Genomic DNA, 230,686 nt, shown 5'->3' on the forward strand with positions numbered 1-230,686 from the left:
GAGCTGCCAGGCCTGACTTACGTCCCGCTGTTCACTTATGAAGCCATGCTCGCTGTCGCCAATCAGCATGCGCTGGCCAGCCGCCCGTACATCCTGGCGCACGACCTGCTCAACGAGACATTGATCACCTACCCGGTGGAACGTGACCGGCTGGATATCTTCACCCGTTTTCTGGAGCCGGCCGACGTCGAACCGGCCCAGGTGCGCACTTCGGAACTGACCGTGATGATGATGCAACTGGTGGCCAGCGGCCGTGGCGTGTGCGGGCTGCCGCACTGGGCGCTGCATGAGTACAGCTCGCGTGGCTATGTGAAGGCCAAACGGCTGGGCGAAAAGGGTCTGTTTGCGACCCTTTACGCCGCCGTGCGCACCGACATGCTCGACGCACCGTACATGCGCGACTTCTTGCTAACCGCCAAGGACACCTCGTTCTCGACCCTTGATGGTGTCAGCGCAGTACGTTGATCAGCCCGGCAGGGTCTGCCAGTACTGCGGCAGGATCTGGTCGCGGGTCAGCGGTGCCAGCTCCAGCGCAGCACTGCTGCGGGCATCGACCCACTGCACTTCTTCGATTTCTGCCGCAGGCTGCACGGCATGATCGCAGTTCACGCGAAACAGCTGGCAGCGCACCTCGAAACCCGGCTCGTTGGCGGCGGCTGCCCTGAACTCACCGAGAAACACCGCCTGGTCCGGCTCGATCCGCAGGGCCAGCTCTTCTTCCAGCTCGCGCATCAATGCCTGTAGCGCTGGCTCACCGGCTTCGATCTTGCCGCCCGGCTGCATAAAAGCCCGGGTGCCGCGCTTGCGCACCAGCAGCGTCCGGCCATCAGCCGCGACCAACAGGGCAGCGGCAATGTCGATGACCTTCACAGGCTGATATCCCGTTTCAACAGAGCAGCCTCTGCACCCCGTTCCAGCGCCAGGTCAATCAAACGGTCAATCAGCCCGGCATAGGTCAGGCCGCTGGCCTGCCACAGTTTGGGATACATGCTGATCGAGGTGAAACCCGGGATGGTATTGATCTCGTTGATCGCAATGTCGCCCTGATCGGTGACGAAGAAATCCACCCGCGACAGACCGGCACAGCCCAGTACCCGGTAAGCCCGCAGCGCCACTTCACGGACCCGCCCGGCCAATTCTTCGCTCAGTTGCGCAGGAATGTCGGTGCGTGCCTGGCCGTCATTGAGGTACTTGGTGTCGTAGGCGTAGAACTCATCGTTGGCGACCACTTCACCACAGACACTGGCCTGCGGCTCCCGATTGCCGAGCACCGCACATTCCACTTCACGGCCGCTCATGCCTTGCTCGATCAGCACCTTGTGATCGTACTCGAAGGCCAGCGCCAGCGCGGCCTGGAAGCCGGCTGCATCGGTGACCTTGCTGACCCCAACCGAAGACCCCTGGCTGGCCGGCTTGATGAACATCGGCAAGCCCAGTTGCGCGCTTACCTCCGCAAAACCGATGCTCTCACCACGTTGCACAACCACGAACGGCGCGACGTCGATCCCGGCATCGCGCAACAGCCGCTTGGTCACGTCCTTGTCCATGCACGCTGCCGAACCCAGCACATCCGGGCCCACGAACGGGATCGCCAGCATGCGCAACAGGCCTTGCAACGCGCCGTCTTCACCAAAGGCGCCGTGAATCAGCGCAAACACCACATCGATGCGCGCCAGGGCCTGGCCGGATTCGACATCCAGCAATTGCCCGCCGGTACTGCCAGGCAGTAACGCCAAGGGGCGGCCGGCCGTGCTCAGTGCGATACGCGCCGGGTCACCTGGGTTGACCAGATAATCGCTTTCATCGAAGCGCAGCCAGCGGCCTTGCTTGTCGATGCCAATCAGGGTCAGGTCGTAGCGGCCACGGTCGATGGCGTTGATGACGTTGCGTGCCGACTGCAACGACACTTCATGCTCGCTCGACTGACCGCCGAACATGATGGCGACTGATTTTTTCAAAGCGCGGTACTCCTGATTTTTCAGGCCGCGAAGATAGAAGCAATACCGAGGGGAGTCCAGAGGGCGGGCGGTCGCAGGCGGCAAAAGCCGGAAAAAAGATGCCGGGCGGTCAATTCTGCCCGCCCGGCCAAGCCACTGCAGCCACGGCTGCAAGTCAGAGGTGATCGTATGAGGGGCTGCTCAGGTGTCAGCGCCCGGACGGGTGGCCGAGCCAAAGCCGGCAAAGCGCTTGTTGAAGCCGGCGATACGGCCTTCAGTGGTGGTCTTGCGTTGCTGGCCGGTATACACCGGGTGCGAGGCGCTGGAGACATCAAGGGCCACGTAAGGGTAAGTCTGGCCATCGCTGTGCTGCTGGGTACGGGTGGTCTCAACGGTGGAGCCGATCAGGTAGAACACGTCGGCCGCAGTGTCGTGGAACAGCACAGTACGATAGTCGGGATGGATACCAGGTTTCATGACAGCTCCGGAGATCAGGTTTCAATATATGTTATACAGTAACATAATCTATCCAGAAATGATTATCAACTTTTCGCCGAACTCCCGCTGCCTCGCTTGATCGAATAGTCAGTAATCGCTAATGTCCATGTACGGTTCACCCTGACCTGTAAGAAATGTCGGCGAGTGCAGCCAGTTTCAGTCCTGCCCCCAGCCGATGGATAGGCACGACACCGGCATTCAGTGACACTGACGCCTGCTCCGCCCAGACAACCGTCATGGCTGAGCCGTTCAGGATTGTGTCGGCACATCGGTTGCCTTGATCTGCTGAGCAATCCCGCACGTGCGAGCCGCATTCAGGCTCGCAGAGCCTGGCGCACGACACTTTCTCAGCAGGATCCGCCATGTCCGACACCGCAATGCACTATGAACTCCCGCAGCATGCCCACACCCGCCTGCTCGAAGCCCGCGATTCATTGCGGCTGCTCGACAGCTACGTGAACAAGACCGATGTCCTGTGCAACCCGTCGATGCTGATTGGTTATGTGTCGATGCTGCAAAGCGCTTTGCAGGAAGTCATCAACGCCAGCACACCGGCCGAGCCCCGCAACACCTTCATACGCAAGGCCGATGAACTGGGGTTCGTTGCGCTGAACCCCAAGGAACAACATCTGATCGAGCAATTGCGCTGGATCAGCCTGGAAGGCCGTGAGGATGTGTATGCCATGGCCACGCGGATCCGGCATATCAAACCCTGGGTGCGTGAAGCCGAGCCGAGCGACAACACCTGACGGCTCCAGCGCCGACAGGGCCAGCCACGACCACGTCATGGCGACACTTTGAGACATTCTGCAATAGCGCAATTTTGCAATTGCCGTAGAATCCGGCCACTCTGCGTGGCCGCCCGGCTGTTTTTGATTGACGCGAGGCAACCAAGGAGGGCGCCCTCCGGTCTTCATATTCACCGACTTCTCCAAGAGCACACCGTTATGACTAACGGACGCGATCTTCGTATCGACTTCTTCCGGGGCCTGGCCCTGATTTTCATTTTCTGGGACCACGTGCCAGACAACCCGCTGGCCCAGTTGACGGTGCGCAACTTCGGTTTCAGCGACGCCGCAGAGATCTTCGTATTCCTGGCCGGCTACGCCTCTATCCTTGCTTATGGCCGTATCTATCAGCGCGACGGCTGGCTGGTTTCGAGCATCCGCATCCTGCGGCGTACCTGGGTGCTGTATGTGGTGCATATCTTCCTGCTCACCCTGCTGATGGGCATCGTCTTCGTGGCCAACAACTACGTCGACACCCGCGACATGATCCAGCAGATGGGCCTGCAACATTTTGTCGGCAACCCGCAACAGGCCTTGGCCGATGAGCTGCTGCTGCGCTTCAAGCCCAACCTCACCGACCCGTTACCGCTCTACATCCTGTTGCTGCTGGCGCTGCCCCTGTATCTGCCGCTGATGCTGCGCCGTATCGAGCTGGCGGTGGCGGCCTCGGTAGTGCTGTACATGATGGTCCCGCTGTACGGCTGGAACCTGCGCTCCTACGAGGGCGGTGGCGTGTGGTACTTCAACCCGGTCGCCTGGCAACTGGTGTTTGTCCTCGGTGGCGCCCTGGCCTTGTATAACCAGCGTCCGCAGCCACCTGAGCAGCGCCCGCTGAGCCAGCAACCACTGTTTATCCTGGCGGCGATCTATCTGATTATCGCCGGCGTACTGACCTTCAATGAAAAGTGGCCAGCAGTGCATGCGGCGCTGGTCTCCGCCCTGCATCTGGAAGGCCTGTACCCGATCAGCAAAACCGACCTGGCACCGCCACGCCTGCTGCACTTTGTGGCACTGGTGTATGTGGTCGCCAAACTGCTGCCACGCCACAGCGACTGGCTGAACAACTGGCCGGCGCAGCAGACCTGCCTGATGGGTCGTTACTCGCTGGAGATCTTCTGCCTGGGCGTGCTGCTCGCCCCGCTGGCCGACGCCGCCAACGCCTTGGCCGGCGACACCTGGTCGATGCGGATCATCACCGCCCTGCTCGGCCTGGGCCTGATGATGCTGATGGCCAACGGTCTGGAGCTCAACAAACGTCTGGGTAATGGCAAGCCGGTAGCCCAGACGAGCAAAAAACTGCGGACGGCTTCGCGCTGAGTGATGTTTCGGAAAAGTCCTACTGCATAATCAGGTCAGGCTCCCGGGAGCCTGGCCGTTATGCCGGAAGTGACCATTCCACAAGAGGACATCACTTTGAACGGTATCGATACTTCAGCCAATTACCTGAACCAGCAGCAACGGGTCTGGCGCCCTCCCCTACCCCCTACGCCATCTAGCTCCAATGAAATCAGCCAGGCCCTCGTGGACAAATCCACGTCGCCAAAGTCTGCCACCGACAGTTTCTATCAATACGAAGAACAACCGTGGCTGAATGAGAGTGGCGAAGGCGCGATCTGCGCCAAGACGATGTACCTGCGGTATCAGCACGCCGCCAGCATGATAGATCTGGCTTTAATGCACGTATGCTATGCAGATATTCGTAACAAACTGTACGATACCCATCCAGAGTTGGCTGCAAAAAAGTTTGGCTTTACGCTGGATGAAAGCGCCAACCTGATGATTCTCGACTACGACAATACCCTGTCGCATCAGGAGCGAGACTTTCTCGGTAATCTCCTGAACAACCATGCAAACTTGAAAGGACTGGCACAGCGTCACGCCAAGGTCATGATGACGCTGCTTGACCACGACACCGATACTTTTGGCAATCGTTACAGCCTGACACTGGATAACTTCAGGCACACGATTGATTACGCAAAGATCCTGGAGCAAGGACCAGGAAAAATGCATAAGGAGTGGATCCGCCAAGTACATAACAACGCTGAAACACGCGACGCTTCAAACCTGCATATCGAGGCTTGAAGCGTGCGCCCCTGATCAGGCCACCCTGATCAGGGTTGACTATCATCAATTATTTGGTCTCACGCTTTTCACCAACTTCTGGCTGCAGATATGCCCTAAAAAGAACACATGGGGCTGCTCCGCCTTTGACGATCGCAATGCATTGCTAGCAGAATATCCAGCCACAAGATAATGACTTTTCCAAGTGTTAAAGCCTTGCTGTTTATGAACAAAACTCTCGGCTTCATAACCACCTGTACAACGTCCCAATTCGACCATTTTGGATGCCTGCCCCTTCTCATCACTGATCAGAGAAAACCTGATTTCCGGCCGCACATGCTCCTTGTACCCCAGAGAAAATGCGGCAACACCCCCTGCAAGCGGCACGTTTTTGCTATCAGTGAAGCGAACATCCAGTAGAGCTTGTTTATAAGCCTGCGTAGCAAGCCACGCCGGTACTGTTCTGCCTCCCGAAATCCTGATAACACCTGCCTCGTCATGCAGGTCATACTTCAGAACAGGCAACGATCCAAATGCGAGGTTGTAACTACCAGCAGGAACCTCGCCAGGAACCGCAGGTGAGACCCTGACAATCATCTCGTGACCCGGTTGCAGCCCTGAAAAAACGACCTCTTCCGAGGTCAGCTGTTTCCATTCGTCATTTTCTCGGTACTCGATTTTCCATGGGTTCTTGTACGGCATCGCGTTACCAGGCGTGGATAGCAGGATATCCTGCCCGCGAAGGGCAACGAACCCGTAGTAATGAACCGGGTTTTGCTTGCTCAAATGGTCAGAGATCGAACTGATTTTGTCAGGCAAAACAGTGAAGCGAGGTTGGGAAGACTCGCCAGTACCCCCATTGTCGATTTGCCCGGTTGCGGTCTGAGCAAGAGGCTCTGGAGCCAGACCTTCAGCGACTGCACAGGTGGTGTGAGCAGAGCATATAAAACCCGACAACATAATGACCGCAATCATTTCTTTTTTTAGATAGTTCATCATTCAATCCTCAATCGATTAAAGCACGATATTTATCGTACCCATTGAGGACCTAATCGATATTCGAGACACCGTTCAAGTCAAAAACATACAAGCTGAAAATTCCTACAGCTCAATCAGACCACGACAAGACCATCAGAATTCGACACACCTCACAACACCAAAATCATCGGAAATCTCCTACACCTTTATCAGGACAAGTTCTCATGATCCCTGCCGTTACTCAGGACATTCACCCAATGAGTAAACTGCCATGGAAATTCGCCCTGCCGTAAACCCCGCTCCGAACATGCTTGATGCAATGCACCGGGCCGCCCAAAACACCGCGGTGCAGGAACCCTCCAAAAAAACAGTCGATGCCCCCCCACTACTCGATGGTCAATGCCTGGCCCGGCAGAACGTTTTTGAAAGTCGATGTTCAGCCACGAACTTGTAACTGTTCAGAAGCCCCAGCCTTAAAAGCGGATAGATCATCAAGCTTTTATGAATACACACCCACGCCTTGGCCATCGACCGCTTCCGGGGACAAGGATGCTTGCGATCTTACGGACAGTTTTGACGAGGCAAGCCGTGCGCTTTATCTCAATAGCGTCATTGAGCGTTCCAGCCTTGCTCTGAACGCCATGTGCGATGACTACTATGAGTTTCGCCGTCAGTTAGCCTTTCTGAACCCTGAGCTGGCGGACAAATATTTCGGCTTTACCTTGGGCCCTGACCTGAAAATCAAGGTGACTGATCCCGATGAGGTACTGACACCCGCCGAACTGAGCTACCTGACCGAAAAGCTCAACGAACGCGAGACACTGAAAGAAAACCTGCACCAACATACCCGTACCGTCATGGAACTGGTCGATCACCTCCCGGAACTATTTGGCGCTGGCTATGTGGTGGATCTGCAGAACTATCACAAGATCATCGACTACGGGCAAATTTTCACCCGTAACAGCATTGGCAATTTCATGGATACCTGGGCATATCAGGTTGAACGCCATGCCCAAAGGCGTGAAGCCACTGAAGAGCATCGGGATCATCATGTCGATGTCAAAGCCTGAACGCCCTCAATTCAGATACTGCAAAAAGTCTTCGAATTCTTGGGCAATCACCGGCACCTCGCCCAACAGATAATCGCGCAACTCACGCATCTGCCGCGCCTTGGGGCTGGTCTTCAGCCACACCAGATAGTAAGCATCGCCGGTGGCCACGACCTGGCGCAGTGGCAGGTGCAATCGCCCATCAGCCACTTCCTGAGCCGCCAGCAGCAGGTCGACCACGGAAACGCCCAGCCCCTGAGTGGCGGCGCTGATGCCCTGGTCCAGGGTGTCGAACAGCTGCCCGCGCTCAAGACTCACCAGATCCTGGGCACCGACCCGGCTCAGCCAGCGGCGCCAGTCACGCCGGTCGGCAGACGGGTGCAGCAGTTCGACGCTGTTCAGTTGTGCCAGTTCGACGCCTTCGGCAGGCAAATAGTCGGGCCGGCAGACCGGCACCAGCCACTCATCAAACAGCTTGCAGCTTTCGATGTCGGCGCCAAAGTGCCCGGCGCCCAGCAGGATCGCGCAGTCGTAGGGTTCGGCATACAGGTCAACGCTGTCGATGTCCATCCAGACACTGGAGAGCTGCACTTCGCTGTGCTGGCCGGCCTTTCTGAAACGATCAAGAACCCTGAGCAACCAACGGATGGTCAGGGTGGACGGGGCTTTGAGGCGGACAATATCGCGGCCGCTTTTGAGCAGCGCACAGGCGTTTTCGATGATTTTGAAGCCGGCCTTCAATTCATTGGCCAACAGCCGCCCCTGCTCGGTGAGGCGCAGACGTGGGCCATGGCGCTCGAACAGCTCGCAGTCGAACAACGATTCAAGATTCTTGACGTGATGGCTGACTGCGCTCTGGGTCACTGACAGTTCTTGCGCGGCTTTGCTGAACGAGCCGTGTCGGGCGGCGATTTCAAACGCGCGAAGGGCGTAGAGCGCGGTAATACGTTCGCTCATGCAAACATCCATGATGAGTTGAACTCATAGTAGGTCAGAAGCCAACCCGTTTTACAACGTGGGTTCCTGACTTAACAATTCGCGCCTTTCATAAATAAAACTCACCGGGTGCCGACTGTGAACACCGCCTTGCTACTGAGCTACGTCCTTACCGTGTCGCTACTGATCGCAACCCCTGGGCCGGTGGTGGCGCTGGTGGTCAATACCGCAAGCCGGAGTGGGCCGAAACGCGCCATGGCCACCGCGCTTGGCAGCAATTGGGGTTCACTGGTGCTGATCGGCGTGGCGGCCTGGATCATCATCGCCAGCGCAGCACTCGATACCCGGCTGCTGAGCCTGCTCAGCTTGCTGGGCTGTGTAGTGATCGGTTATCTGGCGGTCGGCAGCCTGCGCGAGGCGATGGTGTGCGAGACGGCGACCCAGCCGATCAGCCCGGTGACCCAAGGCGGCTTGCTGCAAGGTTTTGTGGTGGGCATTTGCAACCCCAAGGACATCATTTTCTTTGTCTCGTTTTTTCCGCAGTTTCTTCAGGTCAGCCACTCATTGAAGACCAGCCTGGCAGTGCTGTCGCTGCTGTGGGTGCTTATCGACCTGCTGATACTGGGGGCCTGGATCATGATCGCCGGGCGCCTGAGCAAAGCGGGCAACAGCCGGTTGATCAGCCTGTGCTCCGGTGTTGCGCTGTTGTTGATCGCGCTGCTAGGCCTTGCTTACAACCTGCGTGCGCTGTGGGCATAGAACCGATTGCCGGACAATTTCCGTCGTACCGCGTCGTCAGCGTCTAAGCTTGTGGCAAGTGCGTTGAGAGGGCCGGGGCCAATCGATTATGGGCGTATTACGGCATTCCGATAGCGGGCACCAGAAGACCCAGGCCGACCCGAATGACAACCGGCCACAGCAGCCCCCTCCACGCCGCAAGCGGTATGGCTGGCGAGTGTTCTGGGTCTTGGTGGTGATGGGGGGGGTGGCGCTTGGCGTGGCGATCGAACACGAAACCCGCAGTTCACGCCTGCAAGCCCAGGAAATCAGCCGCTTTGCCGCCCGCCTGAGCTGGTCGATGCAACCCGGCCCGAGCAATCAGCGCATCTATCCCGGTGACGGCCCGTTCGACAAGCGTCTGGGCTATTCGGCGCTCGACCAGTTTCTGCCACGGCTGCTCAAACGCGACTACCTGATCACCGAACAAACCCGCTTCTCGCCGGAGTTGATGCGCTACGCCGAACACGGCTTCTTCGTGCCCTACCAGGAAAAGATCCAGGCCGGGCTGACCATCACTGATTGCCGTGCCGCGCCGCTGTATCAGTTCCATTATCCGCAGCAGTTGTACCCCGACTTCGCGTCTATTCCGCCGCTGGTGGTACAGAGTCTGTTGTTCATCGAAAACCGCAATCTGCTCGACCCGCAGCAACCGCTGGCCAACCCGGCAGTGGACTGGCCGCGTTTCGTCAAGGCGGCCTGGTCACAGGTTGCCAAGCTGCTGTCGTTGCCCGGCCAGTCGGCCGGCGGCAGTACCCTGGCGACCCAACTGGAAAAGTACCGCCACTCGCCCGACGGGCTGACCCTGACCGGCGCCGAAAAACTGCGCCAGATGTTCTCTGCCAGCGTGCGGGCCTATCAGGCCGGTGAGCACACCCTGGAGGCACGGCAGAACGTCGTGCGCGATTATCTCAACAGCGTACCGCTGTCGGCAGTACCCGGACACGGTGAAGTCCACGGTCTGGCTGAAGGGTTGCGGGTCTGGTTTGGTGCCGACTTCCAGAGCAGCAACCAGCACCTCAATGCCCCGGCCGAAACCGCCAAGGCGCTGGCGGCCAAGGCTCTGGCGTTGCGTGAAGTGCTGTCACTGGTGATCGCCCAGCGCCGTCCTTCGCATTATCTGTCCAAGGGCCGCCACGAACTGGCCGAGCTGACCGACAGCCATATCCGCCTGCTGGCCAACGCCGGGGTGCTCGACCGGCAACTGGCCGACGCGACCCTGGCCGCGCAGGTGACCTACCGCGACTGGCAGCAACAACCGACCTGGCAACCCATGGAAGGTAACAAGGGCATCAGCGTCGCGCGCAGTCGGCTGTCGAGCATGCTCGACCGACCTTTCTATGACCTGGACCGTCTCGACCTGTCGGCCACCACCACCTTGCAGGGCGAGTTGCAGGACAAGGTGACCCAGTACCTGCGCCAACTGGCCGATCCGGCATTTGCCGCCAGCCTGGGTCTTATCGGCGAGCGCCTGTTGAGCCCGGCCAGCACCGCCCAGGTGCGCTACAGTTTTACCCTGTTCGAGCGCAGCGCCGACGGTTTTCGGGTCCGTATCCAGACCGACAGCACCGACCAACCCTTCGACATCAACGAAGGCAGCAAGCTGGAACTGGGCTCTACCGCCAAGCTGCGGGTACTGACCACTTACCTTGAAATCATCGCCGAACTGCATCAACGCTATGCCGGCATGAGTGCGCCCGAGCTGCGTAAAGTCCCGGTGGAAGCGCCGGACCTGCTGACCCGCTGGGCAGTCGATTACCTGATCCAGAACCCGGACCGCGACCTGCCGAAAATGCTCAGTGCCGCGTTGGACCGACGCTACTCGGCCAGCCCTGGCGAGCGTTTCTTTACCGGCGGCGGCCTGCATCGCTTCAACAATTTTCGCCGTGAAGACAACGGCCGGCTGCCGACCCTGCGCGAATCCCTGCGCGAGTCGATCAACCTGCCGTTCATTCGCCTGATGCGCGATGTGGTGCGCTACAGCACTTATCAGGCACCGGGTAATAGCGCTGAGTTGCTCAAGGATGACAGCGACCCTCGGCGTCAGGAATACCTGAGCCAGTTTGCCGACCGCGAAGGCCGGGTGTTCCTGCTGCGCTTCTGGAAGCGCTACAAGGACAAGACCACCCAGCAACGCCTGGAAACCTTCCTCGATGGCATGCGCCCGACCGCCTCGCGGCTGGCAGCGGTGCACCGCTATCTGCTGCCGGCGGCAGATCAGGCCACCTTCAACAACTTCGTGCGGGCCCACCTGGCTGACGGCGAGGCGGCCAAGGTGACTGAAAAACGCCTCAACGAGCTGTATAGCAGCTATGGCCCCGGTGCCTATGACCTGCCCGACCAGGGCTACATTGCCCGAGTGCACCCGCTGGACCTGTGGCTGGTGGGCTATCTGCTCAACCACCCCGAAGCGCAGTTCCGCGACGCCGTGGCGGCCAGTGTCCACGAGCGCCAGGAGGTCTATAGCTGGCTGTTCAAGAGCCGCCATAAAAGCGCACGCGACAGCCGGATTCGCACCATGATGGAGGTCGAAGCCTTCCTGGATATCGAGCAACGCTGGCAGCGCCTGGGTTATCCGTTCGATCATCTGGTGCCGTCACTGGCCACCGCCATCGGCAGTTCCGGCGACCGCCCGGCAGCGCTGGCCGAACTGATCGGCATCATCCAGAACGACGGCATTCGCCTGCCCACCGTACGCATCGACAGCTTGCATTTTGCCGAGGGTACGCCCTACGAAACCCGTCTGGTCACCAACCCGGAGCTGGGTAAAAGGGTGCTGCCCTCGGCGGTGGCAACGGCCATGCGCGAAGCCTTGTCTGAAGTGGTCGACGGCGGCACCGCCAAACGCATTCAGGGCTCGTTCAAGCTGCAGGACGGCAGCAACCTGATCATGGGCGGCAAGACCGGCACTGGCGACAACCGTATCCAGAGCATGAGCGCAGGCGGGCACGTGCTGCAATCACGAGCCATCAACCGCACCGCCACCTTCGTGTTTTATCTGGGCGACAACCACTTCGGTACCCTCACCGCCTACGTGCCAGGCCGCGCTGCCGAAGGGTTTCGCTTCACCTCGGCGCTGCCGGTGCAGGTGCTCAAGGGGATGGCGCCGTTCCTCACGCCTTACCTGGAACAACATGGTCAGGCCATGTGCGCGGCGCCGCCAGCCGGCCCCGCTGTCGCCGGTTCAGGAGCGCAGTGATAGCTCAGTACTTCGCCCAAGATGATTCACCCAAGATGAGAATGACTCCGGATAAAGTGCTTGCGAAATCGTAAAGATATATCTTAAGGTATATCTAAACGTAAACGGAGAAGCTCAGATGGGTGAAGACTCACAAGCCTGCGGGTCACTGACGGCAGACAAACGCGGCGGCCGCGAGCGCGGTGGCCGGGGCCCGCGGGTATTTGCCCCGGGTGACCTCAAGCTGCTGATTCTGGACCTGATTGCTGCTCAGCCTTGCCATGGTTATGACCTGATCCGCCAGATCGAGAGCCTGTTCGACGGCAATTACAGCCCCAGCCCTGGGGTCATCTACCCGACCCTGACCTTTCTGGAAGAAAGCGAGCTGATTCTCGGCGACGCTGCCGCCGGCAAGAAGCGCTACGCGCTGACCGACATCGGCCGCGCCTGGCTGGCTGAGCAGGCCGTAGCGCTGGATGGCGCGCGCCAGCGTATCGACGTCAGCAAACGTGCCCTGCGCGGCCATGACCGGCCAGCGGAGATCCACGAAGCCGTGCACAACCTGCGTCATGCCATGCACATGCACCACGGTCGCTGGACACCTGAAGAAATCGCCCGGGTGCGCGACCTGCTCAACAGCACCGCCAAGGCCATCGCCGATGGCGCTCATTCCCGCATCGAGGAACCACAATGAATTCACCGCAAGCGATTCACCGCGTCATGCATGAAATCAAGCGTCGCAAACTCGAAGTGTTGCGCGTCACCGACCTCACGCCACTGATGCGCCGTGTCACCCTGCACGGCCCAGAGCTGGCCGGGTTCATCAGCCTGGGCGCTGACGACCACGTCAAATTGCTGTTCCCGCGTACCCCGCAAGAGCAGGCGGCGCTGGAAACCATGACGCTCGGCGCCGACAGCGCAGGCCCGCGCCCGGCCATGCGTGACTACACGCCGCGCCGCTATGACCCGCAAAGTAACGAGCTGGACATCGACTTCGTGCTGCACGGCGACGGCCCGGCCGCGACCTGGGCCGCCCAAGCGGCTGCGGGACAGCATCTATACATCGCAGGCCCGCGTGGCTCGCTGGTGGTCCCGGATATTTTCGACAGTTACCTGTTGATCGGCGACGAGACCGCTATCCCGGCCATTGCCCGGCGCCTTGAAGAGCTGCCGGCAGGTCGCAGCGCCCGCGTATTGATCGAAGTCGCCAGCCTCGATGAGCGCCAGCCACTGAACAGCCAGGCCCAGGTCGAAGTGAGCTGGGTGGTGCGTGGCGAGCAGGATTTGCTGGAGGCCATCCGTCAGGTGCAAGTCCCCACTGGCAAGCTGTATGCCTGGGTCGCTACCGAAGCGGCCCTGTCGCGCAAGGCGCGGCGCATCCTGCTCGATGAAAAGGGACTGGATGATGAATTCGTCAAGGCTGCCGGTTACTGGCGCCTCGACGAGTCTGAGTCGCAAGGGCACTGAGCGCTTCTAGTCAGGGCTTTTTCAGCCGCCGGTCAACCACCAGTAGCAGCAGTGCAATCAGCACAAACCCGGCCAGCACTCCCCCGGCATTGATGAACGCCTGGGCATAGCCCAGGTTGCCCGCGTCGACGAAGGGATAGACGTAATCACCCAGCAGGTCGCCGCGCAGCAAGACATAGCCGAAGTACACCAGTGGGTAGAGCATCCACAGCAGCACATGACGCAGTCCCAACCCGGCCTTGGGCACGTACAGCCACCAATAGAGCACGAACAGCAACGGCATGATGTCGTGCAGCAGTTCATCGGCCAGCCACTGCCAGCCCTGCGGTTGCCACAGGTGGCGTAGCAACAGGCTGTAGGCAATCGCCACCAGGGCAATACTGGCGGCGATACCGCTGCAGACCACCGGGTGACGGAAAAACCGCTGCAACGCCGTGTTTCGCTGACTGACCACACAGGTCAGCGCCACGGCCACCAGGGTGTTGCTAAGCACGGTGAAAAAGCTGAAGAACTTCACCAACCCGCCCAGCAGGCTGGCCTGATCATTCCAGCGAGAGATAAAGATCAGGTATTGCTGGATCGCCAGTCCGGACCAGCCCAGCACTGCCGCAACCAAGGCATAGCGACGTGCGCCGGGGGCCGCTGGCAGGTGTTTGTCGAGCATCAAGCATCCTTAACGTTTTTTCTGCAGCTTCACATACAAGGCTTCGACCTTCTCACGGGCCCAAGGTGTCTTGCGCAAAAACGTCAGGCTCGACTTGATGCTCGGGTCGCTCTTGAAGCAGCGAATATCGATACGCTCGGCAAGGCCCGACCACTGATAGTGCTCGACCAGCACTTCGAGAATGCGCTGCAGGGTCACGCCATGCAGCGGATCGGTGTTAGGAGTAGTCATCTGGCACCTTGGGCAGGGTTTGCGGCAAAAGGAGCGCACCATAGCCGAGCCGGGCGTCAGCGGGAAGCCCGGTTGGACAGTTTAGAACGCTCCTGCAGGCAGTCTGATGTGCCATCGGTCTTGTACCTATGCATATTTTTGAAACGTTTTGTTACTTCAAGCCTCTGCATGCAGAGGCGGCTCGTGACCCACACACCGCCGAATATTCATTTCGCGGAGATTTGCACTATGGGCACTGATGCAGTTGCACGCAGCCATCCCTTGCCACTGAAGATCGTTGGGTTGGTATTACTGCTGATGGGGCTGGTCCTGCTCGGCTACGGGATCAAACTCCTGCAACTGGGCGGTTCGCTTTATTACGTGCTGGCCGGCGTCGCGCTGACCCTGACCGCCATACTGCTGTTCAAAAGGCATCGCGCCGCCCTTAGCCTCTACGCACTGTTCCTGTTCGCCAGCACCGGCTGGTCGCTCTGGGAAGTCGGTCTGGACTGGTGGCAACTGGTTCCGCGCCTGGCGCTCTGGTTTGCCTTGGGCATTGTCCTGTTGTTGCCCTGGCTGCGCCGGCCGTTACAGGGCGCTGCACCCGCCCCCCTGGCTACCGGCAGTTTGAGCCTTGCGGTGCTGCTCGCAGGTCTGGTGGCACTGGCCAGCCAGTTCACCCACCCTGGCCGTATCGAAGGCCAGCTCGACCGCGAAACAGCCGGCACCACCAGCACCGCACCGGCAATGCCCGACGGCGACTGGCAGTCCTACGGGCGCACCGCCTTTGGTGACCGTTATTCTCCGCTCAAGCAGATCACGCCTGACAACGTTCACCAACTCGAAGCGGCCTGGACCTTCCGTACCGGTGATATCCCAGGCCCTGGCGACCCAGGCGAAACCACCGCCGAGAACACACCGCTGAAGGTCAACGGCATGCTCTATGTGTGCACGCCGCACAGCCAGGTGATTGCGCTGGACCCGGACAGTGGCAAGCAAATCTGGCGCTATGATCCGAAGATCAGCACCCAGAGCGCTGAAAATTTCAAGGGCTGGGCGCACATGACCTGCCGTGGCGTGGCTTATCACGACCAGGCCAGCTACGCCGACTCCGCTGAGCAAGCCAGCCCGGCGACCGCCAGCGCCTGCCCAAAACGCATTTTGCTGCCCACCGCCGACACCCGGTTGATCGCCTTGAACGCTGACACCGGCAAGGTCTGTGAAGACTTCGGCAACCAGGGCGCGATCGACCTGACCAGCAACATTGGCAGCTTCGCCCCCGGCGGCTATTACTCCACCTCGCCACCGGCAGTGACCCGCGACCTGGTCATCATCGGCGGGCATGTCACTGACAACGTCTCCACCGACGAGCCATCCGGAGTGATTCGGGCCTATGACATCCGCACCGGCCGTCTGGTCTGGAACTGGGACAGCGGCAACCCGGATCAGACCGCGCCTCTCGCGGCGGGCGAAACCTACACCCGCAACTCGCCCAACATGTGGTCAATGTTCAGCGTCGATGAAAAGCTGGGCCTGATCTACCTGCCGATGGGCAACCAGATGCCCGACCAGTGGGGCGGCAACCGTACCCCGGCGTCAGAGCGATTCAGTGCAGGCCTGGTGGCGCTGGAGATCGCCAGTGGCAAGGTACGCTGGAACTATCAATTCACTCATCATGATCTGTGGGACATGGACGTCGGCGGTCAGCCAACGTTGATGGACCTGAAAACCGCCGATGGCCTGAAGCCGGCGGTACTGGCCTCGACCAAGCAAGGCAGTATCTACGTGCTGGACCGCCGCAGCGGTGAGCCTATCGTGCCGATCCATGAAGTGCCGGTGCCGCAAGGCGCGGTCGAGGGCGATCGTACTTCGCCGACCCAGCCGAAATCGGAGCTGAACTTCATGCCGCCGGTGCTCACCGAGCGTGACATGTGGGGCGTGACCCCGTTCGATCAACTGCTGTGCCGCATCGACTTCAAGTCGCTGCGCTACGAAGGCCCGTTTACCCCGCCGTCACTGCAAGGCACGCTGGTCTACCCCGGTAACTTCGGGGTGTTCGACTGGGGCGGTATTTCGGTTGATCCGGTGCGTCAGATCGCCTTCGTCAACCCCAGCTACATGGCGTTCCGCTCGAAACTGGTGCCGGCCGCTGAAGTGGCGGCCGGGCCGGGCCGCAAGAGCGAGACCGAAGGCGTGCAACCCAACAAGGGCGCCCCGTACGGGGTGATTCTTGAAGCGCTGCTGTCGCCCATGGGCCTGCCTTGCCAGGCACCGGCCTGGGGCTATGTGGCTGCCGTTGACCTGACCACCCACAAGACCCTGTGGATGCACAAGAACGGCACCGTGCGTGACAGCTCGCCGGTTCCGATCCCGTTGACCATGGGCGTGCCCAGTCTCGGCGGCACCATCACCACCGCCAGCGGCCTGGGCTTTTTGAGCGGGACGCTGGACCAGTATCTGCGCGCTTATGACCTGCGTAACGGCAAGCAGTTATGGCAAGGCCGCCTGCCCGCCGGCGCGCAGACCACGCCGATGACCTACACCGGCAAGGATGGCCAACAATACGTGCTGGTGGTCGCTGGCGGCCATGGTTCGCTGGGCACCCGACAAGGCGACTACGTAGTAGCGTACCGCTTGCCGAGGTAAAGAGCGCTGCAGTTGCAGGAGCGACCAAGGTCGCGAAGAGGCCGGCACAGGCATAACAGCTGTATTGCCCGACCAGCCGCCTTCGCGACCAAGGTCGCTCCTACTGGTGAATCACCTGGTCACGCATGGCGGCCAGACGGGCGATCAGGCGGTTCTGTACGGGCACTGATATGTTCTGCTCGTCCATCGACTTGATCAGATTCTCGACCAGCGCATTGAAGTTGCCGCGGGTCAGGTCCTGGCCTTTGTGTGACTCGCGCAGGTTGTCGCCGGTATAGGTGCAGGGCCCGCCGGTTTCCATACAGAAGAACTCAACCAGCTTGTCACGCAGACGCTCGATATCGACCCGGCGAAAGCGTTCGACGATACGCTCGTCTTTAGCCACGTTGAGCAGCATTCCTTCGACGATACGCTGGATACCGGCACGCTGGCCCAGGTCCTGATACAGGCTGTCATCTTTGGCCGGTTGAGGCTGCTGGGCGCAGCCGACCAGCATTACCAGCAGCAATGCACTGAGCAGACGCTTCATCAGAAACTCCCCTGCAGGGACAGGTAGGCACCGTTCTGGTTTTCCAGAGTCGCAATCTCACCGAGCCGGGCGTAGGCCAACACTACGGAGAAATGTTTGTTGGGGAAGTAACCGACGAACACGTCGGCCCAATCGCTTTCCCCGGCGAACGACAAATTGTCGGGCTTCTCGCGATATTCCACACCCACCGCCCAGCGCGGGTTGAGCAGCACCGCCAGCGAGCCTTCCTTGAGCACGCTACGACTGTCACGCCGGTCACCACCAAAGCCCAACAGGCCGATTTCGTTGGCGCGGCTGTAGCGCACGCCGCCGTTGACCAGCAGGTTGTAGCCGAACGCCCCGCCGATGAACAGGCGGCTGGCGGTCAGGTAACCCTCAACGTCAGAGTTGCGCTTGGCGCCGACCAGGCTGGGAATCAGGAAGTCGTTCTGATGTTTGTATTGCACCCCCAGCGACACCTGCGGCAGGTTGTCGAAGATCAGGTCGCCGAACAGCCTGACCTTTACCCCGAAAATATCCTGGGTGAAGTTGTCATCGGGCAAGCTCAGTTTGTGCTGTAGCGTGCTGATGTCGAAGCGCTGGCGGGCGTAAGAGAACTCAACCCGGTTTCCATAGGCCACCGCCAGCCCCGCGACATCCAGGTTGTAGTCGGGCAGGTCGACACGGGTTGCAAAGGCGCTGGCGCCCCACTCGCCTTCTTCACCGTAACCGGTGAGTACCGCCCACGGCGTGATGCCTCCGCCGGCACTGCCTTCGATACTGCTGGCGCCGCCAGTGGCAAGCAGTTTGCTGTTCTCGGCTTGAACCAGAGGCGCAGTGGCCCCCAACAGGCAACTCAACAACAACGCATTTCTGTAGTGCATGTCAGTGAACCATCAGGTCAGTGGGAGCATGACTCTTGGCAATCCATGCCTCGAAGGCCGCCGCCGACAGCGGACGACTGATGAGATAGCCCTGGGCCGTATCGCAATGCCAGCGTTGCAGCAACTGCAGGCTGTGTTCGTACTCAACCCCTTCAGCGACCACCTTCAAGCCCAGGTTGTGGCTCATTTCGATGGTCGAACGAACAATCACCGCGTCCTCGCTGGTCTCATCCAGGTTGCGTACAAATGACTGGTCTATTTTCAGTTCCTGAACCGGCAAGCGCTTGAGGTGTGCCAATGAAGAATAGCCGGTGCCGAAATCGTCCACCGACAAACTGATGCCACACTCACGCAGGCGGTTGAGCACCACCAGTGCCTGCTCCGGCTCGCTCATCACCGCGCTTTCAGTGATCTCGAAAATCAGTTGCTCAGCCGGTACATGGTGCTTGGTCAGGGTCCGGGTCACGTGGCCCACCAGGTCACCACCGAGCAAATCGTCGGCCGACACGTTGACCGAAAGCTGCACCAATAACCCGCGGGTAGCCCATTCGGCGAGTTGGCGGATCGCTTCTTCGATCACCCAGTTGGTCAACAACTGGATGCTGCCGGTGCGCTCGGCAAGGATGATGAATTCCCCCGGCGACACGTTGCCAAACTGCGGATGCGCCCAACGCAACAAGGCTTCAGCCTGGCGCACATGGCCTTGGCGAATGTCCAGCTTGGGCTGGTAATGCAGATGCAATTCGCCATTCTGCGCGGCCTTGCGCAGGTCACGGATCAGGCTGATCTGGCGCTGGTGGGCCAGGTCACGACCGTCTTCATAGATATGCAGACGGCCGGGCATGTTGATCGCATCCTTGCGGGCGATCAGTGCCCGGTTGAGCAGCTCCTGGGCGGCATCACCATGTTCGGGGTAGACCGCAATGCCGATGCAGCACTCCAGCGCGATGTCGTACCCGTCAACGCGCTGGCTCTCGCTGAGCAGGCGCTGCAACTGATCGCCGCGCGCCACCGCCGCATCGACCGTGGCGTGATCGAGCAGGATGAGAAACTCGTTGGCCGTCAGCCGGGCGACAGTGTCACCTGCACTCAGGGCACCCTGCAGACGCTGTCCAAGCTCGTGGAGCAGGTGGTCGACCGTCTCGACCCCGACGCTCTCGTGAATGGCGCGGAAGTTGTCGATGCCCAGGTACATCAAGGCCATTTGACGCTCAACGGCAATCGAACTGCCCAGCCGTTCCATCACCAGCGCCCGGTTGGGCAAGCCGGTCACCGCATCGTGCAGGGCGTTGTGCGCCAGTTGATCCTCACGCACAGCAATGCCGTGCTGCATGCTGTTGATTGCACCGGCCAACATGCCCAGCTCGTCTTTGCGAGCCATGACCACTGGCGTGCGATAGTCGCCATCGCCAATGCGCTTGGCAGCCACTGCCAGGGCGCGGACCGGCAGCGAGACACTGCGGGCCAGCGCCAGGGTGCCGATCAACGAAGCCAACAGCGCTGCCAGAGAGATCCAGAAGATCTTTTCATCGAGTGGCACGAACGCCTGCAAGGCTTTGTCCAGCGGGCTTTGCAGTAACGCCAGAACCTGATTGTCGCCAGAGCCTGCGAGAGTCAGGGTCTGGCTGAGAAACTTCAGCTTGCCGCTTTCGGTCAGATGCATCTGACCGCCTGCAGAGGTGCGCATGAACTCGACCAACGCCGGATACATGGCGGCTGGCTGGGTGCTGATCAACTCGCCCGGCTTGCCGTTTTCGATCGTCAGGAATGACACCTCCAGACCACTGAGTGAACGCAGTTCCTGAGCGATATCGCTGTCGATGGTAAAGCCCATGACCACCCGGCCAAGCGGCAAGGGCGCCAGCACGGTACTTTCGACCAGCAAGTGCGGAGTACCGCCACCAGGCACGATCAGCATTGACTGATTATTGCGCTTGGCGCTGCGCAGCGCCTGGTCGTAGACGAATTTGGAGCCCTCCGCCACCTCGTCCTCGGTGCTGGCAACGACCGTGCCGTCCATGCCCAGCAAAAACATATCGCTGGCGTTGATCCGCCCGCCGTGGTTAAGCAGCACCGAGCGGATGGTCGAAGCATCGGAGCTGGCCACTGCATCGCGAAAGCCAAAGTCCGCCGAGAGCAACTGCACCGCATCGCGCAACCGCCGGCCGCGCAGGTCGATCAACCGCTCGAACACCCGGCTGCCAACCTCCAGTTGCGCCTGGGCCTGGCTGCGCACTGCATCGCCGGTGGCGAATTTGACCGAGACAAAAACCGCTCCGATCACAACCAGAACCAATGCAATCAACACCCCGGCGATGCGCGCCTGGAAGCTCAGACGAAGTTTCATCAGTGTGCAGCCTTGTGGAACGCATCACCGAAAGCGCCAGGGGCCGGGCGTGCAGGCTGATCTTCGGGTTTGACCTCGACGGCCAGGTCAAAACGCTTGCTCAGCCCGTCGGCTGGCACCTCAAGCACACCACCGGCGAGGGGCTGCATGTCTTCGGCCTGCGGGTGCCAGAGGGTCGCGGTATAACGGCCGGGCGGCAATTGATCGAGCTTGAGCGTACCTTGCGCATCACTGACCCCATACCAGGGGTCGTCAGTGACGTACACGTAACCCACCATCCAGTCATGGATGTTGCAGCCCAGCACAACCAGACCGGCCTTATCGAACTGCACAGGCTCTGACGGGGTCTTTTCGTAAAGGCGCAACTCGAAGCGCTTGGTGGGCGAGAATGAATACACCTGATGGCGAATGTCATCGCTGTTGGGGAAACTGACCTGGGTGCCGGTGTGGACCGCCAGCACCCGTGGCACGAACTCCTGGTTACGCTGGTCCATGCTGGCCTTGAGCGTCGGTACGACCGGGCCAGCAGCGCCCTTGAGGGTCAACACAGCATTGGCCAGTGGCTTGCCTTGGCGATCGAACATCTGTGCCGTCAGTGTCGCGGCCGAGACACTGGCCGCCGAAAACACGTAGAGGCCCGCGAGAACCATCGAATGCAGTAACTTGGTCATACGTGTGAACCCTTCCACAACGGCAATGCCGGAAAGTGATGCCGACCCTGGCAACGATGTGTCTGGCAAGCAGAGTAGCTGTCATGCCAGAGCAGGGATATGCCGCAGAGACATCATTTTGATATCAGCCATTCAAATTCGACGAAAGGCGCTCGCCTGCGGCCCTGCACGAGCTTTGCAACACTCAGCCATGCTATCGACCGCCGCCATTGAAACCTGAGACCACTCGCCCCATCTAAGAGGCATGTCCAATTTCGCAGGTGCCCCATGAGCGACCAGCAAAACGCCCCACTTGATTCGTCCGACGACGCCACCGAGCATGAAGTGACGCTCGGTTCAGGCGGCACCTCGCTCGCCCTGCCTGGCCAGAACCTGCCAGACAAGGTCTATATCATTCCGATCCACAACCGTCCGTTCTTCCCGGCGCAGGTTTTGCCGGTGATCGTCAACGAAGAGCCGTGGGCAGAAACCCTGGAACTGGTCAGCAAGTCGGAGCACCACTCGCTGGCGCTGTTTTTCATGGACACGCCGCAGGAAGACCCGCGCCACTTCAATACCAAGGCCCTGCCGGAGTATGGCACGCTGGTGAAAGTTCACCACGCCAGCCGCGAGAATGGTCGTTTGCAGTTCGTTGCCCAGGGTTTGTCGCGGGTGCGAATCAAGACCTGGCTCAAGCACCATCGCCCGCCGTATATGGTCGAGGTCGAGTACCCGCAAGTGCCCAACGAGCCCACCGATGAGGTCAAGGCCTACGGCATGGCGCTGATCAACGCCATTAAAGAGCTGCTGCCGCTCAACCCGCTGTACACCGAAGAGCTGAAAAACTACCTCAACCGCTTCAGTCCCAACGACCCGTCGCCGTTGACCGACTTCGCTGCCGCCCTGACCTCGGCCAGCGGCGTGGACCTGCAAGAGGTGCTCGATTGCGTACCGATGCTCAAGCGGATGGAAAAAGTCCTGCCGATGCTGCGCAAGGAAGTCGAAGTCGCGCGCCTGCAAAAAGAGATCTCGGCCGAGGTCAACCGCAAGATCGGTGAACATCAGCGTCAGTTCTTCCTCAAGGAACAGCTCAAGGTCATCCAGCAGGAACTGGGCCTGAGCAAAGACGACCGCAGCGCTGACATCGAACAGTTCGAACAGCGCCTGGAAGGCAAGGTTCTGCCGACTCAGGCGCGCAAAAAGATCGACGAAGAGCTCAACAAGCTCAAGGTGCTGGAAACCGGCTCGCCGGAATACGCCGTGACCCGCAATTACCTCGACTGGGCCAGTTCGATTCCCTGGGGCGTCACTGGCGTCGACAAACTTGATCTCAAGCATGCCCGCAAGGTTCTTGATCGGCATCACGCAGGCCTGGACGACATCAAGTCGCGGATTCTCGAATTCCTCGCCATCGGTGCCTATAAAGGCGAGATCAATGGCTCGATCGTATTGCTGGTGGGCCCGCCGGGCGTCGGCAAGACCAGCATCGGTCGCTCCATCGCCGAATCCCTGGGCCGACCGTTCTACCGGTTGAGCGTCGGCGGCATGCGCGACGAAGCCGAGATCAAGGGTCATCGCCGCACCTACATTGGCGCCCAGCCCGGCAAGCTGGTGCAGGCGCTGAAGGACGTCGAGGTGATGAACCCGGTCATCATGCTCGACGAGATCGATAAGATGGGTCAGAGCTTCCAGGGCGATCCGGCCTCGGCGCTGCTGGAAACCCTCGACCCGGAACAGAACGTCGAATTTCTCGACCACTATCTGGACTTGCGCCTGGACCTGTCGAAAGTCCTGTTCGTCTGCACCGCCAACACCCTGGATTCGATCCCCGGTCCATTGCTCGACCGGATGGAAGTGATTCGTCTGGCCGGCTATATCACCGAAGAAAAACTGGCCATCGCCAAACGGCACCTGTGGCCCAAGCAACTGGACAAGGCCGGCGTGGATAAAGCTAGGCTGTCGATCAGCGACGCCGCCCTGCGCGGTGTGATCGAAGGCTACGCCCGCGAGTCCGGGGTGCGCCAACTGGAGAAACTGCTGGGCAAGCTGGTGCGTAAATCGGTGGTCAGGCTGCTGGACGAGCCAGACGCCGTCATCAAGATCGGCCCCAAGGACCTGGAAGCCCTGCTCGGCATGCCGGTGTTTCGCAGTGAGCAAGTGCTGTCTGGCACCGGTGTGATTACCGGCCTTGCCTGGACCAGCATGGGCGGCGCGACCCTGCCGATCGAAGCGACGCGGATTCACACCCACAATCGCGGTTTCAAGCTCACCGGTCAGTTGGGCGAGGTCATGAAAGAGTCGGCGGAAATCGCCTACAGTTATGTCAGCTCGAATCTGGGCAAGTTTGGCGGCGATGCGAAGTTCTTCGATGAGGCCTTCGTCCATCTGCACGTGCCGGAAGGCGCGACCCCCAAGGACGGCCCGAGTGCGGGCATCACCATGGCCAGCGCGCTGCTGTCGCTGGCACGTAACCAGGCGCCAAAGAAAGGCGTGGCCATGACCGGCGAGTTGACCCTGACCGGCCATGTACTGCCGATTGGCGGTGTGCGCGAGAAGGTTATCGCGGCACGTCGGCAGAAGATCAACGAACTGATCCTGCCCGAGCCGAACCGCGGCAACTTCGAAGAGTTGCCGGCTTACCTCAAGGAAGGCCTGACCGTGCACTTCGCCAAACGCTTCAGTGATGTGGCCAAGGTGTTGTTCTAAACGGCTCGCTGCTCAAGCAGCTCCTACGGAGTGTGGCGACAACCTCATTCTGTAGGAGCGGATTTATCCGCGAAGGCTGCGCGGCTAAAGCGGATCGCGAAAGCGGTCTGGACACCTGCAACACATGTTGTGGTTTCATAGGCCCTTTCGCGACCAAGGTCGCGCCTACTGATCTGTCTTGCCGAAAGGATCTCTCCATGACCCCTGCCCGCCTGCTCGTGCCCCTGAGCCTTGCCCTGCTTGCGGCCTGTGCGCAAAAGCCTGCCAATGTCGTCTCGCTGGACGATGCCGATGACTGCCCGCTGACCCTCAGCACTGGCCAGACCCTGATACTGTCCCTGCCCAGCAACCCTACCACCGGCTACCGCTGGCAGGTCCGCGATGCTGCCCCCGGAGTGCTGCGCAGCCTGGGCCCGGAGGTTTACAACGCTGACCAGAGCAAAGAGCTGGTCGTTGGCAACGGCGGTCAATCGGTGTGGCGCTTCAAGGCCGACAGTGCCGGCACCGGCAACCTGTCACTGACCTACCAGCAAGCCTGGGATGCCGACAGCGCGCCGCAGGAACGCTTCGAGTGCGTAATCAGGGTTCATTGACCCGGCGTCCTGTCCGCTAACAGGTAGAGGGCCATGCATCGGCGCAACAAACTGGCTAAAATGCGCGCCCTTGCTTAGCTTGCGCCGGAACCGCCGTGACCCAGGAACCTGATCGCCTCTTCTCCCAGCCCCTGTCCCAGGTGCCTGACTTCGCCTTCAATGAAGACGTGGTGCGGGTGTTCCCGGACATGATCAAGCGCTCGGTGCCGGGTTACCCGGCCATTGTCGAGAATCTCGGGGTACTCGCTGCCCACTTCGCCAAAGCCGATACCGTGCTTTACGACCTCGGCTGCTCGCTGGGTGCAGTGACCCAGGCGCTGCGTCGCCATGTGCGTCTTGACGGCTGCCGGGTGATCGCCGTGGACAATTCCTCGGCCATGGTCGAGCGCTGCCGCGAATACCTTAAGGCGCAAGACTCGATGTTCCAGGAACTGCTGCCGGTGGAGGTTCGCGAGGCCGATATCCTCGAACTGCCCTGGCAGCCGGCCTCGGTGGTGGCGCTGAACTTCACCCTGCAGTTCATTGCCCCCGCGCAACGTCTGGAACTGCTCAGCCGTATCCGCCAGACCCTGGTGCCCGGCGGCGCGCTGATCCTCTCGGAAAAACTGCGCTTTGCCGATGCCGACGAGCACGCCCTGCTCACCGAACTGCACATCGACTTCAAACGCGCCAACGGCTACAGCGACCTGGAAATTGCCCAGAAGCGCAGCGCCATCGAACACGTGATGAAACCCGACAGCCTTGAAGAACACCGCCAGCGCCTGCGCGAAGCCGGGTTTTCCAAAGTCGTGCCGTGGTTTCAGTGCATTAACTTCGCCTCATTGATTGCCCTGCCATGATCGATCTCGCTCCACTGGTCCGCCGCTTGGCGGGCACGCCCTTGGCCAACTGGGCCAATGGCCTGCAAGCTCAACTTGATGCCAAACTGGAAAAAGGCCATGGCGACCTGGCGCGCTGGCGCAGTGCGCTGGATGCGTTGCCGCCCGTGCAGCCCGGCCGGGTTGAACTGCTCGATACGTTCAGCCTGCAGGCCGAACTCGACGAGGCCACACGCGCTCAGTTGCACGCCGCCCTGATGGGCCTGTCGCCATGGCGCAAAGGTCCGTTCGATGTGTTCGGTGTGCATGTCGACACCGAATGGCGCTCGGACTGGAAATGGACCCGCGTCGCGCCGCATCTGGACCTCAACGGCAAGCGTGTGCTGGATGTCGGTTGCGGCAACGGCTATTACCAGTGGCGCATGCTCGGCGCCGGTGCCGACAGCGTGATCGGTGTCGATCCGAACTGGCTGTTCTTCTGCCAGTTCCAGGCCATGCAACGCTACATGCCGCAGCTGCCGGCCTGGCACTTGCCGTTCGCGCTGGAAGACCTGCCAGAGAAGCTCGAAGGCTTCGACACGGTGTTTTCCATGGGCGTGCTGTATCACCGCAAATCGCCCATCGACCACCTGCTGGCGCTCAAAGACTGCCTGCTCAAAGGCGGTGAACTGGTGCTGGAAACCCTGGTAGTGCCTGGCGATGTACAGCAAGTGCTGGTGCCGGAAGACCGTTATGCGCAGATGCGCAACGTCTGGTTCCTGCCGTCGGTCCCGGCCCTTGCGCTGTGGATGCGCCGTGCCGGCTTCACCGAGGTGCGCTGTGTGGATGTGAGTACCACCAGTGTTCAGGAGCAGCGCAGCACCGACTGGATGCGCTACCAGTCACTGGAGCATTTCCTTGACCCCGACGATCACAGCCGCACCGTCGAGGGCCTGCCGGCACCGATGCGTGCAGTGATTATTGGCCGCAAGCCCTGAGCGCGACAAACACGGGGTCTTGTAGGAGCCGCTTTAGCGGCGAAGCTTTAGCGGCCGGCCGCTCTTACCCTTGCGCCTTGCTCGCTGCCCGGCGCATGCGGAAAAACTCGCTGAGCATCGTCCCGCATGCCTCGCCCAGCACGCCGCCTTCATACAGCACCCGGTGGTTGAGAAACCCTTGGGTAAAGAACTGCCCTTGGCTCTGCACCACCCCGGCCTTGGGCTCCAGCGCGCCATACACCACCCGGGCGATGCGCGAATGCACGATCAAGCCGGCGCACATGCTGCACGGTTCCAGGGTTACATACAGCGTGCTGCCCGGTAGCCGATAATTGCTGAGCGCCTGGGCTGCATCGCGGATGGCGACCATCTCGGCGTGGGCGCTGGGGTCATTGCCGCTGATCGGGCAATTGTAGCCACGGCCCACCACCTGACCATCGACCACCACCACCGCGCCCACCGGTACTTCTCCCAAGGCCGCGCCTTGGGCTGCCAGTTCAAGCGCCTCACGCATGAAATCCTGATCGCGGCTACGGTCGATGATCAGTGGCTGACGCATCACGACACCTCGATGGCGGCCATCAGGCCAGTTTCCATGTGATCGATCACATGGCAGTGGAACATCCACACCCCCGGATTATCCGCCACCAGCGCCACCCAGGCGCGCTCGTTGCGGCCCAGCAGAAAGGTGTCAGTGAAATACGGGATGATCTGGCGCCGGTCGGATTTGAGCACCTTGAAACTCATGCCGTGCAAGTGAATCGGGTGCTGATACTGGGCCATGTTCTTCAGCTCGAAGATATAGCTTTTGCCCAACTGCAATTTGGCAATCGGCCGGTCGGCGCAGGTCTTGTCGGTGATGTCCCAGGCCTGGCCGTTGATCTGCCACAGGCTCGGCGGCTTGCCATCATCGGTGCCAGTAGACACCGCTCCGGCCCACTCGAAGTTGAAATTGATGGTCTCGGCATTGTCCAGGTCTGGCTCCGGCAAAGGATTGGCCGGCAACGCTGGCGGCCAGTCCCCCGGCGCCCCTTCCGCCGCCACAGAACGCAGCGTACCCAGGCGCACCGGACCATTGCGCAACGACAGCGCCTCGCCAGCTGGCGGCGCCTTGATCGCCAGACACAGACGCATACCCGGCCCCAGCCAGTATTCCTTGCCCAACGGCCGTGGCGCTACCGGGTTGCCATCAATGGCGTAAATCCGCGCCTCGGCATCCGGCAGGTTGATGCGGTAAGTCACGGTGTTATCGAGGTTGAGCAACCGCACACGAGTGATCTGCCCGGCCGGCAGGTCAATCACCCCCAGATGAGTGCCATTGATGGTCGACAGCCGCCCGGCAGTGCCTTCGCGCGCAGCTTCACGCAGCACGCTGAACTCAGTAAATGCACCGGTCTCGTCCACATGCCAGTTCTTCAGGCTCAGCGTGCGCTCATGGGCAAACCCGGTCGGCTCACGCTCTTCGACGATCAATGGCCCGACCAGACCGCGGCCCAACTCTTCGCTGCTGCTGACATGCGGGTGATACCAGAAGCTGCCGGCATCCAGCACCCGGAACTTGTAGTCGAAGTATTCGCCCGGTTTGACCGGCAGTTGCGACACATAGGGCACCCCGTCCATCTCCAGCGGCACCCGGATGCCGTGCCAGTGAATGGTGGTTTCCACTGACAGCTGGTTGATGAAACGCAAACGCAGCCACTCGCCCTGGCGAACCCGCAACTCGGTGCCCGGCACCGAACCGCCAAACGCCCAGGCCGGGGTTTTGTGGCCCGGCACCAGCTCGACATCCAAGGGCGCCGCGATCAGCTCAAAGTCATGCCCTTCTCCCGGCCCACGCTGGGCCAGCCAGTAACGCGCAGCCCCGCCGGCGCCCATACCGACCACAGCAAGACCGGCGATACCTCCGAGAATTTGACGACGGGTAAAGGACATGACAACGGACACCTTGAAAACGACTGCGACAGGCATCTGCGGGCAGATGCGAAGGGGTCAATACGATACACGTGCGAATGGGAATGTGTAAGTTCGGACCTTGCACCGCCCCGGACAAACACAGCAAAGAATCTGTTTCGTGATGTGAGTCAGCACTCTTTTAGTAGCATCATCTGCGATCCTGCTCGCTTCTGGATCAGCAACCGGAGGGATACAGTTGATACCCCATGCACTGAACACCCTGATCGAAACCGAACGGCTCACGCTACAACCGCTCAAGCCGGGCGATGCCCACGCGCTGCTGGCGATCTTCTCCAACACGCAGGTGATGAAGTACTGGAACACCCCGCCCTGGACCTCTCTGAACGATGCCATCGACTTCATTAACCAGAGTGAAGCCGACATGCGTGACCAGCAATCTCTGACGCTGGGGATCTACCTCAAGGACACCGGCCAACTGCTGGGCAAATGCCTGCTGTTCAGTTACAGCCAGCAGTCCAGGCGTGCCGAGATCGGCTTTGGTCTGGGTCACGAGTATTGGGGCAAGGGTTACATTACCGAGGCCGGTCGCGCACTCATTGATTACAGCTTCACGACCTTGGGACTGCGCCGTATCGAAGCAGAGATCGACCCGGAAAATGCAGGTTCGGCCAAAGCGCTGGAGAAGCTGGGCTTTGTTCGTGAGGGACTGCTCCGCCAGCGCTGGGAAATCAACGGGGTGGTGTCCGACTCGGCGCTGTATGGGTTGCTCGCACAGGGCTGGTGCGAAGGAACAAGCGCCTGATCGTCAACCATCCAGTGGAACCGACTGAGTGTTGTGCTGGTCTTCACTGTGCTCCCAGGCACGGCCTTTTCTTACATGGGAGTAGCCCGCAACGTTGAGGTATTTTTTCCATAGGAGGTTTCGCGTGCTCAGGAAGTCAAGTCTTGTCGTACTCGCCCTGTCTGCCGTTGCCGTTTCGGCGCAGGCCCAGTCTGATCGTCAAGTGGTCGAGGATATGGTCACTCGCTCGGCCAATATCTGCCCAGGCCACAGCAGCGAGCGCACCACGCCTACGGTGAAAGCGGTGCCCGTCGGTGCGTTGCGGGTCATGCTTGACCGTGGTTTGGTCATGTGTCCCGACCGACGCCTGGATACCGACGCACCGGCGGTGTTCTACGGCAGAGTTGGGGTCTTCGGCTGGAACCCGGAAGTACCTGCCAGTTCGGAGGTGATCGTCAAGCAGATCGACGGCATGACCCGCAAGGACGAGTACCCATCAGACACTCTGGTTTGGGATGCCAAGGGTACGCCACTTGAGCAACGCACTGTGCCCGCCTTCGAAGCCAAGCCAGGGGCTGCTGTGCTGTACAAGATACGCTAGGCTCCGTGTTCAGGGATCATTTCGGCCATTAATATCGGGCCGGGCTTTGCCTTGAATACCCTACCAAGCACGCCCGGGGCTTTTGCCAGAATCCATAGTCCGAGGCCTAAAGATCGTCCTTTGAAAACGGATAGATTTATTGGGATCACTGTTCGCGGTTGGCCAATGCCTGTCGGAAGGCCCCGCACCCTGCCATTTAGCTACGGTGCCTGTTGATGCAGAACGGTGCCTAAACCTGCCAAACCCAGAACGCCAAAAGCCCGCAATTACGCGGGCTTCAGGGCATTTTTTGCTAGATCGTGCCGGGCAGTGCCGGACGCGGGATCATTCCCACTCAATCGTTGCCGGCGGCTTGCTCGACACGTCGTAGGTCACGCGGGAGATACCGTCGATCTCGTTGATGATTCGCCCGCTGACGGTTTCCAGCAGTTCGTAAGGCAGGTGTGCCCAACGTGCAGTCATGAAGTCGATGGTTTCTACTGCGCGCAGGGCCACGACCCAGGCGTAACGGCGGCCGTCGCCGACCACGCCAACCGATTTGACCGGCTGGAACACGACGAAGGCCTGGCTGACTTTGTGGTACCAGTCGGCCTTGCGCAGTTCTTCAATGAAGATGTGGTCAGCGCGACGCAGCAGGTCGGCGTATTCCTTCTTCACTTCACCGAGGATACGTACGCCCAGGCCCGGACCCGGGAACGGGTGACGGTAGACCATGTCGTACGGCAGGCCCAGTTCCAGACCCAGACGGCGGACTTCGTCCTTGAACAGCTCGCGCAGCGGCTCGACCAGTTTGAGGTTCATTTCCTCAGGCAGGCCACCGACGTTGTGGTGCGACTTGATCACGTGAGCCTTGCCGCTCTTGGCGCCAGCCGACTCGATGACGTCGGGGTAGATGGTGCCCTGGGCCAGGAACTTGATGTTGTGCAGTTTGGCAGACTCGGCATCGAACACGTCGATGAAGGTGCGGCCGATGATCTTGCGCTTTTTCTCCGGGTCGGCTTCGCCGGCCAGGTTGTTCAGGAACTGCTCTTCGGCGTTGGCGCGGATCACTTTGACGCCCATGTTTTCGGCAAACATGGCCATCACTTGCTCGCCTTCGTGCAAGCGCAGCAGGCCGTTGTCGACGAATACGCAGGTCAACTGATCGCCGATGGCCTTGTGCAGCAGGGCCGCGACCACGGAGGAGTCAACACCGCCAGACAGGCCCAGCAGGACGTTGTCGGTGCCAACCTGGGCGCGAATGGTGGCGATGGCGTCTTCAACGATGTTCGATGCCGTCCACAGCGCTTCACAGCCGCAAATGTCGAGGATGAAGCGCGACAGGATGCGACCGCCCTGCTTGGTGTGGGTCACTTCCGGGTGGAACTGCACGCCGTAGTAGCCACGGGTGTCGTCGGCCATGCCGGCGATCGGGCAGCTCGGGGTGCTGGCCAGCACGTGGAAGCCGGCCGGGATTTCGGTGACCTTGTCGCCGTGGCTCATCCACACGTCCAGACCCAGCACGCCGTCGGCGTCTACGTGGTCTTCGATGCCGTCGAGCAGGCGCGCCTTGCCGACCACGTCGACACGGGCGTAACCGAATTCACGCAGGTCGGAACCTTCGACACGACCGCCCAGTTGCTCGGCCATGGTCTGCATGCCGTAGCAGATGCCCAGCAGCGGCACGTTGAGGTCGAACACCGCTTGCGGGGCACGCGGGCTGTTGGCCTCGTGGACCGACTCCGGGCCGCCGGCCAGGATGATGCCGTTCGGTGCGAATTCGCGAATCGCCGCGTCGTCCATGTCGAACGGATGCAGTTCGCAGTACACGCCGATTTCACGCACGCGGCGGGCAATCAGTTGGGTGTACTGGGAACCGAAGTCGAGGATCAGGATACGGTGGGCGTGAATGTCGAGGGCCATGGCTCATTCTCGTCAAAAAACAGAAACGACACGGGGCTGCGAAAACAGCCCCGGCTACAAAATTCGCTAGGCGGCAACGCAGCACTGGCCACGTTGCCTGCCCGATCAACCAACGCGGTAGTTAGGCGCTTCTTTGGTGATCTGTACGTCATGCACGTGGGACTCGGCCATGCCGGCACCGGTGATGCGGACGAACTCAGGCTTGGTGCGCATTTCTTCGATGTTGGCGCTGCCGGTGTAGCCCATCGAGGAGCGCAGGCCGCCCATCAGTTGATGGATGATGGCTGCCAGCGAACCTTTGTAGGCCACACGGCCTTCGATGCCTTCCGGAACCAGCTTCTCGGCACCGGCCGAGGAATCCTGGAAGTAACGGTCCGAAGACCCCTGGGCCTGGGACATGGCGCCCAGCGAGCCCATGCCACGGTAGGCCTTGTAGGAGCGGCCCTGGAACAGCTCGATCTCGCCTGGTGCTTCTTCAGTACCTGCGAACATCGAACCCATCATCACGGCAGAGGCGCCGGCCACGATGGCCTTGGACAGGTCACCGGAGAAACGGATGCCGCCGTCGGCGATCAGTGGCACGCCAGTGCCTTCCAGCGCTTCGGCAACGTTGGCAATGGCGCTGATTTGCGGCACGCCGACACCAGCCACGATACGGGTGGTGCAGATCGAGCCCGGGCCGATGCCGACCTTAACCGCGTCAGCGCCGGCGGCGACCAGCGCCTTGGCGGCAGCGCCAGTGGCGATGTTGCCACCGATGACCTGCACCTGCGGGTAGTTTTCCTTGACCCAGCGTACGCGGTCGATCACGCCTTTGGAGTGACCATGGGCGGTGTCGACGACAACCACGTCAACGCCTGCCGCCACCAGCGCGGCTACGCGCTCGCCGGTGTCTTTGCCGGTGCCGACTGCCGCGCCAACGCGCAGACGACCCTGGTCGTCCTTGCTGGCCAGCGGGTAGGCTTTGGCTTTTTCGATGTCCTTGACGGTCATCATGCCCTTGAGGGCGAACTTGCCGTCGACGATCAGGACTTTTTCAAGACGGTGCTTGTGCAGCAGCTCACGCACTTCGTTCTTGTCAGCGCCTTCACGCACGGTGACCAGACGCTCTTTGGGCGTCATGACTTCACGCACCGGGATGTCCAGACGGGTTTCGAAACGCACGTCGCGGGAGGTGACGATACCGACCAGGTCGCCGTTGTGCAGTACCGGCACACCGGAGATGTTGTGCTGGCGGGTCAGGTCGAACAGATCGCGCACAGTGGCGTCGGCCTCGATGGTGATCGGGTCCTTGACTACACCGGCTTCGAATTTCTTGACCTTGCGCACTTCAGCAGCCTGCTGGTCAATGGTCATGTTCTTGTGGATGATGCCGATACCGCCTTCCTGAGCCATGGCGATGGCCAGACGGGCTTCAGTGACGGTGTCCATGGCTGCGGAGACCAACGGAATATTCAGCTCGATGCCACGGGTCAAACGGGTCTTGAGACTGACTTCGTTGGGCAGTACCTCGGAATAACCGGGTACAAGGAGAATGTCGTCAAAGGTTAGGGCTTCTTGACTGATACGCAGCATCGCGGGGGCTCCCGAGCGGGAAAATTGGAAGCGCGCCATTATACCTGTACACACAAGCAGGCTCAATGCAAAAACTTGGCCTGTTTTACGATCGGTATTACAAACGCACTTTCACCCAGGCCACCTTGCGGTCCAGCCGTGCAGCAAAGTCATCGAGAAAGCTTTGCTTGAAGCCGGCGGCCAGCCAGTTGTTGAAGATAAAGCCCAGATTGGAAAAGCCGCAGGGGTCAAGAAACAGAAAGCCATTGATGTCGTCTTCATGACCACACAGCGGGCAGGTGAAGTTGTCGGTATGCCCCGGCATCCAGTCTTCCAGGCTTTCGAACAGCGCTTCGCCGACCTCCTGGCGGCACTCGGCGCAGCCGGCTTCTTCGGCAAACCCGTCCAGCGGTGTATAGATGCAGCGCTTGGTAACGATCTCCAGACCGTTGACCGGCTCGCCGAACGGCAATGCATCGGGATTGTCCACCACGTTGCGCGCCCCGGCGGCAATGGCATAGGCCATGCGGTTACCGGTGCGCCCACAGGTGCTCAGTTCAGGCTCGACCACGTTCAGCTTGACCAGCCAGCGCAGTGCCTGGCGGGCCTTGAGCTCGTGCAGCGGAAAGCTGGAGATTTGCGGGACGATGATGCTCTGGCTGTTCATGGCACGCGGTCACTCAAGATCAATCGGGGGCGGCAGCTTAATCGCCCGTCGCAGCAGGTCAAGCATCAGCCGCTGAAGTAACGCACCAGCAAGGCAATGCCACTGATCAACACCAGCCAGGTAATCAGCCTGACAAATGCCTCACGCGACAGTTTCATGGTAATCCCGCGCCCTATCCACGAGCCGATCAACATGGCCGGCAGCAGACAAACGGCCAGCACCAGCAGCGATAGTTCGGCATAGACCCCGGCGATCACGAATAAGCCCAGGCGCACCACGGTACTGCAACTGATCAAGGCCCCCTGAGTCGCACGAGCCTGCTCCTTGGAGGTCAGCCGAGCATTGAGGTAGATGGCATAAAGAAAACCGCCACTACCGAACAACGCCCCGAACAACCCGCCCACCGTGCCCATCGGCACCGCCCAGCCAGCCGCCAATTGCGTGGGCCGCACCTTGACCATCAGGCTGTACAGCGCATAAGCGGTCACAAACAGGCCCATCAACAAGAGCAGCACGTCGGATTTGAGGTTGAGCAGAAACAGCACGCCCAGCGTGCAGCCCACCGCCATGCATGGCAGCAAGCGCAGCAGTTCACCCTTGACCACTGACCGTCGGGCTGGCAGCAGGTTGCCCAAGGCAGCGATGAAATCCAGCACGACCAATAGCGGAATGATCCGCGACAGCGGCATGAAGTGAATCAGCACCGGACCTGCCACCAGCGCCGTGCCAAACCCGGCGATACCGAACACGACGTAGGCCCCCACCACCGTCAGTTCGATGCACAGCCAGCCCAGCGGCGTCAGGCCCAAGACAGAGAACCACTCGATTACCTGCTCCATCACCGCATGACACTCCCTGTTACGTCTTATTCTTTTCTATATAACGTCACCCGCCCGGAAACCGCCAGTGGTGGTTAGCAGACAAATCGCTTTATGATGCCAACCATGATCAAAGACCCTTTTGCAAGACTCGGCCTGGACCGGGAAGTCCTTACTGTCAGCCAGCTCAACGGCCGCGCCCGGGTATTGCTCGAAGACGTGTTCACTGGCATCTGGGTCGAAGGCGAGATTTCCAACCTCTCGCGCCCGGCCTCGGGCCATGTGTACTTCACCCTCAAGGATTCCAGCGCTCAAGTCCGTTGCGCGCTGTTTCGCCAGAATGCCGCACGGGTCCGCCAGGCGCTGAAAGACGGCCTGCAGGTCAAAGTGCGCGGCAAGGTCTCCTTATATGAAGGCCGCGGCGACTATCAGCTGATTCTCGACACCGTAGAGCCAGCCGGGGACGGAGCATTGCGCCTGGCGTTCGAAGCGCTGAAAAACAAGCTGGACGAAGAAGGCTTGTTCAGCACCGACCGCAAGCGCGCCCTGCCCCAGCATCCCCAGCGCATTGGCATCATCACCTCGCCCACCGGCGCGGTGATCCGCGACATTATCAGTGTGTTCCGCCGCCGGGCGCCGCAGGTCGAACTGATCCTGGTCCCGACTGCCGTGCAAGGTCGCGAGGCCATCGGGCAAATTGTCCGCGCTTTGCAACTGGCCGACCGGGGCGGCTTCGACGCTTTGATCCTGGCCCGTGGCGGCGGCTCGCTGGAAGACCTCTGGTGCTTCAACGAAGAACCGGTGGCGCGAGCGATTGATGCCTGCGTCACGCCGATTGTCAGCGCCGTGGGTCACGAGACCGATGTGTCGATCAGCGACTTTGTCGCAGATGTGCGCGCACCGACGCCATCGGCTGCCGCCGAACTGCTGGCCCCGGACTCCAGCGACTTGCTGCGCCGGGTCGAAAACCTGCAACGCCGCCTGCTCAGCCGCATGCGGGAAAAACTGATGCGTGAGCAACTCAAACTTGATGGGCTATCACGCCGCCTGCGCCACCCCGGCGAGCGCCTGCGCCAACAGGCGCAACGCCTCGACGAGCTGGACATGCGCATGCGCCGCGCCTTCGAGCAGCACATGCACAAGCAGCAATTGCAGGTCGCGCACCTGCAAAGCCGGCTGGCCGCGCAGCACCCCGGACGCACGCTGGGCTTTCTGCGCCAGCGCCTCGACAGCCTGGCCGAGCGCCTGCCACGGGCGATACGTGAACAGATCAAAACCCGTCGACTGCAGTTGCAGAGCCAGGTGCAGACCCTGCAAGTGGTCAGCCCGCTGGCAACCCTGGGGCGCGGCTACAGCATCCTGCTCGACGAGCGCGGCCAGGCGATTCGCAAAGCCGACCAGACCCACACCGGCCAGCGCCTCACCGCGCGACTGAGCGAGGGCGAACTGCAAGTGCGTGTCGAAGACAACCACCTCACGCCCGTGACCCTTTCCCTTCTGGACTGACCTGCCGATGCTACGTTTTATCGCACCGCTGCTTGCCCTGCTGATCTGCCTGCCCGCCCAGGCCGACAGTTACATCGCCCGCATGCTCAACAAACCCGTGCCCGGTGGCGTGGCAGTGATCGATCTGGGCAACGCCGCCCAGGCACCCAAAGCCACTTATCAGGGTAAACCGGTGCTGGTGGTCCGCGAGCAGGACGCTCGCTGGCTGGCCATCGTCGGCATCCCATTGACGGTCAAGCCCGGTAGCCAGCAAATACTCAGCGGCGGTCGCACCCTGCCCTTCACCGTGGGCAGCAAGAAATACAAGGAACAGCGCATTACCCTGAAAGATCAGAGCAAGGTCACCCCGGACCCCGAGCAGACCAAACGCTATGAGCGCGAACTGGCCGAACAACTGCGTGCCTACCGCAGCTTCAGCCCAGGCACGCCGAGCAACCTGATGCTCGACAAGCCGGTCAACGGCCCGTTGTCGAGCCGCTTTGGGGTACGCCGCTTCTTCAACGGTGAAGAACGCAACCCGCACTCGGGCCTGGACTTCGCCGTGCCGGCCGGCACACCGATCAAGTCCCCGGCGGCAGGCAAAGTGATTCTGACCGGTGATTACTTCTTCAATGGCCAGACGGTATTCGTCGACCATGGCCAAGGCTTCATCAGCATGTTCTGCCACCTGTCGAAGATCGATGTAAAGGTCGGCGACGCGGTTGCACGGGGTGGCGTGGTCGGCAAGGTCGGCGCCACAGGCCGCGCGACAGGCCCGCACATGCACTGGAACGTCAGCCTCAATGATGCGCGGGTGGATCCGGCGATCTTCATCGGTGCGTTCGAGCCCTGAGCCTGACTGAGTTGCGCGACCAGAACGGACGCAACAATTAAAATTCAAAAAACCCGGAATTCTCGCCATGAAAACTCGTACAACGAGAGCATGCGAGGATTCCTATCAATTTTTTTCAAGTGCTTGCCAAGTTTTACCCCAATGGGTACGTTTGACCGCATGAAAATCTCTCACACCCTCATCCTGCTGCGCCAGCACGCCTGCCTGGACCTGGTCAGCGCACGACTGCCAGGCCTGACTGCCTGACCTCGCCCCTGCCTGCATTCGCATTACCTATGGCTGGCCGCCTCTTTTCGGCCGATATCAGTACAAGGATTAGCCCGATGACCATGCTCAAAGACCCTTCGAAGAAGTACCGTGCGTTCCCGACCATCGACCTGCCTGATCGCACCTGGCCTTCGAAGTCCATCACCAGCGCGCCGATCTGGTGCAGCTCCGACCTGCGTGATGGCAACCAGTCGCTGATCGAGCCAATGGACTCGGCCAAGAAGCTGCGCTTCTGGAAGACCCTGGTCAGTGTCGGCGTCAAGGAAATCGAAGCCGCCTTCCCGGCCGCTTCGCAGACCGATTTCGACTTCGTGCGCACCCTGATCGAAGACGGCCACATCCCCGACGACACCACCATTCAGGTCCTGACCCAAGCGCGTGAAGACCTGATCGCCCGGACGTTCGAGTCGCTGCGCGGCGCCAAGAAGGCCATCGTTCACCTGTACAACGCCACCAGCCCGTCGTTCCGCCGGATTGTCTTCAATCAGGACAAACAGGGCGTCAAAGACATCGCGGTCAATGCCGCCAAGCTGTTCGTCAAATACGCCGCCCAGCAGCCAGAAACCCAGTGGAGCTTCGAGTACTCGCCAGAGACCTTCAGCGCCACCGAGCTGGAATTCGCCAAAGAAGTCTGCGACGCGGTCATCGAAGTCTGGAACCCGACCCCCGAGCACAAGATCATCCTTAACCTGCCGGCCACCGTTGAAGTCTCGACGCCGAATGTCTATGCCGACCAGATCGAGTGGTTCTGCCGCAACGTCAATCGCCGCGACAGCGTGCTGATCAGCCTGCACACCCACAACGACCGTGGCACCGGCGTAGCCGCCACCGAGCTGGGCCTGATGGCCGGTGCCGATCGTGTCGAAGGCTGCCTGTTCGGTAACGGCGAGCGCACTGGTAACGTCGACCTGGTGACCCTGGGCCTGAACCTCTACACCCAGGGCGTCAACCCTGAACTGGACTTCTCCGACATCGACGGGATCCGCAAGGTGGTCGAAGAGTGCAACCAGATTCCGGTCCACCCACGCCACCCATACGTCGGTGACCTGGTTCACACCGCGTTCTCCGGCTCGCACCAGGACGCCATCCGCAAGGGCTTCGCTCAGCAGAAAGACGACACCCTGTGGGAAGTACCGTACCTGCCAATCGACCCGGCCGATATCGGTCGCAGCTACGAAGCTGTCATCCGCGTCAACAGCCAGTCCGGCAAAGGCGGCATCACTTACCTGCTGGAGCAGGAATACGGCATCTCCCTGCCACGCCGTATGCAGATCGAGTTCAGCCAGGTCGTTCAGGGTGAAACCGACCGTCTGGGCCTGGAAATGACGGCGCAACAGATCTACGCGCTGTTCAAGCGTGAATATCTGCAGGCCAACAAGCCTTACGCGCTGATCAGCCATCGCTTGCAGGAGGAGAACAACACCAGCGCGGTGGATGCCGAAGTCAACGTCAATGACGAGACCCATCACTGGAAAGGCAAAGGCAACGGCGCTCTGGAAGCGCTGGTTTCCAGCCTGCCAGTCAAGGTCGAGATCATGGACTACAACGAGCACTCGATCGGTGCCGGCACCACTGCCAAGGCCGCTGCCTACATCGAACTGCGGGTGAATGGCGAACGCGCGGTGCACGGCGTAGGCATCGACGAAAATATCACCACGGCCAGCTTCCGTGCCCTGTTCAGCGCCCTTAACCGCTCGCTGAGCCAGACCCCGGCCAAGCCTGTAGCAGCCTGATAAGCGCCCTGGATTTCGCCCAAAATGCACCTCATTGGTGCTTTGGGCGAAATCCGCCGGGCATTACGCCCTCATTTTGTGCAAGTTGCATTTCCCGCATACCCCCCGCAGATTCGGCATAAGACACGGCAAAACGCTGTGATAGCATTGCGGCCTTAAACGATTCAGGCATAAGCCTCTGGCCACTCCGGTCAGCATTCCGGCTTTGAACTTGCCTCTTCGCTGTACTTCACTCCTGATTACCACGACGACCCAGCATTGATTTTCAGACGAGAATCCTGCACGGAGCGACTCACCGTGCATTGAGAAAAACCGTCAGCCCCGCTGCTGCCCGGCTGACCCTGCCCTGTATGGAGCGACTATGCCCAAGGCTTCCCATCAAGATCTGCGCCGCAGCTTCCGCGCGCTGACCTCCTCCAGTTCCTGCTACCGCACCGCCTCGGTGTTCGACCCCATGTCGGCCCGCATCGCCGCTGATCTCGGCTTTGAAGTCGGCATCCTCGGCGGCTCCGTCGCGTCGCTGCAAGTGCTGGCCGCTCCGGATTTCGCGCTGATTACTCTGAGCGAGTTCGTCGAGCAAGCCACCCGCATTGGTCGCGTGGCTGAACTGCCATTCATCGCCGACGCAGACCACGGCTACGGCAATGCGCTGAATGTCATGCGTACCGTGATCGAACTGGAGCGTGCCGGTGTGGCAGCCCTGACCATCGAAGACACCCTGCTGCCAGCGCAATTTGGCCGCAAGTCCACCGATTTGATCTCGGTAGGTGAAGGCGTGGGCAAGATGCGCGCGGCACTGGAGGCCCGGGTAGATCCTGAGCTGTCGATCTTCGCCCGCACCAATGCCGGTATCCTGCCGGTCGCCGAGACCATCGACCGCATGCAGCAGTACCAGGCGACCGGTGTGGACGGCATCACCATCGTCGGGGTACGCGACTTCGATCATCTGGCGCAGATCTGCGAAGGCATCAGCGTGCCGCTGATGCTGGTCACCTACGGCAACCCTGAGCTGCTCGATAACCAGCGCCTGGCAGAGATGGGCGTACGGGTGTGCGTCGATGGCCACGCGGCCTATTTCGCGGCGATCAAGGCCACCTACGACAGCCTGCGCGCGCAGCGCCAGATCACCTGCAAGACCAGTGAAATGAGCGCGACCGAACTGACCCACACCTACACTCAGCCGGAAGACTATGTGCAGTGGGCCAAGAAGTTCATGGACGTGAACGAGTAACCGCCAAGACTCATGAAAAAGCCTCCGTCTCGTAAGAGCCGGAGGCTTTTTTACATGCATCTTTCGCGGCTGAAGCCGCTCTTGCAGCACTCAGGCAATTCAGGCTTTGGTGTTGACCAGGCCTTGAGATACCAGTTGCAGCAGCGAGCCTTGCAAAGTGCTCAGTTGGGAATTGACTGTCGAGATCTGGGCCTGAATCGTGGCCACCTGGACCGCCTTGTTTTCCTCGGACTGTTTGCTTACCTGTGCGGCGGCCAGTTGCTGCTGCAACTCTTGAAGTTGCTTCTGCGCCTCTTCAATCTGCTTTTTGATCTGCTGGATCAACTTTTCAGTCGAGACACCACCAGACGCAGGCGTGCCGACGGACTCCAATGAGACGTCAAGCTTTTTGGGCTCGGAGGTCTCAGCTGTCGCTGAATCGGTCTTTTCAGCCTGAGTCTTGCTTTGCAACGCGTAGGCGCTGTTGTAGATGCTAACGTTACCGGCATTGATGGTGGTCATGATGGGCTCCTGTATCCCTGCCCCTGTATCGGCGCGAATGCACTCAACTGTAACTAATTATTGAATCTGGAACGTGTCGGCATCCAGATAAGCCGGGAAACGGGACCGGTACTCGGCCAGCGCACCACCCTCGAGGGTCACTTGAAACACACCATCGCCCTCATCGGCGTTCAGCAAGCATTCGCCCTGAAAGTCCAGCACCTGGCTATCGCCCGTGTAGGCCAGCCCCTTGCCGTCCGTACCGACGCGGTTCACTGCAGCGACATAACACAGGTTTTCGATAGCCCGCGCCGGCAGCAGGCGGTTCCAGTGCAGGCGCCGAGCACCCGGCCAGTTGGCGGTGTAAAGCAACAGATCGGTGTCGCGACCGTCACGGCTCCAGACCGGAAACCGCAGGTCGTAACAGATCAGCGGACGAATCCGCCAGCCATTCAATTCAAAGGTCACCTGCCGTTCACCGGGGGTGTAGTGCTCATGCTCGCCCGCCATGCGGAACAAGTGGCGCTTGTCGTAATGCAGCAGCTCACCGTCAGGGCGTGCCCAAAGCAGGCGGTTGCGATGACTGCCATCAGCGGCGCGCACGATCACGCTGCCGGTCATCACCGCCTGCAAGCGGCGGGCCTGGGCCAGCAACCACTGTGCGGCAGGCCCCTGCTCCGGCTCAGCCTGGCCGGCCGAGTCCATGCTGAAACCGGTGGTGAACATCTCAGGCAGCACCACCAGGTCGGCTTTTTGCACCTGATCGAGCAACGCCTCGAAATGGGCGAAGTTGGACTGCCGGTCATGCCAGGCCAGCCGGGTCTGGACCAGGGCGATGTTCAGTGGCGGCAGGTTGCTCAGATCGCGCATAGCTTTTGCGCTGCCTGACGCAGCGTCTCCTCACGTTTGGCGAAACACAGGCGGATCAGACGCTGCCCTTCAGGCGGACTCTGGTAGAACACCGACACAGGGATGCTCGCCACGCCATGTTCGCGGGTCATCCACAGCGCCATATCGACATCGTTCAGGTCAGGACGGATCTGTGAATAATCGACCAACTGGAAGTAGGTGCCAGCCACTGGTGTAAAGCTGAAACGCGAGCCGGCCAGTTGCGCACTGAAGTAATCGCGCTTGGCCTGGTAGAACGCCGGCAGCTCCTCGACATGTTCCGGGTGCTCGACCATGAAATCTGCCAGGGCAAACTGCAACGGGGTCACACCACAGAAACTGACATATTGATGCACCTTGCGCAGTTCAGCAGTGAGTGCCGGTGGCGCAACCACGTAGCCGGTCTTCCAGCCGGTGACGTGGTAGGTCTTGCCGAATGAACTGACCACAAAGGCACGGGAATACAGCGTCTCGTGCGCCAGAACGCTGACATGCTGCAGACCGTCGTAGACCAGATGCTCGTAGACTTCATCACTGATCAGGTAAATATCGCGATCAGCGATCAAGGCTGCCAGTTGGTCCAGCTCGGCACGACTGACCAATGCCCCACAAGGGTTGTGCGGGGTATTGAGGATGATCATGCGGGTGCGCGGGCTTAGCGCATCGCTGAGCTGCTGCCAGTCGATGGAGAAATCCCGGGTATTGAGCTGCACATGCACACAGCGGCCACCGGCCAACTCTACAGAAGGCTCATAGCTGTCGTAGCAAGGGTCGAAAACGATGACTTCATCGCCCGGCCGGATCACCGCCTGCACCGCGCAGAAGATCCCCTGGGTAGCGCCCGGGGTGATGGTGATCTCGGTATCAGCATTGACCGTGACGCCGTAGCTGCGGGCGATCTTGGCCGCAACCTGTTCGCGCAGTGCAGGCAGGCCGGTCATGGGGGAATATTGGTTGCGCCCTTCGGCAACATGGCGGCCGACCGCATCACGCAGCGCCTGCGGGCCGTCGAAATCAGGAAAACCCTGAGACAGATTGATCGCCCCGGTTTGCGCGGCGAGCTGGGACATGACGGTAAAGATGGTGGTGCCGACGTTGGGCAGTTTGCTGTCGATCATTGAAGGCCTGCGCTGGGGTTGAGCTGTAATAGCCAACCCTACCGCAGGTTTGAGCTGCAAGCTACAAGCTGCAAGCCACAAGAAAAAGCACACCGTAGTCCGCTATTGCTTGCCGCTTATGGCTTATGGCTTGCAGCTGCTTTTAGCGCTTTTTGTCGCGGCGTTTCTTGTCGGCTTTCTTGTGGTGCGACATCAAGCGACGCTTCTTGTTGACCTGGCGGTCGGTGAGCGTGTTCTTGTTGCCTTCGTACGGGTTGTCACTGCCTCTGAATTCAATGCGGATCGGCGTACCGACCAGCTTGAGCACCCGGCGATAGGTGTTTTCCAGGTAGCGGATGTACGACTTGGGCACCGCATCGACCTGGTTACCGTGAATCACGATGATCGGCGGGTTGGCACCGCCCAGGTGGGCATAGCGCAGCTTGATGCGGCGGCCGTTGACCATCGGTGGTGCGTGGTCGCTGACCGCGTCTTCGAGGATCTGGGTCAGGCGGCTGGTCGGCCAGCGGGTGACCGCCGAGGTAAAGGCATTCTGTACCGACTTGTACAGGTTGCCCACGCCGGTGCCATGCAGCGCCGAGATGAAGTGAATGTCGGCAAAGTCGACGAAGAACAACCGGCGCTCCAGCTCGATCTTCACGTAGTCGCGCTCGCCAGGGGTCATGCCATCCCACTTGTTCAGCGCGATGACAATGGCCCGACCGGCTTCCAGGGCAAAGCCGAGCAGGTTCAGATCGTGATCGACCACGCCTTCACGCGAGTCCATCACGAAGATCACCACGTTGGCGTCCTTGATGGCCTGCAGGGTCTTGACCACCGAGAACTTCTCGACTTCCTCGTGGATCTTGCCGCGCTTGCGCACCCCGGCGGTGTCGATCAGGGTGTATTTCTCTTCGTTGCGCTCGAAGGGAATGTAGATGCTGTCGCGGGTGGTGCCCGGCTGATCGTAAACGATGACCCGGTCCTCACCGAGCATGCGGTTGACCAGGGTCGACTTGCCAACGTTCGGACGGCCAATGATTGCGATCTTGATGCCGTCTTTTTCGCTAGGGCCAGGAATGCGCTTGGCTTCCTCGCCTTCGGCGACGTCTTCGGCGTCCAGGTCGACGGTTTCTTCTTCGTCCCAGACCAGCCCCTGCAGCGCGATTTCCAGCATCTGCGAAATACCGCGCCCGTGGGCACCGGCCACCGGAATCGCGTCACCCAGGCCCATCGGGCTGAACTCGGCGCGCGCCAGGTTTTCGTCGATGTTGTCGATCTTGTTGGCCACCACAAAGCTGCGCTTGTTGCGTTTGCGCAAGTGCTCGCCAATCATCTGATCGGCTGCGGTGTAACCGGCCTTGGCGTCGACCAGGAACAATACGACATCGGCTTCTTCGATGGCCATGAGCGATTGCTCGGCCATTTTTTCATCCATGCCGTGTTCGTCACCGGAAATACCACCGGTGTCGATCAGGATGTACGAGTGCCCCTGCCACTTCGCCTCTCCGTATTGGCGATCACGGGTCAGACCGGACAGGTCGCCGACAATGGCGTCGCGGGTCCGGGTCAGGCGGTTGAACATGGTGGACTTGCCGACGTTCGGTCGACCCACCAGGGCGATTACGGGAACCATGCGGCTCTCCACTGCGTTATTTCAGAAAATACAAAAGCCGCTGCAGGGCAGCGGCCGGAGTTCAGGGCGGCACCTCGCGGTGCCGCCACCCTGCAGAACAGGGCTTATTGCTTGATGGTCAGGGCTTCAAGCTTGCCGCTGTTGCCATACACGTAAATCGTATCGCCGACCACCAGAGGACGTGCCCGCAGGCCATCACTGTCGATGCGCTCACGACCTACGAAGCGGCCATCGACCTGACTGAGCAGGTGCAGATAGCCTTCGAAGTCACCCACGGCCACGTAGCTGGAGAACACCTCAGGCGCGCTCAGCTGACGACGGGCCAGCGACTCGTTGCTCCACAGCGCCGTGGAAGAGCGCTCATCGATACCTTCGACAGTACCGGATGCCAGGCTCACATAAACGCTGCCAAAGCCCTGGGCCACACCGTCGTAGCTCGACGCATCGCGCTGCCACAGCACCCGGCCGCTCTCCAGATCAAGACCGGCAACCCGGCCCTGATAGCTGGCGACGTACAGGGTACCACCGGACAGCAGCAGGCCGCCGTCGATGTCGACCACCCGCTCAAGCTCGGAACGGCCTTGCGCAATGGCAACACGCTGTTCCCAGACCGGTACGCCGTTGCTGATGTCCAGCGCGACGACCTTACCGGTAGACAGGCCGGCCACTGCCAGGCGATTGGTCACCAGCGGTGCGCTGGTGCCACGCAGGGTCAGTACCGCCGGGGTGCTCTCGTAGATCCAGCGCTGCGAGCCAGTATAGGCGTCCAGGCCGATCACGCGATCATCCTGGGTCTGTACGACCACGACATCACCGTTGTTGGCCGGCGGCGCCAGCACTTCGCTGGTCACCCTGGCACGCCATTTTTCATCACCGCTGCTGGCGTCCAGTGCCACGACCTCACCCTTGAGGGTGCCAATGGTCAGCAGGCCGTAAGCCACACCGACAGCACCGGACACCGGCAGGTCGAGATCTTTCTTCCAGAGCGTTGCGCCGGTCTCGCGATCCAGAGCGACGATCTCGCCGTTCACATCGGCAGCATAGATGCGCTCACCGTCGATGGCCGGCACCAGCATGTTGTAAGTCTTGCCCTGGCCGTCGCCGACCGAGTGGCTCCACTTCTTCTGCAGGATGACTTCCTCGGTGAACTTGGTCAGCTCGGCCGGTGGCAGCTCTTTCTTGCTGTTGCTGCTGCAACCCACGGCCATGACGGCCAGAGCCAGCAATGCTGCATGTTTCCAACGAATCACGTCACGCATCCCCTTTAGCCAGATCGTCGAGCTTCATTTGCAGACCACCCACTGCTGCGTCTGGCGACAGTGCGGACTTGGCCTTTTGATAAGCAGCATGGGCCTCATCGGTACGGCCCAGTTGCACCAGCAGGTCGCCTTTGAGTTCTTCGCGGCTGGCCAGGAAGGCCTTGTCGGCATCGCCGGTGAGCAGTTTCAGAGCCTCTTCGGTCTTGCTCTGCGCAGCCAGGACACGGGCCAGACGCTGGCGGGCGATTTCGCCCAGCGTAGCGTTGGCCGGTTTGTCGGTGACCGGCTTCAATTCCGCTGCGGCATCATCAAGCTTACCGGTGTCGACTGCAACCTTGGCGACGAACAGGCTGGCGTACTGCGCGTAAGCAGTGCCGCCAAACTCGTTCTTGAGTTTGCCTGCCAGCTCGGCCACTCGGGCCGGGTCAGCTTCGCCCGACGGGGTCAGCGCGGTTTCCAGCAGTTGCTGGTAGAGCACGGAGGCGTTGGAGGACTGAGCGGCCTGATACTTCTGCCAGTACTGCCAGCCAAACACCACCACCAACGCCAGCAGACCGCCAGTCACCAGGGGTTTGCCGTTGCGCTGCCACCAGTCCTTCATTACTGCCAGATCTTCATCTTCGGTACGCGACACCCCAATACTCCTATAAGCCTAATCTGCTGTTTATCCGTTTCACGCCTGTGCCAGGCTGGCCGCCAGGTACTCGGCGAGAGCATCCCAGGCAATATTCTGTTGCTCACCCTGGCCGCGCAGCGGCTTGACGCCGATCTGCCGGTTGGCCAGTTCTTCTTCCCCGAGAATCAGAGCGAACAGCGCACCGCTCTTGTCAGCCTTCTTGAACTGGCTCTTGAAGCTGCCGGCGCCAGCATTGACCTGCAGGCGCAGGCCCGGCAGACGATCACGAACCTGCTCGGTCAGGGTCAAGGCTGCCAGCTCGGCGGCCTCGCCAAAGGCGCACAGGTAGACATCGACCTGACGGGCGAGATCTTCCGGGATCTGCTCAAGGGTTTCCAGCAGCAATACCAGGCGCTCGATGCCCATGGCGAACCCGACACCGGCAGTCGGCTTGCCGCCCATCTGCTCGACCAGGCCGTCATAGCGTCCACCGGCGCATACGGTGCCCTGGGCACCAAGCTTGTCGGTGACCCACTCGAATACGGTCTTGCTGTAGTAATCCAGGCCGCGCACCAGCTTCGGATTGATGACATACGGAATGCCAGCGGCGTCCAGACGCGCCTTGAGGCCGTCAAAGTGAATCCGCGACTCCTCGTCGAGGTAGTCGGCCAGCTTCGGCGCATCGACCAGCAACGCCTGGGTGTCCGGGTTCTTGGTATCCAGAATACGCAGCGGGTTGGTGGTCAGGCGGCGCTGGCTGTCTTCGTCCAGTTGCTCATGACGCGCCGAGAGGAACTCGACCAGCGCATCTCGGTAGCGGGCACGGGCTTCGCTGGTGCCCAGGCTGTTGAGTTCCAGTTTGACTGCATCACGAATACCCAGCTGGCCCCACAGCCGCCAGGTGAGCACGATCAGCTCGGCATCGACGTCCGGGCCGTCGAGGTTGAACACTTCGACGCCAATCTGATGAAACTGGCGATAACGGCCTTTCTGTGGCCGCTCGTGACGGAACATCGGGCCGATGTACCACAGTTTCTGGACCTGGCCACCACCGGTGATACCGTGCTCCAGCACGGCACGCACACAGGCCGCCGTGCCTTCGGGGCGCAAGGTCAGGGAGTCGCCGTTACGATCGGCGAAGGTGTACATCTCTTTCTCGACGATATCGGTGACTTCACCGATCGAGCGCTTGAACAGCTCGGTGAACTCGACGATCGGCATGCGGATCTGGCGATAGCCGTAGTTGTCCAGCAGACCCGAAACGGTGCCTTCGAAATAGCGCCACAGCGGGGTCTGCTCGGGCAGGATGTCGTTCATGCCACGAATGGCTTGCAGAGACTTACTCACAAAAAATCCTTAGCAATCTTGATTAACCGCGCGCGATGACAGCGGCGTCGGCTTCTGCTTTTTCGGCCGCTTTCTCGCGAATCAGGCGCTCGAGTTCGGTCACAAGGTTGTCGTTGCCCAGCTTCTGGGCAGGCTTGCCGTCGATGTAGATCAGGTTCGGGCTGCCACCGGTCAGGCCGATATGTGCTTCCTTGGCCTCACCCGGACCGTTGACCACACAGCCGATGACTGCCACGTCCAGCGGCACCAGCAGGTCTTCGAGGCGGCCTTCGAGTTCGTTCATGGTTTTGACCACATCGAAGTTCTGCCGCGAGCAGCTCGGGCAGGCGATGAAGTTAATGCCACGCGAACGTAAGTGCAGCGACTTGAGGATGTCGTAGCCGACCTTGACCTCTTCTACCGGATCGGCAGCCAGCGAGATGCGGATAGTATCGCCAATTCCTTCGGCCAGCAGCATACCCAGCCCTACGGCAGATTTCACTGTGCCCGAACGCAGGCCACCGGCCTCGGTGATCCCCAGGTGCAGCGGCTGGACGATCTGCCTGGCCAACTGCCGATAGGCTTCAACCGCCATGAACACGTCCGATGCCTTGACACTGACCTTGAAGTCCTGGAAATCCAGACGATCAAGGTGTTCGACATGACGCAGCGCCGACTCGACCAACGCTGCCGGGGTCGGCTCGCCGTATTTCTTCTGCAGGTCTTTTTCCAGGGAACCGGCGTTGACGCCAATCCGGATCGGGATACCCCGGTCGCGGGCCGCATCGACCACCGCCTTGACCCGGTCTTCACGACCGATGTTGCCGGGGTTGATACGCAGACAGTCGACACCCAGCTCGGCCACACGCAGGGCAATCCGGTAGTCGAAGTGAATATCGGCAACCAGCGGTACTTTAACCAGTTGCTTGATACGCCCGAACGCCTCGGCAGCGTCCATGTCTGGCACCGACACCCGCACGATATCCACGCCGGCGGCTTCCAGACGGTTGATCTGCGCGACAGTGGCCGCTACATCGTTGGTATCACTGTTGGTCATGCTCTGTACGGCGATCGGTGCGTCGCCACCGACAGGAACCGAACCAACCCAGATCTTTCTGGATTCGCGACGCTTGATGGGGGATTGGCCGTGCATGACTTATTGCCCTAGTTTCAGGCGAGCGGTCTCGCCACTGGTAAATGGAGCCACATCTACAGGCTGTCCGTTGTAGCTGACTTCAGCGCCACGGGCATAGCCCAGACGCAATGAAAGCGGCGGTTTGCCGCTGACTTCAAGGTTTTCGCCCTTGCGCTTGAGGCCGCTGGCAAGCACCTTGCCGTTGCCGTCGGTGACCTGGGTCCAGCAATCGGCGGTGAACTTGACGCTGACCTGACCAGAACCCGGCAGGATCGGCGCGATGGTCTCGGTGCTGGCCGGTGCCGACGCCATAGGAGCAGGCTGTGTGGCAGGCGCTGGCGCAGTAGCGGCTGGCGCTGGCGCGACAGCGGTGCTGGCGGGCGCCACAGGAGCGGCAGGAACCGTTGCAGGTGCTGCGGCGCTGTTCTGGGCTGGCGCGCTGTCAGTGGCCGGAGCCTCGCTGATCAGTGGCAAGGGCGCACTATTGGCGGGTGCGGCAGACTCTGGCGCCGCTTGCGGCCGTGGCTCGTCGATCGGGTGAATCTGGGTGGTGCCGTCCGCGCTCTCGACCTCAACGTGTTCAAGCACCAGACCGGCCAGGTCCTTGCCACGCATCGCAGCCTGGTCCTGCCACCAGAGAAAACCGCCACCTACCAGCACCACCAGCAACAACAGGCTGACGATGCGCAGAATGTTGTGGGACAGGCGCACAGGTTCTTCAATGCGGCCCAGCGCGTGTACGTCACTGCCCTTGCCGTTGGTGCCGGTATATTGATCAAACTGCGCCACCAGCGCAGCCTGGTCCAGCTCCAGCAGCTTGGCGTAGGCACGCACATAACCACGAGCGAAGGTATGTCCTGGAAGCTTGTCGAAAGCGCCGTTCTCAACGTGATTCAGCGAGCCGACGGTGAGATTGAGCCTCAGCGCCACATCAGGCAAAGACCAGTTCCGATGCTCACGAGCCTGGCGCAGGGTTTCCCCAGGATTCTGGTGACTGGCTGCTACAACTTCGGGATGCGCCGCTTTCATCATTGCTCCGACAGGTATTGCTGATATTCCGGCGTGCCGGGATAGAGTCTTTTCAACTGCAGCCCATAACTGGCTGCCTTGTTACGGTCTTCATAGATCTTCGCCAGGCGCAGCCCCAATAACAGGCTACGGGCATTCTGCTCGCTGAGCTGGCTGAACTGCTCGTAGAAATCACGCGACGGCACATAGTGCCCTTGCTCGTAGTTCAACTCAGCCATTTCCAGCAAGGCACGTGGCTGGCGCCGGTCCAGCCGCAGGGCACGGGTGAAATGCTCACGCGCCAGTTCGCGCTTGCCCAGTTGCAGCGCAGTCATACCCAGACTTTCAAATACCCGCGAGCGCTCAGGATACAGGTTATCAGCAGCGGCCTGCTCAAAACGCGCGTACGCTTCGTCAAAGCGGCGCTGCTCATAAAGGAAACTGCCGTAGTTATTGACGATTCGCGAGTTGTTACTGCTGGCGGAAATCGCCTTGAGGTAATACTGATCGGCCAGGGTGTACTCCATCTCGGCCTGGAAGACCAGAGCGAGTGCCGCGTTGGCGTCAGGATCCCTGGCGTTGAGCTCCAGGGCCTTTTTCAAGGGCACCTTGGCCCGCTCGGTCTGCCCTTCCTGGAGATAACCAATGCCAAGATGGACATAAGCCTGGAGCGCCTCGTCACGCCCTTTGCTGGTCGACAACGGGTTGACATCACCCGATGAAACACAACCGGCCAGCAGGATGGCGATACATAACAGCAACGAGGCACGCACAGACATGGAGTCTCTCTTCGCAGTCAGGTTCAAGAAGCGGCGGATTGCCCCTGCCGGGCTTCGGCAGCCAGCTCACGAACGGCGATATGACGCTCGCTGCGCCGGGTCCGGTCCATGACCTGGCCCACCAGCTGGCCGCAGGCCGCATCGATGTCTTCACCACGAGTGGTGCGTACGGTGACGTTGTAGCCGGCCTGATGCAGCATGTCCTGGAAACGGCGAATCGCGTTGTTGCTCGGGCGCTCGTAGCCGGAGTGCGGGAACGGGTTGAACGGGATCAGGTTGATCTTGCACGGTGTGTCGCGCAGCAGCTCGATCATCTCAGCCGCATGCTCGGGCTGGTCGTTGACGTCCTTGAGCAAGGTGTACTCGACGGTCAGTACGCGCTTCTCGCCCAGTGCGGACATGTAGCGACGGCACGAGTCGAGCAGCACGCTCAACGGATACTTCTTGTTGATCGGTACCAGCTTGTTGCGCAGCGCATCATTGGGCGCGTGCAGCGACAGGGCCAGGGACACATCGATGTGCTTGGCCAGCTCGTCGATCATCGGCACCACGCCGGAAGTGGACAGCGTCACCCGGCGCTTGGAAATGCCATAGCCCAGGTCATCCATCATCAGACGCATGGCAGCAATGACATTGTCGAAATTCAGCAGCGGCTCACCCATGCCCATCATCACCACGTTGGTGATGGCACGGTCGATGGTGGCGGGTACGCTGCCAAAGGATTTGTTGGCAATCCACACCTGGCCGATCACTTCGGCGGCGGTGAGGTTGCTATTGAAGCCTTGCTTGCCCGTGGAGCAGAAACTGCAATCCAGGGCACAGCCTGCCTGGGACGAAACGCACAAAGTACCGCGTTTGCCCTGGGGAATGAAGACCGTCTCGACGCAGCTGCCGGACGCCACGCGCACCACCCATTTACGGGTGCCGTCGCTGGAGATGTCCTCGCTGACGACTTCAGGACCACGAATCTCGGCACAGCTCTTGAGTTTTTCACGCAAGGCCTTGCTGACGTTCGTCATGGCGTCGAAATCATCGACGCCAAAGTGGTGAATCCACTTCATGACCTGCCCGGCACGGAAGCGTTTCTCCCCGATTGACTCGAAGAATTTTTCCATTTCCTGTTGGGTCAGACCCAGCAAGTTGGTTTTACCAGTGGTCGCGATCATGGATTCACCCTGCGCTCTGTAAACCCGAAGGCTTAGCGAGCGGTTACCTCGGTAGCTGCGAAGAAGTAAGCGATTTCGCGAGCAGCAGCAGCTTCGGAGTCCGAACCGTGAACGGCGTTGGCGTCGATGGACTCGGCGAAGTCAGCACGGATAGTGCCGGCAGCAGCTTCTTTAGGGTTGGTAGCGCCCATCAGCTCACGGTTGCGAGCGATAGCGTTTTCACCTTCCAGAACCTGAACAACAACAGGACCGGAAGTCATGAAGGCAACCAGGTCACCGAAGAAACCGCGCTCGCTGTGCTCAGCGTAGAAGCCTTCGGCTTCGGCTTTGGACAGTTGCTTGATTTTCGAGGCAACGATGCGCAGACCGGCGTCTTCGAAGCGAGTGGTGATCTTGCCGATCACGTTCTTGGCAACGGCGTCTGGCTTGATGATAGAGAAAGTACGTTGAACAGCCATGGTGAAACTCCAGAAACAGAAATTAAAGCGAAAAATTAAACCCGCGAATTATACGCGGGTTATGGAGTATTGCCTAACAAGATCCGTTGCAGGATCAGTCAGCCTCTTCGATCCACAACGCCTGGATGGCCTCAAGGACCTTCTCGCCGCCACGATCACGGTCGTCTTCGAACCCGGGCAACTGGGTCACCCAGTTGCGCAGATCGACGAAGTTAACGTAACGCGGATCGACGTCCGGCTTGCTCTCGGCCAACTGGATCGCGATTTCCTGCACATCAACCCACTTAAGACTCATGAATATCCCCCTCAGGAATCAGTGCGGCGCTTCGGCGGCGTGGTTGAGCGAGTATTTGGGAATCTCGACCGTGATGTCTTCATCACCGACAGTGGCCTGACAGGCCAGGCGCGACTGCGCTTCCAGGCCCCAGGCCTTGTCGAGCATGTCTTCTTCAAGCTCATCAAGCTCGCCGGTCGAATTGAAACCTTTGCGAATCACGCAATGGCAGGTGGTGCAGGCACACACACCACCGCAGGCGCTCTCGATCTCGATGTGATGCTCGTGGGCCAGATCCAGAATCGTCGTACCAGGCGCGGCCTCGACGACCATCCCCTCCGGACAATGCTCCGCATGGGGCAGAAAAGTCACCTTCGGCATCAGTTATTCCTCAATATCATTCAGGTTGCGCCCCGCCAGTGCGGCTTTGACCGTCGAATCCAGGCGGCGGGCAGCAAATGCATCGGTCACCTGCGACAGACGCTTGGTCTGCTGCTCGATGGCTAGCCCATCGGTGCCTTGCATCAATTCACGTAATTCGTCCATCTGCAGCCGGATCACCAGCCGCTCTTCTTCGTCGAGCAAGCGCTCACCGTCGACTTCAAGCGCACCTTCAACCGCTTCGAGCAGGCGCTCGGCATCGACCTGCTGCTCGCGCAATACGCGGGCCTCTTTGTCTTGGCCGGCGTTCTGGAAGGAGTCCTTGAGCATCCGGGCGATTTCGCCATCGGTGAGGCCGTAAGACGGCTTGACCTGGATACTGGCCTCAACCCCCGACCCCAGCTCACGGGCGGAGACATCGAGCAGACCGTCGGCGTCCACCTGAAACGTCACGCGGATCTTTGCCGCACCAGCGACCATCGGCGGAATGCCCCGCAGTTCAAAGCGCGCCAGCGAACGGCAATCACTGATCAGCTCACGCTCGCCCTGCAGCACATGAATCATCATGGCGGTCTGGCCGTCTTTGTAGGTGGTGAATTCCTGGCCACGCGCCACCGGGATGGTGGTGTTACGGGCAATGACCTTCTCCATCAACCCGCCCATGGTCTCAAGCCCCAGCGACAACGGGATCACATCGAGCAACAGCAGCTCGCCACCGTCTCGCTTGTTGCCAGCCAGCGTATCAGCCTGGATCGCAGCCCCGATGGCCACCACCTGATCCGGGTCGATATCGGTCAACGGCTGACGAGCAAACAACTCGCCGACCGCTTCGCGAACACGCGGCACGCGGGTCGAGCCACCGACCATCACCACGGCACTCACCTCGCCGACTTCAAGATCCGAGTCGCGCAGGGCGCGCCGGCACGCCTTGAGGCTGCGGGCAATCATCGGCTCGATCAGGGCGTTGAACGCATCGCGGGTCAGCTCAGCGCGCCAGTCACCATAGACCACCGGCACAACATCAGCGTCGGTCAGTGCTTCTTTGGCAGCGCAGGCGACTTGCAGCAAGCTGCGCTGGTCGGCCGGGGCCAGGTCGGACGACAGCCCTGCACCGCTGATGATCCACTGTGCGATGGCGTGGTCGAAGTCGTCGCCGCCCAGCGCAGTATCACCGCCAGTGGCCAGCACTTCAAAGACACCGCCGGTCAGGCGCAGGATGGAAATATCGAAAGTACCGCCACCCAGGTCGTAGATAGCCACTACGCCTTCGGCGCTCTGATCCAGACCGTAGGCAACGGCAGCAGCGGTCGGCTCGTTGAGCAGACGCAGCACGTTCAGACCGGCCAGCCGCGCAGCATCTTTGGTAGCCTGGCGCTGGGCATCGTCGAAGTAGGCCGGCACGGTGATCACCGCCCCCACCAACTCGCCACCCAGCGTCGCCTCAGCGCGCAGGCGCAGAACTTTAAGGATGTCAGCCGAGACCTGCACCGGGCTCTTGGCGCCCTGCACAGTGTCGATGAACGGCATATGCGACTCACCACCGACAAAGCGGTACGGCAGTTGCTCACCCAGCTGCTTGACGTCAGCCAGGCCGCGGCCCATCAGGCGCTTGACCGACAGCACGGTGTTGAGCGGGTCCTGTGGCGCCGCTGCCTTGGCAGCCTGCCCGACTTCAACACGGTCAGCGTGATAACGCACCGCGGACGGCAGGATGACCTGGCCGTTTTCATCGGGCAGTGGCTCGGAAAGACCGCTGCGCAGTGCAGCGACCAGCGAATTGGTAGTGCCCAGGTCAATACCGACAGCCAGACGGCGCTGATGCGGTTGTGGACTCTGGCCAGGTTCGGCGATCTGCAGTAAGGCCATGCTTTTAAGAGTAATCACAGGCGTGCGACCAGGGCCGCACGGGGTTAATCGTCGAGGCGCTCTTCGAGCTGGCGCACTTCTTGGGAGAGCTTGTCGAGAAACTGCATACGGCGCATCAGGCGTTCAGCCTGCTCGCGTTGTGCAGCATCATTCCAACAAGCGGCGAAGCTGTCGTTGAGGGCATCCTGGGCAGTCTTGAGGCGCTTTTTGAAGACCGCGACGCCTGCCACATCGGCATCGTCCTGCAGGTCTTCGAGCTCTTCACGCAACGCCATCTGCTGCAGCAGGAAATCCGGGTCATGCACCGTGACTTCCAGCGGCACTTCGTTGCCTTGCAGAGTCAGCAGGTAACGTGCACGGCGCGGCGAACTCTTGAGGGTCTGGTAGGCCTCGTTGAGGTTGGCCGACCGCTCCAGCGCCTGGCGCTGCTCCTGCTCGGAAGCATCAGCAAAACGGTCCGGGTGCACACTGCGCGCCAGCTCACGGTAGCGGCCCGCCAGTTGCTCGGAATCGATGACGAAATCCGGTTTGAGATCAAACAGCGCGAAATGACAAGGAGTACCCACGATCACCCGCCTTAGACGTTGAAGCTTTCGCCACAGCCGCACTCACCGCGCGAATTGGGGTTGGTGAACTTGAAGCCTTCGTTCAACCCTTCGCGGACGAAGTCCAGCTCGGTACCGTCGAGATAGACCAGGCTCTTCGGGTCGATGATGACCTTCACGCCATGGGATTCGAACACGGTGTCGTCAGGCTCGGTCGCATCGACGAATTCCAGCACATAGGCCAGACCCGAACAGCCCGTGGTACGCACACCCAGGCGAATGCCCTCACCCTTGCCACGCCCGTCGAGGGAGCGACGCACGTGTTTGGCCGCGGCTTCTGTCATGCTGATAGACATCGGAGCTCCTTGGATTGTCCCGGTTGGTGTTCGCCAGCGATAGACCGCGACGACTTACAGCAGACCTTTCTTCTGCTTGTAGTCACGCACTGCAGCCTTGATCGCGTCTTCGGCCAGAACCGAGCAGTGGATCTTGACCGGTGGCAAGGCCAGCTCTTCGGCCAGCTGGGTGTTCTTGATGGTTTCAGCTTCGTCCAGCGTCTTGCCCTTCATCCACTCGGTGGCCAGGGAGCTGGAAGCGATGGCAGATCCGCAACCGTAGGTCTTGAACTTGGCGTCTTCGATCACGCCTTGCTCGTTGACCTTGATCTGCAGACGCATCACGTCGCCGCACGCCGGAGCGCCGACCATGCCGGTGCCTACGTCCGGGTCTTCAGCGTCCATCTTGCCGACGTTGCGTGGGTTTTCGTAGTGGTCGATGACCTTTTCGCTGTAAGCCATGATTCTGTTCCTCTCACATCAGGGAGTCGCTCTACAGGCCGCGGCATGGCGGCCTGTCCGGGGGCGACTTTAAATTAGTGCGCCGCCCACTCGATCTTGGAGATGTCGACACCGTCTTTGTACATGTCCCACAGCGGCGAAAGCGCACGCAGCTTGGTGACCGCTTCACGAACTTTTTGTGCCGCGTAATCGACTTCTTCTTCGGTGCTGAAGCGACCGAAGGTGAAACGGATCGAACTGTGCGCCAGCTCATCGTTACGGCCCAGGGCACGCAACACGTAGGAAGGCTCCAGCGAGGCCGAAGTACAGGCCGAACCGGACGACACCGCCAGATCCTTGAGCGCCATGATCAACGACTCGCCTTCAACGTAGTTGAAGCTCAGGTTCAGGTTGTGCGGGATACGGGCGGTCAGGCTGCCATTGACGTACAGCTCTTCGAGGTCTTCGACCTGTTTGTAGAAGCGATCGCTCAAAGCCTTGATGCGCACGTTCTCGGCGGCCATCTCTTCTTTGGCGATGCGGAAGGCTTCACCCATGCCGACGATCTGGTGGGTTGGCAGGGTGCCCGAACGCATGCCGCGCTCGTGACCGCCACCGTGCATGGCCGCCTCGAGGCGCACACGCGGTTTGCGGCTGACGTACAGCGCGCCAATACCTTTTGGACCGTAGGCCTTGTGAGCCGAAAACGACATCAGGTCGACCTTCAGCTTCGACAGGTCGATCTCGACCTTGCCTGGCGACTGGGCGGCGTCAACGTGGAACAGTACGCCGCGCGAGCGGGTCAGCTCACCAATGGCGGCGATGTCGGTGATGGTGCCGACTTCGTTGTTGACGTGCATGATCGAAACCAGAATGGTGTCTTCACGCAGTGCGGCTTCGATCATGGCCGGGGTGACGATGCCGTCTTCGCCCGGCTCCAGGTAAGTGACTTCGAAGCCTTCGCGCTCCAGCTGGCGAGCGGTGTCCAGGATCGCCTTATGCTCGATCTTGGAGGTGATGATGTGCTTGCCTTTGGTGTGATAGAAGTGCGCAACGCCTTTGAGTGCCAGGTTGTCGGACTCGGTGGCACCGGAAGTCCAGACGATTTCACGCGGGTCGGCACCAACCAGATCGGCGACCTGACGGCGGGCGTTCTCGACCGCTTCTTCGGCTTTCCAGCCGAACACGTGGGAGCGCGAAGCCGGGTTACCGAAGTTGCCGTCCAGCGTCAGGCAATCCATCATTTTCTGGGCGACACGCGGATCGACCGGGGTCGTCGCGGAATAATCGAGGTAAATCGGCAACTTCATTGCATATCTCCTATCAGGCAGGCGCACCGCTCATTCATCTGCGTTCATTCAACGGCGGACGTTTCAATCTTACCCAGTTGCGACACGTTGCTCGTGTTCGAGCAGCGACGCTGATCCTGGCGCTGAGCGACTTCTTGTACCTCACGGCGAGTGACAAGATCCGCCAGGCTGATACCGCTTAAAAACTCGTGGATCTGCTGACTGAGGTCGCACCACAAATGGTGAGTCAGACAGGTGTCGCCGGCGTGGCAGTCACCCAGCCCCTGGCAACGGGTGGCATCGACCGATTCGTTGACCGCGTCGACCACCTGAGCGACCTGGATACCCTGCATGTCGCGTGAGAGCTGGTAGCCGCCACCCGGCCCGCGCACACTGGAAACCAGGTTGCCGCGACGCAGTTTGGCGAACAGCTGCTCGAGATAAGACAGAGAAATGCCTTGACGCTCAGAAATATCAGCCAGTGACACTGGCCCGTGCTGCGCATGCAATGCCAGATCCAGCATGGCTGTGACAGCGTATCGGCCTTTGGTAGTCAGACGCATGGCATGTACCGCGGTGGTTCAGAATAGGTGCAAGTATGCTATTCCCGAGTATTTGAGTCAACTATAAAACCGAGCAAAATAGTCGGACTTACAGCGAAATAGCGGGCGGGATGATAGCAAACATGGCACCGCAATGACACATTTCAAGCGCTGGCCTTGGCCGGATTGTCCTTGACGCAGTCGAACACCTCATCGCGCAACTCCGGCAATTCACCGGCGCAGTAGTCGCTGCCCAGCTTGTTCAGCGCACCACACATGCCCTCAAGGCGCACGTCGACCGCCTGCAGGTGATCGAGCAACTGACCGATCGCTCGCGCCACCGGGTCCGGCATATCCTGGCTGACACCATAAGCATCGAAGCCGAGCTTTTCAGCCATGGCCTTGCGCTTGGCCTCTGTCTCATCGTCTGGCTTGGCGATGACCCGCCCCGGAATACCCACCGCCGTCGCGCCGGCCGGCACCGCCTTGGTGACCACCGCATTGGAACCGATTTTGGCCCCTGCCCCGACCGTAAACGGCCCCAGCACCTTGGCACCGGCACCGACCACCACACCATTTTCCAGCGTCGGATGACGCTTGCCGGCATTCCAGCTGGTGCCACCCAGAGTAACCCCTTGATACAGGGTCACGTCATCGCCAATCTCGGCCGTTTCGCCAATCACGATGCCCATCCCATGATCGATGAAGAAACGCCGACCGATCTTCGCCCCCGGGTGAATCTCGATGCCGGTCAGCCAGCGACTGAAGTTGGAAACCATGCGCGCCAGCAGCTTGCAGTCAGCACGCCACAGCTTGTGCGCCCCACGATGCAGCCAGATGGCATGCATGCCGGGGTAGCAGGTCAGAACCTCGAAGGCATTGCGCGCCGCCGGGTCACGGTGGAAAACGCTTTGAATATCTTCTCGCAAACGCTCGAACATCACTGATCCTTCCGCTTATGGGGTTCACCACGTGCTGCTTTCTGAGTCTCCGTCAGGATGCCCCGCAGGATACTCAGTTCCGGTCGCTCGACCTCACTGCGCCCATACAGGCGGCGCAGGCGCGCCATCAGGTGGCGCGGCTTCTCAGGGTCAAGAAAACCGATGGCCACCAGGGTCTGCTCAAGATGCGCGTAAAAACCTTCCATCTCATCCATGGTTGCCAGCTCGCTTTCACGCGCAGGCTGATTACTCGCCTGCGCATTAACCGGCACTTGCCCGGCCAGCCAGGCAGTACGCACTTCATAGCTGAGCACCTGAACCGCAGCAGCCAGGTTCAGCGAGCTGAAATCAGGATTGGAAGGAATGTGAACATGGAAGTGACAGCGCTGCAGCTCGTCATTGGTCAGGCCGGCATGCTCGCGACCGAATACCAGCGCCACCTCCAGACCTTGCGCAGCCTGCTCGACGACTTTCACGCCGGACTCGCGCGGGTCAAGCATCGGCCACGGCAGGCTGCGGTCCCGGGCACTGGTGCCGAGCACCAGACTGCAACCGGTCAGCGCCTCTTCGAGACTGGCCACCACCTGGGTAGACGCCAGGATGTCATCGGCGCCGGAAGCTCGGGCATCCGCTTCCGGCGACGGAAAGACTCGCGGCTCGACCAGCACCAGGCGCGTCAGGCCCATGTTTTTCATGGCACGGGCCGCCCCGCCGATATTACCGGGGTGCGTGGTACCGACCAGGACAACACGAATGTTCTGCAACACCGCAAGCGCTCACTGACAAAATCAAGGGGCGCAAATCTTACAGAAACAGGCGTTCCTGCGCTATTAAGCTTGCGACACTTCGCCGCGCAGACGACGGACGAACACGGGCTGCAACTCGTCTGCCGGGGAGCGCTGCAACAAAACCACGCTGGAAATAATTTGTCGCAGCCCCTAAAATGGCCGGCTCTCTTTAACAGCCCTAGGTGACCTATCCATGCAGCCCATGCTGAATATCGCGCTGCGCGCCGCACGCAACGCCAGCGAATTGATTTTCCGCTCCATCGAGCGCCTGGATACCATCAAGGTTGACGAAAAAGAAGCCAAAGACTACGTCAGCGAAGTTGATCGCGCTGCCGAGCAGAGCATCATCGCCGCACTGCGCAAGGCCTACCCGGACCACGGCATCCTCGGCGAAGAAAGCGGCATGCACCCAGGCAAAGGTGAAGGCGCCGACTACCTGTGGATCATCGACCCGCTGGACGGCACCACCAACTTCGTACGCGGCATTCCGCACTTCGCCGTCAGCATCGCCTGCAAATACCGTGGCCGTCTGGAACACGCCGTGGTCCTGGACCCTGTTCGCCAAGAAGAATTCACCGCCAGCCGTGGCCGCGGCGCCGCCCTCAATGGCCGCCGCCTGCGTGTCAGCTCGCGCCGCAGCCTGGAAGGCGCACTGCTGGGCACCGGCTTCCCGTTCCGCGAGAACCAGCTGGATAACCTGGAAAACTACTTGGGCATGTTCCGCAGCCTGATCGGCCAGACCGCCGGCATCCGCCGCGCCGGTGCCGCCAGCCTGGACCTGGCCTACGTGGCTGCGGGTCGCTTCGACGCATTCTGGGAGTCGGGCCTGTCCGAGTGGGATATCGCTGCGGGCGCCCTGCTGATTCAAGAAGCTGGCGGCCTGGTCAGCGACTTCACCGGCGGCCATGAATTCCTCGAAAAAGGCCATGTGGTTGCCGGTAACGCCAAGTGCTTCAAGGCCGTACTGACCTCCATCGCGCCACACCTGCCAGCTTCAATCAAACGCTGATCGCAGCCGCATAAAAAAACCGGTCTTGATGACCGGTTTTTTTGTGCCCGAATCAGGTGATTCCGATTATTGGGCCTGGCCCAGAATCAACTGGCCGTTCTTGTCGACCGGAATACGATTACCTGGCTCTTCATTCATGCGCACCTTGCCGGTCTTGTCGCCCAACTGGTACTTCACGTCATAGCCAACCACCTTCTCGCTGATGTCATTGACTGTGTTGCAGCGAGTCTGGGTCGTGGTGTAAGTATCGCGATTCTGCATACCTTCCTGAATCTTGTTACCGGCATAGCCGCCGCCGGCCGCACCGGCCACTGTGGCGATTTTCTTGCCGTTACCGCCACCGACCTGGTTGCCCAGCAAACCACCGGCCACCGCACCCAGCACCGTACCGACGATCTGATGCTCATCCTTGACCGGCGCCTTGCGGGTCACGGTCACGTCCTTGCACACCTCACGCGGCGTCTTGACTTGCTGTTTGACCGGCTCGACCGCCAGCACATCAGCGTACTCAGGTCCCTTGACCAGACTGTAGGTGGCAAACGCGCCACCGGCTGTCACAGCAACGGCCCCCAACACGGCACCCACCAACAGAGACTTGTTCACTTGAACCTCCAAAGCTTCTCAAGCGCAAAATTATTGCGTTCTACCCAGCCTTGGAGCATAAAAAAAGGCGCGAGTTCAACACTCGCGCCTTTCTCGAACAAGCCTGACGTTTACGGCAGTTCGTCGACCTTATCGGTGGTTACCGGCGGAATCAGATCTTCAGCACTGAGTTTCAGCCAGATCAGCACCACGTTGGCAATGTAGATCGACGAGTAGGTCCCCGCCAGAACCCCCACGAACAATGCGATGGAGAAACCTTCGAGGTTGTCGCCACCAAACGCCCACAGCGCAATGATCGCCAGCAGGGTCGACACCGAGGTCGCGATGGTACGCAACAGGGTCTGGGTGGTGGAGATGTTGATGTTCTCGATCAGCGACGCCTTGCGCAGTACCCGGAAGTTCTCACGCACCCGGTCAAAGACCACAATGGTGTCGTTGAGCGAGTAACCGATGATCGCCAGCACCGACGCCAACACGGTCAGGTCAAAGGTGATCTGGAAGAACGACAGGATACCCATGGTCACGACCACGTCGTGAACCAGCGAGACAATCGCGCCGACACCGAACTTCCACTGGAAGCGGAACGCCAGGTACAGCAGGATGCCGCCCAGCGCCAGGAGCATGGCAATGCCGCCCTGGTCGCGCAATTCTTCACCCACCTGCGGACCGACAAACTCGACACGCTTGACCGTCACCGGGTTACCGGCGTCATTCTTGCGCAATGCGTCGGCAACGCTGGTGCCCAGATGCGGGTCGTCACTGGGCATGCGCACCAGCAGGTCGGTGGTCGCGCCGAAGTTCTGCACCACTGCATCGTGGTAGCCGGCATTGGTCAGCTCCTGGCGCACCTTACCCAGGTCGGCAGGCTGCTCGTAGGTCAGCTCGATGAGCGTACCGCCGGTGAAGTCCAGGCCCAGGTTAAGCCCTTTGTAGGACCAACTGAACAACGCCAGCACAGTCAGGAGCATGGTCAGGGCGAACGCAACGTTGCGCACGCCCATGAAGTTGATGGTTGATAACTTCATGGCAGCCTCTTAAATCCACAACTTCTTGAAGTCACGCCCGCCATAGATCAGGTTGATCATTGCGCGAGTTACCATGATGGCCGTGAACATGGAGGTAAAGATCCCCAACGACAGGGTGACGGCGAAGCCTTTGACCGGGCCGGTACCCATGGCATAGAGAATCCCGCCGACCAGCAGGCTGGTCAGGTTGGCGTCGATAATCGCCGTGTAGGCACGGTTGAAACCTTCGTTGATCGCCCGCTGCACGGTCATCCCGTTGGCCAGCTCTTCACGAATCCGCGAGAAGATCAGTACGTTGGCGTCGACCGCCATACCCATGGTCAGGACGATACCGGCGATACCTGGCAGGGTCAGTGTCGCACCCAGCAAGGACATCAGGGCCAGCAGCGCCACCATGTTGAAGGCCAGGGCCACGGTCGCAATCACACCGAAGAAGCGGTAGATGGCGATAATGAACAGCGACACCAACAACATGCCCCACAGCGAAGCATCGATGCCCTTGGTAATGTTGTCAGCACCCAGGCTCGGGCCAATGGTGCGCTCTTCAGCGAAGTACATCGGCGCAGCCAGACCACCGGCACGCAGCAGCAGGGCCAGCTCGGAAGACTCACCCTGGCCATTGAGACCGGTGATCCGGAACTGACTGCCCAGCGGCGACTGAATGGTCGCCAGGCTGATGATTTTCTTGTCTTCCTTGAAGGTCTGCAGCTGGACTTCTTTCTCTACCCCGTCCACAACCTGTTTGGCGTAGGTGGTCACCGGACGCTGCTCGATGAAGATCACCGCCATGCTGCGACCCACGTTACTGCGCGTGGCACGACTCATCAGTTCGCCACCGTGACCATCAAGGTTGATGTTCACTTGTGGGCGACCGTGTTCGTCGTAGCTGGCCTGAGCATCGGTCACCTGGTCACCGGTGATGATCAGCGCACGCTCGACCGCAGCGGCCGGACGGCCACCCTCGCGGAACTCGAACATTTCGGTGGTGGCTTTGCTGTCATCGGGACCTGCACCCAGACGGAATTCCAGGTTGGCGGTCTTGCCGAGAATACGCTTGGCTTCTGCAGTGTCCTGCACGCCTGGCAGCTCGACCACGATACGGTTGGCGCCCTGGCGCTGAACCAGCGGCTCGGCCACGCCCAGCTCGTTGACCCGGTTACGGACCGTGGTCAGGTTCTGCTTGATCGAATATTCGCGAATTTCCGCCAGCTTGGTCGGGGTCAGTGCCAGGCGCAGCGTGGCAATGCCGTTAAGCTCGGACGGGGTCACTTCGAAATCGGTGAAATTCTTGCGGATCAGGGCACGCGCCTGCTCACGCTCGGCATCGTCGCTGAAGCCCAGCTGGATGACGTTGTTCTGCTGCGGCAGGCTGCGATAGCGCGCCTTCTCTTTGCGCAACAGGGTTTTGACTTCGCCTTCGTAGACTTTCAGGCGCGCGTCGATGGCTTTGTCCATGTCGACTTCGAGCAGAAAGTGCACGCCGCCAGACAGGTCCAGGCCCAGTTTCATAGGGCTTGCACCCAGGTTGCTCAGCCAGGCCGGAGTTGTCCGGGCCAGGTTCAGCGCCACGACGTAATCGTCGCCCAACGCTTTGCGGATCACATCCTTGGCCGGCAACTGGTCTTCCTGCTTGGTCAGACGCAGCAAACCGCCCTTGCCATTCTCAGCCAGTGAAGCACCCTTGACGGCAATGCCGGCATCGGTCAGCGCCTTGCTGGCCCGATCGACATCCGCCTGACTGACCTGCAAGGCCGTGCTCGTGCCGGTGATCTGGATAGCCGGATCGTCAGGGTAGAGATTGGGTGCGGAATAAATGAAACCGATCGCCAGTACTGCAACGATCAGAATGTATTTCCACAGAGGGTATTTGTTCAGCATCACGCCGCCCGCTTAGAACGCGGGGCGCCTTGCGCGCCCCGTCGATTGGTAGATATGAAACTCAGAGCGCCTTCAAAGTGCCCTTTGGCAGAGTGGCGACAACCGAGCCTTTCTGAATTTTCAGCTCAACGTTGTCAGACACCTCGATAACCACAAAGTCGTCAGTCACTTTGGTGATTTTGCCGGCGATACCGCCTGCGGTGACCACTTCATCACCCTTCTGCAGGTTGCCCAGCAGGTTTTTCTGCTCTTTGGCACGCTTGGCCTGCGGGCGCCAGATCATCAGATAGAAGATGACCAGGAAGCCGACCAGAAAGATCCACTCAAAACCGGAACCCGCAGGACCTGCGGCAGCTGCCGGTGCTGCACCGTCCGCAAAAGCGGGAGAGATGAAAAAGCTCATTTAGCGCTCCATTTGCATAATTAGTATGTAAAGCAGGAAAAACTCTTTGGTTTCAGTCCAGAGGCGGTACCGCAAGGCCGCGCTTGGCATAGAAGACTTCAACGAAGTCGGCCAATTTACCCTGTTGGATAGCCTCGCGCAAACCAGCCATCAGCCGCTGGTAATGCCGCAAGTTGTGGATCGTATTGAGCATGCTACCCAGCATTTCGCCGCACTTGTCCAGATGGTGCAGATAGGCGCGGGAGAAGTTCTGGCAGGTGTAGCAGTCACAGGTCGGATCCAGCGGCGAATCATCATGGCGATGGAACGCGTTGCGGATCTTCAGGACACCGGTGTCGATGAACAGATGACCGTTGCGGGCATTGCGGGTCGGCATCACGCAATCGAACATGTCGACGCCGCGGCGCACACCTTCGACCAGATCTTCGGGTTTGCCTACCCCCATCAAGTAACGGGGTTTGTCTGCTGGCATCTGGCCAGGGAGATAATCCAGCACCTTGATCATTTCGTGCTTGGGTTCGCCCACCGACAGACCGCCAATCGCCAGGCCGTCGAAGTCCATCTCGGCCAGCGCGTCCAGCGAGCGCTTGCGCAGGTTCTCGTGCATGCCGCCCTGGACAATACCGAACAACGCCGCATCGCTGTCGCCGTGAGCGATCTTCGAACGCTTGGCCCAGCGTAACGACAGCTCCATGGACGTGCGCGCCACATCTTCGGTCGCCGGATACGGGGTGCACTCGTCGAAGATCATCACGATGTCCGAGCCCAGGTCACGCTGCACCTGCATCGACTCTTCCGGGCCCATGAACACCTTGGCACCGTCCACCGGCGAGGCGAAGGTCACGCCCTCCTCCTTGATCTTGCGCATGGCGCCCAGGCTGAACACCTGAAAACCACCCGAGTCAGTGAGGATCGGGCCTTTCCACTGCATGAAATCGTGCAGGTCGCCGTGGGCCTTGATCACCTCGGTGCCCGGGCGCAACCACAAATGGAAGGTGTTGCCGAGGATGATCTGCGCACCAATGGCCTCGATATCCCGTGGCAGCATGCCCTTGACCGTGCCGTAAGTGCCCACCGGCATGAACGCCGGGGTTTCCACCACGCCACGCGGGAACGTCAGCCGACCGCGACGGGCCTTGCCGTCGGTGGCCAGCAACTCGAAAGACATACGACAGGTGCGACTCATGGACGATCCTCCGGGATCGATTCCTGCGGCCCCGTGGGCGCGGGATTGCGGGTGATGAACATCGCATCACCGTAACTGAAGAAGCGGTAACCCTGTTCGATGGCTGCCGCATAGGCCGCCATGGTCTCGGGATAACCGGCAAACGCCGAAACCAGCATCAGCAGCGTGGATTCAGGCAAATGGAAATTGGTCACCAGCGCATCGACCACATGAAAGGGTCGGCCAGGATAGATGAAGATATCGGTATCGCCGCTGAACGGCTTCAAAACACCATCACGCGCAGCGCTTTCAAGCGACCGCACACTGGTGGTGCCCACCGCAACCACCCGGCCACCGCGCGCCCGGCACGCCGCCACGGCATCGACCACATCCTGGCCGACTTCCAGCCACTCACTGTGCATGTGGTGATCTTCGATGCGCTCGACGCGTACCGGCTGGAAGGTGCCCGCACCCACGTGCAGGGTCACGAACGCGGTCTCGACGCCCTTGGCGGCAATCGCCTCCAGCAGCGGCTGGTCGAAATGCAGCCCCGCCGTGGGCGCCGCGACCGCGCCGGCACGCTGGGCATACACGGTCTGATAACGCTCACGGTCCGCGCCTTCATCAGGGCGATCGATATAAGGCGGCAGCGGCATATGCCCGACCCGGTCGAGCAACGCCAGCACCGGCTCGGCGAATGCCAGCTCGAACAGCGTATCGTGGCGGGCAACCATGGTCGCCTCGCCACCGCCATCAACCAGGATCGCAGTACCCGGCTTGGGCGATTTGCTCGAACGGACATGGGCCAGCACGCGATGGCTGTCCAGCACCCGCTCGACAAGGATTTCCAGCTTGCCGCCGGAAGCCTTCTGGCCAAACAGCCGCGCCGGAATCACCCGGGTGTTGTTAAACACCATCAGGTCGCCAGGGCGCAGATGCTCCAGCAGGTCAGTGAATTGACGATGCGCCAGGGCGCCACTGGGGCCATCCAGGGTCAACAGGCGACTACCGCGGCGCTCGGCCAGCGGATGACGCGCGATCAGGGCATCGGGAAGATCGAAGGTAAAGTCGGCAACACGCATGATGGTGGGGGGTCGTCCAGCAGGGCCGGGAAGTTTAGCCGGTTTGCCCTGAATAGTAAAAAACCCTCAAAAATCATGGTTGACCGAGCGTCGAGTGCTCCCTATACTTCGCGGCCATTGAGCCCTGATGGCGGAATTGGTAGACGCGGCGGATTCAAAATCCGTTTTCGAAAGGAGTGGGAGTTCGAGTCTCCCTCGGGGCACCATACAAAGCCTGTAGATCCCTGATCTACGGGCTTTTTTTATTTCATGTGCGTAATTTTGGCGTAACTCCCCGGCATTGCACTCGCACCGACCGGACATCCTGACTCTCGAGGGAATGAGATGCTGCAGAAAGAGACGATAAAGCTTCATCGGTGCCCGCATTGCAACGTAGCGGAGCCGAACCTCAATAGAAGGACCATTTGGGATACGTTAGACGCCAACCGTACCTTTCACCGAAACTGGGCGTTTTATGTTTGCTCATCCTGCGGGGGCGTAATTACCACCGTCGCGATGAACAGGGGTAACAGGCCTGTGGAAATCCATGGGATGTGGCCAGCAGCGCAATCGGTGGACGAAGCAGTTCCTGCTCGCGCTAAAGATTTCCTGGAGCAAGCGGTAAAAAGCCTCCAAGCACCAGCCGGTGCAGTAATCCTTGCAGCAAGCTCCGTAGATGCAATGCTTAAAGAAAAGGGCCTCAAAGAGGGTTCTCTTTACAAACGCATTGACACTGCTGCTCAGCAGCACCTAATTACTGAAGAAATGGCAGCTTGGGCACACGAGGTTCGACTCGGCGCCAACGACCAACGCCACGCAGACGACGACGCCCCGCTGCCTTCAACGGAGGATGCCCAGCAAGCTATTGAGTTCGTACAAGCTCTCGCTCAGTTCCTCTTTGTGCTACCGAGTCGAGTGGCGAGGGCTCGGGGAAAATAGAAGCAGTATCACGGTGTGATAGGCCAAGTTTGTTGAGCCGTCATTGTGTATACGCGTCATACGAGACGCCCTCCTACACCTAACAAAGCAAAATTTAGGTTGCCCCCTAAAAAGCCTGTCAGATTTGTCAGATTGTGTTGTCTACATCCTGTAACCCTTATAGTTAGTGGCTTACAGAGCATCCTATAGGTGTCAGATCACTGTCGGACGAATGTCAAACCCTGACAGGATGACAGTGTCAGATCATCGATTTTTAAGCCATTGATTTATAAGGTTTTTATTTTTGAGATGGCAGAACTGCACACCTACATCCACCCTCACTGTCAGATCTGAAACCCTTGTAAATCAAGGCCTCCAGGGCTGTTTCCGACATACATCCCAGTTCTGACAGGCTTTTTGGGACCCCCTAAGAAAAGTGGTAGGTACGTCGGCTGATTGGGATACCCAGGCCACTCCCCGCCCCTCTTTATATGTGGAGAACAAGACATGCGAACCACCACAACTGCACCAGCACTCCCAGTCATCCAGTTGCTGAAACGGACTGGCTGGGAGGTACATTGGGATTATCAGGAAGGACCTGAGAGTGGCGTTCTGTTCAAGAACCGTGAGTACCTGCGCGGACGTGTTGACGGGATCCTGGACGTGCTCGGCATCGATCTGAAGTGTGTTTGTTGCGCCAGCGGCTTTACCGGCACCGTCAAGCGACTCCCCAAGGGGCAAGCCGAAGCCCTGCATGCTGCGCTGAACAGGCTGCTGATCCCGTTGGTGACAAACGAACACGCCCGCTTGGCACGTTTGCACCCGCCTCTTCACCCGCTTCTTGATGCTGCGAATATTTGAAACGCATCTGAGCCCCTTAATCAGGCGCCAGGCCACGCACGCTGCGGCCTCTGGCCGTTCATGCCTTCTTACGCTGCCCCCGCTCGTCATGTGCCGTTGGGAGCAGTGCCAGATTTGAAAAACCCTGTTTTCGCGGGTTTTCTAATTTTTCGCCCCAGCGGGCCGGGCCTTTGCCAGTATCGATGACACTGGACCGTCTGAGGCTCGCTGTGCAACGCGATGACATTTCCCTGCATAACCTTGCACATTGTGCAATGGCCGCTGCCCTGCGCGAGCCCACAGACGGCGCGGCCTGGAGCATTGATTGCACCACACCCGTTGTTTGCGCAAAAAAGGGACGCAAAGCCCGTCGGCGGGAGGGGGATAAGTGATTTTTCTTCGAGTTTTTTTTGCTGGCTGCGATTTTTCAATAACGTCCTGAGATTTGGATGCGACGGATTAATCGTTACGTGACGCTATATTTTATTTTCGTCACGTGACTATAATCTGCACCACTATCAGATGGAGCTGCCACCATGATCGATGCCAATGACAAGCACACAGGAAGACTGGATCTCGGAGTCGAGCCCAAGAAGCGAGGCCGCCCGCCTACCGGCGCAGCCCTTTCAGGTGCCGAGCGGCAGCGCGCATACCGAGAACGTCAGCAGAAGATCATGTCACGTGACGATAACTCGGAGCTGCGCCTGGCACTCAAGGCGGCGCTTGATGATGTCGAAGACCTTCGAATGAAACTTCGGGTAGAGCTGGAGATGACGCACAAGGCACAATCCAAAGCGGTTCAGCTTGAGCTGCGCGTGAATGAGCTGGAGGCTGAGCTGGCATCGCGGCGTACGATGATAGGTAGTGATCGTGTCTGGAGGATGCAGTACAAGGTCAAAGGGGCGCGCAACTGGACGACTACCAGAAGCATCGACGGGATGCAGGAGGATGAGGCGTTCTTGAAGGTACGCGAACTGGTTGCCCAGGCCGCTGGGAGTGACAGGAACAGCCAATGGCGAGCGATTAGGGAGGATGGAGTAATATTTAATCCCAAAGATTGCAAATAACAGCGCCAGCCATTATTTACCTGCAACCCATGGAGCCAAGAGTGAGCCAAAATCCTGTAGGAAAGCTGCTGCAATCGATTAACAAAAGCGAGCGATCATCTGAACTGTTCGACAAACTCGGAGAAGTCGCACTAGACAAGTTTCTTGATAACGACTTAATCAAAGAAATCCCTATTATCGGAACAGTAATAAGTTTGCTGAAGGCCGGAGACGACTTCAGAGCCTACGCTTTTGCCAGGAAGATCATTGGTTTCCTACAGGAGGTTGAGACCGTCACAGTAGAGGAGCGGGATCGTTTCTTTGAAAAGCATTGTCAAACCCCTGAGCAACTCACTGAGCTTGGCGAAACAACCTTGATGGCACTGGACAAGGTTGACCACCCTACGCTCGCGCAAATGTACGGGCGCGCTTTTGCGTTAATGCTAAAAGATAGCGAGGCTGGCAAGCTCTTGTTCGAGCAGTATTCGTACATCATAAAAAACATGAGCCCCTATCTACTTAGAAATATGGGCAGTATCTACAAGTATTCGGGCATATCCACATTTGACACCCATGCCGCTCATGAACTTTGCAACTACGGACTCATGGAACAAAAAATATTTGCCCGAGTAACGAACAAGGATGAGATGCAGCGTACCTATATGCCAACTGAATACGGACGTAGATTCTACGACGACATCATTCGACCGTTTCAATAACACAAACTAGAAACCCGTCAGATGGCGGGCTCTTTATCCAGCGCTCTACAGGGTAACGCTGCCCAGCATCGCTGACAGCCCGCCCGCCTTCGCCGCCGCTGCAGTGAAAGCAGCCGCATTGTTCGGTGGCGGCGACTGAGGGTGCGTATGGGCCGCGATCTGCGTGTTCATCTCTTGCACCAGATCGAGCAGGTCGACCACAACCTGGAACAAATTCACGTTGCCCGACCCGATATGGTTCTTCGGCGCGACCAGGCGCTGGCTGCCCTGGGTGATGCTCTCGCGCAGGCCTGCGATCCGCTCCGACATATCGCCCTGAACGGCTGTGTTGTGCTTCTTGCCCACGACCAGGTTGTAATCGCGCCCGGTGGCCTGGTGCATGTCGTCCAGGGCGGCCAGGCTCACGGTCCCGCCGCTGGCCAGCTTGAGCGCGCCCAGGGCCTCGACCTTCTTGATCCCCCCTACCGTCTCGGTGGAATGGTGCTTCACGTCCTGGGCATGGCTCTGGTACTGCTCGCTGTTGCCCAGCGCCTCGACTTCCCGGGTGATCGCCTGGTCGCGGATCTTGCCGTCAGTCTGTCGCAGCCAGTCGCCGTCCGCCGTGACCCGCTGCTGCACGCCGTCACTGTGCTGCCAGAGCTGGTCGCCGTTGGGCACCTTCGGCAGGCTAAGGCCGTGCGGCAGGACTGACTGGATGTACGGGTGGCTGGGCGAGCCATACGCAAAGCACACGACAACCCGGGTGCCTTCCTGAGGAAAGGCGAACATGCCCATTTCCTCGCCGCCCGAAGGCAACGGCAGCGGCACGCCGGCAAGGATCGGCAGCGCCGGATCTGGCTCGCCGTCCTGGCCCAGGACCTCGATGTCGACGCCGTAGCGCGGGCGGAAGTCGTCGCACAGCCCGGCGTCGGCCGGGGCGTCCGGTACCGCAACCACGCGGCCAAAGCGCGGCAGGTGGTAACCGCCGGTGAGTTCAGGGAAAAGGCGCTCTACGCTGCGCTTTATTGCGTCGTCCATTTGATGGCCATCTGTGTGCCGGCCAGCGCAACACTGGTGATGCGCTCGCCCTGGTTAATTGTGACGCCTGGCCGCAGGCCAGGCACCGCTGAGATCATTGCGCTCTGATTGCCTTGGTATCCATCAAACAGCTTGGTTGGCATTTGCAGCGGCTCGCGGGTACCAAAAAAACTGTCGGCCCAGGAGCCGACGAATATTTCTCCGTCACCTTGCTGCTGCCAGATCAGGTCATCGATGGCGAAAACCCGGGCCAGGCTGTCCATGGCCAGGGTGCCGGCGGCCAGGCTGTAGAAGAACGGCGCCTTTACCCGGGTGTATCCCTGGTCCGGTACCCGAAACTTCAGCCCGGTTTTAATGCTGATGTCGGCCAGCACGGCGCGCAGGTCGACATGGCGTAGGTTCATCGGCAGCGGCCGGGCCAGCACGGCGGCCAGCTCGCGGCAGTACACCACCTGCTCCAGGCCATTAGCCGCGGTGCTGCGCTCCACGTAGCCGATAAAGTGCCGCTGCAGGGTCGCGTCGTTGTAGCCGATGTCAAAAGTCACCAGTTGGCCAGGTTTCGCGCCACTGGCTTGGATCGTGAATGTGGCCCGGCCGGGACTTTTCAGGTCCAGACGCACGTCGTCCTGCACCAAGGCCTGAGCGGCGCCGCCAATAGTAAGTACCTGGTGCAGCTTCACGGTTTATCCCCCAGATAGGTGTCCACTTTCTTCAGGAAGGCCTCAAAACCAGTCAGCTCCTGCGGTGCGCCGGATTCGCCGGCAGCGCCGGTACCGGACACGCCGTCACCAGGTGCCGACTGGCTGGCCACGTCGTTGCCGGCGCGGCGCTGCTCCTTCTTCTCAGGGTTCGACAGCTTTTCAGTCAACGTGAATTGGATGATCCACTGCTGCAGCGTGTCGTCCTCCCGGGCGCTCACGCTGTCGGTGAACGTGACCTGGCGGATCCCCATGGCCTGGGCCGTGTCGTTGACGATCCGGTACGTCGTCTGCTGGCCACCGCCTTCGGTGCCCTCGGCCAGGCGCATGAGCGTCTGCAGATCCTCGACCTTCGTGAACGGAATCATCATGGCCACAGTGAGAGTCTTGGGTTTGAAGCCCTTTTCAGACTTGTCTGTCGCACTGGTCTGCCCGGACATGTCTGCCGCCTCGATCTTGAGGCTACCGGTCAGCTTCATGCTGTTGCCGATGATCTGCGTGCCGTTGAGCAGGATGGTCATAGGCCCACCAGCTCCCGCACGAAGCCCAGACCCGGCAACGATCCCACCAGCATGAGGCCCGACGACAAGGCCCACTCATGCCCTGGGGCGTCTGCGCCTTCCAGGATCTGCCGGCGCAACTCGTCAGGATCGCCTGGGCCGACCAGGCGCGCCTGCATCGAGGCGTCTGGCGAACCGTTGGCCAGCAGCTCCTGCAGGTCAGTCAATGTCTGGCTGTGCTCCAGGGTCTGCTGTGCCTTGCGCTGCGCCAGTTGTGCCAGATCGCTGAGCGGCGAGCTGTCGGCCGCGTAGCTCTCCAGTTGGGCAATCTGGCTGGTCATGGCTTGGCTGGCGGCTTTCAGCACTGTGCAGCGCTCCAGGGGCAATGCTGACCAACGCGGCAGCGCGCCGGCAGTGGGCAGTTCCCACTTTTCGGCCTCAAGGCGGAAGATCTGCCCGGCCCGGCGCTCGGCTCGCTGCAGATCCGGGATCGGCATCAGTGCATTGAACGTCGACAACGTGCTGGCCAAACCGTCATAGCGCGTGCCCAGGAACAGCAGCACCAGGGCATATTGCTCGCCGGCCGGGCGCTGCGGGTCGCTGCCGTCCTGCAGCTTGTCCGCCAGACGCTGCAGCACGTTCGGGGCCGACAGGTAACGCTGATAGCCCGTGCCCTCACCAACGCCGGACTGGAACGGTGTCACGACAATACACTGCGGCACCTCCCCAAACTGCGCATCGAGCGCTGCCCGGCCGGTGCCGATCACGCCCTGGACAGCTGCGCCGATCGTACTCAAATCCGTGCTGGCCAGCGCCTGCAGTTGACCCAAACGCTCGCTGGCACCGGCAAGCTGCGCAGCGGCCAGCTCCTGGCCCTGGGCGATGTCATCCATCCAGCTCGTGGCCTCGGTTGGCCACTGCAGCGTCACCGGTGCCCAGGTCATGCCGGCACCATCACTTCGTCGTACGCCACCTGGTAATGCGCGAAGAACTGCTCAGCGATATTGATCGCCCGGATGTCATCGAGGGTTTTCGCCGCGTTGATCAGTTCAGACACGGCGCGTTCACCCCGGAAGCATCCGCGCACGTGCGCGGCCATCGACTTGGCGATCGGCTCGATCTCGGCCAGGGTCACGACCTGCCAGCCGTTGACCGCTTTCCAGTCCGTGTCTGGAATCAGCCCATGCTTGAGCGTCGTGTAAGCGTTGCCCAGCTGCGCCTGGCTCTCGCGGTCAGTGAGGATCTGCAACCCGTTTGCAAGCGTCAGTCCGGTGGTTTCGAACGTGAAGCGGTGGCTGGCCAGCTCGGCGTGCAGATCGGGTTGATTGAGGCCGACAGCAAGCGCCTCGGCCGCCTCGGCAGAGTCGGCCAGCCAGTAGCTTTCGTACATCTGTTCTGTGTTGATGATCAGCGCCTGGCCGTCAGCAAACGATTGGACCTGGTACATGAGTCACCTACGCGATTTTGACAAAGGAGTTGAGGAAGCCGGCGCTGGTCTGCCCAGCAAAGGCGTAGATCTCGCCATTGATGACGTTCTGGGATTGGCTACGGCGAACGCCGCCACCAGACGGCAGTTGTTCCCACTTGTCTGTTGGCGGGTCATACACCCACAGTTCGGCGATAACCGTGTTGTTGTCTGTCATACCGCCGTAGTGGTAAATCTTGCCGTCGACCTCGGAAAGCCGGCCGTAGACCCGTCTGGTCGGCAGTGCCGTCAGCGCGGCCCAGGTGTTGTCAGCCGGATTAAATGCCTTGAAAAAACCGTTTTCGTAGACATACATTTTGCCGACGCACGCCACTGCATCGATGCCGTTGTAGTTCAGCGCTGGCCGCTCACCGATGGTTACCCATTTGTCGGTGTCGAACTCGTAGACCCACAGTGCGGCAGGACCGTAGTTGTAGTATTGGATGCCGCCCCAGACGTACATCTTTCGTCCGATTACCACTGCCGAATGACTGATTCGCTCTGAGGGCGCGTTCGCCTTGGACGTCCACGTACCTGCTACCGGGTCGTAGACCCGAAGGGTTTTTACCCAGGTCGGGGACGTGTCGCCACCACCCCCGAACAGGTACAGCTTGCCCTCAAACTCCACCATGGTGGCCCCGCTGCGTGCGGCACCTGTTTGCTCACCTACCAGTTGCGCCCATTGATTGGTCGCTGGGGTGTAGCGCCAGAAGTCAGTGGGGTAGCCGCCGTTCGACCCGCCGTACACATAGAGCTGGCCATTACAAACGGCACTTGCGGCGAAAGACCTCGCCGTCGCGCCGGCGTTCAGGAATGTGTAAACGCCCTTCAAAATGTCGCTGGTGGTGAATGACACGACGGCGGACCACTCAGATTCGCCCAGGGTTGCACCCTTGTGCTTGAGCCGGCCATAAACCAGCGTGGCGAACGGCAGCGCGTTGGGCGGCTGGAACGAAATCAACTGAGTCGTGCTGAACCCTGAGTCGTACAGAATCGTCGAAAAGTCGGCTTTCAGGGACAACTGCAGGCGGCTGGATGCATGCGTGTCGCTGCCCCCATAAACGCTGAAGGCGTCACTTGTCAGCTTGCCCGAGGGGCTGACCTTGACTGCACCGTCCAGCGGGCTGGTGATCGTTGGCCGGCGGATGTACACCGATGCCGTGTTGAACGTCACCACCGTTGACCACGCCGATTGCAGCGTCTGGCCCACGAACAGCCCCCGCGTGTAATAGCGCTTCGACGGATCCAGGCGCTTGCTGAATCGCGCCAGGGCAATGTTGACCAGATCCGTGGCCACGGTTTCATCCAGCACCAGGTCAGTGAACGCGGCATCGCGTGCGACCTGCAGGCGGGTTTGCTTGTGCGTGTCGTAGCCGGTCGGGTAGACGGTGAATGCCGATAGCGCGAACGTCGGTTCAAACCCTACGTTTGCCGCGTTGTTCGCCGGTGAGGTGATCACCGGCGCCGCGATCGCAGGCGCTCCCAGCGCGACCTTGAACGGCACATCGACACCGTCACGGGTCACGGTCAGCGTGACAACACCGGCAGCGGCGCCGGACGGGATGGTAAGCGTGATCGTGTCGCCGGTGCGGGCCAGAGTGCCCAGACTGGTGCGCACGGCCCACGTGGCGCCGATACTGTAGTCAGTGATCTTGTACGTGTTGTTGCTGCCCGGGTAGACCAGGTTCGGGCCGTCCAGATTGACCAGTGCCGGCGGCGTCCAGTTGTCCAGGTCCAGCTTTTTATCAAGCTTGGTTTCGATTGCGGCCAAGCGGTCATTAACCCGGGCGAACAGCACCGAATAGTCGAACTGCCAGGTCTTCGCGGGAATGGCAATTCCGGTCAGCGCTTGAGCACCGTTGTACTCAAGGACAATGTTGCGCGTCAGATTGTTACCCGCTTGCAACGGGGGAATCTCGCGGCGCTTCTGCAGCAGCGGCACGTACGCGACGATCAGCAGCGTACCCTCAGCGGTCTGCAGACCAATCCAGTTGAAGTCGAAGTCTCCTAACTCGCTCGTCATGAGCAGGCTGTAGACGACCCGGTTCGCGTCCAGGTAGCCGAAGTGCTGCACGTCTTCGCTGTGCACGATCTGCTCGGCGGCCGGCAGGCCTGCGGCCCGGTCAACGGGCTTTGAGGTGTCCAGGCCCGGCACATTGGCCAGGATGAACCGGGTCACGTCGACGGTCTGTTTGGCCGCTTGTTTCTGCGCAAAAAGGCTCTCGCCGGCCAGGGTAATGCTTGCACCCATGGGTGTTTCCTTACTGAGTAATGAGGGTCATGTGGTCGTGGTCGAGCTGGTGGGCCAGCAACGCGACCCCCACGGTGTCTGTGTCGTCGAATCGAGCGGTGATCGTCATGTGGTCGCTGGCCACGTCGTACGCATCGAGCTGCAGCACGACATGCGTAGTACCGACCAGTTCGTAACGCCGGCAGGTGCGCCCGTATTGATTGACGATCAGGTCCAAAAGCATCGGGTAGTCCGATAGCTGCTGGTCGCTCAGCAGCAGTTGCACCACGTCCCAATCCCGGTTGTGCTGCCGCTCCAGGATCTGCACGTCACCGATGCCCAGCCGCTGGAAAATCCGCTTGAAGCCGACCGTAGAGCCGGCGTCCTTGGCATTGGCAAATGCATACTTCACGCGCAGGCGATAGAGGCTCAACGGCTCACCCCGGAACCGGCTGATGTCCCGCTGCCAGGCCAGTAGGTCCAGGATCTGCGGGTGGCAGGTTTCCGGATCGAGCTGCAGCAGCGGCCAGGTCATCCAGGCCTCGGCCCGGTCCCACCAGGCCTGTGCGGCGGCCTTGAGCTTTGTGGCCTCGGCTCCATCGAGCCAGAACGGGAGTTCGAGCTTAATCACCGATGGCCACCTGCAGGTTGCGGATCCGGGGGATGTTCAACTGCGACACGATGTCGGTGTTCTCGAACCGCAGCGACTCAAGACCTGGGAACTGCTGGTGCAGCTCTTCGCCCAGGCGGCTGAAAGAAAACCGCGACTGCGGCAGCGTCAGAGTCAGGACGTAGCCGGTGCCGGCGGTTTCGCGGAAGGCGGTACGCACGAACTGCTCAACGCTGGCCAGCAGCGCCTGGCGCTCGTCCGCATTGAGCGTCAATCGCGGCCAGATCTGCAGGCTGATGTCGTGCTGGGTTTCCGGCATGACCTGGACCAGCAGGTCGTCGCCGTGGCCATGGTTGCCCTCGATCGTGACCTGGGCGTTCATCTGCTCGATGTAGCTCGCCGCCGGCACGCCCTGGTCAAACAGCACAAAGGCGTTGGCGTAATAACTTCGTATAGCATACATTATACGAATTTGTAGTTGTGACTGACCGGCTTGGAATACGCCCAGGGCCGTGGTCACCAGTTGATACACCGTGCCGTTGATCGAGGCCGACTGAATGACCGTGCCGATCGGCACCTGCAGCGTGCCGGTGCTGTCAGCCCGGGTGAACAGGATCTGCCCCACCGCGCGGCCGGCACCTTTGCGCTCCACGTCGACCGCCCAGGCCAGCATGTCGAGCCAGGCGCCGCCGGCGGTCTTGACGAAGAAGTTCGGCAACACCGTGTCGCTGACAAAGGTCAGCAGCCACAGCAGCGGCTTTGTAACCAGGGCGCTGATGACCCGCCAGAACGGCGAGTAAGCCGACGTGTTCGACAGTTGGCTGCCCTGGGCAATGACCTCCGCTTCCCACGCTGCGCGCAGGCCTGCCTCAGTAGTCGGAATGCCTGAATCGGCCAGCGCTTGCTTGAAGTCCACCGTCACAGGTTCACCTCCAGATCCCCAAACTGCAGGGTCTTGGCGGTGACCAGGTACTTGCCCAGATCCTGCTTGATGATGCGGGCCGTGCCAGGTACCAGCCGCACATCGTTCTCAACCAGCAGCTCCAACTGCTGGATGCAGTCGCGCTGCCGCAGGGTGTTGCGCTCGCCCAGCAGGGTCACCAGCAAGCCCGACTCGCGGATCATGTGGCCGATGTCCTGGGCGATGCAGGCGCGGTCGGTGACCTGCTCCGGCTGGCGGGCCAGGTCCAGGGCAAAGTCGTTTTCGACGATCAGCAGATCTACAAAGTCGCTCATCAGCCCACCGCCATGCCGATCATGTTTTCCAGCTCCAGGTTGGTCATAGGCTTGGTATTGGTCAGGTTCAGGTTTTCGACGTGCACGCCGGATTTCGCAGGCTGCGCGCTGGTGTTGGTCGCGTTGTTGTTGGTCTGGATCTGGCGCAACAGTCCGCCTTGGGGTACGGACTCGGCGCGCTGAGGCGACACGCTCCCCACGCTCGCACTCATGCGCTGGCGGGTCTGCTCGGCCTGTTCGCCCAGGTCGGGGGTGGTGACCAGCTTTGGCGGCTCTTTGACTTCAGGCAGCGGGGTGACGCCCGGGATCGGGGTCGGTACCGGCGCCGTCGTACCGGGAATCTCCGGTACTGCCGGCGGCTTGGGTATATCGCCAAACGCCGCCTCGATCTCGACGCCCGGGATCTTGTTCAGCATCCCGATCAGGCTGTTGATCGAGTCCTTGAAGATGGCCACGATCCCGTCCCACGCCGCACTGGCCAGGCCGGTCCAGCCGCCGATCGAGCCGAACCAATCGGACAGCGACTGCAGCTGGCCCGCGATGAACTGAAACGCCGCGGTGTTCATCAAGGCGCCAGTCCACTCGTCCCAGTAGATGACTGCTGCAGCAACCACCGCGACCAGCGCGACGATGCCGGCGATGATCAGGCCGATCGGGTTGGCCATCATCGCGGCGTTGACCAGCCAGATCGCGCCCTGCCATGCCAGCATGGCGACCCGCACGACGCCCATCCACGTGTACATGGCCACCAAGCCGACAACGAAGGCCGTGATCATTACGGCGTGGTAAATGAACATGGCGATCGACTTGAAGCCGGTCCAGGTCAGCACGTTCCACACCGTGACAAGGCCCAGCCAGACCATTTTTGACATCCCGACAACGAGCGTCAGCGCGGACATGGCCGCAATGATGCCCAGGACAGCCAAGGCAGCGATCCCGATCGCACGGGTGATGTTCGGGAACAACTGTGTCCAGCGGGTCAGGGTCGAAGCGATGCCGACCAGCTTGTCCATCAATGGTGTGAGCATCGGGATCAAGGCTTGGCCGAATGCGATGCGCAGCGCCTGCACGGCGGCGCCGAACTGCTGCCACGGGTCGACCATGGCTTTTGCCATGGCCTCGGCGTTCTCCAGGCCTCGGACCTGGCCCAGCTCCGCAATCCCGTTCTTGAGCCGATCGGTGTCCTGGGCCAGGGCGCCGATCACTTGGGCGCCTTCGCCGCCGAAGGCCTCGATCAGTTTCGCGTTGCCGGCTGCGTGCTTCAGGTCACCGAACTTGCCCTGCAGTTTCTCAAGGATCTGGAGCATCGGCAGGGTGTTGCCGGCAGCGTCAGTCAGTTTCAGGCCCGTTTTCTCGGCAGCGTTGCCGATGTTTTCGAAGAACGCTTTATAGCGGCCGCCTGCGTCGCCACCTTCCATTGTCGACGACAGGGTGCCCATCACAGCCATCTGCTCGGCAAAGCTGATGCCTGATGCCGTGGCGATCGCGCCGGCCTCCTTGAAGGCGTCTTTCAATTGGGCACCATCGGTGCGGAACAGCTTCACGGCCAACGCTGTTTGACCGCCCAACTGCTCGGCCCACTGCACGCGGCCCATCTTGTCCGCTTCGCCTTTAAACAGGTTGTACATGGTGCCCAAGTACGCACTGGTCGTCTCGGCGTCGGACTTGGTGGCCTTGGCCAGCACGCTGCTGACGTTGGTTACAGCGGCGAGCTGGCCACCGACCAAACCTTTAATCGCCCCGTCGATCGACCGGGCGGATGCTACAAATTCGGCGGCGCTGGCCCCGTACTGCACGGAAAAATCCAGCGCCTTGGCATTGAGTGAGGTCAACGCATCTTCGGCCACGCCCAGGGCGCGCACGTCGCCCAGAGCGCGGTTAACTTCAAGTGCGGGTTCCAGGGACGCGGTAATGCCGTCCAGGGATTCCTGCATGCCGACCCAGCCCGCGCCCATCTGAATGATGCTGGCTTGGCCTTGTTCGGCCAAGTCGGTGATCGTGTTCTTGATCTTGCCGGCCGGCGCCGTGACCTTATCGGTCAGGCTCAGGATGAAGGCCAGGCGGGCGTTCTGGTCAGCCATGGGTTATCCGTTGAATGCTTTGGCGATGCCATTGGCGACGGCTATTTCAGCCCGTCGCCAATACTCGTCTTCCAGGAACTTGGCCACGCCCATGTTCTCGATGGTTGGCTCGGCACCTGGCAGCCAGCGCAGGGTGAAGGCCATCAACTGGCCCAACCCGTCGTCACTCAGTGCAGCCGCGTGGTCGAGGGCTTTTTTACGATCACGCCCAGGTCAGGTGCGTATTCCTCAACCAGAGCGCCGGTCAGCGACATGGTGTGCACCGGATTGGCCAGGATCGCCTTGAGTGCTTCTTTCTGCTCCGGCTGTACCGTGCTGATCAGCAGGTTGTGGGCCGGAGCGACCTTGTTGTTCTGGGTGGTGCTGTTGAAATATTTGGTGATGTCAGCCGGGGTAAATGTGAAGCTGAATTCACTGGTGCCGAATTCCAGGGTGATGGTGCGGTTTGCTTCAGACATGGTGTTTTCCATTGGTTTGAGGGTGTTTCAGGGTTGTGCCGGTGCGTGAAACACGACCCGGAGGATGTAGTCCTGCAGGCCCAGGATCATTTCGTTGGCAAGGGCGAGCTGGTCTCGGAGGGTGAAATAATCCGATCTAGCGTCTGCAGCGAGTTCGGCGGTGCCTGCATCAGCCAGGCCGGCGGCGCCGGGATCTGCGGATCTGGGCACGTTGCAGGCCGCACGGACGAGCAGCCGCTTATCACGGTCAGCAACAGCGCGCTGCAGAGCTTTGTTTTCAGTGAGTGCATCGTTCAGGGCCTCAGTGCGTTCGTGGTCGACCTGGTTGCGCGCGTCTAGCATTTCGCCGGTCAGGCGTGCGGCTTCGCGGGCGTTTTCCAGGTCCTGATTAGCGGTCGCTAGTTCGTCCCAGGCATCGCTCAGCTTTGCGCGTGTCGCGTTCAACTGGCTTTCCAGGTAGCAGTTGAAAGCCACCACGATGCCAACGAGCAGGAAGATCAGGATGTGGCGTAGGCTGATGGTCATTTCAGGCACAGCTCCATTTCTGCAATCCGGCGGTTATGCAGCCCAGGAACGAATTGTTTGGTGCCGTCTGCACGGGTCACATAGGCCCAGACCGGGCGACCGTCCGGTCCATAGGCCAGGGCACGGCAGCCGTCAGCGATCTTGCCGGCGTTGATCAGGCGCATGGCTCGACTCGCGCAGGTGCTGGGCACGCCGTTGTTGTGGCCGTGGCTGTACAGGGCGTCGAACGTGTTCTGGCTGATGGCCGGGTTCTTGATGCAGTCGGCCAGCATCAGTTGGCCTTTGGTGACCACCAGGCGCTCCACTTCGCCGCAGCGATCGTCGGACCAGTAGTCACCAACCACGACCGGATAAGGGCTGGTGTGCTTGGTGATGCCGGCGCACACGGTCGGCAGGCCACGAGCCAGGCGGTCGGCATACACGACGTTCTGGCCGGCGCCTTCCCAGCGCTCCAGGAATGCCATCAGGCCGCTGGTGCCCAGCACAAGGCCAAAGGTGCCGGCGATGAGCTTGGTGCGCAGGCTCATGGCTTGGGCTTCCAGTCGCGCAGCATCTGCCGGTACTTGGGAGCCAGCAGGACGATCTGCAGCACCATGTAGAGAGCGGTCAGCATGTAGGCGACCGCTGACCAGTCGACGGCGCCTGTCGCACCGGTGGCGGCCACACCGATGGCTGGCGAAGCCTTGGCCAGAGCGATGGCAGTGTCTTGAGCGGCCTGATTCGCACTCATTAGCGGCGTCCTTTCTCGGTAAGGGTCTGGCAAGGTACGCAACGGGTGATCCCGCCCAGGGCGCGGCGCGCCTCGGGGATCTCGCGGTCGCAGTCCTGGCAATGGGTGAGGCTCGGGCCAGATGGCCGTGGACCGGCCAGCGCGGCGGCGATCGCCGTATCACGCTGCCGCTGTTCCAGGGCCTGTGCCCGGTCGAACGGACAAACCATCAGGTCAGACCCTCGATCTCGGTGCTGTCGAGGTAAGGCACACCGTTGATCTTGATGAAGTCCGGACTGGTGACATCGAACGGTATCTTGTGGGTGGTCTTGGAGCCGCCGTTCGGGTCCAGGCTCAAAAGGCTGGAAATTCGAACCAGGCAACCAAATGCCTCGATGCGCAGCTCCTTGGTACCGGCCTTGGCAAAGAACACGATGTCAAAAGGCTCCAAGGCTCGAAAGCTGCCGGCGGACCGTGCCTGCTCAACCAGCAAGTCGAAGTTGTTGCTGTCCAGCTCAAGTTCGCCTGCAGCCGCTACGTCGCCTTTGACGCGGCCGTTGGGTACGCCCTTGTTTTTGGCCACGCCACTGTTATCAGTGATGTCCAGGGAAGCGGCGTCGACGTGCATCAGGGAGTCCCCCACGTTCACGTCGAAGTTCATGCCGCCAATGCGTGCAGTCATGGGGGTTTTACTCCTGGTTCGGGGTCGAAAGGTCGAGCGCGATGTTGGCGGTCAGTGCTTTCGGGCAGTTGAGGGGACGCAGCTTCATGAACGCCTCGACTTCGGTTTTGCTCTTCCAGGTCAATACGATGTCGCCATCAACTGGCGGCTCGATCTCGCCCGGGAACACCTGGCCGGCAAAGGTCGTGGACTTGGCCATCGCGCGCAGCGGGGCCATCAGGGCGCTGGTGTTGACGGCCATTGAGTTGGCCGAACTGTTCAAACGGCGGTCACCGACGCGGCGGATCAGCAGCGGCCGCACGGCGCGGGCGGCTTTGTCGACAATGCGTAGGTACTCGATGACCTTGAAGTCACTGTCCTCGGCATCGAGCATGTTGCCGTCACCCCAGAAGGTGCCTACGTAGTCGGGGTAGGTCTGCGGTACCGACAGGCGCGCCCGGTCCAGCTCGCCCAGGGTGGCCATGTCCAGAGGCACGCCCTCGGAGTCGACAGGCACGGTCCCAAGGCCCAGCACGGCGCCGGTGGCCACGCGCATCGGCGTGTCTGCCACACTGACCGAGGCGTTCGCCAGTCGACCGGCCAGCACACCGACGTTGCTGCCGTGCAGTTGCGGTACCAGCATCACCCGGGGCGCCGATACGCCGTTGAGCAGTGCCCTCTGCGCGACCAGGTACTGCGCCCAGGTCTGGTTGGCCGCATCGATGCCCACAACGGTGGCCATCACAAACAGGCGGCGGCCGCTGCTGTTCTGCAGTGCGATCGCGGCGTTGTGCATCGCGGTCAGCTCAGCAGCCGTGGTCACCGACTTGGTGATCACCACGGCTTCGACCGAGTAGTTGCGCATGGCCTGGTCCAGGGCCTCCTGCCAGTCACCGTCGGCCGCCAACGGCGCCGCCAGGCAGGCCCAGTTTTCGCCGCCGTTGAGCTGCGCAGCGGTGACTTGGGTTTTCAGGTCGCTGGGCGGCAGGCCCAGGGTGACGCCCAGGTCGGTCTGGGCGTTGATCGGGATGATCTGGCCCTGGCTTTTCGCGCCTGGGCCGATGAACAGGAAATAGCGTTCAACCGCTGTCACGGCACCCTGGCCCTGGTTCAGGTTGTTGACGCTGGTTTTTCCGAGTGCCATTCAGTGCCTCGTCTTATCGGGGTGCATTAAGGATTTGCTGGAGAACCTGGTTCACCAGTTGGGCCGTTTCGGTTTGCGTGTCAGGCCCGATGAACTGGCGCTTGGGCAGGGTGATTTCCCAGTTCTGCTTGCCGGCGGCCGCTGCCGTAGTCCGTTCGGTGTCAAGCATCCGGATCAGGAGGCCGGCCCGGGCATAGTTGACGTGCTGCTGGATCCAGGCCACGGACGGGCGGGTCAGGGACTTCTTGCCTTCCTGGCGGGTTTTGAAGCCCAGACGGCGCAGGCGCTTGGCCTGCTTTTCAGTCGCCGCCACGCCTTCGGGCACCCGGTTCCACTTGCGCATCTGAGCCGCCGTGCGACGCTCGGAAATGCCGTAGTGCTGCTGGGTGGCCACCCACCGGGTGAGCGCGTTTCGCCATCCCAGCTCGGCCTCTGTCGGACTCAAGCGGGTGACATCGAGCAGCTTGGCCAGGCCGGCTTCCATCTTCTTCTTGCCCTTGCCTTTGCGCGGGGCAAATGGGGTGCCGTCCGTGTTCTGCTGGTTGCGTACGCGCTGGCGGCTCATGCTGCGCACGCGCTTGGTGACGTTGTTGAGCAGGCGCTTGCGCAGTTGCGGCTTCAGCTCCATGAGCGCGACCAGGCCTTCAGCCTCCAATAGCCCGCGAACGTCCATTTCGAAGGTGCTACGCGCCATGACCGGTCACCTCGCCTTTTTCGGCCACCCACAGTTCGAACGGTACGAACGACCAGGTGCGGTCGAAGGCCTCGATCTCGCCGGCAGGATCCTCTGCCAGGTACTGGGCCTCGACGAACTCCAGCTTGATGTCCACATCGGCCAGGTCGTTGTCGAGCATGGTCACGTCGAACACCACGTTCGGCAGGCCGTCGCGGTCTTCGTCGTGGTTCTCCAGCCAACTGCCGACCAGGGCGAACAGGCGCGCCGGGTGATCAGCGAAACGCTCGATCACGATCGTGGCCTGGTACTTCATGTCACCCATGTGCATGCCCTGGACGTCGGGCTTCCAGATCAGTTCGACCTGAACCTGGTCGGTCCAGCTATCGAGCTGTTCGGACTCAACCAGGCGCCGATCGAACAGGAACTGAGTCAATGCGCGTAGCTTGATCACAGGAGTACCGCCGTGATCCGGCTGCGTCCCTGCAGGGAGCGAATCGCCGCCTGGCTGAATGCCAGGAACGTTTCACGGGTTTCGGGGGCTTCCTTGCCCACGTTTTCCGCCTCAATGCGACGGTTGACACTCGCGAACTGGGGCAACAGCTCGGCCTTGGCCCGTGTGTAGACGGCGCGCCGATAGGTCGCCGCTTGAAAGGTGCGCTCTGGCAGGACGGTGCTGTCTGCCGATTCAAGGTTTGACACTCCACTGCCTTGCCAGCGCGCTTTGAGAGCGGCCAAGTCACGATTGACTTCGTGCATGGCCGTTATCAGTTGGTCGACCAGCATGGGAGCCAGGTATTCACCAGGCAGGCGGTATTTCCCCTGGAACTCTGCCAGCGAGAGGTCCGGCCAAAAGCCGTCGTTCTCAATCGCTTGGTCAACGATCCTGGTCGGGTTACCGCCAAATCCGCTCATGCTGGACACTCAAATAGGGCAGGTTGCGGCTTCGGGATTAGCCTTGGTCACAAGTGACGGGCCTCTCCGTGGCAGCTCCCTGCGGGGTGGGAAGATGGTTAGCTGGCGTCAGTGCCGGCCTGTTTCTTCAGCGCCTTTCGGCAGTTTTCCAGCCGGGTGCCGACGCCGATCTGCGGATACAGCTCGGTCGCTCGCTCGAAGTGGTAGATCGCACGCAGCCATTCCTTGGCTTCCATGGCACGGATGCCCAGCAGCTTGTGGTACTTGGCCGGAATCGCCTCGGTCAGGTCCCATTCGCCATCCACGCGGTCCAGCAACTGCGACAGGTACGGCTCGGGGCTGCGCTTCGCCTCATGCTCGGCGTAGGCCCACTCAATGACGGAATCTGCGACGAATGTCGGGATGTCACGCTTGAACCGCTCAGGCATCACCTGGCCCTGGCTCATTGCGAAGTCCGCCAGTTCCAGACCGTCTTCAAACTGCGCGGTGTCGAACAGCCAGACCATGACTTGCACCAAGACCCGATTCGGGATGTTCAGGCCCGACTCGCAATAGCTCTGGATGTAGGGCTGATACTTAGGCAGCAGCTCGTTGCGCTTGAGGTCCTGGCGCCCGGCCAAACCCTTGATCGCGCTGAGGCGTTCAAGGTCCTGGTCCAGTGCTACTTCCTGCAGCATCAGGTGTTTACGGGCATTGGCCGGGCTGCTGAGCGCTTCAGGCGGCGAGTACGGCAAGGCAGCGGCGGCGAACGCCTGGGCGCCTGCCGTCTCCTGCAGAGCCAGCATGCGGCGCTGATACTCCAGCGCACGACTCACGGCAGCAGCTCCACCGAGGCCGATTCCAGCGCTGCAAACTTGCGCAGTTGCTCGATGACGTAGCCTTCGTTGCGCCCGTTGAAGTCCTCGACCTGGCTGCGGCGCGGGTTGTCCTGCAGGTGGCGGCGCCAACTGGTGTCCTGGAAGTAAATCGACAGGTTGGCCCAGGAGGTGACCACGATGCCTTTGACCGGGAAGAACGGCACGGTGAAGGACGGCAAGCCGCCGTAGGTGGCGATCACCTGCGCTTCTTCGATGCGCTCCTTCTCGGTCGGGGTTTGGCCCTGGGCGGCGTACAGCTTGCCCTTGTCGCTGGCCATCAGGTCGGAACCGATGATGGCCACCAGGTCGCCTTCGTCGCGGAACACCGGATCGATCAACTGCTTGATGTCATGCACCACGGCATCAAGGTTCGCGTAGTCGCCGCCCTTGCCGATCGCAATCTTCTCTGCGCCGGTGGTGTGCATGACCTGAGCCAGTGCCTGCTCGCGGGCGAGCTGCAGCCAGCCCTTGTTCACGTCCTGCAGCAGCTTGTTGGTGGCCAGATCGGTTTGAGCCGCCGCACTGACACCGTTCCAACCGATCATCATGCGATCCAGCGCAATGCGGCGCTGCACGGCTGCCAGATAACGGTCCTTGAAGTCGGGAAACTTCGACCAGCTATCAATGGTGGCGAACTTGAGGGCCACATCGGTTTCTGTGTGGAACAGCTCGTACTGGTTGTTGGCCAGGTCGAGCAGGCTGCGCGGTTCGCGGTCGCGCTGACTGGTGTCGGTGCGGCTGGTGGCCGGCCCATTCAAGCCCAGCAACACCTTATCGCCCTTGATTTCACCAACAGGCACCACGTTGATGCGGGTCAGGAAGTCGGCCCGCTCGGTGATCTGCTCGTTCAGCTCTTGGGCGTGGGTCGGCTCCACGGCGAAGGTTCGGGTGGCATCGGCGACGTTGTAGGCTTCGCCCAGTTCTTCCTGCAGTTCCAGATACTGCGACGCAGCGCGTGCGCTCAAGGACCCCATTAGCGCAGCCCCTTGCCGCGTACCTTGCCGGCCGCGCCGGTGGTACGCGGGAGCTGGCGGGACTGCTTGGTGTTCATGAGCTTGGTCATGTTTTCGTTCAGTTCGCCAATGATCGCGCTGAGCTCCTTGACCTCGGCTTTGGAGTCTTTGCCTTTGCCCTTGCGGCTGAATTGGCCTTCTTCCTCGGCCTGGTCGACCACATCCTGTACAGCGGTGCCCACGGCATCGACCTGCTCCTGGACTTCTTCGGTGTCCAGTCCTTCGAACAGTGGTGCCAGAATCGCCTGGTAGCCGGCCATCACGATTACGTGCTGGTCGTTCAGCGCCTTCAGCGCCTTGAGGGTTGCTTCATCTACTTCCATTGCTTGGATCTCGTCGGGTGATGGGGTAGGAGCGCTGCTCCCGGTGTCGCTGAAGCTCTTGAACAAGCTGGCCAGCGCCGTGAACACACCGCGCACCTGGTGCTCATGGCTGTTCTCGCGCAGGTCGCCCAGCGGCAGGGATTTGGTGAAGAACGCCCCCTTGCGCTTGGAAGCGCCACCGCGCTTGAAGTACAAAGGCTGGGTGCCCAGGCTGGCCGGTGAGTCGGTCACGGCCAGGCCGGTGAGGTAGTTGCGCCCGGAGTTGGCGAAGTTCGGGGTGATCTCCACAGACGTGAAGATCTTTTCGCCCTGGTCATTGAGGTACAGCAGCTTGTCGTTCGGTTTGAGCTGGGCTTCCAAAGCCACCTGGCCAGGCTCCAGCTCCGGGTCGTCCTCGACCAAGCGCACGGCGAACACCTCGCCATACGAACCAGGCTCGCGCTCATGCTCATTCCAGATCACAGCGGTGTAGCGGGAAAGCTTGTAGGTGTCTGCGCAGTCGCGCAGCTCCTGAACGGTGATTTCCCGGTTGTCAGCGGTGGGGCCGCTGACGGCTACACGTTTCCAAAATGAGACAAGTGATCGGGGCATGGTGGGTGTTGCACTCGGTGGCCATGGGTCAGAGGCCCCCACCATATGGATCTGAAAACGGCCCAACAAACGCTTTAAATCCGCGTTTCTCCTAGATTCGATTTATAGGAGAAACAAGGAATTTTTCCGGGCGTTTTCCGGTTTTTCGCCGCATAGACTGCGGCCCATGCAATATTCAATCGAAGTTCGAGAAGCCGCTAAACGCATGTACCTCCGTCGCTACAAGGCGAAGGAAATACAGGCGCAACTGGGCTTGCCTCACATCCGCATCGTCTATCACTGGATCCAGCAGGGTAAGTGGGATGACATGCTGTCGGATGAGGAACCGCTGAACGCCTGCCGGCGACGTATTACGTTGCTCCTGGAAAAGACCGAGGCGCTGACCAAGGCTGAACTGGACGAGCTGGACCGGCTCACGGCGCTCAATGAGCGGTTGGCCAAGCTCGCCAACAAGCCTGCGCCGGCGACTGCCGCAGGTGATGTCCAGGATGGTGATGACTCGCGGCGCGAAGCACCGAGGAAAGGCCGTGGCGATCGCGGCGACCGGGGCAACAAGAAGCGCGAGAAGAAGGCCAAGAACGATGTCAGCGGCCTGACTGAAGTGGACTTCCTTGAGAAGTTCATCAGCACGATGTACCCCTATCAACAGGAGCTGTTCGCCGCCAAGCAGAACCCGCTGACAGCCCGGATCCGCAATATCCTCAAGAGCCGGCAGATCGGCCTGACGTATTACTTCGCCGGCGAAGCGCTGATGGATGCTGTGTTGACCGGCGACAATCAGATATTTCTGTCTGCCAGCCGGGCACAGTCCGAGGTGTTCCGCAGCTACATCATCGCGTTCGCCAGCAAGTGGTTCGACATCGAGCTGACCGGCAACCCGATCGTGCTGAGCAAAGACGGCAAGCCCTGGGCAGAGCTGCGCTTCCTCAGTACCAACAGTGGTACCGCGCAGAGCTACCATGGCCACGTCTATATCGACGAATACTTCTGGATCCGCGACTTTGAAAAGCTGAACAACGTCGCGTCAGCCATGGCCACTCACAAAAAGTGGCGCAAGACCTACTTTTCAACGCCCAGCGCTGTGTCCCACCAGGCATACCCGTTCTGGACAGGCGAAGCTTTCCGCAACAGCAAGCGCGGCAAAAAGACTGCAGGCGACTGGCCGGGCGAGGCGGCCTACACCCAGGGCGCACTGTGCCCCGACGGCCAGTGGCGCAAGACGATCACGATCCTGGACGCTGTGGCCGGTGGCGGCGGTGCGATGTTCGATGTCGAGCGGCTGGAGCTGGAGTACGACGAAGACAAGTTCCAGCAGTTGTTCATGTGCCAGTTCATCGACAGTTCGCAGAGCGCGTTCGCGCTCAAGGATCTGGAGCGCTGCTATTCGGATCTGGAGCTGTGGGACGACTACAAGCCCGATTCAGACCGACCGTTCGGCAATAGCCCGGTCTGGCTGGGCTACGACCCGAGCCGTACCAGGGACGATGCGACCTGTGTCGTGGTTGCGCCGCCGCTGGAGCCTGGCGCCAAGTTCAGGATCCTGGAAAAGCACAGTTGGAGGGGAACGTCGTTCACCCACCAGGCCGCCCAGGTCAAGAAGCTCACAGAGCGTTTCAACGTCCAGCACATCGGTATCGATATTACCGGTGTGGGCTATGGCGTTTTCGACCTGGTGCGCGACTTCTATGCCAAGGCCACGCCGATTCACTACAGCCTGGAGGCCAAGAACACGCTGGTCCTGAAGGCCCAGGACACGATCCAGGGTAGCCGGATCGAGTGGGACGCCGGCTGGACCGATATCGCGCAGGCCTTTCTGACCATCAAGCGCGGCACCACCAATGGCGGCCAGATCACGTACAGCGCGTCGCGTACCGATGCCACCGGCCACGCCGATATTGCCTGGGCAATCATGCATGCCCTGGCCCACGAACCCCTCAACACCAACAAGCGGCGCCGTAGCCGCTATCTCATGAGCGGAAGCAATGCCCAAGCCTCGACGCACCAGACAACACAAGGATCAGCGACCTCAACAACAGGGCACGCGGGTGTTCACATTCGGCGAGCCGGAGCAGGTACTGACAGGCAATATCGGGGAGTACCTGGGCGTGTTTCCGTCCGACGACGGTCGCCTGTACAAGCCGCCAGTATCCCGGGCGGGCCTGGCCAAGCTGTTGCGCGCAAACGCGCACCACGGCGCAATCCCCAAATTCAAGCGCAACCTGTTGCTGCGTGAGTTCATCGCTTCAGAGGGTTGCAGCGCTCAGACCATGAGCCGGGCTGCGCTCGATTACAACGTGTTCGGGGAGTCCTACTTCTTCAAGCACTGCAACGCCTTCGGCCAGTGCCTGGAGCTGGAGCATCTGATGGCCATCAATATGCGGGTCAAGATCGATGGCGGATTCGTGATGTTGTTGCCTGACAACAAGGAGCTGGAGTTCGACGAGGATGAGATCGTCCACATCATGGATTACGACGTGGAGCAGAACATCTACGGGATTCCGGATTACCTGGGAGGCCTGCAGGCTCTGTTGCTGAACGAAGCCGCAACGCTGTTCCGGCGCCGGTACTACAGCAACGGCGCGCACGCCGGTTACATCTTCTACACCAACGATCCCGATCTTAGTGAGAAGGACGAGCAGGAGCTGCAGGCGCAGATCGCCGGATCGAAGGGTGTTGGCAACTTCCGGTCGATGTTCGTGAACATCCCGGGCGGGCATGAGAACGCGATCAAGATCATCCCGATTGGGGATTTCCAGGCAAAAGACGAGCTTGAGAAGGTCAAGAACATCACCCGCAACGACATCATTGCAGCCTGGCGCATGAACCCCGCTCTGGCCGGGATCATCCCTGAGAACAGTGGCGGGTTCGGTGACATCGAGAAGATCGATCGCGTGTATACGAGTAACGAAATCAGACCGATCTGTCAGCTATTCGACGAAGCCAACGAGGCGTTGCGCGAAGACAGGCGTTTTAGCTGGAGAGAGCCGCCTAAAGCAGATGGAAACACTGCCACTTGATCTGATTGCAGTCGAAATGACTATACATTTCTGTAGAATGCTGGCCACTGGACATCCCTGGGGAGGGACACAATGAGGATCGATTGTACGACGTGCGGACACAAGGGACGGATCAGCTCCCGGGAGACTATCACCCGCACATACGTGAAGCTGTACTGCCAGTGCCTGGACGCGAAATGCGGGCACACCTGGGTATCGAACCTGTCATTCGACCATACGCTGCGGCCTTCGGCGTTGCACCAGGAGCCACATGACGCCGCGCACCTGGCGGCGCAGATCCGGAGCCTGCCTGCAGACAAGCAACGTGAGCTGTTCGATAAGTTGGGTACTCAGCGCGTGGCGTGAACCGCCGGCGCCAGGCCGGCGATCTGCAGCGACTTATCCAGCTTTTATCGGATGCACGTTCAGTACTTCCAGTAAGCGCAGTACCTGGTGCTGCTCCTGATCCGACATCTGTCGGAATCGCTGTATCAGTTGCTGCTCACTGCAGGTTAGCGCGCTCTTGTCGGCTTCGTTAAAACCAAGAACACCATGCGCAACGACTGCCATCTCCAACATGCTTTAGCTCCTTGAAATGCATTGAGGAGCAGGCTGTATCGGGTGATGGCAGAGGTCTTAGAGGTGGGACAAAGGTGGGCAGTTTATTTGCCGCGGGCATCAGCATCGTCAGCCATAGCTTTGAGAAACCGGCTGATTGCTTGTCGATCAAAGTCGGTGATCCGGCGGTATTGATCAATGACTTTTGCCTCTTCGGGCAGCAAACCAGATACGGGCCTAAAACCCGTAAGCACAAAGGCAACATCAACGCCCAGCGTCGCTACGGCCACAAGATAGGCAGTGTCGGGATTGCGCACTCCCCTTTCATAGCCTCCTTGAGTGTTTCTACCCACGCCGCCGGTACTTGCCAAATCCTCTTGGCTCAAGCCCAAGCGTTCCCGCTCCTCTCGAAGTCGTTCGCCTACAGAGGTAATCGGGCCAGACTCGCTCACAGCAATAGGGACCTCTGCAGGACCGCACACAATGTACGGCACATCCAATCCAAGCTCCGTCGCTGCCAAAGCGAGATAGGACGCAGGAGCGTCGCTACTACCGCTTTCGTAGTTGACCTGTGTTCGCTTCGACACCTTCAACCTCTCTGCCATCTGGTCTTGAGTAAGGCCTGCCAGGTTCCGTTGCTCGCGCAGCCTCGTGCCAATCTGTTCAGAAAGTCGCAAAATTTTGCCTCTCGGTATTTACATTGGCAATTTATTGCCACAACATGCGCATGTTCTCACACGAATACGCAGGAATTTGCACTATGCCGAAATGCTCTATTACTGATCAAGCCCGAGAGACGGCCCGGAAGGCATTGGAACGTTGTGGCCAGACGGCGAGAGGCTTCGCTAAGCAACACGGTTTAAGTCCCAGCACCGTTTACGCGGTGCTGAGTGGCCAAAGCCAATGTCGTCGTGGGGAGGCACATCGAGCCGCTGTCCTGCTTGGAATCAAGGACGGCGTTATCGAGAACACCAACGACATAGCCGCACAGTAGAAGCTTGGTCACTCAGGGAGAAGTAGAAAATGAAGTGCAGGATTCTTACGGCACGCAAAGCGGCGATGAAAGCAATCATCGCAAGTTCCGGGGGCTGCAAAGCGGCAGCGGCCAAGTTGGAACTGAATCAGAAGAAATTTGAAAACCACGCCTACGGAAACGGGAGCAGCCGCCCCCTGACAGACGCGCAGATCTACAAACTTGAGCAGGACGCCGGCACGACTCATTTCCCGACCTACATCGCGGGGATCTATGGCGGTCTGTTTGTGCCATTGGCTGACCCTGACACTTTGGACAACATTGAGCTGTTCAGCCGCTCGGTACAGGTCGCTGCAAAGCGTGGCACGGTTGATCAGATCATTGCGCAGTCGCTTGATGACGGGTCAATCAGCTCCGACGAAGTAGAACGGATCCTCACGGCTCACCACGCTCACTTGGCAGCGCGGCATGAATCCATACTGGCCACTATCAGCTTGTACAGAAAACCGGGAGCAGAGGCATGAGCCTGCAGGATCGTGACTTCCAAGACACTCTCAAAGCGGCAGCCCTGCAGTTCCTGCAGCGTCACCACGCCGAGCATCTGACCTACGACTATCACTTGGCAGATCGGGCAGCCATCTACCTGGTAACCAACTTCAATCTGTTGGACACGACCGCTGAACGCATTGTGGCCCTTGCGGTAAATGACCTCATCGCTTTGCGCGATCGGCAGCGCGTCGACCTGACCCGCAGCACGTCGACGCACACCATCATCATTGACCCCGAAACCGGAACGACTTGGTCGATACCAGCCGCCCTAATCTTCGAACGCATCATCGGCTCTCCTGACAGCACACGCTACCGCGTAGCCAACTCCTAACCCAACACGACCGCCCTACTCCACGTTTCCCGTGGGTTTGGGTGAGCTTTGCCCGGAATCGAGGTTTTTGATGGAAAACGGCGTTGTTATCAGGACTGAACTTGCCCCGGCCGAAGCAACTGCACTGCTCAACCTTTTGAAGGCCAGCTACACCCTGGCCCTCACCGAACATTGGTACGACGACGCCTATCGGGCCGTGAACAACCAGGAACGCCACACCGCAATTCTCCAGAAACACCCTGCAATGGCCGCACAGAAGCGGCTGATCGGCGCACTCGTGCATAGCCTTACAACAGCGAAGTAATCGAAATGATGGAAGCGGATATCCGTGTAACAGTATTGGACCGACTGCAGGACGACTATGACCTCCGGGTCAAGCAAACCGGCGCCCTGTACATGCGTGGCGGCACCTGCCCAAGCTGCCACCAGAAGGAGCTGTATGCGCGCCATGACAACCCTTGGCAGATCCGCTGTGGCCGTCCTAAGTGCGGCTTGATCGAAGACGTCAAAGACATCTACCCCAACATTTTCGAGGACTGGAGCAAGCGAGCGCCTGCTACCGAGGACAATCCTACCGCGACAGCACGTGCCTACTTGGAGTTTGTCCGGGGCTTTGACGTCGGGATGATTGGCGCCTGGTTCACCCAGGAGAACTACGTCTGCCGTGAAAATGGCGAAGCGTCAGCGACCGTCCGGTTCGAAATGCCCAACGGCGGATACTGGGAGCGCTTGATCGACCGTGCTTCGCGCTTCGGAAAGATGAAAGCCCGGTTCAAATACCAGTACTCCATCGCAGGGCAGTGGTGGTGCCCGCCAGACACTGACCTGCACACGGTGGACGAGCTGTGGATTGTGGAAGGTGTATTCGACGCCATTGCTTTGGTCATGAACGGGATCAAGGCGGTATCGGCCATGTCCTGCAACAACTACCCCGGCGAAGCACTGAAAGCGCTGGCCGAGCAGCGAAAGGGCGACCTACCCACGCTGGTGTGGGCACTGGACAACGACCCTGTTGCCCATGGCTACCTGATGCGCTGGGTGAAGCTGGCCCGCGAACTGGGCTTCACCTGTCGTGCTGCGCTGGTCCCACAGCGCGGCAAGAAGAAGGTCGACTGGAACGACCTGCACCTGCGATGGAACTTCGAGGACAAGGGCGAGGCCCGCGACAAGCGCCGCGAGCGTGACCTGGCAGCCGCTCGGCACGAAGGCAAGCTGCTGCTGGCACCCAGCCCCAGGGAAAAAGCGCTGCTGATGTACACCTGGGATGAGGCCAATTCCGAGTTTGCCCTGGAGTTCGGCCACCAGACCTACTGGGCCAAGTTTGACCTGTCCAAGCTCGAAAAGCCGGACGGTGATGAGGAGCCCGATGATCACGACGAACAGTTGACGAGCGATCGAGAGGCCAGGCGCAAGGCCTTGGAGAAGGTGTGCACGATCAAGCTGCTGGTGAACTGTTGTCTCCAGCCTTTGTACAAGCAGGTCAACGATATCACCGATGAAGCGTGGTTCTACGTGAACGTGTCCACGGCCAGCAACGAGAAAGGCGACCGGCTCACGTTCACTCCCAAGCAGTTGTCGTCGAGCGGCGAGTTCAAGACCCGCATCACGAATGCCAAGGTCACCTGGCTCGGCACACAAAAGCACCTGGACCAAATCATGATGCGTCAGATCGAGAATTTGAGCACGGTGGGAACCATCGACTTCCTGGGCTACAGCAAAGAGCACAAGGCCTACATCTTCAACAACATCGCTATCAAGGACGGCACCGTTTTCAAGGCCAATGAGGACGACTACTTCGAACTGGGCAAGCAAAGCGTCAAGTGCCTGATGCGGTCGGTGAAAATGGATTTGGCCATCGATGGTCGCAAGTACAGCGAGGCCTGGCTGGACAAGCTGTGGCTAGTGTTCCGTGAAAATGGCTTGCTGGGTTTGACCTACTGGTTCGGGTCCCTGTACGCGGAACAAATCCGGGCGGAGTATGAAAGCTTCCCGTTCATGGAAATGTCCGGCGAACCTGACTCTGGCAAGACCACCCTCATCAAGTTTCTGTGGAAGCTGTTCGGTCGGCTCTACGAGGGCTTTGACCCTGCCAAGGGATCAGCATCGGGCCGTAGCCGTGCGATGGGTCAGGTGGCCAACCTGCCGTTGGTGCTCCTGGAGGCCGACCGCAACACTGATGCTGACAATGCCAAGTCGTTCGAATGGGACGAGTTCAAGGACTATTACGGTGGCGGCTTGCTGCGCACCCGTGGCGTGAAGAACAACTCCAACGACACCTACGAGCCCCCTTTCCGTGCCTCGATCGTTATCGCGCAGAACGCCATTGTCACCGGGCACGAAGCCATCCTGAGCCGGATCGTGCGACTGCCATTCCTCAAGCCGACCATCACTGAGGAAAGCCGGGCGGCAGCTGATGCTCTGGTTCAGACCGAGTTGGAGAGCGTGAACTACTTCATCGTGAAAGCGATGAAGGCCGAGCCCCAGGTAATGAAGAAGTTCGCCGAGGCGTACCCCAAGTACCGCGCACAGCTGTGGGCTTCCAAGAAGCTGTCGAGCGACCGGGTGATTCGCAACCACGCACAGATCATGGCGTTGCTGGACTGCCTGCAGCTGGTACTGCCTATCCCTGGGCATATGGTCCAGGAATGTCACAAGTACATCGAGAAGATGGCCAGCGAGCGCCAAGGGGCTATCACGACGGATCCGAAGGAAGTGGTCGAGTTCTGGCAGGTGTATGACTACCTGGAGAACTTGAGCGGTGAACCGTTGGTGAACCACAGCAAGAAGACCGGGCAGATCGCGATCAACCTCAACCAGTTCGCGGAAGTCGCGCACGAACACCGCCAGAAGATCCCCGACCTGGCCGTGCTGCGCCGTCTGCTCAAGGACGGTCGCACCCACCCAATGATCGATGCCAGCCGCCGTGTTGAAAGTCAGATCCGTGCGCTGCAGAAAGCTAAAACGCCGTTGGCACCAATTCCGCCGACCGTTCGCTGTTTCGTGTTCAAGGAATGAGCCACGCAGATTTGCGGGGCACCTGGCCCGCAAAGGACAACATCAGACCAGGTAATCAGAACAGCACCGAGGAGTTGCCGCTCCTCGATGCCAACCATCGTAAGGAAAACATATGAACGACGCACCGAACGACAGCAGCACCAAGGCTACCACACCAGCTATCCGCCGTTATCAAGTGCTCGAAAGCTTCAAGGATTACGAGGTTACCCTTGAGGTAGATCACTCGATCCTGACCCAGGAGCGGGCCACGCAGATCAATAGCTTTTGGACCAGCGACGACGATCGGCTCGATGAGGAAAACGGCGATGTGGTTCGCACAGTCATCCGGCTGGCTGGGCTGACGCTCATCAAACTGATGCTTGAATTGGGTGACGTCGACTTTTCGGATAAAGAGGTCGCGCGCGGGAACATCTGGAGTACGGAGCTGCGCCGCTTGGAGGGTTGGGGTGGAGAGCTTGAAGGCTCTCCCTATGGGTGGTGCGGCATACGGGCAGTATCAGCCAGCGTAAGCAGCTGCTCGTTCTACGAACTTGAAGTGAGAGAAGTGTCATGACCAGCACCTTTCGGAACGAGCCAAAGCACCTCATGACGATAGGTGTGATCGGTGCAGCCCTGATCGACTACCAGGTGCGAAAAACCACTACAGCACGTCAGCAACTTGTGGAGCTGGCCAGCGCGGCCATCACCGCCGGCGAACTGGACGACCAGGAGCAAGTAGTGGTCGGCCATGTCTTGACCCAAGTAGCAGCCAACAACCAATTCGGAGTCACCCAGCATGATTATTGAGTTCAGCCTGATGGTGCCGGGTCGCCTGCACCAGGAGTGGAGCATCGAGGTCGACGACCACACTACCGACGAACATCTGCTCGATCACATTCGAGAGGAAATGCAGGAGGCACTTGACGATGATTGAAAACGGGCTGAATCAACAGGAGCCGGCCACTGAGTTAGTGCAGTCGATTCAGGAACTAATTCGCCAGTTGCGGCGGCCGGGAATCCCGATCGAGGATGTTCTATGGACGGCAGCAGACATTGCCGAATATCTCAAGCTATCCACTTACAGCGTCGAACGGAAGGTAACACTGACCCCTGGCTTCCCTGATAGCGTGCAACCCTGCTCTGACGGCCCCAAAGCCCTCAAGCGCTGGTTTGCCGGTGAAGTGATCGACTGGACACGTCGACACAGGGCCAAGCTTCCCAAGGCACGATCAAGCCGGCAATCAGCCTGACCCATTTTAAGCCTGCGCTTCTGCAGGCTTTTTTATCCCAGCAGCTTGGCCAGCTCTGATGCCGTGGCGTTGTAATAGACCATCAGCGACTTCAGGTCCTTGTGGCCAGTAATACGTGCCAAGTCCAGGACCTCGACCTTGCGAGCGAGCCGGGTTATCGCCTCGTGCCGAGTGTCATGAAAGTTTGGGCCATCGGCAAATAGCTCATCACGCACTTTCCTATACATAGTGTCGGCCGACGCTGATTTGAGGCGGAACAGCGGATCCCGTCCCCCCTTCCCCTCCATCATCAAGCCGACCAGCTCAGTTGCACGTGAACTCAGCGGCACATTTCGGCTGGACCCATTCTTCGTTTTCGGCAATCGGACCCAGCGCTCCGGCATGTTCACATCTGCCACCGTGATGCCCAGAATTTCGCCCTGACGCATGGCTGTCTCCAGTGCGATCAGGAACGCTACGGCAAGCTCATGCTGCAGCTTGACGGGCGCAACACCCTCAACAAAGCCTAGCCTGGTCGTGATGGCCAGAACCTCACCTGGTGAGATGCGACGATCCCGGCCTGGCCCGTTACTCGGACGCCGGGCGTCTCTAACCGGGTTCGCCTTGCAGGTTCGCCACTCACGGCGGGCAATCTCAAAAACGGATGAGAGTAGTGTCATCTCACGGCGCACAGTCGACGGTTTAACAGTCTCCAGACGCTGGTCGCGCCATTTAGCAACCTGCTCAGAAGTGATATTGTCCAGCAGCTCCCCGACCCACTCCAAGGTGCGGTCGAATCGTTCGAGGCGGATCTGCTCCCAGCGCACGCCCTCTTTGGTCGTTGACACCTCCCGCTTGTATCGCTGGAACGCTTCCGAAAGAGTCATTGTGGCCGCGGTAGATTGCTGGCCACTCTCTGCGAGGATCTGGGCTTCACGGGCCGTCGCCCATGCAACCGCTGCGGCTTTGGTCGGGAACGTGGCTGAATCTCGAACGCCAAGCTTGGCCACCTCAGCCCGCCACCCGCCACTGCGTTTCCTGTAAGACGCCATCTGTCCCCCTGGGCGTAAAAATGGCGTAAAGGCTACCACGCAAAAGCACTCAAACGCCGCACCACGCCAGATTAAGCCAAGTCGAAACCCTTACTTAACAAGGACTTGCAGCCACAAGCCGTAAGGTGCACGATCCAGCCAGATGAGTGAGATGCCCCCTCGGGGCACCAAACAGCAGCACCTCCAAGTCAACTAGCAGACTTGGATATAAAAAACCGGCCAGTTGAGCCGGTTTTTTTATGGGCGTCTTTTACCCCTTTGCTTCTTGATGACGCGTTGCGGCGCGACAGTCTGCGCATGTCCAGTGTTCTTAAAGACCCCTTCGCTAGCAAGACGGATCGCCGCCCGCTCCTCCAAGCTAATGAACGCCCCCTGAACCAACCCCGCCCGCCCCATCAAGATTTCCCCCACCCCGCCGACATAATTTGCAATATCCAATGGCTACCATCCACCCGCGATGCCCCATTGACCCCTTCACACCGGACCGTGGTAGCCATAATGAAAATAAAGAACAAACTCGTCCTGGCCTTTGTACTGGTGGCTTTCATCCCTGTGAGCCTGGTTGCCGTGATTTCAGTGCTGAACATCCGCTCGCAGGCGGTCGATCAGTTCATTGATAGCAGCACCCGTGAAATTCGTCAGATCGACGGCAATATCCGGCAGTTTTTCGACAGCACCCAGCACAACGTCGACCAGATGGCCGCCGATCCGCAGTACACCTCGGTCGCCAGCCTGAAGAACTATCAGCCTGCCGATGCGGCCAGTCAGCCGTTGCCAGCTGCGGCCAAGCAGGTGATCGATGCGTTTGCCCGCTATGGCGAGACTCATCCGACGGCGGCGATTCTGTCTATCGGGCTGGAGGACGGCACTTATGCCAAGTGGCCGGATGATCCGCAGTTGTCCAAATATGATCCACGTGGCCGCCCTTGGTACAAAGCGGCCATGGCCAGCCCTGGCAAAACGGTGCGTACACCGGCTTATTACTATGAGAAAGACGCCGTGGCACTGGTTGGCAGTGCGCGGGCGATGCTGGATACCGCTGGCAAACCCAAGGGGGTGTTTGTCGTCAGTGTCTCGCTGAAAAACCTCACCGAGCTGGTCAAGAGCATCAAGCTGGGTGAAAGCGGCTACGTGATGCTGATCGAAGACGGCGTGGTGCTGGTCGACCCGCGCGATCCGAGCCATGGCTTCAAGCCGCTCAAGGACCTGGGCGAGCCGTATGCCAAGCTGGCGGCCACGACTCAGGGCTCTACCGAGGTCGAGATCAACGGCGTGCGCTACATGGCTAACGTCTGGACCTCGCCGGGCCTTGGCTGGCGCTATATCGGCCTGATCGAGCATCAGGAAGTCATGGCGGCGGCGACGCATATCACCTACCTGATCGTCGGCATCGTCGTGGTTCTGGTGCTGATCTTCGCGGCGTTGGCAGCAGCATTTGCCCGGGTGATCGTCAAACCGATCGGCCAGGTCAGTACCGGTTTGCAATCGATTGCCGAAGGCGAAGGCGACCTGCGGCGCAATCTGGATGTGCAGGGCAAGGACGAAACCGCAGAGCTGGCCGGCTGGTTCAACAAGTTTCTCGCCGCCATCCGCCAGTTGATCCAGCACATCGGCGCGGCCTCGGCCAATCTGCAGGACGCTTCGCGGGTCAACAGCGAAGTGGCCAACAATATGGATCAGGCGGCGGGCCGTCAGCGCCAGGCCGTTGAGCTGGTGTCCACGGCGTTCAACGAAATGGTCGCCACTGCCAACGAAGTCGCGCGGGCCTGCACCACGGCTGCCGGGTCGGCGGAGAGCGGGCAAAGCCGGGTGGCCGAAGGCAAGCAGCAGATCGAGATGAGCACCCAGCATGTCAATCGGCTGGGCCGACGCCTGAGTGAGTCGTCGCAGGCGATGGTCGAGCTTGAGGAAGGCAGCCGCAGCATCAACCAGATTCTCGGCACCATCCGTGCGATTGCCGAGCAGACCAACCTGCTGGCGCTGAACGCCGCGATCGAAGCCGCCCGTGCCGGTGATCAGGGTCGCGGCTTTGCCGTGGTGGCCGATGAAGTGCGCGCGCTGGCCAAGCGCACGGCGGACTCGACCGGCGAGATCGATCAGTTGCTTAGCACGTTGGGCGGCAAGACCCAGGAGGTTTCGCAGAAGATGCACAGTTGCCTGGAGCTGTCGCAGGCCAGCGTGGCATCGATTGAAAGTGCGCGCGACAGCTTTGAAGGTATTCAGTTGTCGGTCAACGAGATCCGTGACCAGAACCTGCAGATTTCCACCGCTGCCGAAGAGCAGCACAGTGTGGCTGAAGACATTAACCGGCATATCCAGCAGATCTACGACGAGGCAAGGCTGGTGGAAAGCCTGGCGCACTCGGCGCAGACCGACTCCGGCCGCTTGTCGCAGTTGTCTGATGAACTCAATGGACTGGTGGGGCGCTTCAAGTCCTGAATCTAAGTTTTCGCGGCTGAAGCCGCTCCTACGGGAATAGTCAGCTTCAAATCTTGAGATGAAGACGGCGGGCTTTAAGGCCCGCCGTCAGGTGACATCACATCAACAGGGCAATCAGGATGATCACCGGAATGGGTACACCAATAATCCACAGCAATAGCGAACGCATCATTTAGCTCCTTGCCCGGTCACGACCGGGTGATTGTCAAATCAACTCTCAAGTGCGACGGGCACGTTCCAGCGCGGCAGTTTCCAGTGGGTCATCGATCCACAGCGCGCGATCACGCTGACGACCGCCCCACAGCGCCGCAAGGCTGGCAAAGAAGGCGCCGCACAACAGGGCGATGAACGTCCACAGCGCGGTATGCGCGGCGACTTTGGCAGCGGTGTCAGCGGCCTGTTTTGCCGCAAGCTTGGCGTCTTCAATAGCTTGACGAGCCTCGCCATACACTTGGTCAACGCGCTGCTCGGCCTCTTGCTGGGTCATGTTGGTGCGTTGCGCGACGAACTGCGCCAGGTAAGCACGGTCGTCAGCGTTCATCTGGCCATCACCGGCCAGGGCCTTGTTGAGGATGCGGCTGGTCACCCCTTGCGCGTCGGTCTGGCTGGCTTGTGAAGGGTCGGCGCTGCGCAGCAGTTTGTCGATGAAGTAGCCACCGTCACCCTGATTCTGGCCATCGCTCATCGCGCCGACCGCTGTAGCACCACCGGCGGCCATGGCCGCGCCCGCCGCCTGACCACCGACCTGAGCCACGCTACCGACCGTCGAAGCGACCGAACTGACCACCAGTGCAGCGGTGATCAGGGTCGCCACAGCCCAGGACAGGAAGCCGTGGCTGGTGTCACGGAAGTAGACCTCATCGCCGTGCAGGTTGGTCCACTTGCCACGCAACCGGCCTGCCAGGTAGCCACCCAGCGCCGACGCCAGGATCTGCGTCACCAGTAGCCAGACAATCGTCGATATACCCAGCGCCTTGGCGCTGACGCCCTCATCCCCCCAGGGCGACGAGAGCGCGAAGCCCAGCCCTGAGCCCAATAACAGCAAAATCATGGATAAAGCTGCCGCACCTGCGGCACCGGCGAAAATCGCCGCCCAGGAGACGCCAGACTGGCTCGCCCGGTCGGGCGCGTAGGTGGTGTATTGCGCAGGTGTGATCATGATTGCAGGCCCTTTGGCAGTGAAAGGATAAGTCCCTCACTGGTTACGACCTGCGCCTGCGCTGATGTTTCAAAATATTAATGCCTGGTTGGCGCAAACGTCATGCGCCCCCGGTTGCAGGAGGCCGGGAACCTCACTGGGCCTGCAATGTTTGCTGGGTACCGACTGTCTGATCGACTATCCGCAAGGCATCGCGGCCGCTGCGTTTGGAGTCGTACAACGCCTTGTCCACCTGCTCAATCAACGCGGTGAGGCTGACCGGCGGCTCACCGAACAGGTTGGCACCCACACTCAAGGTGACCGGCAACGGTGTCGGAAAGTGGTCTGTCGCGGCCTGCTGAAACTGCTCACGCAAGGCACTGCTGATGGCCTCGATGGACTCGCAAGACGCATTGCTCAGCAGGATCGTGAACTCATCCCCGCCCAGACGCGCCACCAGATCGCCTTTGGGCACCAGCGCACGGATCATCTCGCTGAGCATGACCAGCAGCCGGTCGCCCGCGGCATGGCCATGCAGGTCATTGACCGGTTTAAAGTTGTCGATATCGATCAGCAGCAAGGCGCCTGGTCTGGCAGCCGAAACGTCGCTGAGCAGACGCACCGCCCGGGCTTCGAACGCGCGGCGGTTATACAGCGCGGTAAGCGGGTCGCGAGCGGCTAACCGGGCGATCTGCTTTTCACGCTGGTAACGCTCGGTGCCGGTCATCGACACCGCCAACAGCATGATGGCGATCACCCCCTCGACCAGCGAAATCTGAATCACATGACCGCGCAACGCCGCCAGATCGACCAGCGTGCCCGGCGCAAACACCGACAGCCCTTTGCACAGGTAGAACAGACCATGGGCCAGCAGCACAAAGCGCAGTTGCGCCGCGCCGACACTCAACGAAAGGCCATGCGGACGTAGCAGAAAACTGGCCCGCAAGGTCACGATCGAGACCAGCAGCGAGTTGGCCAGCAGCATGGTTTTCGACCACTGCGGCCCTTCAGGTAATAACAGCATGGCCAGCCACACCCCGGCCAGCCAATACCAGACCCGCGACAGCCTGACCTCCGTGAAACGTGCCACACCGAGCAGGAACAGCCAGTGCGCCAGCACCAGCAGGCCATTGGCGAACCAGATGCCGATGATCAGGATGCCGCTGTTGCGCAGCAACGCCAGGCTACAGCCGACGGTGATGGTGGTAAAACCCAGGCTCCAGAACAGTAGCGACGAAGCGCGGACACTGCGCCATTCAATGCCCAGATAGAGTGCTGCAGAAGCTGCGAGCGCGATAGAAAGGACCAACATGGTTGTTGGATCGAGCGCCATGGACTGCCAAGCCTGTAAGTGAGCAAAAAAAGGGAGGCGATTGTAAGCATTTGCAAGGACTTTGGCAGAGTACATCACTCGGGCAATGGCATACATAGCCCCGATCGGCTAAGCCGACGACCGACGACCGACGCCCGGCGTCGCCAGCCAGCAACCCGCCCCGGCTCGAAGATTTTCGGCTCTATGCTGTCTACTGACCCCCACCCCTCACGGAAAGCCACCATGCAAAGCAAACTGGACCCGACCACCCGCGACGCCATCGCTTTTATCGAAAGCCTGTGCGAACGCCAACTGATCACCTGGCCAATTGATTTCGAGTTCCATGCGACCACTGATGAAGATCTGGCCGAGACCTTCGGCCACTGGTTTGGTGGCCAGCGCTGGGCCGCGCAAGGCGACAGCTTCGTGCAGTTCGGCCAGGACGGCACCGGCTCGCTGTTTCTGCTGTGGTACTACCCCGGCCTGACTGGCACGCCGCCGGTGGTATTCATGGGCTCGGAGGGCGAGTCGAGCCTGGTGGCAGGCAGCCTTGAGGACTTCATCCGCCAGTTGGGCTCGGGGCAGGTGTTCTACGTCGATAGCTGGGTCGAACCTGATGAGGACGATAACCAAGACATGGACTGGCAGGCGCTGGCCGAAGCGATTGATGAACGCTACGGTCTGAGTGATGAAACTGCGCAGCAATTGGCGGAACAAGCCGCTCGTTTGCACCCGGACTTTACCGGCTGGGTGGAGTCGAAGGTGGAGTACGTTTGAGCCGACCCGGCCACCGCCCCATGAGCAATCAGCAATAGGTCGGTGCATCAACCAGAAAATCTTGCTGCGGTATTTTGTCGCACCGCGCCGCAGCAGCCCTTGACAGAAAACGCCCGCCAATCCAATGGCGTCAAATGGCTATCACGCGGGCGTTTCAGCCCTATCGCCTGCTATTTCAGCCACGCCAATTTCGTCGCCATAGACGTTAAAAAAAGATAAATGGCCCCTGAACTTCACAAAGCCTAACAAGCGAGCTTTGCCTGAAACGGTTAAGGTCTGCGCGCCAGACCGCCCCCTCCTCCGTAGACAGGCTTTCAGCATGAACCTGAGAAACCTCAATATCGCCCCCCGCTCCTTGCTCTGCTTCGGCTTTTTTGCCCTGTTGATTTCGGCTTTCGGACTGTTCTCACTGTACGAGGCCTCCCAACTCAAAGACTCCCGGCAAGTGTTGCAGGACAAGGTGATGCCTGCCGTGAAGGCCATCGCCAATATTGAAAGCGACCTGCTGACCATCCGCCTTGGCAATACCAACTTGCGTACCGCCCAATCGCCACAAGCACTCCAGGTGGCCCACCAACGCATCAAGGATGGCCGCGCCAACCTCGAAGCCGATGTGAGGAAGCTCAAGCCACTGCTGACCAACCCGGATGGCCAGAAAGCCTACAGCCAGATGGAGACCAACCTGATCGCCTATCTGGGCGTGCATACGCGTTTTCTGGAACTGGTTGAGCAAAAGCGTGAAGACGCGATCAGCGCCATTACCGCGCCGGGTGGCGAGCAGACCCTGGCAGCCAACCGCCTGAGCAAGGACATCGAAGAGGTCACCCGCCAGGTCGAGCTGATGACCACCCGCTCCGGCGAACGGGCCGACGCGGTGTATGCCGAGGCGCAGTATGTGACCATCGCCGCGATCATCGTCGCGCTGATTGCCACCCTGGTCCTGGCGGCGCTGTTCACCCGTAGCCTGGTGGCACCGATTGCCCAGGCGCTAAATGTCGCCGAACAGATTGCCGGCAACGACCTGAGCAAGCCGATCGAGGTGAACGGCAATGACGAGCCGGGCCGCCTGCTCGGCGCCCTGGCGGTGATGCAGCAGAACCTGCGCCACACGCTGGGCGAGCTGGGCCACTCCTCCAACCAATTGGCATCCACTTCGGAAGAAACCAGCGCGGTCACCGCTGACGCACTGCGCGGTATCCAGCGCCAGAACGATGAAATCAACCAGGCGGCCACAGCCATCAATCAAATGAGCGCGGCGGTCGAGGAAGTCGCCCGCAATGCCGCACTGGCCTCGGATGCCGCCCAGGACTCGAGCCAGTCGGCCATCAATGGTCGCCAACGGGTCAGCGAGACGGTGGCGGTCATCACCGACCTGCACCATGCGGTCGGCAGCACCGCCACCGAGATCGACGGTCTGGCCACTCAGGTACAGAACATCAGCGGCGTGCTGGATGTGATTCGCGGCATCGCCGACCAGACCAACCTGCTGGCGCTCAACGCCGCCATCGAGGCAGCCCGTGCCGGTGAGGCAGGACGCGGTTTTGCCGTGGTCGCCGACGAAGTCCGCGCCCTGGCGCACCGTACCCAGCAGTCCACCGCCGAGATCGAAAGCATGATTACCTCGATCCAGAACGGTGCTGGCAAAGCAGTCAACGCCATGGGCCTGAGCCGCGAACGCGCCCAGGAAAGCCTGACGGTCGCAGAAGCCGCCGGCAAAGCGCTGACTGAAATCACCGCCGCCATTGCTCTGATCAACGAGCGCAACATCAGCATCGCCACGGCCACCGAAGAACAGGCGCAAGTCGCCCGGGAAGTCGACCGCAACCTGACCAGCATCCGCGACCTGTCGCTGCAGAATTCTGCCGGCGCCAACCAGACCTCGGCCGCCAGCGGTGAGCTGTCGCAACTGGCGGTAGCGCTGAACGCGATGGTGATGCGCTTTCGCATGTAAACCGATGCGGCTGCCGTAAGGGGCGTCAAAGCGGTTACCCTGCTGGTCCCTCAATACCAACAAGCGAGTAACCGCCCCGATGAATCTGCAATTGTCCGCAATCACTGCCCTGCTGTTGGGACTGTCCGGTCTGGTCCAGGCTCAAGAGCCGATCTCGCATCTGGACAGGGTCCAGCAGGCAGGCGAGCTGGCGGTGTGTACCACCGGCGACTACAAGCCTTACACCTATCGGCGCGCCGATGGCGAGTACGAAGGCATTGATATCAGCATGGCGCGCTCATTGGCGCAAAGCCTGGGCGTCAAGGTCAAATGGGTGCCGACCACCTGGAAGACCCTGATGCCGGACTTTCTCGCCAACAAGTGCGATATCGGCATGGGCGGGATCTCGGTGACGCTGGAGCGGCAGAAGAAGGCGTTCTTCAGCGACACCCTGGATGTGGACGGCAAGATCCCGCTGGTGCGCTGCGTCGATCAGGACAAGTACCAGACCATCGAGCAGATCAACCAGCCGGCGGTACGCCTGATCGAACCGGCCGGCGGCACCAATGAGGCATTTGCCCGCGCGCACCTGCCCAAGGCGCAACTGGCCTTCCACGACAACAACACCATCTTCCAGCAACTGCTGGATAAAAAAGCCGACGTGATGATTACCGACTCGTCCGAAGCGCTGTATCAGCAAAAGCGCTTGCCGGGCCTGTGCGCGGTGAACCCGTCGCGCTACATGCAGTACGGCGAAAAAGCCTACCTGCTACCGCGCGGTGATGCGGACTGGAAGAGCTATGTCGACCAATGGCTGCACCTGAGCAAGGCCACAGGGGCTTACCAGAAGGTGCAGAGCGAGTGGCTGGCGCTGCCCTGAAGGCTGAAAGCGATAAGCTCAAGGACCTATGATGTCATCAGATAACCATAAAAATCTCACAAGATTTTCTTGGTAGCCAGACATCATAAAGACAGCGCAACCAACCGGAAGAATGCGACACTAGAGCGCTTGACTATCATTATGAAATCATTCGTTACATAGCCGAATGACTCTGATAACATCGTACAACCCGTGATGAGCAAGCGATCAAACCGTATCGCACCTCTATGTTCGAGCCGGGTCACCGTAATGACCCGGCCGTCCCGCTGCAAACGAAACACAATGAGAGCAGCCTAGAAGGCCTGCCAGCCCTGTTCCTGAATTGTTCGCCTACCTGGCAACGACCCCGGTCGTTTGCCCACGCTGTCGTTTGCCCTCAAGAAAGCGAGCGGCAGCCAGCGTGCGAACAGTCCAGCAACCTGTCGCCAACGTTCAAGCAGAGGGTCAGATGCGCCGTCAGGCGTGTGTTAGAGCCTTGTGTCGTCCGGGATTTTCTTGTGAGCAGTCATAGGTGATCCCTACATGTTGTTAAACAAACCGACATCGCGAAGGAAGTTTCTGCTTTCCTCCCTGATTGCCTTGCCGGCAATGGGTGTGACCGTCAAAGGCCTGAGTGCCGCGGCCGCCGCAGAGATGATTGCCCCGGGCCTGGACACCTACGCCCCGACCTTTTTCAGCCCTGGCGAATGGGCATTCGTGCTCGCCGCCACCGACCGCCTGATCCCCGCCGAAGGCCGTGGCCCTGGCGCGCTGGAAACCAACGTACCGGTGTTCATCGACCAGCAACTGGCCAGTGACCTGGGCAGCGAGATCTATCTGGAAGGCCCGTTCCCGGCCAACCCGCCGCCAACCATGGGTTACCAGATCCCGTTCACCCCGCAGCAGATCTACCGCACGGCGATCAAGGCCGTGAACGCCTGGTGCCAGGAAAAACATCGCGACAACTTCGCGGTGCTGGATGCGCCGGTACAAAACGACGTGCTCAAAAAGCTGCAAAGCGGCGAAGTCGACTTCAGGGCCTATGGCGAGGACATCCTCAAGTCCAAGCAGTTTTTCGGTGAGCTGCTGGGCCACACCAAGCAGGGCTACCTGGCCGACCCGATCTACGGCGGCAACAAGGGCATGAAAGCGTGGATTGCCATCGGCTTCCCCGGTGCCCGCGCCAGCTACGTCGAATGGGTCACCCAGCACAACGTCAAGTACCCCCTCGGTCCGGTCAGTGTCAGCGGCCAGCGCGGCTGACCCCGGAATATTCGCCTTCACGCAAGCAAGGTTTTTATGGCAAACATTACCAATGACGAAGTCGATGTCGTCGTAGTCGGCCTGGGTTGGGCCGGTTCGTTGATGAGTATCGAGCTGGCCCAGGCGGGCCTCAAGGTCCGCGCCCTGGAGCGCGGCGAAGACCGTACCAACAAGGACTTCGCCTACCCCAAACCGGCTGACCAGTACGCCTACGGCGTGCGCAACAAGATCATGGCGACCCCCAAAGATGCGGCCATGACCGTACGCCACAACACCAGCAGCATGGCGCTGCCGACCCGCAAGTGGGGCGCCTTCGAACCGGGCACCGGCGTGGGCGGCTCGGGCCTGCACTGGACCGGCGTGCTGATTCGCCCGACGCCGACCGACATCAAGCTCAAGACCTACGCCGACCAGGCCTACAAAAAGGGCGTGTTGCAGGACGACATGCGCATCGGCGACTTCCCGTTCAGCTGGGAAGAGATCGAGCCGTACCTCGACAAATTCGACATGATCTGCGGCCTGTCGGGCAACACCGGCAACCTGCGCGGGCAGATCATGGAAGGCGGCGACCCGTTCGAAGGCCCGCGTTCCAACCCCTACCCGCTGCCGGCGCTGAAAGACACCCTGAACTGCTCGATGTTCGCCGACGTGGCGCGCAAGCTGGGTTACCACCCCTTCCCCAACCCGTCGGCCAACGTCTCCCAGGCGTGGACCAACCCGTACGGCAACCAGATCGCACCGTGCAACTACTGCGGCTATTGCAGTAAGTACCCGTGCCTGAACTACTCCAAGGCATCGCCGCAGACCGCCGTGATGGATGCGCTTAACCGCATGGACAACTTTGACTACAAGGTCAACGCCAACGTCCTGAAGGTCGAGCTGCACCCGGACGGCAAGACCGCCAAAGGCGTGACTTATGCCGACGCCGACGGCAACACTGTGTTCCAGCCAGCGAAAATCGTGGTGCTGGCGGGCTTTCAGTTCGTCAACGTGCGCCTGATGCTGCTCTCCGGTATCGGCCAGCCGTATGACCCGGTGACTGAAACCGGCACCGTGGGCCGCAACTACGCGTTCCTCAGCAACGGTAACGCGACGCTGTTCTTCAAAGACAAGTTCTTCAACCCGTTCGCCACCGCCGGTGCCACCGGGCAGATGTTCAACGACGTATCGCCGGGCAACTTCGACGGCAACGCGGCGGGCTTCATTGGCGGCGCCAAGATTCACAGCTCGCAAGCCACCGGCGCGCCTATCGGCACCTCGTTGCCGGCCGGCACCGCCGACTGGGGCAAGGGCTGGAAAGAAGGCATGGTCGACTGGTACGGCCACTCGATGAAGGTCAGCATCACCACCACTTGTATGTCGTACCGCGACCACTACATGGACCTGGACCCGAACTACAAGGACCGCTGGGGCCTGCCGCTGGCACGGATCACCTTCGACTGGAAACAGAACGAGCTGAAACTGCAGCAGTACCTGCGCAAGATCGTCCTGGACATCACCAAGGAACTCGGCCCCGACAGTTACACCGAGAGCTTCCTGGGCATGGACTCGCACTGGGACCTGACCAAGTACGTCTCGACCCACAACGTCGGTGGCGCAGTGATGGGCGACTCGCCCAAGACCAGCGCGCTGAACCGCTACCTGCAGAGCTGGGACGTGCACAACGTATTCGTGCCGGGCGGCAACGCTTTCCCGCAGAACTTCCAGGCCAACCCCACCTCCATGATCGGCGCCATCACCCTGTATGCAGCGCAGGCGATCAAGGAACAGTACCTGAAAAACCCCGGCCCGCTGGTGCAGGCATAAGGAGCGAGAAAAGTGAAATCCAAATCCCGTTCCCTATTGCTCACCCTGGTGGTGCTGGGTGTGGTCCTGGCGCTGCTCGGCTGGCTGGTCGCAGGCTTGTTGAACCGCTCCGGTGATGCAACCGCGCAACTGACCCAGCCGGTCACCCCCGAGCTGATCAAGAAAGGTGAATACCTGGCCCGCGCCGGTGACTGTGTGGCCTGCCACACCGCCCACGGCGGCAAGGAGTTTGCCGGTGGCCGTGGCATCGAGTCACCGATCGGCACCATCTATGCCACCAACATCACGCCCGACAAAGACACCGGTATCGGTGGCTGGACCTACGGTCAGTTCGAGCAAGCGGTACGCCGTGGCATCAACCACGACGGCACGGCGCTGTACCCGGCGATGCCGTTCCCGTCCTATGCACGCACCAGCGATGAAGACACCCAGGCGCTGTATGCCTACTTCATGAATGGCGTGGCCCCGGTCAAACAGGCCAACAAGGCCAATGACATTCCGTGGCCGTTGTCGATCCGCTGGCCTCTGGCTTACTGGCGCACGCTGTTCTCGCCACTGCCGGAGGATGCCGCCGTGTCGCTCAAGGTATCGACCGATGGCAAAGACCCGCAGATCGCCCGCGGTGCCTACCTGGTGCAGGGCCTGGGCCACTGCGGCTCGTGCCACACGCCACGGGCACTGACCATGCAGGAGCGCGGCCTGGACGAGAAAAGCGCGACCTACCTGGCCGGTGGCGAACTCAATGGCTGGTCGGTGCCAAGCCTGCGCGGCATGCCGCACTGGACCCAGGAAGAGCTGGTTGATTACCTGGGCACTGGCCGCAACGCCAAGGCTTCGGTAGGCGGCGAGATGACCGACGTGATCGCCAACAGCACCTCGCACATGACCGACGCCGACCTGCACGCCATTGCCGCGTACCTCAAGTCGCTGCCAGCCAGCCAGGCCACCTACCAGCACGACCCGCAGCGTAGCGCGGCCACCGCGGCCAAGCTGACCGCTGCCAAGGACCTGACCCTGGGTGAGCGTCTGTATCTGGACAACTGCGGGGCTTGCCACTTCGTCGCCGGTGAAGGCGCATCGCGGGTGTTCCCGCGCCTGGACGGTGCGACCATCATCAATGCCGACAACCCGACCGCGTTGATCCACGTGATCCTGGCCGGCACCACCACCCCATCGACCGCCCGCGCCCCCGCCGTGCTGCCAATGCCAGGCTTCGCCTGGCGGATGGACGACAGCGAGACCGCCGCCCTGGTGAGCTTCCTGCGCCAGGGCTGGTCGAACAATGCAGGTGCCGTGACGGCCAATCAGGTGCGTGATATCCGCGCCAACCTGAATGCAGGTCACGATACGGCCAAGACGACCCTGGAACCGTCGAAGCCGCAGCACTGAGCAAACATGGCCTGGTCATCTTCATGACCAGGCCATGAGTGTTGGCTGGGCAACCTGCAAGAGACTCCCTTTCTTTCGAGCAGCAAGCACAGGGCATGGCAGGAATAATGCCGATCAGTTAAGACCGGCCAGGTCCGTGGGAGACAGCTCTGCTGGCGACTGCAGGGTTACATCCACAGCAGATGTGCCGATTTTACTGGCCCTGTCGCAAGCAGAGCTCCCTCCCACAAGGCCCCAACCAGACCCGCCGGCCTCTTCGCGACCAAGGTCGCTCCCACAGAGTTATAGCGCCTGACGAACAGTATTGGCTTAAGTTGCAATACTGTTCGCTCAGGTACTGTATGCCCCCGGTGGGAGCGAGCTTGCTCGCGAAGAGGCCGGTAAAGTCACAGCAACTGCTGCGAATGTGCCGCCGCCTTCGCCAGCAAACTGGCTCCCACCGGTCTAACTGACCAGTATTGGCTTTAGTTGCGAAGCTGCCTATACGGCAGTGAAGTAGACACTCTGCTCTTTAAGCCTACGTTTTAAAAGAGAAAAGTGCTGATTCCGGGCCGGGAACCCTTTTTCTCAGCATCGACCTAACCCATTGATTTATGTAGGCACGAGCCTGACCTCAAAAAAGAGGGTCTGGCAGGATGGCTAGTCCTGCGCCTGCCGCGCCCACGCAAGCAACGCTTGCGGCCCCATCGGCCGGGCGATGTAGTAGCCCTGAATCTGGTCGCAGCCCCATTCCTTGAGCAATTCGTACAATTCTGCGGTTTCGACCCCTTCTGCGACCACTTTGTAGCCAATGGTCTGCGCCAACTGGATGATCGAGATCACCACTGCGCGGTCCTTGGGGTTGATGCATGCATCGCGCATGAACGATTGATCCAGCTTCACCGTCGTGGCCGGCAAGGTTCTCAGATAAGTCCAGTTGCTGTAGCCCGTACCGAAGTCATCAATCGCCAGATGAATGCCGCAGTCACGGATGCGCTCCAGATTACGGTGAGTCACCTGCGGGCTGATCATCAATGCCCCTTCGGTGAATTCAAGCTCCAGCAGATGCGGCTCAATGGTTTTCTCACGCAACAAGCCGATCAAGTGCTCGACGAAGGCCGAGTTGGCCATATCGGCGGCCGAGACGTTGATCGACACCGGCCAGTCATGCCCCAGCGCCTTCCATACAACCACTTGCTCCAGCGCATGATGCGCCACCCACAGACTGATCTTGCCAATCAGCGGGGTCTTTTCCGCCAGCGGGATGAACTCACCGGGGCTGATCAAACCAAGTTCCGGATGCCGCCAGCGCAGCAGCGCCTCGACGCCACACATCCGGCCCGTATGGGTATCCACTTTGGGCTGGTATTCCAGAAAGAACTGGTCTTCACGCTCTACCGCGATGGTCAACGAACTCAGCAAGGTAAACGCACGCACTTGGGCCCGATCCAGCTCTGGCTCGAAGTACACCCAGCCCTTGCCCTTGTGCCGGGCGTGGTCAGCCGAACTGACCAGACAACGCAGCCAGTCTTCATGCCAGTCGCCACGGCAGAGCCGTAACATGCCCAACCCGGCCCGCGGTTGCAGAGGGATACCGGAACATTCGATCGGCTGCTCGATTTCTCTGGAAAGCTGATCGATCAAGTCTGTGATATCGCCGTTGCCCGGCACCATGAAGCCAAAGCGCGTGGGGCTGATCTTGTACAGGTCGCGCTCGCCAATGATGGCCTTGAGCTTGTCCTTGAGCAGCAACATCACTTTGGCTGCAAAGGGGTAGCCCAGCGACTTGACGATTTCATTGAGGAACGCCGGCGAGATCATGTCGGCAGCGATCACCGTCAGCGGCTCGTCACGGTTGCGGTACGCCTCAACGTCTTTTTCGAACTTGAGGCGGTTGAACAGGCCGATGGTGGCGTCAACATAGCTGGTTTCGCGCAAGTCGCGGATGCGCAACATGACCACTTTGGCTATTTGCTTGAGCATGGTCTGTTGCTCAGCATTGAGGCTGTCACGCGGCTGGGTGTCGATGATGCAGAACATGCCCAGCGGCACGCCATCGCCAGTCACCAATGGGTAGCCCGCGTAGAAGCGAATACCCGGATCGCCCTGTACCAACGGGTTATCGCGAAAACGCCGATCACTGAGCACATCAGTGATCTGAAAAAAATCATTGGTCAAGATAGCCCGCGCACAGAACGAGTCGATCAACGGAGTCTGCCCGACACTCATGCCCGACTGGGCCAGAAACCACTGGCGGCTGTCTTCAAGAATCGAAATCAGTGCAATCGGCACATCGAAATGCACGGTGGCCATCTGAATCAGCTCATCGAACATCTCATCCTTGATGCCCTCAAAACACGCCATGGCGTCCAGCACGTGCTGGTGCAGCGGTTTGGCTGAGGATGCGTTTGCTTCGTCCTGCACTTACAGATACCTCGCTAACGGGTGCTATCAACTGACACTCTAACGGCAATTGCTGACGCCCCCGACAAAAAAGCGCCCAAGGGTCAGCGTATCCTGAGCAGAGACAAGATTCGACACACTCCGTCGGTTACCCTCCTGCCTCGCTGCGCTTGTATGCCTGCGTAACGCAGCAGGCAAGGACCCAGCAATGAAGATGATGGTAGTCGGCGCGAATAAAGGCGAACCTGAAGAACCTGGCTTACCCAAAAAAACTTCACCCGCCGTTCATCCAGGTTTGTATATAATCGCCGCTTCCGTTGGGGAGTAGCCTGTCAGCGAGCAATCGCTGGCGTTCGTATCAACATTCTCGGCATGTCAGCCGTGGTACGAACACCTTTTAGGTTGGTGAGACCAGCGACATTGCACACGCCTAAAGCCGGGCGCGTTGCCGTGTCGTTGACTCATAGCCCGGCTGGACGTAAACCGTGACCCCGTTTGCCCTTATCTTCCTCGCTCTGGCCATGTCAACGGACGCTTTCGCAGCGGCCATCGGCAAAGGCTCCGCACTGCACAAACCCCGCTTTCTCGAAGCCCTGCGCACCGGCTTGATATTCGGCGTCATCGAAGCTATCACCCCGTTGATTGGCTGGGCCATCGGCCGCGCCGCGTCAGTATGGGTCGCCGACTGGGACCACTGGATTGCCTTCACCCTGTTGATCGGCCTGGGCCTGCACATGATCTACAACGGCGTGAAAGACGACGGTGAGGAAGAACAGGAAAGATCCAGCCAGCACTCGTTGTTCATCCTTGCCGTTACCGCCGTGGCAACCAGCATCGACGCCTTGGCAGTGGGGGTGGGCCTGGCATTTGTCGACGTGAACATTCTGGTTGCCTCAGCGGCGATTGGTCTGGCGACGCTAGTGATGGTGACCATCGGCGTGATGCTTGGGAGAGTGCTCGGCACGATGGCCGGTAAACGAGCCGAGATTGTCGGCGGCGTGGTGCTGATGATTGTGGGCGGGACGATTCTGTTTGAGCATTTGACGGCTTGAGCCTCATAGAATCCCCCAGTAAACAGGGGGATCCATACAGCCAGGGCTCTATCGGGTGATCAATTGATAATCGAGCGGATCACGTCTTTATTCTGCTGCTGTTGCCCTTGATTATTCTGCCGTTGCGGTTGTTGCTGCTGACGCTGAAACTGCTGCATCTGCTGACCCTGGCGAATGATATCGTCAGTGCTGCTGCCGGAAGAGGCGTTGAACGCCGGGCGGTTGAACGCATTCGGCGGAGCGACATAGTTACCTGAGTTCTGTGCCCGCTGTTGCTGAGCCGCACGCTCTTGAGCACGCTGACGTTGCTCGCGAACAGCTTGCTGCTCTTGAGCAAGCTGTTCGCGCCGACGCTGTTCTTCAACGCGCTGCTCACGCAACTCCTGAGCCTGACGATCCAGCTCTTCGCTTCTGCGCCGCGCTTCAAGCTCGTCCTGAGCCGCTTGCGCGCGGGCCTGCTCCTGACGAGCACGCTCGGCGGCGGCCTTTTGTGAGGCTTCGGCTTGTAGCCGGGCCTGCTTGTCATCTTCGACCTTCTGCAGTCGGGCCAGGTCGGCTTGCGCCTGTTGCTTGAGACTCAGGGCACGTGGTTCGTTGCGGTCTTTCTGCAGTGCGCTGTCGGCATTGTCGATGGCGCAGCGGTAGTCTTTTTTACCCAGGCAGTTCTTGCCGGCCGCAATGGCCTGCTCGATCTGTTGCTGGTCATGCTTGTTACCCAGCTGCTGCAAGCCATAAGCACCTACGCCCAAAACAGCAACGAGGGCCAGGCCGATCTTGCTCATGCGCCGCTTCGGCGGCACAGGCGCCGCAGTATCGGCTGCTGGCAAAGGTGCTGGAGCTGGAGCTGGAGCTGGAGGCGGCGGTGTCGGCGCTGCTGCGGCAGGTGCCGCTGCAGGTTGAGGAGCAGGCGCAGGCGCCGGGGCGGATGTTGCCGCAGGCACCGGGACTGGCGCAGGCGGTACGACCCGCAGAACCGGCGCAGCACGCGTCATGTGCGTGCCGCAGAACGGGCAGTGATTCACCGGCCCCGCCAGTGGCTGGGCACACATGTTGTTCAGGCAGGCAGCAGGAAACTGCAAGGCTTTGGCTGTCTCAGACATGGCTCAACTCACTGGCGGTGGCGGTGGAATGCTGGCTGCCGCTGGCGGGCCGCCGACCGGTGGCTGGAACAGTGAGGCCAGCTCAACGATTTGCCCGGCGCCTTGCCAACCGGCCATGCCCTCACGCCACAACTGGCTGTCGCGGGTTACCTGGCCGCTTTGCACGTACTGTTGCAATTGCGCGGTGGTGTACGGACCGTAGGTGCTGCCGGCCACACTCAAGTGGTAGCTGTATTGCGGCAGCGCAGCGGGTGGTGGCGGCGGTGCGAAGCCGCCCGGGGCCGGCGGTGGTGGCGGTGCGGCAACGGCTGGCGCAGCGACCGGCGCGGTTGCGGGTGTCTGGGCATTGAGCAGGTTATCCAGCCAGCCCTCATTGAAGAACTCATTGCGCACGCTGATTTTTTCAGCGTGTTCAGGATGGACTTCGTCGTGATAAACATCGGCACGTGAGCCGACCACAAATTGACTGAATTGCCCCAACGCCGCCTCTGCACTACGGACCAGATGGTCTTCCTGACCTGGAACCTGACGCTTGAGGCGCGCCTTGTATTCATTTTTGAGCAGTTCGGCAATCTTGAACGGGAACGACTGAAACGACTCGGAGGCGCCCTGCTCGTCAATACGCTTCTGCGCCTTATAGGCGCTGCGGCTCATCTCGTCGAACACCACGACCAACGCGGCAACCTGAGCATCGTTGAGACGCTGGGTGCGGCTGCGCACCTGATTCTCTATGTCACCGCGATGCACCGGCTTGAAGCCGCTTTGGCGAATCGAGAACTCATCACCGATGGTGAAGTCTTCTTTATCGATGTAGAACTCGTACAGGTTGTTGTCCAGGCGCTTGAGCACACCCAAGGCAATGGCGTGCAGGTAGAGCTTGAAGTCTTCTGCAAACTGCCGGTATTGCTCTTGCGTAAACTGGATGGGTTGCACGAACTGGCTGATGCGCTTGTGCACATGCAGCGGGATCGCGGTGCTTTCCTTGCGGTAGCTGGCCAGGTAGGTCGGCAACGGGGTCAGCGCCGGCATCGGGAAGCCCGACAACTCGGTGAAGCAGATCAGTTTGCCCGGCGTGCCCGACTCGACAAACTGAATCTGCCCGGCGTTCAAACCGGTGCCTTGTGGCAGGCACTGGCCGAGCATCGCACCGTAAACCCGCTTGAATTCGCTGGCGTCGTTGACGCCGATCAGGCAGGTGTAGCGGTCTTTGTTGATATTGAAACCGCCAGTGAGGTTAAGCGGCGTCCACGGCATGGCACGCTGCAGCAACTGGCGGAATTTCTCGCGCTGCTCATCCGGGTTCAGGGCGCCTAACGCGGCCATCAGCGGGTCAGCGGCCGAAGCCTGCCGGGGCAATTGCTGTACCGATTTGTTACGCAGTTTCGACAGCAACTCTTCCTGGCCTTCTTCGGTCTGCAGCTTGCCGAACAGCACTTTGGAACCGCCAAAATCCTTGAACGCGTCTTTGGCCCACTCACGCACGTCCGGGTTTTCACCCATGGCTTCTTCGCTGTTTTGCACCAGCGTCAGCGCAATCAGGGTGGCGTGTTCCTCCTTGATGCTGGCGTCGATCTTGGCGATATCGGTGTCGATACGTTTGAGCAATTGGTTGACCGCGTTGCGGCCATCTTGCAGACGACCGACAAAACCATTCCAGACCGGCTGGCCGTTGTGGTCCACCGACTCTTTACGGCCCAGCCACTCGGAAACATCACGCAGCAGCAACGCAGCTTCGCGGGCCGCGATAAAGCGGACATAGAACAACAGGCTTTCGCGCAGGGTGTCTTTGATCTGTCCCAGAACCGTGTCGGCCTGTTTGTCTTTACCACTCAGGCGGGCAAACAAGCCCTTGTCGGTAGTTTCCTTGAGGCGCTCGAACTCACGTGCCAGTTCGGCAGACTCAAGCTTCTCGGACAGTTCGCGAAAGCGCGCGGCGTTCTTTTCCAGCGCCGGGATAATCCCGCCGCCCTCGTTTTCCAGACGGTCCTTGAGCATTTCGACCAAGGCCAGGGTGTAATCCAGGCCACCGCGCTCGTCGTCGTCCAGACGGCGGAACAGTTTTTCCGGCAAGGCATCTTCGCGGGTCAGTTCAGCCAGTCGCTTGAAGCGATTTTCACGAATCCGCACTTCGTGGTTGCGCTCGGCGCTGTCCACCGAGCTGCCCTTGGTGTCGCGCTCCAGCTGCTGCTGGATTTCACGCACATGGGTCAACCACTGCTCTTTATCCGCGCCACCACTTTGCAGGCGCTCAAACAAAGCTTCGACTTTCTGCTCGATCTGGCCAGTGACGCTGATGTCACCGTCGACCTGCAACAAGTCGTCAGCGATCTGATAATGGGTAAACTCACCCGTTGCCACAGTCAGCTCAACACGCGACAGAAACTCGGGCAACTCGGTGAACGTGCGCGGGGTCACGTTGAGCTGTTCTTTGAGAAACTCATCGCGCTCTTTATCGGTAGGCCGGTTGCCGCCGGCAGCCGCACTGGCCACGCCGAAAAATGCCTTGAGCATCTGCTGCACCTGGCGGCACAAGCGCACGTTCTGCCGAGCGTCGATGCGAGTGTCCAGCGTTGCCTGGCCAATCGAGGAGTAGCTGCACGGGAAGCGCAACTCGGTGTTGTCACCGTAGTCCTGGGGCAGACGCACGGTATAAGAGCGGATCTTGTGCTGGTTCTGGTTGACCGCGATCGAGCGCTTCTTGTTAGCGAAGTCCTGCGAGGTGAAGTCGGTGAACAACACGTCAGAGAGCATCTCGTAGATGTCTTCCTGATCGCTGGTCTTGGCCTGGGCGATGTTGGTGTTATCGATGATGTAGACATCATCGTAAGGGCGCGTGTCGATAAACAGGTTATCGGTGGCGTCCCAGTGCTTGAGCAATGGATTGCCGCGCATGCAGGTTTCCAGCTCCATCAACGCCGCATAGCCGTTGGCCTGCACGCGCTCGGTGTTGTAGGCATGAAAGCCGCCGGGCAATACAAAAAACAGATCGACCTTACCGGCGATGTTGCTCTCTTTAAGAATCGCCTTGGCCAGGTAGCCCATGTCCAGAAACGAGCCCGAACCGGTGCCGCCAGCAGCAGAGCCGGTGATCACGATGCGGATCTTTCCAGGCTCGATTTCCAGCCCGAGTTTTTTCAGTTTGTCGGCCTGGGCACCGATATTGCTCAGCAGGCGGCCGACCTTGTCGCGCAGTTTGTCGCGAATGGTCGGGTACTTGTCGAAGAAGTACAGGCGCGACAAAGCGCGAATCTGCCCGGCGCCCTTGGACGGGTCGATGCCCAGATGGCGGATCTTTTCCGGGGTCAGCGGAAACCACTCGGCCACTTCGCGGTGCCGGTTGAGCTCGTCGATGGAGTGGGTGTACTTGCTCAGGTTGAGCTGCTCGATGATCTTTTCTTCCGAGGTGAAGCTCACCTGCTCGGCCAGCACGTCGGTTTTCACCGACTTGCCGTCCTGAGTGACTTCGCCGGAATCGAGGTCGAAGTTGACAAATTGCACCACCGGGAAATCGGCGATCTGCTGCACCTGGCTATTGCCGCCCCAGATGGCATTGAGAATACGCCGGCGCACGCGGATGTTGACCTTCATCCCCGTACCGCCAAGGGCGATGAACAGCGTCGGGTGAATCTTCTCGACGATGGGGGTCGTTGCCGTCGCGCCGGTTGGCTGTGCAGTGTCGCTCATTGAAAACTCCATGTGCCCGGGCCGGGCAGGCCGAGTGGCTCGGCATTGATCCAGATATTCAGTACAGGCAACCACGGCCGCAAGATGCCGTGGTCATGGCAAGCGCTTTGCTCAGCGCTTGGCAGAGAAGGTCATCAGCCAAGCCACCAACGAGATCGCTGCCACAGCACCGAGCGGCGCGAAATACAACGGCGCCAGGAACTGGCCCGAATTGATCACGGCAAGCACGGCCATGGCTGCGACCATCAGCAACCCCAGGAACAGAAACCAGGCCGAGGCGTTGGCACGGCTGGGCGCCACGCGCTCACGCACCCGCCAGTTGGCGTAAGCGTTCTTGATCACGAAGAAGACAATCGCCAGCACCACCAGCACGGCAACGCCAATCAGCGCATCGCGGCTGTCGACTTTTTTCGGTCCCAAGTCCAGCGGTACAGGCGCGGCAAGAGTACTTGTGGTGGTTGCCGGAGCTGCTGCCTCGGTAGTGCTTTGGATCGGGGCTGGCAGTGCGCTGGTCTGGGCCATTTGAAAAACTTCCTTGAGAGACTTGAGAGTGAATTACTTGAGACGCACAGCGATATCAGGGGCCTGGTCTTGCAGACGCGCACCGAACAGGCCACGTTTCAACGTTGCGACCTTGTTCTGACGGGCGTCATAGACACCCACACTGGCAAACGGTTTGAGTGGATAAGGCTGGGTCATGCCTTCCACGGCAACGGTGAACGTTTTCTTGCCGCCCAGCATGGCGAGCAGCAGCAACAAACCGATCAACAACGCCACGAACAAGCCAAGCAGCAATAGCACAGGCCCCAACGGGTAGCTGACTTGCAACACGATTGGCAGACGCGTTGCCGAACTGCTGGCGTCGCTTGAGGGCACGAACACATCCGGCAAGGCATCACCGGGAAACAGTTCGTTCATGCGTTTGACGAAATCCTGAGAAATGCGCAGTTGCTGCTCGCTCAAACGCACTTCAATGGCGCCAGAACGCTGATAGCCGCTGGAAAAAATCACTTCACTGGACCATTGAGACGGCAAAGGCGGCAATTGCAGGCTGATCGCCAACGGCGCGGAACGTGCGCCGGGCTCAAGGTCACTGATGCGCGCCAGCGAAATACTCGACTGCAAGGCTTCGCCCGGCATGTCCAGCGCCATGTCGATCTTTGCATCGTGAATCTGGTAGGGGTTGAACTGATTCTCGAACTGCCCCAACAGCACCGCCGTTTTAGGTGAGCTGTCGACCTTGATATTGAGCACCACCGTCTGCTGATCAGGCGCCAGCTCAGCACTGACGTCCTCGGTGTCCTGCACACCAGTGGGGATGAAACGCACCGCCGATCGCGTCAGTGGTTTCAGCCGCACATGATTGTCGTTGAGCAGGCTGGACAAGGCCGGCTGAGCCAATACCTGTTCCAGCGCAGCACCGGCACTCTTGCCATAGGCCAAGGCATAGATCATCAGGCCATTGGCTTGATAGTTCGGACCTTTTACCGGCATCTTCTGTGGGAACGCCGCAATCCGGCTGATCGACTCATCCTTGTGCAGCAAGTCATAGAACTCGCGGTTCTTGAGCTGCGTTTCACCACTGTTGTTCGGGCTGTTCTTGTTGTTGGTGATGATCCACACAATCCCTTCACGACCCTCAAGGCCGGTGGTGATTGCAGCCAGCAACGCTTCCTTGAAATCGGTGTCTGCGTAAGCGCCGCCCGACTTGCGCGCCAGGTTCAATTGGTTGACGCTTTCAGCCAGCTTGCCGTGGGTACCGGGCCCCCGGTAAGTCCATTGCGGCGAGGGGTGCGAGTTGTCGGCCTGGTTAAAGCCACCGACCACGACTTCGCCGTCACCCGCCGCCGTGGCCGCCAGTTTTATGACCAAAGGCTTGAACGCAGATGCCGGGTCCACGTAGAACGGCTCCATCCAGCCGGAGTTCTGTACCAGAAACACTTGGCGCAGCGGCTGCGCCGAGGCCGTGGCGCAGGTCAACGCCAACATCAGCGTAGCGGCGCGAAGCATCAGCTGTTTCATTCGGCTTTCCATCGGTAGAGCGCTCCACTGGAATCGATGTACAGCCACATCGCGTTATCGAAAAAGAACCATTGGGCTTTCCAGGGTTCGCTGACCAACGCCTTCAAAGCAAAACCAATGCCGCCAACCTGATCAAGCCGATATTGCACATCGGCTTTCTGCTCACTCTGGAGAAACTCATCCAGCGGGCGGCTCTGCTGGGCTCGCATCGACAACAGCAGGCGCTCAGCGGTGAACTCGACAAACGGATACACCACTTCGCGGGTCGTGGGTTCGAGGTTTTCGTCGTGTTCATCCCATGGCCGTTCCAGGCGGATGTTGTATTTAAAGCTCAGGTGCCCGGTGCCCAGCCGATAGCCCTTCACCGGACGGGACGGGTCGGTTGCACCGACATCCAGTTGCAGATAGCTCAGGCGCTCATCGCTGGACACTTGCTGCCACAAACCACTGCCATCGCGAAAAGGCGGGCCTTGCTCAGGGTATGCCGTGGCGCCATCTGGCCAAGGATGCCATTGGGCTTGCACGGCCATGCCCTGACGCAGGCTCAAATAACCGTGTTCACCAATCCACAGCAAACGTCGTGAAGAAGGATCGCGCACGGGTGCTGAAAGCCGGGTCATACGCTGCGGATCAGCATCAGCGACCGGGTAGTGCTCCCAGCCGGTATTCGTCGGGCTGACCAAGCGCACGCTGCCATCGCTCATGACCAGCGGTAGCCAGGCACGATCTTCCAGATCCCCAGGCCCAGCCAGTGCCCGGCCCTCTTTACGCTGGGTCCGGTACTTGAGAGACACCGGGTCGACCTTTATCAGGACCGCCCCCTCTTCACCGCCCAAAAACAAGGCGTTGGTCCCATCAATGGCAAGCAGGCTGACTGACCAGGCCCAGTTCTCCAGCCGAGTACGCCCGATTGGCACACTCTCGGCATGCAGCTCTTGCCATTTACCCGCGCCGCGTAACCACAGAAACAGGCTGCCTTCACGACCCAATGCGAACAACGCATCGCGGTAGCCGCCCACATTGGCGACAAAGAAGTTCAAGCCGTTCATGCGCGGCAGTTCGATGATTTCTTTGCTGTCGTTGAGATCGCGAGCGCCGCTGCGCTGCAAGCGCTGGAACACGCCAGACACAATCTTCTGCGCCATTGCGCACTGGCCATCGGCGATCACCCGCGAGCCACTACCGTCACCATAAGGCGGCAGCCAACAGCTTCGGGCATTCCAGGCAGGAGCAGGCAGCGGCTCGCCGCTACTGGGGCAGAACTTGAAGGCTGCGGGCAGGTATTGACTGGAAGAACCGGGTGCCAACCGGGCACCGGCGAGATAGTCCAGATCGACCAGGCAATCGCCAGTGTCTACGCCAGCGATGCTGCGCAACGAGAAACGGCCATCAGGGGTTTGCTGCCAGATCTGATTACCAAACGTCCAGGTGTGCACACCGTCCTTTGTGGCTGTATCCATAAATTCCTGCTTTGCACTTGAGCCAACCGGCCAGCCTGAACATCAGCGCTGCCAGCGATAGGTAGATTCGGGTGTCATTTGCGAAGCGGTGACAACGCGATAAGTAACAGCATTTTGCCAGCTAATCATCCAGCAAAACAATGCCATATCAAGGATGCAGGCCGCGCAGCAGTCCGCAACAGGCTCACTTGACGTTGCCTGGTTGCCAGGTCGAGTTGGGAATCACAATGTTGCCGTCGGCCATCTGGCGATAGAGGGTGTAAGGCAACACGACGGTGTCGAGCACTCCAGATATTGCGCCATCAAGCAGCACACCGGCCAGCAGCCCGCCACTCTTGTCAGTGTTGCTGGCCGGTTTGGCGTTCAACTGGCAGAAGGTGTAAGTAACACCGCTGTAAACCCGGGCGATCTCATCGCAATGAGTATTGAGCTTGCGCAGTTCGCGACCACTGTACTCATCATCACGAAACACTGTATTGATGGTGCCGCAACCACTGAGCAGCAGGATTGCCAACCCTACAATTCCTTTTCTCATTCCTGTATCCCTGTCATCGGTAGATGCTCAAATTGCCCTGTTCGCGCTCATTACTTGCGAACGTAAAGGCGGCATCCTAACCCACAACCCTGTGCACCATCAGCCATGGCGCTGTTCAAGTTCCATCAGTTCTTGCTCGATGCCGTCCATCAGCACCTCCCAGTCGGCCTGGGTTCTTTGCCGGGCATGGCCTTCGATGGGGAACAGAAAATCCACGATGCCCGGCCTGACCGTCCCCTTGGTTACCGGCCCGAAGAACTCTACCGTCAGCGCCCGCGCCAGCATGTCGAGTTCGGCGGCGTGATTGACCCAGCGCCAGTCGTCACGAACCACCATTTTGTCGAGCAGGATGCATTGTTTCTTGAATGCCCGTAGCGCAAGGCCAAAGGGGCTAACGGCCAGCTGGGCGATGAGCCGCGCGTGATCGGATGCCATCCGCTGCTCGGTGGCGGGGCCGAAGAACCACTCATTGAAGCCGATCTCGATTTCGCGAAACGCCACATTGGCGTCCCAGATGATGCTCAGGGTCTTGTTCTGCCGGATATCGCGCTTCCAGGTGCCATAGGCGGCGAAGGCAACGCCGGCAATGCCACTGACCGCCAGCGCCCCGATCACTGCCGAGGCCGAGTCGACGACCGCATAGGCCTGGCCGGAGCCGGCGCTGAGCATGGCCGCGCAGACCAGCACGATGAGGGCAAGACAAGCACTGTAAAACCCGAAGGCGTAGGGGTCTTTCATGATTGCACCGAGCCGGTTATTCCCAGTGGCGGGTGGCATCAACCGCTCAGATGACTGAGCTGAGCCTAGCCAAACTTCACCCGCTTCGCCCTGCCACGAGGCATTGATGCGACGGCAGGACAGGTTGAACCAATATCTTCATCCGGCTGCCCAAACAGAACCGGTAAGGTGTCGGTGCTTACTTTTTTCGATTCACAAACAACAGGATGTGTTGAACGCCTATGAAACATACTCTCTGGCTCGGTCTGCTCGGTGCATTTTCCCTTAGCGCTCACGCGGCCTCACTGGACGTCCCGGTCAATATCGTCAGCGCCGATGGCGCGCCTAAAGCGGCCGGCAGCGTGCATGTCGAAGAAACCCAGTACGGCCTGCTGTTCACCCCGAAACTCAGTGGCCTGCCGGCCGGCATTCATGGGTTCCATGTCCATCAGAACCCGAGCTGCGACGCGGCCGAGAAAGATGGCAAAAAAGTTGCCGCTCTGGCAGCCGGCGGTCACTTTGACCCGGCCAACACCGGCAAGCATTTGGGCCCATACGACGACAAGGGGCATCTGGGCGACCTGCCGGCGATCTACGTGACCGCTGACGGCAAGGCCGAGTACCCGGTCCTGGCCCCGCGTATCAAAAAGCTCGACGAAATCAAAGGCCGTGCCTTGATGGTCCATGCCGGTGGCGATAACCACTCTGACCACCCTGCCCCGCTGGGCGGTGGCGGTGATCGTTATGCCTGCGGCGTGATCAAGGGCTGACGGGGCGGGGCGGCGGGCTATCTGGCTCGCTGCCCGTCTGCCAGACCGATACGGCAGAAACAGCTTGTGGTGGCTGGACAAACCTACCAATCTTTCCTGAACGCTTCAGATCAGGAAGACCTCAGGCATGAAACCCGGCAAGCCCATCACCCGTGCGTTCTGCATCGAACTGCAGCAAGAGCTGACCATCGTCGATGCACGCCGGGAATATTTCTCCCAGGAACCGCCGCGCAAGCGCTTCGAATTCCTGTGCTCCAGTGAAGTGTGTCGGGCCCAAGGCGTGAAAGTCACCGGGGTGCGCTATGACGTGAAGCCACAGGACAACCCTACCTTCGTGGCCGCACACTTTCGTGCCAACCCGCATCATCAGCATGATCGCGCTTGCGAGTGGGTCGATGACAGCGATGGCGCCCAAGAGCCCGATGTCAGCGAAAGCCCTGACCCGCAGGTGCGTTTGCGCCAGGCGCGGCGCAAGCTCGACGACAATATCGACGTGTTCGACCCCAGCCTCAAGCAGCCGCTCAAGGAGCCTTCTGGCGCCGTGCCAACCGGCAAAGCAGAGGACCGGCCAGCCGCGCCTGAACCCGTTGGCCAAGTCAAAGAACCTGCCACGCCGCGTTACAGCGAAACCCGCACCAGCAATCTGGAGCGATTGGTGGACTTCTACCGTCAGGCCCGGGCTGAATTGAGTGATGAGGATTTCAAGCAGTTGACCTTGCGCGTTGCCGGGCAGGGTGAAATCACCCTGCGCTCGTATTTCCGCCACATCAAGTACGCCCATGAAGGCGACAACAGTCGGGTGCTGTACGGCGGCGGGCTGGTCGATGACAAGCGCTACGGCAAGGGCTTCAAGTTTCAGTTCTATGACCGCCTCGATGGCAAGCGGGTGACGTTGTATGTGTCACCGGCGCAGATGCAGGCCTATCGCTCCAGCCGCTACATCGAGGAGCTGCTCAGCCATGCCGCTGAGGTGAAGTTCTTCACGGTCTATGCCTTGGGCACGCTGGTGAAAAGCCCGTCGGGCAAGAGCTTCAGCCTGGAGCTGGACGACTTGCGGCATCTGGCGATCATCCTCGGGCCGGCCAAAGAAGAGGCCACGCCAGACGCCTGATAACGCCCAATAAAAAAGGGAAGCTTGCGCTTCCCTTTTTGCTACAGCCGGTTCAGCGACTCAGACCTTGACGATCCAGCCTGCTGGCGCCTCAACGTCACCGGACTGTACGCCGGTCAGCTCTTTGTAGAGACGCTGGGTGACCGGACCGACTTCGGTCTCGCTGTGGAATACATGCAGCTTGTCTTTATAGGAAATGCCACCGATTGGCGTGATCACCGCGGCAGTACCGCAGGCACCGGCTTCCTTGAACTGGTCGATCTTGTCGATGAACACGTCACCCTCTTCGACCGTCAGGCCCAGACGGCTGCTGGCCAGCTCCATCAGCGACAGACGGGTGATACCCGGCAGCACCGACGGCGAACGCGGGGTTACGAACTTGTTGTCAGCGGTGATGGCAAAGAAGTTGGCCGAGCCGACTTCTTCGATCTTCGAATGGGTCTGCGGGTCCAGGTAGATGCAATCGGCGAAGCTGTTCTTCTTGGCTTCGGAGCCTGGCAGCAGGCTGGCAGCATAATTGCCGCCGACCTTGGCCGCACCGGTGCCCTGCGGGGCGGCACGGTCGTAGCCGGAGATCACGAAGTTGTTCGGCTTCAGGCCGCCTTTGAAGTAAGCGCCGACCGGAATGCAGAAGATCGAGAAGATGAATTCTGGCGCAGTGCGCACACCGATATTGTCACCCACACCGATCACGAACGGACGCAGGTACAGCGCACCACCGGAGCCGTAAGGCGGGATGAAGTGCTCGTTGGCCTTGACGACCTGCTTGCAGGCCTCGATGAACATCTCGGTAGGAACTTGCGGCATCAACACACGCGCACAGCTGCGCTGCATGCGTTGGGCGTTCTGGTCAGGACGGAACAGGTTGATCGAGCCATCCTTGCAGCGATAGGCCTTCAGGCCCTCGAAGCACTGCTGACCGTAATGCAGGGCCGTGGAGCCTTCACTGATGTGCAGAACGTTGTCTTCGGTCAGCGAACCGGCTTGCCACTCACCGTTACGCCAGTAGGAAAGAAAGCGCTTATCGGTCTTGATGTAGTCGAAACCCAGCGTGTCCCAGTTGATGCTCACTTGACTCATAACGCCCTCTTTCATTTAGCAGACTGCCTGGACGAGTCAGGCCAATGCCGTATTCTGCCAGAACTTGCGGGTCTGTCGACATTCACTCATAGCACTTTGAATTGTGCACCTCAACCAACCGGTACAGCCTCGGCTGCCTTGCGCCGCCGGATATAGGTCAGGAAAGCCTGCAGGTCCGCGCTGCACAGGGTTCGCGCCACTGACTTGACCTCATCCACCGGCCAGTCCCACCAGGCGGCCTGAAGCAGTTCTTCGCGAACCTGCTCTTCGAAACGCCAGCGGATGAACTTGCACGGGTTGCCGCCGACCACCGAGTAAGGCGGCACATCGCGGGTCACCATCGCGCCGGCCGCCACAATCGCGCCATGGCCGATGGTCACGCCGGACAGAATCACCGCATCGGCGCAAATCCAGCAGTCGCTGCCGATCACTACATCACCCTTGCTGGGCGCGTAGTCCTTGATGTCTTCAAGCTTGTCGATCATCGCCGGAAACGGATACGTGGTCAGCCAGTCAGTACGGTGCTCGCCGCCCAGCAAAATCCGCACACCGTCGGCAATCGAGGTGTAGGAACCGACCTTCAGGACCGTGTCATCACCAAACTCCAGCACCTCGGGGATCCCGTAGGTGCCCACACCGACGGTATAACGCGGGTAGCGCAGCCTGATCTTTTCCGCCGACCTGTCCAGCTTGTCCATGCTGCGCAGGCGCTTTCTTGTTTTTCGTTCTTTGAGCAGTTCAAGGAATTTCATGGGGCTCCGGGGATCTTGAACACAACGCTTACCAATGTAGAACCAGACGCTTGAAACGTCGCCAGGTGGTGCGGTTCATGTGCTTGAGCGGGATCGAGCGCAGCAGGCTCCAGGCATGACGCTTGTCGGACACCACCGCATACTTGAGGGCCTTGTGCAGCGCTAACGTGCGGCCGTGCTGATACTCGGGGTGATCGCGATAAGGCTCAAGCGCTCTGAGGTCGGCATCGAGCAATACCCGGTATTTGCGCGACAGGTTGTTGGCATGCCGGCGGTAACGGGTGACAACCACCGGCAGGACGTCGATCCGATAGCCTTGCCGGGCAATGCGCAGGGTTATCTGGAAGTCCTGGACCTTGATCGCCGGGTCGTAGCCATCGGCTTCGCGCAACGCCTGCATGCGGTACAGCGCCGTGGGCGCACCGACCACCACGGCACCACGGACGATCTCGTCGAAGTGCTGACGCTCGATGTAATCGCGGCTCTGCGATTTGATGTCGTTGCCAGCGCAGTCCATGTAGCTGATCAGCGCACCGACGCAGCCGACCTCGGGATGCTGGTCGAGGTACTCGGCGCGGATGCGCACTGAAGACGCCAGCATGATGTCGTCCAGATCAGGGGTGGACACATAAGTGCCTTTGGCATGCTGCAGCCCGTGATTGAGCGCGGCACTGACGCCCTGATTGGCCTGGGTGTAGAGCTGGAAAGGATATTTGCCCTGCAAGGCTTGCAGCATGGGAATGCTGTTATCGCTGGAGCCGTCATCGACGATGATGACTTCGAAATTTTCGTAGTCTTGGGCGAAGATGCTGTCGATGGCAGCTTCAAGATACTGCTCGGCGTTGTAGCAGGGGGCGATGATCGAAACCAGAGGCGCCTGGGTGGCGGCCTGCTGCGGAGTGGAAGTCATGAGATCACTTTGTTCTTGGCACGCATACTGACAGCCTGATCAATCAGAGGCTGATTGTACCGGCACAACGTTAGCAACTTTTTACAAACCCGATACATGATGCGGCAATCGGTCGGTTTTTGCCATTGCGGCTGGCCAGGGCCCAAACAGCAGGCATAAAAAAACCCTGTTCAAGAACAGGGTTTTTTGTACCGCTCAGGCAAGCATCAGAACGCGTAGGTCACCAGAATCTCTTTGGTTACCTGAAAGTCCACCGACATCATCACGCTCAGCGCGGTGATGGTGACGATGGAGAACACGAACAGCTTGCGTGCCCAGACGGTGTCATCAGCAGCCTTGTAGCCTTTCCAGGCCATATACAGCCAGTACATGCCCAGACCGGCAGCGACCGCGAGGTAGTTCAGGCCGGCGTAGCCGCCAACCGTCAGCATCAGGGTCGCCACCAGAAACGCCAGGATGTACAGCAGGATATGGCGCTTGGTCACCAGGATGCCACGCTTGACCGGCAGAACCGGGATCTTCGCTGCACGATAGTCGTTGAAGCGGAAGATCGCGATGGCGTACGAGTGAGGCATTTGCCACAGGCTGAACATCACCAGCAGGGTCAACGCCGCAAAGTCGAAGTTGTTGCTCACTGCGCAGTAGCCGACCACCGGAGGCATTGCCCCCGACAGGCTACCGATCAGCGTGCCGTGCACCGACTTGCGCTTGAAGTACAGGCTGTACAGACCGACATAAATCACGAAACCGATCACTACCAGCAGTGCCGACAGCGGGTTGGCATAGGTATACAGCAGCCACACGCCCAGCGCACCGAGAACAGCTCCGTAGGCAAGGGCCAGTTTCAGGGACACAAGCCCCTGAACCAGAGCCCGCTCACGGGTGCGCTCCATGCGCTGGTCGATATCGCGGTCAATGCAGTTGTTGAATACACAACCTGAAGCCACGACCAGGGAAGTACCGAGTACCGCCGCCAGAAACACGACGAAATCGATATCCCCCTTGGACGCCAGGAAAAAGCCACCTGCCACCGAAAGCACGTTACCGAAAATGATCCCCGGCTTGGTGATTTGGATAAAGTGCTTCAGTGACATCAGTATTTCCTCACTGCGCCATCATTTCGCGGTGGATGCTGAAGATGATCCACACCGACAGGCCCACCAGGAACACGATCACCAGCGCAGTGAAGACAAACGCCATCACGTTGTTGCGCTGAGCAGCCGAGAAGTCCAGGTGCAGGAAGTAGCGCAGGTGAACCAGGATCTGGATGATCGCGAACAGCATGATGATCCAGATAGTGGTGTCTTTCGGCAGAACCGGCGACATCACCAGGGCGAACGGAATGGCAGTCAGGATGATCGACAGCACGAAGCCGATGACATAGTCCTTGACCGAACCGTGACCCTGCTCGTCGTGGGAGTTATGCGAACTAGCCATTTACAGGGCCCCCAACAGGTAAACAATGGTGAACACGCCAATCCAGACCACGTCCAGGAAGTGCCAGAACAGGCTCAGGCAGCTCAGGCGGGTCTTGTTGGTGTTGGTCAGGCCCTTTTTCTGGACCTGATACATCATGATGCCCATCCAGATCAGACCGCTGGTCACGTGCAGACCGTGCAGACCTACCAGCGAGAAGAACGCCGACAGGAAGCCGCTGCGGCTAGGACCGTAGCCTTCGTGGATCAGGTGATGGAACTCGTAGACTTCCATCGCGATGAACGCTGCACCGCACACGAAAGTCACTGCCAGCCAGCGCAGGACACCACTCTTGTTACCTTTGTACAGCGCCAGCATGGCAAAGCCATAAGTGATGGAGCTGACCAGCAGGAACGCGGTTTCCACGGCCACGAACGGCAGCAGGAAGATGTCCTGGCCGGTCGGGCCGCCGGCGACGCTGTTCATCATCACGGCGTAGACCGCGAAGAACGATGCGAACAGCACGCAGTCGGTCATCAGATACAGCCAGAAGCCGTAGATCGTCATGCCACCACTGTCGTGGTGTTCGTCATGCCCGTGATCGTGGTCGTGACCATGGGCTCCGGAGTTGATAGCAATGTTCGACATGTTAGACCTGTTCCATCGAAGACTTGGCAGGAGTGTATGCACCTTGGGCCGCCAGGACCTTGTGATGCTCAGCTTCGATACGCGCAACTTCCTCGGCCGGGACCATGTAGCCCTGGTCATCACGTGCAGCGTGAGCAACGAAGACGGCGATGGTTGCTACCAGGCTCGCACCTACCAGCCACCAGATGTGCCAGATGAAGGCGAAACCGAACACGGTCAGCAGCAGACCCATGTACATGCCGGTCGCGGTGTTATTAGGCATGTGGATCGCCGAATACTTGGCCGGAACCTTGTAGGCAGTACCGTTGCGCTTGGCTTCGGTGAATGCGTCGATGTCATCAGCCTTCGGCAGTTCTGCGAAGTTGTAGAACGGCGGTGGCGACGAAGTGGACCATTCCAGGGTGTGGCCATTCCATGGGTCACCGGTCAGGTCGAGGTTCTTGTTGCGGTCGCGGATACTGACGAACAGCTGGATCAGTTGCGAAGCGATACCGGCAGCGATCAGGAACGCACCGAACAGAGCAACGTTCAGGTAGATGTTCCACTCAGGCATATCGGTCGCGTTCAGACGACGGGTCATGCCCAGGAAGCCCAGCGCGTACAGTGGCATGAAGGCCACGAAGAAGCCGCTCAGCCAGAACCAGAACGCAGCCTTGCCCCAGCCTTCGTGCAGCTTGAAGCCGAACGCTTTCGGGAACCAGAACGCGAAGCCTGCGATGTAACCGAATACCGCACCACCGATGATCACGTTGTGGAAGTGAGCGATAACGAACAGGCTGTTGTGCAGCACGAAGTCAGCGCCCGGGATGGCCAGCAGAACGCCGGTCATACCACCGATCGAGAAGGTGATCATGAAGCCCAGGGTCCACATGATCGGCGCGGTGAAGCGCAGACGGCCCTGATAGATGGTGAACAGCCAGTTGAACAGTTTCACACCGGTCGGGATGGCAATCAGCATGGTCGCCAGACCGAAGAAGGCGTTGACGCTGGCGCCCGCACCCATGGTGAAGAAGTGGTGCAGCCAGACCACGAAGCCCAGTACGCAGATACCGCCCGATGCGTAGATCATCGACTTGTGGCCGAACAGACGCTTGCCGGAGAAGGTCGAAACCACTTCCGAGAACACGCCGAACGCCGGCAGTACCAGGATGTAAACCTCAGGGTGACCCCAGGCCCAGAACAGGTTCACGTACATCATTGGGTTGCCGCCCAGTTCGTTCGTGAAAATGTGGAAGTCCAGGTAACGGTCGAGGGTCAGCAGCGCCAGACACGCAGTCAGAATCGGGAACGAAGCCACGATCAGGACGTTGGCGAAGGTGCAGGTCCAGGTGAAGATCGGCATGTCCATCAGCTTCATGCCAGGGGTGCGCATCTTCAGTACGGTAACCAGGAAGTTGACGCCGGTCAGCGTCGTACCCAACCCTGATAGCTGTAGTGCCCAGATGTAGTAGTCGACACCGACGCCAGGGCTGTATTGCAGCCCGGACAGAGGCGGATAGGCAACCCAGCCGGTCTTGGCGAACTCACCAACACCCAGAGAGATGTTGATCAGCAGCATGCCGGCGACCAGCAGCCAGAAGCTCAGCGAGTTCAGGAACGGGAAGGCAACGTCACGCGCACCGATCTGCAGTGGCAGAACGATGTTCATCAGGCCGGTGAAGAAAGGCATCGCCATGAAGATGATCATGATCACACCGTGAGCGGTGAAGATCTGGTCATAGTGTTCAGGCGGCAGGAAGCCTTCGGCGCCATTCTGCGCCATGGCCAATTGGGTACGCATCATGATTGCGTCGGCAAAACCGCGCAGCAGCATGACCATGGCGACGATGATGTACATCACGCCGATTTTCTTGTGGTCGACCGAAGTCAGCCACTCGGTCCACAGGTAACCCCACTTCTTGAAGTAGGTGATAGCGCCGGCCAGCGCCAGACCGCCAAGGGCGACCATGGCGAGGGTCACCATGACTATCGGCTCGTGGTACGGAATCGCTTCCAGACTTAATTTGCCTAACATTGTTTACTCCTCTGCCCCAGCAGCTGAATTCTTGCTGTTTTGCGCACCATCGGTACCGGTGACTTGCTTATCACGGATGCTTTGCTTGCTCGGCCCGTGGTTCATGCCCTCGTACTTGTCGATGATGACCTGGAACAGATCAGGGGTGACCGAGGAATAGAGTTCTACGGGGTGACGCTCGCTAGGTTTGAGCAAGGCTGCGTATTCAGCCGAGTCAAGCTGCTTTGGTGAATTCTTGACTTCCTTGATCCACGCCTGGTAATCGGCCTGGCTGGTCGAGATCGCCTTGAACTTCATGCCGGTGAAACCCGCGCCACTGTAGTTGGCGGAAATACCGTTGAACTCGTGATTCTCGTTGGCGATCAGGTGCAGCTTGGTGTGCATGCCCGCCATCGCATAGATCTGGCCGCCCAGACCCGGAATGAACAACGAGTTCATTACGCTGTCAGAGGTAACCTGGAAATTGATCGGCGTGTTGGCCGGGAAGACGATGTGGTTGACCGTGGCAATACCCTCTTCCGGGTAGATGAACAGCCATTTCCAGTCCAGCGACACCGCCTGGATGACCACCGGCTTGACCTCGGACTCCAGCGGACGGTAAGGGTCCAGCTTGTGGGTCGAGACGTAGGTGAAGTAGCCCAGGAAGATCAGCAGGATGATCGGCACGCCCCAGACCGCGACTTCGATCTTGGTGGAGTGCGACCAGTCAGGCGTGTACTTGGCAGCCTTGTTCGACGCGCGATATTTCCAGGCGAAGATGATGGTCATGAAAATGACCGGGATCACCACGATCAGCATCAGCAGCGTAGCGATAACGATCAGGTTGCGTTGCTCGATACCCACCTGCCCTTTCGGATCGAGCAGCGGAAAGCCATCACAACCACTGAGCAGAAGCATACTGAACAGGGCCAAGTAGCCAAAAAACCTGGGGTACCTATTTTTACTCATCTCACGACCTCTAAAAGCAGCTTTCGCGGTGCTGTTGGGTTTCGACCGCCAACACTTCACCCTGCCAGTGCCGGCATGTTTTTTTGAATTGAACAAGGGCCTGCCAGAACGCGGTAGCGAAACGACAAATCCGGTTTAACTTGGATTCTTATCTTGAACGGCTGGAGATCACCTGCCAGGCAGAATAATCACCTTAAGCGCGGCCATTCAGTGCGCTTGGAGGCCAGCGTTGCGCGGCTAATTCAGAGTACGAGCAGCGCTCCCGGCCTCAAAACAGCTAATCGCCAAGCCAGGCTGGACGATAACTGCGGGCGATTGTAGATACGTAAGTTTTTATTGACTATGCCTTATTCTGCAACAGTTAATCTCAGAATCGGTAACAATTGCAAATTTTTGTTGTCCCGATCATGAAAAATGCCTCGTTCTACGAGGCATTTCTAAACTAAAGCCCTTGTAAACCTTGAGGTTTACGCCGGTTACGTACGATCCCCAGAGGGACCAGTATCGCAGTAAGCACGAATGCTACCAGAGCCCACTGCGCCAGCGACAGTCCCAGAACCGGCGGATAAGGTGTGGAGCAGAAGCCGCTGACCTGAAAGCCTAGGGGAAACATCGACGCCAGGGGGAGTCCGTCGACGATCGGTTGCAGGGTGTCGATTCCACAGCTTACCGCCGGGTTGGCCAGTACCCAGACGTGCCGGCCAGCCGCCGCAATGCCGCCTATTGCGCTGAGCACCACCAGCGCTTCGAACAGGGTCGTGCTGCGCCGGCCGGGCATGGCCGCGCCGATGAAGGCGAACAGCGCGATCAGCAACAGCGCGTAGCGCTGCAGGATGCACAGCGGGCAAGGCGCCTCGCCCAATACGATCTGCATGTACAGCGCGCCGCCGATCAGCGACAGGCAGATGATTCCCAGCAAGACCAGAAAGCGCTTTTCGCGCTTCAGGTACAACATGTTGTCGCTCATTCACATACCTTTTCAGTTGTTAGGCCACGGCTGCCAAGCGCTCTGGGGCGCCCTGGAACAGCCGATGATCGGCGGCAGGCGCCCGAGACTCAAGGCCCGGGCCGCCATACGGGAAGATTTGCCGTCCGGATGGTCGCCGCCCTGCGCCTCAGGCACCCGTGTGGCAGACCAGCCGGCCGATAACGAATTCCTTCCTTATATATAGAAGGCTGCGTCCTTTTGTCGCACGAGCATTTGCCTGGCAAGCCATTGCGATGAATTGTCACACCCCACGGCAAGCTCGAAAAACTGTGCGCATTTGCCGCAGCCAAACCTGGCTGGATAACCATGCGCCCTATTGTCGCACGCGCTTCTATATATAGAAGGATGCGACCATTTGCCACACGACACCGGTCCGATATTTGACGTCAATAAAGTCCAACTGCCACTATAGGTTCCATGCGCCTGCGCTTCTACGGCAAAATGCCAAACCGTGAAACGCCTCTCAGGCCAGATCGCTGCGGGCGACTATTCTCTAACAAAGCTCAAGAGGGTCGCTGGATCATAACGTCAAGACCCGCATCGTTCGACGATATCCATTTGCCATAAGGTTCCTATGTCCACCAAGAACGCCCGGGCGGATTCTCTCTCGCTGCTGTTGTTCACCTTGCGTAGCGGCAAGCTGATGGCAATCAACCTGTTGAAGGTCAGCGAGATCATTCCCTGCCCGGCCCTGACCCATCTGCCCGAATCCCACCCGCACGTAAAAGGCGTAGCCACGTTGCGCGGAGCATCGCTGTCGGTCATCGACCTGAGCCGGGCCATTGGCGAGCGGCCATTGGCCGATCCGGATGCCGGCTGCCTGATCGTCACCGATGTGAGCCGCAGCAAACAGGGCCTGCACGTTCAGGCGGTCAGCAAGATCGTCCACTGCCTGACCACCGACATCCGCCCGCCACCCTACGGCTCCAGCCGTCACTCTTTCATCACCGGCGTCACCCAGGTCGATGGCGTACTGGTTCAGGTGCTCGATATCGAGAAGGTCATCCATGGCATCGCACCGGCGCAGATCGTCGTCGAGCCCGATCAACTGACCACTCATGAAGTCGAACTGCTCGGCACGGTACAAATTCTGGTGGTCGACGACAGCCAGGTCGCCTTGCAGCAGTCGATCATCACCCTGCGCAATATCGGTATCGAATGCCGCACCGCGCGCAGTGCCAGAGAGGCCATGGATGTGCTGCTGGAACTCAAAGGCACCTCTGGCGAAATCAACGTACTGATCTCCGACATCGAGATGTCAGAGATGGACGGTTATGCACTGACCCGTACCCTGCGTGAAACGCCAGACTTCTCTGACCTGTACATCCTGCTGCACACCTCGCTGGACAGCGCGATGAACAGCGAGAAAGCCAGGATTGCCGGGGCCGATGCGGTGTTGACCAAGTTCTCTTCGCCCGAACTGACCCGCTGCGTACTGGAAGCGGCCCGCACCGTGAATGCCCGCTGAGCACTGCCCCCGGCCAGCCGACGAAACCTTGCTCGGGCAATCCAGTCTAACGCCCATTGCCAATGAGCCTGGATGGATGCCATGAGAACCGTTGTGTTGTTACTTGCGACCCTGACCTGTGGGGTGAGCCAGGTCCAGGCCTCAAGTCCTGATGCCTGGCAACAGCTGGACAAGACCGAACGAGCCGCCTGCCTGAAGACAAGCCAGTTGCAAGACGTCAAAGTGTTGGGCAAACAGGCCCGTTTCGACGATCAGGTTGGTTATGACGCCCTGCTGCTGCAAGGTCGCTATCCACAGAAGCACATGAACAATCGCAAAGGCCTGGAGCTGTGCCTGTATCACCGCCAGTCCGGCAAGGCCACAGTCACTGAGTGGGATAGCGTCGAGAAGCGCTGACAGGCGCTGGCATATAACTTGCCTCATTCATTGCCAACCAAAGGTTGAGCGTACATGCCTGCACGCTCAGCCCAAACGCTGGTATGGACGACTCCTGGCGCGATGAATACCCGATTTTCCTGCGTCGGCTGCGGCAAGTGCTGCACTGACCACCATGTCCCTTTGACCCTCAGCGAAGCCCGGCAGTGGGCTGCTGACGGCGGTGCCCTGATCGTCCTGACTGAAGGTTTTCTCGACAACGGCTATGGAGTTGACCAAGCGCAGTGGCAGCACGCCACGCGCCGCTCGATTCTGGTCAACAGCGGCGCTGCCCGAGCGTATATAGCCATCACCTTCGCGGCCTATAACGTCGGACCTTGCCGGAATCTTGACGCGCAGCAGCTGTGCCGTATCTATGAGCGCCGGCCACTGGTGTGCCGTATCTACCCAATGGAGATCAACCCGCATATTCCGTTGCGTCCACACACCAAGGATTGCCCGCCGCACGCTTGGGAACAGGGCCCGGAGCTGATTGTCGGCAATACCCTGGCCGACCCGCAGTTGCTTGCCCTGATCGAACAATCCCGCCAGGCCGACCGCGATGACATTGCGGCCAAGCGGACCGTGTGCCAGCTGTTGGGGATCAATACCACGGCGCTCAAGGGCAACGGGTTCGTCGCTTATCTACCGGAGATGTCCGCTTTCAGCGCTGCCCTCGAAGCGGTTCATGGCGCTGATCCAGCCGAGCAGGCAGCGGCCGAGTGGACCTTTCATGTCGCCGGCCAGCAGGTCAACGACACCTTGCAACAGGCCGGCGCCCGGCTGGCCGCGCCCGAAACGCCGCCTTACCTGTTCATACCTCTGGCAACCTGAGTCATTTGTAATAAAGATCGATCATCACCTCAGCGGCAAACGGTCCCGGCACCGGCCGCGGTGTCTGCCAGATCAGTTGTGCATCGAAATCGACTTGGCTGGAGGGTGTTCCCTGCAACAGGTCGGTCAGGTGAAACGACTCGTTGTAGCGTAACGGCTGACCGTCGGCGGCCCGCACGATGCGAATCCCCAGTGAGGCATTGTTGCCCGGCACCAGCAAGTCCTGCACCAGGCTGCCGGTGACCGGGCGAAACCGCGCATCGAGGCTGAACGGCGAATCACAGCTGCGATTGGTCGACAGGGAAAACGATCGCTGATCGAAGACCTTGCCGACCACCACTTGCTTGATCGGCAGCGCGCCGAACTCCAGGCTGGCCGGGTAAACCTGCAATTGCGCATCGCAGGCAATGAAGCGCAGCCCGGTCAGATTGTTCAGCACATAACTGAGGCTATTGCCTGCCCCACTCTGCGGACCACTCTGCGCACCGAGCTGAAACACCCGGTAGTCCGGAATGTCTGCCGGCACGCCGGAGACCGGCGTCGCACCGAACTTCTGCACAAATACCGAGAAAGCCAGGTTGAAACGGACCCTGGGGCAGGCCTCTATGTTGGAGTCGCCTTCGTGGCAGACCGGTAATACCTGACCGGTGGCGATTCGCCCGGAAAAGTGATCGGCACCGCCCACGCTCAACCCCACGCGAATCCCTTGGCCGACGTTCAGGTTATCGGGGTTCAAATGCACGAACACTTCCTGGGCCACCGCCTGCTGGTCTTCGCGGGCACATTCGATCAGGACGCTTTGGCGTTCGGAACGCCAGACCACCTCGCCATGCGGCAAGGACTCGGGAATCGCCACGGTACTGCCCAGATCGCCGCGCAGAACCGGCGCGCCGGAGCCCTGCACGCTGCACACCAGAGCAAAACAGGACGCCGGGCTGAGCAACGCCAGCAGGACAACGGCACGCAAGCGCCGCGCAGCAAAGAGAGAATCGGACATCAGCAGTCTCCTGCCATCAATGGAGTATCCAGCAGCCGCGCACTGAAGGCGGCCTGGCCGGTCGGTTGTGCGCAGTAGTCACGCCGACCGCCGTAGTCAGTCAGCGCCTTGAAGGTCAATTGGCGAGCTACGTGCGGCGGCGTCGGCCAGTCGAAGCGTTGCCCCGGTGCGAGCAACAGGTAGTCGCGCACCGCGCGGCCATCGAGTTGCAGATCCAGCAGCGCCACATGAAAAGCCGTGGGGTTGCTAACCTGCAGACGTGCTCTGCCCGCCACCTCATGGCTGAGTGACCAGCGCAATGCGACGGGCGCCAGCGCCGGGTCGCCGGGCAAACCGGGCGGACGATGGAATACGTTGATCCGCTGGCGCACCGCGATACTCAATTGCTGCCCGGCCTCGGAACGCTGTGGTATCTCCAGAACATAGAGATGGACCAATGACTCACGGTCTGTCGGCATGCCCTGGCCCTGATACAACACCCGTAATTGTTGCCGCCCCAGGCCAGGCAGACGCAGCAGCGCCGGGGTCACGACGAAAGGTAACGGGCGGTCTGAGGCAACAGCCGCTTCATCGCTGCTGCCCGGCAGCGCCAGCCAGGCTTGCAGCAGCACCTCCTGGTCGCTGCGGTTGTGTGCCTCGATACTCACCTCGTTACCTGCACCAAGGATCAACCGTGTGCCGAGCAGCGAAACCGTGGCCTGAGCAGGCACCATCGCGCACAGGCCCAACAGCGCCAGCCAGCGTTTGAGGTTCATTGGCAGACCACCTTGACTCGCTCATAAGCGCGCTGTGCATCGCGGGCCGGCAAGCTGAACGGCGCCGCACAACGCTGGGTCGACCAGCGCACATACAAGGTGCCGCTGTCCTGTTCGCTGAGCACCAACGCCTGGCTGGTCGGGTCGACAGTCGCCAGCGTCCTGCCCTGCCCGTCCTCGACCGTGGCGCCCAGCGGCAGGCGACTGCCATCGGCGCGCAGCAGTTCGAACTGCACACGGCGCCCGAGTGCGGCCTTGAAACGCAGCACCGGCACCGCACCGCGAGTCGGCACCAGTTGCCCGATGGCATTGTCCAGATCGACATCGGCACCCAACTGGCGGGTGTCCAGATTGACCCAGTTGGTGCGGTACGGCTGGGCATAGGGCAGAACCGCATAACCGTTGCCTGAGGTTTCGACCTGACGCCAGGACGCCAGGCTGGCGCCGCTGACCTGCGGGACTTCGATCAGCGCAAAGGTTTCGCCCAGCGCCTGCCCAAGGTTGAGCCCACCGGCATGCGCCACCAGCGAGCCGCTGGCCCCCAGCAGCAGGCTGCGGTAATCGCGGCCCTGACTGTAGCCGGCCTCAAAGCGGCCATAGGGTTTGAGGGTGTTGACCTTGGCGGACCCAAAGCTGCCGGAACGGCTGTCATGCCCGGCCTGCACCGAGTAGAACGTGTCGCGTTCCTCCAGCACTTGACCATAAACCCCGGCCTGGGTGTTGTACTCGCCCTGGCTGTCGCGCAACGCATTGAACGACAAGCGCGATGCGCGGGCGCTATCGCCCAGCGGCAGCGTCACACTGAGCGAAAGCCGATTGTCGTCACGCCCCTCGCCAAAGCGGCTCCATGCCTGGGTCCGTTCCAGCGACAGGCTGTAACTGAGGTTGCGCCACACCGAGTTCCACGCCAGATAAGCCTGGCGAGTCTTGCCCGGCAGGTTCCAGTAACGCTGCTCCGAAGCCGTCAGGCTCAGGCTGGCGGTGAGCTGCGGCAGGGTCTGGGTCAGGTTGACCTCCAGCCGGTCTCTGGCCCGGCCCACCAGCGCAATGCCGGTGCGCTCGTCCAGTTCCTCAACGTGCTGCCCGAGGCTGCGGTAATGCTCGGTGCTATAGCGATAACCGGCCACCGCCAGGGTCGTCGCGGTGGCTTCCAGAGTATTGGCATAACGCACCCGCAGGCTGTGGCCCTGACGCTGTTGGTCGTGCACCTGACTGGCCGAATGAGTCAGGTCAGCCGACACCGCGCCCAGTGGCGTATTGACGCCCGCGCCAAGATTGACGGCACGGTAATCTTCGGCCCACTGCACACCGCCAAAACCGGTGATCGCGTCATTCACGCCATAGATCCACGCCGCGCCGAGAAAATTCGGCGCCTGCTCTGCGCCATCGTAGTTATCCACTTGCCCGCCACTCAAGCTGTAGCGAAATGCTCCGCTGGGCAGCATGATCGGCAGCGAGGCATAGGCTTGAGTGAAGCTGCGGCGGCGTCCGTCAGCCTCGATGATGGTCACCTGCAAGTCGCCGTTGGAGCCGCTGGGGTAGATATCGCTGATCTCGAAAGGCCCTGGCGAGACGTTGCCGCTGTACAGCAAAAAGCCGCTCTGGCGCACTTCGACTGTGGCGTTGCTCTCTGCGGTACCGCGGATGACCGGCGCATAGACGCGCTCGCTATCAGGCAGCATGCCGTCATCGGACACCAGCGCTGCGCCCTTGAAACGCACGCTGTCGAAAACCTGTCCTTCACTGAAGGTTTCGCCCAGGCTCAACTGGCTCTTGAGCGAGGTAATGTCGCGCTGGGCAAAGGTCCGGTTGCTACGAAACCGGTAAGGCTGGTCGCTGCCATGCACCAGTGATGACTCATTACGCAGCCGCCAGGCCCCCAGGTTCAGACCGTTGCGCAAGCCCAGATACTGTTGTTCGCTGCGCTGACCACGCTGGCTGCGTGCGGCGGCATTGAAGGTGTAATTGACGAACCCGACGGTTTCGCCCTGATCCCATAGCTGTGGCGATACATAACCGCGACTGCTGCGCGCCATCAATGCCTGGGGCACGCTGATGTTCAGGCGCAGCGCACCCGGCTGGTAGTCGATACGGGCAAACTCGACCTGGCCGCTCAGGTCATAGCAGGCTTGCTCCCGCGCTTGCCGCGACTCCTGGTCCGCCGGCAACTTCTGCAGGTCCAGACCGAAGTCACTGAGCATCTGCAGGGTCAGGCAGGGCTCGACGCGACCGCTGCGCGGGCTGCGCACGAACTGAACGTCGCGCCGCCCGCTCAGGGCGCGATTGACGTGAATATCGACCCGATAAGTACCGGGCAGCACGGTGCTGGAGCGCAAAAATTCTTCGAGGTCCGGCGGCTGGTCACTGCCCTGGATGAACGCGGTGTTGAAACGCCCCGCTTTGGTGTCCCCTTGGGGTTGCGCCGCCCAGGCACTGAACGACAGGCTCAGGCCCAGCCCGAAGCCGATCGGCAACGGATGGTGTGACAAAGACAGCCCGGCGACAGACCTGGCCAGGCGTTTGACCGGGCCGCGCAGCGCCCGGGTTCTGAATCCCTTGTTATTCTGTGTGAGCCATTCCATTAGCTGTTGTTCACTCTGCTTCAAGATAACCGGTGCGTCGCACTTCCCTGTTCGGCAACGAACACATGACAACCGAGCACTCGCAGACATCGAGGCTCAGCGAATAGGCAGCCCCATGGCCGCCGCTAACGAGATTCGAATTTGCTGGCCTGGACGCTCTCCCCACCCTGCAAGCTGGCGTGGTAAGTCTCCTGCCCGCCGAAATCATTGATGCTGATAAAGCTCAACTCCAGCGGCTGGCTGCCGGAACGCGGTTTGAGCGGCACGCGCCAGCGTTGCTGCGGCGCGAGCATCCGGCTGTCCTGGCTGAGCAGCGCCTTGCTGCCCTGGCGTACGCCGATGTTCAACATCGAAACGTGAAAAGGGCCGGGGTTGAACACCTCCAGCGCATCCTGCCCGATCAGTTGCCATTGCAGACCCTGCGCGGCCAACAGCGGATCGCCGCGCAGACCGGCCGGACGAAAAAACAGCTTGATACGCTGGCGAATGGCAATTTGCAGGGTATTTTCAGCGGCGCTACGGGGAATCTCCTGAACATTGAGCCACAGCACTGATTCTCGCTCGGTGGGCAGCCCGCTGCCGGAATAGATCACCCGCAGCAGTTGCTTGCCATCACCGGGCAACGGCGCCAGCGCCGGGGTGACGATAAACGGCAGATCACTGAGGCCGGTCTGCGGGGTATTCACCGCAGGGTCATACGGCTCCAGCCAGGATTGCACGAGAATCTCGCCGGCGCCACTGTTGTGCACACCGAAACTGACCTCCTTGTCCTGGCCCTGATAGATGACCCGCGTGGTATTGAGCACAATGCCCGCCTGGGCATTGCCCAGACACAGCAGGCCGGCGAGCAGCAGCGCGCCGCGCGAAAAAGAGAAGAACATGCTGACGGTTGCCTCGGTCAGGAAACGGCAGGGCGACCTGCATCGCCCTGCCAGTGACATCACTCGTAGTCCAGCACGAAAGGCATGAAGCCATCTGCATTACCCGGATTGGTCGCCGTGCCGTTGAGCACGTACACCGCACCGAAGTCGAGCTGCGCCGTGGCGCCACCGGCGCCATCCTTGACCAGCGGCTTGTCGATGGTCTCGGTGCCGGAGAGGTCCATCAGCACACTGGAGCCGTTGATCAGACCAATGCCCACCCCATCGGCCGCGCCGGTGGTACGCAGCAAGGTCTGGTCGTTGTTGTCCAGGCCGCTGCCATTACGCGCGGCAAAGCGCATTTTGACGGTGTTGTACTGGTCGGCACCGGCACTGCAGTTGATCAGCAGCTGGATCGGCGTTGCCGTCTGTAGCTTGCTTTCACCCGACAGGCCGATATCGGCAAACGACACATTGCCCAGATCAACATTGATTTCACCCGGCGCGGTGCCCGGGCTGACGCCCGTACCTGGCCCCACATCGCAAGTCATATTGGTCAGGGTACCGTTGAACACCAGCTTGCCGTTATTGGCAGCATTGGCTGTGCCTGTAAGACCCAGACCCAAAGCACCCCATACAGCCAGAGTCAAAGACAGTTTTTTCATGCTAACAACATTCCTTGTGTTATGGCTGCCACTGAACATGCAGAACATGCTCAGCGACACCCCTTATTCGTGTTCGCCCGCTAGTGGACGGCGCTCACTATAAGGCCCCACAACCTTATTAGCTGTCAGTTGCGTTCCTTTGGTTGGGAAGAACGTTCTCTTGAGCTTGAACTCCGTTTCCGTAGGACAATTCCAGGACTCTCTGCAGGCCGCCAATAGCAAGGCGCTCGACAAACAAGCGGTGATAAACCTCGCACTAACCTCTGCAGCATGCTGGTTTTGGAAAGTGGCCAGCAGGCTATTGATAGGTAACGGTCAGCACCCCCCGAGATTCGGAACCCCGCTGTGAGTCCGGCTCAACAAGGGGCTGAAAGTGGGTACTCACAGGCACCGCCTGGGCCATACAGGCATTGGCGACAGCGCCTGCTTTGGCCTCCAGCCCCGGACGCACCGGCCCACGCCGGGTATGCTCAACCAGATGAACCGCGAGTGCGGCGTCGACCTCACATGTAGGGTTAACCACTTGACCACGAAAGCCCAGAACACCGTGTTGTGCATAAGCGTTAACAGCCCCCAGCGACAGTAAAACCATCATGACTGATCGCGCCAACTGCCTTTTGAAGTTACCTGAAACTGTCGTATCGAGTCGCATGATCCTGCTCCGCCTTTTCGGGTTAACCCCATGGAGTTAAGTTGAACAAACTCCCGCCCGCCACATAAATAAAGAAAATTCTGTAGGACTTTTCCGCACAAGTTACTGCACTATCACCGACAGTTTTATTGCTTTAAGCATGCAGTTTTATTCGTGCAGTCAAAGCCTGTATCACCATGAACTTAACGCGTTTGAACAGAAAAAACCGGCACTGCTTCACAGCGGACGGCTTTGCTGACATTTCTGACAGGTAGCCGTCATTCTGCTGACCGGGTTGGCAGGTTATAAGAAACCCCTGATCATGCCGTCCGACCACTGACTTTCCTGGCGTCCTCCCCGACATGCGTAAATCGACCCGAACCGTACTGGCTGTTGCCGTCCTGGCTGCGCTGGGCAGCAGCGCCTGGCTGCTGACCCGACCTGGCGCTGTAAGCAAGCCGCCGCTGGCCGCCGTGCCGGTCAAGGTCATCGACCTCAAGGCCGAGGACGTACCGCTGTTCGTGACTGGCATCGGCACCGTGCAGTCGTTGCAAAGCGTGGTGATCCGGCCACAGGTCGATGGCATCCTTACCCGCGTGCTGGTCAAGGAAGGCCAACAGGTCAAGGCCGGCGACCTGCTGGCGACCCTCGACGACCGAGCGATTCGCGCCGCGCAAGAACAAGCCAGGGCGCAACTGGCACAGAGTCAGGCGCAGTTGGATGTCGCCCGCCTGGACCTCAAGCGCTACCGCGACCTGAGCCAGGACAACGGCATCTCGCGGCAGACCCTCGACCAGCAACAGGCGCAGGTCTTCCAGCTTGAAGCCACGGTGCAGGCCAACAAGGCCACACTTGAAGCAGCCCAGGTGCAGTTGTCCTATACCCGCATCCAGTCACCGGTCACTGGCCGGGTCGGGATTCGCAACGTCGATGAAGGCAACTTCCTGCGGGTCAGCGACGCCAACGGGCTGTTTTCCGTGACCCAGATCGACCCGGTCGCGGTGGAGTTCGCCCTGCCGCAGCAGATGCTGCCGACCCTGCAAGGGCTGATTGCCAGTGATTCGCGCGCCCCGGTGCAGGCCTGGCTGGGCGACGATCAGAACGGCACCTTGCTGGGCCAGGGCAAGCTGAGCCTGATTGACAATCAGGTCTCGCCCAGCACCGGGACCATTCGGGCCAAGGCACGCTTCGACAATCCTCATCAATCGCTATGGCCAGGCCAGCTGGTCACGGTGAAAATCCAGACCGATGTGGCCCGCGATGCGCTCAAGGTGCCGCCGCAAGTGGTGCAACGCGGCCTGGAGCAGCATTATGTGTTCCGCATCCGCGACAGCAAGGCCGAGGTGGTTCCGGTCAAGGTCCTGTTCCAGAACAGCGACATGACCCTGATCAGCGGTGCCAGCCCCGGTGACGTGCTGGTCCAGGACGGCCAGTCGCGGCTCAAGGCCGGCACCCGGGTCGACGCCAGCGCCGCCCAGCCGCAGTCGCTGAATACCGTGCAGGCGGCGGTGCAGCCATGAGCGACAGCCCAACCCGCCATCAGCGTTCACTCTCGGCCTGGTGCATCGATCACCCGGTCGCCACCTTGCTACTGACCTTCGCCCTGGTATTGCTGGGCCTGATCGCCTTCACCCGACTGCCGGTCGCGCCGCTGCCGGAAGCCGAATTCCCCACCATTCAGGTCAGCGCCCAATTGCCGGGCGCCAGCCCGCAGACCATGGCCTCCTCGGTGGCCACCCCGCTGGAAGTGCAGTTCAGCGCGATTCCCGGCATGACCCAGATGACCTCCAGCAGTGCGCTGGGCTCGACCAGCCTGACCTTGCAGTTCGCCCTGACCAAGAGCATCGACACCGCAGCCCAGGAAGTTCAGGCGGCGATCAACACCGCAGCCGGACGCCTGCCGGCCGACATGCCCAACCTGCCGACCTGGCGCAAGGTCAACCCGGCCGACAGCCCGGTACTGATCCTCAGTGTCAGCTCCGGGCTGATGTCCGGCACCGAACTGAGCGACCTGACCGAGACGCTGCTGGCCCGCCAGCTCAGCCAGATTGAAGGCGTCGGCCAGGTGTCGGTGTCTGGCCAGCAGCGCCCGGCCATTCGCGTCCAGGCCGCGCCGGAAAAGCTCGCCGCCCTCGGCCTGACCCTGGCCGACATTCGTCAGGCGGTGCAGCAGACCAGCCTTAACCTGGCCAAGGGCGCGCTGTATGGCAAAGACAGCGTTTCGACCCTGTCGGCCAACGACCAGTTGTTCGACCCTGAAGATTACGCGCAACTGATTGTCGCCTACCGCAACGGTGCGCCGGTTTACCTCAAGGACGTGGCGAAGGTGGTGCATGGTGCCGAGAACGCCTATGTCCAGGCCTGGTCCGGTCAGCAGCCCGGCCTGAGCCTGGTGGTGTTCCGCCAGCCGGGCGCCAATATCGTCGAGACCGTCGACCGGGTGCTGGGCCAGTTGCCGCGCCTGACCGCGATGCTGCCGGCCTCGGTGGAGGTGTCGGTGCTCAATGACCGCACCCGCACCATCCGCGCCTCGCTGCATGAAGTGGAACTGACCCTGGGCATTGCAGTGCTGCTGGTGGTCGCGGTGATGGCGCTGTTTCTGCGCCAGTGGTCAGCGACCCTGATCGTCACCAGCGTCCTGGCCGTATCACTGATCGCCAGTTGCGCACTGATGTACCTGTTTGGCTTCAGCCTCAATAACCTGACCCTGGTGGCGATCGTGATTGCGGTGGGCTTCGTGGTCGACGATGCCATTGTGGTGGTGGAGAACATCCACCGCCATCTGGAAGCCGGCGAAGGCATGCGCGAAGCGGCCATCAAGGGCTCGGGGGAAATCGGCTTCACTGTGGTGTCGATCAGCTTCTCGCTGGTTGCCGCGTTCATTCCGCTACTGTTCATGGGCGGTGTGGTGGGCCGGTTGTTCAAGGAGTTTGCCCTGACCGCCACCGCGACCATCCTGATTTCCGTGGTGGTGTCGCTGACGCTGGCACCGACCCTGGCAGCGTTGCTCATGCGCGCGCCCAGCCACGATCAACACAGCAAGCCGGGGTTTGGTGAACGCCTGCTGAGCCTCTACGAACGTGGTCTGCGCAAGGCGCTGGCTCATCAGCGCATCACCCTTGGGGTATTCGGCCTGACCGTGGCCCTGGCGGTGGTCGGCTACGTGCTGATTCCCAAGGGTTTCTTTCCGGTGCAGGACACCGGCATGGTGTTGGGCACCACCGATGCGGCCGGTGATATCTCTTATCCCGACATGGTCGCCAAGCATAAAGAACTGGCCAGAATCGTCAGCGCCGACCCGGCGGTCCAGGCGTTCTCGCATTCGGTGGGTGCCTCGGGCAGCAACCAGACCCTGGCCAGCGGGCGCTTCTGGATTTCCCTCAAGCCGCGTGGCGAACGCGATGTATCGGCCAGTCAGTTCATTGATCGGATTCGTCCGCAATTGACCAGGGTGCCCGGCATCGTCATGTACCTGCGCGCCGGCCAGGACATCAACCTCAGCCCTGGCCCCAGCCGCAGCCAGTATCAATACGTGCTCAAGAGCAACGATGGCGAGCAGCTCAACCTGTGGACCCAGCGCCTGACCGAAAAACTGCGGGAAAACCCGGCATTGCGCGACCTGTCCAACGACTTGCAATTGGGCGGCAGCATCACTCACATCGACATCGACCGGCGTGCAGCGGCGCGCTTCGGGCTGACCACTGCCGACGTCGACCAGGCCCTTTATGATGCCTTCGGTCAGCGCCAGATCAGTGAGTTCCAGACCGACACCAACCAGTACAAGGTGATTCTTGAACTCGATGCCCGGCAACGTGGCCGCGCTGAAAGCCTGAGCTACTTCTACCTGCGCTCACCGCTGACCGACGAGATGGTGCCGCTGTCTGCCGTGGCCAGTGTCGGTGCACCGGTGATGGGACCGTTGTCGATCAGCCATGACGGCATGTTCCCGGCCGCCAACCTGTCATTCAATCTGGCCCCCGGCATCGCGCTGGGCGATGCGGTGCGCATGGTCGAGCAGGCCAAGGCCGAAATCGACATGCCGACCTCGATCATCGGCACCTTCCAGGGCGCCGCGCAGGCGTTCCAGAGTTCGCTGGCCAACCAGCCGTGGCTGATCCTCGCCGCGCTGGTGGCGGTGTACATCATCCTCGGGGTGCTTTACGAGAGCTTCGTCCACCCGCTGACGATCATCTCCACGCTACCCTCGGCGGGGATTGGCGCACTGCTGCTGTTGTGGATGATGGGCCATGACTTCTCGATCATGGCGTTGATTGGCGTGGTGCTGCTGATTGGTATCGTCAAGAAGAACGGCATCCTGCTGGTCGACTTTGCCCTGGAGGCGCATCGCAATCAGGGCCTTTCGCCACACGATGCGATTTACACCGCCTGCCTGACGCGCTTTCGGCCGATCATGATGACCACCCTGGCCGCCTTGTTCGGTGCCCTGCCGCTGATGTTCGGGTTTGGCGCCGGTGCCGAGTTGCGCCAGCCGCTGGGGATCGCGGTGGTCGGTGGACTGCTGCTCAGCCAGGTGCTGACCCTGTTCACCACACCGGTGATCTACCTGCAACTCGAACGCGTGTTCCACCGCCGCCAGAACGCCCCGGCCACTGGCCAGGCGCTTCACACCTGAGAGGTTGCGCATGCGCGTGCTGATTATCGAAGACGAACAGAAAACCGCTGACTACCTGCATCGCGGCCTGAGCGAACAGGGCTATAGCGTGGATCTGGCCGCCGATGGCATCGAGGGTCTGCACCTGGGTCTGGAGCACGACTACGCGGTGATCATCCTCGACGTCATGCTGCCGGGCCTGGATGGCTTCGGTGTGCTACGCGCCTTGCGTGCGCGTAAACAGACCCCGGTGATCATGCTCACCGCCCGCGAGCAGGTCGACGACCGGATTCGGGGCCTGCGCGAAGGCGCCGATGACTATCTGGGCAAGCCGTTTTCGTTCCTTGAACTGGTCGCCCGCCTGCAAGCCCTGACCCGTCGCAGCAGCACCCAGGAGCCGGTGCAGATCAGCATTGATGACCTGCGCATCGATCTGCTCAGCCGCAAGGCCAGCCGTGCCGGCGTGCGCCTGGAATTGACCGCCAAAGAGTTTGCCCTGCTCAGCGTGCTGGCGCGCCGCCACGGCGAGATCCTGTCCAAGACCTCCATCGCCGAGCAGGTCTGGGACATCAACTTCGACAGCGACACCAATGTCGTCGAGGTGGCCATCAAGCGTCTGCGGGCCAAGCTCGACGGCCCCCATGAACATAAACTGCTGCACACCATCCGTGGCATGGGCTATGTGCTGGAAGATCGCCGTGCGGGCTGACTCCATTGCCCTGCGCCTGGGCAGCCTGTTCGCTCTGGTGGCCTTCGGTGTCTTCACCCTGATCGGCTGGGCGCTGTACCTGCAGGTCGACAAGCACCTGGACCTGCTGCCCGAGGCAGAAGTCGACGCACGCTATAGCGTGCTCGAATCGACAGTCAATCGCTTCGGCGACTTGCAGCACTGGAGCAAGCTCGGCAACAAGCTCAACCTGCTCAGCGAGGAGGATAAGCGTATCCGCTTCTGGGTGGTCAGCGATCATCCAGACTACGAGTATGGCAACCCCGACCCGCACATCCGCCGCTTCGCTCGTGGGCCGCTGGGCATGCGTGATTTGCTGCTGCCCGGCCAGCGTTTCCCGTACAAGGTGCTGGTCAGCGAGTTTCCCGCCAAAGACCAGCGCCCGGCCCTGCGCTTTCTCACCGCCATCGACACCCAGACCTTCTGGCAGACCCAGCACTCCTTGGTGGTCGCGCTGGTCAGCCTGGCGGTGATCGGCATTCTGCTCGCCTCACTGCTGGGTTACTGGGTCGCGCGCATCGGCCTGCGGCCGCTGACCAGCCTGTCGCTGGAGGCTCACAAGCTGTCACCGCCGCATCTGTCCGCCCGTCTGCAACTGTCACCCTTGCCCCCGGAGCTGGAGCAGTTCGTCAACGCCTTCAACGCGACACTGGGCCGGGTCGAACAGGCTTACTCGCGGCTGGAGTCATTCAACGCCGACGTGGCCCATGAACTGCGCTCGCCACTGACCAACCTGATCGGCCAGACCCAGGTGGCGCTGACCCGTGGCCGCTCGGCCGAGCATTACTTCGAGGTCCTGCAATCGAACCTCGAAGAGCTGGAACGGCTGCGCTCGATCATCAATGACATGCTGTTTCTGGCCAGCGCCGATCAGGGCGGCAAAGCCAGTGAACTGACCAGTGTGTCGCTGGCCGAGGAAGTGGCGACAACCCTGGAATATCTGGACTTCATCCTTGAGGACGCGCAGGTTGCGGTGCAGGTGCACGGCGATGCCAGCGTCCCGATCGAGAAGGCCCAGTTGCGCCGCGCGCTGATCAACCTGCTGCACAACGCCGTACAGCACACCAGCGCCGGGCAGACTATTCGCGTCGCTATCGAGCGGCTTGAGCAACAGGTTCACATCGGCGTCAGCAATCCGGGGCCGGCGATTGCTGACGAGCATCTGCCGATGCTGTTCGAGCGCTTCTATCGGGTCGATGCCTCACGCAGTAACAGCGGCGCCAACCATGGTCTGGGCCTGGCCATCGTCAAGGCCATCGCGCTGATGCACGGCGGCACGGTGTTCGTGACCAGCCGCGACGGAATCAACACCTTCGGTGTCAGCCTGCCGAACCGCTGAACGGCACTTGCGAAAAACGGCAGGCGATTGGTCTATTGATCGGCGGCGTCCTGCCGAAAACCTGATATACCGATAAAAATCAGTTCCAGAGCCTGCGGCATGAACGGATCGCCGCCGCCCCTTAAGTCGAGTGGCTGCAATGAACGTACCTGCTGGCTGGATACGCTCCGAGCTTCTGTTGATCTGTGGCAGCCTGCTGTCATTGATCGCCATTCTGGGCATCGTCGCCTCGTTGCTGATGCGCGAGCGCAACGACGCGCTGCTCAGCGCCACCCGCGCGGCGTCCAATATCGTGCGGCTGATCGAAGCCGATGTGGTGCGCAGCGCCGAACTCTATGACGCCTCGATCAACGGGATGATCAACGCCTGGCAACATGAGCGCCTGCGCCAGTTACCCGACGATCTGCGCCATCAGGTTCTGTTTGATCGTGCCGCAGCAGCGCCCTATAAAGGTGACCTGTTATTGCTCGACCAGAACGGCAATGTACTTGCCGACTCCTTGCCCGGTGCCCGGCGCGAGGAGAACTTCGCCGACCGCCCGTTCTTTCAACATCACCGCGACAGCAACCTGCCCGGGCTGCACATCAGCCAGCCATTCAAGGCCCGCTGGGGCTTCAAGGACTGGTGCATCAGCTTCAGTCGCCGCTTGTCGGGGCCCAACGGTGAGTTTCTCGGGGTGGCCGGCGCGGCCATGCGTCTGGCCTACTTCAAGCCGTTGTTCCGCAGCCAGTCGCTGGGGCCGGACAGCAGCCTGAGCCTGATGAATACCCAAGGTGTACTGCTGGTCCGGGAGCCGGTCGAGGCCGATGAAGACCAGACCGGCACCGTGATGGCCGGCAACGCCAACTACCAGCACATTCTCGAGCTGCCTGAAGGCAGTTTCGTGGGCATGTCGGTAGAGCACCGGCATCGGCACCTGTATACCTTTTCCAGGGTCAGGGGCCTGCCACTGGTGGTGGTCATCAGCCAGCCGGAATCGGCCGTCTATGCCGCCTGGCAGCGCAATGCCTTGCTGGTCGGCAGCGCCACCGGCGTGCTGTGCCTGGGGATCCTGTGGCTGACCGTCCTGCTGCGCCGCGAACTGCGCCGCCGCCAGCGGGCGGAGAACATACTGGCCGGGTTGGCTGCCACCGATGCCCTGACCGGCCTGCCGAACCGTCGCCAGCTCGACCTGACCCTGGCCAGCGAGTGGAGCCGCGCACAGCGCTGCGGTGATCCGCTGTCGCTACTGATGATCGATGTAGACCACTTTCGCCGCTTCAATGAACGCCACGGGCACCTGGGCGGCGACAAGGCATTGCGTCAGGTCGCCCAGTGCATCGCCGGCAACGCCCGGCGCGCCGGTGATTTTGCCGCGCGTTATGGTGGCGAAGAGTTTCTGCTGATACTGCCCAATACCGAGCGTCAAGGGGCATTGGCCATGGCCGAGACCATTCGCCAGGCCATCATGACCCTGCCTGCCGTCGAGCATGATCAGCAGGCGATTACCGTGAGTATTGGTGTGACCACGGCAAGCGTCAGCAAGCATGACGACCTGAGCGCGTTCATCGAGAGCGCTGACAAGGCGCTGTACAACGCCAAGCATCACGGCCGTAACCGGGTGGAATTTATTGATTACGCACAAACGCCAACCGCCAGGGCGGTTTAGCCGCTGGCGGTTGGCGTGATGGCATCCTTGCCGGTCAAACGTGCCCTTAATGATTGGCAGCGCGCACTTGATCGCGCAGCGCCTTAACCTTGTCGTGGTTGGCCTGAGCACCTTGCAACTGACGGTCGATCAGGCCGGTGACGTTAGCTGGCAGGGACTTTTCAACCGCTTTCTGACGAGCGTCTTTGTAAGCCTTGAGCGCTACATCCTCACCGCGCTCAACCTCATTGAGGATCGCTTCATCACTCTTGCCGGTAACCAGTGACTTGAGGTCTACCCAGGCGCGGTGCAGCGTGCCGCTGACGCTCGAAGAAGTCTCCGGGTCGCCGCCCAAGGCGCGAACCTCGGCTTGCAACTCAGTTACGGCGCTGGCGCAATCGCTGGCACGGGTCTGGAAGAACTGCTTGATGGCAGGGTTCTTGATGTCTTCAGCACTGGTCTCAAAGCCCTTCTGGCCATCTTTGCTGGTTTCGATCAGGTCGTTGAGCAGGTTGATCGATTCTTTGTTGATGTCAGTCATTTCACTCATCCTTCCTAGGCAGTTGATACCAAATTGGGTGTGGCTGCCTGGAGAGTTGCATGGCCTGTGCCAGCTTTTTCGATTCCATTTTTATGTTTAATTTCAAATACTTAACAAAAAACCTGAAAAACCATGCGTTGCGTTCTGCATGAAGTTGCTTTTTGCCAGCATGCAGACTGCAAGTCTGGCTATCAGCCATGCCGAACAGTGATCAGGCCGTGCGCGTCAAGCGCTTGCTCAATGCCTGCCTGATCCGCTCGCCATACAAGCCCACAGCCAGACCGCAGACTATAAGCAGCACGGCAACCACCTTGATTGCCGAAAGGCGCTCGTTAAAAATCAGTGCCGAACCAAGCATGCCGAAGATCGGCACCAACAGTGACAGCGGCGCCACCGTCGAAACCGGGTATTGCCTGAGCAGCGAGTTCCAGACCCAGTAGGCAAACAAGGTATTGGGGTACACCTGAAACAGGATCGACGACACGGCACGCCAATCCATTTGCGCGACCAGTACGCCATAACCCTGCGTGCCATTGACCCCGTAATCGAGCAGCAACAGCGGGAGCGGCGCAAAGGCGCTGGACCAGACCAGAAAGGCAAACACTTGAGTCGTTTTGGCCTTCTTGATGATGATGTTGGCCACACTCCAGGCCAAGGCACCGAACAGCACCAGCGCCAGTCCGGTCACGCTGACCGAACCATCGGCAATCAAGATGATGCTCGACAAGCCACCCAGCGCGATGACGATACCGGCCAATTGAAAGCGTGTGATCTTTTCCTTGAACACCCAGCCGCCCAGCAAAATCGTGAAGAAGGCACTGAACTGCAGCACCAGTGAAGCGATACCGGCCGACAGCCCGGACTTGATCCCCAGATTCACCACCCCCCACAGGCCGATGCCGAACACCAGCCCGTAACCTGCAATGTAGCGCCAAGGCACATTCGGCCTGGGGATGAACAGGATGGCCGGCAGTGCGCAGAGTGCGAAACGAATGGCGGCGAGCATCAGCGGATCGACGCTGTGCAGGCCCAGTTTGATGACCGAAAAGTTGAAGCCCCAGATAGCAGTGATCAGGATGGCCAGCAGCAAGTGGTGAAGTTTCATAAACGCCTTGACGCGTAATTGAGTGAGGGTGCAGACAAATGCAGAGTGATGTACAGGGCTAGCCCGAGGGCGCCAGGCGCAGCTCGCTAAAGCGTATCCATGCCCAGAACAGCCAGGCGGCGGTACTGACTGCGGCACCCAACAGGCACACCGCTGACCAGCCCCCCAGCGCATACATCTGGGTCGCCGCCACTGCCCCCAGCGCGCTTGAAAACAGCATTTGCGTGATGATCAACGCCTTGCGATCGAGCAAGTCGCCCAGCGGCACGATCAGTAGCAGTCCGGCCGCGTAACCGATCTGCGTGGCTGTGACCACAATACCAATGCTGCCGGGCGCAACATTCAGGCTCTGCGCCATGCTATCGAGCAAGGGCTGGGCAAAATACACATTCGCCACCGCCAGCGCGCAGGTGATCGATAAGATCAGGCTCAGTGAACGGGAGAGCTGCAATGGCTCGTTTATGACTGACGGTGCAGTGGCTTGCTCGCAATGGCTGCTGCAACTCATGGGGTCATCCCTGACAAAATAAGCAGTTTCAATTTAAAACCAGATGATTGAGTTGTAACAATTCAGGTTTTAATCTGCAACCAGTTTTTTTAACCTCTGAAAGGTAATCCAATGGCTAGGCATATAGCGCTGGCAAGCAGCGAATGTCCTGTGGCACGCACACTGGAAGCCATCGGCGAGCGCTGGACGCTGCTGATCATTCGCGATGCCTTCGACGATATCCGGCGTTTCGGCGACTTTCAGAAGAGTCTTGGTCTGGCGAAGAATATTCTTGCCGCACGTTTGAAAGTGCTGGTGGAGTTGGGCATCTTCGAAATCTGCCCGGCCTCCGATGGCAGCGCCTACCATGAGTACGTGCTGACCGAGCGGGGCCGCTCGACTTTTGCGATTGTGGTATGCCTGCGCCAATGGGGTGAGCAGCATTTGTTCGAACCTGGCGAGACGCATTCGGTGTTGCTCGATAACGAGCACGAGCAACCCGTACTCAGCCTGCAGGTGCGTTCGGTGCAGGGCAAGCTGCTCAAGCCACACGACTGTCATCGCCGCCGGGTGACGCGCTGACTCAGGTCAGCCCCGGTCCTTCCCCTCTTCAGAACCGATAAGCCATGAATCCCGAATCATTGAAACTGCTGGTCACCCGTGAAATGCCCTTTGGCAAGTACCAGGGCCGCTTGCTGGCTGACCTGCCCGGCCATTACCTGAACTGGTTCGCCCGCGAAGGCTTTCCCAAGGGTGAACTGGGCGCCCTGTTGGCATTGATGCACGAGATTGACCACAACGGCCTGGGTGCGTTGCTTGACCCGCTGCGCACCCGGCCCCGCCAGGGCTTCAAATCCGGCCGGAACTGAGCACGAAAAGCACGCAGAAAAAATCCGGTGCACAGGCACCGGATTTTTGGTTTGCCGCCAGCCTGCTGCCGCTCAGCCGAACAGCGCTACGGCCTCAGCGGTGGCTTCCTGAATACGGCCCCAGTCGCCGTTCTTGACCCAGGCGTTGTCGATCATCCAGCTACCGCCGACACACATGACGTTGGGCTGGGCGATGTAGTTTTTAAGGTTCTGCGCATTGACCCCGCCGGTCGGGCAGAACCGCGCTTCGTTGAAGGGGCCGCCCAGCGCCTTGAGCGCCGCCACTCCCCCGCTGACCTCCGCCGGGAACAGCTTGAAGCGCCGGTAACCCAGGGCGTAGCCGAGCATGATGTCAGAGGCGCTGCTGATGCCGGGCAACAGCGGCACTTCGCTTGCGGCCGAAGCCTGCAACAGCTCATGGGTGCTGCCCGGCGTCACAATGAACTGCGCGCCCGCCGCTTCAGCGTCAGCCAGGGTACGACGGTCGAGGATGGTCCCGGCACCGGTGCAAAGCTCCGGGCGCTGCTCGCGCAACAGGCGGATCGCATCCAGGCCGAACGCCGAACGCAGAGTGACTTCCAGCACGCTCAGGCCACCGGCAGCCAGCGCGTCGGCCAGCGGCAACACGTCCTGCTCGCGGGCGATGGTGATCACCGGAAGAATTTTGGCCCGGGCGCAGAGCTCATCGATCCGGGCTGTCTTGTTCGCCATGCTGTTGAGCGGCTGATTATTTTGGTCTTGGGTCACGGCGATGTTTCCTTGGCTTAGGGGCACCAGTAAATTTCAAGAGACGGGTTGAGAAAGGCGCGGATCGGCAAAGCCGTCACGTCATCGCCTTGCACAGCGGTGCGCAGGGTGTCGAGCTTGGCCTGGCCTGCAATCGACAGAATCTTCACGCTGGCTGAGGCCAGCAACTCACGGGTCATGGTCAGCCGCTGATGCGGCACGCTGGGCGCCAGCATCGCCAGGCAGCGGCGCTCACCACCAAGACTCAGGGCTTCGCGCAGGTTCGGGCTGGACGGGAACAGCGAGGCGGTATGCCCGTCATCGCCCATCCCCAGCACCAGCACATCGATCGGCGGCAGCTCGGCCAGCAACCGGTCAGCCTGCTCGGCGGCGGCCTCCAGGCTCGGCGCCAGGCTATACAGGCCAAGCAACTTTGCCGCAGCGGCCGGGCCTTGCAGCAAATGACGGCGTACCAGCGCCGCATTACTGTCCGGGTGCTCCACCGGTACCCAGCGCTCATCAGCCAGGCTGACCACCACCTGCGACCAGTCCAGCGGCTCGGCCGCCAGACGCTCGAAAAAAGCCACCGGGCTACGGCCACCGGACACCACCAGAGTGGCCTTGCCGTTCTGCGCAATGGCGGCGCGCAAGTGCTCGGCCACATCGCTGGCCAGCGCCTCGGCCAGTTGCGCCGCATTATCGAAGTCATGGGCCTTCAGGCCCGCCGGCAATTGCAAATCACATGTCGCCATACCAGGCTCTCCCGTCACGTGTGATCAGGGCGATGGAACTCATCGGCCCCCAGGACCCGGCGGCGTACGGTTTGGGCGCATCACCGGCTTTTTTCCAGCCGGCGATCAGTTGATCGCACCACTGCCAGGCGTATTCGATTTCATCCTTGCGCACAAACAGGTTCTGGTTGCCGCGCATCACTTCCAGCAACAGCCGCTCATAGGCGTCAGGCACCCGGGCACTGCGGTAAGTGTCAGAGAAGTTCAGATTCAGCGGGCCACTGCGCAACTGCATACCCTTGTCCAGGCCCTGATCCTTGGTCATCACCTGCAGCGAGATACCCTCGTCAGGCTGCAGGCGGATGATCAGCCGGTTGCTGATCTGCAGGCGCTGTTCCGGGGCAAAGATATAGTGCGGCGGCTCCTTGAAGTGGATCACGATCTGCGACAGCTTCTGCGGCATGCGCTTGCCGGTGCGCAGGTAAAACGGCGTCCCCGACCAGCGCCAGTTGCGGATATCGGCGCGCAGGGCAACGAAGGTCTCGGTGTCGCTTTCGGTGTTGGAGTTGTCTTCCTCCAGATAGCCCGGCACCGGCTTGCCTTCGCTGTAGCCGGCAGTGTACTGACCGCGCACCACCTGAGTGGCCAGACGCTCCGGGGTAAACGGCGCCAGGGCCTTGAGCACCTTGACCTTCTCGTCGCGAATACTGTCGGCCGACAGGTCGCTGGGCGGGTCCATGGCGATCAGGCACAGCAACTGCAGCAGGTGGTTCTGGATCATGTCACGCAGTTGCCCCGCCTGATCGAAATAGCCCCAGCGGCCTTCGATGCCGACCTTCTCGGCCACGGTGATTTCCACGTGGGAGATATGGTTCTGGTTCCACTGGGTTTCGAACAGGCTGTTGGCGAAGCGCAGGGCAATGAGGTTCTGTACCGTGTCCTTGCCCAGATAGTGGTCGATGCGATAAACCCGGTTCTCGGGGAAAAACTTCGCCACCGCATCGTTGACCCGTCGCGAAGACGCCAGATCGTGGCCGATGGGTTTCTCCAGCACCGCCCGGGTGCGCTCGGCAAGGCCTGCCGCCGCGAGGTTCTCGCAAATCGCGCCGTACACCGAGGCGGGCGTGGCGAAGTAGGCAATCAGCGAATCGGCGTTGCCGACCCGCTCGGCCAGGGCCAGATAGCCCTCCGGCAGCAGGAAATCCAGGTGCAGATAGCTGAGCCGTGCCAGAAAGCGGGTGACGTGTTCGGACTCAAGCTCCGTCTCGGGAATGAAGCGGCGCATCGACTGGTGGATATAGGCCAGGTGCGAGGCCTCGTCGCCCGGCTCGCGGGCCAGAGCGATAATGCGCGTATCGTCATGCAGCAAACCTGCACGATCGAGCTGATAAAGAGCCGGAAACAGTTTGCGCACAGCCAGATCGCCGAGAGCGCCGAACAGGGCGAAAGTGCACGGATCAACCGTAATCAGGGGCATAATGTTAGTTCTTTTATCAAGTTAGACTACAAATACCTTTTTTAAAGGTATTCCTCAAGGCCAAATGTAGTAATAACTACAACATTTTATCCAAAGCTTTATACCGGTGGTGATTCACTCGGCCTCTCAGTACGATAGGCCACCTTTGCTACAGGCTAAAGCCGCCAGGCGAACGTCTGTCGAACAGCCCCCGATCAGGATGCCGTCATGGACCGCACACGAAATCTCCTGGAGCAGATCCAGAACCGACTCCCGGAGCTGAATAAAGCCGAACGCAAGGTGGCCGAAGTCATCCTGCTCAACCCGCAGATGGCCACCCGTTTGAGCATCGCAGCCCTGGCCCAGGCGGCCAAGGTCAGTGAACCGACCGTCAACCGCTTCTGCCGCTCGTTCAGCGTCAGCGGTTACCCGGAACTCAAGCTGCAACTGGCCCAGAGCCTGGCCAGTGGCGCCGCCTACGTCAGCCGTGCCGTGGAGCCGGACGACAACCCCGAGGCCTACACACAAAAAATCTTCGGCAGTGCCATTGCCTCGCTGGACAGCGCCTGCCAGGCTCTGGACCCGGCGCAGATCAGCCGCGCCGTGGACATGCTGATCCAGGCCCGGCAGATCCACTTCTTTGGCCTGGGCGCCTCGGCACCGGTAGCCATGGATGCCCAGCACAAGTTCTTTCGCTTCAACCTGGCGGTCAGTGCTCACGCCGACGTACTGATGCAGCGCATGCTCGCCTCGGTGGCGCACACCGGTGATCTGTTCGTGATCATTTCCTACACCGGACGCACCCGCGACCTGGTCGAAGTCGCACGTCTGGCCCGCGAGAATGGCGCCTCGGTGCTCGGCCTGACCGCCGCCGGTTCGCCACTGGCCCAGGCCAGTTCGGTCAGCCTGCACATTCCGTTGCCGGAAGACACCGATATCTACATGCCGATGACCTCGCGGATCATTCAGTTGACCGTGCTGGACGTACTGGCCACCGGCATGACCCTGCGCCGCGGCGTGGACTTCCAGCCGCACCTGCGCAAGATCAAGGAAAGCCTCAACGACAGCCGCTACCCGCTGGAAGATCAGGGCTAAGCAAGGTCAGGTGCGGCCCGCATCGCTCTTTCGAGCAATGGAAAATCCTTTTCCACGGTGTCTGAGCTGCAGGTTTCGCCCTGCTGGGCGACCCCATTTTGTGCTTGGCAAAATGGGGGAAAACCGCTTGCTCCTGGCTTGGGTCCGCCCAGCGGGCGGACTTCCCTCCGTCCGGCGCCGATTCTGGGGCCGGCGCGATGGGCGTCCTGCCCAGCGCACCTGCTCCTGATATGAAGAGCAGCGACATCCAGTCGGTTTCTCCCCCGAATCGACGCCTACCCTCGGCCTGCACCCAAGTCGCGACTCGCGTCGTCTGCGCCATCTCGGCTCGAAGATCAAAAGCGAAATCAACGGCAACGATCTAAAGCCGAGCACAGATCATTTGAGCACAAAGGTGACTAAAACCCACCACCGCTGCGGCGGATGTACACCGTTCGAACCGTCAAAAGTGATTCATTACAGAGCTCGATCCGTACCACTTCATATTTGCAACGCGATAGCCCGCCGCCAAGGCGGCGGCTGACCTCCTGCGATTTGTATATTTGTACAACGCCCAAAAAAACGGGCAGCCAGGCTGCCCGCAAAGCACACACAGCCGCTATCAGAACTTGGTCTGGATCTTCAGACCGGCCACCAGCGCATCGTCAACCTTGTCCACGCCACCGGGATGGCGGATGTACTGCAGGTTGGGCCGTACGGTCAGCCAGTTGGTGACGTGGAAGCCGTAGTAAATCTCCGAGTTGTACTCGGTGTCCTGCACCGGCAGGAACGCCGGGTTGTCGTAGTCGTTGATGCCGTTGATCAGGTTGACCAGCCGACGACGGTCCTGGGCATCGTCGTTGACGTGGATGCGCGAGATACCAATGCCGATGTCATCCTTGGGCCGACTGTCGAACGGGCCTTTGTAGAGCAGGCCGATCTGCTGGAAGTTATCAATGTAGTTGGTGGCCTTGTCATGCACCGTCGCGGCGGCAAACAGGGTCAGGCCGCGTGAGGCATCACCGTTGTGGGCGGTCAGTTGCTGGGTCGCCATGACCCAGCCACCGTGCTTGCTGCCATGGGATTTGAACGCGCCGCCCGACACCGGCTGCGGCAGGCCGTTGGCGCCTTCATAGACATCGTCGGCGTCCGGGCTGCTGTGGTAGTAGCCCAGCCGGTACTCGCCGGGCAAGCCGTTGACCTTCGGACTCCAGACCACTTCCACCGGCACCAGGGTGCCCTGCGAGCCGCTGCCGCTGAGCTTGAAGCCGTTGCCAATCTCCAGGTTCGAAGGGTTTTGCTCGAACACACCGATCTGCGCAAAGAACTCCGGGGTGATGTTGTACTTCAGCGCTGCGCCCCACTGGCTGACCGGCCAGTTGTACCAGGTGTTGACGTAGTTGGCTGGCTGCGCGCCGCAGAAGCTCAGGTTCTGGAAGTCACACGGCGCCGAAGCGAATTCCTCGCCCGGCCCGAAACGGCCGAGCTTGACCACCAGCGCGTCATCCATGAATTTCTGCTTGAGCCACATCTGGGTCAGACGCCAGGTCTGGCCACGGCCCCAGACTTCCTGGGATGAACTGAGGGTGCCAGCCCGCGGGTCGCCGATCCGGTCATTGGAAATATTACGGCCGCTACGCTCAGTGATCGCCAGCTTGAACTCGGCGCCTTGCCAGCCGAATGCTTTCTGCAAATCGACTTTCAGGCCGAAGGCGAACTGATCGCTCCAGCGCGCTGTAGTGTCGTCGTTGTAGCCGCCATTGAGATTGCTGGCCGCCTCGCTGACGTACTCCAGCGAAAAGTCATAGCCCTTGTCGAGCAATTCGGTGCGCGCCCCGCCCCAGTCACCGGTCATCCACGGTGAATCGGCGCTGAACGCTTCAGCCGCCTGCACACCACCGGCCAGGGCCAGGCTGCCCAGTATCGATAGTTGGCAGAGGCTTTTCAGCCGTGAATACGATGGCGCATCGTGCTTGTTCATCCCATGAGTCCTCAATTATTGTTATTGGCTTTCAGCTTTACAGCGTCCACTCACTTGCGATTGAGCAAGGTCACATTGCCCTGCCGGCCTGCGCCCTCGGCACGCCCGAGAACGCCCAGACGCTCACCGCTGGCGGCGTCAAACAGCAGCACCCGGGTAGGGTCCAGTTGCAGGGTCAGGGTCTCGCCGACCTGCGGTGCCTGATCCGGCGCCAGACGGCAGCAGACCTTGGTCTGGTTGAGGTTGACGAACACCAGGGTGTCAGGGCCGGTAGGCTCCACCACCTGCACCTCGGCGCGAATCGTCGGTAATCCCTGGCCATCGCCAGCAGCCAGGCTGATCTGCTCCGGGCGTACGCCAAGAATCACTTCACGGTCTTCCAGCCCCGCGTCGTTGCAACCCAGCGGCAGCTCGCAGCGCGCCTGACCGCTGTCGAGCAGCGCCAGCAAGCGTGCGTCACGGCGTTGCAGACGCAGCGGGATGAAGTTCATCGGCGGCGAGCCGATGAAGCTGGCGACAAACTGGTTGGCCGGGTCGTTGTAGATCTCCCGTGGTGTACCGAACTGCTGGACGATGCCGTCCTTCATCACCGCCACCTTGTCACCGAGGGTCATGGCCTCGATCTGGTCATGGGTGACGTACACCGTGGTGGTCTTCAGGCGCTGGTGCATCAGTTTCATTTCGGTACGCATCTCGACCCGCAGCTTGGCGTCGAGGTTGGACAACGGCTCGTCGAACAGGTAGATCTTCGGCCGCCGCGCCAATGCCCGGCCCATCGCCACACGCTGTTGCTGGCCGCCGGAAAGCTGTGCCGGCTTGCGCTCAAGCAGATGTTCGATCTGCAGCAGGCGCGCCACCCGGCTGACCTCCTCATCAATGGCCGGCTTGGCCAGCTTGCGAATTTTCAGGCCGAACTCGATGTTCTCGCGCACGCTCATGGTCGGGTACAGCGCGTAGGACTGAAACACCATGGCGATGTCACGGTCCTTGGGGCTGGTCTGGCTGACGTCTTCGCCATCAATGAGAATCGCCCCGCCGCTGATGTCTTCAAGGCCGGCAATGCAGTTCATCAGGGTCGATTTGCCACAACCGGACGGGCCGACCAGGATCAGGAACTCACCGTCCTTGATTTTCAGTTCGATGTTTTTCAGCGTGTCTGGCAGGCCGCTGCCGTAGCGTTTGTTGACGTTTTGCAGTTCGAGAGTTGCCATGATTGATCCCTAGCCCTTGACCGCGCCGGCGGTCAGCCCGCGCAGGAAATATTTGCCGGCCAGGATGTAGACCAGCAGTGTCGGCAGCCCGGCGATCATCGCCGCGGCCATGTCCACGTTGTATTCCTTGACCCCGGTACTGGTGTTGACCAGGTTGTTAAGGGCCACGGTGATCGGCTGCGAGTCACCGCTGGAGAACACCACGCCAAACAGGAAGTCGTTCCAGATCTGGGTGAACTGCCAGATCAGGCAGACCATGATGATCGGCGTCGACATCGGCAGGACGATGCGCCAGAAGATGGTGAAGAACCCCGCCCCATCGAGCCGTGCCGCACGCACCAGCGCCTCGGGAATGGTCACGTAGAAGTTGCGAAAGAACAGCGTCGTAAAGGCCAGGCCATAGACTACATGAACAAACACCAGGCCTGTGGTGGTGCTGGCCAGGCCCATCTTGCCGAGGGTGAAGGACGCTGGCAGCAGCACGGTCTGAAACGGCAGGAAGCAGCCGAACAGCAGCAAGCCGAAAAACAGCTGCGAGCCGCGAAAGCGCCACATCGACAGCACGTAACCGTTCAGCGCGCCGATGGCCGTCGAGATGATCACCGCCGGAATGGTGATGCGTATCGAGTTCCAGAAATAGCCATCGACGATGTTCCAGGCCTTGACCCAGCCAATCACCGTGACCACCGCCGGCCAACTGAGCAGGTTGCCGCTGCCGATGTCTTCAGGGGTCTTGAAGCTGGTCAGCAGCATGACCACCAGCGGCACCAGATACACCAGGCAGGCCAGCCACAAAACCGCGTGGATCAGCAAACGGCTGACGGTGGTTCCATTGGAGCCGATCGTGTTACTCATGGCGTTTGCTCCGCAGTTCCGAGTACAGGTACGGCACCAGAATGGCGAGGATCGCGCCGAGCATCAGCATCGCGCTGGCCGAGCCCATGCCCATCTGTCCGCGGCTGAACGTAAAGGCATACATGAACATTGCCGGCAGATCAGAGGAGTAGCCCGGCCCACCGGCGGTCATCGCCGCCACCAGGTCAAAGCTCTTGATCGCGATATGGGCGAGGATCATCACCGCACTGAAAAACACCGGGCGCAGGCTGGGCAGCACCACCCGCCAGTAAATCAGCGGCAGGCTGGCGCCATCCATTTGCGCGGCGCGGATGATCGACTGGTCGACACTGCGCAGGCCGGCGAGAAACAATGCCATGACAAAGCCGGAGGACTGCCACACGGCGGCAATCACCAGGCAGTACACCACCCGCTCCGGGTCCACCAGCCAGTCGAGGCGAAAGCCTTCCCAGCCCCAGTCACGCAGCAGCTTGTCCAGGCCCAGGCCGGGATTGAGCAGCCATTTCCAGGCGGTGCCGGTGACAATCATCGACAGCGCCATCGGGTACAGGTAAATGGTGCGGATCGCGCCTTCGCGGCGAATCCGCTGGTCGAGCAACACCGCAAGAATCACCCCGACCACCAAGCTGATGCCGATGAACAACCCGCCGAACAACAGCAGGTTCTTGCTCGCCACCCACCAGCGGTCGTTATCCATCAACCGCGCATACTGAGCCAGCCCGGCCCACTTGTAGGACGGCAGAAAGGTGGAGTTGGTAAACGACAGCACCAGGGTCCAGAGAATGTAGCCGTAGAAGCCCACCAGCACGATGAGCATGCTGGGCGCCAACACCAGTTTGGGCAGCCAGCGTTGCAGCGCATCGAGCGGCGAGGCTTTGTTGAACACAGCGACAGAAGTCATTGAAGTCATCCAGTCGGGTCGAATTCAGGCCGCAGGCGGTCGCGAGACCCGCAAAGAGTCCCGTCGACACACACAACGGTTAAGGTGATATCCGTAGGCGCTGCCGTAGGAGCTGCCGTAGGAGCTGCTTCAGCAGCGAATAACGCTACGGCTGCTAGCGGGCTGCCTTGATCGCCGAGGCCAGCCGCTTGGCCGCCTGGGCCGGGTCAGCGTTAGGGTCGTTGATGTAGTTGGTCACCACATCGAAAATCGCGCCCTGCACAGCCAGCGAGGTGGCCATGTTGTGCGCCATGCTTGGCTGCAGGCCGCCATTGCCACCGTCTGCCAGGAAGTCCCTGGCCGAGGCCTGGGCGCAGCTGTCGAAGCCATGTTTGTCCATGCTGGCGAGCATATCCTTGCGCACCGGGATCGAGCCCTTGTTGATGCTGAAGACCTTCTGGAACTCTTCACCCAACGCGACTTTGGCCAGGTCCTGCTGGGCAGCGATATCACCCGTACGATCGGCGTTGAGCTTGAAGATCGCCAGCGAGTCGACGTTGTACGTGAACGCCTTCTCGGTGCCCGGGAACGGCACGCACTGGTAGTCCTTGCCGGCAACTTTCTTTGCGGCCGTCCATTCGCTCTTGGCCCAGTCGCCCATGATCTGCATGCCGGCCTTGCCGTTGATCACATCGGCGGCGGCAATGTTCCAGTCACGCCCGGCGCGGTTGGGGTCCATGTAGGTGGCGACTTTCTTCAATTCCGTGAACGACTTGACCATTTCAGGACCGGTCAGCGCTTTATCGTCCAGTTTGACGAACGCTTGCTCGTAGCCCTGAGGGCCCATGACCGAGAGCACCAGGTTCTCGAACACCGTGCTGTCCTGCCACGGCTGGCCACCATGGGCCAGGGCAATGAAACCGGCCGCCTTGAGTTTGTCAGCGGCGGCGTAGAACTCTTCGAGGGTGGTCGGCGCCTTGGCCACGCCGGCCTTCTCCAGCACCTGCGGGTTGACCCACAACCAGTTGACGCGGTGAATGTTCACCGGCACGGCGACGTACTCACCGTCGTACTTGACCGCGTCAGAGACTTTCTTGTCGAGCAACTCGTCCCATTTCTCTTGCTTGGCGACATCTTTGAGGGTGTCGGTGCTCAGCAGGCCCATCGAACCCCAGTCCTGAATGTCCGGCCCCTTGATCTGCGCCACGCCCGGCGGGTTACCGGCCACGGTGCGGCTCTTGAGCACGGTCATCGCCGTCGCCCCGCCACCACCGGCTACGGCGCCGTCTTTCCAGGTGAAACCGTCTTTCTCGACCTGAGCCTTGAGGACGTCGACAGCGGCTTTTTCGCCACCGGAGGTCCACCAATGGACGACTTCTACCGAGCCTTTGGACTCGGCAGCCTGGGCAGTGAAAGGAAGCAACGTGGCAAGAGAAATGGCAGCGGCAAGCTGGGACAGAGCATTCATTGATTCGGCCTTCTTGTTGTTATTTGGGGCAGGTCGGTTGCCTGCGCTTGAAAGCAGTCTAGCCATATCGAAAGACCGCTTGGTAACGAAGGGATAGGGAATAGTCACAGGTTGGTGACATTTAGTGGCAATGCAATGGCGTCAGGGCAAGCGCGGCAGTTCCAGGGTTACCCGCAAGCCGCCCTCGCGAAGGTTCTGCAGGCTCACCTCGCCACCGTGGCTATGGGCGATATTGCGCGCAATGCCCAGCCCCAGGCCGTAGCCTTGCTGGTTCGAAGCCAGCCGCACGTTAGGCTCGAACACCTGTTCCAGGCGCTGCTCGGGAACGCCCGGCCCCTCGTCATCAACGTGCAGCACGAATACCTCGCGGCGGTCTTCGATATGCAAGTGGGCGCGGTAGCCGTACTTGAGTGCGTTGTCGATCAGGTTGCCTATGCAGCGCCGCAGCGCCAGCGGCTTGCCCATGTACGAAGCCTGAGCCACGCCGTGCAGGGTGATGCGCGCGTCCCCTTCAGCTGACAGATAGGGCTCCACCAGGCAATCGAGCAGGTTATTGAGGTCCACCGGTTCGATGTTTTCGTGAATGTCGGTGTCCTTGACGCACTGCAGTGCGCCTTTGACCAGCAATTCCAGCTCGTCCAGATCGCGCTCGAAGCGCGCCTGCAAGGCCGGGTCATCAAGCAGTTCGACGCGCAGCCGCAAACGGGTAATCGGTGTGCGCAGGTCATGAGAAATCGCGCTGAACAACTGGCCGCGCTCGGTCAGGTAGCGGCTGATGCGGGTGCGCATGGTGTTGAAGGCGCGGCTGACCTCCTGCACCTCGCTGCTGCCGCCCTCGATCAGCGGAGAGGCATCACCGTCCAGTGACAGGTCCCGTGCCACCCTGGCCAGGCGCTTGAGCGGCCGGCTCTGCCAGTGCACCAGCAGGCCGATGAACAGCAGCAGGAACGCGCTGGTCAAGGCGATCGACCAGACCTGCTGGGCCGGCAGGTCTGGTTCTTCCAGAAAGGTGTAAGGTGCGGGCAGCAATGACGCGATGTACAGCCATTCGCCGGGCGCCAGTTCGATCTGGGTGACCAGCACCGGCGGATTGACCGGCTCCAGAGTCAATGCGTAATGCGCCCAGGAGCGCGGCAGTTCGTCGAGTTTCAGGCCGCTGTTGAACAGCCGCAGCTCATCGGGGCTGACGAACCAGGCGACGATCTTCGGCCCGTCGCCCAACGAACTGCGCAGCACCTCGCCCACCGCGCTCAATACCGCATCTTTACGCGGTGTGGCCGGCAGCAGTTGCATGTCCAGCGGATGCTCGTTGAGCGACACCACAAAGCGCGTACCGCCCATGCTGCGCAGTTGGTCGAGCACCAGCGGCCGGTAGCTGACCGGCAGCGAGCGAAAATAACTGACACTGGCAGCCATCGAATAAGCCAGGCTGCGCGCACTGTTGAGCAAACCTTCCATCTGGGTGGCGCGCAGTTGCGCCACCCAGATGATCCCCGACAGCGACTGGCCCAGCAGCACCGCCAACAGGGTCAATAGCAGCATGCGCCCGAGCAACGTGCGTGGCAGCGCCAGCCAGCGCTGGCGTGCGCCGCTAATGAGCCACTCCCGACTGCACGGTCGCGGCCAGCAGATAACCGCTGCCGCGCACGGTACGAATCAGCCGCGGCGCTTTGCCGGTGTCACGCAAACGCTGGCGCAGGCGGCTGACCGCCATGTCAACGATGCGCTCCAGCGGCATCGGTTCACGGCCTCGGGTGGCATTGCCGATGGTGTCGCGGTCGAGGATCTGCTGTGGATGATCGAGAAACAGCTTGAGCAGGGCGAAATCGGCCCCGGAAAGAATCACCTCTTCACCATCGGCATGAAACAGCCGGTGGCTGACCATGTCCAGGCGCCACTCATCGAACAGCAGCACTTCCCCGCCACGCTCCTGGCCAAACCCGGAGCGGCGCAGCAGGGCTTTGATTCTGGCCAGCAACTCGCGTGGGCTGAACGGCTTGCCCAGATAATCGTCGGCCCCCAGTTCCAGGCCGATGACCCGATCAGCCTCGTCGGAACTGGCGGTGAGCATGATGATCGGCACATGCGGCTGGCGCGGATGCTGACGCGCCCAGCGGCACAGGCTGAAGCCGTCTTCGTCGGGCAGCATGACGTCGAGGATCAACAGGTCAGCGGGGGCTTCGTTGAACGCCTGACGAAACCGGGCACCGTCCGCGGTGGCGCGGACCTGAAAACCGGCCCGGCTCAGGTAGGTTTCGAGCAGTTCGCGAATCTCCTGGTCGTCATCGACCAGCAGCAGGGTTTTATGGGCTGAACTCAAGAAGGTCGTCCTTGTTCAGTGAATTGTTATTGTATGGACAGCGGGTTATTCGAGTACCTGTTCGCCCTCGCCAAACGCCTGTTGCAAGGCCACCCCGGCGCCATTGAGGCCCGGATACTCGGCAGTCGCCAGCCACACCGGCAGACCGTCGAAATAGTCGCTCATCACGCCCTTGTCGGCCATCGCCTGACGGAATCCGCTATTGATAAAAAACTCAGTGAAGCGCGGCACCATGCCGCCGGCGATGTACACGCCCCCCAGCGCACCGAGGGTCAGGACGTTATTACCCACCACCCGGCCAAGGAACACACAGAACTGCTCGAGCACTGCAGCCGCCACGGTATCGCCATCCAGGGCGGCGGCAGTCACGGCTGCCGGCGATTTCAGCGGCGCGTCGATGCCGTCCAGTGCGCAACTGGCCTGATAAAGGCGCAGCAGCCCGGCGCCGCTGAGCACGGTTTCGGCGCTGACGTGTTCGTGCTCGGCCATCAGGCGGGTCCACAACAGCGCTTCACGGGCGCTGCCGACCGGCAGGTTGACGTGACCGCCCTCCCCGGGCAACGCGGTCCAGTGATTGTCGCCGGTCTTGACCAGCGTGCCGACGCCAAGGCCGGTGCCTGGCCCGATCACCACACGCGGCCGCTGCGGCTTGCCGATGCCATGGCAGACCGTCAGGTAATCCTCACCCAGCCGGGTCATGCCCAGCGCCATGGCCGCGAAATCGTTGACCAGCAACAGGTGCTCGACCTTCAGGTGCTCACAGAATTTCGAACGGCTGAACTGCCAGTTGCTGTTGGTGAACTGGAATTCATCACCGTCCACCGGGCCGGCGACGGCCAGGCAGACATGGCTGACATCACCGCGTTGCAGGTCAAGGTCTTGCAGGTAGAGTTCGATGGCCTGTTCAGGACCTGCATACTCAGCCGTGGCGAACACCCGGATCGAGTGCAGTTGATCGTCTTCCCAAATCGCGAACCGTGCGTTGGTACCGCCAATATCACCTACCAGAGCCAGCTTCACTTGAGTCCCTCCAGGCTTGCAGTAAAGGCGCTGGCTCCCTGCTCGGCGGAGCTGAAGGCCACACGCATGAAACCGAACAACTCACGACCGCAGCCGACACTGCTGTCGATCTGCGTGGTTGCCGGTTGTCTTGCGGCCAATTCTGCCGGTTCGAGCAGAACTTGCAATGTGCCTTTGACACCGTCGACCCGAATCACGTCGCCATCACGCACCAAAGCCAAAGGGCCACCATCATGGGCTTCCGGGCAAACGTGGATGGCCGCCGGAATCTTGCCCGAGGCGCCCGACATACGCCCGTCAGTGACCAGCGCGACCTTGAAGCCGCGATCCTGCAGCACGCCGAGGAACGGGGTCATCTTGTGCAGCTCCGGCATGCCGTTGCTGCGCGGGCCCTGAAACCGCATCACGGCGACGAAATCGCGCTCCAGCTCACCGGCCTTGAACGCATCGGCCAGCGCCTGCTGGTCTTCGAACACCCGGGCCGGCGCCTCGACCACCTGATGTTCAAGGGCCACCGCTGACACTTTCATCACCCCGCGACCGAGATTGCCTTGCATCACCCGCAGGCCGCCCTCTGGCGAGAATGGCCGCGCCACCGGACGCAGGATATTTTCATCGAGGCTTTGCAGCGGCCCCTCGCGCCACACCAGTTTGCCGTCTTCGAGAAACGGCTCGCGGGTGTAACGGCTCAGCCCATGACCGACTACGGTATTGACGTTTTCATGCAGCAGCCCGGCACCCAGCAGCTCCCGAATCAGGAACGACATGCCACCAGCGGCCTGGAAGTGGTTGATATCAGCTTTGCCATTAGGGTAGACATGGGTCAGGGTCGGGACCACATCCGAAAGGTCGGCCATGTCCTGCCAGGTCAACAGAATCCCCGCCGCCCGGGCGATGGCCGGCATGTGCAGGGTGTGGTTGGTCGAGCCGCCGGTGGCGTGCAGAGCGACGATGGAGTTGATGATCGAACGCTCATCGACGATTTCGCCAAGCGGCATGAAGCTGCCGCTTTGGCGGGTCAGGCGGGTGACCTGTTGCGCGGCTTCATCGGTCAGCGCATCGCGCAACGGCGTGTACGGGTTGACGAACGAGGCACCGGGAAGATGCAGGCCCATCACCTCCATCAGCAACTGGTTGGTATTGGCAGTACCGTAGAAGGTGCAGGTGCCCGGACCATGGTAGGACTTCATTTCCGAGTCCAGCAGTTCTTCACGGCTCGCCTTGCCTTCGGCATAGCGCTGGCGCACGTCGGCCTTTTCCTTGTTGGACAAGCCCGACACCATCGGCCCGCCGGGCACAAAGAGGGTTGGCAGATGGCCGAAGCGCAGCGCGCCCATCATCAGCCCCGGCACGATCTTGTCGCAGATCCCCAGCATCAGGGCGGCATCGAACATGTTGTGCGACAGCGCGACCGCGGTCGACATGGCGATGGTTTCCCGGCTGGCGATGGCCAGTTCCATGCCCGGCTCACCTTGGGTCACACCATCGCACATGGCCGGCACGCCACCGGCGAACTGGCCGACCGAACCGACCTCGCGCAGGGCCTGCTTGATGCGCTGGGGAAAGTGCTCGTAGGGCTGATGCGCCGAGAGCATGTCGTTGTAGGCCGAGATGATCGCCACGTTGGCAGCGTTCATCAGCCGCAGGGTCTGCTTGTCTTCGCTGCCGCAGCCGGCGACGCCATGGGCAAAGTTGGCGCATTGCAGCTTGGCCCGCATGGGTTCGTCGCTGGCCGCCTCGCGGATCAGTTGCAGGTAGCGCTGGCGGGTCGGACGGCTGCGTTCGATCAGCCGTTCGGTGACCTCAAGGATGCGGGGATGCATGTGATGAACTCCAGGCTAAGGTCTATGGTCACCCGTAAAGATTCTGGACAGTCGCAGGTCACCGGTTTGTCAGACAAGACCGTGACTTGGGTCATGGTGTCGGATCTTCAAGGTTTGTATTTGTAGGTTTAGGAAAATATTGCCACCAAAAAGGCTTGTTTTCTATTTTTATGAGAATAATCTTGTAATTCAAACAACAAATTCCAGAGAGGACGCGTTCATGGCCCTTCGTATCGCAATCAACGGTTTTGGCCGCATCGGTCGTAACATCCTGCGCGCACTGTATACCCAAGGCTATAGGCAAGACTTGCAGGTCGTCGCCATCAACGACTTGGGCAACAGTGAAATGAACGCCCACCTGCTGCGCTTCGATACTGTCCATGGGCCATTTGACGGCACCGTCGAGTGCGATAGCGAAAGCCTGACCGTCAATGGTGACCGGATTGCAGTCAGCGCCATCCGCAACCCGGCAGACTTGCCCTGGAAGGCCCAACAGGTCGATGTGGTGTTCGAATGCACCGGGCTGTTCACCAGCCGCGACAAGGCGGCGGCGCACATCACTGCCGGCGCCAGCAAAGTGATCATCTCGGCCCCGGCCAGCGGCGCCGACGCCACTGTGGTGTATGGCGTCAACCATGACGTGCTGCGCCAGTCGCACCAGATCATTTCCAACGCCTCGTGCACCACCAACTGTCTGGCGCCGGTGGCACAGGTGCTGCACCGCGAACTGGGCATCGAAAGCGGCCTGATGACCACGGTGCATGCCTACACCAATGATCAGAATCTGATCGATGTCTACCATACCGACCCGTACCGTGCGCGTTCGGCCACTCAGTCGATGATCCCGAGCAAGACCGGCGCCGCCGAGGCTGTCGGGCTGGTATTGCCGGAACTGGCCGGCAAACTGACCGGCATGGCCGTGCGGGTGCCGGTGATCAATGTGTCACTGGTGGACCTGACCGTGCAGCTCAAGCGCGATACCACGGCCGATGAGGTCAATGCGCTGATGAAAGCGGCCAGCCAGAATTCGAAAGTGCTGGGCTATAACCAGTTGCCACTGGTGTCGCACGACTTCAACCATAACCCGCTGTCGTCGATCTTCGACGCCAACCACACCAAGGTCAGTGGTCGACTGCTCAAGGTGCTGGCCTGGTACGACAATGAGTGGGCGTTTTCCAACCGCATGCTGGATAACTGCCTGGCGTTGCATAATTCGTAAAGGCCGTTACGGCATCAAAACGGCTCAATGGCGTTGGCGCTCTCTCAGCCGCCGTGTTTCGCCCTGGCGGGCGCCCCCCCTTTGTTTCGGCAAAGGGGGGAAACCCTCAGTCCAGACAGCTGCGGCCACGATCCATGCACCAATCGTAAGGCCTTCGCGGATCAATCCGCCCCGACAAAACCAGTCAATTGATAATCACCAGCTTGGGCAATTCATGCACGCTCGCGGAGGTCATCTCGGCCAGTGAGCGGACTACATCCAGCGGGTTGTCCAGCCGGTAGTTACCGGTCACATTGACCTGCGCCAGGGCCGGATTGGTGTTGACGATCAGGCCCGGATAATAACGCCGCAACTCATCGAGCACCTGGCCCATCGGGCAGTTGTCGAAAATCAGTCGGCCCTGCACCCAGGCCAGGTCCCGGCCAGGGTCCAGGCGTTGCTGCGGGCCAAGCCCGGCGGCGTTCAGGCTGACGCTATCACCGGCACTCAGGCTAAGCCGCGAACCACCTTTGACCGCATGCACATCCACCGCGCCACGCTGCACCTGCACCCGCGCCTCGCCGTCGAGATAACGCACCGACATCGCACTGCCACGGGTGCTCATCCGCAGCGGCCCGGCCTCGATCTCCAGTGGCATGCCATGGGCGTTGGCCACCTCGAAAAACGCCTCGCCCTGATACAGCCGCGCCAGGCGATGCTGCTCATCGAACTGGCTGGAGAACGCCGAACGGGTATTGAGCAGCACCCGCGAGCCATCATCGAGTTCCAGCCGCTGCCGCTCGCCGGCCACGGTCAGATGATCGGCCTGCAAGCGCAGCGGCAGATTGCCGAAATAGCCCACCCCCAGCAGCAACACCGCTGCCGCCGCCATGGGCCGGGTCCAGGCACGCAGGCGTTGCCAGCGCTGCGGGCGCTGGTTAAGCGTCGCGGCGCTCTGGCGCACGACCTGGCTATTCCAGATCGCCTCGGCCTGGGCGAACGCCTCGGCATGCGCAGGATCGGCCCGCAGCCAGGCCTCAAAGCGCGCCTGCTGCCCGGCATCGGCGGCGTCCAGTTCGATCAGCCAGTTCAAGGCCTGATCCATGGCGCTTGCGCCCGACACGTTTTCGCCTGGCGGGCGTTGGGGGGCTACGGTCACGGTGTTCCTCGGCATTTCTTGTAACGGACGTGTTTATCAGGCGTGGTCAAGCCTGGCAATGACTCCGATACAGATCGCCATGATCAGTTTGAGTTCTTTTTGCACGGTGCTTGGCGAGACATCCAGCGTATCGGCAATTTCCTGATAGCTACAGCCATGCAAGCGGCTGAGCACAAAAATCCGCTGCTGGCGCGGGCTCAACCGCCCAAGGCTGGCGCCCAGGCTGTCGAGCAGATGGCGAGCATGGGCAGAGTCTTCGGGTGAGCCGAACTGCGCGGCAACGCTCTCCAGCTCTTGGGTGGGTACATCCTCAACCAGCATGCGCTCGCGCAGGCGTTGCGCGCGCAAATGGTCGAGGGCCAGGTTGCGCGCCGTCTGGTAGACAAAAGGCTCCAGATGATCGATGGGCCGCTCGGTCAGGGCGCGGGTCACCCGCAGCCAGGTTTCCTGTAACAGGTCCTCGGCGGTGCTGTGGCTACCGACCATGCGCTGCAGGGTACGCAACAGCACATCGCGCTGGGCCTGGAAGACATCGTTGAAGCGGGACTGGGACACGGCAGGGCTCGACCGACAATCAAGCCGATGATAATGCTTATCATCCACCTTAAGCGTCAAGCGTTTAATGCTGCCCGATATCAGGCCAGCACGGTGCGCGAACGGCCTGATAAATCTGTAGAAATTTACCCAGTTATTTTTACGCGCCCCCTTGGTGCCGTTCGTCTAGTCATAGCCAATGCAACTGATTCGTATTACCCAAGCATCTCCAATGATGCCGACGACACACGCCAGGGAGCCCTTTCGATGCCATCCGCCGCACTACCCCGCTCACGTTTCGCGCTGTCCTTGCTCAGCGTGGCCATGCTGAGCGCCGGCCTGCCCGCCATGTCGGTGCTCGCCGCCGAAACCGCACCCGCCAGCCAGCGCAGTGCCGGCCAGTACTCGTTCAATATCGCCCAGCAACCGCTGGTGGCGGCACTCAACGAATTCAGCCGAATCACCGGCTGGCAGGTCGGCGCGCCTTCGGAGCTGACCCGTAACGTCACCACGGCGGGCGTGCAGGGTTCGCTGGCCCCCGAGCAAGCACTGGAGCGCCTGCTGGCCGGTAGCGCACTGGGCTATCGCACCATCAGCCCGCAGAACGTGGTGCTGCAGCGCCGCGCCAACGGCAGCGTGCTGGCGCTGGATCAGACCACCATCAGTGCCACCCGCCAGTCACAGGACATCAGCACCGTGACCAGCACGGTCAGCGTGCATACCCGCGAGCAACTGGACCGCCACAACGTCAATAACATTCGCGACCTGGTGCGCTACGAGCCAGGCGTTTCGGTGGGCGGCGCAGGCCACCGGGCGGGGACCAACGGCTACAACATTCGCGGTATCGATGGCGACCGGATCCTCACCCAGGTCGATGGCGTCGAGGTGCCCGACCGCTTCTTCAGCGGCCCGTACGCCCAGACCCAGCGCAACTACGTCGACCCGGAAATCGTCAAGCGCGTCGAAATTCTCCGCGGCCCGGCTTCGGCCCTGTACGGCAGCAGCGCCATCGGTGGGGTGGTCAGCTACTACACCCTGGATGCCGACGACATCATCAAACCAGATCGTGACACCGGCGCACGCCTGAAGACCGGCTACAGCTCGGCTGACGACAGCTGGCTGACCTCCGCCAGCGTCGCCGGTCGCTACAACGACTTCGATGCGTTGCTGCATGCCAGCCAGCGCAACGGCCATGAGACCGAGTCCTACGGTGGCACCGGCGGCAATGGCCTGGCGCGCACCGAGGCCAACCCGCAAGACGTGCGCTCGACCAACGTGCTGGCCAAGCTGGGCTGGAACTACGCCGATGATGCACGCCTGCAACTGACCTATGAGCGCTACAAGGACGACCGCGACACCGACCTGAAAAGCGCAGTGGGCGGGCCGTTCACCAATGGCGCCGGGCTGGGCATGTACCAGTCGCGGCTGGGCAACGACACCATCACCCGCGAGCGCTTCGGTCTGGAACACCGCTTTGCGCTGGACAGCCTGCTGGCCGACAACCTCAAGTGGAGCCTGAACTACCAGAACGCCAAAACCTCGCAGGGGACTGAAGAGCGCTACTTCCCGTTCTCCCGCGATGTCTATCGTTTCCGTGACACCACTTATCAGGAAAAGCAGTGGATCTTCGATGCCCAGGCCGACAAGGCCTTTGCCCTGGCTGAGACCGACCACCTGTTGACCTACGGCACGACCCTCAAGCAACAGAAAGTCACCGGCCTGCGCAGCGGCTACGGCATCTGTGCCCGAGTACTGGGCGCCTGCCGCGCCGTGGGCGCCGAGAGCACCGCCGACCGTCTGGTGCCGACCAGCGATTTCCCGGACCCGACCATTACCAGCTACGCGCTGTTCGCCCAGGACCAGATCAGCTGGAACAACTGGACCTTCACGCCGGGCGTGCGCTACGACCACACCCGCCTGGATCCGAAGCTGACCCCGGAGTTCATCAACTCCCTGAACCTGGCCAGCAACGGGCAGGCCAGCGGCGACGACAAGACCTGGCATCGGGTCTCGCCCAAGTTTGGCGTGACCTACGCGATTGACGAACAGTACACCTGGTACGGCCAGTACGCCGAAGGCTTCCGCACCCCATCGGCCAAGGCCCTGTTTGGCCGCTTCGACAACCCCAACGCCGGCTACTCGGTCGAACCCAACCCGAATCTGGAGCCGGAAAAGAGCAAGAGTTTCGAGACCGGCCTGCGTGGCCGCTTCGACGCCGGTTCGTTTGATGTCGCAGTGTTCTATAACAAGTACCGCGACTTCATCAACGAGGACGCGCTGAGCCCCGGTTACAACGAGATGACCTTCCAGTCCAGCAACATCCGCCACGCCACCATCAAGGGTGCGGAGTTCAAGGGCCGTCTGGATCTGGGCCACTTCGGCGCGCCACAGGGCCTTTATAGCCAAGCGTCGCTGGCCTGGCTGCAAGGCCGCAATGACGACACTGGCGAGCCGATCAACAGCGTCAACCCGCTGACCGGGGTGTTCGGCCTGGGCTATGACCAGGATAACTACGGGGGGCTGTTGAGCTGGACCCTGGTCAAGCGCAAGAACCGCGTCGATGACAGCAACTTCCACACCCCCGATGGCGTTTCCAGCCAGTTCAAGACCCCGGGCTTCGGCGTGCTGGACCTGACCGGTTACTACAAGGTCACTCAGGACGTGACACTCAGCGCGGGCCTCTACAACCTGACCGACAAGCAGTACTGGCTGTGGGATGACGTGCGCGGCTACGACGGCGTCGGTGAAGCCGGGGTGACGGCCCCCGCCAACCTCGACCGGTTGACCCAGCCGGGGCGCAACTTCAGCGTCAACCTGGTGTGGGACATCTGACTGCCAGTGGCTGGCTGAACAAATGCCGCACGTTGTGCGGCATTTTTTTACGTGGCCCAAGCAGCCCACTCGTCTATTCAACAAGCCCTGAAATTTCTCGCAAGGAAGATTCGATGACAACCGATACCCCGAGCCGCGAGCTTCGCTCACAACGCCTGAACAAGATCACCCACGCACCACACGAGAAGCTCGATCACGCGGTCAAGGCCCATGCGCCGTTTGCCACCCTGAGTAGCTACACACGCTTCGTGGTTGCCCAGTATCTGTTCCAGAGCGAACTGCAAACGCTGTACCGCGACCCGCAACTGATCGCCCTGATTCCAGACCTGGCCCAGCGTTGCCGCGCCGAACAGGCCGCCGCCGACCTGCAAGACCTCAATACCGAACTGCCGGTCGGCGTCGCGGGTGCGGTACAGCAACCCGGCGTTGCCCAGGCGCTGGGCTGGCTGTTCGTCTCGGAAGGTTCCAAGCTCGGTGCGGCGTTTCTGATCAAGCGCGCTGAAGCGCTGAACCTCAGCCATCAATTCGGCGCGCGTCACCTGGGCGAGCCCGAGGGCGGTCGTGCCGCCGGCTGGAAAGCCTTTACCCGGATTCTCGACGAGCTGCCCCTGAGCGCCAGCCAGGAAGCCGAACTCGACCAGGGCGCGCTGGCGGCGTTCGAGCGTTTTGGTGTGCTGCTGGAGCACGCCTACGCCGGCTCTGCGGCACCTCAGGCTGACGTGGCTCAGGCATGACAGCAGGGGCAAGCCTTGGCGGGGCTGCTGCGCTTGCAACAACGCGGTTTGCGTTGCACCCGGCACAGCCCCTAAGCTGGCCGGGCTTTTGAACTCGCCGATCATGACCATGACCTACAAACCGCCCGGCTCCAGACTTTCACGCCTGCTTTACGGCCTGCTGGCTTACACCAGCCTGGCGATAGGCATCATTGCCATTTTCGTTCCCGGCCTGCCGACCACCGAGTTCATTCTGTTGGCCGCCTGGGCAGCCACCCGCAGTTCACCACGCCTCAATGCCTGGCTTGAGAATCACCGGCTGTTCGGGCCAATGCTGTACAACTGGCGCAATGGCCGGATGGTCTCGCGCGGCAGCAAGATCAGCGCGACGATCAGCATGCTGGCCTGCGCCATTTTGATGCTGAGCCTGTTCACCCACGTGTGGTGGCTGTATCTGGCAATCGCCGGCATGGCCATGGGCAACCTGTGGCTGTGGTCACGCCCGGAACCTGCCAGCAAGCCACCATTGACCCACGACAAGCGCTGAACCCGGATAGTCCGGTAGTGTCTATCCGGACACATTCATCTGCTTTGTGGGGAACGCCAGCATGTTCGAACCCGGCCATCTGCATCTCAGTCACAGCGCACTGCAAAAAACCGATCACAGCTTTGATATCCATCTGCGCTATCAACGCGTCGAAGACCCGGCGCTGGGCACCTGCATGAGTTTCGAGATGCAGGGCGAAATCGACGGCAAGCCGTTCAGCGAAACCTTCCAGCTGCCTCGCGACCTGGCCTTCAACTTTGCCCAGAACGCCAGCCGCATCGCCATCCGCCACGGCCTGCCCAACCCGGCCGGGCTGCCAATATCGCAACATCAGGACTACGACCGGATGTTCGAGGATATTCGCGCCCAATTGCATGCCCAGCCCGGCGAGCCGGTCAAACCGGAGCATCTGGAGTAGCCAGCCGACACCCGGTTGACCAGACAGCAACCGTACAGGACGTGCTGGCGATCACAAGGCATACTGGCGACCTCTTGAGCCTCCATGCCTGTTCATCATGCGCATCCATGTCTGCTTCATTGACCGTGTCGGTATCACCCAGGAAGTTCTGGCGATCCTCGGCAGCCGCAATCTGAACCTCGATGCCGTGGAAATGGTGCCGCCGAACGTCTATATCGACGCGCCGACGCTCAGCCCGAAGATGCTTGAAGACCTCAAGGACGCGCTGTTTCGGGTGCGCGGCGTCGAAGCCATTACCGTGGTCGACATACTGCCCGGCCAGCGTCGCCACCTACAGCTCGATGCGTTGCTGGCCGCCATGACCGACCCGGTGCTGGCACTGGACAGCGAGGGCCTGGTATTGCTGGCCAACCCGGCGCTGGTGGCGCTGATCGGTCGCGAGCCGGTGGGTGAGCCGGTGGGCACACTGCTCAACGACCCCGACCTGCAAGCCAGCCTGCGCGACAACGGCTTTCGGCTGCCCATGCGCGAAATCACGTTGGGCGGTGAAGCGCTGCTGCTGGAAACCACCCCTATCACCGAAGCCGGTGGCCTGCTCACCCTCTACCCGCCCAGCCGTATCGGCGAACGCCTGTCGGCCCTGCACCACGACCACGCTGAAGGCTTCGACGCGCTGCTCGGTGATTCTGCGCCCATCCGCACCCTCAAGGGCCGCGCCCAGCGTGTCGCAACCCTGGATGCACCACTGCTGATTCGCGGCGAAACAGGCACCGGCAAAGAACTGGTGGCCCGCGCCTCCCATGCCAGCAGCGCCCGGCATGGCGAGCCGTTTCTGGCATTGAACTGCGCCGCATTGCCTGAGAGCCTGGCCGAGAGCGAGCTGTTCGGCTACGCGCCGGGTGCATTTACCGGCGCCCAGCGCGGCGGCAAGCCGGGGCTGATGGAACTGGCCAACCGTGGCACGGTGTTTCTTGACGAGATCGGCGAGATGTCGCCCTACCTGCAAGCCAAACTGCTGCGTTTTCTCAGCGATGGCAGCTTTCGCCGGGTGGGCGGCGACCGGGAAATCAAAGTCGATGTACGCATCATCAGCGCCACCCACCGCGACCTCGAAAAGATGGTCGCCGAAGGCAGCTTTCGTGAAGACCTGTTCTATCGCCTGAACGTCCTCAACCTGCACGTGCCGCCGCTGCGCGAGCGCGGCCAGGACATTGTGCTGCTGGGGCGCTTTTTCATGCAGCAGGCCTGCACTCAGATCCAGCGCCCGCTCTGCCGCCTGACTGGCGAGGCGCAAAGCGCATTGCTTGGCTACCGCTGGCCGGGCAATGTGCGGCAATTGCAGAACGTCATCTTCCGCGCCGCCGCCGTCAGTGAAAGCTGCCAGGTGGAACTGGCCGATCTGGATATCGCCGCGACCGCAGTCGCCGGCCAGCCCGTCGAGACCGTCGGCAGCCTGGAACAGGCAGTCGACGGGTTCGAAAGGGACCTGCTGTTGCGCCTGTACGCTGACTACCCCTCGACGCGCCAACTCGCCAGCCGCCTGGGCACTTCCCACACCGCAATTGCCCACCGCCTGCGCAAGTACGGCATTGGTCAACAGACGACACGCACCTAGCCGTATCGAAATCAATACACCGTAACGATTTAAATACAGAGCCACCCTGAGCACCCATCTGCAAGGCCGGCAACCGTTGCCTGCGACGCCTGCCAGCAACCTCGTATCGAAATCGTTACAGCGCAATAAGCCAATTTCCTTCAAAAACCATCAAGCCTTTGATTTATATACAAAAAATTTAATTGGTCAGAAACTTGCTAGATGAGCGACATAGGGCATGCCCATGCAGCATGCCGTCGCCCCCCCCCAGGAGTTTTTATGAGCGAGTTGCGATTCACCGTTGAACACGAATGGCTGAGAACCGAAGCCGATGGCAGCATCACAGTCGGTATCACGCCTTATGCCCAGAATTCGCTCGGTGACGTGGTCTTTGTGCAACTTCCCGAATTACAGACCTACACTCAACACGCCGAAGTGTCGGTGGTGGAGTCGGTCAAGGCCGCCAGCAGCCTGTACATGCCCCTCGATGGCGAAGTGGTCGAGGTCAACCAGGCGCTTAGCGAGACCCCTGAGCAGGTCAACGAGGACGCTCTGGGTGCCGGATGGTTCTTCCGCTTTGTGCCGGCCGACGCCAGCGCCATCCATACTTTGCTCGATCAGGACGCGTACGACCGCCTGATCCAAGCCAACGCCGAAGCCTGAGGAGCACGTCATGAGTGATCGCATCGAGCTCAGCACCAACAACGAATTCATCGACCGGCACATCGGCCCGCGTGCAGCGGACGAGGCGGCCATGCTGCAGACGCTGGGCTACGACTCGCTGGAAGCACTGACTGCCAGCGTGATTCCGGAGAGCATCAAGGGCAGCAGCGTGCTGAACCTGCCGGCCGGGCAAAGCGAAGCTGACGCACTGGCGTCGCTCAAAGCCATTGCCGGGCAGAACCAGCTGTTCAAGACCTACATCGGCCAGGGCTACTACAACACCCATACACCAGCACCAATCCTGCGCAACCTGCTGGAAAACCCGGCCTGGTACACTGCCTATACCCCCTACCAGCCAGAAATTTCCCAAGGCCGCCTGGAAGCGCTGCTGAATTTCCAGACCCTGATCAGCGACCTGACCGGCCTGCCAATCGCCAACGCCTCCTTGCTTGATGAAGCCACTGCCGCTGCCGAAGCCATGACCTTCTGCAAGCGCTTGAGCAAGAACAAGGGCAGCCAGCAATTCTTTGCCTCCATCCATTGCCACCCACAGACCCTCGACGTGCTGCGCACCCGTGCCGAGCCGCTAGGCATCACCGTGGTGGTGGCTGACGAAGCCGAGCTGGGCGATGTCAGCGATTACTTCGGCGCCTTGCTGCAATACCCGGCCAGCAATGGTGATGTGTTCGACTACAGCGAGTTGATCGCACGCTTGCACAGCGCCAATGCGCTGGTGGCCGTGGCTGCCGACCTGCTGGCGCTGACCCTGCTGACCCCGCCCGGCGAGTTCGGCGCCGACGTGGCGATCGGCACCGCCCAACGCTTCGGCGTGCCGCTGGGCTTCGGCGGCCCGCATGCGGCGTACTTCTCGACCCGTGATGCGTTCAAGCGCGACATGCCCGGCCGTCTGGTCGGCGTCTCGGTCGATCGCCACGGCCAGCAAGCCCTGCGCCTGGCCATGCAGACCCGCGAGCAACATATCCGCCGCGAGAAAGCCACCAGCAACATCTGCACCGCGCAGGTGCTGCTGGCCAATATCGCCAGCATGTATGCCGTCTACCATGGCCCGCGCGGCCTGACCCGCATCGCCAACCGCGTGCACCGCCTGACCGCGATTTTCGCCGCCGGCCTGAACCCGCTGGGCCTGAAAGCCGAGCAGGAGTTCTTCTTCGACACCCTGACCCTCGCCACCGGCGCACGCACCGCTGAACTGCATGGCCGCGCCCGCAGCCACAACGTCAACCTGCGCGAGGTCGACAGCACGCACCTGGGCCTGTCGTTCGACGAAACCACCTCCCCGGACGACATCAAAGCCCTGTGGGCGCTGCTGGCCACTGACGGACAGGCGCTGCCGGACTTTGACAGCCTGGCAGCCAGCGCCACCTCGCGTCTGCCCCACGGCCTGCTGCGTCAGTCGGCGATTCTCGATCACCCGGTGTTCAACCGTTACCACTCCGAAACCGAGCTGATGCGCTACCTGCGCAAACTGGCCGACAAGGACCTGGCGCTGGACCGCAGCATGATCCCGCTGGGCTCGTGCACCATGAAGCTCAACGCCGCCAGCGAAATGATCCCGGTGACCTGGGCCGAATTCGGCAACCTGCACCCGTTCGCCCCGGTCGAACAAAGCGCCGGCTACCAACTGATGACCGACGAACTGCAGGCCATGCTCTGCGCGGCCACCGGCTACGATGCTGTGTCGCTGCAGCCCAACGCCGGCTCGCAGGGCGAATACGCCGGCCTGCTGGCGATCCGTGCCTATCACCAGAGCCGTGGTGACCAGGACCGTGACGTATGCCTGATCCCGTCCTCTGCCCACGGCACCAACCCGGCCACCGCCCAGATGGCCGGCATGCGCGTGGTGGTGACCGCCTGCGATGCACGCGGCAACGTCGATATCGAAGACCTGCGCGCCAAGGCTGTCGAACACCGCGACAAACTCGCTGCGCTGATGATCACCTACCCGTCGACCCACGGTGTGTTTGAGGAAGGCATTCGCGAAATCTGCGCCATCGTGCATGACAACGGCGGCCAGGTGTACATCGACGGCGCCAACATGAATGCCATGGTCGGCCTCTGCGCACCGGGCAAGTTCGGCGGTGACGTGTCGCACCTGAACCTGCACAAGACCTTCTGCATTCCCCATGGCGGCGGCGGCCCGGGCGTTGGCCCGATCGGCGTCAAAGCGCATCTGGCGCCGTTCCTGCCGGGGCACCGTCATCTGGAACAGCAACAGGGCGCGGTATGCGCCGCACCGTTCGGCAGCGCCAGCATCCTGCCGATCACCTGGATGTACATCCGCATGATGGGCGGCGAAGGCCTCAAGCGCGCCTCGCAGATGGCCATTCTCAATGCCAACTACATTGCCCGGCGCCTGGAAGAGCACTATCCGGTGCTGTACACCGGCAGCAACGGCCTGGTCGCCCACGAGTGCATTCTTGACCTGCGTCCGCTCAAGGACAGCAGCGGCATCACCGTCGACGATGTGGCCAAGCGCCTGATCGATTTTGGCTTCCACGCACCGACCATGTCGTTCCCGGTGGCCGGCACGCTGATGATCGAACCGACTGAAAGCGAAGCCAAGGAAGAACTCGACCGGTTCTGCACAGCGATGATCGCCATCCGTGAAGAAATCCGTGCGGTGGAAAACGGCAGCCTGGACAAAGACGATAACCCGCTGAAAAACGCGCCGCATACCGCTGCCGAACTGACCGGCCAATGGGATCACCCTTACAGCCGCGAACAGGCGGTCTACCCGGTGGCTTCGCTGGTCGACGGCAAGTACTGGCCACCGGTCGGGCGGGTCGACAACGTCTACGGCGACCGCAACCTGGTCTGCTCCTGCCCGTCCATCGAGAGCTATCAGCAAGCCTGATCGTCTCGTTCACTTGCTTCTCTGGCAGGCCTGCCCCGGTTTTCCGGGACAGGCCCGCACATTCGCATCCAGGAATCGACCATGTCTGATCAACCGCTGCTGACCACCCCGCTGCACAGCCTGCACCGCGAACTGGGCGCCAAAATGGTACCGTTCGCCGGTTACGAGATGCCGGTGCAATACCCGCTCGGCGTCATGAAAGAACACCTGCACACCCGCGCCCAGGCCGGCTTGTTCGATGTCTCGCACATGGGCCAGATCCTGCTCACCGGCAAAGACGCCGCCCGCGCGCTGGAAAGCCTGGTGCCGGTGGACATCATCGATCTGCCGCAGGGCATGCAGCGCTATGCGCTGTTCACCAATGAACACGGCGGGATTCTCGACGATCTGATGGTTGCCCGGCTCAGCCCAGAGCAATTGCTGCTGGTGGTCAACGCCGCCTGCAAACAGCAGGACCTGGCGCACTTGCGTCAGCACCTGAGCGGCCAGTGCCAGATCGAAGAGCTGTTTGAGCAACGCGCCCTGCTCGCCCTGCAAGGCCCGCAAGCCGCCACAGTACTGGCACGCCTGGCGCCGCAAGTTGCCAGCATGACCTTCATGCAGTTTGCCAGCGTGACCATTCTGGGCAGCGACTGCTATGTCAGCCGTTCGGGCTACACCGGCGAAGACGGTTACGAGATTTCAGTGCCTGCCAGCGCCGCCGAAGCGCTGGCCCGGCGCCTGCTGGCCGAACCGGAAGTCGAGGCCATCGGCCTCGGTGCACGGGATTCACTGCGCCTGGAAGCCGGCCTGTGCCTGTATGGCCATGACATGAATAGTGACACTTCTCCCGTGGAAGCCAGCCTGCTATGGGCAATTTCCAAGGCTCGTCGCGCCGGTGCAGAACGTGCCGGGGGCTTTCCGGGGGCCGAGCGCATCTTCGCCCAACAGCAGGAAGGCGTGAGCCGCAAGCGCGTCGGTTTGTTGCCGCAGGAGCGCACTCCCGTGCGCGAAGGCACGCAAATCGTCGACGATCAGGGACGGGAAATCGGCCAGGTCAGCAGTGGTGGCTTCGGTCCAAGCCTGGGCGGGCCGCTGGCGATGGGCTATCTGGACAGCGCCTTCAGCGCTCTTGATACCCCGGTCTGGGCGCTGGTCCGTGGCAAGCAGGTGCCGATGAAAGTGGCAAAAATGCCTTTTGTTGCGCAACGTTACTTCCGCGGCTAAGCGCAGCGCCAAAAAACCAGCTGCATGCCTGCAGTCGTCACAGCTTTGTCGATGATCTTTCATGGTTCTGCAATAACATCGAATGGTCTGTTTTGTGCACCGCCCAAGTGCACAAAGCAGGCCAGATATGCGACTTGCCCCAAGCCGGTGAATTTTCTTTGGGTGCTGCTCAAGCCCTTTAAAATCCGGGGCTTCGCGGGGGCTTGTTTTTGTAACGAGAGTTGGCGTAGAGTGCCCTGACTGTGTTTGCATAGGTCGCTGAATCTGGACCTGGGCAGTAGCTCAAAGCTTTGCTACACCCGTTCTACGTTTCTTACTTCCTGCAACCAGCCCCAGTACTTTTTTGGCATTTCCGGCCGAAAGAGGCTGTCATTAATTCAAGCGTCAAGGAAATAAGAAAATGTCCCAACGTCAGAGCGGCACCGTTAAGTGGTTCAACGACGAGAAAGGTTTTGGTTTTATCACTCCTGAGAGCGGTCCGGATCTGTTCGTGCATTTCCGCGCGATTCAGGGCAACGGCTTCAAGAGCCTGAAAGAAGGCCAGAAAGTGACCTTCATCGCCGTGCAAGGCCAGAAAGGCATGCAGGCTGACGAAGTGATCGCAGAAGCCTAAGCAACTGCCTGATCGCCAAAAGCCCCTGGTATTGACTTACCAGGGGCTTTTTTATTGGCCAACCCCGCTACCATAAGTGCCTCTTCGTCAACGAGGCCTTGCCATGTCTACCCGCCTGCTCAAGCCTGAAGGCCCCTTCCCGCCCGCTGGCCTGTTACGCCGCCTCGCGGCGATCAGTTATGACTTGCTGCTGTGCCTGGCCGTGCAAATCGTCACTGCCTTTATGTACAAGTTGATCTGGATGGCTTTTGTCGGTGAAGCGCGCTTGCGTGAGCTGACCGAGTCCGGGGCAATGGATGGCGACCCTGTGCTGTCTTCGCTGCTGTTGCTGGTGACCTTTGCGTTCTTTGCCAAGTTCTGGACCCATGCGGGCCAGACGCTGGGCATGCAAGCATGGGGAGTGCGTGTGCAGAATGCCGATGGCAGCGCGATCAGTCTGACCCAGGCGCTGCTGCGCTTCATGGTGGCAATTGCCTCAGGGTTGTGTCTTGGGGCGGGGTTTGTGTGGGCGCTGTATGACAAGCAGGGGCGGACCTGGCATGACATCTATTCGAACAGTCAGTTGGTGAGATTGCCCAAGCGTACGGCTGGGTGATGTTCGGGTCGTTTGACAGCACTGGCGCAGGTGTTTTCGCCCGCCCTGCTTCGCCCTGGCGGGCGACAGGTTTGGCGTCGCCGCAGCCCAGTCAACTGCGGCAACGCCCTTTAACGTCAGCTACAGGCCAGCCAGATTCAGCGGTGATCCTGCACAGCAGCCGCCAGCAGAGCCGGCCTCCCACAAAAGGGCGTGCACTGACTGTTCAGATCAACCCGCCCTACGCAGCAGCCACACCCCGGCCAAGGCACAAATCGCCGCCGGGACCAGCACCGCAAACAACGGCGAGAAGCCAAACACCAGGCTCGACGGGCCGAGCAAATCCTGGGCGATGCGGAATACAAAGCCCACCAGCACACCGGTGAATACCCGCTGCCCAAGGGTCACCGAGCGCAACGGGCCGAAGATGAACGAAATCGCCATCAACACCAGCGCCACAGTGACCGCCGGTTGCAGCACCTTGGTCCAGAACGCCAGCCAGTAACGGCCGTTGTTGAGCCCCTGCTCAGCCAGATAATGCGCGTAGCTCCACAGCCCGGTGATCGACAGCGACTCCGGCGGCATGATCACCGTGCTGAGCAGTTGCGGGCTGAGGGAAACATCCCAGCGCTCATTCGGGGTCTTGATCACTTCGGTGTGTCCTTCACGGAAATGCGTGGTGCTGATGTCGCTCAGCTCCCAGTAGTTCTCGTGATAGCTGGCCTGGCGGGCGAAGCTGGCGCTCAGCATATGGCGCTGATCGTCGAAGCGATAACGGGTCACCCCGTACATCAAGCCATTGGGCTGGACGCTGTTGATGTGAATGAACTCATCACCCTGGCGGTGCCACAGGCCATGCTTGGCGCTCTGCGAGTTACCGGTGCCCTGTGCCAGCGAGCGGTCGGCCTGGGCCTTGCTCTCGGCGTAGGGCGCCACATATTCGCCAACCAATACGCCGACCAGCATCAGCGCCAGCATCGGCTTCATGACCGCCCAGACGATACGTCCGATGGACACACCGGCAGCGCGCATGATGGTCAGCTCGCTGCTGCTGGCCAGGGTACCCAGGCCGATCAGGCAACCGATCAGCGCCGCCATTGGCAGCATTTCATAGACCCGGCGCGGCGCAGTGAACAGTACGAACGAGCCGGCATCGAGCAACGTGTAGTTGTCACCCAGATCGCCCATTTCGTCGATGAAAGCGAACAGCGAGGCCAGCCCCAGGATAATGCCCAGTACGGCAAGGATCGCCATGAAGACGCTCTTGCCGATGTAACGATCGAGCTTAACCATGAGCCACCTCCCCGGCCGTGCGGCGGCCGGCCAGTTTCAGGCGTAACGGCTCCCAGTACATCAGCCCCACGCCGATCGCCAGAAACAGGGCGTGAACCCACCACATGCCCAGCGCCATGGGCAGCTTGCCCTTTTCAAGGGCGCCGCGAACGGCGATGAGTATCGTCAGGTAAGCCATGTACAGAAGAATCGCCGGCAAGAGTTTCAGGTAACGGCCCTGGCGCGGGTTGACCCGCGCCAGCGGCACCGCCATCAGGGTCACGATGAACACCAGGATCGGCAGCGAGATGCGCCAGTGCAGTTCGGCCTGGTAGCGCGGCGTGTCGTTGCCGAACAGCTCGCTGCTCGGGATCGCATCGCGTTCGGTGACTTCGGCACTGATTTCAGGCTTGGGCAGCATCGCACCATAGGTGTCGTACTGAATGGCCCGGTAATTGGCCTCGCCAGGGTTGCCGTCGTAGCGGTAGCCGTTCTCCAGCACCAGGAAGCGACTGCCGTCCGGGCGCACTTCCTGACGGCCCTTCTCGGCAACCAGTACGGTAATGCCCCGTTCCTCGCTCTTGTCGTCGGACATCCGCCGCTCGGAGATGAACACACCGCCCAACTGGGTGCGGTCTTCGGACAGCTCTTGGGTATAGGTGATGCGGGTGCCGTCGCGCAGGGCCTGGAAGCGGCCCGGCACCAGTGTGTCGAACTCGGTCAGGGCGTCCTGCTTGTTGATCAGCACGGCAAATTGCGAGGCACCCTGCGGTGCCAGGCTGAAGCTCAGCCAGGCCACCAGCAGCGCGACCAGCGTCGCCGGGCCCAGGGTAATCGCCAGCAGGCGTTGCTGGCTCATGCCGGTGGCCGCCAGCACGGTCATTTCGCTTTCCAGATACAGGCGTCCGTAGGCCAGCAGGATGCCCAGAAACAGGCCCAGCGGCAGAATCAACTGCAGAAACCCCGGCAGGCGAAAGCCCATGATCATGAACAGCACGCCAGGGTCCAATGCGCCGGAGGCAGCCTGGGCCAGGTACTTGATGAAGCGCCCGCTCATGATAATCACCAGCAGCACGGCGCTGACGGCGCTCAGCGTAACCAGCACTTCACGGGACAGATAACGAAAGACGATCAAACCAGACACTCCAGATTTGCCAGGCAGCGGCGGCCAGACAAGGAAAAAGACGAGCCACGGTAAAGGAATCATGCAGCAGGCTGCACGGTCCGGAAAAAATATGCGGCATTATCCTGTGATTGACTCCTTCTGTCACTTAACGACGGGGATAGTTCGTTCAGCCATCTCCTACAAATGCGTTACGGGGTTGTCAGCGGTTACATCGCAGGGTCAAACTGCGGGTCAGTCTATCCGCCAGACCTTTGACACAGGACGGCGCGTGCCACCTACCTCATTCATTTGCAAAGTTCACAGTCATTCGGGGACCCGACATGGAATTGGTTGTTAAAAGCGTTAGCCCAGAAACCCTGAAAACCGCAACGCTGGTTGTCGCCGTGGGCGAAGGCCGGACGCTGGGTGCGGCAGCCAAGAGTGTCGACGCCCTGAGCGGTGGCGCCCTGAGCGCCGTGCTCAAACGCGGTGACCTGGCCGGCAAGGTTGGCCAGAGCCTGCTGCTGCACAGCCTGCCGAACCTCAAGGCCGAGCGCGTGTTGCTGGTCGGTGTGGGCAAGGATGAAGAGCTGTCTGACCGTCAGTTCCGCAAGGTGATTGCCGGCATTCTCGGCACCCTCAAAGGTCTGGGCGGCAGCGATGCCGCACTGGCCCTGGACGAACTGAAGGTCAAGCACCGCGAAACCTACGGCAAGACCCGCCTGCTGGCCGAAACCCTGTTCGACGGCGGCTATGTCTTTGACCGTTTCAAGAGCCAGAAAGCCGAAGCGCGCAGCCTGAAGAAGATCACCCTGCTGACTGCCAAGGCCAGCACTGCGCAGGTAGAAAGCGGCGTGGCCCACGCCCGCGGCATCGCCAGCGGCATGTCGCTAACCCGCGACCTGGGCAACCTGCCGCCAAACATCTGCCACCCGACTTACCTGGGCGAGCAGGCCAAGGCGCTGGGCAAGGCGCACAAGAATCTCAAGGTCGAAGTCTTCGACGAGAAAAAACTCAAGGAACTGGGCATGGGCTCGTTCCTCGCCGTGGCCCAGGGCAGCGCGCAGCCACCACGCCTGATCGTGATGAACTATCAGGGCGCCAAGAAGAACGACAAACCCTTCGTGCTGGTCGGCAAAGGCATTACCTTCGACACCGGCGGCATCAGCATCAAGCCCGCCGCAGCCATGGATGAAATGAAGTACGACATGTGCGGCGCCGCCAGCGTATTCGGCACCCTGCGCGCGGTACTGGAGCTGCAACTGCCGATCAACGTGGTGGGCATCATTGCCGCAGCCGAGAACATGCCGAGCGGCACCGCGACCCGCCCTGGCGACATCGTCACCACCATGAGCGGCCAGACCGTCGAGATTCTCAATACCGACGCTGAAGGCCGCCTGGTGCTGTGCGACGCACTGACCTACGCCGAGCGCTTCAAGCCGCAGGCGGTCATCGACATCGCAACCCTGACCGGCGCCTGCGTGGTCGCCCTGGGCGCCCACACCAGCGGCCTGCTGGGCAACAACGATGGCCTGATCAACCAACTGCTCGATGCCGGCAAGCTGGCGGACGACCGCGCCTGGCAACTGCCGCTGTTCGATGAGTACCAGGAGCAGCTCGACAGCCCGTTCGCCGATATCGCCAACATCGGCGGCCCGAAAGGCGGCACCATCACCGCCGCCTGCTTCCTGTCGCGCTTCACCAAGAGCTACAACTGGGCACACCTGGACATCGCCGGCACCGCCTGGACCAGTGGCGGCAAGGACAAGGGCGCCACTGGACGTCCGGTTCCCCTGCTGACCCAGTACCTGCTGGACCGCTCGGGCGTTTGATCAACCTGCCGCGCCTGATGGGCCTGTATCAATGCGGGCGCGGCCGTTTGCGGAACTGACATGCCCCAGATCGACTTCTATATTTTACCCAGCCCGGCCAGCGAGGCCCGGCTGGACTTTGCCTGCAAGCTCACGGAGAAGGCCTGGCGGCTTGGCCATCGGGTCTACCTGCATTGCAGCGACGCCGCCCAGCGCGATGATCTCGACGCGCGCCTGTGGCGCTTCAAGGGCGAAAGCTTCGTGCCCCACGGCGATGCCGAAACTGACCACCAGGCCCCCGTGGTTCTGGGCCTGGGCGATGCGGCGGGCGAGCATCGGGATCTGCTGATCAACCTCGATTTGCAGATCCCGGCATTTTTCAAGCAATTTGCCCGGGTTGCCGAGGTCGTAATCGAAGACCCGGCTGTTCGCCAGGCGGCGCGGACCTGTTTTCGCACCTACCGCGAACAGGGCTATGCTCCGCAAGACCACCGACTACAGCGTCTTTGAGTAAACGATGGATACTTCAAAAAAAGCTGAATCCGCGCATCTGCTGGACGATCTCGAATCGATCCGCAAGCTGCTCGGCGACGAGAACCTGCAACCGCCCCTGCTGACCGAAACGGTTCACTACGAAGAACAGATCCCGTTGCTGTTCGATGTGGTCGAAAGCCAGCCCCAGCCGCCGGTACACCTTGCCGACCCGGCTGACGCTGCCCCCGCACAACAGGCTACAGCAGCGCTGCCCGCCGCCGAAGCCCCCACCCACGACGTACCGCCCAGTGTCGACGCCCTGCTGCACCTGGACAGCGAGCTGCGCTCGGCCGCGCAATTGATCATGCAGGACGTCATCAGCGACTTCGCCCCGCATATCGAAACCGAGATCAAGCGGCGTCTTGAAGCACGGCTGGAACGACTGCTGGCCAGCACCGGCAATAAAAACTGAGCCCAGCAACCCATAGCGGCTGATTCAACCCAATCGCCGCTTTGGGCCTGGCGCTTGCCACTGGTGGCTTGCAGCTCCACCACAGGGGTATACTTGCCGGTTTCCGAATCAATGCCACAGGTTCCCGCCGCGCATGGACAAGACTTACCAGCCGCACGCCATCGAAACTTCCTGGTACCAGACCTGGGAGTCCGAGAACTACTTCGCTCCGCAGGGCTCGGGTGACTCGTACACCATCATGATCCCGCCGCCGAACGTGACCGGCAGCCTGCACATGGGCCATGGCTTCAATAACGCGATCATGGACGCGCTGATCCGTTTCCGCCGCATGCAGGGCCGCAACACCCTGTGGCAACCAGGCACCGATCACGCCGGTATCGCCACCCAGATGCTGGTCGAGCGTCGCCTTGAAGCCCAAGGCCTGAACCGCCATGAACTGGGCCGCGAGAAATTCCTCGACAAGATCTGGGAATGGAAAGCCGAGTCCGGTGGCAACATCAGCCGCCAGATCCGCCGTCTGGGCTCTTCGGTGGACTGGTCCCGTGAGCGCTTCACCATGGACGACGGCATGTCGGCCGCCGTCCAGGAAGCCTTCGTGCGCCTCTACGAAGACGGCCTGATCTACCGTGGCAAACGCCTGGTGAACTGGGACACCAAGCTGCACACCGCGATTTCTGACCTGGAAGTGGAAAACCACGACGAGAAAGGTCACCTGTGGAACCTGCGTTACCCGCTGGCTGACGGCGCAAAAACCGCCGAAGGCAAAGACTACCTGGTGGTCGCCACGACGCGCCCGGAAACCATGCTGGGTGATTCGGCGGTGGCCGTTAACCCGGCTGACGAACGCTACCAGGCATTGATCGGCAAGTTTGTCGAGCTGCCGCTGGTAGGTCGTCGCATTCCGATCATTGCCGATGACTATTGCGACCCCGAGTTCGGCACCGGCTGCGTCAAGATGACCCCGGCCCATGACTTCAACGACTATGAAGTCGGCAAGCGTCACAACCTGCCGCTGATCAACATCTTCGACAAGAACGCTGTGGTGCTGGCCAAGGCCCAGGTGTTCAACATCGATGGCAGCCTCAACGAGAGCCTGGACAGCACCCTGCCCACGCAATTCGCCGGCCTGGACCGCTTCGAGGCACGCAAGCAGATCGTCGCCGCCTTCGACGCTGCCGGCCTGCTGGTCAGCGTCGATGACCACGCGCTGAAAGTGCCGAAAGGCGACCGCTCCGGCACCGTTATCGAGCCATGGCTGACCGACCAGTGGTACGTGTCGACCAAGCCTCTGGCCGAGCCTGCCATCGCCGCCGTCGAAGACGGCCGCATCCAGTTTGTGCCCAAGCAGTACGAGAACATGTACTTCTCCTGGATGCGCGACATCCAGGACTGGTGCATCAGCCGTCAGCTGTGGTGGGGTCACCGTATTCCGGCCTGGTACGACCAGTCCGGCAAGGTCTATGTCGGTCGCGACGAAGCCGAAGTGCGGGCCAAGAACAACCTGGGCGCCGACGTGGTTCTGAATCAGGACAACGACGTGCTCGACACCTGGTTCAGTTCGGGTCTGTGGACCTTCTCCACCCTCGGCTGGCCAGAGAAGACCGAAGCGCTGAAGACCTTCCACTCCACCGACGTGCTGGTCACCGGCTTCGATATCATCTTCTTCTGGGTTGCGCGGATGATCATGCTCACCATGCACCTGGTGAAAAATGACGACGGCACCGCTCAGGTTCCGTTCAAGACCGTCTACGTCCATGGTCTGGTACGCGATGGCCAGGGCCAGAAGATGTCCAAGTCCAAGGGCAACGTGCTTGACCCGCTGGACATCGTCGACGGCATCGACCTGGAAACCCTGGTGCAAAAACGCACCAGTGGCCTGATGCAGCCACAACTGGCCAAGAAGATCGAGAAGCAGACCCGTCAGGAGTTTGCCGAGGGCATCGCCAGCTACGGCACCGACGCCCTGCGCTTCACCTTCTGCTCGCTGGCCTCCACCGGCCGCGACATCAAGTTCGACATGGGCCGCGTCGAGGGCTATCGCAACTTCTGCAACAAGATCTGGAACGCTGCGCGATACGTGCTGGACAAGGGTGAAGACTGTGGCCAGAACGGCGAAGCCTACGAGCTGTCGCTGCCTGATCGCTGGATCATCTCCCAGTTGCAACGCACCGAAGCCGAAGTGACCCGCCAATTGGAGCAGTTCCGCTTCGACCTGGCCGCCCAGGCGCTGTACGAGTTCATCTGGAACCAGTACTGCGACTGGTACCTGGAGCTGTCCAAGCCCGTGCTGTGGGACGAGAACGCATCGGTCGAGCGCCAGCGCGGCACCCGCCGCACGCTGGTGCGCGTCCTAGAAGTCGCCCTGCGCCTGGCCCATCCGTTCATGCCGTTCATCACCGAAGAAATCTGGCAGCGCCTGGCGCCGCTGGTCGGTGCCGAAGGCAAGACCATCATGCTCCAGCCATGGCCGGTGGCCAACGAGACCCGTATCGACGAGGCCGCCGAAGGCGACATCGAATGGCTCAAAGGCCTGATGCTGGCGGTGCGTAACATCCGTGGCGAAATGAACATCGGCCCTGGCAAGCCGCTGCAACTGTTCCTGGGCAACAGCAACGCTGAAGACGTGCGTCGCCTGCACGACAACGAGCACCTGCTCAAAAAGCTGGCCAAGCTCGAGTCGATCACCGTTCTGCAGCCCGGTGCCGAAGCGCCGCTGTCGGCCACCGGCCTGGTGGGCGAAATGCAGGTGCTGGTGCCAATGGCCGGGCTGATCGACAAAGGCGCCGAGCTGGCGCGGCTGGACAAGGAAATCCAGCGTCTGCAAGGCGAAGTGCAACGCGTGGGCGGTAAATTGTCCAACGCCGCCTTCGTCGACAAGGCCCCTGCCGACGTGATCGCCAAAGAGCGCGCCAAACTGGCCGAAGCCGAACAGGCTCTGGCCAAGCTGGCCGAACAGCACGCCCGTATCAGTAGCCTGTAAGGCCTTGATACACCGAGCCAGCCCGTTCACGGGCTGGCTTTTTTATTCACTGCGCTGACGCATTCGCGAGCACGTTCCCCCTTGTGGGAGCGAGCTTGCTCGCGAATAGGCCAGACACCGCCGGACTCGCGCCATGACCGACCGCATCAAGCCGCCACGCAAGAAACCGCAACGCCAGGCCAAACCCGCCGTCCCGCGGGAAAAGGCCACTCTGCACCCGCGCAACCGCCATCAAGGCCGTTACGACTTTGCGGCCCTGATCAAGAGCAGCCCGGAGCTGGCCGATTTCGTTATCCTCAACCCCTATGGCAAGCAAAGCATCGACTTTGCCAACCCGCAGGCGGTGCGGGTCTTCAACCGTGCCTTGCTCAAGGCCCAGTACCGGATCGCGCATTGGGACATCCCGGCCGATTACCTGTGCCCACCGATTCCCGGCCGGGCTGACTACCTGCATTTGCTGGCCGACCTGCTGGCCCGCAGCAATCAGGAGCAGATTCCACGCGGCGCAGCGATCAAGGTGCTGGACATCGGCACCGGCGCCAATTGCATCTATCCACTGCTGGGCCATGCCGACTACGGCTGGCATTTCACCGGTTCGGAAATCGACCACACCGCCCTCGCCGCCGCGCAGACCATCGTCAAGGCCAACAAGCTGAGCAAGGCCATCGAGCTGCGTCAGCAAAGCGACCGCCAGCACATCCTCAGCGGCCTGCTGGGCGCCGATGAGCGCTTTGAGCTGAGCATGTGCAACCCGCCGTTCCATTCGTCCCGTGAAGAGGCGACACGGGGCAGCCAGCGCAAATGGAAAGCCCTGGGCAAAGCCGACCCCAAGCGCAAGCTGCCGGTACTCAATTTCGGTGGTCAAGCCCAGGAGTTGTGGTGTGAAGGCGGTGAGATCGCGTTCGTGACCCGCATGATCGACGAAAGCGCGCTGATCCCCGAACAGGTGCTGTGGTTCAGCACCCTGGTGTCCAAGGCCGCCAACCTGCCGCAGATCCAGCAACACCTGAAAAAGATCGGCGCCTTTGATGTGCAGGTGCTGGAGATGGGCCAGGGCCAGAAACAGAGCCGCTTCGTGGCCTGGACCTTTCATGACCTGCAAGAACAGGCCAAGTGGCGTGCCGAGCGCTGGCCAAAAGCCTGAGTGTCACACACAAAAAAGCCGTGGCTGGAGACCCAGTACACGGCTTTTTTGTTGCAAGCGGATGCTTACTTGTTGATCGCGTCGCTCAGCACTTTGGCTGGTACGAACTTGACAACTTTCTTGGCAGCGATTTCGATGGCAGCGCCAGTCGAAGGGTTGCGGCCGGTGCGAGCTGGACGCTCGCTGACTTTCAGCTTGCCGATACCTGGAAGGGTAATTTCAGCACCGTTTTCCAGTTGATCAGCAACGATCTGGCCCAACTGCTCGAGAGCGTTACGCGCAGTGGTCTTAGGCGCGTCGATAGCGTCTGCGATATCGGCGATCAACTGGTCTTTGGTAAGAGCCATGTAGTGTTCCTTCCCTATAAAATTCATATGGATTGCAGAGTGCGACGTCGGCCATTGGCAGCCACGATCAATCGAGAAATGTAGATACTGAAACCTGAAATTGGTTCGCCAGCACGCACACAAACTGCATGCCTGACGCGCTGAAGTGCGCAGGACGGCGCAAAACTAGCACAGAGCCAAGCAAATATCCGCCTCTGACTTTCCTTTTGGTCAGGTTTTGCGGGCTTTTAAGGCAAAAATAAGTAAAAAAATCTTTGCTGGCTGAAAAACCACCACAGTCGGCCATTTTCAGCAGCCCTGCGTTACACTTGCGCGCCTGAGCGTTTTTCATTTTTTTCAGCCGAGACTTCCATGCCGATCCGTCATTGCATCGTCCATTTGATCGACAAGAAACCTGACGGCAGCCCCGCAGTCCTGCATGCCCGCGACTCGGAGCTGGCCGAATCGATGGCCATCGAAAACCTGCTCGCCGACCTCAATGAAAGCTACAACGCCAAGCAGGGTAAAGCCTGGGGGCTGTTCCATGGCGAGTCAGGAGCCTATCCGTTCAGTGGCTGGCTGCAAGAGTATCTGGCCGGCAGCAAGGACTTCACCGGGTTCTCGCGCATTGCGGTCGAGCACCTGCAGAAGCTGATGGAGGAATCCAACCTGTCGACCGGCGGCCACGTGCTGTTCGCCCATTATCAACAAGGCATGACCGAGTACCTGGCCATCGCCCTGCTGCATCACAGCGAAGGTGTAGCGGTCAATGACTCCCTGGACGTCACCCCGTCGCGGCATCTGGACCTGAGCCAGTTGCACCTGGCGGCGCGGATCAACATTTCCGAGTGGCAGAACAACAAGCAGTCCAAGCAGTACATTTCGTTCATCAAAGGCAAGAATGGCAAGAAGGTTTCGGAATACTTCCGCGACTTCATCGGCTGCCAGGAAGGTGTCGACGGCCCCGGCGAAACCCGGACCCTGCTCAAGGCGTTCAGCGATTTTGTCGAAAGCGAAGACCTGCCCGAAGAAGCCACCCGCGAGAAAACCAAGGCGCTGGTTGACTACGCCAGCAGCCAGAGCAAACTCGGCGAGCCGATCGGCCTGCAAGAGCTGTCAGAGCTGATCGACGAAGAACGCCCCAAAGCGTTCTACGACCATATCCGCAACAAGGACTACGGCTTGTCGCCAGAGATTCCGGCCGATAAACGGACCCTGAATCAGTTCCGTCGGTTCACCGGCCGCGCCGAAGGCCTGTCGATCAGCTTCGAGGCTCACCTGCTGGGCGATCGTATCGAGTATGACGAAGACGCCGGCACGCTGATCATCAAGGGTCTGCCAACCCAGTTGACCGACCAGTTGAAGCGCCGCTGAGCCCATGCTGCAACGCACCCTCAAGAAAGTTGCGCTGATCCTGCTGGTGGTGGTGATCTACCAGAACTGGGGCAAGATCGAACACTTCGTCAACCCGCCGGCAGCCAGCGACGCACAACGCTACAGCCAGGCCAGGGTGGTGATGTACTCGACCCCCTGGTGCGGCTACTGCAAACAGGCGCGGCGCTTTCTCGACAGCCAGGGTATTGCCTTCAAGGAATACGATATCGAGAGTTCGGCAGAAGGCCGCGCGGCTTATCAGGCGCTCGGTGGCCGGGGTATTCCGATGCTGGATGTGAACGGCACCCTGCTCCGGGATTTTGCCCCGGAGCAGATTCAGAAGGCGCTGAAATAACGCTGTACACGCTTCGTGTTACGAGCGTGCTTTCGAACAATGGAAAAACCTTTGCCGCGGTTGTCTGGACTGCGGGTTTCGCCCCGACGGGCGACCCCATTTTGTGCTTGGCAACGTGCCCCGGGCAAAATGGGGGAAAACCGCTTGCTCTTGGCTTGGGTCCGCCCTGCGGGCGAACTTCCCTCTGTCCGGCATCGATTCGGGGGCCGGCGCGATGGGCGTCCCTGCCCAGCGCACCTGCTCCTTGTATCAAGAGCAGCGACTTCCCTGCCGGTTTCTCCCCCGAATCGACGCCTACCCTCGGCCTGCCCCCAAGTCGCGATTCGCGGCGTCTGTGCTATCTCGGTTCGAAGATCAAAATCAAAATCAACGGCAACCGAGCGGCGATGAACGCCGGTCAGCGTTTCTCGATCCTGAAGCCCAGACGCGGAAAGTGTACGTGTACGATCCCGGCGCGTTCATCTTCGCGGCGCAGAATCAGCTCTTCATGGCCGCTGAACACCAGCTCGCCCTCCACCGCATCAACGCCGTAATCAATGGCCCCAATCGCTACGCGATCACCGACAGCCCAGCCATTGGGGTCGGTGAAGCGTTCTGCCGGCACACTAATTGGGGTGGTATTACGAGCCACTTCGATAGCCTCTTGCGCGGTCATGGCGGTCAGCGTGCCGTGGCCGAAGCCTTCAACGCGCTTGAGCCAGGCCAATACGTTCGGGTAATCGTCCACCGCCGCCGCGGTCAACGGCGTCTGACGCAGGAACCACAGCGGGTGAGCCGCCGCGAAGTCGGCAATCGACGGTTCACCACACAGAAAGTCGCCACTGCGCTGCAATTGTTGCTCCAGCCGCCCCATGATAACCGGCCACTGATGCCTGGCCTGCTCCAGCGGCAGACGCGACGCCGTGCCACCGGCAAACAACCCCACACGATCAGCCTTGAATGCCTCCACCGCTGCGGCCGGCAATCTGGCAAAGCGCTCGGCCAAGACCTCAGGCTGGAACACCTGGGCGACCGCGTGCTGGAACAAGGTGGCATCAGCCCAGGCGGCCAGCCCGGCACCGCTAAACTCGTGACCAATGGGAAACAACGCAGGCGTGGCTTTTTCCTGCTCAAGACGCCGGGCGATCAGTGCCGTATCGCAATAGATATCAGCACCCACTTGCAGCACCGGGGTCTTGCGGTAACCGCCTGTCAAAGCGGTCAGGTCAGGTTTGGGCATGACCGGGGGAATGAACACCGAACGCCATGAAAGCCCCTTGAAGCCCAGCATCAGGCGAGCCTTTTCGGCAAATGGCGAGGCGGGGTAATGGTGCAGGATCAATTCAGACATGGTCGCGTCTCTAGATTGGCGAGCACACAGCTTAGTAGCTCGCGCAACAATCAGCCCAGTGCCTGAACGGGCAATTGCCAGTCCGATCGAGCCAAAGCCTCTTTGGCACTCTTGCGCAGTTTCTTGATCAGCCGTTCCTGGCGCAGCGCTTCGCCCTTGCTCGGCCAGGACTCGACATAGGCCAGCGCCAGCGCCGGGCTGGAGTGGAAAAAACGCGCGCCCTTGCCACTCTGATGCTGAATGAAACGACGCTGTGGATCATCGCTGATACCGCAGTACAACGAGCCATTGGCGGCACGGACCAGATAGACAAACCAGGGCTTGGCCACCGGTGCAGCGAGCGGCTCAGGCATTGCGCCGGTACGCCTTGAGACCCTTGTGTGCCTGAGTGCGGATGGCGTTTTGCACCACCGGCGTCCAGCCCAGCAGCAACCCCTTGGCGCCCAACGCCTGACGCGACCAGCGCCACAGGTCAAAGCTGTCATGGTGCTCGCAGATCTTGCCGTCACGGAACACGAAGCGCGCCTGGATATCATTGACCACGGTACGCCCGGTCTGGCTGAACAGGTAAGTCGCCACCCAGTGCGCCGCGCCGCTGCGCCCGTCGGCGCGCACATTGTCGAACCTGACTGAAAAGTCTTTGGCACGCGCGGTCAGCATGCGCCACATGTCGCCCGCTTCACGACCACGCAACTCGCCGAACACCGGGTCGCTGAACAGCACATCGTCGCTGTAGCAGGCGCTCATGGCCTCGGCGTCCAGCCGGCTGAACGCCTCGTAAAAACGTGTAATCAACGCTATATGGTCCTGGCTTTGCTGCTCATCACTCATCGCTGCGTCTCGTTCAGGAAAAGATCTGTGCACAATAGGCAGCCAATGGCCAGTTGTCATGGGGCAGATCAGACCTTTTCGCAGCTGACCTGGACCTGCAGGTTGCGTCCTGCGCCCAGCGCCGCGATCATCGCGCCAAGACCGAGCACCGCGAAGACCCAGCCGATGGCATCCCAACTGCCGGTCATCTCATGCACCAGCCCCACCGCGAACGGTCCCGCCGAGGCCAGGGTATAGCCAACCCCCTGGGCCATGCTCGACAGGTTGGCGGCGATATGCGAGTTGCCCGAACGCAACACGATCAGCGCCAGCGCCAGGCTGAATGTGCCGCCCTGCCCTACGCCCAGCGCGATAGCCCAGCCCCACAGACCGTCCAGCGAGGCGTACAGGCAACCGAACAATCCCGCCAGGGTCAGCGACATGGCGATGATCACCGCCAGCCGCTGGTCTTTGCAGCGCGCCGCCAGCCCAGGCACGGTCAAGGCGCTGATCACTTGCATCATGATCGAGCCGGACAACAGTAATCCGGCCTGGGTCGGGTCGAGGCCGCGGCCGATCAGCACAGAAGGCAACCAGCCGAAGACAATGTAGGACAGCGATGACTGCAGACCCATGTACAGAGTCACCTGCCAGGCCAACGGATCACGCCATAGCCCCTTGACCCGATAACGGGCTTGTTGCATGGCATGCCGGGCACGGGTCTGTGGCCACCAGAGCACGGCGGCAATCAGTGCCGGTACACACCAGACACCAAGACTGATAGCCCAGCTGTTATCAAACCGGTGGCTCAGCGGCACGCTGCTGGCGGCGGCCAGCGCTGCACCCAGGCACAGCGCCATGGTGTAAACGCCGGTCATGGTACCGGCTTGTCTGGGAAAATCGCGCTTGACGATGCCAGGCAGCAGCACGCCGATGACGCCGATACTTGCGCCGGCCAACAGGCTACCGGCAAATAGCCCAAAGACCCCCAGATGGCTGCGCAGCAGGATGCCTGCTGCCAGTAACAACAACACCCATAACACCACTTGCTCGCTACCGAAACGCCGGGCCAGCAGCGGAGCAAGCGGGGCGAACAGGCCCAGGCACAACACCGGCAGGGTGGTCAGCAGGCCAGCATCGGCCGCAGACAACCCCAATGCCACAGACACGTCATTGAGCAATGGCGCGATACTCGACAACGCAGGACGCAGATTCAGCGCCACCAGCACCAGCCCCAGCAGCAACAGCCAGGTGCGCGCCGGCTGCGGCGCAGGCGTCAGTGTTACGGTCTCGGTCAGGGTATCGGGGCGGTCGTGGGGCGGCTGGGCGGTCATTGAATCCTCAGGCATCAGGTAACACCCCTTGGCAGAAGGGGGCAGTATCCTGTTGGAGGGGCGCGAAGATTACAAGGTTCAGCCGACTGGAGCTTGGGTTGCGGGGCTAAAAAAACCCGGGCACCAGGCCCGGGTTCTTTATCGCTCAAGCGTCGATCAATGAATGATCTGGCTCAGGAACAGGCGGGTACGGTCGCTTTGCGGGTTGTCGAAGAAGTCGTCAGGTGCAGCCTGTTCGACGATTTCGCCGCGGTCCATGAAGATCACTCGGTTGGCCACGGTCCGGGCAAAGCCCATTTCGTGGGTTACGCAAAGCATGGTCATGCCCTCTTCGGCCAGGCTGACCATGGTGTCGAGCACTTCCTTGACCATTTCCGGGTCCAGTGCCGAGGTTGGCTCGTCGAACAGCATGATTTTCGGTTTCATGCACAAGGCGCGGGCGATCGCCACACGCTGCTGCTGACCACCGGAGAGCTGACCTGGGTACTTGTTGGCCTGCTCCGGGATACGCACACGCTGCAGGTAGTGCATGGCGATCTCTTCGGCTTCCTTCTTCGGCATCTTGCGTACCCACATCGGTGCCAGGGTGCAGTTCTGCAGAATGGTCAGGTGCGGGAACAGGTTGAAGTGCTGGAACACCATGCCCACCTCACGGCGGATGGTTTCGATCTGCCGCAGGTCCGAGGTCAGCTCGGTGCCGTCAACGATGATCCGGCCCTGCTGGTGTTCTTCCAGACGGTTGATGCAGCGAATGGTGGTGGACTTGCCCGAACCGGACGGGCCGCACAGCACGATACGCTCGCCCTGGCGAACATTGAGGTTGATGTCCTTGAGCACATGGAACTGGCCATACCACTTGTGCACGCCTTCCAGGCGGATCATGCCTTCAGCGCCCAGAGGCTTTTTGACTGCTTCACTCATCACGAAACTCCTAACGCTTGTGGCCAGTGTCCAGCTTGCGCTCCAGATGCATGGAGTAGCGGGACATACCGAAACAGAAAATCCAGAACACCAGGGCCGCGAACACGTAGCCCTCGGTCGCCATGCCCAGCCAGGTCGGGTCGGCCGCAGCCTGCTTGACGCTGTTGAGCAGGTCGAACAGACCGATGATGATCACCAGGCTTGTGTCTTTGAACAGGGCAATGAAGGTGTTGACGATGCCGGGAATCACCAGCTTCAGGGCTTGCGGCAGAATCACCAGGCCCATCGCGCGCCAGTAGCCCAGGCCCATGGCCGCAGCGGCTTCATACTGGCCCTTGGGAATGGCCTGCATGCCACCGCGCACCACCTCGGCGATGTACGCCGACTGGAACAGGATCACGCCGATCAGCGCCCGCAGCAGCTTGTCGAAGTTCATGCCTTCAGGCAGGAACAGCGGCAGCATCACCGAGGACATGAACAGCACGGTGATCAGCGGCACGCCACGCCAGAACTCGATGAAGGTCACGCAGACCACCTTCACCGCCGGCATGTTCGAACGCCGCCCCAGCGCCAGCAGGATACCCAGCGGCAAAGCACCGGCGATACCCACCGTGGCGATCACCAGGGTCAGCATCAGGCCGCCCCACTGGCTGGTCGGTACGGTGCTCAGACCGAACGCACCGCCGTGCAGCAGGTAGAAGGCAATGATCGGGTACAGCACCAGGAAGCTCAGGCCGTAGACCGCCTTGCGCGGCACCGCCTTGATGAACAGCGGCGCGATACCGACGATGGCCAGAATCACGGTCAGGTCGACACGCCAGCGTTGGTCGCCGGGGAAGTAACCGTACATGAACTGCCCGAAGCGCTGCTCGATGAACACCCAGCAGGCGCCCGCCTTGGTGCAGTCGGCGCGGGTTGTGCCGCTCCAGTTCGCATCCAGAATGGCCCAGTTGATGATCGGTGGCAGAATCAGCCAGACCAGATACAGCGAAAACAGCGTCAGCAGCGTGTTGAACCAGCTTGAAAACAGGTTCGAACGCATCCAGCCGATCACCCCGACAGTGGTCTTGGGTGGCGCCAGATTAGGTTTGAAAATATGTGTGCTCATGCGCGTTTCCTCACCGCTCGATCAGCGCAATGCGCTTGTTGTACCAGTTCATCAGCAGAGAAATGCTGATGCTGATTGCCAGGTACACGCTCATGGTGATGGCAATGACCTCGATGGCCTGACCGGTCTGGTTCAGCACGGTTCCTGCGAACAGCGAGACCATCTCCGGATAGCCGATACCGGCCGCCAGGGACGAGTTCTTCACCAGATTCAGGTATTGGCTGGTCAGCGGCGGAATGATCACCCGCAGTGCCTGGGGAATGATCACCTTGCGCAGGGTCGGACCAGGACGCAGCCCAAGCGAGCGAGCCGCCTCGGTCTGGCCGTGGCTCACCGACTTGATGCCCGACCGCACGATCTCGGCGATGAACGCCGCGGTATATACAGTCAGGGCCAGAGTCAGGGCCAGCAGTTCAGGGATCAGGACCCAGCCGCCGACAAAGTTGAAACCGCGCAGCTCAGGCATTTCCCAGTGCACGGGCACGCCGAATACCAGCATGCTCAGGCCCGGAATGGCCAGCAGGATGGCAAGGCCGGCCCAGAACTTGTGGAACGGCTCGCCGGTCAGTTCGAAACGCTTGTTGGCCCAGCGGCTCATCAGGACAGTGGCGATCACCGCCACCACCAGGCTGACCACAAAGGCAGTCATGCCTTCGGCCGCCAGGGCTCTTGGCATGTTCACGCCGCGGCTGCTGACATAGAACATGTCGAGGTAACCATGGGCATTGCGTGGCCCGGGCAGGGTCAGGAATACCGCGAAGTACCAGAACAGAATCTGCAGCAAGGGCGGAATGTTACGGAAAACCTCGACGTAGACAGTTGCCAGCTTGTTGACCATCCAGTTGGGCGACAGGCGGGCGATACCGATGACGAACCCCAGCAGGGTTGCCAGAATGATGCCGATAAACGATACCAGCAAGGTGTTGAGCAATCCGATCACGAAGACCCGGGCGTAGCTGTCCGCTTCGGTGTAGTCGATCAGGTGCTGGGCGATGCCGAAGCCGGCACTGCGCTCCAGAAAGCCGAAACCAGAGGTGATGCCACGGTGTTCCAGGTTGGTCTGGGTGTTATCGAATAGAAACCAGCCCAGGGAGATCACCGCTACGACGGTGATGATCTGGAATAGCCAGGCGCGCACTTTGGGGTCGCTCAGGGTGAGCTTTTGTTTAGGTGCGTCGATTTTATTCTGCATGAAATGCCCCGGAATAAATAAACATTACAAGACGCCCGACCACCTCTTCAGGTGGTCGGGCGCTGGGTCATATCAGCGGATCGGTGGAGCGTACTGGATGCCGCCCTGGTTCCACAGAGCGTTCAGGCCACGCTTGATTTTCAGCGGGGTGGTTTCGCCCAGGTTGCGCTCGAAGACTTCGCCGTAGTTACCAACCTGCTTGACGATCTTCACTACCCAGTCTTTTGGCAGTTTCAGGTCTTTGCCGTACTCGCCGTCAGCACCGAGCATACGGGCAACATCAGGGTTTTTGGTCGACTTGGCTTCAGCTTCGACGTTCTTGGAGGTTACACCGGCCTCTTCGGCGTTGAGCATGGCGAACAGGGTCCACTTGACGATGGAGAACCACTCTTCGTCGCCTTTACGCACGACCGGGCCCAGAGGCTCCTTGGAAATGACTTCCGGCAGTACGACGTAGGACTCCGGGCTGGCCAGCTTGCTGCGCTGTGCGTACAGCTGCGACTGGTCGGAGGTCAGCACGTCGCAACGGCCGCTTTCCAGCGACTTGGCGCTTTCGTCGGAGGTGTCGAAAGTGATCGGGGTGTACTTCAGGCCGTTGGAGCGGAAGTAGTCGGAGACGTTCAGCTCGGTAGTGGTACCGGCCTGGATGCACACGGTGGCGCCGTCCAGTTCCTTGGCGCTCTTGACGCCTAGTTTGTTGTTTACCAGGAAGCCGATGCCGTCGTAGTAGGTTACGCCGGCGAACACCAGGCCCATGCCTGAGTCACGCGAGCTGGTCCAGGTGGTGTTACGCGACAGAATGTCGACTTCACCCGATTGCAGGGCGGTGAAACGCTCCTTGGCGTTCAGCTGGCTGAACTTGACCTTGGTGGCGTCACCGAACACGGCAGCCGCTACTGCGCGGCAGACGTCCGCATCGATACCGGTGATGGTGCCCTTGGCATCAGGAACGGAGAAGCCTGGCAGACCATCACTGACGCCGCACTGTACGAAGCCTTTCTTGACCACCGCATCGAGGGTTGCGCCAGCATTGGCTGCACCGGTTACACCCAGTGCGGCTACAGCAGTCACTACAGCCAGCGTGGATTTCAACATCTTCATTCATAACCTCCGGATTGCTCTTTGTTGTTTGGAGCTTCAGTCACGTCGCACCCTTGTGAGGCATCAATGACCCGTGTTGGCTTGTTTTTGGGTCATGCGACGTTGGGTCTGTTCATGTGGGCTCAGGATCTCCCTGGCACCGCCTGTAACCGTTACCCGCAGTCCCGCGGACCAAAGCTCCCTGATTGTTCCGTAGCTGTGCTGCGGAATGAATCTTGCCGACAGTCCTGTAGCTGGGATTGCCGTGCGACGCTCGACGGTAAAGCTAATAGCAAAATAGTGTTACCGGTCGACGTGAGCACTCTGACTCCGCATGATGCATAGCAAACCGCGTACCAGACCGCTCGCCGGGTCGATAAACAAACAGGTCAAGACCAAAAGTTGTAACCTTGCGACATCTTCGTTCAGATTTGACAGACGCTCGCCGCACCACGCACCTATTCAATGCACTTCAAAATGCGGCGCGCACAATTTCGGAGCACACATGACTACACCGCTGATCCTTGAGCCTTCCCGCCAGGCCGATGCCTGCGTCATCTGGTTGCACGGCCTGGGCGCCGACCGGCATGACTTCGAGCCGGTCGCACAGGCGCTGCAAACCACGCTGGGCAGTACCCGTTTCGTGTTACCGCAGGCGCCACACCGCCCCGTTACCATCAACGGCGGTTACCAGATGCCCAGTTGGTACGACATCATTGCCATGAGCCCGGCCCGGGCGATCAGTCACGAAGAGCTGGAAATCTCGGCGCAGACCGTGATGGACCTGATCGAAGCGCAGCGTGACAGCGGCATCGACCCGGCGCGGATCTTCCTGGCCGGTTTCTCGCAAGGCGGCGCGGTCGTGCTGCACACCGCCTATCGCCGCTGGCAGGGGCCGCTGGGCGGTGTTCTGGCGCTTTCGACCTACGCCCCCACCTTCAGCGACGGCATGAGCGTGTCGGCCAGCCAGCAACGGATCCCGGCCTATTGCCTGCACGGTTACCACGATGAGGTGGTGCTCAATGCCATGGGCCGCACCGCCTACGAGTATCTGCAATCACTTGGGGTCGATGCCCAATGGCAGGAATACCCGATGGGCCATCAGGTGTTACCGCAGGAGATTGCCGACATCCAGACCTGGCTGAGCGCAAGACTGGGGTAACACCGCCTGAGGTCTGTTGCCACTACGCCGAGCCAGCAACTTGCTTTACACTGCTCGGCGTACATTCCTTGACCAACTGACGAGATGACCGTGCTCAAAGCACTCAAGAAGATGTTCGGTAAAAGCGAGGCTGAGCCGCTCGCGCCTGTGCCGACAACATCCAGTTCCGCTGCCGTGATCAGCACTGAAAGCCACCCAGCCCGAACTGCCGCGCCGCAGCCGGCCAAGCCCCAGGACAGCACGCAGGCCCCGCCACGCCCGATGCGGGCAGACAAACCCCGTGCAGACAAACCTGCCGAGGACAAGGCAGTGGCGAAGCCGCGCGCCGAACGCCAGCGCCCGGCCCGCAAACCCAAGCCCGTCGACACCTGGAAGCCTGAAGATTTCGTTGTCGAACCTCAGGAGGGCAAGACCCGCTTCCATGACTTCAAGCTCGCCCCGTCGCTGATGCACGCCATTCACGATCTGGGCTTTCCTTATTGCACCCCGATCCAGGCCGGCGTTCTGGGTTATACCCTCAAGGGTCAGGACGCCATTGGTCGGGCCCAGACCGGCACCGGCAAGACCGCAGCCTTTCTGATTTCGACCATTACCCAGTTGCTGCAGACCCCAGCGCCCAAAGAGCGCTACATGGGCGAGCCGCGCGCGCTGATCATCGCCCCGACCCGCGAGCTGGTGGTCCAGATCGCCAAGGACGCTGCAGCGCTGACCCGCTACACCGGGCTGAACGTGATGACCTTCGTCGGCGGGATGGACTTCGACAAGCAGCTCAAGCAGCTCGAATCGCGCTTTTGCGACATTCTGGTCGCCACTCCGGGCCGTCTGCTGGACTTCAATCAGCGTGGCGAAGTGCATCTGGACATGGTCGAAGTCATGGTCCTCGACGAGGCTGACCGCATGCTCGACATGGGTTTCATTCCCCAGGTGCGCCAGATCATCCGCCAGACGCCGCCCAAGAGCGAACGTCAGACCCTGCTGTTTTCGGCCACCTTCACCGATGATGTGATGAACCTGGCCAGGCAGTGGACCACTGACCCGGCGATTGTCGAGATCGAGGCCGAGGGCGTGGCCAATGCCAATGTCGAGCAGCATGTGTATGCGGTGGCTGCGGCCGACAAGTACAAGCTGCTGTACAACCTGGTCAGCGACAATGGCTGGGAGCGGGTGATGGTGTTTGCCAACCGCAAGGATGAGGTACGCCGTATCGAGGAGCGCCTGGTGCGCGATGGCGTGAATGCTGCGCAGTTGTCCGGTGATGTGCCGCAGCACAAGCGGATCAAGACGCTGGAGGGGTTTCGCGAGGGCAAGATTCGTGTGCTGGTCGCCACCGATGTGGCAGGTCGGGGGATTCACATCGACGGTATCAGCCATGTGATCAACTTCACCTTGCCTGAGGTCCCGGATGATTATGTGCACCGTATCGGTCGTACAGGCCGGGCCGGTGCCGAGGGTGTATCGATCAGTTTTGCCGGTGAGGATGATTCGTACCAGTTGCCGGCGATCGAGGAAAAGCTGGGGCGCAAGATCAGTTGCGAGATGCCGCCGACCGAACTGCTGCGGGCAGTGGAGCGTAAGCGCTCCTGAGCTTGTCGCGCAGCAAACACAGAACCCCGTGGGAACTTGGTCTGGGCGGCATTCCGACGAAGAGGCCGGTAAAGTCACTGCATTTGCTGTGAACTTACCACCGTATTCGCGACCAAGGTCGCTCCCACCGGGGGCATAAAGCGCCCAGATTTACAGCTAGCGGACGCCGCCCGGCCGCTCCTGCCGGGCCTGCCAGAGCGCCTTACCCAACCGTATCCCAGCGATCTGCGGCCTGCTGATCGCTGCTACGCCCATCCACCCAGCGCTGCCCTTGCGGCGTGGTTTCGCGTTTCCAGAACGGTGCGCGGGTCTTGAGGTAGTCCATGATGAATTCGCAAGCCTCAAACGCCGCCTGACGGTGGGCGCTGGTGACGCCGACGAAGACGATCGGTTCGCCCGGCTCGAGGTTGCCGACCCGGTGCAGCACTTCAACGCCCAGCAGCGGCCAGCGTTGCCGCGCCTGGTCGCCGATCTTGCCCAGCGCCTTTTCAGTCATGCCGGGGTAGTGCTCCAGGAACATCCCCGACACCTCCAGGCCCTCGTTGAAGTCACGTACGTAGCCCACGAAGCTGACCACCGCCCCAACCCCACGATTGGCCGCATGCAACGCGTTGACCTCGGCGCCAGGATCAAAGGTCGCGGCCTGGACACGAACACTCATGTTCAGCCTCCGGTTACCGGTGGAAAGAACGCCAGTTCATCGCCATCCTGAACCGGTTCGGCCAGGGAGCAGAGTTCCTGATTACGGGCGCACATCACCCCCGCTTCGCCCAGCACCTGCCAGACGCCATCACGGGCCAGCAAGTGCTGACGCACGGCATCGAGGCTGGAGAAGTCGCCCGCGAGCTGTTCACTGTCGCGCCCCAGCACCTCACGGTAGCGGGCGAAGTACTGCACGGTCAGGCTCATTGCTCAGACTCCTGATCCGCCACGAAGTGGCCGCTCTTGCCGCCGAGTTTTTCCAGCAGCCGCACCGCCTCGATGACCATGCCGCGGTCCACCGCCTTGCACATGTCATAAATGGTCAGCGCCGCCACACTGGCGGCGGTGAGCGCTTCCATTTCCACCCCGGTCTGCCCGGACAGCTTGCAGCGGCTGGTGATCAGTACCGCGTCCGTACCCTCGGCCTGCAGCTCGACCTTGACGCCGGTCAGCATCAATGGATGGCAGAGAGGGATCAGGTCACTGGTCTTTTTCGCCGCCTGGATACCGGCAATACGCGCAACGGCGAACACATCGCCCTTGGGATGGCCGCCGGCGACGATCATTTGCAGGGTCGATGGCAACATGCGCACCCGCGCCTGGGCCACCGCTTCGCGGAAGGTCACCGCCTTGTCGGTCACATCGACCATATTGGCGCGACCTTGGGAATCTAGATGAGTCAGCACAACCTTCACTCCGGAACAGGAGTGAAGATTGTAAACCCAAATGCTACGACTCATGAGGTACGAGTGAGCTTGCTCGCGAAAGCAGACAGCGCATTCGTGGCGCCTGGTGAATTCGCGAGCAAGGCGGATCGCCGCCCGCTCGCTCCAACTGCTACAGATGGCTCTCGGCGTACTCGGCGAGGATCGAGCGTGGCACCCCTTGCAGGGTGATGTGCACGCCGTTGGGGAAATCCTTGAAGCGCTCCGTCAGGTAGGTCAGCCCCGAACTGGTGGCCGACAGGTAAGGGGTGTCGATCTGTGCCAGGTTGCCCAGGCAGACCACTTTGGAACCGGCACCGGCACGGGTGATGATGGTCTTGATCTGGTGCGGGGTCAGGTTCTGGCATTCATCGATCAGGATCAGACTCTGCTGAAAGCTGCGACCACGGATGTAATTGAGGGATTTGAACTGTAGCGGCACTTTGCTGAGGATGTAATCAACGCTGCCATGGGTGTTTTCGTCCTCCATGTGCAAGGCTTCGAGGTTGTCGGTGATGGCGCCCAGCCAGGGTTCCATTTTCTCGGCCTCGGTGCCGGGCAGGAAGCCGATTTCCTGGTCCAGGCCCTGCACGCTGCGGGTGGCGATGATGCGCCGGTAGCGCTTGGTGACCATGGTCTGTTCGATGGCTGCGGCCAGGGCCAGGATGGTTTTGCCGGAGCCGGCGGCGCCGGACAGGTTGACCAGGTGAATGTCCGGGTCCAGCAATGCAAACAGCGCCAGGGCCTGGTAGATATCACGTGGCTTCAGGCCCCAGGCTTCCTGATGCAGCAGCGGCTCCTGATGCATGTCGAGGATGATCAGTTCGTCATTCTTGACGCCCTTGACCCAGCCCACGAAGCCTTGCTCATCGATGATGAACTCGTTCATGTGCACTTGCGGCAGGTTTTCGTTCAGTTGCACCCGGTGCCAGGTGCGGCCGTGGTCCTGACGGGTTTCGACCTTGTTGACCCGCTCCCAGAACGAGCCGCTGAGTTCGTGATAGCCGCGTGACAGCAGCGAGACGTCATCGACCAACTGGTCGGTGCTGTAGTCCTCGGCGGCAATGCCACAGGCGCGCGCCTTGAGGCGCATATTGATGTCTTTGGTGACCAGCACGACCGAGCGGTCCTTGCGACGTGCGTGCAGATCAATCAACTGGTTGATGATGATGTTGTCGTTGAGATGCTCGGGCAGCGGACTGCTGGACTCCTCGCGCTTGCTCATCAGGATCGACAGACTGCCTTTGAAAATACCGGTACCACGGTCGATGGGCACGCCCTTCTCGACATCCTCGGGTGAGGCTTCACCGAGGGTCTTGTCGATCAGGCGAATGGCCTGGCGGCACTCGGCAGCGACCGAATGCTTGCCATCCTTGAGCTTGTCCAGCTCCTCCAGGACGGTCATGGGGATGGCGACGTGATGTTCTTCGAAATTCAGCAGAGCGTTCGGATCATGGATCAATACGTTGGTATCGAGCACGTAAAGGATAGGCTGGTTGTTGGAGGGGCTGCGTCCGTGATCATCCATACTCGCTCACCTTTATAGAAGCCAGGCAGCACGGTCTCAATGGGTCACCGTGCCACGGGAAGGCCGCCGAGCGCTGTCCTTGAGGCAGGACAGCAAGCGCTCAAGGTGGGTCTTGTCTGACGCCACCTGTGTTGCAGGTTTCGGCGGTCTGACTCAGGTAATACCGCAAAACAGATGACAGAAAAAAGTACTTTGACAGTTTTTTGAAATTTATTTCACAGGGTGACCAATAGCGCTTGGCGCAGGGCCATCAGCCCGCTACAGTCGCTAATTGAGTGCATCCGGATCAGCCTCGCTGGCGGGCATCTGCATCTGTCCCGGCTCGATCCGCTGTACCGGCCCGGCACCCGCAGGCCCTGGCTCAGAAGGCGTTGGTTGTTGAGGCTGCGGCTCCTGCGGTGCCTGTGCAGGCTGCTCCTGATCCGTTGGCTGCTCTTCAGACGTCTGCTGCTCTTGCAGCGCCTGCTGTTCTTCGAGTTCCTGCTGCTCTTTGGCCCGCAGCGCTTCCTGCAAATGCCGCTCCTGAGCCTCCAGCGCTTGCTGCTCCTGCTGTTGTGCGTCCTCTGGCGCTCGCTCGATCGTGCGGCAGTCTTCCCAGGTCAGCTCACTCTGTGCACTATTGGCCAGCAACAATGGCAAGGCCGACTGAGCACGGTTACCGGTGTCATGGAACACCACCGTGCCTTTGCGCCAGAGCAGCATCAGGGTCTGCACCCGGTCGCTGATCTGCGCCGAATTCAGCCGGCCCAGGTTGTCCTGGGCATCAATGGTCCATAACGAGACCCGCAGATCCTGTGCACGGAAGAACTCGCCGCTGTCCGGGCGTCGATGGCCATAAGGCGGACGAAACAGCGGCACCATGCTGTCGGGCAGAATGCGCTCGACCAGGTCGGCGCTGCGTTGCACCGAACCTTGCCAGTCACGCCACTGGCTATGCGAGCGATACTCCCAGCCCTGAATCCCGACGCATTGCTGGCGATACAGATTTTGCAAGGCACTGGCCGAACTGCTGTTCAAACGTGCTTGCAAGGGCTTGCCGAGGACAAAGAAGGTGGCGGTCATCTTCTGCTGGCGCATGAAGTCCGCCAGCCAGTCGGTGTCGCCATTGACCGGGCTCGGCCCGCCTTCGAAGTTGAGCATAAATGACCGGTCAGGCATGTCGTCACCGGTCAGCTCATCGGAGTTGTAGCGGGCGATCTCGCTGCTGGTCTGGGGAAACAGGGCCGCCTTGTAGAGCAACTCGTCGAGATACTGGCGGTGGAACAGTGCGCTCGGTGCCCCCCAGGCGGCATAGAAGGAATCGGGCGCGATGCTGAATTCCTCGGCGCGCTGGCGCAGTTGCTCCATGTCCTGGGCATAGACACAGAAGTTGGCATCGGTGGTGCAACTCACCCGCGCCTGACGAAAATTCTCCAGCAGGCGCACCCACAACCGGTGGCGCAGCAGATTGATCGACGCCATGTTCACGTAGCGCAGCCCCAGACGGGCTTTCAAGGCTTCCTCGTCCTGCTGCTCGCTAAGCCACAAGGCACGCGCGAAACCGAGAATCTCGGCCCGCGAGGCCACATCGAACAGGGCAGGGCTTTCCAGGCGCTCGGGCCAGATGCTGCGATCGATCAGGGCCACATCCGGGACCGCCGCATGAACCTTGACGCCCAACAGACACGCGAAAACTGCCAGAACGATACGCAAACCCTGTGCTCCCTCGATTTTAATGCTGACGGCGATCCAGGCGGCACTATAGCCGATTGAGCGGCAGCGTTAACGGCTATGAACCCTATAGCTGGAGTGATCTGCCATCAGCCCCTAGAATCGGCGCACGATTTAAGGAGTGCCGCCCATGCTGATGGTGATATCCCCAGCCAAGACCCTCGATTTCGAGACCCCGCCCACCACTACCCGTCACACCCTGCCCCAGTATCTGGACCATTCCCAGCAACTGATTACCCAGTTGCGCGAGCTGACGCCCCCGCAGATCGCCGAGCTGATGCATCTGTCGGACAAGCTGGCCGGCCTGAATGCTGCACGTTTTGGCAGCTGGAATCCGGACTTCAACCTGGCCAATGCCAAACAGGCATTGCTGGCGTTCAAAGGCGACGTGTACACCGGCCTGGCTGCCGAGACGCTCAATGAAGCCGGCCTGGACTACGCCCAGCAACACCTGCGCATGCTCTCGGGCCTGTATGGCCTGCTGCGGCCGCTGGACCTGATGCAGCCTTACCGCCTGGAAATGGGCACCCGGCTGGCCAATGCCCGTGGCAAGGACCTGTATGCCTTCTGGGGCATCCGGATCAGTGAGTGGCTGAATCAGGCGCTGGCCGATCAGGGCGACGACCTGCTGCTCAACCTGGCGTCCACCGAATACTTCTCGGCGGTCAAGCGCAGCGCCCTGCAGGCACGGGTCATTGATACCGAGTTCAAGGACTTCAAGAACGGCCAGTACAAGATCATCAGTTTCTACGCGAAAAAAGCACGCGGCATGATGAGCCGTTTTGTCATTGATGAACGCATCCAGTCGCCTGAAGCACTTCAGGGGTTTGATGTGCAGGGTTACTACTACAGTGCCGAACAGTCCACGGCTAATAAGCTGGTGTTCCTTCGTGACGCACCTGCCGACTGATTGATGCCCTGCTGACACCTCCCGCTTCCCGGCCCGGTAAGGCAGATAGCCATTACCGGGGCCGCGGCTGTCAAGTTCCTGCAATAAACCGCCGGATAAGTGGCGCCTGAAAAATGGCAAAAGGGTCTATGATTCTTTTACTTCTTCACGCTTATCGAAAAAAAATCATTTTTTTAGCCGATGGCCTGTGGCCTTAGATGGTTAATGGCCACTAACCATCAAACTAGCTGAAACGCTTAACTTTAAAGGACCGGGCCGGGGGCAGCCATCATTTTGCAACTACCCGGCTAGTTGACCAACTTTGAAAATTTGCTGAAAACGGGACGAGTGGCCCGGAACTATTTCATGCCACTCAGGTTCCTACATCCCGTAACGATTCAGGCCCACCATGTAGGTAATAACTTACAGCGACACGGAGAGCGACAGGGGTTACCACAACGTAGTTTGATCACTGGGATGATCAAGGCTGTCGGTATCGAATCAATACATAGACTTATAACGTCAGACAGGAAAGACATTGAGCCGAACGCTTCAGACAGGACGAGACAGGATGGCGAGGCCCTGGCCCCGCAGTGTTGCTGATCTTACGGGCTGATGAAGGCGGTTCAGTAAGTGGTACATGACTCCCAGAGCAAACCCCTGCCCTCACGGACAGGCTATTTGCCACGTGTACCTGGCGTCAATTGAGTCGGCCCTCCCTGTATTTGGCTACTCATTAAATTAAACATGCCTGCGTTAGTTAAGTGACTTGTTATAAGCCACCGCTGCCGACGTAGGGAATCTGCTGGCCCGCGTTTCATACCCAGCAACTTTTAGTTAGGCGTTACAATCGAGGAGAGTGCGATGCGTATCAGCATTTTTGGTTTGGGTTATGTCGGCGCTGTATGTGCCGGATGCCTTTCTGCACGGGGTCATGACGTTGTCGGTGTAGATATCTCTGCCGAGAAGATTGCCCTGATCAATAACGGTAAGTCGCCCATCGTCGAGCCCGGTCTGGGCGAGTTGCTGGAACAAGGTATCCGGACCGGCAAACTGCGCGGAACCACTGACTTCTCCGAAGCCATCCGCAGTACTGACCTGTCGATGATCTGTGTCGGGACGCCCAGCAAGAAGAACGGTGACCTGGAACTTGATTACATCGAATCGGTGTGCCGCGAGATCGGTTACGTCCTGCGCGAAAAAAACTCGCGCCACACGGTAGTGGTGCGCAGCACCGTACTGCCAGGCACGGTCGCCAATGTGGTGATCCCGATCCTGGAAGATTGCTCGGGCAAGAAGGCCGGCGTCGATTTCGGTGTGGCGGTCAACCCGGAATTCCTGCGCGAAAGCACCGCAATCAATGACTATGACCAACCGCCAATGACCGTCATCGGCGAGTTCGACAAAGCCTCCGGGGACGTGCTGCAGTCGCTGTACGAAGAGCTGGATGCGCCGGTGATCCGCAAGGACATCGCGGTCGCCGAGATGATCAAGTACACCTGCAACGTGTGGCACGCCACCAAGGTGACCTTCGCCAACGAGATCGGCAACATCGCCAAGGCGGTCGGCGTCGATGGTCGTGAAGTGATGGAAGTGGTCTGCCAGGACAAGACCCTGAACCTGTCGCAGTACTACCTGCGTCCGGGCTTCGCCTTCGGCGGCTCGTGCCTGCCCAAGGACGTCCGCGCCCTGACCTACCGTGCCGGCAGCCTGGACGTCGAAGCGCCGCTGCTCAACTCGCTGATGCGCAGCAACGTCTCGCAGGTCCAGAACGCCTTTGACATCGTTGCCAGCCACGACACCCGCAAGGTTGGCCTGCTGGGGCTGAGCTTCAAGGCCGGCACCGACGATCTGCGTGAAAGCCCGCTGGTGGAACTGGCCGAGATGCTGATCGGCAAGGGCTTTGAGCTGAGCATCTACGACAGCAACGTCGAGTATGCCCGCGTCCATGGTGCCAACAAAGACTACATCGAATCGAAGATCCCCCACGTCTCCTCGCTGCTCAACGCGGACTTCGACAAGGTCATCAACGACTCGGACATCATCATTTTGGGTAACCGTGATGAGCGCTTCCGCGCGCTGGCCGACAAAGCGCCGGAAGGCAAGCGGGTGGTCGATCTGGTGGGCTTCATGTCCAAACCGACCACTGAAAACGGCCGCGCCGAAGGCATTTGCTGGTAAGCGCCGCAGTAAGTTTTAAGCGGCAAGCTTCAAGCTGTCAGCCGCTGGCCCAAGTCCGGAACCTGATGCTCCTGACCTGTGGCTTGCAGCTGACAGCTTGCAACTAATCCGAAGGATGCTTCTGATGGACAGGCTTAAAAACGGCCTTTTGCAGGCTGCCGGTTGGCTGTTTTACCTGACTTTGCTGGGTGCGCTGGTGACTGCGCTGCCAACCAGCATCTTCGACTCGCAGTCGAAGAACTTCATTTTCCTCATCGGTATCGTCGGTATCTGGCGCTATTCGATGGGCGCCACGCACTTTGTGCGCGGCATGCTGTTTCTCTACGTCGTCTACCCACGCCTGCGCCGCAAAATGCGCAAGCTGGGCGAGCAAGCCAACCCTTCCCACGTGTTTCTGATGGTCACCAGTTTTCGGATCGATGCCAGCACCACCGCCCAGGTGTATAGCTCGGTCATTCAGGAAGCCATCGACTGCGGGCTGCCGACCACCGTGGTCTGCTCGCTGGTCGAGCTGTCTGACGAGCTACTGGTCAAAAGTCTCTGGGAACGCCTCAATCCACCGGAGCGGGTCAGCCTGGATTTCGTCCGGATTCCCGGCACCGGCAAACGTGACGGCCTGGCCTATGGCTTTCGCGCCATCTCCCGGCACATGCCCGATGACCGTGCGGTGGTGGCAGTGATCGACGGCGATACCGTGCTCAACAAAGGCGTGGTGAAAAAGACCGTGCCGTGGTTTCACCTGTTTCCCAATGTCGGTGGCCTGACCACCAACGAATTCTGCGAAGTGCTCGGCGGCTACGTGATGAGCGAGTGGCACAAGCTGCGCTTCGCCCAGCGGCACATCAACATGTGCTCGATGGCCCTGTCCAAGCGGGTACTGACCATGACCGGACGGATGTCGGTGTTCCGCGCCAGCGTGGTTACCGACCCGGAATTTATCGCCGACGTCGAGGCCGACTCGCTGCATCACTGGCGGCTGGGCACCTTCCGCTTTTTGACTGGCGACGATAAATCCAGCTGGTTCAGCCTGATGCGCCTGGGTTACGACACTTTTTATGTGCCCGACGCCGCCATCAATACCGTGGAGCACCCGCCAGAGAAAAGCTTCCTGAAAGCCAGCCGCAAGCTGATGTACCGCTGGTACGGCAATAACCTGCGGCAGAACTCCCGCGCCCTGGGGCTGGGCGTGCGACGCCTGGGCATCTTCACCAGCATCGTGCTGTTTGACCAGCGCGTGTCGATGTGGACCTCGATTCTGGGCCTGACCGTGGCGATCATCGCCAGCTTCAAATACGGCGGCGCGTTCCTGCTGATGTACCTGCTCTGGATCGGTATTACCCGCCTGATCCTGACCCTGTTGCTGGTCTGCTCGGGGCACCGGATCGGTCCGGCCTACCCGATCATTCTCTATTACAACCAGATCGTCGGCGCCCTGATGAAGATCTACGTGTTCTTCCGCCTGGATCGTCAGTCCTGGACCCGCCAGGACACCAAACTCAGCCGCGACATGGCCAGCTTCCAAGGCTGGTTCAACACCTGGTCGTCCCGAACCATGACCTTTTCAGCCGGCAGCATTTTTGTCGCTGTGTTGCTGACCATGGTCTGACCGGGCCTCTGAATCAATCGATCAATCAGGAAAACTCACCATGAATACCGCCGTGAACGCCAATGTCGTGCATGAATCCGAAGCCCAGCGCCAGCACGCCCGAGTCAAGCTGCCGGCCAAACTGCGCCTGCTCAACGGGGCGCCCAACGCGCCGCTGGTCAAGGTCGAAGACCTCAGTGCCGGCGGCCTGAGCTACATCGCCCCGAACCCGCAAGCCTTGCGCGTCGGCGAAGTGATCAAGGCGCGCATGCAGTTTCTGGTCGACAACCTGGGCCTGGCCATGGACGTCGAATTGCTGATCCAGTCGATCAACCCAACCACCGGCCGGGTCGGTGCGCAGTTCCAGAACCTTGAGCCGCAGGACATCGCCACCCTGCGCCACCTGATTACCTCGCACCTGGCCGGCGACATCGTCAGCGTTGGCGAAGTACTGGCCACCCTGCAACGCGATAACTTCACCCGGCCGCGCAAGAACAAGGCCGGCGAAGGCGGCATGGGCTTCTTCGGGCGGCTGCGCGCCGTGACCTTCAGCCTGGGGATTTTCATTGTCGGCCTGGGTGCGTTCGGCTTCATTCTCAAAACCGTTTACGGCCTGTACTTCGTCAGCCACGCCTCGGCCGGCCTTGTCACCGTACCGAGCCTGGACGTGACCATGCCTCGTGAAGGCACGCTGCAAAGCCTGGTGCAGGTCAACCACGAGGCCGAGAAAGGCGCACCACTGGCCTCGTTCAACACCAACATGCTGGAGATGCTCAAGGGCGGCCTGGCCGGTGAAGACCTGCAACCGGCGAAGATTGAAGAGCTGTACGGCAAGCAACTGAGCGGCACCCTGACCAGCCCGTGCGACTGCGTTGTGGCTCGCCAACTGGTAGCCGACGGCCAATATGCCGCCAAGGGCCAGGTGATCTTCCAACTGGTGCCACGTAACACCCCGGCCACTGTTGAAGCCCGCTTCACCTATCGCCAGTTCCGTGACGTCAAGCCCGGCACCCAGGTCAGCTTCCAGATCGCCGGCGAAGATCAGGTGCGCACCGGCCGGGTGGTCAGCAGCGCCAACCTGACCAATAACGACCTGTCGACCGACATTCGCGTGCAAATCAAGCCTGACGAGTCGCTGAGCAGCGCCTTCATCGGCCGTCCGGTGGAAGTGGTCAGTGATCGCGGCCCATCGATGAACTGGCTGATCGATAAAGCCGTGGCTGCAGGTCTGTAATCATGAACCGTCCGCTTCGACGCTCGTCGATCTCCCCGCTGCTGTCCGTGACCACATTGGGCCAGGCTGTTGCTCTGGGACTGGCTGTGACCCTGGCTGGCTGCGCCGGCCTGCCCGATCAGCGCCTGGCCAATGAAGCCATGCAGAACGGCGATACTGCCCTGGCGGAGCGCAACTACCGGCAACTGGCCGAGCTGGGCTACAGCGATGCCCAGGTCGGTCTGGCCGACATTCAGGTGGCCAGCGGTGACCCGGCCCGCCTCAAGGAGGCCGAGGCCACCTACCGCGCTGCGGCGGCCACTTCGCCGCGCGCCCAGTCACGCCTGGGCCGGCTGCTGGCCGCCAAGCCCGACGCCACCGATGCTGAACGCAAAGAAGCCCAAGGGCTGCTGCAAAAATCTTTCGCCAGTGGCGAGTCTGGCAGCCTGTTGGCGCTGGCCATGCTTTACCTGCAATACCCGCACAGCTTCCCTGAGGTCAACGCCCAGCAGCAGATCAGCCAGTGGCGCAGCATGGGCTATGCCGAAGCCGGCCTGGCACAGATCGTTCTGTACCGCACCCAAGGCACCTACGAGCAGCATCTGGATGAAGTCGAGAGCATCTGCAAACAGGCGCTGGCCAGCACCGACATGTGCTACGTCGAACTGGCCACGGTCTACCAGACCCGTGGCCAGGCCGACCAGCAAAAAGCCCTGCTCGACCAGCTCAGAAGTGCCTACTCGGCCGGCCGGGTCGACGCCCAGCGCGTCGACAGCGTAGCCCGGGTACTGGGCGATGCGCAGGTCGGCAGCCCTGATCCGCAAACCGCCCAGCAATTGCTCGAAGGCATCGCGCCGGGCTACCCGGTGTCATGGGTCACCCTGGCCAAGCTGCTCTACGACTTCCCGGAGCTGGGCGACGTCGACAAGATGATGGAGTACCTGAACAACGGCCGCGCCGCCGACCAGCCGCGCGCCGAACTGCTGCTGGGCCGACTCTACTACGAAGGTAAATGGGTGCCGGCTGACGCGAAGAAAGCCGAGCAGCACTTGAGCAAGGCCAGTGCCAGCGAACTGTCTGCCCACTACTACCTGGGCCAGCTGTACCGCCGTGGCTATCTCGGTCAGGTCTACCCGCAAAAAGCCGTGGATGAACTGCTGCTCGCCGCCCGTGGCGGGCAGGCCAGCGCGGACTTCGCCCTGGCGCAGCTGTTTTCCCAGGGCCGCGGCATCAAGCCTGACCTGGTCAATGCCTGGGTCTTCAGCCAACTGGCCAAGACCCACAATCCGACCCCGCAGGCCGATGAACTGGCCCAGCAGATCAACCCACAACTGTCACCCGCACAACTCGCCGCTGCCCAGCAGCTGTTGCAACGCGAGCAAAAAGCCCGGGGCGCGACCGCCAGCCAGAACGCGCTGGTCCTGCAGACCCTGCAAAAAGACGACGGTGAGGAAGCACTATGAAGCTGAACCCTTTGATGGCCGCTGGCATGGGCCTTGGTTTCACCCTGCTGTGGGCCTGCCCGACGCTGGCCGCCATGACTGAAGAAAAAAACTTCGGCCTGGAAGCGAAGATCACCGCGCAAAGCGAGGATGACCGCGACCTGGGCACCCGCTCCGGCGGTGACGTCAAGGGTATCGGCCTGGACCTGCGCCCCTGGGTATACGGCGAGCGCGGCAACTGGAGCGGCTACGCCATGGGCCAGGTGGTCACCGCCACCGATACCATCCAGACCGACCCGCTGGAACAGACCACCATCGACAGCAATGGCCAGAGCGGCACACAGATCTCCCGCGGTAACGCCAGCGAGCGTGAAGTCGACAAGACCTACGCCGCGCTGCGTGAATTCTGGATCGGCTACAGCGGCTTCACCCCCTACCCCGGGGAAGTACTCAAATTCGGCCGCCAGCGCCTGCGCAACGCTGATGGCCAGTGGCACGACACCAATATCGAAGCGCTGAACTGGACCTTCGACACCACCCTGCTGCGTGCCGAACTGGGTGCCGCTCAGCGTTTCAGCGAGTACCGCACCGACCTCACCGAACTGGCGCCGGAAGACGAAGACCGTCAGCACCTGTTCGGCTCGGCCAGCTATCAATGGACGCCAGGCCACTGGGCCGGCATCCGCGCCCACCACAGCCATGACGACGGCAAGCTCAAGCGCAGCGGCGAAGTGCTCGACGATCTGGACAAGACCGCCAATGGCGACCTGACCTGGGTCGGCCTGAACGTCGACAGCGATGCCTATAACCATCGCAATACCCACACCGTCAATTACTGGGGCAGCCTGACCTGGCTGACCGGTAACCGCGACCAGATCGGCGCCAACTACGACAACACCACCGACCAGTATCTGGCCGGCGACAAGACCGGGCGTAACGTCAATGGCTGGGCGACTGACCTGGGCATCCGCCTGCGTCTGGACCCGCAATGGCAAGTGGGCGCCGCGTACTCGCGCGCCAGCAAGGATTACGAACAGAACGGCCTGGAGAGCAACCGCTCGAACTGGACCGGCACCCGCTCGCGCGTGCACCGCTTCGGTGAAGCCTTCCAGGGTGAAATGGCCAACGTCGAAAGCGCTTCGCTGTTCGCCTCCTGGCAGTTCAACGAGGAGTACGACGCCTCGCTGATCTACCACAAGTTCCGCCGCGTCGATGGCAACGCCGGCATCGGTGGCGCCGGGATCAACCCGACCCGTGAAGTGATCGATGCCAGCGGCATCCCGACCAATACCTTCAGCTCCCTGCCGCTGGAAGACGGCCGTAAGGATCTGGGTCAGGAGATGGACCTGGTGGTCACCAAGTACTTCAAACAAGGCCTGCTGCCGGCAGCGTTGAGCCAGTCGTTCGATGAGCCGTCGGCGCTGGTGCGCCTGCGCGCCGGGGTGTTCAAGCCGGGTGATGCCTATCACGACCAGGTCGACAGCTACATGCATCGCGCCATTGTCGATGTCATCTGGCGCTTCTGAAGCGACGGCCCAAGGAGTGCGATGAAATGAATCGTCAGATCAACAACGCCAGGCCGCGCCATTGGCCGCATACCCTGCTCGAAAGCGCAGTGCTGGGCAGCGCCTTGCTGGTGGCCAGTGCCGCACTGGCCAACACCCCGGTGGTCAGCGAACCGGCCAAGTCGGTGGTCAAGGAGCTGCAACAGGCCAAGACCTACACCATCACCAGCCCACCGGCCGAGCCACTGGCGATGCAGACCCCCGAGCTGCCCGACCTGTCCGGCTACACCACCGAGGCTGCGCTGCAAAAGATCGACCGCAGCGCCAAAGGCAAGGTGCGTGTGACGCGGATGATGGATGAAGAAACCGGCATGAAGGAGTTCGTCGGCGGCGACAACAAGATGGCCGAGTGGGTGGCGCGCCAGCGCGGTATTCCGCAGATCATCGTGGTCGAGAACGGCTATGCCAGCCTGCAGGATGTGGCCCGCCAGGTGCCCAAACAGATGCTCAGCGAAGTGTCGCCCGGCGTATTCATCGCCCGCGTGCCGATTTTGGTCAAGCAAACCGGCAGCCTGGAAATCGACAAGCGCACCACCGAACTGCGCCTGTCCCAGGAGCGCGGCGCGTTTCTGGTCAACGAAGGCAAGCTGCTGATCGCCAATACCCAGGTCAACGGCTGGAGCGAGACCCGCAACGGCCATTCCACGTGGCGCAAGGCCGGCGAATTCCGCCCGTTCCTGCTTAGCTGGGGCGGCTCGCAGACCTGGATCGCCAGCAGCAAGATGGCCAGCCTGGGTTATGACCAGAGCAAGTCTTACGGTGTGAGTATTTCCCAGTACACGCCCAATGCGGCCAAGGTGCTTAACCGCCCCGAGCCGACCGGCTGGATCATTGACTCGGAATTCTCGGACCTGTGGTACGGCTTCTACTGCTATGAAACCGAAAACTTCGTGATCAAGGGCAGCACCTACCGCGACAACATCGTCTACGGCATCGACCCGCACGACCGCTCGCACGGGCTGATCATCGCCGAGAACACCGTGTACGGAACCAAGAAGAAGCACGGGATCATCATCTCCCGCGAGGTGGACAACAGCTTCATCTTTCGCAACAAGAGCTACGACAACAAGCTCTCCGGCGTGGTCCTGGACCGTAACAGCGTCGGCAATATCGTCGCCTTCAACGAGATTTACCAGAACCACACCGACGGCATCACCCTGTACGAGAGCGGCAACAACCTGTTGTGGGGCAATCGGGTGGTGGCCAACCGTCGCCACGGTATCAGGGTGCGTAACAGCACCAACATCAAGCTCTACGACAACCTTGCCCTGGGCAATGGCCTGATGGGCGTCTACGGCCACATCAAGGACTTGAACGACACCGACCGCGACATCGACCTGGACCCGTTCGACGCCGAAGTTTCGCTGATCGTGGTCGGCGGCCAGCTGGCCAGCAACGGTTCCGGCCCGCTGGCAATCGACTCGCCGCTGAGCGTCGAACTCTACAACGTGGCCATGCTGGCACCGACCAAAAGCAATGGCATCACCTTCAACGGCGTACTGGGCGAGAACCAGGAGCAGATCCTCGATCTGCTGGTGCGCCAGAAACGCGCCGTACTGATCGATCCCGTCGAAAGCCAGAGCGAGCTGCGCCCATGAGCCGAGAGACTTCCATGCATAGCCACCTGATCAAATGGCTGGGCCTGTCCAGCCTGACCCTGGGCCTGATGGCCGCTGCCGGCGCTGCGCGTGCCGACGACAGCCTGGCACCGGACTTCACTGCCGAGCCATGCTGCCAACTGTGCCCGGCCGCCCATGATGCCAGTAACTACACCACCCGCTATCAGCAGAACTTCACCACCCTGATTCAGGCTGAGGGCGACTGGCTGTTCCGTACCAAAGAAGACCTGCGCACCGAGTTCGACACCACGCCGGCCGGCTATAAGCGCCTGCAAGAACTGCAACGCGCCTTCAAGCGCAAGGGCATCGACCTGGTGGTGGTCTATCAGCCAACCCGTGGCATGGTCGACCGCAACAAGCTGTTGCCGCAGGACCGCGCCAAATACGACTACGACACCGCGCTGAAGAATTACCAGGCGATGCTCGGCCGCTTCAGCAAGATGGGTTACTGGGTTCCGGACCTGAGCCCGCTGACCAGTGAAACCCAAGACCATGATTTCTACTTCCGTGGTGACCAGCACTGGACCCCTTATGGCGCCCAGCGCACCGCCAAGGTGGTGGCCGAGACGGTGAAGCAGATCCCGGGCTTCGACGAGATTCCCAAGCGCGAATTCGAAAGCCACAAATCCGGGCGCATGGGCAAGACCGGCACCCTGCACAACATGGCCGGCCAACTGTGTGGCACCAGCTATGCGATCCAGTACATGGACCAGTTCGCCACTGAGCCCAAGGGCGAAGCCGGTGACGGCGACCTGTTCGGTGACTCGGGTAACCCGAAGATCACCCTGGTCGGCACCAGCCACAGCGGCAAGAACTACAACTTCGGCGGTTTCCTGCAGGAATACATCGGTGCCGACGTGCTCAACGTGGCCTTCCCCGGTGGCGGCCTGGAAGGCGCGATGATCCAGTATCTGGGCAGCGAAGACTTCCACAACAATCCGCCGAAAATCATCGTCTGGGAATTCTCGCCACTGTATCGCCTGGACCAGGACAGTATCTGGCGGCAGATGTTTGCCCTGCTTGATGACGGCTGCGATGCCAAGCCTGCGGTGCTCAGCGCCGAAACCAGCCTCAAGCCCGGTAACAACGAAGTGCTGGTCAACGGCAAGAACGGCATCAAGGACATTCGCAACTCGGCCAACCGGGTCGACATCCAGTTTGAAGACACGTCGGTAAAAACCCTCAAGGCGCGCCTGTGGTACATGAACGGCCGCCATGAAGACCTGAAGATCGAAAAACCGGAAACCGCCGACACTGATGGACGCTTCGCCTTCGACCTGCGCGAAGACGAAGACTGGGCCAGCCAGCAACTGCTGGCCCTGGAAATCGAAGGACCCGAAGCAGGTAGTGAGCCACAGAAAGTCAAAGCCCAGGTGTGCAAACGCAATGCATTGCCAGGTACCCAACAGCATTCTGCGCAAGCCGGATTATGAGGTGACTTATGCAGATATCCCGACCTGTCCGCCCCGCCCTGCTGTCGCTGGCCATCCTGGCCGCGACCGCCTGGAGCGGCGCGGCTGCGGCAGCAGCGCCGCTGATTCCGCCCCAAGGTTACTCGGCCCCCATCGAGAAGATGAAAACCGGCGATCACAACTTCAGTTGTGCCGCCATCCCGCAGCCGTACACCGGTGCGTTGGTGTTTCGCAGCAAATACGAGGGCTCCGACAAGGCCCGTGCAACCCTTAACGAAGACGCAGAAAAAGCCTTTCGTAACGCCACCCAGGACATCACCGACCTGGAGCGCGGGGTGAGCAAGGTGGTCATGCAATACATGCGTGACGGCCGCCCCGAGCAGCTTGATTGCGCGCTCAACATCCTGACCACCTGGGCCCGCGCCGGTGCGCTTGAGTCGCAGGAGTTCAACCATACCGGCAAGTCGATGCGCAAATGGGCGCTGGGCAGCATGTCGGCGGCATACCTGCGGCTGAAGTTCTCCGACTCGCGGCCGCTGGCCAACCATCAGCAGCAGGCTCAGGAAATCGAAGCCTGGTTCAGCAAGCTCGGTGACCTGGTGATCAGCGACTGGAGCAACCTGCCGCTGGAAAAAATCAACAACCACTCGTACTGGGCCGCCTGGTCAGTCATGGCCACCGCCGTGGCGACCAACCGCCGCGACCTGTTCGACTGGGCCGTCAAAGAGTTCCGGGTCGCCGCCAATCAGGTCAGCCCGGAAGGTTTCCTGCCCAATGAAATGAAACGTCGCCAACGCGCGCTGGCTTATCACAACTACGCCCTGCCGCCGCTGGCGATGGTCGCCAGTTTCGCCCGCGCCAATGGTGTGGACCTGCGCCAGGAAAACAACGCGGCGTTGCAGCGCCTGGCCCAACGGGTGCTTGAAGGGGTACGCGACCCGGACGAGTTTGCCGACCGTGGTGGCGAGAAGCAGGACATGACGGATCTGAAAAAAGATCCGAAATTCGCCTGGCTGGAACCGTACTGCAGCCTCTACACCTGTGATGCCCAGGTGCTGGAGGAAAAGCACGAAAAGCAGCCGTTCAAGACCTTCCGCCTGGGCGGGGACCTGACCCGGGTCTATGACCCTAATCACGACCGTGACAACCAGTGATTGGGTAACACCGTAGGAGCGGCTTGAGCCGCGAATGATTCACAGCGAATTTCGCGGCTCAAGCCGCTCCTACAGATAGCAATGCGATGTCCCTCCTGTTTTTCATGGGGGGTTTGGGGGGGCATTGGCCCTTATTGCCGGACTGACGGAGTAAAGACGGATGGTGTTTTCATCCAACGTGTTCCTGTTCCTGTTCTTGCCGATCTTCCTCGGCTTGTACTACGTGAGCGGGCAACGCTACCGCAACCTGCTGTTGCTGATCGCCAGCTACATTTTCTACGCCTGGTGGCGTATCGACTTCCTGAGCCTGTTCATCGCCGTTACGGTGTGGAACTACTGGATCGGCCTGAAGGTGGGCGCCGCCGGGGTACGGACCAAGACGGCGCAGCGCTGGCTGCTGTTGGGGGTGGCGGTCGACCTGTGCATCCTGGGCTACTTCAAGTACGCCAACTTCGGTGTCGACAGCCTCAACGCCATCATGACGTCCATGGGCCTGGAGCCGTTCATCCTGACCCACGTACTGTTGCCGATCGGTATCTCGTTCTACATCTTCGAGTCCATCAGCTACATCATCGACGTCTACCGGGGTGACACACCGGCGACCCGTAACCTGATCGACTTTGCCGCGTTCGTAGCGATCTTCCCGCACCTGATCGCCGGTCCCGTACTGCGTTTTCGTGACCTGGCCGACCAGTTCAACAACCGCACCCACACCCTGGACAAGTTCTCCGAAGGCTGCACGCGGTTCATGCAGGGCTTCATCAAGAAGGTGTTCATCGCCGACACCCTGGCCGTGGTCGCCGACCATTGCTTCGCGCTGGAGAACCCCAGCACCGGTGATGCGTGGCTGGGTGCGCTGGCCTATACCGCACAGCTGTACTTCGACTTCTCCGGCTACAGCGACATGGCCATCGGCCTGGGCCTGATGATGGGCTTTCGCTTCATGGAGAACTTCAAACAGCCGTACATCAGCCAGTCGATCACCGAATTCTGGCGGCGCTGGCACATCAGCCTGTCGACCTGGCTGCGTGACTACCTGTACATCACCCTGGGCGGCAACCGCGGCGGCAAGATCGCCACCTACCGCAACCTGTTCCTGACCATGCTGCTTGGCGGCCTGTGGCACGGCGCAAACATCACCTACGTGATCTGGGGCGCCTGGCACGGTATCTGGCTGGCCATCGAGAAAGCCGTGGGCATCAACACCAAGCCTTACAGCTTCAACGTGATCCGCTGGGCGTTCACCTTCCTGCTGGTGGTCATCGGCTGGGTGATCTTCCGTGCCGAGAACCTGCACGTCGCCACCCGTATGTACAGCGCGATGTTCAGCTTCAGCGACTGGCAGTTGTCGGAACTGACCCGCGCCAACCTGACCGGTCTGCAGATCGCAACCATGGTGCTGGCTTACGCGACCCTGGCGTTCTTTGGCCTGCGCGACTTCTACAGCGACCGGCCGGCCAAACAAGGCAAAGCCAAGGCCGACGGCCCGGCCACTGACCAGCCTGGCACCATCAAGGCGGTCCCGGGTGATGCAGCTGGCAGCATCCATGAGCCGGGCTTCACCGTGGGCCGCGAAGCCAATGTGCAGGCGGCCTACTGGCAGGCTGACTGGCCACGCTACGCGATGCGCGTGCTGGTGTTGCTGCTGTTCATCGCATCGATCCTGAAACTGTCGGCGCAGAGTTTCTCGCCGTTCCTGTACTTCCAGTTCTGAGGAGCCTGACATGACCCGTTCATTACGCATCCTCTACATCGCGGTATTCATGAGCCTGCTGATCGTGCTGGGGCTCTGGTCGCTGGGCAGTTTCGCCAGCTTCACCAAGACCCCACAGCAGACGGTACTCAACGGACGCTGGACCAAGGCGGTGGAAACTCATTACGACGATGAGTTTCCGATCAAGCGCCTGAGCACCAACTTGTGGGCGGCGCTGGACTACAAGCTGTTCAACGAGGGCCGCCCCGGTGTAGTCCTGGGTGAGGACCAGTGGCTGTTCACCGATGAAGAGTTTGACGCCATCGCCGGCGGCGAAAAGAACCTGGCCGACAACCTGGCACTGGTTCGCGGTGTGCAAGACACCCTGAACAAACAGGACGTGAAGCTGGTGCTGGCGATCATTCCGGCCAAGACCCGTCTGTACCCGGAGCACATCGGTGAACACACCCCGGCGCGCCTGCATGCCGATCTGTACCAGCGCTTCCATCAACAGGTCGCCCAGGCCGGCATTCTTGCCCCTGACCTGCTGCAACCGCTCAAGGACGCCAAGCAGCGTGGCCAGGTATTCCTGCGCACCGACACCCACTGGACCCCGCTGGGTGCCGAAGTCGCCGCGCAGCAACTGGGTATGGCCATTGACCGCCAGGTGCAACTCAATGGTGAGCAGACCTTCGTCACCGCTGAGCAAGGCACTGCCGAGTACAAGGGCGACCTGACCAACTTCCTGCCGCTCGATCCGCTGTTCAGCAACCTGCTGCCCAAACCCGATGCCCTGCAAAAGCGCAACACCGAAGCAGTCGGCGGTGCCAGTGAAGGTGACGAGGCGCTGTTCGCCGACAGCGAAATCCCGGTAGGCCTGGTGGGCACCAGCTACAGCGCCAACCCGAACTGGAACTTCCTGGGGGCACTCAAGCAGGCGCTGCGCAGTGATGTCGTCAACTACGCCGAAGACGGTCACGGCCCGGTGCTGCCGATGCTCAAGTACCTGCAGACCGAAGAATTCAAAAACAACGCACCACAAGTGGTGATCTGGGAATTCCCCGAGCGCTACCTGCCGGTACACAACGACCTGGGTGAATTCGATGCCAACTGGATCGCCCAACTGAAGAAGCCGCAAGCCAGCCAGGACAACCTGGCACAGAACACCCAACCATCCGAGTCGCCCGAGCGGGCGCAAAACTGAGAGGACTGCCCTTATGACCTTGAAGACCACTGCCAATCGTTCGGCCAACACCACCCTGATCAAGCGCTGCGCGCTGGCCATGAGCCTGAGCCTGGGACTGGGCATCGCCGCACTGCCGGTGCAGGCCGCCGGTGACGCCGCCCTGTACGGCCCGACCGCCCCGAAAGGCTCGACCTTCGTGCGGGTCTATAACGCCAGCAACAGCGAAGTCAGCGCCAGCGTCGGCAACACGGCGCTCAATGACGTCGCGCCGCTGGGCAGCACTGCATTCAGCTTCATGCCAGGCGGCGACTACACCGCCAAACTCGGCAGCCAGAGCGTCCCGGTGAAGCTGGCCAGCGATCATTACTACACCCTGGTCAATCACGCCAACGGCAAACCGCAACTGGTCGAGGAAGCGCCGTTCAAGAACAAGCAGAAGTCTCTGGTGCGCCTGCAAAACCTCAGCGACCAGCCACTGACCCTGAAAACCGCCGACGGCAAGACCGACGTGGTCAAGAGCGTCGCGGCCAAGGGCACTGGCGAGCGTGAAATCAACCCGGTGAAGGTCAGCCTGGCGCTGTACAACGGCGACAAAAAAGTCTCTGACGTCAAACCGGTCGCCCTGGAGCGCGGTGAGGCAGCGGTGCTGTACGTCACCGGCAGTGGCAGCAGCCTGTCGCCGGTGTGGGTCAAGCCACCGGTTGAAACTCGCTAACCCGATTGCTGCCCCGGCTCTTGCCGGGGCTCTGGAACAACAACAAGACGCAAGAATGGCAGTACCCGTACAGCCCCTATTGAATACTTCGGAGATGCAGAAAAATGATTCCAGTAATCCTGTCAGGCGGTAGCGGTTCTCGACTCTGGCCACTGTCGCGCAAGCAATTTCCCAAGCAGTTCCTGGCATTGACCGGCGAACACACGCTGTTCCAGCAGACTCTGGAGCGCCTGGTGTTTGAGGGTATGGAAGAACCCATCGTCGTGTGCAACAAGGAACACCGCTTTATCGTCAACGAGCAACTCGCCGCACTGAACCTCGACACCCAGGCGATCATCATGGAGCCGTTCGGCCGCAACACGGCACCGGCCGTGGCGCTGACCGCCATGCTGATGGTCAATGAAGGCAACGACGACCTGATGCTGGTGCTGCCGGCCGACCACGTGATCGAAGATCAGAAAGCCCTGCAACGCGCCCTGGCGCTGGCTACCATTGCTGCCGAACGTGGCGAGATGGTGCTGTTCGGCGTGCCGGCGACCAAACCGGAAACCGGCTACGGCTACATCCGCTCCACTGGCGACTCACTGCTGCCCGAAGGCGTGCGCCGGGTGCAGAGCTTCGTCGAGAAACCCGACGAAAAACGCGCCAAAGAGTTCGTCGAAGCCGGTGGCTACTACTGGAACAGCGGCATGTTCCTGTTCCGCGCCAGCCGCTACCTCGAAGAGCTTAAAAAGCATGATCCGGACATCTACGACACCTGCGTGCTGACCCTTGAGCGCAGCAAGCAGGACGCCGGCAGCATCGACATTGACGAAGCCACCTTCGCCTGCTGCCCGGACAACTCCATCGACTACGCGGTCATGGAAAAGACCCAGCGTGCCTGTGTGGTGCCGCTGAGTGCCGGCTGGAGCGATGTGGGTTGCTGGTCGTCGCTGTGGGAGGTGCACGAGAAGGACAACCAGGGCAACGTCACCAAGGGTGATGTGGTTCTGCAAGACAGCCGCAACTGCATGATCCATGGCAACGGCAAGCTGGTGTCGGTGATCGGCCTGGACAACATCGTGGTGGTGGAAACCAAAGACGCGATGATGATCGCCCACAAAGACAAGGTCCAGGGCGTCAAGCAGATGGTCAACACCCTCAACGAGCGTGGCCGCAGCGAAACCCAGAACCATCTGGAAGTCTATCGTCCGTGGGGCTCCTACGACTCGGTGGACATGGGCGGGCGCTTCCAGGTCAAGCGTATCTCGGTCAAGCCGGGTGCCAGCCTGTCGCTGCAGATGCA

217 protein-coding genes, 1 tRNA gene and 6 pseudogenes (2 of these 224 only partly in view) are annotated in these 230,686 nt (G+C 60.6%); 94 read left to right on the forward strand and 130 right to left on the reverse strand.

Going from position 1 to position 230,686, the window contains the following annotated elements; translation table 11 throughout:
* On the forward strand, positions 1–465 hold the 3' portion of the coding sequence (gene metR / locus PSCI_RS02600; RefSeq protein ID WP_045482457.1) for a transcriptional regulator MetR. The gene continues 453 nt to the left of window position 1, outside the view; only the last 465 of its 918 coding nucleotides appear in the window; its start codon lies beyond the left edge, outside the window; the stop codon is at positions 463–465.
* On the opposite strand, the gene PSCI_RS02605 is transcribed toward metR, so the two are convergent.
* The 3 genes from PSCI_RS02605 to PSCI_RS02615 form a co-directional block, all read right to left on the reverse strand.
* Positions 466–870 (reverse strand): NUDIX hydrolase, encoded by a 405-nt coding sequence (locus PSCI_RS02605; RefSeq protein ID WP_045482460.1) that lies wholly within the window; start codon positions 868–870, stop codon positions 466–468.
* Positions 867–1,958 (reverse strand): D-alanine--D-alanine ligase, encoded by a 1,092-nt coding sequence (ddlA, locus tag PSCI_RS02610; RefSeq protein ID WP_045482463.1) that lies wholly within the window; start codon positions 1,956–1,958, stop codon positions 867–869. The genes PSCI_RS02605 and ddlA overlap by 4 nt, the downstream gene beginning before the upstream one ends.
* A 180-nt stretch (positions 1,959–2,138) precedes the next feature.
* Entirely contained in the window at positions 2,139–2,414 is a 276-nt protein-coding gene (locus tag PSCI_RS02615) for a type B 50S ribosomal protein L31 (RefSeq protein ID WP_045482469.1), read from the reverse strand.
* Between the two features lie 383 nt (positions 2,415–2,797).
* On the opposite strand from PSCI_RS02615, the gene PSCI_RS02620 reads away from it, so the two are divergent.
* From PSCI_RS02620 to PSCI_RS02630, 3 genes are all read left to right on the forward strand, one after another.
* On the forward strand, positions 2,798–3,184 hold the full coding sequence (locus PSCI_RS02620; RefSeq protein ID WP_045482472.1) for a hypothetical protein: 387 nt from the start codon (positions 2,798–2,800) through the stop codon (positions 3,182–3,184).
* Positions 3,185–3,382: 198 nt separating this feature from the next.
* A complete protein-coding gene (locus PSCI_RS02625; protein ID WP_045482475.1) occupies positions 3,383–4,540 on the forward strand; it encodes an OpgC domain-containing protein in 1,158 nt (385 codons plus the stop codon).
* Between the two features lie 60 nt (positions 4,541–4,600).
* Complete coding sequence (locus PSCI_RS02630) at positions 4,601–5,305, forward strand: hypothetical protein (RefSeq protein ID WP_052483340.1); 705 nt, start codon at positions 4,601–4,603, stop codon at positions 5,303–5,305.
* Between the two features lie 45 nt (positions 5,306–5,350).
* On the opposite strand, the gene PSCI_RS02635 is transcribed toward PSCI_RS02630, so the two are convergent.
* Positions 5,351–6,280 (reverse strand): hypothetical protein, encoded by a 930-nt coding sequence (locus tag PSCI_RS02635; RefSeq protein ID WP_231906347.1) that lies wholly within the window; start codon positions 6,278–6,280, stop codon positions 5,351–5,353.
* Positions 6,281–6,636: 356 nt separating this feature from the next.
* Here PSCI_RS02635 and PSCI_RS02640 point away from each other — a divergent pair, with 356 nt between their 5' ends.
* Positions 6,637–7,332 (forward strand): hypothetical protein, encoded by a 696-nt coding sequence (locus tag PSCI_RS02640; RefSeq protein ID WP_144403182.1) that lies wholly within the window; start codon positions 6,637–6,639, stop codon positions 7,330–7,332.
* A 6-nt stretch (positions 7,333–7,338) separates the two neighbouring features.
* On the opposite strand, the gene PSCI_RS02645 is transcribed toward PSCI_RS02640, so the two are convergent.
* Positions 7,339–8,268 (reverse strand): LysR substrate-binding domain-containing protein, encoded by a 930-nt coding sequence (locus PSCI_RS02645; protein ID WP_045482479.1) that lies wholly within the window; start codon positions 8,266–8,268, stop codon positions 7,339–7,341.
* Positions 8,269–8,385: 117 nt separating this feature from the next.
* On the opposite strand from PSCI_RS02645, the gene PSCI_RS02650 reads away from it, so the two are divergent.
* The 4 genes from PSCI_RS02650 (at position 8,386) to PSCI_RS02665 (ending at position 13,669) form a co-directional block, all read left to right on the forward strand.
* Positions 8,386–9,006, forward strand: coding sequence for a LysE family translocator (locus tag PSCI_RS02650; RefSeq protein ID WP_045482480.1), 621 nt, complete (start codon positions 8,386–8,388; stop codon positions 9,004–9,006).
* Between the two features lie 88 nt (positions 9,007–9,094).
* Positions 9,095–12,223 (forward strand): transglycosylase domain-containing protein, encoded by a 3,129-nt coding sequence (locus PSCI_RS02655; RefSeq protein WP_045482481.1) that lies wholly within the window; start codon positions 9,095–9,097, stop codon positions 12,221–12,223.
* A gap of 118 nt (positions 12,224–12,341) precedes the next feature.
* Positions 12,342–12,896: a PadR family transcriptional regulator gene (locus PSCI_RS02660; RefSeq protein WP_045482482.1), complete on the forward strand. Its 555-nt coding sequence runs from the start codon at positions 12,342–12,344 to the stop codon at positions 12,894–12,896.
* Entirely contained in the window at positions 12,893–13,669 is a 777-nt protein-coding gene (locus tag PSCI_RS02665) for a siderophore-interacting protein (protein ID WP_045482483.1), read from the forward strand. Before PSCI_RS02660 ends, PSCI_RS02665 begins: the two co-directional genes overlap by 4 nt.
* A 10-nt stretch (positions 13,670–13,679) precedes the next feature.
* Here the strand turns inward: PSCI_RS02665 and PSCI_RS02670 are convergent, their stop codons facing one another.
* Both PSCI_RS02670 and PSCI_RS02675 read right to left on the reverse strand, forming a co-directional pair.
* Complete coding sequence (locus PSCI_RS02670; protein WP_045482484.1) at positions 13,680–14,333, reverse strand: Pr6Pr family membrane protein; 654 nt, start codon at positions 14,331–14,333, stop codon at positions 13,680–13,682.
* A gap of 9 nt (positions 14,334–14,342) precedes the next feature.
* A complete protein-coding gene (locus tag PSCI_RS02675) occupies positions 14,343–14,564 on the reverse strand; it encodes a VF530 family DNA-binding protein (RefSeq protein WP_045482485.1) in 222 nt (73 codons plus the stop codon).
* A 228-nt stretch (positions 14,565–14,792) separates the two neighbouring features.
* On the opposite strand from PSCI_RS02675, the gene PSCI_RS02680 reads away from it, so the two are divergent.
* Positions 14,793–17,189 carry a glucose/quinate/shikimate family membrane-bound PQQ-dependent dehydrogenase gene (locus PSCI_RS02680; protein WP_045482486.1) on the forward strand — a complete coding sequence of 799 codons (2,397 nt, stop codon included), beginning with the start codon at positions 14,793–14,795 and terminating at the stop codon, positions 17,187–17,189.
* A gap of 100 nt (positions 17,190–17,289) precedes the next feature.
* Here PSCI_RS02680 and PSCI_RS02685 read toward each other — a convergent pair whose 3' ends face one another.
* Genes PSCI_RS02685 through PSCI_RS02700 form a run of 4 tightly spaced genes read right to left on the reverse strand, consistent with a single transcriptional unit; the run spans position 17,290 to position 21,599 of the window.
* Complete coding sequence (locus PSCI_RS02685; RefSeq protein WP_045482489.1) at positions 17,290–17,718, reverse strand: group I truncated hemoglobin; 429 nt, start codon at positions 17,716–17,718, stop codon at positions 17,290–17,292.
* A complete protein-coding gene (locus PSCI_RS02690; protein WP_045482491.1) occupies positions 17,718–18,581 on the reverse strand; it encodes a DUF3034 family protein in 864 nt (287 codons plus the stop codon). Before PSCI_RS02690 ends, PSCI_RS02685 begins: the two co-directional genes overlap by 1 nt.
* Before the next feature lies 1 nt (position 18,582).
* The gene (locus PSCI_RS02695; protein WP_045482503.1) at positions 18,583–20,928 is read right to left on the reverse strand and encodes an EAL domain-containing protein; all 2,346 of its coding nucleotides are present in this window, start codon (positions 20,926–20,928) and stop codon (positions 18,583–18,585) included.
* A complete protein-coding gene (locus PSCI_RS02700; protein WP_045482506.1) occupies positions 20,928–21,599 on the reverse strand; it encodes a methylamine utilization protein in 672 nt (223 codons plus the stop codon). Before PSCI_RS02700 ends, PSCI_RS02695 begins: the two co-directional genes overlap by 1 nt.
* Before the next feature lie 267 nt (positions 21,600–21,866).
* Here PSCI_RS02700 and lon point away from each other — a divergent pair, with 267 nt between their 5' ends.
* The 4 genes from lon to cmoB all read left to right on the forward strand — a co-directional run bounded on the left by lon (position 21,867) and on the right by cmoB (position 26,672).
* Entirely contained in the window at positions 21,867–24,284 is a 2,418-nt protein-coding gene (lon, locus tag PSCI_RS02705; protein WP_045482509.1) for an endopeptidase La, read from the forward strand.
* A 197-nt stretch (positions 24,285–24,481) separates the two neighbouring features.
* A complete protein-coding gene (locus PSCI_RS02710) occupies positions 24,482–24,877 on the forward strand; it encodes a protease inhibitor I42 family protein (RefSeq protein WP_045482512.1) in 396 nt (131 codons plus the stop codon).
* A 95-nt stretch (positions 24,878–24,972) separates the two neighbouring features.
* Entirely contained in the window at positions 24,973–25,716 is a 744-nt protein-coding gene (gene cmoA / locus PSCI_RS02715) for a carboxy-S-adenosyl-L-methionine synthase CmoA (RefSeq protein ID WP_045482514.1), read from the forward strand.
* Entirely contained in the window at positions 25,713–26,672 is a 960-nt protein-coding gene (gene cmoB / locus PSCI_RS02720; RefSeq protein WP_045482517.1) for a tRNA 5-methoxyuridine(34)/uridine 5-oxyacetic acid(34) synthase CmoB, read from the forward strand. Before cmoA ends, cmoB begins: the two co-directional genes overlap by 4 nt.
* A gap of 64 nt (positions 26,673–26,736) precedes the next feature.
* Here the strand turns inward: cmoB and tadA are convergent, their stop codons facing one another.
* Entirely contained in the window at positions 26,737–27,231 is a 495-nt protein-coding gene (gene tadA, locus PSCI_RS02725) for a tRNA adenosine(34) deaminase TadA (RefSeq protein ID WP_045482518.1), read from the reverse strand.
* Positions 27,231–28,604 (reverse strand): multicopper oxidase family protein, encoded by a 1,374-nt coding sequence (locus tag PSCI_RS02730; RefSeq protein ID WP_045482520.1) that lies wholly within the window; start codon positions 28,602–28,604, stop codon positions 27,231–27,233. The genes tadA and PSCI_RS02730 overlap by 1 nt, the downstream gene beginning before the upstream one ends.
* Positions 28,605–28,821: 217 nt before the next feature.
* Between PSCI_RS02730 and PSCI_RS02735 the strand changes: the two genes are divergently transcribed.
* Positions 28,822–29,388 (forward strand): GNAT family N-acetyltransferase, encoded by a 567-nt coding sequence (locus tag PSCI_RS02735; RefSeq protein WP_231906349.1) that lies wholly within the window; start codon positions 28,822–28,824, stop codon positions 29,386–29,388.
* Between the two features lie 124 nt (positions 29,389–29,512).
* Positions 29,513–29,968 (forward strand): hypothetical protein, encoded by a 456-nt coding sequence (locus PSCI_RS02740; protein ID WP_045482523.1) that lies wholly within the window; start codon positions 29,513–29,515, stop codon positions 29,966–29,968.
* 324 nt (positions 29,969–30,292) lie between these two features.
* On the opposite strand, the gene guaA is transcribed toward PSCI_RS02740, so the two are convergent.
* From guaA to PSCI_RS02760, 4 genes are all read right to left on the reverse strand, one after another.
* Positions 30,293–31,870 carry a glutamine-hydrolyzing GMP synthase gene (guaA, locus tag PSCI_RS02745; RefSeq protein WP_045482526.1) on the reverse strand — a complete coding sequence of 526 codons (1,578 nt, stop codon included), beginning with the start codon at positions 31,868–31,870 and terminating at the stop codon, positions 30,293–30,295.
* 105 nt (positions 31,871–31,975) lie between these two features.
* Positions 31,976–33,445: an IMP dehydrogenase gene (gene guaB / locus PSCI_RS02750; RefSeq protein WP_045482529.1), complete on the reverse strand. Its 1,470-nt coding sequence runs from the start codon at positions 33,443–33,445 to the stop codon at positions 31,976–31,978.
* 97 nt (positions 33,446–33,542) lie between these two features.
* Complete coding sequence (locus PSCI_RS02755) at positions 33,543–34,091, reverse strand: sugar ABC transporter ATPase (RefSeq protein ID WP_045482532.1); 549 nt, start codon at positions 34,089–34,091, stop codon at positions 33,543–33,545.
* 65 nt (positions 34,092–34,156) lie between these two features.
* On the reverse strand, positions 34,157–34,930 hold the full coding sequence (locus PSCI_RS02760) for a sulfite exporter TauE/SafE family protein (protein ID WP_045482534.1): 774 nt from the start codon (positions 34,928–34,930) through the stop codon (positions 34,157–34,159).
* Positions 34,931–35,035: 105 nt separating this feature from the next.
* On the opposite strand from PSCI_RS02760, the gene xseA reads away from it, so the two are divergent.
* From xseA to PSCI_RS02780, 4 genes are all read left to right on the forward strand, one after another.
* The gene (xseA, locus tag PSCI_RS02765) at positions 35,036–36,415 is read left to right on the forward strand and encodes an exodeoxyribonuclease VII large subunit (protein ID WP_162484331.1); all 1,380 of its coding nucleotides are present in this window, start codon (positions 35,036–35,038) and stop codon (positions 36,413–36,415) included.
* 7 nt (positions 36,416–36,422) lie between these two features.
* The gene (locus PSCI_RS02770; protein WP_045482538.1) at positions 36,423–37,247 is read left to right on the forward strand and encodes a peptidoglycan DD-metalloendopeptidase family protein; all 825 of its coding nucleotides are present in this window, start codon (positions 36,423–36,425) and stop codon (positions 37,245–37,247) included.
* Between the two features lie 323 nt (positions 37,248–37,570).
* Positions 37,571–39,247: a 2-isopropylmalate synthase gene (gene leuA / locus PSCI_RS02775; RefSeq protein ID WP_045482541.1), complete on the forward strand. Its 1,677-nt coding sequence runs from the start codon at positions 37,571–37,573 to the stop codon at positions 39,245–39,247.
* A gap of 361 nt (positions 39,248–39,608) precedes the next feature.
* On the forward strand, positions 39,609–40,478 hold the full coding sequence (locus PSCI_RS02780) for an isocitrate lyase/PEP mutase family protein (RefSeq protein ID WP_045482543.1): 870 nt from the start codon (positions 39,609–39,611) through the stop codon (positions 40,476–40,478).
* Between the two features lie 99 nt (positions 40,479–40,577).
* Here PSCI_RS02780 and PSCI_RS29685 read toward each other — a convergent pair whose 3' ends face one another.
* From PSCI_RS29685 to trmJ, 22 genes are all read right to left on the reverse strand, one after another.
* The gene (locus tag PSCI_RS29685) at positions 40,578–40,979 is read right to left on the reverse strand and encodes a FlxA-like family protein (RefSeq protein WP_045482544.1); all 402 of its coding nucleotides are present in this window, start codon (positions 40,977–40,979) and stop codon (positions 40,578–40,580) included.
* Positions 40,980–41,036: 57 nt separating this feature from the next.
* Positions 41,037–41,828 carry an amidohydrolase gene (locus PSCI_RS02790; RefSeq protein ID WP_045482546.1) on the reverse strand — a complete coding sequence of 264 codons (792 nt, stop codon included), beginning with the start codon at positions 41,826–41,828 and terminating at the stop codon, positions 41,037–41,039.
* On the reverse strand, positions 41,816–42,964 hold the full coding sequence (locus tag PSCI_RS02795) for a pyridoxal phosphate-dependent aminotransferase (RefSeq protein WP_045482548.1): 1,149 nt from the start codon (positions 42,962–42,964) through the stop codon (positions 41,816–41,818). Before PSCI_RS02795 ends, PSCI_RS02790 begins: the two co-directional genes overlap by 13 nt.
* A gap of 142 nt (positions 42,965–43,106) precedes the next feature.
* The gene (der, locus tag PSCI_RS02800; protein WP_045482550.1) at positions 43,107–44,579 is read right to left on the reverse strand and encodes a ribosome biogenesis GTPase Der; all 1,473 of its coding nucleotides are present in this window, start codon (positions 44,577–44,579) and stop codon (positions 43,107–43,109) included.
* A gap of 104 nt (positions 44,580–44,683) precedes the next feature.
* A complete protein-coding gene (gene bamB, locus PSCI_RS02805; RefSeq protein ID WP_045482552.1) occupies positions 44,684–45,838 on the reverse strand; it encodes an outer membrane protein assembly factor BamB in 1,155 nt (384 codons plus the stop codon).
* A complete protein-coding gene (locus tag PSCI_RS02810; RefSeq protein WP_173426708.1) occupies positions 45,831–46,439 on the reverse strand; it encodes a tetratricopeptide repeat protein in 609 nt (202 codons plus the stop codon). Before PSCI_RS02810 ends, bamB begins: the two co-directional genes overlap by 8 nt.
* Before the next feature lie 72 nt (positions 46,440–46,511).
* Positions 46,512–47,801: a histidine--tRNA ligase gene (gene hisS / locus PSCI_RS02815; RefSeq protein ID WP_045482558.1), complete on the reverse strand. Its 1,290-nt coding sequence runs from the start codon at positions 47,799–47,801 to the stop codon at positions 46,512–46,514.
* Positions 47,802–47,823: 22 nt separating this feature from the next.
* Positions 47,824–48,933 (reverse strand): flavodoxin-dependent (E)-4-hydroxy-3-methylbut-2-enyl-diphosphate synthase, encoded by a 1,110-nt coding sequence (ispG, locus tag PSCI_RS02820; protein ID WP_045482560.1) that lies wholly within the window; start codon positions 48,931–48,933, stop codon positions 47,824–47,826.
* Positions 48,934–48,936: 3 nt separating this feature from the next.
* On the reverse strand, positions 48,937–49,944 hold the full coding sequence (locus PSCI_RS02825) for a RodZ domain-containing protein (protein ID WP_045482563.1): 1,008 nt from the start codon (positions 49,942–49,944) through the stop codon (positions 48,937–48,939).
* Positions 49,944–50,702, reverse strand: a complete 759-nt coding sequence (gene pilW / locus PSCI_RS02830; protein WP_045482566.1) for a type IV pilus biogenesis/stability protein PilW — start codon at positions 50,700–50,702, stop codon at positions 49,944–49,946. Before pilW ends, PSCI_RS02825 begins: the two co-directional genes overlap by 1 nt.
* A 23-nt stretch (positions 50,703–50,725) precedes the next feature.
* On the reverse strand, positions 50,726–51,868 hold the full coding sequence (gene rlmN, locus PSCI_RS02835) for a 23S rRNA (adenine(2503)-C(2))-methyltransferase RlmN (protein WP_045482569.1): 1,143 nt from the start codon (positions 51,866–51,868) through the stop codon (positions 50,726–50,728).
* A 32-nt stretch (positions 51,869–51,900) separates the two neighbouring features.
* Positions 51,901–52,326 (reverse strand): nucleoside-diphosphate kinase, encoded by a 426-nt coding sequence (gene ndk / locus PSCI_RS02840; protein WP_045482572.1) that lies wholly within the window; start codon positions 52,324–52,326, stop codon positions 51,901–51,903.
* 94 nt (positions 52,327–52,420) lie between these two features.
* Positions 52,421–52,621, reverse strand: coding sequence for a Fe-S cluster assembly protein IscX (gene iscX, locus PSCI_RS02845; RefSeq protein WP_045482575.1), 201 nt, complete (start codon positions 52,619–52,621; stop codon positions 52,421–52,423).
* 18 nt (positions 52,622–52,639) lie between these two features.
* A complete protein-coding gene (fdx, locus tag PSCI_RS02850; RefSeq protein ID WP_045482578.1) occupies positions 52,640–52,981 on the reverse strand; it encodes an ISC system 2Fe-2S type ferredoxin in 342 nt (113 codons plus the stop codon).
* A gap of 3 nt (positions 52,982–52,984) precedes the next feature.
* On the reverse strand, positions 52,985–54,847 hold the full coding sequence (hscA, locus tag PSCI_RS02855; protein WP_045482581.1) for a Fe-S protein assembly chaperone HscA: 1,863 nt from the start codon (positions 54,845–54,847) through the stop codon (positions 52,985–52,987).
* 44 nt (positions 54,848–54,891) lie between these two features.
* Positions 54,892–55,413 (reverse strand): co-chaperone HscB, encoded by a 522-nt coding sequence (gene hscB, locus PSCI_RS02860; protein ID WP_045482584.1) that lies wholly within the window; start codon positions 55,411–55,413, stop codon positions 54,892–54,894.
* 11 nt (positions 55,414–55,424) lie between these two features.
* On the reverse strand, positions 55,425–55,748 hold the full coding sequence (gene iscA, locus PSCI_RS02865) for an iron-sulfur cluster assembly protein IscA (protein ID WP_045482587.1): 324 nt from the start codon (positions 55,746–55,748) through the stop codon (positions 55,425–55,427).
* A 54-nt stretch (positions 55,749–55,802) separates the two neighbouring features.
* Positions 55,803–56,189: a Fe-S cluster assembly scaffold IscU gene (iscU, locus tag PSCI_RS02870; RefSeq protein WP_040261926.1), complete on the reverse strand. Its 387-nt coding sequence runs from the start codon at positions 56,187–56,189 to the stop codon at positions 55,803–55,805.
* A gap of 74 nt (positions 56,190–56,263) precedes the next feature.
* Positions 56,264–57,478 carry an IscS subfamily cysteine desulfurase gene (locus PSCI_RS02875; RefSeq protein WP_045482593.1) on the reverse strand — a complete coding sequence of 405 codons (1,215 nt, stop codon included), beginning with the start codon at positions 57,476–57,478 and terminating at the stop codon, positions 56,264–56,266.
* 44 nt (positions 57,479–57,522) lie between these two features.
* Positions 57,523–58,020, reverse strand: a complete 498-nt coding sequence (gene iscR / locus PSCI_RS02880) for a Fe-S cluster assembly transcriptional regulator IscR (RefSeq protein ID WP_045482596.1) — start codon at positions 58,018–58,020, stop codon at positions 57,523–57,525.
* Between the two features lie 143 nt (positions 58,021–58,163).
* Entirely contained in the window at positions 58,164–58,940 is a 777-nt protein-coding gene (cysE, locus tag PSCI_RS02885; RefSeq protein WP_045482599.1) for a serine O-acetyltransferase, read from the reverse strand.
* The gene (gene trmJ, locus PSCI_RS02890; protein ID WP_045482602.1) at positions 58,940–59,707 is read right to left on the reverse strand and encodes a tRNA (cytosine(32)/uridine(32)-2'-O)-methyltransferase TrmJ; all 768 of its coding nucleotides are present in this window, start codon (positions 59,705–59,707) and stop codon (positions 58,940–58,942) included. Before trmJ ends, cysE begins: the two co-directional genes overlap by 1 nt.
* 214 nt (positions 59,708–59,921) lie before the next feature.
* Here trmJ and suhB point away from each other — a divergent pair, with 214 nt between their 5' ends.
* A complete protein-coding gene (gene suhB, locus PSCI_RS02895; protein ID WP_045482604.1) occupies positions 59,922–60,737 on the forward strand; it encodes a type III secretion system regulator SuhB in 816 nt (271 codons plus the stop codon).
* A gap of 66 nt (positions 60,738–60,803) precedes the next feature.
* Here the strand turns inward: suhB and PSCI_RS02900 are convergent, their stop codons facing one another.
* From PSCI_RS02900 to queA, 6 genes are all read right to left on the reverse strand, one after another.
* Complete coding sequence (locus PSCI_RS02900) at positions 60,804–61,340, reverse strand: glycine zipper 2TM domain-containing protein (protein WP_045493718.1); 537 nt, start codon at positions 61,338–61,340, stop codon at positions 60,804–60,806.
* Positions 61,341–61,450: 110 nt separating this feature from the next.
* Positions 61,451–62,365 (reverse strand): protein translocase subunit SecF, encoded by a 915-nt coding sequence (gene secF, locus PSCI_RS02905; RefSeq protein ID WP_045482606.1) that lies wholly within the window; start codon positions 62,363–62,365, stop codon positions 61,451–61,453.
* Positions 62,366–62,374: 9 nt separating this feature from the next.
* Positions 62,375–64,243, reverse strand: coding sequence for a protein translocase subunit SecD (secD, locus tag PSCI_RS02910; protein WP_045482609.1), 1,869 nt, complete (start codon positions 64,241–64,243; stop codon positions 62,375–62,377).
* 61 nt (positions 64,244–64,304) lie between these two features.
* On the reverse strand, positions 64,305–64,646 hold the full coding sequence (gene yajC, locus PSCI_RS02915) for a preprotein translocase subunit YajC (RefSeq protein ID WP_045482610.1): 342 nt from the start codon (positions 64,644–64,646) through the stop codon (positions 64,305–64,307).
* A 52-nt stretch (positions 64,647–64,698) separates the two neighbouring features.
* Positions 64,699–65,814 (reverse strand): tRNA guanosine(34) transglycosylase Tgt, encoded by a 1,116-nt coding sequence (tgt, locus tag PSCI_RS02920; RefSeq protein WP_162484342.1) that lies wholly within the window; start codon positions 65,812–65,814, stop codon positions 64,699–64,701.
* A 14-nt stretch (positions 65,815–65,828) separates the two neighbouring features.
* On the reverse strand, positions 65,829–66,893 hold the full coding sequence (queA, locus tag PSCI_RS02925) for a tRNA preQ1(34) S-adenosylmethionine ribosyltransferase-isomerase QueA (protein ID WP_045482615.1): 1,065 nt from the start codon (positions 66,891–66,893) through the stop codon (positions 65,829–65,831).
* A 121-nt stretch (positions 66,894–67,014) separates the two neighbouring features.
* Between queA and PSCI_RS02930 the strand changes: the two genes are divergently transcribed.
* From PSCI_RS02930 to PSCI_RS02950, 5 genes are all read left to right on the forward strand, one after another.
* Positions 67,015–67,099, forward strand: a tRNA-Leu gene (locus PSCI_RS02930).
* Positions 67,100–67,217: 118 nt separating this feature from the next.
* On the forward strand, positions 67,218–67,811 hold the full coding sequence (locus tag PSCI_RS02935; RefSeq protein ID WP_045482618.1) for a DUF4145 domain-containing protein: 594 nt from the start codon (positions 67,218–67,220) through the stop codon (positions 67,809–67,811).
* Between the two features lie 486 nt (positions 67,812–68,297).
* The gene (locus PSCI_RS02940) at positions 68,298–68,651 is read left to right on the forward strand and encodes a hypothetical protein (RefSeq protein WP_045482621.1); all 354 of its coding nucleotides are present in this window, start codon (positions 68,298–68,300) and stop codon (positions 68,649–68,651) included.
* A 515-nt stretch (positions 68,652–69,166) separates the two neighbouring features.
* Entirely contained in the window at positions 69,167–69,697 is a 531-nt protein-coding gene (locus PSCI_RS02945; RefSeq protein ID WP_045482624.1) for a hypothetical protein, read from the forward strand.
* A gap of 41 nt (positions 69,698–69,738) precedes the next feature.
* Positions 69,739–70,395 (forward strand): hypothetical protein, encoded by a 657-nt coding sequence (locus PSCI_RS02950; RefSeq protein ID WP_045482627.1) that lies wholly within the window; start codon positions 69,739–69,741, stop codon positions 70,393–70,395.
* A gap of 45 nt (positions 70,396–70,440) precedes the next feature.
* Here PSCI_RS02950 and PSCI_RS02955 read toward each other — a convergent pair whose 3' ends face one another.
* The 24 genes from PSCI_RS02955 to PSCI_RS03070 all read right to left on the reverse strand — a co-directional run bounded on the left by PSCI_RS02955 (position 70,441) and on the right by PSCI_RS03070 (position 88,101).
* Entirely contained in the window at positions 70,441–71,412 is a 972-nt protein-coding gene (locus PSCI_RS02955) for a hypothetical protein (RefSeq protein WP_045482630.1), read from the reverse strand.
* Complete coding sequence (locus PSCI_RS02960) at positions 71,397–72,092, reverse strand: hypothetical protein (protein WP_045482633.1); 696 nt, start codon at positions 72,090–72,092, stop codon at positions 71,397–71,399. Before PSCI_RS02960 ends, PSCI_RS02955 begins: the two co-directional genes overlap by 16 nt.
* Entirely contained in the window at positions 72,089–72,631 is a 543-nt protein-coding gene (locus tag PSCI_RS02965) for a baseplate complex protein (RefSeq protein ID WP_045482635.1), read from the reverse strand. The genes PSCI_RS02960 and PSCI_RS02965 overlap by 4 nt, the downstream gene beginning before the upstream one ends.
* Complete coding sequence (locus PSCI_RS02970; protein WP_045482636.1) at positions 72,628–73,554, reverse strand: hypothetical protein; 927 nt, start codon at positions 73,552–73,554, stop codon at positions 72,628–72,630. The genes PSCI_RS02965 and PSCI_RS02970 overlap by 4 nt, the downstream gene beginning before the upstream one ends.
* Entirely contained in the window at positions 73,551–74,057 is a 507-nt protein-coding gene (locus PSCI_RS02975; RefSeq protein WP_045482637.1) for a DUF4376 domain-containing protein, read from the reverse strand. The genes PSCI_RS02970 and PSCI_RS02975 overlap by 4 nt, the downstream gene beginning before the upstream one ends.
* A 7-nt stretch (positions 74,058–74,064) precedes the next feature.
* Positions 74,065–76,326 carry a Kelch repeat-containing protein gene (locus tag PSCI_RS02980; protein WP_045482638.1) on the reverse strand — a complete coding sequence of 754 codons (2,262 nt, stop codon included), beginning with the start codon at positions 76,324–76,326 and terminating at the stop codon, positions 74,065–74,067.
* A gap of 10 nt (positions 76,327–76,336) precedes the next feature.
* Positions 76,337–76,936 (reverse strand): phage tail protein, encoded by a 600-nt coding sequence (locus tag PSCI_RS02985; RefSeq protein ID WP_045482640.1) that lies wholly within the window; start codon positions 76,934–76,936, stop codon positions 76,337–76,339.
* On the reverse strand, positions 76,929–77,837 hold the full coding sequence (locus PSCI_RS02990) for a baseplate J/gp47 family protein (protein ID WP_045482642.1): 909 nt from the start codon (positions 77,835–77,837) through the stop codon (positions 76,929–76,931). The genes PSCI_RS02985 and PSCI_RS02990 overlap by 8 nt, the downstream gene beginning before the upstream one ends.
* Entirely contained in the window at positions 77,834–78,151 is a 318-nt protein-coding gene (locus PSCI_RS02995; RefSeq protein ID WP_045482644.1) for a DUF2590 family protein, read from the reverse strand. The genes PSCI_RS02990 and PSCI_RS02995 overlap by 4 nt, the downstream gene beginning before the upstream one ends.
* The gene (locus PSCI_RS03000; protein ID WP_045482646.1) at positions 78,151–80,232 is read right to left on the reverse strand and encodes a phage tail tape measure protein; all 2,082 of its coding nucleotides are present in this window, start codon (positions 80,230–80,232) and stop codon (positions 78,151–78,153) included. Before PSCI_RS03000 ends, PSCI_RS02995 begins: the two co-directional genes overlap by 1 nt.
* A gap of 3 nt (positions 80,233–80,235) precedes the next feature.
* The gene (locus tag PSCI_RS29510) at positions 80,236–80,376 is read right to left on the reverse strand and encodes a DUF6890 family protein (protein ID WP_045493723.1); all 141 of its coding nucleotides are present in this window, start codon (positions 80,374–80,376) and stop codon (positions 80,236–80,238) included.
* A gap of 23 nt (positions 80,377–80,399) precedes the next feature.
* Entirely contained in the window at positions 80,400–80,690 is a 291-nt protein-coding gene (locus PSCI_RS03010) for a putative phage tail assembly chaperone (protein WP_045482649.1), read from the reverse strand.
* 27 nt (positions 80,691–80,717) lie between these two features.
* Positions 80,718–81,215, reverse strand: coding sequence for a lysis system i-spanin subunit Rz (locus PSCI_RS03015; protein WP_045482651.1), 498 nt, complete (start codon positions 81,213–81,215; stop codon positions 80,718–80,720).
* On the reverse strand, positions 81,212–81,742 hold the full coding sequence (locus PSCI_RS03020; RefSeq protein WP_045482653.1) for a lysozyme: 531 nt from the start codon (positions 81,740–81,742) through the stop codon (positions 81,212–81,214). Before PSCI_RS03020 ends, PSCI_RS03015 begins: the two co-directional genes overlap by 4 nt.
* Positions 81,739–81,945 carry a hypothetical protein gene (locus PSCI_RS03025; protein ID WP_045482655.1) on the reverse strand — a complete coding sequence of 69 codons (207 nt, stop codon included), beginning with the start codon at positions 81,943–81,945 and terminating at the stop codon, positions 81,739–81,741. The genes PSCI_RS03020 and PSCI_RS03025 overlap by 4 nt, the downstream gene beginning before the upstream one ends.
* On the reverse strand, positions 81,945–82,154 hold the full coding sequence (locus PSCI_RS28395) for a TraR/DksA family transcriptional regulator (RefSeq protein WP_045482657.1): 210 nt from the start codon (positions 82,152–82,154) through the stop codon (positions 81,945–81,947). Before PSCI_RS28395 ends, PSCI_RS03025 begins: the two co-directional genes overlap by 1 nt.
* Positions 82,154–82,606, reverse strand: coding sequence for a phage protein (locus tag PSCI_RS03035; protein ID WP_045482658.1), 453 nt, complete (start codon positions 82,604–82,606; stop codon positions 82,154–82,156). Before PSCI_RS03035 ends, PSCI_RS28395 begins: the two co-directional genes overlap by 1 nt.
* Positions 82,607–82,613: 7 nt before the next feature.
* The gene (locus tag PSCI_RS03040; protein ID WP_045482660.1) at positions 82,614–83,729 is read right to left on the reverse strand and encodes a DUF2586 domain-containing protein; all 1,116 of its coding nucleotides are present in this window, start codon (positions 83,727–83,729) and stop codon (positions 82,614–82,616) included.
* Positions 83,730–83,742: 13 nt separating this feature from the next.
* Positions 83,743–84,423, reverse strand: coding sequence for a phage virion morphogenesis protein (locus PSCI_RS03045; RefSeq protein WP_045482663.1), 681 nt, complete (start codon positions 84,421–84,423; stop codon positions 83,743–83,745).
* Positions 84,413–84,856, reverse strand: coding sequence for a phage tail protein (locus PSCI_RS03050; RefSeq protein ID WP_045482665.1), 444 nt, complete (start codon positions 84,854–84,856; stop codon positions 84,413–84,415). Before PSCI_RS03050 ends, PSCI_RS03045 begins: the two co-directional genes overlap by 11 nt.
* A complete protein-coding gene (locus PSCI_RS03055) occupies positions 84,853–85,317 on the reverse strand; it encodes a head completion/stabilization protein (protein WP_045482668.1) in 465 nt (154 codons plus the stop codon). The genes PSCI_RS03050 and PSCI_RS03055 overlap by 4 nt, the downstream gene beginning before the upstream one ends.
* 98 nt (positions 85,318–85,415) lie before the next feature.
* Positions 85,416–86,132 (reverse strand): phage terminase small subunit, encoded by a 717-nt coding sequence (gene gpM, locus PSCI_RS03060; protein WP_045482670.1) that lies wholly within the window; start codon positions 86,130–86,132, stop codon positions 85,416–85,418.
* On the reverse strand, positions 86,129–87,148 hold the full coding sequence (locus PSCI_RS03065) for a phage major capsid protein, P2 family (RefSeq protein ID WP_045482673.1): 1,020 nt from the start codon (positions 87,146–87,148) through the stop codon (positions 86,129–86,131). Before PSCI_RS03065 ends, gpM begins: the two co-directional genes overlap by 4 nt.
* Entirely contained in the window at positions 87,148–88,101 is a 954-nt protein-coding gene (locus PSCI_RS03070) for a GPO family capsid scaffolding protein (RefSeq protein WP_045482676.1), read from the reverse strand. The genes PSCI_RS03065 and PSCI_RS03070 overlap by 1 nt, the downstream gene beginning before the upstream one ends.
* 166 nt (positions 88,102–88,267) lie before the next feature.
* Here PSCI_RS03070 and PSCI_RS03075 point away from each other — a divergent pair, with 166 nt between their 5' ends.
* The 3 genes from PSCI_RS03075 to PSCI_RS03085 all read left to right on the forward strand — a co-directional run bounded on the left by PSCI_RS03075 (position 88,268) and on the right by PSCI_RS03085 (position 91,463).
* On the forward strand, positions 88,268–90,334 hold the full coding sequence (locus PSCI_RS03075; RefSeq protein WP_045482679.1) for a terminase large subunit domain-containing protein: 2,067 nt from the start codon (positions 88,268–88,270) through the stop codon (positions 90,332–90,334).
* Positions 90,261–91,118 (forward strand): phage portal protein, encoded by an 858-nt coding sequence (locus PSCI_RS29690; protein WP_231906553.1) that lies wholly within the window; start codon positions 90,261–90,263, stop codon positions 91,116–91,118. Before PSCI_RS03075 ends, PSCI_RS29690 begins: the two co-directional genes overlap by 74 nt.
* A 72-nt stretch (positions 91,119–91,190) precedes the next feature.
* Positions 91,191–91,463: an ogr/Delta-like zinc finger family protein gene (locus PSCI_RS03085; protein ID WP_045482685.1), complete on the forward strand. Its 273-nt coding sequence runs from the start codon at positions 91,191–91,193 to the stop codon at positions 91,461–91,463.
* A 33-nt stretch (positions 91,464–91,496) separates the two neighbouring features.
* On the opposite strand, the gene PSCI_RS03090 is transcribed toward PSCI_RS03085, so the two are convergent.
* Together PSCI_RS03090 and PSCI_RS29695 are read right to left on the reverse strand one after the other, a co-directional pair.
* A complete protein-coding gene (locus PSCI_RS03090) occupies positions 91,497–91,676 on the reverse strand; it encodes a hypothetical protein (RefSeq protein WP_045482688.1) in 180 nt (59 codons plus the stop codon).
* An 83-nt stretch (positions 91,677–91,759) separates the two neighbouring features.
* Positions 91,760–92,332: a helix-turn-helix domain-containing protein gene (locus PSCI_RS29695; RefSeq protein WP_231906352.1), complete on the reverse strand. Its 573-nt coding sequence runs from the start codon at positions 92,330–92,332 to the stop codon at positions 91,760–91,762.
* Positions 92,333–92,415: 83 nt separating this feature from the next.
* Between PSCI_RS29695 and PSCI_RS03100 the strand changes: the two genes are divergently transcribed.
* The 9 genes from PSCI_RS03100 to PSCI_RS03135 all read left to right on the forward strand — a co-directional run bounded on the left by PSCI_RS03100 (position 92,416) and on the right by PSCI_RS03135 (position 97,752).
* Complete coding sequence (locus PSCI_RS03100) at positions 92,416–92,649, forward strand: helix-turn-helix domain-containing protein (RefSeq protein ID WP_045482691.1); 234 nt, start codon at positions 92,416–92,418, stop codon at positions 92,647–92,649.
* 65 nt (positions 92,650–92,714) lie between these two features.
* On the forward strand, positions 92,715–93,152 hold the full coding sequence (locus tag PSCI_RS03105) for a YmfL family putative regulatory protein (RefSeq protein ID WP_442965441.1): 438 nt from the start codon (positions 92,715–92,717) through the stop codon (positions 93,150–93,152).
* Positions 93,149–93,508, forward strand: a complete 360-nt coding sequence (locus tag PSCI_RS03110) for a hypothetical protein (protein ID WP_045482695.1) — start codon at positions 93,149–93,151, stop codon at positions 93,506–93,508. Before PSCI_RS03105 ends, PSCI_RS03110 begins: the two co-directional genes overlap by 4 nt.
* A 70-nt stretch (positions 93,509–93,578) precedes the next feature.
* On the forward strand, positions 93,579–93,812 hold the full coding sequence (locus PSCI_RS03115; protein WP_045482697.1) for a hypothetical protein: 234 nt from the start codon (positions 93,579–93,581) through the stop codon (positions 93,810–93,812).
* An 8-nt stretch (positions 93,813–93,820) separates the two neighbouring features.
* A complete protein-coding gene (locus tag PSCI_RS03120; RefSeq protein WP_045493727.1) occupies positions 93,821–96,523 on the forward strand; it encodes a toprim domain-containing protein in 2,703 nt (900 codons plus the stop codon).
* A gap of 112 nt (positions 96,524–96,635) precedes the next feature.
* The gene (locus tag PSCI_RS03125) at positions 96,636–97,076 is read left to right on the forward strand and encodes a DUF2528 family protein (RefSeq protein ID WP_144403183.1); all 441 of its coding nucleotides are present in this window, start codon (positions 96,636–96,638) and stop codon (positions 97,074–97,076) included.
* Entirely contained in the window at positions 97,073–97,309 is a 237-nt protein-coding gene (locus PSCI_RS03130; protein WP_045482699.1) for a hypothetical protein, read from the forward strand. Before PSCI_RS03125 ends, PSCI_RS03130 begins: the two co-directional genes overlap by 4 nt.
* Positions 97,299–97,436, forward strand: a complete 138-nt coding sequence (locus PSCI_RS29410; RefSeq protein ID WP_158497579.1) for a hypothetical protein — start codon at positions 97,299–97,301, stop codon at positions 97,434–97,436. The genes PSCI_RS03130 and PSCI_RS29410 overlap by 11 nt, the downstream gene beginning before the upstream one ends.
* Positions 97,429–97,752 (forward strand): hypothetical protein, encoded by a 324-nt coding sequence (locus tag PSCI_RS03135; RefSeq protein ID WP_045482701.1) that lies wholly within the window; start codon positions 97,429–97,431, stop codon positions 97,750–97,752. Before PSCI_RS29410 ends, PSCI_RS03135 begins: the two co-directional genes overlap by 8 nt.
* Before the next feature lie 32 nt (positions 97,753–97,784).
* Here PSCI_RS03135 and PSCI_RS03140 read toward each other — a convergent pair whose 3' ends face one another.
* Positions 97,785–98,741 carry a tyrosine-type recombinase/integrase gene (locus tag PSCI_RS03140; protein WP_231906354.1) on the reverse strand — a complete coding sequence of 319 codons (957 nt, stop codon included), beginning with the start codon at positions 98,739–98,741 and terminating at the stop codon, positions 97,785–97,787.
* A 540-nt stretch (positions 98,742–99,281) separates the two neighbouring features.
* On the opposite strand from PSCI_RS03140, the pseudogene PSCI_RS30095 reads away from it, so the two are divergent.
* Together PSCI_RS30095 and PSCI_RS30100 are read left to right on the forward strand one after the other, a co-directional pair.
* Positions 99,282–100,367: pseudogene (locus PSCI_RS30095) on the forward strand (cache domain-containing protein); the annotation flags it as partial.
* An 87-nt stretch (positions 100,368–100,454) separates the two neighbouring features.
* Positions 100,455–101,222, forward strand: coding sequence for a methyl-accepting chemotaxis protein (locus tag PSCI_RS30100; protein WP_442965465.1), 768 nt, complete (start codon positions 100,455–100,457; stop codon positions 101,220–101,222).
* Between the two features lie 217 nt (positions 101,223–101,439).
* On the opposite strand, the gene PSCI_RS03155 is transcribed toward PSCI_RS30100, so the two are convergent.
* Both PSCI_RS03155 and PSCI_RS03160 read right to left on the reverse strand, forming a co-directional pair.
* A complete protein-coding gene (locus PSCI_RS03155) occupies positions 101,440–102,381 on the reverse strand; it encodes a hypothetical protein (RefSeq protein WP_045482709.1) in 942 nt (313 codons plus the stop codon).
* Positions 102,382–102,514: 133 nt separating this feature from the next.
* Positions 102,515–103,693: a GGDEF domain-containing protein gene (locus PSCI_RS03160; RefSeq protein WP_045482712.1), complete on the reverse strand. Its 1,179-nt coding sequence runs from the start codon at positions 103,691–103,693 to the stop codon at positions 102,515–102,517.
* A gap of 222 nt (positions 103,694–103,915) precedes the next feature.
* Between PSCI_RS03160 and PSCI_RS28145 the strand changes: the two genes are divergently transcribed.
* The 7 genes and pseudogenes from PSCI_RS28145 (at position 103,916) to PSCI_RS03195 (ending at position 111,696) form a co-directional block, all read left to right on the forward strand.
* The gene (locus tag PSCI_RS28145; RefSeq protein ID WP_052483342.1) at positions 103,916–104,449 is read left to right on the forward strand and encodes a hypothetical protein; all 534 of its coding nucleotides are present in this window, start codon (positions 103,916–103,918) and stop codon (positions 104,447–104,449) included.
* Positions 104,450–104,768: 319 nt separating this feature from the next.
* Positions 104,769–105,257: pseudogene (locus PSCI_RS30105) on the forward strand (MCP four helix bundle domain-containing protein); the annotation flags it as partial.
* A 39-nt stretch (positions 105,258–105,296) separates the two neighbouring features.
* A pseudogene (locus PSCI_RS03175) lies at positions 105,297–106,400 on the forward strand (methyl-accepting chemotaxis protein); the annotation flags it as partial.
* 79 nt (positions 106,401–106,479) lie between these two features.
* Positions 106,480–107,259 carry a transporter substrate-binding domain-containing protein gene (locus PSCI_RS03180; RefSeq protein ID WP_045482721.1) on the forward strand — a complete coding sequence of 260 codons (780 nt, stop codon included), beginning with the start codon at positions 106,480–106,482 and terminating at the stop codon, positions 107,257–107,259.
* A gap of 522 nt (positions 107,260–107,781) precedes the next feature.
* On the forward strand, positions 107,782–108,501 hold the full coding sequence (locus PSCI_RS03185; RefSeq protein WP_045482725.1) for a gluconate 2-dehydrogenase subunit 3 family protein: 720 nt from the start codon (positions 107,782–107,784) through the stop codon (positions 108,499–108,501).
* Between the two features lie 36 nt (positions 108,502–108,537).
* On the forward strand, positions 108,538–110,307 hold the full coding sequence (locus PSCI_RS03190) for a GMC family oxidoreductase (protein WP_045482728.1): 1,770 nt from the start codon (positions 108,538–108,540) through the stop codon (positions 110,305–110,307).
* Between the two features lie 12 nt (positions 110,308–110,319).
* Positions 110,320–111,696: a c-type cytochrome gene (locus PSCI_RS03195; protein WP_052483343.1), complete on the forward strand. Its 1,377-nt coding sequence runs from the start codon at positions 110,320–110,322 to the stop codon at positions 111,694–111,696.
* 639 nt (positions 111,697–112,335) lie between these two features.
* On the opposite strand, the gene PSCI_RS03200 is transcribed toward PSCI_RS03195, so the two are convergent.
* Positions 112,336–114,099, reverse strand: coding sequence for a sensor domain-containing phosphodiesterase (locus tag PSCI_RS03200; RefSeq protein WP_231906356.1), 1,764 nt, complete (start codon positions 114,097–114,099; stop codon positions 112,336–112,338).
* A 464-nt stretch (positions 114,100–114,563) separates the two neighbouring features.
* Here PSCI_RS03200 and mntP point away from each other — a divergent pair, with 464 nt between their 5' ends.
* Positions 114,564–115,130 carry a manganese efflux pump MntP gene (gene mntP, locus PSCI_RS03205; protein WP_045482731.1) on the forward strand — a complete coding sequence of 189 codons (567 nt, stop codon included), beginning with the start codon at positions 114,564–114,566 and terminating at the stop codon, positions 115,128–115,130.
* A gap of 59 nt (positions 115,131–115,189) precedes the next feature.
* Here the strand turns inward: mntP and PSCI_RS03210 are convergent, their stop codons facing one another.
* The 7 genes from PSCI_RS03210 to PSCI_RS03240 form a co-directional block, all read right to left on the reverse strand.
* Positions 115,190–115,912, reverse strand: coding sequence for a hypothetical protein (locus PSCI_RS03210; protein ID WP_045482734.1), 723 nt, complete (start codon positions 115,910–115,912; stop codon positions 115,190–115,192).
* Positions 115,913–116,233: 321 nt separating this feature from the next.
* The gene (locus PSCI_RS03215; RefSeq protein ID WP_052483344.1) at positions 116,234–119,914 is read right to left on the reverse strand and encodes a tubulin-like doman-containing protein; all 3,681 of its coding nucleotides are present in this window, start codon (positions 119,912–119,914) and stop codon (positions 116,234–116,236) included.
* Between the two features lie 111 nt (positions 119,915–120,025).
* A complete protein-coding gene (locus PSCI_RS03220) occupies positions 120,026–120,436 on the reverse strand; it encodes a hypothetical protein (protein WP_045482737.1) in 411 nt (136 codons plus the stop codon).
* 33 nt (positions 120,437–120,469) lie between these two features.
* Positions 120,470–121,936, reverse strand: a complete 1,467-nt coding sequence (locus tag PSCI_RS03225) for a hypothetical protein (protein WP_144403184.1) — start codon at positions 121,934–121,936, stop codon at positions 120,470–120,472.
* On the reverse strand, positions 121,933–123,396 hold the full coding sequence (locus PSCI_RS03230) for a hypothetical protein (protein ID WP_045482743.1): 1,464 nt from the start codon (positions 123,394–123,396) through the stop codon (positions 121,933–121,935). Before PSCI_RS03230 ends, PSCI_RS03225 begins: the two co-directional genes overlap by 4 nt.
* 184 nt (positions 123,397–123,580) lie before the next feature.
* Complete coding sequence (locus PSCI_RS03235; RefSeq protein WP_045482746.1) at positions 123,581–123,931, reverse strand: YceK/YidQ family lipoprotein; 351 nt, start codon at positions 123,929–123,931, stop codon at positions 123,581–123,583.
* Positions 123,932–124,030: 99 nt separating this feature from the next.
* Positions 124,031–124,669, reverse strand: coding sequence for a hypothetical protein (locus PSCI_RS03240; RefSeq protein ID WP_045482749.1), 639 nt, complete (start codon positions 124,667–124,669; stop codon positions 124,031–124,033).
* Positions 124,670–124,890: 221 nt separating this feature from the next.
* Here PSCI_RS03240 and sodC point away from each other — a divergent pair, with 221 nt between their 5' ends.
* Both sodC and PSCI_RS03250 read left to right on the forward strand, forming a co-directional pair.
* A complete protein-coding gene (gene sodC / locus PSCI_RS03245) occupies positions 124,891–125,418 on the forward strand; it encodes a superoxide dismutase family protein (RefSeq protein ID WP_045482752.1) in 528 nt (175 codons plus the stop codon).
* A 127-nt stretch (positions 125,419–125,545) separates the two neighbouring features.
* On the forward strand, positions 125,546–126,529 hold the full coding sequence (locus PSCI_RS03250; RefSeq protein WP_045482755.1) for a hypothetical protein: 984 nt from the start codon (positions 125,546–125,548) through the stop codon (positions 126,527–126,529).
* Positions 126,530–126,589: 60 nt separating this feature from the next.
* On the opposite strand, the gene PSCI_RS03255 is transcribed toward PSCI_RS03250, so the two are convergent.
* From PSCI_RS03255 to PSCI_RS03295, 9 genes are all read right to left on the reverse strand, one after another.
* Positions 126,590–127,609 carry a branched-chain amino acid aminotransferase gene (locus PSCI_RS03255; protein ID WP_045482757.1) on the reverse strand — a complete coding sequence of 340 codons (1,020 nt, stop codon included), beginning with the start codon at positions 127,607–127,609 and terminating at the stop codon, positions 126,590–126,592.
* 110 nt (positions 127,610–127,719) lie between these two features.
* A complete protein-coding gene (locus PSCI_RS03260; RefSeq protein WP_045482760.1) occupies positions 127,720–128,361 on the reverse strand; it encodes a CatB-related O-acetyltransferase in 642 nt (213 codons plus the stop codon).
* A gap of 28 nt (positions 128,362–128,389) precedes the next feature.
* Complete coding sequence (locus PSCI_RS03265) at positions 128,390–129,271, reverse strand: glycosyltransferase family 2 protein (RefSeq protein WP_045482763.1); 882 nt, start codon at positions 129,269–129,271, stop codon at positions 128,390–128,392.
* A 206-nt stretch (positions 129,272–129,477) separates the two neighbouring features.
* Positions 129,478–130,365, reverse strand: a complete 888-nt coding sequence (gene cyoE, locus PSCI_RS03270) for a heme o synthase (RefSeq protein ID WP_045482766.1) — start codon at positions 130,363–130,365, stop codon at positions 129,478–129,480.
* Positions 130,366–130,375: 10 nt separating this feature from the next.
* The gene (gene cyoD, locus PSCI_RS03275) at positions 130,376–130,708 is read right to left on the reverse strand and encodes a cytochrome o ubiquinol oxidase subunit IV (protein WP_045482769.1); all 333 of its coding nucleotides are present in this window, start codon (positions 130,706–130,708) and stop codon (positions 130,376–130,378) included.
* Positions 130,709–131,335, reverse strand: a complete 627-nt coding sequence (gene cyoC, locus PSCI_RS03280) for a cytochrome o ubiquinol oxidase subunit III (RefSeq protein WP_045482772.1) — start codon at positions 131,333–131,335, stop codon at positions 130,709–130,711. It abuts the gene before it with no gap.
* 1 nt (position 131,336) lies between these two features.
* Entirely contained in the window at positions 131,337–133,349 is a 2,013-nt protein-coding gene (gene cyoB / locus PSCI_RS03285; RefSeq protein WP_045482774.1) for a cytochrome o ubiquinol oxidase subunit I, read from the reverse strand.
* Positions 133,350–133,352: 3 nt separating this feature from the next.
* The gene (cyoA, locus tag PSCI_RS03290; protein ID WP_045482777.1) at positions 133,353–134,297 is read right to left on the reverse strand and encodes a ubiquinol oxidase subunit II; all 945 of its coding nucleotides are present in this window, start codon (positions 134,295–134,297) and stop codon (positions 133,353–133,355) included.
* Between the two features lie 442 nt (positions 134,298–134,739).
* Positions 134,740–135,264, reverse strand: a complete 525-nt coding sequence (locus PSCI_RS03295; protein ID WP_045482780.1) for a disulfide bond formation protein B — start codon at positions 135,262–135,264, stop codon at positions 134,740–134,742.
* Positions 135,265–135,859: 595 nt separating this feature from the next.
* Between PSCI_RS03295 and PSCI_RS03300 the strand changes: the two genes are divergently transcribed.
* From PSCI_RS03300 to PSCI_RS03310, 3 genes are all read left to right on the forward strand, one after another.
* A complete protein-coding gene (locus tag PSCI_RS03300) occupies positions 135,860–136,753 on the forward strand; it encodes a chemotaxis protein (RefSeq protein ID WP_045482783.1) in 894 nt (297 codons plus the stop codon).
* A gap of 81 nt (positions 136,754–136,834) precedes the next feature.
* The gene (locus PSCI_RS03305) at positions 136,835–137,149 is read left to right on the forward strand and encodes a hypothetical protein (RefSeq protein WP_045493749.1); all 315 of its coding nucleotides are present in this window, start codon (positions 136,835–136,837) and stop codon (positions 137,147–137,149) included.
* Between the two features lie 102 nt (positions 137,150–137,251).
* The gene (locus PSCI_RS03310; RefSeq protein WP_045482786.1) at positions 137,252–138,001 is read left to right on the forward strand and encodes a YkgJ family cysteine cluster protein; all 750 of its coding nucleotides are present in this window, start codon (positions 137,252–137,254) and stop codon (positions 137,999–138,001) included.
* 1 nt (position 138,002) lies between these two features.
* On the opposite strand, the gene PSCI_RS03315 is transcribed toward PSCI_RS03310, so the two are convergent.
* The 5 genes from PSCI_RS03315 to PSCI_RS03335 all read right to left on the reverse strand — a co-directional run bounded on the left by PSCI_RS03315 (position 138,003) and on the right by PSCI_RS03335 (position 143,860).
* Entirely contained in the window at positions 138,003–138,998 is a 996-nt protein-coding gene (locus PSCI_RS03315; protein ID WP_045482788.1) for a fimbrial protein, read from the reverse strand.
* Positions 138,998–139,753 (reverse strand): fimbrial biogenesis chaperone, encoded by a 756-nt coding sequence (locus tag PSCI_RS03320; RefSeq protein ID WP_045482791.1) that lies wholly within the window; start codon positions 139,751–139,753, stop codon positions 138,998–139,000. Before PSCI_RS03320 ends, PSCI_RS03315 begins: the two co-directional genes overlap by 1 nt.
* A complete protein-coding gene (locus tag PSCI_RS03325) occupies positions 139,750–142,221 on the reverse strand; it encodes a fimbria/pilus outer membrane usher protein (RefSeq protein WP_045493754.1) in 2,472 nt (823 codons plus the stop codon). Before PSCI_RS03325 ends, PSCI_RS03320 begins: the two co-directional genes overlap by 4 nt.
* Positions 142,222–142,460: 239 nt before the next feature.
* Complete coding sequence (locus PSCI_RS03330; RefSeq protein WP_045493757.1) at positions 142,461–143,216, reverse strand: fimbrial biogenesis chaperone; 756 nt, start codon at positions 143,214–143,216, stop codon at positions 142,461–142,463.
* A gap of 59 nt (positions 143,217–143,275) precedes the next feature.
* On the reverse strand, positions 143,276–143,860 hold the full coding sequence (locus tag PSCI_RS03335) for a fimbrial protein (RefSeq protein WP_045482794.1): 585 nt from the start codon (positions 143,858–143,860) through the stop codon (positions 143,276–143,278).
* A gap of 993 nt (positions 143,861–144,853) precedes the next feature.
* On the opposite strand from PSCI_RS03335, the gene PSCI_RS03345 reads away from it, so the two are divergent.
* From PSCI_RS03345 to PSCI_RS03365, 5 genes are all read left to right on the forward strand, one after another.
* Entirely contained in the window at positions 144,854–146,011 is a 1,158-nt protein-coding gene (locus PSCI_RS03345) for an efflux RND transporter periplasmic adaptor subunit (protein ID WP_045482800.1), read from the forward strand.
* Positions 146,008–149,124, forward strand: a complete 3,117-nt coding sequence (locus tag PSCI_RS03350; protein WP_045482803.1) for a multidrug efflux RND transporter permease subunit — start codon at positions 146,008–146,010, stop codon at positions 149,122–149,124. Before PSCI_RS03345 ends, PSCI_RS03350 begins: the two co-directional genes overlap by 4 nt.
* 10 nt (positions 149,125–149,134) lie before the next feature.
* Entirely contained in the window at positions 149,135–149,812 is a 678-nt protein-coding gene (locus tag PSCI_RS03355; RefSeq protein WP_045482806.1) for a heavy metal response regulator transcription factor, read from the forward strand.
* Positions 149,802–151,169, forward strand: coding sequence for a heavy metal sensor histidine kinase (locus tag PSCI_RS03360; protein ID WP_045493760.1), 1,368 nt, complete (start codon positions 149,802–149,804; stop codon positions 151,167–151,169). The genes PSCI_RS03355 and PSCI_RS03360 overlap by 11 nt, the downstream gene beginning before the upstream one ends.
* Positions 151,170–151,308: 139 nt before the next feature.
* On the forward strand, positions 151,309–152,817 hold the full coding sequence (locus PSCI_RS03365; RefSeq protein ID WP_045482809.1) for a GGDEF domain-containing protein: 1,509 nt from the start codon (positions 151,309–151,311) through the stop codon (positions 152,815–152,817).
* Between the two features lie 46 nt (positions 152,818–152,863).
* On the opposite strand, the gene PSCI_RS03370 is transcribed toward PSCI_RS03365, so the two are convergent.
* The 3 genes and pseudogenes from PSCI_RS03370 to PSCI_RS28405 all read right to left on the reverse strand — a co-directional run.
* Positions 152,864–153,337: a ferritin-like domain-containing protein gene (locus PSCI_RS03370; protein ID WP_045482812.1), complete on the reverse strand. Its 474-nt coding sequence runs from the start codon at positions 153,335–153,337 to the stop codon at positions 152,864–152,866.
* A 211-nt stretch (positions 153,338–153,548) separates the two neighbouring features.
* The gene (locus tag PSCI_RS03380; protein ID WP_045482817.1) at positions 153,549–154,442 is read right to left on the reverse strand and encodes an EamA family transporter; all 894 of its coding nucleotides are present in this window, start codon (positions 154,440–154,442) and stop codon (positions 153,549–153,551) included.
* 127 nt (positions 154,443–154,569) lie between these two features.
* Positions 154,570–154,950, reverse strand: a pseudogene (locus PSCI_RS28405) (MFS transporter); the annotation flags it as partial.
* A gap of 111 nt (positions 154,951–155,061) precedes the next feature.
* On the opposite strand from PSCI_RS28405, the gene PSCI_RS03390 reads away from it, so the two are divergent.
* Positions 155,062–155,511, forward strand: a complete 450-nt coding sequence (locus PSCI_RS03390; RefSeq protein ID WP_045482821.1) for a winged helix-turn-helix transcriptional regulator — start codon at positions 155,062–155,064, stop codon at positions 155,509–155,511.
* A 44-nt stretch (positions 155,512–155,555) separates the two neighbouring features.
* Positions 155,556–155,798, forward strand: a complete 243-nt coding sequence (locus tag PSCI_RS03395) for a DUF3820 family protein (RefSeq protein WP_045482823.1) — start codon at positions 155,556–155,558, stop codon at positions 155,796–155,798.
* Positions 155,799–155,870: 72 nt separating this feature from the next.
* On the opposite strand, the gene PSCI_RS03400 is transcribed toward PSCI_RS03395, so the two are convergent.
* Genes PSCI_RS03400 through zwf form a run of 3 tightly spaced genes read right to left on the reverse strand, consistent with a single transcriptional unit; the run spans position 155,871 to position 158,732 of the window.
* On the reverse strand, positions 155,871–156,545 hold the full coding sequence (locus tag PSCI_RS03400) for a bifunctional 4-hydroxy-2-oxoglutarate aldolase/2-dehydro-3-deoxy-phosphogluconate aldolase (RefSeq protein ID WP_144403185.1): 675 nt from the start codon (positions 156,543–156,545) through the stop codon (positions 155,871–155,873).
* A 17-nt stretch (positions 156,546–156,562) separates the two neighbouring features.
* Positions 156,563–157,276 carry a 6-phosphogluconolactonase gene (pgl, locus tag PSCI_RS03405; protein ID WP_045482826.1) on the reverse strand — a complete coding sequence of 238 codons (714 nt, stop codon included), beginning with the start codon at positions 157,274–157,276 and terminating at the stop codon, positions 156,563–156,565.
* Positions 157,263–158,732 carry a glucose-6-phosphate dehydrogenase gene (gene zwf / locus PSCI_RS03410; protein ID WP_045482829.1) on the reverse strand — a complete coding sequence of 490 codons (1,470 nt, stop codon included), beginning with the start codon at positions 158,730–158,732 and terminating at the stop codon, positions 157,263–157,265. The genes pgl and zwf overlap by 14 nt, the downstream gene beginning before the upstream one ends.
* 207 nt (positions 158,733–158,939) lie before the next feature.
* Here zwf and PSCI_RS03415 point away from each other — a divergent pair, with 207 nt between their 5' ends.
* Positions 158,940–159,806 (forward strand): MurR/RpiR family transcriptional regulator, encoded by an 867-nt coding sequence (locus PSCI_RS03415; protein ID WP_045482832.1) that lies wholly within the window; start codon positions 158,940–158,942, stop codon positions 159,804–159,806.
* Positions 159,807–160,407: 601 nt separating this feature from the next.
* Here the strand turns inward: PSCI_RS03415 and PSCI_RS03420 are convergent.
* The 9 genes from PSCI_RS03420 to edd all read right to left on the reverse strand — a co-directional run bounded on the left by PSCI_RS03420 (position 160,408) and on the right by edd (position 171,343).
* Positions 160,408–161,766 (reverse strand): carbohydrate porin, encoded by a 1,359-nt coding sequence (locus PSCI_RS03420; protein ID WP_045482835.1) that lies wholly within the window; start codon positions 161,764–161,766, stop codon positions 160,408–160,410.
* Positions 161,767–161,816: 50 nt separating this feature from the next.
* The gene (locus PSCI_RS03425; RefSeq protein ID WP_045482838.1) at positions 161,817–162,977 is read right to left on the reverse strand and encodes an ABC transporter ATP-binding protein; all 1,161 of its coding nucleotides are present in this window, start codon (positions 162,975–162,977) and stop codon (positions 161,817–161,819) included.
* A gap of 9 nt (positions 162,978–162,986) precedes the next feature.
* Positions 162,987–163,832 (reverse strand): carbohydrate ABC transporter permease, encoded by an 846-nt coding sequence (locus tag PSCI_RS03430; protein WP_045482841.1) that lies wholly within the window; start codon positions 163,830–163,832, stop codon positions 162,987–162,989.
* Positions 163,825–164,733, reverse strand: coding sequence for a carbohydrate ABC transporter permease (locus tag PSCI_RS03435; RefSeq protein ID WP_045482843.1), 909 nt, complete (start codon positions 164,731–164,733; stop codon positions 163,825–163,827). The genes PSCI_RS03430 and PSCI_RS03435 overlap by 8 nt, the downstream gene beginning before the upstream one ends.
* Before the next feature lie 154 nt (positions 164,734–164,887).
* On the reverse strand, positions 164,888–166,180 hold the full coding sequence (locus tag PSCI_RS03440) for an ABC transporter substrate-binding protein (protein ID WP_045482846.1): 1,293 nt from the start codon (positions 166,178–166,180) through the stop codon (positions 164,888–164,890).
* A 141-nt stretch (positions 166,181–166,321) separates the two neighbouring features.
* Positions 166,322–167,722 carry an ATP-binding protein gene (locus PSCI_RS03445; RefSeq protein ID WP_045482849.1) on the reverse strand — a complete coding sequence of 467 codons (1,401 nt, stop codon included), beginning with the start codon at positions 167,720–167,722 and terminating at the stop codon, positions 166,322–166,324.
* Positions 167,723–167,771: 49 nt separating this feature from the next.
* Positions 167,772–168,500: a response regulator gene (locus PSCI_RS03450; protein ID WP_045482852.1), complete on the reverse strand. Its 729-nt coding sequence runs from the start codon at positions 168,498–168,500 to the stop codon at positions 167,772–167,774.
* A gap of 45 nt (positions 168,501–168,545) precedes the next feature.
* Positions 168,546–169,520, reverse strand: a complete 975-nt coding sequence (locus PSCI_RS03455; protein ID WP_045482855.1) for a glucokinase — start codon at positions 169,518–169,520, stop codon at positions 168,546–168,548.
* Positions 169,517–171,343: a phosphogluconate dehydratase gene (gene edd / locus PSCI_RS03460; RefSeq protein WP_045482858.1), complete on the reverse strand. Its 1,827-nt coding sequence runs from the start codon at positions 171,341–171,343 to the stop codon at positions 169,517–169,519. The genes PSCI_RS03455 and edd overlap by 4 nt, the downstream gene beginning before the upstream one ends.
* 220 nt (positions 171,344–171,563) lie before the next feature.
* On the opposite strand from edd, the gene gap reads away from it, so the two are divergent.
* On the forward strand, positions 171,564–172,562 hold the full coding sequence (gene gap, locus PSCI_RS03465) for a type I glyceraldehyde-3-phosphate dehydrogenase (protein WP_045482861.1): 999 nt from the start codon (positions 171,564–171,566) through the stop codon (positions 172,560–172,562).
* A 184-nt stretch (positions 172,563–172,746) separates the two neighbouring features.
* On the opposite strand, the gene PSCI_RS03470 is transcribed toward gap, so the two are convergent.
* Complete coding sequence (locus PSCI_RS03470; RefSeq protein WP_373568448.1) at positions 172,747–173,700, reverse strand: FecR family protein; 954 nt, start codon at positions 173,698–173,700, stop codon at positions 172,747–172,749.
* 36 nt (positions 173,701–173,736) lie between these two features.
* Positions 173,737–174,255: an RNA polymerase sigma factor gene (locus PSCI_RS03475; RefSeq protein WP_045482867.1), complete on the reverse strand. Its 519-nt coding sequence runs from the start codon at positions 174,253–174,255 to the stop codon at positions 173,737–173,739.
* Between the two features lie 246 nt (positions 174,256–174,501).
* Here PSCI_RS03475 and PSCI_RS03480 point away from each other — a divergent pair, with 246 nt between their 5' ends.
* The 10 genes and pseudogenes from PSCI_RS03480 to PSCI_RS03525 all read left to right on the forward strand — a co-directional run bounded on the left by PSCI_RS03480 (position 174,502) and on the right by PSCI_RS03525 (position 186,290).
* Complete coding sequence (locus PSCI_RS03480; protein ID WP_045482870.1) at positions 174,502–177,066, forward strand: TonB-dependent receptor; 2,565 nt, start codon at positions 174,502–174,504, stop codon at positions 177,064–177,066.
* Positions 177,067–177,179: 113 nt separating this feature from the next.
* Positions 177,180–177,800, forward strand: a complete 621-nt coding sequence (locus PSCI_RS03485; protein WP_045482873.1) for a biliverdin-producing heme oxygenase — start codon at positions 177,180–177,182, stop codon at positions 177,798–177,800.
* A gap of 53 nt (positions 177,801–177,853) precedes the next feature.
* A pseudogene (locus tag PSCI_RS03490) lies at positions 177,854–178,326 on the forward strand (YbaN family protein).
* 61 nt (positions 178,327–178,387) lie between these two features.
* Entirely contained in the window at positions 178,388–178,744 is a 357-nt protein-coding gene (locus tag PSCI_RS03495) for a DUF5064 family protein (RefSeq protein WP_045482878.1), read from the forward strand.
* 97 nt (positions 178,745–178,841) lie between these two features.
* On the forward strand, positions 178,842–180,359 hold the full coding sequence (locus PSCI_RS03500) for a sigma-54-dependent transcriptional regulator (RefSeq protein WP_045482881.1): 1,518 nt from the start codon (positions 178,842–178,844) through the stop codon (positions 180,357–180,359).
* A 258-nt stretch (positions 180,360–180,617) separates the two neighbouring features.
* A complete protein-coding gene (gene gcvH / locus PSCI_RS03505) occupies positions 180,618–181,001 on the forward strand; it encodes a glycine cleavage system protein GcvH (RefSeq protein ID WP_045482884.1) in 384 nt (127 codons plus the stop codon).
* Positions 181,002–181,011: 10 nt separating this feature from the next.
* Positions 181,012–183,876, forward strand: a complete 2,865-nt coding sequence (gene gcvP, locus PSCI_RS03510) for an aminomethyl-transferring glycine dehydrogenase (RefSeq protein WP_045482887.1) — start codon at positions 181,012–181,014, stop codon at positions 183,874–183,876.
* An 81-nt stretch (positions 183,877–183,957) separates the two neighbouring features.
* The gene (gene gcvT / locus PSCI_RS03515) at positions 183,958–185,082 is read left to right on the forward strand and encodes a glycine cleavage system aminomethyltransferase GcvT (RefSeq protein ID WP_045482889.1); all 1,125 of its coding nucleotides are present in this window, start codon (positions 183,958–183,960) and stop codon (positions 185,080–185,082) included.
* Between the two features lie 400 nt (positions 185,083–185,482).
* On the forward strand, positions 185,483–185,695 hold the full coding sequence (locus tag PSCI_RS03520; protein ID WP_010220199.1) for a cold-shock protein: 213 nt from the start codon (positions 185,483–185,485) through the stop codon (positions 185,693–185,695).
* 103 nt (positions 185,696–185,798) lie between these two features.
* A complete protein-coding gene (locus PSCI_RS03525) occupies positions 185,799–186,290 on the forward strand; it encodes an RDD family protein (RefSeq protein ID WP_045482891.1) in 492 nt (163 codons plus the stop codon).
* Positions 186,291–186,500: 210 nt separating this feature from the next.
* Here PSCI_RS03525 and lptG read toward each other — a convergent pair whose 3' ends face one another.
* On the reverse strand, positions 186,501–187,562 hold the full coding sequence (gene lptG / locus PSCI_RS03530) for an LPS export ABC transporter permease LptG (protein ID WP_045482893.1): 1,062 nt from the start codon (positions 187,560–187,562) through the stop codon (positions 186,501–186,503).
* Positions 187,555–188,676, reverse strand: coding sequence for an LPS export ABC transporter permease LptF (gene lptF, locus PSCI_RS03535; RefSeq protein ID WP_045482896.1), 1,122 nt, complete (start codon positions 188,674–188,676; stop codon positions 187,555–187,557). The genes lptG and lptF overlap by 8 nt, the downstream gene beginning before the upstream one ends.
* A gap of 311 nt (positions 188,677–188,987) precedes the next feature.
* Between lptF and PSCI_RS03540 the strand changes: the two genes are divergently transcribed.
* The 5 genes from PSCI_RS03540 (at position 188,988) to rlmF (ending at position 195,527) form a co-directional block, all read left to right on the forward strand.
* Positions 188,988–190,478: a leucyl aminopeptidase gene (locus PSCI_RS03540; RefSeq protein ID WP_045482899.1), complete on the forward strand. Its 1,491-nt coding sequence runs from the start codon at positions 188,988–188,990 to the stop codon at positions 190,476–190,478.
* A gap of 60 nt (positions 190,479–190,538) precedes the next feature.
* The gene (locus tag PSCI_RS03545; protein ID WP_045482903.1) at positions 190,539–190,967 is read left to right on the forward strand and encodes a DNA polymerase III subunit chi; all 429 of its coding nucleotides are present in this window, start codon (positions 190,539–190,541) and stop codon (positions 190,965–190,967) included.
* Between the two features lie 7 nt (positions 190,968–190,974).
* Complete coding sequence (locus PSCI_RS03550) at positions 190,975–191,403, forward strand: hypothetical protein (RefSeq protein WP_045482906.1); 429 nt, start codon at positions 190,975–190,977, stop codon at positions 191,401–191,403.
* A gap of 133 nt (positions 191,404–191,536) precedes the next feature.
* Positions 191,537–194,383: a valine--tRNA ligase gene (locus PSCI_RS03555; protein ID WP_045482909.1), complete on the forward strand. Its 2,847-nt coding sequence runs from the start codon at positions 191,537–191,539 to the stop codon at positions 194,381–194,383.
* A 133-nt stretch (positions 194,384–194,516) separates the two neighbouring features.
* On the forward strand, positions 194,517–195,527 hold the full coding sequence (gene rlmF, locus PSCI_RS03560) for a 23S rRNA (adenine(1618)-N(6))-methyltransferase RlmF (RefSeq protein ID WP_045482911.1): 1,011 nt from the start codon (positions 194,517–194,519) through the stop codon (positions 195,525–195,527).
* A gap of 65 nt (positions 195,528–195,592) precedes the next feature.
* On the opposite strand, the gene PSCI_RS03565 is transcribed toward rlmF, so the two are convergent.
* Both PSCI_RS03565 and PSCI_RS28930 read right to left on the reverse strand, forming a co-directional pair.
* The gene (locus PSCI_RS03565; protein WP_045482913.1) at positions 195,593–195,874 is read right to left on the reverse strand and encodes an HU family DNA-binding protein; all 282 of its coding nucleotides are present in this window, start codon (positions 195,872–195,874) and stop codon (positions 195,593–195,595) included.
* A 67-nt stretch (positions 195,875–195,941) separates the two neighbouring features.
* Positions 195,942–196,205, reverse strand: coding sequence for a hypothetical protein (locus tag PSCI_RS28930; protein ID WP_144403186.1), 264 nt, complete (start codon positions 196,203–196,205; stop codon positions 195,942–195,944).
* A 20-nt stretch (positions 196,206–196,225) separates the two neighbouring features.
* Between PSCI_RS28930 and yejK the strand changes: the two genes are divergently transcribed.
* On the forward strand, positions 196,226–197,227 hold the full coding sequence (yejK, locus tag PSCI_RS03570; RefSeq protein WP_045482915.1) for a nucleoid-associated protein YejK: 1,002 nt from the start codon (positions 196,226–196,228) through the stop codon (positions 197,225–197,227).
* A 4-nt stretch (positions 197,228–197,231) separates the two neighbouring features.
* Complete coding sequence (locus PSCI_RS03575; RefSeq protein ID WP_045482917.1) at positions 197,232–197,582, forward strand: glutaredoxin domain-containing protein; 351 nt, start codon at positions 197,232–197,234, stop codon at positions 197,580–197,582.
* A 397-nt stretch (positions 197,583–197,979) separates the two neighbouring features.
* On the opposite strand, the gene PSCI_RS03580 is transcribed toward PSCI_RS03575, so the two are convergent.
* From PSCI_RS03580 to PSCI_RS03615, 8 genes are all read right to left on the reverse strand, one after another.
* The gene (locus PSCI_RS03580; protein ID WP_045482920.1) at positions 197,980–198,912 is read right to left on the reverse strand and encodes a glutathione S-transferase N-terminal domain-containing protein; all 933 of its coding nucleotides are present in this window, start codon (positions 198,910–198,912) and stop codon (positions 197,980–197,982) included.
* A gap of 50 nt (positions 198,913–198,962) precedes the next feature.
* Positions 198,963–199,265, reverse strand: coding sequence for a GIY-YIG nuclease family protein (locus PSCI_RS03585; protein WP_045482923.1), 303 nt, complete (start codon positions 199,263–199,265; stop codon positions 198,963–198,965).
* A complete protein-coding gene (locus PSCI_RS03590) occupies positions 199,258–199,743 on the reverse strand; it encodes a nuclear transport factor 2 family protein (RefSeq protein ID WP_045482926.1) in 486 nt (161 codons plus the stop codon). Before PSCI_RS03590 ends, PSCI_RS03585 begins: the two co-directional genes overlap by 8 nt.
* A 68-nt stretch (positions 199,744–199,811) precedes the next feature.
* Positions 199,812–201,071 (reverse strand): CynX/NimT family MFS transporter, encoded by a 1,260-nt coding sequence (locus PSCI_RS03595; RefSeq protein ID WP_331711505.1) that lies wholly within the window; start codon positions 201,069–201,071, stop codon positions 199,812–199,814.
* Positions 201,072–201,212: 141 nt separating this feature from the next.
* On the reverse strand, positions 201,213–201,977 hold the full coding sequence (locus PSCI_RS03600; protein WP_045482932.1) for an amino acid ABC transporter ATP-binding protein: 765 nt from the start codon (positions 201,975–201,977) through the stop codon (positions 201,213–201,215).
* A gap of 10 nt (positions 201,978–201,987) precedes the next feature.
* Complete coding sequence (locus tag PSCI_RS03605; protein ID WP_045482935.1) at positions 201,988–203,085, reverse strand: amino acid ABC transporter permease; 1,098 nt, start codon at positions 203,083–203,085, stop codon at positions 201,988–201,990.
* 10 nt (positions 203,086–203,095) lie between these two features.
* Positions 203,096–204,277 carry an amino acid ABC transporter permease gene (locus PSCI_RS03610; RefSeq protein WP_045482938.1) on the reverse strand — a complete coding sequence of 394 codons (1,182 nt, stop codon included), beginning with the start codon at positions 204,275–204,277 and terminating at the stop codon, positions 203,096–203,098.
* Positions 204,278–204,349: 72 nt separating this feature from the next.
* A complete protein-coding gene (locus tag PSCI_RS03615) occupies positions 204,350–205,378 on the reverse strand; it encodes an amino acid ABC transporter substrate-binding protein (protein ID WP_045482940.1) in 1,029 nt (342 codons plus the stop codon).
* A gap of 484 nt (positions 205,379–205,862) precedes the next feature.
* Here PSCI_RS03615 and PSCI_RS03620 point away from each other — a divergent pair, with 484 nt between their 5' ends.
* Complete coding sequence (locus tag PSCI_RS03620; protein ID WP_045482943.1) at positions 205,863–206,519, forward strand: alpha/beta hydrolase; 657 nt, start codon at positions 205,863–205,865, stop codon at positions 206,517–206,519.
* Positions 206,520–206,603: 84 nt separating this feature from the next.
* On the forward strand, positions 206,604–208,103 hold the full coding sequence (rhlB, locus tag PSCI_RS03625) for an ATP-dependent RNA helicase RhlB (RefSeq protein WP_045482946.1): 1,500 nt from the start codon (positions 206,604–206,606) through the stop codon (positions 208,101–208,103).
* A gap of 202 nt (positions 208,104–208,305) precedes the next feature.
* On the opposite strand, the gene moaE is transcribed toward rhlB, so the two are convergent.
* From moaE to PSCI_RS03650, 5 genes and pseudogenes are all read right to left on the reverse strand, one after another.
* Positions 208,306–208,764: a molybdopterin synthase catalytic subunit MoaE gene (moaE, locus tag PSCI_RS03630; RefSeq protein ID WP_045482950.1), complete on the reverse strand. Its 459-nt coding sequence runs from the start codon at positions 208,762–208,764 to the stop codon at positions 208,306–208,308.
* 2 nt (positions 208,765–208,766) lie between these two features.
* On the reverse strand, positions 208,767–209,012 hold the full coding sequence (locus PSCI_RS03635; protein ID WP_045482953.1) for a MoaD/ThiS family protein: 246 nt from the start codon (positions 209,010–209,012) through the stop codon (positions 208,767–208,769).
* The gene (moaC, locus tag PSCI_RS03640) at positions 209,009–209,491 is read right to left on the reverse strand and encodes a cyclic pyranopterin monophosphate synthase MoaC (RefSeq protein ID WP_045482955.1); all 483 of its coding nucleotides are present in this window, start codon (positions 209,489–209,491) and stop codon (positions 209,009–209,011) included. Before moaC ends, PSCI_RS03635 begins: the two co-directional genes overlap by 4 nt.
* Before the next feature lie 151 nt (positions 209,492–209,642).
* The gene (locus tag PSCI_RS03645) at positions 209,643–211,037 is read right to left on the reverse strand and encodes a PhoH family protein (RefSeq protein ID WP_045482957.1); all 1,395 of its coding nucleotides are present in this window, start codon (positions 211,035–211,037) and stop codon (positions 209,643–209,645) included.
* Positions 211,038–211,559: 522 nt separating this feature from the next.
* A pseudogene (locus PSCI_RS03650) lies at positions 211,560–212,729 on the reverse strand (polysaccharide deacetylase family protein); the annotation flags it as partial.
* A 148-nt stretch (positions 212,730–212,877) separates the two neighbouring features.
* On the opposite strand from PSCI_RS03650, the gene yaaA reads away from it, so the two are divergent.
* From yaaA to PSCI_RS03715, 13 genes are all read left to right on the forward strand, one after another.
* Positions 212,878–213,657 (forward strand): peroxide stress protein YaaA, encoded by a 780-nt coding sequence (gene yaaA, locus PSCI_RS03655; RefSeq protein WP_045482959.1) that lies wholly within the window; start codon positions 212,878–212,880, stop codon positions 213,655–213,657.
* 843 nt (positions 213,658–214,500) lie between these two features.
* A complete protein-coding gene (locus PSCI_RS03660; RefSeq protein WP_045482961.1) occupies positions 214,501–215,817 on the forward strand; it encodes a nucleotide sugar dehydrogenase in 1,317 nt (438 codons plus the stop codon).
* Positions 215,818–215,941: 124 nt separating this feature from the next.
* Positions 215,942–217,423 (forward strand): mannuronan synthase, encoded by a 1,482-nt coding sequence (alg8, locus tag PSCI_RS03665; RefSeq protein WP_045482963.1) that lies wholly within the window; start codon positions 215,942–215,944, stop codon positions 217,421–217,423.
* Positions 217,424–217,463: 40 nt separating this feature from the next.
* Entirely contained in the window at positions 217,464–218,636 is a 1,173-nt protein-coding gene (locus PSCI_RS03670; protein ID WP_045482964.1) for an alginate biosynthesis protein Alg44, read from the forward strand.
* Positions 218,637–218,638: 2 nt separating this feature from the next.
* Complete coding sequence (gene algK, locus PSCI_RS03675) at positions 218,639–220,078, forward strand: alginate biosynthesis TPR repeat lipoprotein AlgK (RefSeq protein ID WP_045482965.1); 1,440 nt, start codon at positions 218,639–218,641, stop codon at positions 220,076–220,078.
* Positions 220,075–221,583: an alginate export family protein gene (locus PSCI_RS03680; RefSeq protein ID WP_045482966.1), complete on the forward strand. Its 1,509-nt coding sequence runs from the start codon at positions 220,075–220,077 to the stop codon at positions 221,581–221,583. The genes algK and PSCI_RS03680 overlap by 4 nt, the downstream gene beginning before the upstream one ends.
* A 26-nt stretch (positions 221,584–221,609) precedes the next feature.
* Positions 221,610–223,220, forward strand: coding sequence for a mannuronan 5-epimerase AlgG (gene algG / locus PSCI_RS03685; protein ID WP_045482967.1), 1,611 nt, complete (start codon positions 221,610–221,612; stop codon positions 223,218–223,220).
* Between the two features lie 14 nt (positions 223,221–223,234).
* Positions 223,235–224,674 (forward strand): alginate O-acetyltransferase, encoded by a 1,440-nt coding sequence (locus tag PSCI_RS03690; RefSeq protein WP_045482968.1) that lies wholly within the window; start codon positions 223,235–223,237, stop codon positions 224,672–224,674.
* Positions 224,675–224,682: 8 nt separating this feature from the next.
* Entirely contained in the window at positions 224,683–225,807 is a 1,125-nt protein-coding gene (locus PSCI_RS03695) for a mannuronate-specific alginate lyase (protein WP_045482969.1), read from the forward strand.
* Positions 225,808–225,967: 160 nt separating this feature from the next.
* Positions 225,968–227,521, forward strand: coding sequence for an MBOAT family O-acyltransferase (locus tag PSCI_RS03700; RefSeq protein ID WP_045482971.1), 1,554 nt, complete (start codon positions 225,968–225,970; stop codon positions 227,519–227,521).
* 10 nt (positions 227,522–227,531) lie between these two features.
* Positions 227,532–228,704: an alginate O-acetyltransferase gene (locus PSCI_RS03705; RefSeq protein ID WP_045482974.1), complete on the forward strand. Its 1,173-nt coding sequence runs from the start codon at positions 227,532–227,534 to the stop codon at positions 228,702–228,704.
* Between the two features lie 13 nt (positions 228,705–228,717).
* Entirely contained in the window at positions 228,718–229,401 is a 684-nt protein-coding gene (locus tag PSCI_RS03710) for an alginate O-acetyltransferase AlgF (RefSeq protein WP_045482977.1), read from the forward strand.
* A gap of 104 nt (positions 229,402–229,505) precedes the next feature.
* Positions 229,506–230,686: the 5' portion of a mannose-1-phosphate guanylyltransferase/mannose-6-phosphate isomerase gene (locus PSCI_RS03715; RefSeq protein WP_045482980.1), read on the forward strand. 271 nt of this gene lie beyond the right edge of the window; only the first 1,181 of its 1,452 coding nucleotides appear in the window; its start codon is at positions 229,506–229,508; the stop codon falls past the right edge of the window.

Origin of the sequence: Pseudomonas sp. StFLB209 (assembly GCF_000829415.1) — a bacterium.
Classification (GTDB): domain Bacteria; phylum Pseudomonadota; class Gammaproteobacteria; order Pseudomonadales; family Pseudomonadaceae; genus Aquipseudomonas.

Bases quoted from the DNA above. Each gene is read 5' to 3' on its own strand.
- PSCI_RS02660 (WP_045482482.1), top strand. From the start codon at position 12,342: ATGGGTGAAGACTCACAAGCCTGCGGGTCACTGACGGCAGACAAACGC.
- PSCI_RS03495 (WP_045482878.1), top strand. From the start codon at position 178,388: ATGTTCGAACCCGGCCATCTGCATCTCAGTCACAGCGCACTGCAAAAA.
- rhlB (WP_045482946.1), top strand. From the start codon at position 206,604: ATGACCGTGCTCAAAGCACTCAAGAAGATGTTCGGTAAAAGCGAGGCT.
- PSCI_RS02675 (WP_045482485.1), bottom strand. From the start codon at position 14,564: ATGACTACTCCTAACACCGATCCGCTGCATGGCGTGACCCTGCAGCGC.
- PSCI_RS03355 (WP_045482806.1), top strand. From the start codon at position 149,135: ATGCGCGTGCTGATTATCGAAGACGAACAGAAAACCGCTGACTACCTG.
- PSCI_RS02980 (WP_045482638.1), bottom strand. From the start codon at position 76,326: ATGGGTGCAAGCATTACCCTGGCCGGCGAGAGCCTTTTTGCGCAGAAA.
- PSCI_RS29685 (WP_045482544.1), bottom strand. From the start codon at position 40,979: ATGACCACCATCAATGCCGGTAACGTTAGCATCTACAACAGCGCCTAC.
- der (WP_045482550.1), bottom strand. From the start codon at position 44,579: ATGGTTCCCGTAATCGCCCTGGTGGGTCGACCGAACGTCGGCAAGTCC.
- PSCI_RS02640 (WP_144403182.1), top strand. From the start codon at position 6,637: ATGCCCCCCCACTACTCGATGGTCAATGCCTGGCCCGGCAGAACGTTT.
- PSCI_RS03260 (WP_045482760.1), bottom strand. From the start codon at position 128,361: ATGAAATTCCTTGAACTGCTCAAAGAACGAAAAACAAGAAAGCGCCTG.
- PSCI_RS30100 (WP_442965465.1), top strand. From the start codon at position 100,455: ATGGATCAGGCGGCGGGCCGTCAGCGCCAGGCCGTTGAGCTGGTGTCC.
- pilW (WP_045482566.1), bottom strand. From the start codon at position 50,702: ATGTCTGTGCGTGCCTCGTTGCTGTTATGTATCGCCATCCTGCTGGCC.
- PSCI_RS03255 (WP_045482757.1), bottom strand. From the start codon at position 127,609: ATGAGTCAAGTGAGCATCAACTGGGACACGCTGGGTTTCGACTACATC.
- PSCI_RS03035 (WP_045482658.1), bottom strand. From the start codon at position 82,606: ATGACTGCACGCATTGGCGGCATGAACTTCGACGTGAACGTGGGGGAC.
- PSCI_RS03090 (WP_045482688.1), bottom strand. From the start codon at position 91,676: ATGTTGGAGATGGCAGTCGTTGCGCATGGTGTTCTTGGTTTTAACGAA.
- PSCI_RS02730 (WP_045482520.1), bottom strand. From the start codon at position 28,604: ATGTCCTTTACCCGTCGTCAAATTCTCGGAGGTATCGCCGGTCTTGCT.
- PSCI_RS02700 (WP_045482506.1), bottom strand. From the start codon at position 21,599: ATGACCAAGTTACTGCATTCGATGGTTCTCGCGGGCCTCTACGTGTTT.
- hscA (WP_045482581.1), bottom strand. From the start codon at position 54,847: ATGGCCTTACTGCAGATCGCCGAACCTGGCCAGAGTCCACAACCGCAT.
- PSCI_RS03055 (WP_045482668.1), bottom strand. From the start codon at position 85,317: ATGAGCGGATTTGGCGGTAACCCGACCAGGATCGTTGACCAAGCGATT.
- PSCI_RS02780 (WP_045482543.1), top strand. From the start codon at position 39,609: ATGCCCAAGGCTTCCCATCAAGATCTGCGCCGCAGCTTCCGCGCGCTG.
- PSCI_RS02995 (WP_045482644.1), bottom strand. From the start codon at position 78,151: ATGAGCGACTTTGTAGATCTGCTGATCGTCGAAAACGACTTTGCCCTG.
- PSCI_RS02760 (WP_045482534.1), bottom strand. From the start codon at position 34,930: ATGGAGCAGGTAATCGAGTGGTTCTCTGTCTTGGGCCTGACGCCGCTG.
- PSCI_RS03610 (WP_045482938.1), bottom strand. From the start codon at position 204,277: ATGCAGAATAAAATCGACGCACCTAAACAAAAGCTCACCCTGAGCGAC.
- PSCI_RS03015 (WP_045482651.1), bottom strand. From the start codon at position 81,215: ATGACCATCAGCCTACGCCACATCCTGATCTTCCTGCTCGTTGGCATC.
- PSCI_RS03100 (WP_045482691.1), top strand. From the start codon at position 92,416: ATGCCGAAATGCTCTATTACTGATCAAGCCCGAGAGACGGCCCGGAAG.
- PSCI_RS03075 (WP_045482679.1), top strand. From the start codon at position 88,268: ATGCAATATTCAATCGAAGTTCGAGAAGCCGCTAAACGCATGTACCTC.
- zwf (WP_045482829.1), bottom strand. From the start codon at position 158,732: ATGCCCCTGATTACGGTTGATCCGTGCACTTTCGCCCTGTTCGGCGCT.
- PSCI_RS03000 (WP_045482646.1), bottom strand. From the start codon at position 80,232: ATGGCTGACCAGAACGCCCGCCTGGCCTTCATCCTGAGCCTGACCGAT.
- PSCI_RS02695 (WP_045482503.1), bottom strand. From the start codon at position 20,928: ATGAAACTTCGTCTGAGCTTCCAGGCGCGCATCGCCGGGGTGTTGATT.
- PSCI_RS03155 (WP_045482709.1), bottom strand. From the start codon at position 102,381: ATGATCACACCTGCGCAATACACCACCTACGCGCCCGACCGGGCGAGC.
- PSCI_RS02680 (WP_045482486.1), top strand. From the start codon at position 14,793: ATGGGCACTGATGCAGTTGCACGCAGCCATCCCTTGCCACTGAAGATC.
- PSCI_RS03445 (WP_045482849.1), bottom strand. From the start codon at position 167,722: ATGCTGCTATTGACCCTGTTGGCGGTGCTGCTGGGCCAGTCGCTGTCG.
- PSCI_RS03180 (WP_045482721.1), top strand. From the start codon at position 106,480: ATGAATCTGCAATTGTCCGCAATCACTGCCCTGCTGTTGGGACTGTCC.
- PSCI_RS02755 (WP_045482532.1), bottom strand. From the start codon at position 34,091: ATGAACAGCCAGAGCATCATCGTCCCGCAAATCTCCAGCTTTCCGCTG.
- PSCI_RS03605 (WP_045482935.1), bottom strand. From the start codon at position 203,085: ATGAGCACACATATTTTCAAACCTAATCTGGCGCCACCCAAGACCACT.
- PSCI_RS03415 (WP_045482832.1), top strand. From the start codon at position 158,940: ATGGACCGCACACGAAATCTCCTGGAGCAGATCCAGAACCGACTCCCG.
- PSCI_RS28930 (WP_144403186.1), bottom strand. From the start codon at position 196,205: ATGAAAAACGCTCAGGCGCGCAAGTGTAACGCAGGGCTGCTGAAAATG.
- PSCI_RS03695 (WP_045482969.1), top strand. From the start codon at position 224,683: ATGCAGATATCCCGACCTGTCCGCCCCGCCCTGCTGTCGCTGGCCATC.
- algG (WP_045482967.1), top strand. From the start codon at position 221,610: ATGAATCGTCAGATCAACAACGCCAGGCCGCGCCATTGGCCGCATACC.
- PSCI_RS02670 (WP_045482484.1), bottom strand. From the start codon at position 14,333: ATGCTCGACAAACACCTGCCAGCGGCCCCCGGCGCACGTCGCTATGCC.
- xseA (WP_162484331.1), top strand. From the start codon at position 35,036: ATGATCAAAGACCCTTTTGCAAGACTCGGCCTGGACCGGGAAGTCCTT.
- PSCI_RS03380 (WP_045482817.1), bottom strand. From the start codon at position 154,442: ATGAAACTTCACCACTTGCTGCTGGCCATCCTGATCACTGCTATCTGG.
- PSCI_RS03110 (WP_045482695.1), top strand. From the start codon at position 93,149: ATGAGCCTGCAGGATCGTGACTTCCAAGACACTCTCAAAGCGGCAGCC.
- PSCI_RS03320 (WP_045482791.1), bottom strand. From the start codon at position 139,753: ATGAACCTCAAACGCTGGCTGGCGCTGTTGGGCCTGTGCGCGATGGTG.
- PSCI_RS02625 (WP_045482475.1), top strand. From the start codon at position 3,383: ATGACTAACGGACGCGATCTTCGTATCGACTTCTTCCGGGGCCTGGCC.
- PSCI_RS03595 (WP_331711505.1), bottom strand. From the start codon at position 201,071: ATGCCTGAGGATTCAATGACCGCCCAGCCGCCCCACGACCGCCCCGAT.
- cyoC (WP_045482772.1), bottom strand. From the start codon at position 131,335: ATGTCGAACATTGCTATCAACTCCGGAGCCCATGGTCACGACCACGAT.
- PSCI_RS03620 (WP_045482943.1), top strand. From the start codon at position 205,863: ATGACTACACCGCTGATCCTTGAGCCTTCCCGCCAGGCCGATGCCTGC.
- PSCI_RS29510 (WP_045493723.1), bottom strand. From the start codon at position 80,376: ATGGCCTTCACCCTGCGCTGGCTGCCAGGTGCCGAGCCAACCATCGAG.
- PSCI_RS03065 (WP_045482673.1), bottom strand. From the start codon at position 87,148: ATGGGGTCCTTGAGCGCACGCGCTGCGTCGCAGTATCTGGAACTGCAG.
- cmoB (WP_045482517.1), top strand. From the start codon at position 25,713: ATGATCGATCTCGCTCCACTGGTCCGCCGCTTGGCGGGCACGCCCTTG.
- PSCI_RS03190 (WP_045482728.1), top strand. From the start codon at position 108,538: ATGGCAAACATTACCAATGACGAAGTCGATGTCGTCGTAGTCGGCCTG.
- ndk (WP_045482572.1), bottom strand. From the start codon at position 52,326: ATGGCTGTTCAACGTACTTTCTCTATCATCAAGCCAGACGCCGTTGCC.
- PSCI_RS03540 (WP_045482899.1), top strand. From the start codon at position 188,988: ATGGAATTGGTTGTTAAAAGCGTTAGCCCAGAAACCCTGAAAACCGCA.
- suhB (WP_045482604.1), top strand. From the start codon at position 59,922: ATGCAGCCCATGCTGAATATCGCGCTGCGCGCCGCACGCAACGCCAGC.
- PSCI_RS03130 (WP_045482699.1), top strand. From the start codon at position 97,073: ATGACCAGCACCTTTCGGAACGAGCCAAAGCACCTCATGACGATAGGT.
- yaaA (WP_045482959.1), top strand. From the start codon at position 212,878: ATGCTGATGGTGATATCCCCAGCCAAGACCCTCGATTTCGAGACCCCG.
- PSCI_RS02665 (WP_045482483.1), top strand. From the start codon at position 12,893: ATGAATTCACCGCAAGCGATTCACCGCGTCATGCATGAAATCAAGCGT.
- PSCI_RS02645 (WP_045482479.1), bottom strand. From the start codon at position 8,268: ATGAGCGAACGTATTACCGCGCTCTACGCCCTTCGCGCGTTTGAAATC.
- cyoE (WP_045482766.1), bottom strand. From the start codon at position 130,365: ATGTCACTGAAGCACTTTATCCAAATCACCAAGCCGGGGATCATTTTC.
- PSCI_RS03235 (WP_045482746.1), bottom strand. From the start codon at position 123,931: ATGAGAAAAGGAATTGTAGGGTTGGCAATCCTGCTGCTCAGTGGTTGC.
- PSCI_RS03315 (WP_045482788.1), bottom strand. From the start codon at position 138,998: ATGTCCGATTCTCTCTTTGCTGCGCGGCGCTTGCGTGCCGTTGTCCTG.
- lon (WP_045482509.1), top strand. From the start codon at position 21,867: ATGAGCGACCAGCAAAACGCCCCACTTGATTCGTCCGACGACGCCACC.
- secD (WP_045482609.1), bottom strand. From the start codon at position 64,243: ATGCTGAACAAATACCCTCTGTGGAAATACATTCTGATCGTTGCAGTA.
- PSCI_RS03420 (WP_045482835.1), bottom strand. From the start codon at position 161,766: ATGAACAAGCACGATGCGCCATCGTATTCACGGCTGAAAAGCCTCTGC.
- PSCI_RS03430 (WP_045482841.1), bottom strand. From the start codon at position 163,832: ATGAGTAACACGATCGGCTCCAATGGAACCACCGTCAGCCGTTTGCTG.
- PSCI_RS03115 (WP_045482697.1), top strand. From the start codon at position 93,579: ATGGAAAACGGCGTTGTTATCAGGACTGAACTTGCCCCGGCCGAAGCA.
- sodC (WP_045482752.1), top strand. From the start codon at position 124,891: ATGAAACATACTCTCTGGCTCGGTCTGCTCGGTGCATTTTCCCTTAGC.
- rlmF (WP_045482911.1), top strand. From the start codon at position 194,517: ATGACCGACCGCATCAAGCCGCCACGCAAGAAACCGCAACGCCAGGCC.
- PSCI_RS02810 (WP_173426708.1), bottom strand. From the start codon at position 46,439: ATGAAGGACTGGTGGCAGCGCAACGGCAAACCCCTGGTGACTGGCGGT.
- tgt (WP_162484342.1), bottom strand. From the start codon at position 65,814: ATGTCTTTCGAGTTGCTGGCCACCGACGGCAAGGCCCGTCGCGGTCGG.
- PSCI_RS29410 (WP_158497579.1), top strand. From the start codon at position 97,299: ATGATTATTGAGTTCAGCCTGATGGTGCCGGGTCGCCTGCACCAGGAG.
- PSCI_RS03710 (WP_045482977.1), top strand. From the start codon at position 228,718: ATGACCTTGAAGACCACTGCCAATCGTTCGGCCAACACCACCCTGATC.
- PSCI_RS28145 (WP_052483342.1), top strand. From the start codon at position 103,916: ATGCAAAGCAAACTGGACCCGACCACCCGCGACGCCATCGCTTTTATC.
- tadA (WP_045482518.1), bottom strand. From the start codon at position 27,231: ATGCGTCAGCCACTGATCATCGACCGTAGCCGCGATCAGGATTTCATG.
- rlmN (WP_045482569.1), bottom strand. From the start codon at position 51,868: ATGATCGCGACCACTGGTAAAACCAACTTGCTGGGTCTGACCCAACAG.
- PSCI_RS03365 (WP_045482809.1), top strand. From the start codon at position 151,309: ATGAACGTACCTGCTGGCTGGATACGCTCCGAGCTTCTGTTGATCTGT.
- PSCI_RS03305 (WP_045493749.1), top strand. From the start codon at position 136,835: ATGAGAACCGTTGTGTTGTTACTTGCGACCCTGACCTGTGGGGTGAGC.
- iscX (WP_045482575.1), bottom strand. From the start codon at position 52,621: ATGAGTCTTAAGTGGGTTGATGTGCAGGAAATCGCGATCCAGTTGGCC.
- PSCI_RS03120 (WP_045493727.1), top strand. From the start codon at position 93,821: ATGGAAGCGGATATCCGTGTAACAGTATTGGACCGACTGCAGGACGAC.
- PSCI_RS03660 (WP_045482961.1), top strand. From the start codon at position 214,501: ATGCGTATCAGCATTTTTGGTTTGGGTTATGTCGGCGCTGTATGTGCC.
- gcvP (WP_045482887.1), top strand. From the start codon at position 181,012: ATGAGTGATCGCATCGAGCTCAGCACCAACAACGAATTCATCGACCGG.
- cyoA (WP_045482777.1), bottom strand. From the start codon at position 134,297: ATGAGTAAAAATAGGTACCCCAGGTTTTTTGGCTACTTGGCCCTGTTC.
- PSCI_RS03705 (WP_045482974.1), top strand. From the start codon at position 227,532: ATGACCCGTTCATTACGCATCCTCTACATCGCGGTATTCATGAGCCTG.
- PSCI_RS02770 (WP_045482538.1), top strand. From the start codon at position 36,423: ATGCTACGTTTTATCGCACCGCTGCTTGCCCTGCTGATCTGCCTGCCC.
- PSCI_RS03500 (WP_045482881.1), top strand. From the start codon at position 178,842: ATGCGCATCCATGTCTGCTTCATTGACCGTGTCGGTATCACCCAGGAA.
- PSCI_RS03435 (WP_045482843.1), bottom strand. From the start codon at position 164,733: ATGACTTCTGTCGCTGTGTTCAACAAAGCCTCGCCGCTCGATGCGCTG.
- PSCI_RS03690 (WP_045482968.1), top strand. From the start codon at position 223,235: ATGCATAGCCACCTGATCAAATGGCTGGGCCTGTCCAGCCTGACCCTG.
- PSCI_RS02975 (WP_045482637.1), bottom strand. From the start codon at position 74,057: ATGTACCAGGTCCAATCGTTTGCTGACGGCCAGGCGCTGATCATCAAC.
- PSCI_RS03105 (WP_442965441.1), top strand. From the start codon at position 92,715: ATGAAAGCAATCATCGCAAGTTCCGGGGGCTGCAAAGCGGCAGCGGCC.
- PSCI_RS02945 (WP_045482624.1), top strand. From the start codon at position 69,167: ATGATCGATGCCAATGACAAGCACACAGGAAGACTGGATCTCGGAGTC.
- cyoB (WP_045482774.1), bottom strand. From the start codon at position 133,349: ATGTTAGGCAAATTAAGTCTGGAAGCGATTCCGTACCACGAGCCGATA.
- PSCI_RS03135 (WP_045482701.1), top strand. From the start codon at position 97,429: ATGATTGAAAACGGGCTGAATCAACAGGAGCCGGCCACTGAGTTAGTG.
- PSCI_RS28395 (WP_045482657.1), bottom strand. From the start codon at position 82,154: ATGGTTTGTCCGTTCGACCGGGCACAGGCCCTGGAACAGCGGCAGCGT.
- PSCI_RS03125 (WP_144403183.1), top strand. From the start codon at position 96,636: ATGAACGACGCACCGAACGACAGCAGCACCAAGGCTACCACACCAGCT.
- PSCI_RS02965 (WP_045482635.1), bottom strand. From the start codon at position 72,631: ATGACCATCCTGCTCAACGGCACGCAGATCATCGGCAACAGCATGAAG.
- queA (WP_045482615.1), bottom strand. From the start codon at position 66,893: ATGCGTGTTGCCGACTTTACCTTCGATCTTCCCGATGCCCTGATCGCG.
- PSCI_RS03480 (WP_045482870.1), top strand. From the start codon at position 174,502: ATGCCATCCGCCGCACTACCCCGCTCACGTTTCGCGCTGTCCTTGCTC.
- PSCI_RS03700 (WP_045482971.1), top strand. From the start codon at position 225,968: ATGGTGTTTTCATCCAACGTGTTCCTGTTCCTGTTCTTGCCGATCTTC.
- PSCI_RS03645 (WP_045482957.1), bottom strand. From the start codon at position 211,037: ATGGATGATCACGGACGCAGCCCCTCCAACAACCAGCCTATCCTTTAC.
- PSCI_RS03345 (WP_045482800.1), top strand. From the start codon at position 144,854: ATGCGTAAATCGACCCGAACCGTACTGGCTGTTGCCGTCCTGGCTGCG.
- PSCI_RS02970 (WP_045482636.1), bottom strand. From the start codon at position 73,554: ATGACCTGGGCACCGGTGACGCTGCAGTGGCCAACCGAGGCCACGAGC.
- alg8 (WP_045482963.1), top strand. From the start codon at position 215,942: ATGGACAGGCTTAAAAACGGCCTTTTGCAGGCTGCCGGTTGGCTGTTT.
- gap (WP_045482861.1), top strand. From the start codon at position 171,564: ATGGCCCTTCGTATCGCAATCAACGGTTTTGGCCGCATCGGTCGTAAC.
- ispG (WP_045482560.1), bottom strand. From the start codon at position 48,933: ATGCACGGCCAATCCCCCATCAAGCGTCGCGAATCCAGAAAGATCTGG.
- PSCI_RS02690 (WP_045482491.1), bottom strand. From the start codon at position 18,581: ATGCACTACAGAAATGCGTTGTTGTTGAGTTGCCTGTTGGGGGCCACT.
- gcvT (WP_045482889.1), top strand. From the start codon at position 183,958: ATGTCTGATCAACCGCTGCTGACCACCCCGCTGCACAGCCTGCACCGC.
- PSCI_RS03555 (WP_045482909.1), top strand. From the start codon at position 191,537: ATGGACAAGACTTACCAGCCGCACGCCATCGAAACTTCCTGGTACCAG.
- edd (WP_045482858.1), bottom strand. From the start codon at position 171,343: ATGCATCCCCGCATCCTTGAGGTCACCGAACGGCTGATCGAACGCAGC.
- bamB (WP_045482552.1), bottom strand. From the start codon at position 45,838: ATGCGTGACGTGATTCGTTGGAAACATGCAGCATTGCTGGCTCTGGCC.
- PSCI_RS03215 (WP_052483344.1), bottom strand. From the start codon at position 119,914: ATGAGCGACACTGCACAGCCAACCGGCGCGACGGCAACGACCCCCATC.
- iscA (WP_045482587.1), bottom strand. From the start codon at position 55,748: ATGTCTATCAGCATGACAGAAGCCGCGGCCAAACACGTGCGTCGCTCC.
- PSCI_RS03425 (WP_045482838.1), bottom strand. From the start codon at position 162,977: ATGGCAACTCTCGAACTGCAAAACGTCAACAAACGCTACGGCAGCGGC.
- cyoD (WP_045482769.1), bottom strand. From the start codon at position 130,708: ATGGCTAGTTCGCATAACTCCCACGACGAGCAGGGTCACGGTTCGGTC.
- algK (WP_045482965.1), top strand. From the start codon at position 218,639: ATGAACCGTCCGCTTCGACGCTCGTCGATCTCCCCGCTGCTGTCCGTG.
- PSCI_RS02875 (WP_045482593.1), bottom strand. From the start codon at position 57,478: ATGAAGTTGCCGATTTACCTCGATTATTCCGCGACGACCCCGGTCGAT.
- PSCI_RS02710 (WP_045482512.1), top strand. From the start codon at position 24,482: ATGACCCCTGCCCGCCTGCTCGTGCCCCTGAGCCTTGCCCTGCTTGCG.
- PSCI_RS02825 (WP_045482563.1), bottom strand. From the start codon at position 49,944: ATGAAAGCGGCGCATCCCGAAGTTGTAGCAGCCAGTCACCAGAATCCT.
- PSCI_RS02795 (WP_045482548.1), bottom strand. From the start codon at position 42,964: ATGATCGACAGCAAACTGCCCAACGTCGGCACCACCATCTTTACCGTC.
- PSCI_RS03565 (WP_045482913.1), bottom strand. From the start codon at position 195,874: ATGGCTCTTACCAAAGACCAGTTGATCGCCGATATCGCAGACGCTATC.
- PSCI_RS03335 (WP_045482794.1), bottom strand. From the start codon at position 143,860: ATGAAAAAACTGTCTTTGACTCTGGCTGTATGGGGTGCTTTGGGTCTG.
- PSCI_RS03585 (WP_045482923.1), bottom strand. From the start codon at position 199,265: ATGCCTGAGCCGCTCGCTGCACCGGTGGCCAAGCCCTGGTTTGTCTAT.
- PSCI_RS02935 (WP_045482618.1), top strand. From the start codon at position 67,218: ATGCTGCAGAAAGAGACGATAAAGCTTCATCGGTGCCCGCATTGCAAC.
- PSCI_RS03210 (WP_045482734.1), bottom strand. From the start codon at position 115,912: ATGAGCAAGATCGGCCTGGCCCTCGTTGCTGTTTTGGGCGTAGGTGCT.
- PSCI_RS03440 (WP_045482846.1), bottom strand. From the start codon at position 166,180: ATGAATGCTCTGTCCCAGCTTGCCGCTGCCATTTCTCTTGCCACGTTG.
- PSCI_RS03040 (WP_045482660.1), bottom strand. From the start codon at position 83,729: ATGGCACTCGGAAAAACCAGCGTCAACAACCTGAACCAGGGCCAGGGT.
- PSCI_RS03590 (WP_045482926.1), bottom strand. From the start codon at position 199,743: ATGAGTGATGAGCAGCAAAGCCAGGACCATATAGCGTTGATTACACGT.
- PSCI_RS02955 (WP_045482630.1), bottom strand. From the start codon at position 71,412: ATGGACGACGCAATAAAGCGCAGCGTAGAGCGCCTTTTCCCTGAACTC.
- PSCI_RS02615 (WP_045482469.1), bottom strand. From the start codon at position 2,414: ATGAAACCTGGTATCCATCCCGACTATCGTACTGTGCTGTTCCACGAC.
- PSCI_RS03485 (WP_045482873.1), top strand. From the start codon at position 177,180: ATGACAACCGATACCCCGAGCCGCGAGCTTCGCTCACAACGCCTGAAC.
- guaB (WP_045482529.1), bottom strand. From the start codon at position 33,445: ATGCTGCGTATCAGTCAAGAAGCCCTAACCTTTGACGACATTCTCCTT.
- PSCI_RS02620 (WP_045482472.1), top strand. From the start codon at position 2,798: ATGTCCGACACCGCAATGCACTATGAACTCCCGCAGCATGCCCACACC.
- PSCI_RS03370 (WP_045482812.1), bottom strand. From the start codon at position 153,337: ATGACTGACATCAACAAAGAATCGATCAACCTGCTCAACGACCTGATC.
- yajC (WP_045482610.1), bottom strand. From the start codon at position 64,646: ATGAGCTTTTTCATCTCTCCCGCTTTTGCGGACGGTGCAGCACCGGCA.
- PSCI_RS03600 (WP_045482932.1), bottom strand. From the start codon at position 201,977: ATGAGTGAAGCAGTCAAAAAGCCTCTGGGCGCTGAAGGCATGATCCGC.
- PSCI_RS03220 (WP_045482737.1), bottom strand. From the start codon at position 120,436: ATGGCCCAGACCAGCGCACTGCCAGCCCCGATCCAAAGCACTACCGAG.
- PSCI_RS03680 (WP_045482966.1), top strand. From the start codon at position 220,075: ATGAAGCTGAACCCTTTGATGGCCGCTGGCATGGGCCTTGGTTTCACC.
- PSCI_RS03390 (WP_045482821.1), top strand. From the start codon at position 155,062: ATGGCTAGGCATATAGCGCTGGCAAGCAGCGAATGTCCTGTGGCACGC.
- PSCI_RS03020 (WP_045482653.1), bottom strand. From the start codon at position 81,742: ATGAGCCTGCGCACCAAGCTCATCGCCGGCACCTTTGGCCTTGTGCTG.
- PSCI_RS03025 (WP_045482655.1), bottom strand. From the start codon at position 81,945: ATGAGTGCGAATCAGGCCGCTCAAGACACTGCCATCGCTCTGGCCAAG.
- PSCI_RS03635 (WP_045482953.1), bottom strand. From the start codon at position 209,012: ATGAGCCTGACCGTGCAGTACTTCGCCCGCTACCGTGAGGTGCTGGGG.
- PSCI_RS03550 (WP_045482906.1), top strand. From the start codon at position 190,975: ATGGATACTTCAAAAAAAGCTGAATCCGCGCATCTGCTGGACGATCTC.
- PSCI_RS03225 (WP_144403184.1), bottom strand. From the start codon at position 121,936: ATGAAACAGCTGATGCTTCGCGCCGCTACGCTGATGTTGGCGTTGACC.
- secF (WP_045482606.1), bottom strand. From the start codon at position 62,365: ATGAAGTTATCAACCATCAACTTCATGGGCGTGCGCAACGTTGCGTTC.
- PSCI_RS03615 (WP_045482940.1), bottom strand. From the start codon at position 205,378: ATGAAGATGTTGAAATCCACGCTGGCTGTAGTGACTGCTGTAGCCGCA.
- lptG (WP_045482893.1), bottom strand. From the start codon at position 187,562: ATGGTTAAGCTCGATCGTTACATCGGCAAGAGCGTCTTCATGGCGATC.
- PSCI_RS03350 (WP_045482803.1), top strand. From the start codon at position 146,008: ATGAGCGACAGCCCAACCCGCCATCAGCGTTCACTCTCGGCCTGGTGC.
- PSCI_RS03045 (WP_045482663.1), bottom strand. From the start codon at position 84,423: ATGGCGCGTAGCACCTTCGAAATGGACGTTCGCGGGCTATTGGAGGCT.
- iscR (WP_045482596.1), bottom strand. From the start codon at position 58,020: ATGCGTCTGACTACCAAAGGCCGATACGCTGTCACAGCCATGCTGGAT.
- PSCI_RS03395 (WP_045482823.1), top strand. From the start codon at position 155,556: ATGAATCCCGAATCATTGAAACTGCTGGTCACCCGTGAAATGCCCTTT.
- fdx (WP_045482578.1), bottom strand. From the start codon at position 52,981: ATGCCGAAGGTGACTTTTCTGCCCCATGCGGAGCATTGTCCGGAGGGG.
- PSCI_RS03580 (WP_045482920.1), bottom strand. From the start codon at position 198,912: ATGTCTGAATTGATCCTGCACCATTACCCCGCCTCGCCATTTGCCGAA.
- pgl (WP_045482826.1), bottom strand. From the start codon at position 157,276: ATGGCGACATGTGATTTGCAATTGCCGGCGGGCCTGAAGGCCCATGAC.
- PSCI_RS03010 (WP_045482649.1), bottom strand. From the start codon at position 80,690: ATGTCTGAAGCAAACCGCACCATCACCCTGGAATTCGGCACCAGTGAA.
- PSCI_RS03085 (WP_045482685.1), top strand. From the start codon at position 91,191: ATGAGGATCGATTGTACGACGTGCGGACACAAGGGACGGATCAGCTCC.
- PSCI_RS03240 (WP_045482749.1), bottom strand. From the start codon at position 124,669: ATGAAAGACCCCTACGCCTTCGGGTTTTACAGTGCTTGTCTTGCCCTC.
- PSCI_RS03160 (WP_045482712.1), bottom strand. From the start codon at position 103,693: ATGGCGCTCGATCCAACAACCATGTTGGTCCTTTCTATCGCGCTCGCA.
- PSCI_RS03520 (WP_010220199.1), top strand. From the start codon at position 185,483: ATGTCCCAACGTCAGAGCGGCACCGTTAAGTGGTTCAACGACGAGAAA.
- PSCI_RS03070 (WP_045482676.1), bottom strand. From the start codon at position 88,101: ATGCCCCGATCACTTGTCTCATTTTGGAAACGTGTAGCCGTCAGCGGC.
- iscU (WP_040261926.1), bottom strand. From the start codon at position 56,189: ATGGCTTACAGCGAAAAGGTCATCGACCACTACGAAAACCCACGCAAC.
- PSCI_RS02630 (WP_052483340.1), top strand. From the start codon at position 4,601: ATGCCGGAAGTGACCATTCCACAAGAGGACATCACTTTGAACGGTATC.
- yejK (WP_045482915.1), top strand. From the start codon at position 196,226: ATGCCGATCCGTCATTGCATCGTCCATTTGATCGACAAGAAACCTGAC.
- PSCI_RS03300 (WP_045482783.1), top strand. From the start codon at position 135,860: ATGTCCACCAAGAACGCCCGGGCGGATTCTCTCTCGCTGCTGTTGTTC.
- PSCI_RS03250 (WP_045482755.1), top strand. From the start codon at position 125,546: ATGAAACCCGGCAAGCCCATCACCCGTGCGTTCTGCATCGAACTGCAG.
- leuA (WP_045482541.1), top strand. From the start codon at position 37,571: ATGACCATGCTCAAAGACCCTTCGAAGAAGTACCGTGCGTTCCCGACC.
- PSCI_RS03310 (WP_045482786.1), top strand. From the start codon at position 137,252: ATGAATACCCGATTTTCCTGCGTCGGCTGCGGCAAGTGCTGCACTGAC.
- PSCI_RS03330 (WP_045493757.1), bottom strand. From the start codon at position 143,216: ATGTTCTTCTCTTTTTCGCGCGGCGCGCTGCTGCTCGCCGGCCTGCTG.
- PSCI_RS03265 (WP_045482763.1), bottom strand. From the start codon at position 129,271: ATGACTTCCACTCCGCAGCAGGCCGCCACCCAGGCGCCTCTGGTTTCG.
- PSCI_RS03185 (WP_045482725.1), top strand. From the start codon at position 107,782: ATGTTGTTAAACAAACCGACATCGCGAAGGAAGTTTCTGCTTTCCTCC.
- guaA (WP_045482526.1), bottom strand. From the start codon at position 31,870: ATGGCCCTCGACATTCACGCCCACCGTATCCTGATCCTCGACTTCGGT.
- PSCI_RS02655 (WP_045482481.1), top strand. From the start codon at position 9,095: ATGGGCGTATTACGGCATTCCGATAGCGGGCACCAGAAGACCCAGGCC.
- PSCI_RS02940 (WP_045482621.1), top strand. From the start codon at position 68,298: ATGCGAACCACCACAACTGCACCAGCACTCCCAGTCATCCAGTTGCTG.
- PSCI_RS03545 (WP_045482903.1), top strand. From the start codon at position 190,539: ATGCCCCAGATCGACTTCTATATTTTACCCAGCCCGGCCAGCGAGGCC.
- PSCI_RS03575 (WP_045482917.1), top strand. From the start codon at position 197,232: ATGCTGCAACGCACCCTCAAGAAAGTTGCGCTGATCCTGCTGGTGGTG.
- PSCI_RS02685 (WP_045482489.1), bottom strand. From the start codon at position 17,718: ATGAAGCGTCTGCTCAGTGCATTGCTGCTGGTAATGCTGGTCGGCTGC.
- moaE (WP_045482950.1), bottom strand. From the start codon at position 208,764: ATGAGTGTTCGTGTCCAGGCCGCGACCTTTGATCCTGGCGCCGAGGTC.
- PSCI_RS03670 (WP_045482964.1), top strand. From the start codon at position 217,464: ATGAATACCGCCGTGAACGCCAATGTCGTGCATGAATCCGAAGCCCAG.
- PSCI_RS02635 (WP_231906347.1), bottom strand. From the start codon at position 6,280: ATGAACTATCTAAAAAAAGAAATGATTGCGGTCATTATGTTGTCGGGT.
- PSCI_RS02790 (WP_045482546.1), bottom strand. From the start codon at position 41,828: ATGCGCGATCTGAGCAACCTGCCGCCACTGAACATCGCCCTGGTCCAG.
- PSCI_RS03525 (WP_045482891.1), top strand. From the start codon at position 185,799: ATGTCTACCCGCCTGCTCAAGCCTGAAGGCCCCTTCCCGCCCGCTGGC.
- PSCI_RS03230 (WP_045482743.1), bottom strand. From the start codon at position 123,396: ATGGATACAGCCACAAAGGACGGTGTGCACACCTGGACGTTTGGTAAT.
- PSCI_RS03295 (WP_045482780.1), bottom strand. From the start codon at position 135,264: ATGAGCGACAACATGTTGTACCTGAAGCGCGAAAAGCGCTTTCTGGTC.
- cysE (WP_045482599.1), bottom strand. From the start codon at position 58,940: ATGTTCGAGCGTTTGCGAGAAGATATTCAAAGCGTTTTCCACCGTGAC.
- gcvH (WP_045482884.1), top strand. From the start codon at position 180,618: ATGAGCGAGTTGCGATTCACCGTTGAACACGAATGGCTGAGAACCGAA.